General features: G+C 39.5%; 192 protein-coding genes, 4 tRNA genes, 3 rRNA genes and 1 pseudogene (1 of these 200 running past the window's edge). 90 read left to right on the top strand and 110 right to left on the bottom strand.

The genetic code is table 11. From position 1 onward, the window contains the following. On the top strand, positions 1-482 hold the 3' portion of the coding sequence (locus ACLCDV_RS22145; RefSeq protein ID WP_317669580.1) for a C40 family peptidase. It extends 100 nt beyond the left edge of the window; 482 of the gene's 582 nt are visible here — the last part of the coding sequence; its start codon lies beyond the left edge, outside the window; the stop codon is at positions 480-482. 106 nt (positions 483-588) lie between these two features. After that, positions 589-1,101 (top strand): phosphoribosyltransferase family protein, encoded by a 513-nt coding sequence (locus ACLCDV_RS22150; RefSeq protein ID WP_070563077.1) that lies wholly within the window; start codon positions 589-591, stop codon positions 1,099-1,101. A gap of 9 nt (positions 1,102-1,110) precedes the next feature. Here the strand turns inward: ACLCDV_RS22150 and ACLCDV_RS22155 are convergent, their stop codons facing one another. The 5 genes from ACLCDV_RS22155 to ACLCDV_RS22175 all read right to left on the bottom strand — a co-directional run bounded on the left by ACLCDV_RS22155 (position 1,111) and on the right by ACLCDV_RS22175 (position 6,990). Then, a complete protein-coding gene (locus tag ACLCDV_RS22155) occupies positions 1,111-2,577 on the bottom strand; it encodes a LysM peptidoglycan-binding domain-containing protein (protein ID WP_317669579.1) in 1,467 nt (488 codons plus the stop codon). 185 nt (positions 2,578-2,762) lie between these two features. Next, positions 2,763-2,960, bottom strand: a complete 198-nt coding sequence (gene tatA, locus ACLCDV_RS22160; protein ID WP_317669578.1) for a twin-arginine translocase TatA/TatE family subunit — start codon at positions 2,958-2,960, stop codon at positions 2,763-2,765. Positions 2,961-3,053: 93 nt separating this feature from the next. Further along, positions 3,054-4,367, bottom strand: a complete 1,314-nt coding sequence (locus ACLCDV_RS22165; RefSeq protein WP_317669577.1) for a murein hydrolase activator EnvC family protein — start codon at positions 4,365-4,367, stop codon at positions 3,054-3,056. A 108-nt stretch (positions 4,368-4,475) separates the two neighbouring features. Continuing rightward, positions 4,476-5,279, bottom strand: a complete 804-nt coding sequence (locus ACLCDV_RS22170; RefSeq protein WP_317669576.1) for a DUF4292 domain-containing protein — start codon at positions 5,277-5,279, stop codon at positions 4,476-4,478. Next, positions 5,269-6,990, bottom strand: coding sequence for a tetratricopeptide repeat protein (locus ACLCDV_RS22175; RefSeq protein WP_317669575.1), 1,722 nt, complete (start codon positions 6,988-6,990; stop codon positions 5,269-5,271). The genes ACLCDV_RS22170 and ACLCDV_RS22175 overlap by 11 nt, the downstream gene beginning before the upstream one ends. A gap of 234 nt (positions 6,991-7,224) precedes the next feature. On the opposite strand from ACLCDV_RS22175, the gene rplM reads away from it, so the two are divergent. The 6 genes from rplM (at position 7,225) to ACLCDV_RS22205 (ending at position 11,928) form a co-directional block, all read left to right on the top strand. Beyond that, a complete protein-coding gene (gene rplM, locus ACLCDV_RS22180) occupies positions 7,225-7,668 on the top strand; it encodes a 50S ribosomal protein L13 (protein ID WP_046671993.1) in 444 nt (147 codons plus the stop codon). 11 nt (positions 7,669-7,679) lie between these two features. Next, on the top strand, positions 7,680-8,066 hold the full coding sequence (gene rpsI / locus ACLCDV_RS22185; protein ID WP_070563091.1) for a 30S ribosomal protein S9: 387 nt from the start codon (positions 7,680-7,682) through the stop codon (positions 8,064-8,066). Positions 8,067-8,084: 18 nt separating this feature from the next. Further along, entirely contained in the window at positions 8,085-8,882 is a 798-nt protein-coding gene (gene rpsB / locus ACLCDV_RS22190) for a 30S ribosomal protein S2 (RefSeq protein ID WP_075994149.1), read from the top strand. 195 nt (positions 8,883-9,077) lie between these two features. Further along, positions 9,078-9,914, top strand: a complete 837-nt coding sequence (tsf, locus tag ACLCDV_RS22195; protein WP_075994150.1) for a translation elongation factor Ts — start codon at positions 9,078-9,080, stop codon at positions 9,912-9,914. A 185-nt stretch (positions 9,915-10,099) separates the two neighbouring features. Then, a complete protein-coding gene (locus ACLCDV_RS22200; RefSeq protein WP_411973955.1) occupies positions 10,100-10,963 on the top strand; it encodes an SDR family oxidoreductase in 864 nt (287 codons plus the stop codon). A 143-nt stretch (positions 10,964-11,106) separates the two neighbouring features. Then, positions 11,107-11,928 (top strand): AraC family transcriptional regulator, encoded by an 822-nt coding sequence (locus ACLCDV_RS22205; RefSeq protein WP_317669574.1) that lies wholly within the window; start codon positions 11,107-11,109, stop codon positions 11,926-11,928. Here the strand turns inward: ACLCDV_RS22205 and ACLCDV_RS22210 are convergent. Beyond that, complete coding sequence (locus ACLCDV_RS22210) at positions 11,925-12,185, bottom strand: hypothetical protein (protein ID WP_201667237.1); 261 nt, start codon at positions 12,183-12,185, stop codon at positions 11,925-11,927. The two genes, ACLCDV_RS22205 and ACLCDV_RS22210, sit on opposite strands and share 4 nt — an antisense overlap. Before the next feature lie 196 nt (positions 12,186-12,381). Here ACLCDV_RS22210 and ACLCDV_RS22215 point away from each other — a divergent pair, with 196 nt between their 5' ends. The 3 genes from ACLCDV_RS22215 (at position 12,382) to ACLCDV_RS22225 (ending at position 15,380) form a co-directional block, all read left to right on the top strand. Further along, on the top strand, positions 12,382-12,765 hold the full coding sequence (locus ACLCDV_RS22215; RefSeq protein ID WP_317669573.1) for a hypothetical protein: 384 nt from the start codon (positions 12,382-12,384) through the stop codon (positions 12,763-12,765). A 157-nt stretch (positions 12,766-12,922) separates the two neighbouring features. Next, the gene (locus tag ACLCDV_RS22220) at positions 12,923-13,699 is read left to right on the top strand and encodes an ABC transporter ATP-binding protein (RefSeq protein ID WP_317669572.1); all 777 of its coding nucleotides are present in this window, start codon (positions 12,923-12,925) and stop codon (positions 13,697-13,699) included. A gap of 1 nt (position 13,700) precedes the next feature. Then, positions 13,701-15,380 (top strand): hypothetical protein, encoded by a 1,680-nt coding sequence (locus ACLCDV_RS22225; protein ID WP_411972252.1) that lies wholly within the window; start codon positions 13,701-13,703, stop codon positions 15,378-15,380. 93 nt (positions 15,381-15,473) lie between these two features. Here the strand turns inward: ACLCDV_RS22225 and ACLCDV_RS22230 are convergent, their stop codons facing one another. The 3 genes from ACLCDV_RS22230 to ACLCDV_RS22240 form a co-directional block, all read right to left on the bottom strand. Further along, positions 15,474-17,390: a peptide-N-glycosidase F-related protein gene (locus ACLCDV_RS22230; RefSeq protein ID WP_411972253.1), complete on the bottom strand. Its 1,917-nt coding sequence runs from the start codon at positions 17,388-17,390 to the stop codon at positions 15,474-15,476. A 131-nt stretch (positions 17,391-17,521) separates the two neighbouring features. Then, a tRNA-Met gene (locus ACLCDV_RS22235) sits at positions 17,522-17,598 on the bottom strand. Between the two features lie 293 nt (positions 17,599-17,891). Continuing rightward, positions 17,892-17,965: transfer RNA gene (locus tag ACLCDV_RS22240), tRNA-Met, on the bottom strand. A gap of 65 nt (positions 17,966-18,030) precedes the next feature. Here ACLCDV_RS22240 and ACLCDV_RS22245 point away from each other — a divergent pair. The 5 genes from ACLCDV_RS22245 (at position 18,031) to ACLCDV_RS22265 (ending at position 23,336) form a co-directional block, all read left to right on the top strand. Continuing rightward, positions 18,031-18,408, top strand: a complete 378-nt coding sequence (locus ACLCDV_RS22245) for an START-like domain-containing protein (protein WP_046671984.1) — start codon at positions 18,031-18,033, stop codon at positions 18,406-18,408. A 101-nt stretch (positions 18,409-18,509) separates the two neighbouring features. Continuing rightward, a complete protein-coding gene (locus tag ACLCDV_RS22250) occupies positions 18,510-19,994 on the top strand; it encodes an LptF/LptG family permease (protein ID WP_317669569.1) in 1,485 nt (494 codons plus the stop codon). Between the two features lie 71 nt (positions 19,995-20,065). Then, on the top strand, positions 20,066-21,280 hold the full coding sequence (locus tag ACLCDV_RS22255) for a bifunctional 3,4-dihydroxy-2-butanone-4-phosphate synthase/GTP cyclohydrolase II (RefSeq protein ID WP_317669568.1): 1,215 nt from the start codon (positions 20,066-20,068) through the stop codon (positions 21,278-21,280). A 149-nt stretch (positions 21,281-21,429) separates the two neighbouring features. Then, the gene (locus ACLCDV_RS22260) at positions 21,430-21,825 is read left to right on the top strand and encodes a thiol-disulfide oxidoreductase DCC family protein (protein WP_411972254.1); all 396 of its coding nucleotides are present in this window, start codon (positions 21,430-21,432) and stop codon (positions 21,823-21,825) included. 77 nt (positions 21,826-21,902) lie between these two features. Further along, the gene (locus ACLCDV_RS22265; RefSeq protein ID WP_411972255.1) at positions 21,903-23,336 is read left to right on the top strand and encodes an NAD-dependent succinate-semialdehyde dehydrogenase; all 1,434 of its coding nucleotides are present in this window, start codon (positions 21,903-21,905) and stop codon (positions 23,334-23,336) included. Between the two features lie 22 nt (positions 23,337-23,358). Here ACLCDV_RS22265 and ACLCDV_RS22270 read toward each other — a convergent pair whose 3' ends face one another. The 6 genes from ACLCDV_RS22270 to ACLCDV_RS22295 all read right to left on the bottom strand — a co-directional run bounded on the left by ACLCDV_RS22270 (position 23,359) and on the right by ACLCDV_RS22295 (position 28,180). Then, a complete protein-coding gene (locus tag ACLCDV_RS22270) occupies positions 23,359-24,255 on the bottom strand; it encodes a DUF4476 domain-containing protein (RefSeq protein WP_411972256.1) in 897 nt (298 codons plus the stop codon). Between the two features lie 75 nt (positions 24,256-24,330). Next, positions 24,331-24,900: a CopD family protein gene (locus ACLCDV_RS22275; protein WP_312352403.1), complete on the bottom strand. Its 570-nt coding sequence runs from the start codon at positions 24,898-24,900 to the stop codon at positions 24,331-24,333. 141 nt (positions 24,901-25,041) lie between these two features. Beyond that, positions 25,042-26,079 (bottom strand): uroporphyrinogen decarboxylase, encoded by a 1,038-nt coding sequence (gene hemE / locus ACLCDV_RS22280; protein ID WP_333577660.1) that lies wholly within the window; start codon positions 26,077-26,079, stop codon positions 25,042-25,044. After that, a complete protein-coding gene (locus tag ACLCDV_RS22285) occupies positions 26,079-26,597 on the bottom strand; it encodes a hypothetical protein (RefSeq protein WP_317669564.1) in 519 nt (172 codons plus the stop codon). Before ACLCDV_RS22285 ends, hemE begins: the two co-directional genes overlap by 1 nt. Before the next feature lie 10 nt (positions 26,598-26,607). Beyond that, positions 26,608-27,315 carry a response regulator transcription factor gene (locus ACLCDV_RS22290; protein ID WP_070563139.1) on the bottom strand — a complete coding sequence of 236 codons (708 nt, stop codon included), beginning with the start codon at positions 27,313-27,315 and terminating at the stop codon, positions 26,608-26,610. Then, a complete protein-coding gene (locus ACLCDV_RS22295; RefSeq protein WP_075994163.1) occupies positions 27,305-28,180 on the bottom strand; it encodes a sensor histidine kinase in 876 nt (291 codons plus the stop codon). The genes ACLCDV_RS22290 and ACLCDV_RS22295 overlap by 11 nt, the downstream gene beginning before the upstream one ends. A 211-nt stretch (positions 28,181-28,391) precedes the next feature. Here ACLCDV_RS22295 and ACLCDV_RS22300 point away from each other — a divergent pair, with 211 nt between their 5' ends. Next, entirely contained in the window at positions 28,392-29,096 is a 705-nt protein-coding gene (locus tag ACLCDV_RS22300) for a YjjG family noncanonical pyrimidine nucleotidase (RefSeq protein ID WP_317669562.1), read from the top strand. A gap of 32 nt (positions 29,097-29,128) precedes the next feature. Here ACLCDV_RS22300 and ACLCDV_RS22305 read toward each other — a convergent pair whose 3' ends face one another. The 3 genes from ACLCDV_RS22305 to ACLCDV_RS22315 all read right to left on the bottom strand — a co-directional run bounded on the left by ACLCDV_RS22305 (position 29,129) and on the right by ACLCDV_RS22315 (position 32,828). Beyond that, positions 29,129-29,938 (bottom strand): DUF1080 domain-containing protein, encoded by an 810-nt coding sequence (locus tag ACLCDV_RS22305; RefSeq protein WP_083663849.1) that lies wholly within the window; start codon positions 29,936-29,938, stop codon positions 29,129-29,131. A gap of 67 nt (positions 29,939-30,005) precedes the next feature. Next, entirely contained in the window at positions 30,006-32,447 is a 2,442-nt protein-coding gene (locus tag ACLCDV_RS22310) for a TonB-dependent receptor domain-containing protein (protein ID WP_411972257.1), read from the bottom strand. A 99-nt stretch (positions 32,448-32,546) separates the two neighbouring features. Beyond that, a complete protein-coding gene (locus tag ACLCDV_RS22315) occupies positions 32,547-32,828 on the bottom strand; it encodes an ATP-dependent Clp protease adaptor ClpS (protein ID WP_046671971.1) in 282 nt (93 codons plus the stop codon). A gap of 78 nt (positions 32,829-32,906) precedes the next feature. On the opposite strand from ACLCDV_RS22315, the gene ACLCDV_RS22320 reads away from it, so the two are divergent. Continuing rightward, positions 32,907-33,953: a 3-oxoacyl-ACP synthase III family protein gene (locus ACLCDV_RS22320; RefSeq protein WP_411972258.1), complete on the top strand. Its 1,047-nt coding sequence runs from the start codon at positions 32,907-32,909 to the stop codon at positions 33,951-33,953. A 73-nt stretch (positions 33,954-34,026) separates the two neighbouring features. Here ACLCDV_RS22320 and atpG read toward each other — a convergent pair whose 3' ends face one another. The 9 genes from atpG to ACLCDV_RS22365 form a co-directional block, all read right to left on the bottom strand. Continuing rightward, positions 34,027-34,926, bottom strand: a complete 900-nt coding sequence (gene atpG, locus ACLCDV_RS22325) for an ATP synthase F1 subunit gamma (RefSeq protein ID WP_411972259.1) — start codon at positions 34,924-34,926, stop codon at positions 34,027-34,029. A gap of 77 nt (positions 34,927-35,003) precedes the next feature. Continuing rightward, positions 35,004-36,578: a F0F1 ATP synthase subunit alpha gene (gene atpA, locus ACLCDV_RS22330; RefSeq protein WP_075994168.1), complete on the bottom strand. Its 1,575-nt coding sequence runs from the start codon at positions 36,576-36,578 to the stop codon at positions 35,004-35,006. 54 nt (positions 36,579-36,632) lie between these two features. Beyond that, positions 36,633-37,175 carry an ATP synthase F1 subunit delta gene (atpH, locus tag ACLCDV_RS22335; protein WP_411972260.1) on the bottom strand — a complete coding sequence of 181 codons (543 nt, stop codon included), beginning with the start codon at positions 37,173-37,175 and terminating at the stop codon, positions 36,633-36,635. A gap of 29 nt (positions 37,176-37,204) precedes the next feature. Then, positions 37,205-37,705, bottom strand: coding sequence for a F0F1 ATP synthase subunit B (locus ACLCDV_RS22340; RefSeq protein WP_286884231.1), 501 nt, complete (start codon positions 37,703-37,705; stop codon positions 37,205-37,207). 111 nt (positions 37,706-37,816) lie between these two features. Next, positions 37,817-38,011, bottom strand: a complete 195-nt coding sequence (atpE, locus tag ACLCDV_RS22345; protein ID WP_121127264.1) for an ATP synthase F0 subunit C — start codon at positions 38,009-38,011, stop codon at positions 37,817-37,819. Positions 38,012-38,046: 35 nt separating this feature from the next. Further along, on the bottom strand, positions 38,047-39,135 hold the full coding sequence (atpB, locus tag ACLCDV_RS22350; protein ID WP_286842904.1) for a F0F1 ATP synthase subunit A: 1,089 nt from the start codon (positions 39,133-39,135) through the stop codon (positions 38,047-38,049). Positions 39,136-39,229: 94 nt separating this feature from the next. Further along, entirely contained in the window at positions 39,230-39,628 is a 399-nt protein-coding gene (locus tag ACLCDV_RS22355; RefSeq protein ID WP_411972261.1) for a hypothetical protein, read from the bottom strand. After that, entirely contained in the window at positions 39,621-39,848 is a 228-nt protein-coding gene (locus ACLCDV_RS22360; protein WP_286842900.1) for an AtpZ/AtpI family protein, read from the bottom strand. Before ACLCDV_RS22360 ends, ACLCDV_RS22355 begins: the two co-directional genes overlap by 8 nt. A 49-nt stretch (positions 39,849-39,897) precedes the next feature. Continuing rightward, on the bottom strand, positions 39,898-42,123 hold the full coding sequence (locus tag ACLCDV_RS22365; RefSeq protein ID WP_411972262.1) for a helix-turn-helix domain-containing protein: 2,226 nt from the start codon (positions 42,121-42,123) through the stop codon (positions 39,898-39,900). A 196-nt stretch (positions 42,124-42,319) separates the two neighbouring features. On the opposite strand from ACLCDV_RS22365, the gene ACLCDV_RS22370 reads away from it, so the two are divergent. From ACLCDV_RS22370 to ACLCDV_RS22385, 4 genes are all read left to right on the top strand, one after another. Then, positions 42,320-42,817, top strand: a complete 498-nt coding sequence (locus tag ACLCDV_RS22370; RefSeq protein ID WP_046671961.1) for a cupin domain-containing protein — start codon at positions 42,320-42,322, stop codon at positions 42,815-42,817. 234 nt (positions 42,818-43,051) lie between these two features. Then, positions 43,052-43,798: a hypothetical protein gene (locus ACLCDV_RS22375; RefSeq protein ID WP_286842891.1), complete on the top strand. Its 747-nt coding sequence runs from the start codon at positions 43,052-43,054 to the stop codon at positions 43,796-43,798. Between the two features lie 10 nt (positions 43,799-43,808). Beyond that, complete coding sequence (locus ACLCDV_RS22380; protein WP_088162938.1) at positions 43,809-44,918, top strand: hypothetical protein; 1,110 nt, start codon at positions 43,809-43,811, stop codon at positions 44,916-44,918. Between the two features lie 34 nt (positions 44,919-44,952). Next, complete coding sequence (locus ACLCDV_RS22385; protein WP_286842889.1) at positions 44,953-45,948, top strand: hypothetical protein; 996 nt, start codon at positions 44,953-44,955, stop codon at positions 45,946-45,948. A gap of 72 nt (positions 45,949-46,020) precedes the next feature. Here ACLCDV_RS22385 and ACLCDV_RS22390 read toward each other — a convergent pair whose 3' ends face one another. Both ACLCDV_RS22390 and ACLCDV_RS22395 read right to left on the bottom strand, forming a co-directional pair. Then, positions 46,021-47,130: a zinc finger domain-containing protein gene (locus tag ACLCDV_RS22390; RefSeq protein WP_075994177.1), complete on the bottom strand. Its 1,110-nt coding sequence runs from the start codon at positions 47,128-47,130 to the stop codon at positions 46,021-46,023. 23 nt (positions 47,131-47,153) lie between these two features. Continuing rightward, positions 47,154-48,308 carry an SPFH domain-containing protein gene (locus ACLCDV_RS22395; protein ID WP_317669556.1) on the bottom strand — a complete coding sequence of 385 codons (1,155 nt, stop codon included), beginning with the start codon at positions 48,306-48,308 and terminating at the stop codon, positions 47,154-47,156. 167 nt (positions 48,309-48,475) lie between these two features. On the opposite strand from ACLCDV_RS22395, the gene ACLCDV_RS22400 reads away from it, so the two are divergent. From ACLCDV_RS22400 to ACLCDV_RS22410, 3 genes are all read left to right on the top strand, one after another. Beyond that, positions 48,476-50,329, top strand: a complete 1,854-nt coding sequence (locus tag ACLCDV_RS22400) for a DNA topoisomerase IV subunit B (RefSeq protein ID WP_333577674.1) — start codon at positions 48,476-48,478, stop codon at positions 50,327-50,329. A gap of 37 nt (positions 50,330-50,366) precedes the next feature. Beyond that, positions 50,367-51,209, top strand: a complete 843-nt coding sequence (gene purU / locus ACLCDV_RS22405) for a formyltetrahydrofolate deformylase (protein WP_336838088.1) — start codon at positions 50,367-50,369, stop codon at positions 51,207-51,209. 83 nt (positions 51,210-51,292) lie between these two features. Next, complete coding sequence (locus ACLCDV_RS22410; protein WP_411972263.1) at positions 51,293-53,071, top strand: hypothetical protein; 1,779 nt, start codon at positions 51,293-51,295, stop codon at positions 53,069-53,071. Between the two features lie 80 nt (positions 53,072-53,151). Here ACLCDV_RS22410 and ACLCDV_RS22415 read toward each other — a convergent pair whose 3' ends face one another. The 3 genes from ACLCDV_RS22415 to ACLCDV_RS22425 form a co-directional block, all read right to left on the bottom strand. After that, positions 53,152-54,057 (bottom strand): class I SAM-dependent methyltransferase, encoded by a 906-nt coding sequence (locus tag ACLCDV_RS22415; protein WP_411972264.1) that lies wholly within the window; start codon positions 54,055-54,057, stop codon positions 53,152-53,154. Positions 54,058-54,164: 107 nt separating this feature from the next. Then, positions 54,165-54,923 carry an ABC transporter ATP-binding protein gene (locus ACLCDV_RS22420; protein ID WP_075994183.1) on the bottom strand — a complete coding sequence of 253 codons (759 nt, stop codon included), beginning with the start codon at positions 54,921-54,923 and terminating at the stop codon, positions 54,165-54,167. 9 nt (positions 54,924-54,932) lie between these two features. After that, positions 54,933-55,667, bottom strand: coding sequence for an MlaE family ABC transporter permease (locus ACLCDV_RS22425; RefSeq protein ID WP_046671950.1), 735 nt, complete (start codon positions 55,665-55,667; stop codon positions 54,933-54,935). Between the two features lie 246 nt (positions 55,668-55,913). Here ACLCDV_RS22425 and ACLCDV_RS22430 point away from each other — a divergent pair, with 246 nt between their 5' ends. Together ACLCDV_RS22430 and ispG are read left to right on the top strand one after the other, a co-directional pair. Beyond that, positions 55,914-56,861, top strand: a complete 948-nt coding sequence (locus ACLCDV_RS22430) for a LiaI-LiaF-like domain-containing protein (protein ID WP_411972265.1) — start codon at positions 55,914-55,916, stop codon at positions 56,859-56,861. A 45-nt stretch (positions 56,862-56,906) separates the two neighbouring features. After that, positions 56,907-58,916 carry a (E)-4-hydroxy-3-methylbut-2-enyl-diphosphate synthase gene (gene ispG / locus ACLCDV_RS22435; protein ID WP_411972266.1) on the top strand — a complete coding sequence of 670 codons (2,010 nt, stop codon included), beginning with the start codon at positions 56,907-56,909 and terminating at the stop codon, positions 58,914-58,916. Positions 58,917-59,015: 99 nt separating this feature from the next. Here the strand turns inward: ispG and ACLCDV_RS22440 are convergent, their stop codons facing one another. Then, entirely contained in the window at positions 59,016-59,450 is a 435-nt protein-coding gene (locus tag ACLCDV_RS22440; protein ID WP_317669549.1) for a T9SS type A sorting domain-containing protein, read from the bottom strand. Positions 59,451-59,709: 259 nt separating this feature from the next. On the opposite strand from ACLCDV_RS22440, the gene ACLCDV_RS22445 reads away from it, so the two are divergent. Continuing rightward, positions 59,710-61,656, top strand: a complete 1,947-nt coding sequence (locus ACLCDV_RS22445) for a KUP/HAK/KT family potassium transporter (RefSeq protein WP_317669548.1) — start codon at positions 59,710-59,712, stop codon at positions 61,654-61,656. A 77-nt stretch (positions 61,657-61,733) separates the two neighbouring features. Further along, complete coding sequence (rlmF, locus tag ACLCDV_RS22450; protein ID WP_201667220.1) at positions 61,734-62,645, top strand: 23S rRNA (adenine(1618)-N(6))-methyltransferase RlmF; 912 nt, start codon at positions 61,734-61,736, stop codon at positions 62,643-62,645. Positions 62,646-62,733: 88 nt separating this feature from the next. Here the strand turns inward: rlmF and ACLCDV_RS22455 are convergent, their stop codons facing one another. After that, positions 62,734-64,428, bottom strand: coding sequence for an amino acid permease (locus ACLCDV_RS22455; protein ID WP_317669546.1), 1,695 nt, complete (start codon positions 64,426-64,428; stop codon positions 62,734-62,736). Positions 64,429-64,509: 81 nt separating this feature from the next. Then, positions 64,510-65,193, bottom strand: coding sequence for a hypothetical protein (locus ACLCDV_RS22460; RefSeq protein ID WP_333627641.1), 684 nt, complete (start codon positions 65,191-65,193; stop codon positions 64,510-64,512). 103 nt (positions 65,194-65,296) lie between these two features. Here ACLCDV_RS22460 and tyrS point away from each other — a divergent pair, with 103 nt between their 5' ends. Further along, the gene (gene tyrS / locus ACLCDV_RS22465; RefSeq protein WP_411972267.1) at positions 65,297-66,580 is read left to right on the top strand and encodes a tyrosine--tRNA ligase; all 1,284 of its coding nucleotides are present in this window, start codon (positions 65,297-65,299) and stop codon (positions 66,578-66,580) included. A gap of 155 nt (positions 66,581-66,735) precedes the next feature. On the opposite strand, the gene ACLCDV_RS22470 is transcribed toward tyrS, so the two are convergent. Next, positions 66,736-67,245, bottom strand: coding sequence for an N-acetyltransferase family protein (locus tag ACLCDV_RS22470; RefSeq protein WP_411972268.1), 510 nt, complete (start codon positions 67,243-67,245; stop codon positions 66,736-66,738). A gap of 276 nt (positions 67,246-67,521) precedes the next feature. On the opposite strand from ACLCDV_RS22470, the gene ACLCDV_RS22475 reads away from it, so the two are divergent. After that, entirely contained in the window at positions 67,522-70,257 is a 2,736-nt protein-coding gene (locus tag ACLCDV_RS22475) for a DNA translocase FtsK 4TM domain-containing protein (RefSeq protein WP_411972269.1), read from the top strand. Position 70,258: 1 nt separating this feature from the next. Further along, on the top strand, positions 70,259-70,912 hold the full coding sequence (locus ACLCDV_RS22480; protein WP_411972270.1) for a LolA family protein: 654 nt from the start codon (positions 70,259-70,261) through the stop codon (positions 70,910-70,912). 110 nt (positions 70,913-71,022) lie between these two features. Here the strand turns inward: ACLCDV_RS22480 and ACLCDV_RS22485 are convergent, their stop codons facing one another. Beyond that, positions 71,023-71,835 (bottom strand): lytic transglycosylase domain-containing protein, encoded by an 813-nt coding sequence (locus tag ACLCDV_RS22485; RefSeq protein ID WP_411972271.1) that lies wholly within the window; start codon positions 71,833-71,835, stop codon positions 71,023-71,025. A 241-nt stretch (positions 71,836-72,076) separates the two neighbouring features. On the opposite strand from ACLCDV_RS22485, the gene ACLCDV_RS22490 reads away from it, so the two are divergent. Together ACLCDV_RS22490 and ACLCDV_RS22495 are read left to right on the top strand one after the other, a co-directional pair. After that, positions 72,077-73,693: a pseudouridine synthase gene (locus ACLCDV_RS22490; RefSeq protein ID WP_411972272.1), complete on the top strand. Its 1,617-nt coding sequence runs from the start codon at positions 72,077-72,079 to the stop codon at positions 73,691-73,693. A gap of 94 nt (positions 73,694-73,787) precedes the next feature. Next, entirely contained in the window at positions 73,788-74,255 is a 468-nt protein-coding gene (locus tag ACLCDV_RS22495) for a nucleoside triphosphate pyrophosphohydrolase family protein (protein ID WP_046671593.1), read from the top strand. A 151-nt stretch (positions 74,256-74,406) separates the two neighbouring features. Here ACLCDV_RS22495 and ACLCDV_RS22500 read toward each other — a convergent pair whose 3' ends face one another. The 13 genes from ACLCDV_RS22500 to spt form a co-directional block, all read right to left on the bottom strand. After that, positions 74,407-75,348 (bottom strand): TIGR01212 family radical SAM protein, encoded by a 942-nt coding sequence (locus ACLCDV_RS22500; RefSeq protein WP_411972273.1) that lies wholly within the window; start codon positions 75,346-75,348, stop codon positions 74,407-74,409. 135 nt (positions 75,349-75,483) lie between these two features. Beyond that, a complete protein-coding gene (locus ACLCDV_RS22505) occupies positions 75,484-75,768 on the bottom strand; it encodes a hypothetical protein (RefSeq protein WP_411972274.1) in 285 nt (94 codons plus the stop codon). Positions 75,769-75,905: 137 nt separating this feature from the next. Beyond that, positions 75,906-76,017 (bottom strand): 5S ribosomal RNA (gene rrf / locus ACLCDV_RS22510). A gap of 126 nt (positions 76,018-76,143) precedes the next feature. Then, positions 76,144-79,025, bottom strand: a 23S ribosomal RNA gene (locus ACLCDV_RS22515). A gap of 228 nt (positions 79,026-79,253) precedes the next feature. Beyond that, positions 79,254-79,327 (bottom strand) — tRNA-Ala (locus ACLCDV_RS22520). Between the two features lie 11 nt (positions 79,328-79,338). Then, a tRNA-Ile gene (locus ACLCDV_RS22525) sits at positions 79,339-79,412 on the bottom strand. Positions 79,413-79,534: 122 nt separating this feature from the next. Continuing rightward, a 16S ribosomal RNA gene (locus tag ACLCDV_RS22530) occupies positions 79,535-81,064 on the bottom strand. Together the 16S, 23S and 5S rRNA genes with 2 tRNA genes alongside form the textbook arrangement of a ribosomal RNA operon. A gap of 113 nt (positions 81,065-81,177) precedes the next feature. After that, positions 81,178-81,339, bottom strand: a complete 162-nt coding sequence (locus ACLCDV_RS22535) for a hypothetical protein (RefSeq protein ID WP_317667786.1) — start codon at positions 81,337-81,339, stop codon at positions 81,178-81,180. A gap of 921 nt (positions 81,340-82,260) precedes the next feature. Further along, positions 82,261-82,659, bottom strand: a complete 399-nt coding sequence (locus ACLCDV_RS22540) for a GtrA family protein (RefSeq protein WP_317669538.1) — start codon at positions 82,657-82,659, stop codon at positions 82,261-82,263. After that, the gene (locus ACLCDV_RS22545) at positions 82,659-83,351 is read right to left on the bottom strand and encodes a CDP-alcohol phosphatidyltransferase family protein (RefSeq protein WP_075994198.1); all 693 of its coding nucleotides are present in this window, start codon (positions 83,349-83,351) and stop codon (positions 82,659-82,661) included. The genes ACLCDV_RS22540 and ACLCDV_RS22545 overlap by 1 nt, the downstream gene beginning before the upstream one ends. 9 nt (positions 83,352-83,360) lie before the next feature. Beyond that, complete coding sequence (locus ACLCDV_RS22550; protein WP_411972275.1) at positions 83,361-84,353, bottom strand: NAD-dependent epimerase/dehydratase family protein; 993 nt, start codon at positions 84,351-84,353, stop codon at positions 83,361-83,363. Then, a complete protein-coding gene (locus ACLCDV_RS22555) occupies positions 84,350-85,471 on the bottom strand; it encodes a hypothetical protein (RefSeq protein WP_070561222.1) in 1,122 nt (373 codons plus the stop codon). Before ACLCDV_RS22555 ends, ACLCDV_RS22550 begins: the two co-directional genes overlap by 4 nt. Before the next feature lie 11 nt (positions 85,472-85,482). Further along, complete coding sequence (spt, locus tag ACLCDV_RS22560) at positions 85,483-86,682, bottom strand: serine palmitoyltransferase (protein WP_046672730.1); 1,200 nt, start codon at positions 86,680-86,682, stop codon at positions 85,483-85,485. Between the two features lie 410 nt (positions 86,683-87,092). Here spt and smpB point away from each other — a divergent pair, with 410 nt between their 5' ends. After that, positions 87,093-87,548, top strand: a complete 456-nt coding sequence (smpB, locus tag ACLCDV_RS22565; protein WP_075994200.1) for an SsrA-binding protein SmpB — start codon at positions 87,093-87,095, stop codon at positions 87,546-87,548. A 1-nt stretch (position 87,549) separates the two neighbouring features. Here the strand turns inward: smpB and ACLCDV_RS22570 are convergent, their stop codons facing one another. Continuing rightward, positions 87,550-88,452, bottom strand: coding sequence for an AraC family transcriptional regulator (locus ACLCDV_RS22570; protein ID WP_317669533.1), 903 nt, complete (start codon positions 88,450-88,452; stop codon positions 87,550-87,552). Between the two features lie 173 nt (positions 88,453-88,625). Here ACLCDV_RS22570 and ACLCDV_RS22575 point away from each other — a divergent pair, with 173 nt between their 5' ends. Both ACLCDV_RS22575 and ACLCDV_RS22580 read left to right on the top strand, forming a co-directional pair. Beyond that, the gene (locus ACLCDV_RS22575; RefSeq protein ID WP_411972276.1) at positions 88,626-90,128 is read left to right on the top strand and encodes an aldehyde dehydrogenase family protein; all 1,503 of its coding nucleotides are present in this window, start codon (positions 88,626-88,628) and stop codon (positions 90,126-90,128) included. A 119-nt stretch (positions 90,129-90,247) separates the two neighbouring features. After that, entirely contained in the window at positions 90,248-90,622 is a 375-nt protein-coding gene (locus tag ACLCDV_RS22580; protein ID WP_317669531.1) for a DUF779 domain-containing protein, read from the top strand. A gap of 161 nt (positions 90,623-90,783) precedes the next feature. Here ACLCDV_RS22580 and ACLCDV_RS22585 read toward each other — a convergent pair whose 3' ends face one another. The 5 genes from ACLCDV_RS22585 to ACLCDV_RS22605 all read right to left on the bottom strand — a co-directional run bounded on the left by ACLCDV_RS22585 (position 90,784) and on the right by ACLCDV_RS22605 (position 97,189). Further along, a complete protein-coding gene (locus ACLCDV_RS22585; RefSeq protein WP_104383990.1) occupies positions 90,784-91,185 on the bottom strand; it encodes an acyl-CoA thioesterase in 402 nt (133 codons plus the stop codon). 68 nt (positions 91,186-91,253) lie between these two features. Then, positions 91,254-93,077 (bottom strand): MutS-related protein, encoded by a 1,824-nt coding sequence (locus ACLCDV_RS22590; protein ID WP_411972277.1) that lies wholly within the window; start codon positions 93,075-93,077, stop codon positions 91,254-91,256. Between the two features lie 105 nt (positions 93,078-93,182). Next, positions 93,183-93,839: a protein-L-isoaspartate(D-aspartate) O-methyltransferase gene (locus ACLCDV_RS22595; protein ID WP_411972278.1), complete on the bottom strand. Its 657-nt coding sequence runs from the start codon at positions 93,837-93,839 to the stop codon at positions 93,183-93,185. A gap of 234 nt (positions 93,840-94,073) precedes the next feature. Continuing rightward, positions 94,074-96,557, bottom strand: coding sequence for a primosomal protein N' (priA, locus tag ACLCDV_RS22600; protein ID WP_411972279.1), 2,484 nt, complete (start codon positions 96,555-96,557; stop codon positions 94,074-94,076). Between the two features lie 242 nt (positions 96,558-96,799). Beyond that, positions 96,800-97,189, bottom strand: coding sequence for a DUF423 domain-containing protein (locus ACLCDV_RS22605; RefSeq protein ID WP_046672738.1), 390 nt, complete (start codon positions 97,187-97,189; stop codon positions 96,800-96,802). Positions 97,190-97,601: 412 nt separating this feature from the next. Between ACLCDV_RS22605 and ACLCDV_RS22610 the strand changes: the two genes are divergently transcribed. From ACLCDV_RS22610 to ACLCDV_RS22620, 3 genes are all read left to right on the top strand, one after another. After that, positions 97,602-100,241, top strand: coding sequence for a hypothetical protein (locus ACLCDV_RS22610; protein ID WP_317669525.1), 2,640 nt, complete (start codon positions 97,602-97,604; stop codon positions 100,239-100,241). A gap of 118 nt (positions 100,242-100,359) precedes the next feature. Then, entirely contained in the window at positions 100,360-101,370 is a 1,011-nt protein-coding gene (locus tag ACLCDV_RS22615) for a DHH family phosphoesterase (RefSeq protein WP_070561228.1), read from the top strand. Positions 101,371-101,393: 23 nt separating this feature from the next. Then, complete coding sequence (locus ACLCDV_RS22620) at positions 101,394-102,416, top strand: FKBP-type peptidyl-prolyl cis-trans isomerase (protein WP_333577594.1); 1,023 nt, start codon at positions 101,394-101,396, stop codon at positions 102,414-102,416. Between the two features lie 80 nt (positions 102,417-102,496). On the opposite strand, the gene ACLCDV_RS22625 is transcribed toward ACLCDV_RS22620, so the two are convergent. From ACLCDV_RS22625 to ACLCDV_RS22635, 3 genes are read right to left on the bottom strand one after another with little or no spacing between them, the layout of a single operon-like run. Then, positions 102,497-103,669 carry an ABC transporter permease gene (locus ACLCDV_RS22625; RefSeq protein WP_411972280.1) on the bottom strand — a complete coding sequence of 391 codons (1,173 nt, stop codon included), beginning with the start codon at positions 103,667-103,669 and terminating at the stop codon, positions 102,497-102,499. An 11-nt stretch (positions 103,670-103,680) separates the two neighbouring features. Next, on the bottom strand, positions 103,681-104,637 hold the full coding sequence (locus ACLCDV_RS22630; protein WP_411972281.1) for an HlyD family secretion protein: 957 nt from the start codon (positions 104,635-104,637) through the stop codon (positions 103,681-103,683). A gap of 1 nt (position 104,638) precedes the next feature. Continuing rightward, positions 104,639-106,033: a TolC family protein gene (locus ACLCDV_RS22635; RefSeq protein WP_411972282.1), complete on the bottom strand. Its 1,395-nt coding sequence runs from the start codon at positions 106,031-106,033 to the stop codon at positions 104,639-104,641. 362 nt (positions 106,034-106,395) lie between these two features. On the opposite strand from ACLCDV_RS22635, the gene ACLCDV_RS22640 reads away from it, so the two are divergent. After that, complete coding sequence (locus ACLCDV_RS22640; RefSeq protein ID WP_070561233.1) at positions 106,396-107,163, top strand: TatD family hydrolase; 768 nt, start codon at positions 106,396-106,398, stop codon at positions 107,161-107,163. A 12-nt stretch (positions 107,164-107,175) separates the two neighbouring features. Continuing rightward, positions 107,176-108,195, top strand: coding sequence for an asparaginase (locus tag ACLCDV_RS22645; RefSeq protein WP_070561234.1), 1,020 nt, complete (start codon positions 107,176-107,178; stop codon positions 108,193-108,195). 112 nt (positions 108,196-108,307) lie between these two features. On the opposite strand, the gene ACLCDV_RS22650 is transcribed toward ACLCDV_RS22645, so the two are convergent. The 11 genes from ACLCDV_RS22650 to ACLCDV_RS22700 all read right to left on the bottom strand — a co-directional run bounded on the left by ACLCDV_RS22650 (position 108,308) and on the right by ACLCDV_RS22700 (position 124,719). Next, positions 108,308-109,612 carry a bifunctional folylpolyglutamate synthase/dihydrofolate synthase gene (locus ACLCDV_RS22650; protein ID WP_411972283.1) on the bottom strand — a complete coding sequence of 435 codons (1,305 nt, stop codon included), beginning with the start codon at positions 109,610-109,612 and terminating at the stop codon, positions 108,308-108,310. Between the two features lie 11 nt (positions 109,613-109,623). Continuing rightward, positions 109,624-110,451: an energy transducer TonB gene (locus tag ACLCDV_RS22655; protein WP_411972284.1), complete on the bottom strand. Its 828-nt coding sequence runs from the start codon at positions 110,449-110,451 to the stop codon at positions 109,624-109,626. Positions 110,452-110,509: 58 nt separating this feature from the next. Continuing rightward, complete coding sequence (locus ACLCDV_RS22660) at positions 110,510-110,920, bottom strand: ExbD/TolR family protein (protein WP_046672748.1); 411 nt, start codon at positions 110,918-110,920, stop codon at positions 110,510-110,512. Next, positions 110,920-111,627, bottom strand: a complete 708-nt coding sequence (locus ACLCDV_RS22665; RefSeq protein WP_046672749.1) for a MotA/TolQ/ExbB proton channel family protein — start codon at positions 111,625-111,627, stop codon at positions 110,920-110,922. Before ACLCDV_RS22665 ends, ACLCDV_RS22660 begins: the two co-directional genes overlap by 1 nt. Positions 111,628-111,652: 25 nt before the next feature. Continuing rightward, the gene (locus ACLCDV_RS22670) at positions 111,653-113,101 is read right to left on the bottom strand and encodes a hypothetical protein (RefSeq protein ID WP_411972285.1); all 1,449 of its coding nucleotides are present in this window, start codon (positions 113,099-113,101) and stop codon (positions 111,653-111,655) included. Positions 113,102-113,141: 40 nt separating this feature from the next. Further along, on the bottom strand, positions 113,142-114,884 hold the full coding sequence (locus tag ACLCDV_RS22675; RefSeq protein WP_411972286.1) for a hypothetical protein: 1,743 nt from the start codon (positions 114,882-114,884) through the stop codon (positions 113,142-113,144). A gap of 6 nt (positions 114,885-114,890) precedes the next feature. After that, the gene (locus tag ACLCDV_RS22680; protein WP_317669517.1) at positions 114,891-117,929 is read right to left on the bottom strand and encodes a tetratricopeptide repeat protein; all 3,039 of its coding nucleotides are present in this window, start codon (positions 117,927-117,929) and stop codon (positions 114,891-114,893) included. Between the two features lie 381 nt (positions 117,930-118,310). Further along, complete coding sequence (locus ACLCDV_RS22685) at positions 118,311-119,249, bottom strand: aspartate carbamoyltransferase catalytic subunit (protein WP_075994218.1); 939 nt, start codon at positions 119,247-119,249, stop codon at positions 118,311-118,313. Between the two features lie 96 nt (positions 119,250-119,345). Continuing rightward, positions 119,346-119,909 carry a bifunctional pyr operon transcriptional regulator/uracil phosphoribosyltransferase PyrR gene (gene pyrR, locus ACLCDV_RS22690; RefSeq protein WP_317669515.1) on the bottom strand — a complete coding sequence of 188 codons (564 nt, stop codon included), beginning with the start codon at positions 119,907-119,909 and terminating at the stop codon, positions 119,346-119,348. Between the two features lie 246 nt (positions 119,910-120,155). After that, a complete protein-coding gene (locus ACLCDV_RS22695; RefSeq protein ID WP_286851282.1) occupies positions 120,156-121,556 on the bottom strand; it encodes an APC family permease in 1,401 nt (466 codons plus the stop codon). A 148-nt stretch (positions 121,557-121,704) separates the two neighbouring features. After that, entirely contained in the window at positions 121,705-124,719 is a 3,015-nt protein-coding gene (locus ACLCDV_RS22700; RefSeq protein WP_317669513.1) for a DUF2723 domain-containing protein, read from the bottom strand. A gap of 802 nt (positions 124,720-125,521) precedes the next feature. Between ACLCDV_RS22700 and ACLCDV_RS22705 the strand changes: the two genes are divergently transcribed. From ACLCDV_RS22705 to pth, 3 genes are all read left to right on the top strand, one after another. Further along, positions 125,522-126,478 carry a ribose-phosphate pyrophosphokinase gene (locus tag ACLCDV_RS22705; protein ID WP_046672755.1) on the top strand — a complete coding sequence of 319 codons (957 nt, stop codon included), beginning with the start codon at positions 125,522-125,524 and terminating at the stop codon, positions 126,476-126,478. A gap of 522 nt (positions 126,479-127,000) precedes the next feature. After that, positions 127,001-127,597, top strand: a complete 597-nt coding sequence (locus tag ACLCDV_RS22710; RefSeq protein ID WP_075994221.1) for a 50S ribosomal protein L25/general stress protein Ctc — start codon at positions 127,001-127,003, stop codon at positions 127,595-127,597. An 81-nt stretch (positions 127,598-127,678) separates the two neighbouring features. After that, positions 127,679-128,242: an aminoacyl-tRNA hydrolase gene (pth, locus tag ACLCDV_RS22715; RefSeq protein WP_075994222.1), complete on the top strand. Its 564-nt coding sequence runs from the start codon at positions 127,679-127,681 to the stop codon at positions 128,240-128,242. A 99-nt stretch (positions 128,243-128,341) separates the two neighbouring features. Here pth and ACLCDV_RS22720 read toward each other — a convergent pair whose 3' ends face one another. Together ACLCDV_RS22720 and ACLCDV_RS22725 are read right to left on the bottom strand one after the other, a co-directional pair. Beyond that, a complete protein-coding gene (locus ACLCDV_RS22720; protein ID WP_411972287.1) occupies positions 128,342-130,666 on the bottom strand; it encodes a TonB-dependent receptor plug domain-containing protein in 2,325 nt (774 codons plus the stop codon). A 4-nt stretch (positions 130,667-130,670) separates the two neighbouring features. After that, positions 130,671-131,033 (bottom strand): BlaI/MecI/CopY family transcriptional regulator, encoded by a 363-nt coding sequence (locus tag ACLCDV_RS22725; protein ID WP_209580554.1) that lies wholly within the window; start codon positions 131,031-131,033, stop codon positions 130,671-130,673. Between the two features lie 332 nt (positions 131,034-131,365). On the opposite strand from ACLCDV_RS22725, the gene ACLCDV_RS22730 reads away from it, so the two are divergent. The 12 genes and pseudogenes from ACLCDV_RS22730 to ACLCDV_RS22785 form a co-directional block, all read left to right on the top strand. Then, positions 131,366-132,736, top strand: a complete 1,371-nt coding sequence (locus ACLCDV_RS22730; protein ID WP_411972288.1) for a hypothetical protein — start codon at positions 131,366-131,368, stop codon at positions 132,734-132,736. 5 nt (positions 132,737-132,741) lie between these two features. Then, complete coding sequence (locus tag ACLCDV_RS22735; protein ID WP_333577581.1) at positions 132,742-133,749, top strand: SPFH domain-containing protein; 1,008 nt, start codon at positions 132,742-132,744, stop codon at positions 133,747-133,749. 81 nt (positions 133,750-133,830) lie between these two features. Beyond that, complete coding sequence (locus ACLCDV_RS22740; protein ID WP_317669509.1) at positions 133,831-134,076, top strand: hypothetical protein; 246 nt, start codon at positions 133,831-133,833, stop codon at positions 134,074-134,076. Positions 134,077-134,266: 190 nt separating this feature from the next. Then, positions 134,267-135,553: a citrate synthase gene (locus ACLCDV_RS22745; protein WP_075994228.1), complete on the top strand. Its 1,287-nt coding sequence runs from the start codon at positions 134,267-134,269 to the stop codon at positions 135,551-135,553. Positions 135,554-135,803: 250 nt separating this feature from the next. Then, positions 135,804-136,877 carry an NADH-quinone oxidoreductase subunit NuoH gene (nuoH, locus tag ACLCDV_RS22750; protein WP_317669507.1) on the top strand — a complete coding sequence of 358 codons (1,074 nt, stop codon included), beginning with the start codon at positions 135,804-135,806 and terminating at the stop codon, positions 136,875-136,877. A 4-nt stretch (positions 136,878-136,881) separates the two neighbouring features. Continuing rightward, a complete protein-coding gene (locus tag ACLCDV_RS22755) occupies positions 136,882-137,445 on the top strand; it encodes a NuoI/complex I 23 kDa subunit family protein (protein WP_288066690.1) in 564 nt (187 codons plus the stop codon). A 3-nt stretch (positions 137,446-137,448) separates the two neighbouring features. Then, positions 137,449-137,994: an NADH-quinone oxidoreductase subunit J gene (locus tag ACLCDV_RS22760; RefSeq protein ID WP_317669506.1), complete on the top strand. Its 546-nt coding sequence runs from the start codon at positions 137,449-137,451 to the stop codon at positions 137,992-137,994. Next, complete coding sequence (nuoK, locus tag ACLCDV_RS22765) at positions 137,991-138,299, top strand: NADH-quinone oxidoreductase subunit NuoK (protein ID WP_411972289.1); 309 nt, start codon at positions 137,991-137,993, stop codon at positions 138,297-138,299. Before ACLCDV_RS22760 ends, nuoK begins: the two co-directional genes overlap by 4 nt. Before the next feature lie 3 nt (positions 138,300-138,302). Beyond that, positions 138,303-140,357: an NADH-quinone oxidoreductase subunit L gene (locus ACLCDV_RS22770; RefSeq protein WP_411972290.1), complete on the top strand. Its 2,055-nt coding sequence runs from the start codon at positions 138,303-138,305 to the stop codon at positions 140,355-140,357. Between the two features lie 3 nt (positions 140,358-140,360). Beyond that, positions 140,361-141,962 (top strand): complex I subunit 4 family protein, encoded by a 1,602-nt coding sequence (locus ACLCDV_RS22775; protein WP_411972291.1) that lies wholly within the window; start codon positions 140,361-140,363, stop codon positions 141,960-141,962. A gap of 6 nt (positions 141,963-141,968) precedes the next feature. Next, positions 141,969-143,453 carry an NADH-quinone oxidoreductase subunit N gene (locus tag ACLCDV_RS22780; RefSeq protein WP_333577578.1) on the top strand — a complete coding sequence of 495 codons (1,485 nt, stop codon included), beginning with the start codon at positions 141,969-141,971 and terminating at the stop codon, positions 143,451-143,453. A gap of 284 nt (positions 143,454-143,737) precedes the next feature. Continuing rightward, positions 143,738-143,836 (top strand): annotated as a pseudogene (locus ACLCDV_RS22785) (transposase); the annotation flags it as partial. 277 nt (positions 143,837-144,113) lie between these two features. On the opposite strand, the gene ACLCDV_RS22790 reads toward ACLCDV_RS22785, so the two are convergent. Next, the gene (locus ACLCDV_RS22790) at positions 144,114-145,526 is read right to left on the bottom strand and encodes an MAC/perforin domain-containing protein (protein WP_411972292.1); all 1,413 of its coding nucleotides are present in this window, start codon (positions 145,524-145,526) and stop codon (positions 144,114-144,116) included. A 227-nt stretch (positions 145,527-145,753) separates the two neighbouring features. Between ACLCDV_RS22790 and ACLCDV_RS22795 the strand changes: the two genes are divergently transcribed. Genes ACLCDV_RS22795 through ACLCDV_RS22805 form a run of 3 tightly spaced genes read left to right on the top strand, consistent with a single transcriptional unit; the run spans position 145,754 to position 148,494 of the window. Beyond that, the gene (locus tag ACLCDV_RS22795) at positions 145,754-146,359 is read left to right on the top strand and encodes a DUF4254 domain-containing protein (protein WP_411972293.1); all 606 of its coding nucleotides are present in this window, start codon (positions 145,754-145,756) and stop codon (positions 146,357-146,359) included. A 3-nt stretch (positions 146,360-146,362) separates the two neighbouring features. Continuing rightward, positions 146,363-147,388 (top strand): glycosyltransferase family 9 protein, encoded by a 1,026-nt coding sequence (locus ACLCDV_RS22800; RefSeq protein ID WP_411972294.1) that lies wholly within the window; start codon positions 146,363-146,365, stop codon positions 147,386-147,388. Then, positions 147,385-148,494 carry a glycosyltransferase family 4 protein gene (locus ACLCDV_RS22805; protein ID WP_411972295.1) on the top strand — a complete coding sequence of 370 codons (1,110 nt, stop codon included), beginning with the start codon at positions 147,385-147,387 and terminating at the stop codon, positions 148,492-148,494. The genes ACLCDV_RS22800 and ACLCDV_RS22805 overlap by 4 nt, the downstream gene beginning before the upstream one ends. Here ACLCDV_RS22805 and ACLCDV_RS22810 read toward each other — a convergent pair. Both ACLCDV_RS22810 and ACLCDV_RS22815 read right to left on the bottom strand, forming a co-directional pair. Further along, entirely contained in the window at positions 148,489-149,448 is a 960-nt protein-coding gene (locus tag ACLCDV_RS22810) for a glycosyl transferase family 90 (RefSeq protein WP_411972296.1), read from the bottom strand. The two genes, ACLCDV_RS22805 and ACLCDV_RS22810, sit on opposite strands and share 6 nt — an antisense overlap. 30 nt (positions 149,449-149,478) lie before the next feature. Further along, positions 149,479-150,144 (bottom strand): glycosyltransferase family 32 protein, encoded by a 666-nt coding sequence (locus ACLCDV_RS22815; RefSeq protein WP_317669497.1) that lies wholly within the window; start codon positions 150,142-150,144, stop codon positions 149,479-149,481. Between the two features lie 356 nt (positions 150,145-150,500). Between ACLCDV_RS22815 and ACLCDV_RS22820 the strand changes: the two genes are divergently transcribed. The 5 genes from ACLCDV_RS22820 (at position 150,501) to ACLCDV_RS22840 (ending at position 155,157) form a co-directional block, all read left to right on the top strand. After that, positions 150,501-151,256 carry a glycosyltransferase family 2 protein gene (locus ACLCDV_RS22820; protein WP_411972297.1) on the top strand — a complete coding sequence of 252 codons (756 nt, stop codon included), beginning with the start codon at positions 150,501-150,503 and terminating at the stop codon, positions 151,254-151,256. After that, the gene (locus ACLCDV_RS22825; protein ID WP_411972298.1) at positions 151,253-152,269 is read left to right on the top strand and encodes a hypothetical protein; all 1,017 of its coding nucleotides are present in this window, start codon (positions 151,253-151,255) and stop codon (positions 152,267-152,269) included. Before ACLCDV_RS22820 ends, ACLCDV_RS22825 begins: the two co-directional genes overlap by 4 nt. Further along, entirely contained in the window at positions 152,238-153,194 is a 957-nt protein-coding gene (locus ACLCDV_RS22830) for a hypothetical protein (RefSeq protein ID WP_411972299.1), read from the top strand. Before ACLCDV_RS22825 ends, ACLCDV_RS22830 begins: the two co-directional genes overlap by 32 nt. Further along, entirely contained in the window at positions 153,194-154,252 is a 1,059-nt protein-coding gene (locus ACLCDV_RS22835) for a glycosyltransferase family 4 protein (protein ID WP_411972300.1), read from the top strand. The genes ACLCDV_RS22830 and ACLCDV_RS22835 overlap by 1 nt, the downstream gene beginning before the upstream one ends. A 101-nt stretch (positions 154,253-154,353) precedes the next feature. Next, positions 154,354-155,157 (top strand): hypothetical protein, encoded by an 804-nt coding sequence (locus ACLCDV_RS22840; RefSeq protein WP_411972301.1) that lies wholly within the window; start codon positions 154,354-154,356, stop codon positions 155,155-155,157. On the opposite strand, the gene ACLCDV_RS22845 is transcribed toward ACLCDV_RS22840, so the two are convergent. Beyond that, positions 155,154-156,161, bottom strand: a complete 1,008-nt coding sequence (locus ACLCDV_RS22845; RefSeq protein WP_411972302.1) for a hypothetical protein — start codon at positions 156,159-156,161, stop codon at positions 155,154-155,156. The two genes, ACLCDV_RS22840 and ACLCDV_RS22845, sit on opposite strands and share 4 nt — an antisense overlap. 306 nt (positions 156,162-156,467) lie before the next feature. Between ACLCDV_RS22845 and ACLCDV_RS22850 the strand changes: the two genes are divergently transcribed. Further along, a complete protein-coding gene (locus tag ACLCDV_RS22850) occupies positions 156,468-157,472 on the top strand; it encodes a glycosyltransferase family 2 protein (RefSeq protein WP_411972303.1) in 1,005 nt (334 codons plus the stop codon). Positions 157,473-157,477: 5 nt separating this feature from the next. Here the strand turns inward: ACLCDV_RS22850 and ACLCDV_RS22855 are convergent, their stop codons facing one another. From ACLCDV_RS22855 to ACLCDV_RS22870, 4 genes are all read right to left on the bottom strand, one after another. Further along, the gene (locus ACLCDV_RS22855; RefSeq protein ID WP_411972304.1) at positions 157,478-158,335 is read right to left on the bottom strand and encodes a glycosyltransferase family 2 protein; all 858 of its coding nucleotides are present in this window, start codon (positions 158,333-158,335) and stop codon (positions 157,478-157,480) included. A 132-nt stretch (positions 158,336-158,467) separates the two neighbouring features. Further along, complete coding sequence (locus tag ACLCDV_RS22860) at positions 158,468-159,556, bottom strand: DegT/DnrJ/EryC1/StrS family aminotransferase (RefSeq protein WP_411972305.1); 1,089 nt, start codon at positions 159,554-159,556, stop codon at positions 158,468-158,470. Continuing rightward, positions 159,522-159,923 carry a sugar 3,4-ketoisomerase gene (locus tag ACLCDV_RS22865; protein ID WP_411972306.1) on the bottom strand — a complete coding sequence of 134 codons (402 nt, stop codon included), beginning with the start codon at positions 159,921-159,923 and terminating at the stop codon, positions 159,522-159,524. The genes ACLCDV_RS22860 and ACLCDV_RS22865 overlap by 35 nt, the downstream gene beginning before the upstream one ends. Next, complete coding sequence (locus ACLCDV_RS22870; RefSeq protein ID WP_411972307.1) at positions 159,923-160,858, bottom strand: glycosyl transferase; 936 nt, start codon at positions 160,856-160,858, stop codon at positions 159,923-159,925. Before ACLCDV_RS22870 ends, ACLCDV_RS22865 begins: the two co-directional genes overlap by 1 nt. Before the next feature lie 186 nt (positions 160,859-161,044). On the opposite strand from ACLCDV_RS22870, the gene ACLCDV_RS22875 reads away from it, so the two are divergent. Then, positions 161,045-161,536, top strand: coding sequence for a SixA phosphatase family protein (locus ACLCDV_RS22875; RefSeq protein ID WP_411972308.1), 492 nt, complete (start codon positions 161,045-161,047; stop codon positions 161,534-161,536). Positions 161,537-161,580: 44 nt separating this feature from the next. On the opposite strand, the gene ACLCDV_RS22880 is transcribed toward ACLCDV_RS22875, so the two are convergent. From ACLCDV_RS22880 to ACLCDV_RS22910, 7 genes are all read right to left on the bottom strand, one after another. Beyond that, entirely contained in the window at positions 161,581-164,151 is a 2,571-nt protein-coding gene (locus ACLCDV_RS22880; RefSeq protein ID WP_411972309.1) for a flippase-like domain-containing protein, read from the bottom strand. A 115-nt stretch (positions 164,152-164,266) separates the two neighbouring features. Further along, entirely contained in the window at positions 164,267-166,771 is a 2,505-nt protein-coding gene (locus tag ACLCDV_RS22885) for a DUF5686 family protein (protein ID WP_411972310.1), read from the bottom strand. A 67-nt stretch (positions 166,772-166,838) separates the two neighbouring features. Beyond that, on the bottom strand, positions 166,839-167,396 hold the full coding sequence (locus ACLCDV_RS22890; protein ID WP_411972311.1) for an AcvB/VirJ family lysyl-phosphatidylglycerol hydrolase: 558 nt from the start codon (positions 167,394-167,396) through the stop codon (positions 166,839-166,841). A gap of 242 nt (positions 167,397-167,638) precedes the next feature. After that, a complete protein-coding gene (locus ACLCDV_RS22895) occupies positions 167,639-168,457 on the bottom strand; it encodes a DUF4249 family protein (RefSeq protein WP_411972312.1) in 819 nt (272 codons plus the stop codon). Between the two features lie 5 nt (positions 168,458-168,462). Then, a complete protein-coding gene (locus tag ACLCDV_RS22900; protein WP_411972313.1) occupies positions 168,463-171,033 on the bottom strand; it encodes a carboxypeptidase-like regulatory domain-containing protein in 2,571 nt (856 codons plus the stop codon). Between the two features lie 18 nt (positions 171,034-171,051). Further along, complete coding sequence (locus ACLCDV_RS22905; protein ID WP_411972314.1) at positions 171,052-172,062, bottom strand: FecR family protein; 1,011 nt, start codon at positions 172,060-172,062, stop codon at positions 171,052-171,054. A 2-nt stretch (positions 172,063-172,064) separates the two neighbouring features. Beyond that, on the bottom strand, positions 172,065-172,679 hold the full coding sequence (locus ACLCDV_RS22910) for an RNA polymerase sigma-70 factor (RefSeq protein WP_317669480.1): 615 nt from the start codon (positions 172,677-172,679) through the stop codon (positions 172,065-172,067). 192 nt (positions 172,680-172,871) lie between these two features. Between ACLCDV_RS22910 and ACLCDV_RS22915 the strand changes: the two genes are divergently transcribed. The 6 genes from ACLCDV_RS22915 to ACLCDV_RS22940 all read left to right on the top strand — a co-directional run bounded on the left by ACLCDV_RS22915 (position 172,872) and on the right by ACLCDV_RS22940 (position 180,430). Continuing rightward, the gene (locus ACLCDV_RS22915) at positions 172,872-173,714 is read left to right on the top strand and encodes a hypothetical protein (RefSeq protein WP_411972315.1); all 843 of its coding nucleotides are present in this window, start codon (positions 172,872-172,874) and stop codon (positions 173,712-173,714) included. A gap of 50 nt (positions 173,715-173,764) precedes the next feature. Beyond that, positions 173,765-175,765 carry a thioredoxin domain-containing protein gene (locus ACLCDV_RS22920; protein ID WP_411972316.1) on the top strand — a complete coding sequence of 667 codons (2,001 nt, stop codon included), beginning with the start codon at positions 173,765-173,767 and terminating at the stop codon, positions 175,763-175,765. 37 nt (positions 175,766-175,802) lie between these two features. Continuing rightward, a complete protein-coding gene (locus ACLCDV_RS22925; protein ID WP_046672788.1) occupies positions 175,803-176,300 on the top strand; it encodes an FKBP-type peptidyl-prolyl cis-trans isomerase in 498 nt (165 codons plus the stop codon). Positions 176,301-176,481: 181 nt separating this feature from the next. Continuing rightward, positions 176,482-177,777: a S41 family peptidase gene (locus ACLCDV_RS22930; RefSeq protein ID WP_411972317.1), complete on the top strand. Its 1,296-nt coding sequence runs from the start codon at positions 176,482-176,484 to the stop codon at positions 177,775-177,777. A gap of 133 nt (positions 177,778-177,910) precedes the next feature. Then, the gene (locus ACLCDV_RS22935; RefSeq protein ID WP_411972318.1) at positions 177,911-179,422 is read left to right on the top strand and encodes an MAC/perforin domain-containing protein; all 1,512 of its coding nucleotides are present in this window, start codon (positions 177,911-177,913) and stop codon (positions 179,420-179,422) included. A 318-nt stretch (positions 179,423-179,740) separates the two neighbouring features. After that, the gene (locus ACLCDV_RS22940; protein WP_411972319.1) at positions 179,741-180,430 is read left to right on the top strand and encodes an SMUG2 DNA glycosylase family protein; all 690 of its coding nucleotides are present in this window, start codon (positions 179,741-179,743) and stop codon (positions 180,428-180,430) included. On the opposite strand, the gene ACLCDV_RS22945 is transcribed toward ACLCDV_RS22940, so the two are convergent. The 6 genes from ACLCDV_RS22945 to mnmD form a co-directional block, all read right to left on the bottom strand. Beyond that, a complete protein-coding gene (locus ACLCDV_RS22945) occupies positions 180,425-181,570 on the bottom strand; it encodes a metallophosphoesterase (RefSeq protein ID WP_411972320.1) in 1,146 nt (381 codons plus the stop codon). The genes ACLCDV_RS22940 and ACLCDV_RS22945 overlap by 6 nt on opposite strands. Positions 181,571-181,576: 6 nt before the next feature. Next, complete coding sequence (locus tag ACLCDV_RS22950; RefSeq protein ID WP_411972321.1) at positions 181,577-183,028, bottom strand: RagB/SusD family nutrient uptake outer membrane protein; 1,452 nt, start codon at positions 183,026-183,028, stop codon at positions 181,577-181,579. A 9-nt stretch (positions 183,029-183,037) separates the two neighbouring features. Beyond that, entirely contained in the window at positions 183,038-186,382 is a 3,345-nt protein-coding gene (locus tag ACLCDV_RS22955; protein WP_411972322.1) for a SusC/RagA family TonB-linked outer membrane protein, read from the bottom strand. 128 nt (positions 186,383-186,510) lie between these two features. Continuing rightward, a complete protein-coding gene (locus ACLCDV_RS22960) occupies positions 186,511-187,707 on the bottom strand; it encodes a FecR family protein (protein WP_411972323.1) in 1,197 nt (398 codons plus the stop codon). Between the two features lie 171 nt (positions 187,708-187,878). Next, positions 187,879-188,460 (bottom strand): RNA polymerase sigma factor, encoded by a 582-nt coding sequence (locus ACLCDV_RS22965; RefSeq protein ID WP_115046583.1) that lies wholly within the window; start codon positions 188,458-188,460, stop codon positions 187,879-187,881. A 123-nt stretch (positions 188,461-188,583) separates the two neighbouring features. Continuing rightward, complete coding sequence (gene mnmD, locus ACLCDV_RS22970; RefSeq protein WP_411972324.1) at positions 188,584-189,249, bottom strand: tRNA (5-methylaminomethyl-2-thiouridine)(34)-methyltransferase MnmD; 666 nt, start codon at positions 189,247-189,249, stop codon at positions 188,584-188,586. 559 nt (positions 189,250-189,808) lie between these two features. Between mnmD and ACLCDV_RS22975 the strand changes: the two genes are divergently transcribed. Then, positions 189,809-191,059, top strand: coding sequence for a dicarboxylate/amino acid:cation symporter (locus tag ACLCDV_RS22975; protein ID WP_411972325.1), 1,251 nt, complete (start codon positions 189,809-189,811; stop codon positions 191,057-191,059). An 88-nt stretch (positions 191,060-191,147) separates the two neighbouring features. Here ACLCDV_RS22975 and ACLCDV_RS22980 read toward each other — a convergent pair whose 3' ends face one another. Beyond that, a complete protein-coding gene (locus tag ACLCDV_RS22980; RefSeq protein WP_411972326.1) occupies positions 191,148-192,107 on the bottom strand; it encodes a lipid A-modifier LpxR family protein in 960 nt (319 codons plus the stop codon). Positions 192,108-192,491: 384 nt separating this feature from the next. Here ACLCDV_RS22980 and ACLCDV_RS22985 point away from each other — a divergent pair, with 384 nt between their 5' ends. From ACLCDV_RS22985 to ACLCDV_RS23000, 4 genes are all read left to right on the top strand, one after another. Then, on the top strand, positions 192,492-192,899 hold the full coding sequence (locus ACLCDV_RS22985; RefSeq protein ID WP_046672794.1) for a cytochrome c maturation protein CcmE: 408 nt from the start codon (positions 192,492-192,494) through the stop codon (positions 192,897-192,899). 19 nt (positions 192,900-192,918) lie between these two features. Continuing rightward, positions 192,919-195,378: a heme lyase CcmF/NrfE family subunit gene (locus ACLCDV_RS22990; protein ID WP_317669472.1), complete on the top strand. Its 2,460-nt coding sequence runs from the start codon at positions 192,919-192,921 to the stop codon at positions 195,376-195,378. Then, positions 195,378-196,139: a Rossmann-like and DUF2520 domain-containing protein gene (locus ACLCDV_RS22995; protein ID WP_411972327.1), complete on the top strand. Its 762-nt coding sequence runs from the start codon at positions 195,378-195,380 to the stop codon at positions 196,137-196,139. The genes ACLCDV_RS22990 and ACLCDV_RS22995 overlap by 1 nt, the downstream gene beginning before the upstream one ends. 186 nt (positions 196,140-196,325) lie before the next feature. Further along, positions 196,326-197,882 carry an FMN-binding glutamate synthase family protein gene (locus tag ACLCDV_RS23000; protein WP_075994264.1) on the top strand — a complete coding sequence of 519 codons (1,557 nt, stop codon included), beginning with the start codon at positions 196,326-196,328 and terminating at the stop codon, positions 197,880-197,882. A 102-nt stretch (positions 197,883-197,984) separates the two neighbouring features. Here the strand turns inward: ACLCDV_RS23000 and ACLCDV_RS23005 are convergent, their stop codons facing one another. From ACLCDV_RS23005 to ACLCDV_RS23015, 3 genes are all read right to left on the bottom strand, one after another. Next, positions 197,985-198,356: a MarR family winged helix-turn-helix transcriptional regulator gene (locus ACLCDV_RS23005; RefSeq protein WP_411972328.1), complete on the bottom strand. Its 372-nt coding sequence runs from the start codon at positions 198,354-198,356 to the stop codon at positions 197,985-197,987. Positions 198,357-198,694: 338 nt separating this feature from the next. Then, positions 198,695-199,471 (bottom strand): amidohydrolase, encoded by a 777-nt coding sequence (locus tag ACLCDV_RS23010; RefSeq protein WP_046672799.1) that lies wholly within the window; start codon positions 199,469-199,471, stop codon positions 198,695-198,697. An 84-nt stretch (positions 199,472-199,555) separates the two neighbouring features. Then, on the bottom strand, positions 199,556-200,524 hold the full coding sequence (locus ACLCDV_RS23015) for a polyprenyl synthetase family protein (RefSeq protein ID WP_411972329.1): 969 nt from the start codon (positions 200,522-200,524) through the stop codon (positions 199,556-199,558). A 111-nt stretch (positions 200,525-200,635) separates the two neighbouring features. Here ACLCDV_RS23015 and ACLCDV_RS23020 point away from each other — a divergent pair, with 111 nt between their 5' ends. Both ACLCDV_RS23020 and ACLCDV_RS23025 read left to right on the top strand, forming a co-directional pair. Next, entirely contained in the window at positions 200,636-201,805 is a 1,170-nt protein-coding gene (locus ACLCDV_RS23020; protein WP_411972330.1) for a glycosyltransferase family 4 protein, read from the top strand. After that, positions 201,802-202,131, top strand: a complete 330-nt coding sequence (locus ACLCDV_RS23025) for a metal-sulfur cluster assembly factor (protein ID WP_317669467.1) — start codon at positions 201,802-201,804, stop codon at positions 202,129-202,131. Before ACLCDV_RS23020 ends, ACLCDV_RS23025 begins: the two co-directional genes overlap by 4 nt. A gap of 101 nt (positions 202,132-202,232) precedes the next feature. On the opposite strand, the gene ACLCDV_RS23030 is transcribed toward ACLCDV_RS23025, so the two are convergent. After that, positions 202,233-203,474: a cation:proton antiporter gene (locus tag ACLCDV_RS23030; RefSeq protein ID WP_317669466.1), complete on the bottom strand. Its 1,242-nt coding sequence runs from the start codon at positions 203,472-203,474 to the stop codon at positions 202,233-202,235. Between the two features lie 3 nt (positions 203,475-203,477). After that, the gene (locus tag ACLCDV_RS23035; protein WP_046672804.1) at positions 203,478-203,957 is read right to left on the bottom strand and encodes a cation:proton antiporter regulatory subunit; all 480 of its coding nucleotides are present in this window, start codon (positions 203,955-203,957) and stop codon (positions 203,478-203,480) included. A 524-nt stretch (positions 203,958-204,481) separates the two neighbouring features. Between ACLCDV_RS23035 and ACLCDV_RS23040 the strand changes: the two genes are divergently transcribed. Continuing rightward, on the top strand, positions 204,482-207,511 hold the full coding sequence (locus ACLCDV_RS23040) for a SusC/RagA family TonB-linked outer membrane protein (protein ID WP_411972331.1): 3,030 nt from the start codon (positions 204,482-204,484) through the stop codon (positions 207,509-207,511). 13 nt (positions 207,512-207,524) lie between these two features. Continuing rightward, complete coding sequence (locus ACLCDV_RS23045) at positions 207,525-209,147, top strand: RagB/SusD family nutrient uptake outer membrane protein (RefSeq protein ID WP_411972332.1); 1,623 nt, start codon at positions 207,525-207,527, stop codon at positions 209,145-209,147. 48 nt (positions 209,148-209,195) lie between these two features. Here ACLCDV_RS23045 and ACLCDV_RS23050 read toward each other — a convergent pair whose 3' ends face one another. Further along, entirely contained in the window at positions 209,196-209,978 is a 783-nt protein-coding gene (locus ACLCDV_RS23050) for an MBL fold metallo-hydrolase (protein ID WP_317669770.1), read from the bottom strand. 114 nt (positions 209,979-210,092) lie between these two features. On the opposite strand from ACLCDV_RS23050, the gene recJ reads away from it, so the two are divergent. The 3 genes from recJ to ACLCDV_RS23065 all read left to right on the top strand — a co-directional run bounded on the left by recJ (position 210,093) and on the right by ACLCDV_RS23065 (position 214,221). After that, positions 210,093-211,793 carry a single-stranded-DNA-specific exonuclease RecJ gene (recJ, locus tag ACLCDV_RS23055; protein ID WP_333577562.1) on the top strand — a complete coding sequence of 567 codons (1,701 nt, stop codon included), beginning with the start codon at positions 210,093-210,095 and terminating at the stop codon, positions 211,791-211,793. A gap of 156 nt (positions 211,794-211,949) precedes the next feature. After that, positions 211,950-212,684 (top strand): LPS export ABC transporter ATP-binding protein, encoded by a 735-nt coding sequence (lptB, locus tag ACLCDV_RS23060; RefSeq protein ID WP_028072074.1) that lies wholly within the window; start codon positions 211,950-211,952, stop codon positions 212,682-212,684. Between the two features lie 22 nt (positions 212,685-212,706). Further along, positions 212,707-214,221, top strand: coding sequence for a GH3 auxin-responsive promoter family protein (locus tag ACLCDV_RS23065; RefSeq protein ID WP_317669462.1), 1,515 nt, complete (start codon positions 212,707-212,709; stop codon positions 214,219-214,221). A 190-nt stretch (positions 214,222-214,411) separates the two neighbouring features. Here ACLCDV_RS23065 and ACLCDV_RS23070 read toward each other — a convergent pair whose 3' ends face one another. After that, positions 214,412-214,570: a hypothetical protein gene (locus ACLCDV_RS23070; protein ID WP_157698580.1), complete on the bottom strand. Its 159-nt coding sequence runs from the start codon at positions 214,568-214,570 to the stop codon at positions 214,412-214,414. Between the two features lie 325 nt (positions 214,571-214,895). Between ACLCDV_RS23070 and ACLCDV_RS23075 the strand changes: the two genes are divergently transcribed. Next, the gene (locus tag ACLCDV_RS23075; RefSeq protein ID WP_046672808.1) at positions 214,896-215,966 is read left to right on the top strand and encodes a branched-chain amino acid aminotransferase; all 1,071 of its coding nucleotides are present in this window, start codon (positions 214,896-214,898) and stop codon (positions 215,964-215,966) included. Positions 215,967-216,111: 145 nt separating this feature from the next. On the opposite strand, the gene miaA is transcribed toward ACLCDV_RS23075, so the two are convergent. Genes miaA through pdxA form a run of 4 tightly spaced genes read right to left on the bottom strand, consistent with a single transcriptional unit; the run spans position 216,112 to position 220,255 of the window. Then, the gene (miaA, locus tag ACLCDV_RS23080; RefSeq protein ID WP_411972333.1) at positions 216,112-217,032 is read right to left on the bottom strand and encodes a tRNA (adenosine(37)-N6)-dimethylallyltransferase MiaA; all 921 of its coding nucleotides are present in this window, start codon (positions 217,030-217,032) and stop codon (positions 216,112-216,114) included. Positions 217,033-217,078: 46 nt separating this feature from the next. Continuing rightward, positions 217,079-217,666, bottom strand: a complete 588-nt coding sequence (locus ACLCDV_RS23085; protein WP_317669460.1) for an IS1096 element passenger TnpR family protein — start codon at positions 217,664-217,666, stop codon at positions 217,079-217,081. Between the two features lie 45 nt (positions 217,667-217,711). Continuing rightward, on the bottom strand, positions 217,712-219,145 hold the full coding sequence (locus ACLCDV_RS23090) for a CCA tRNA nucleotidyltransferase (RefSeq protein WP_411972334.1): 1,434 nt from the start codon (positions 219,143-219,145) through the stop codon (positions 217,712-217,714). A gap of 54 nt (positions 219,146-219,199) precedes the next feature. Continuing rightward, complete coding sequence (pdxA, locus tag ACLCDV_RS23095; RefSeq protein ID WP_411972335.1) at positions 219,200-220,255, bottom strand: 4-hydroxythreonine-4-phosphate dehydrogenase PdxA; 1,056 nt, start codon at positions 220,253-220,255, stop codon at positions 219,200-219,202. Positions 220,256-220,416: 161 nt separating this feature from the next. On the opposite strand from pdxA, the gene rsmA reads away from it, so the two are divergent. The 3 genes from rsmA to ACLCDV_RS23110 are packed head-to-tail and all read left to right on the top strand — an operon-like array spanning position 220,417 to position 223,376. Then, complete coding sequence (rsmA, locus tag ACLCDV_RS23100; protein ID WP_070560762.1) at positions 220,417-221,196, top strand: 16S rRNA (adenine(1518)-N(6)/adenine(1519)-N(6))-dimethyltransferase RsmA; 780 nt, start codon at positions 220,417-220,419, stop codon at positions 221,194-221,196. A 2-nt stretch (positions 221,197-221,198) separates the two neighbouring features. Next, positions 221,199-222,383: an FAD-dependent monooxygenase gene (locus ACLCDV_RS23105; RefSeq protein WP_411972336.1), complete on the top strand. Its 1,185-nt coding sequence runs from the start codon at positions 221,199-221,201 to the stop codon at positions 222,381-222,383. Between the two features lie 60 nt (positions 222,384-222,443). Next, the gene (locus ACLCDV_RS23110) at positions 222,444-223,376 is read left to right on the top strand and encodes an NAD(P)-dependent oxidoreductase (RefSeq protein WP_411972337.1); all 933 of its coding nucleotides are present in this window, start codon (positions 222,444-222,446) and stop codon (positions 223,374-223,376) included. Between the two features lie 112 nt (positions 223,377-223,488). On the opposite strand, the gene ACLCDV_RS23115 is transcribed toward ACLCDV_RS23110, so the two are convergent. Next, a complete protein-coding gene (locus ACLCDV_RS23115) occupies positions 223,489-224,367 on the bottom strand; it encodes a hypothetical protein (RefSeq protein WP_411972338.1) in 879 nt (292 codons plus the stop codon). A gap of 185 nt (positions 224,368-224,552) precedes the next feature. On the opposite strand from ACLCDV_RS23115, the gene acs reads away from it, so the two are divergent. Next, positions 224,553-226,469, top strand: coding sequence for an acetate--CoA ligase (acs, locus tag ACLCDV_RS23120; protein WP_286752645.1), 1,917 nt, complete (start codon positions 224,553-224,555; stop codon positions 226,467-226,469). Positions 226,470-226,621: 152 nt separating this feature from the next. Here the strand turns inward: acs and ACLCDV_RS23125 are convergent, their stop codons facing one another. The 4 genes from ACLCDV_RS23125 to ACLCDV_RS23140 all read right to left on the bottom strand — a co-directional run bounded on the left by ACLCDV_RS23125 (position 226,622) and on the right by ACLCDV_RS23140 (position 230,569). Then, a complete protein-coding gene (locus ACLCDV_RS23125; RefSeq protein WP_411972339.1) occupies positions 226,622-227,614 on the bottom strand; it encodes an energy transducer TonB in 993 nt (330 codons plus the stop codon). Between the two features lie 258 nt (positions 227,615-227,872). Continuing rightward, complete coding sequence (locus tag ACLCDV_RS23130) at positions 227,873-228,856, bottom strand: energy transducer TonB (protein WP_411972340.1); 984 nt, start codon at positions 228,854-228,856, stop codon at positions 227,873-227,875. 267 nt (positions 228,857-229,123) lie between these two features. Further along, positions 229,124-229,555, bottom strand: coding sequence for a nuclear transport factor 2 family protein (locus tag ACLCDV_RS23135; RefSeq protein ID WP_309365857.1), 432 nt, complete (start codon positions 229,553-229,555; stop codon positions 229,124-229,126). 231 nt (positions 229,556-229,786) lie between these two features. Then, positions 229,787-230,569, bottom strand: coding sequence for a hypothetical protein (locus tag ACLCDV_RS23140; RefSeq protein WP_411972341.1), 783 nt, complete (start codon positions 230,567-230,569; stop codon positions 229,787-229,789). Positions 230,570-230,686 lie beyond the last annotated feature (117 nt).

Genomic DNA, 230,686 nt, shown 5'->3' on the forward strand with positions numbered 1-230,686 from the left:
ATAACCTAGCGAAAGAATACTTTTCACAAATAATGGGAGTTGCAGTCTCAGCAACAACAAATACCAAACTTTATCAATTTGTTTACGAGTGGTTGGGTACTCCATACCGTCTAGGAGGAGATTCAAAAAGAGGCATTGATTGTTCTAAATTTTCTTATGAATTATACGACAAAGTGTTTAACACATCGTTGGGGTATAATAGCAGAAACCAGTACTCTCAAGTCAAAACTGTCGAAAAAAATGAGCTAAAAGCAGGTGACCTGGTATTCTTCAAAATTAGAAGTAAAAGTATTACCCATGTCGGTGTTTATATTGGCGACAATAAATTTGCACATGCCTCATCAAGTAAAGGAGTTATGATCAGCAATTTAGATGAACCGTACTGGAGACGTTATTATTACAATGGCGGTCGTTTACCGGAAGATAATAGGTCGCTTACAGCAGAATTATTAAAAGCGGAAAAAGATAATAAATTGAATTAATTAAGATTGATTCGATCTAGAAAAGTCCAAAGCGTTTAACTCGTTTTGGACTTTTTTTATACAATATAATATCCTATTTTTACCCTATAATCATTGGAATACTATTATGTCTTCAAAGAAAACGCTCATCTTAAATAAAGAACAAATCAAACAAAAATCTATTCGGATTGCCTATCAAATTTTGGAAGACAATTTTGAAGATGAAACACTTGTATTAGTAGGAATTGCCGACCGGGGTTATGTATTTGCGCAACGCCTTCAAGCAATTTTACAGGAGATTTCAACGAAGGAAATCCTGCTAATTAAAGTTACTATGAAGAAAACGAGTCGATCGCTGAGTGCAAGCACAGACATACCTGTTGATATTGCGAAAGATAAGACCATCATCTTGGTAGATGATGTGTTGAATAGCGGCAGAGCCTTAGCTTATGGACTGGGTGTATTTTTGAACGTTCCACTGAAGAAAATGAGAACGGCTGTATTAATTGACAGGAGTCATCATAAGTTCCCCATATTTAGCGACTACTACGGCACGAAGCTCTCAACGATATTAAGAGAACATGTTACCGTTACTCTTGAAGAATTTGATAAAGAAGAAGATGCAGCATGGTTAATTTAAACCATGCTGTTATTTCTTTGAGACTTTCAATTTCATACCCGGTTTTATCCGGCTTCCGTTTAAATCATTTTCACTTTTAAGTCGACCGACTGATGTACCATTTTTATCTGCGATCTCAGATAAGGTATCGCCTTTCTTAACGACATAGTAAGCTGTACGTGTAGTACTAGCGGCACGCTGTTGACTCTTCTTTGAAGACCTTTCTGTGTTACGCGCTAATTTCGCGTTAACGAAATCATCCTCTTTTTTTATCAGTAAGTTTTGTCCAGGGACAATTTGATTTCCGCGCAGGTTATTCCACGATTTTATATCCTGTACTGTTACTTCAAACTTGTCAGCAATGGAAGCGAATGTCTCACCAACTTTCACTTTATATTTGCCATTTTGTAGAGGCTCACTCAAATTTTCCGTTTGACTAAGAGTTGCAGAAGATATTGGCGTGTTGAGAGCTGCATACAATTCTTCTGAGGCAATCTTTTTATCCAAGACAGGTAACACTAACCGCAATGGAGACTCTTCAGTACCATTTAATACATTTCTTTTAAAACTAGGATTCAATGCACGTAATGTCTCTTTTGAGACATGTAAAGCATCCGCTATTTGGTTCAGTGAAATCCGTTTATTGATATCTAATGCTTGAGTTCTTAGTGAAAGTTCAGTATCCGCAGCACTGATATCATTTTCATCCGCATATTTCATCGCATAGGTCATTGCGATGAACTTAGGGATATAGTTTTGGGTCTGCTGCGTTAGATATGGTGCGATATCCCAAAAAGTAGCATTCTCTTTTCCCGAACGTTGGATCGCACGGCTAACAGCCCCTTTACCGCCATTATAGGACGCTATCGCTAATAGCCAATCGCCATATTCATCGTAAGCTTCCTTTAAGATTTTGGCGATCGCATAACTTGAAGCAATCGGATCCATACGTTGGTCGGTATAACTATCTACGGTAAGATGATAAGTTTTGGCTTCATAATACATCAATTGCCATAAGCCTGTTGCACCCGCACTAGAGATATCGCGTGGGTTTAATGATGATTCGACTACACTTAGATATTTGAGTTCACGCGGCACTCCGACTTCATCCATGATTTTATCAAACAGTGGGAAATAGTATTGTCCCAGTCCCATCATCCTACACATATAGGGATTATAATTATCCGACGTGTATTTAGCAATCAGATCTTTCACTCGCGGCGAGTAGTCCAACGGAACCTCACGTTCTATTGCCTTCAGTTTCCGCACGAGCTGTATATCTTCATCTGTAATTTCAGCATCATGCTGCCCGTTATTTCCGGAAGATTTTATACTGTCTAGGTATTGGTAAATTTCTTGTTTTTCTTTTTCGATACTTTTTTGAAAGAAGGTATGGGCTGCTTCTTTCATGCCTTCTACAGCGCTTTCTTGGGCCATGAGTGGTAGTACATAGCATACCCCTCCTAGTATTGAAATTAACGTCTGTTTTCCGATCATAAATTTACTGTTAAATCCGAGTTTGATTCATCTGCTGAAAAATCAACAATAATCTAAACGCTTAGAAATGGATTTTAGTATAAAAATGGTTTTCGCCCTATTTTAGCTGTAGGTCGAGTATAAAACAAAATACGATTTTGTTCCTCACAAAATCGTATCTATGTTATATGGGATCAAAATCTCCCTTATTTGTTATCTTCTACTTCAGATTTTTTGTCAGATGAAGACTCGTCTTTTTGGCCTTCTTTAAATTCCTTTACTCCTTTACCCAATCCGCGCATCAATTCAGGAATCTTCTTGCCACCAAATAATAGTAACAATATTACTACAATGACAATTAACTCTTGCCCCCCGATTCCCATGATTAATAATGATGTTGACATAACTATAATTTCTTGTTTTTCAATTCTTTTAAACTAAAACTTTTCTCTTTCCTTACAAATGTAATGATAATTATTAAATATAGTAATTATTTCTTATCTAGCCAACCAGGACATTGGATTCAATGGTGTTGTTCCTTGTAATACAGAAAACTCTACCATCGGAACTCCCGTATCCGAATCTACATCTGCAGTTCCTATAGTTTGTCCAGTGCTGACTTTCTGTCCTTTTGAAACACTTACCCCAGCCAAATTCATATACACTGTAAAGTACTCACCATGTTTAATCATAACAATACGTTGCCCCATCATCGAAACTATACTCAACACTTCTCCATTAAATACCGCTTTTACTGCTGCACCGTTTGATGTTTGTATTTTGACCGTCTCGTGATCCCAATTGACATTTCTACCGACACTTTCCGAACCAAACTCTTGCATGATCTTCGCATTAGAAACAGGCCAAGGCAAACTACCGCGATTGGATCTAAAATCATTTGAAAGCTTAACTGCTTCCGGTGTGCTACGTAAGACTTCAGAATCTGATTTTCGAGCAGTATTACCGCCTTTCGAACTTGTATTGTTCTTACCTTTTGTGGTTGATGCAGACTCATTCGCTTTGCGGTTACGCTCAGCTGCCGCTTCAGCTGCACGACGCGCCGCCTCAGCCCGTCGGCGTTCGGCTTCGATTTCTCTTCTAATGATCTCCTTAATGGCCGCATTAATACGACGTTCCTCTTTTTGCTTTTGCGTAATATCTTTCTTCACACCACGCTCTGTAACAATCAAATCACTTAATTGTCCAGAATAAACGGATCGTTGTTGCGATATCGTTCTTTTCTCATTTTCTTGCTCTTTCATCAAAGCAACCTGTTTATTTCGATCGGCTTGCAATTGAGCGATTTTTTGTTCTATCTGTTTCTTTGTGTTTTCGATGTCAGCAGCTTTCAACTTTCTTGAATCATTGAACTGTTGTAAGTACTTTACTCTTCGAAATCCTTGATTGAAATCCTTAGATGCAAAAATAAACATCAATTTATTATAGGCATTTCGGTTTCTGAACGCAAACATCACCATCTTCTCATAATCACGCTTCATCTTCTCCAGTTCCGCTTTCAACTTATTTACAGCAGCTGTATTGGCATTGATATGTTGATTGATTACTGCTACCTCAGAAGTAATGGTATTTATCTTCTGTTCGCGCAAATTAATCTGCTTACTTAATGCAGTCACTTGTTGTTGTGTCAGTGACTTTTCCTTTGCGATCTCTTTGACCGTATTTTGTAATTCGGCAATTTCACGATTGAGCTTCTCACGTTGTTTTTCAAGTTCAGCGCGAGTCTGTGCCGATGAAATTCCAATCATGAATACGAAAGCAGCTATACCAAGTATCGTCTTTTTAAAGTTCATTTACAGTACTATTTTTTTGTGTTTGCCATCTTTCTACTCTAACAATTTACGTCTTACTTTAGCAAACTATTTGCGAAAGTAATAAATCTAAAGGAAATAGAAGGCTTCTCATCGGATTACTTTATAACGTGACGATACTGAAAACGGCATGTCGACCGGTTCATTAAAAGTCACTTTGTTAAAATTTATCTCTGTTTTTATCTCTTGACGACCATCCGAAATAATCATTTTTAAAAGCATCGGAAATTCCTGTCCGGAAGCCATGGCATATTCGCCGTAATTCGCCTCCAACAACTGTTTCTTTGCAAGTTGTGCTAATCTAAATTGATAAGGCCTATTGTTATTATTTAATTTATATAAAAAATCTAGTTCATTCAGTTTGCCATCTAACTGGACAGACATCGAATCCTGCTTAAAATTAACCTGATCAATATCGGACAATAGATTCACCGAAAGATTTGCAAGCAACAAATCTTGTAGGTTCCCAAAAGTTAAATCCGGGCTGGCAAAACGATATAGATAGTCAAATGGCTTAACCATATATTCGCTCTGAAATTTATTTAAGATTTGTACACTGTCTGGAGTTATCAATACCCGGGCAACCTCTATACCAAGTGTAGCAGAAATGGAAATCCAGATCCTCTTATCTTTCTCTATCCTAATAGTGGAAGTGACGTCATAATTGTCCTTCCCAAGATCGAGACGCATTTTCGCTTTTCCAGAAAAAGTAGAATAATTCAAATTAGTCAAAAAAAGATTACGTAAGCTGTTTTTCTTTGCTTCCCTTGAGTTATCACTTATGGTCAGTTCATTTTGAGCTTTGAGCTCCGCTTCTTTTAGCAGCCTCTTCTTCGAACTACAAGAAGAAAGCAGCAACAGCACAGCGCCAAGACAGACGATTTTATTCCACATAACTTTTAGTCTCAATCTTCTTTTTCAATTTCAGCTTATTTTCATCCGAGTCCACTCCCTTTTCTAAAGCCAGGTTCCACTGTTTAATAGCATCGTTAGTTTTCCCTAACTTAATCAGGATATCACCATAATGTTCCAACAGTACCGATGTTTGTGGATTTGTATTTTTCAATGCTTTTTGAATCCACACCAGCGCATCGTCATACTTTCCGTCAGCAAAAAGCACCCAAGCATAGGTATCTTCAAACGTTCCATTATTGGGCTGCAATTTCGTCGCCATTGCAGCATATTTTGTTGCATCTTCAAGTCGTTCTTTTCTTAACGACAAATAGTATGCTAAATTGTTCATGGCCGTCACATTTGTACTATCCAATCGAATAGCTTCGATGTAAGCCGCATCAGAGGCTTTATACATCTTAAGTGAATTATAAATATCTCCTAATCCGCCATAAATATTTGCTTGTAGAAAAGGCGATTCCTCCTGTGCATTATTAAGTGCGGCTTCCATAAATTTCCGACTATTTTCCATATCCTTTTTCATTAGATAGGCCATACTCGTAAAATAGAGTATTGTAGCATTATTGGATACATAATGTAAGGCTTCGCCGCCATGAGCGATCGCTTGATCAAACTCGCCTTTATCCATATCCAGGCTCATCAACATTCGCCAAGCATCGATTTGATAGGGATTCATACTTACGGCAACTGCTAGGGAACTTTGGGCCGCAGATTTATCATCCTTCAACCAGAGCACCTGCCCTTTCGCCATATGACTTTCTGCAATCCTTGGATGTACTTCAACTAGAATATTGGCCAGTTCCAAAAGTTGCTCTTGCGTATATGGTCCTTTCGGGCTCAATAAGGTCATTATAATTCGATTTTTGTCTGCAAAGTCAACCTTTTTAGACTGAAATCCTTGTTTGAGCGCATCAAAGGATAATTTAAGCTTTTTATCAAATCGATAGAGATCCGCTAAATCAAAATAAAGGAAATCTTCTTTTGTGATCTGAATTCCTTTATTAATATATTCCAGTGCAAGTTTCGAATTTTTGGAAAGATTATAAGCCTGCGCCAATTGGCCATATACCTGAGCCAAAGAGGTCCCCTTGTCTGCCCAGGGCTTCAATAGATCAATAACAGCTTTATAATTACCGGCATCATTTAATAATACACTACCAACCATGTCCAATGTATCGGAAGGCGCTGCAATTTCTTTGGTTTTATAGAAATACTCCAGAGCCACATCTTTATAGCCGCCGTTAAACAGGAGCATAATGCGTTCGCGTTTTAGTGAAGCCGTATTGTTATCATCCTGATCAATTAGCTTATCGAGGTAGATTAATGCACTGTCAGCATCATTTTTACTTTTAAATGCATCAACTGCAAAGCTCAAATATTCAGGCTTAGACTGAATCGCCAGCGCTTCTTTAATGGCTTGGATCGCTCCCTCCTGATTTCGCATCTGTGCAAGAAGTATTGCTTTTGTAAAATAGATATCGTCTGCTTGCGGAAAGTCTGCGATGATTGCGTCAAGAGAATCCATGCCCGGACCGATTTTACCTTGCTTCAATATTTCCTGCACATTTTTAAATCGGGCATCATACGGTTTTATCTTCTTATCTGGCGACTGTGCCTGCAATGAAGTCGCTGCCAAAAGGAATACACCAATAAAACTTAAAAAAAATTGTTTATTTAAAAAATTCAATCTCATCTACTTCCGCTAAATAATTAAAAAATTCTTCCTGCAATATACTAACTAATGTAACAATATTCATTCGAGGAAGTTGTAAAAATATTGAGATCGGTGGCGCTTATTTGAAATTCGGCTCGTTTTCAGTAAAATAAGCAAAATAGATTTTAAAATATAGAATAATAGATGTACCTTTGCAGACCCTTGTGATAAGGGGAAGAAAAATTTTTTAATAAATTATTTAAACAAAAGCAAGTGAATACGTTAAGTTACAAAACTGTCTCTGCCAACAAGAACACCGTTAACAAAGAGTGGATCGTTGTTGACGCTGAAGGAGAGATTTTGGGGCGTTTGGCGAGCAACATCGCGAAAGTAATTCGTGGTAAGCACAAGCCTACATTCACCCCACACGTAGACTGTGGAGATAACGTGATTGTTATCAATGCAGACAAAATCAAATTGACAGGAAACAAATTAGGCGACAAAGTTTACGTTCGCTACACTGGATATCCAGGTGGTCAACGTTTCGTTTCTCCTAAAGAGTTAATGGCTAAATTCCCTGAACGCATCATTGAAAAGGCTGTTCGCGGTATGCTTCCTAAAAACCGTTTAGGTCGTCAATTGTTTAAAAACCTTTACGTTTATGCTGGTACTGAGCACAAACATGAAGCACAAAATCCAAAACCAGTTAAATTTTAAGGAGAATCGACATGTCAACAACTAACACTTCAGGAAGAAGAAAAACTGCTGTTGCCCGCATTTACTTAACTGCTGGTAGCGGAAACATTATCATAAACGGTAAAGACTACAAAGAGTATTTCCCAACATTACCTTTGCAATACATCGCTACTCAATCATTGAACGTAGCTGGTGAATTAGCAAACTTTGATGTAAAAGTAAACGTTAACGGAGGTGGTGTTAAAGGTCAAGCAGAAGCTGTTCGCTTAGCGATCGCAAAAGCTTTGGTTGAACTTAACCCAGAAGTTAAACCTGCATTACGCGCTAAAGGTTTAGTAACACGTGATGACCGTATGGTTGAGCGTAAAAAACCAGGACGTCGTAAAGCTCGTAGAAGATTCCAATTCAGTAAACGTTAATCAAAGGAGGATCAAAAAATGGCAAGAACTACTTATCAAGATTTATTGGATGCAGGTGTGCACTTTGGTCACCTTACACGTAAATGGGATCCGAAAATGGCTAAGTACATTTTCATGGAACGTAACGGTATCCACATCATTGACTTGAACAAAACTCTTACGAAATTAGAAGAAGCTGCTTCAGCTATCAAACAAATCGTAAAATCAGGTCGCAAAGTTTTATTCGTTGCAACGAAAAAACAAGCAAAAGAGATCATCGCACAACAAGCAAAAGAGGTTAACATGCCTTTTGTAACTGAGCGTTGGTTAGGTGGTATGCTTACAAACTTCGCTACAGTTCGTAAGTCTATCAAAAAAATGTCTAACATTGACAAAATGCAAAAAGACGGTACATACGATGTATTGTCTAAAAAAGAGAAGTTGATGATTCAACGTGAGCGTATCAAATTAGAAAACCTTTTAGGAGGTATCGCTGATTTGAACCGTTTACCAGCTGCTTTATTCATCATCGATGTGAAAAAAGAACACATTGCTGTTTCTGAAGCAATGAAATTGAACATCCCTACTTTTGCAATGGTAGATACAAACTCTGATCCTTCAAATATTGATTTCCCAATCCCAGCAAATGATGACGCTAGCAAATCTATTAGCTTAATCGCAGGTATCATTGGTCAAGCAATCCAAGAAGGTTTGGACGAGCGCAAACGCGACAAAGAAGAAGAAGCTGAAAAAGATGCTGCTGCTGCTAAAGCAAAAGCTGATAATGGTGAAGCTTCAGAAGCTAAACGTCCTCGCAAAGCGAAAGACGGAGAATAATATTTTTATTCCAAACCGGATGGCGTAGCGTTAGTTTCTGGAAAAGTTTACTTTTCTTGAACTAGCCTCTCTGTCCGGTTTTTTGGTTTAACAACACTCGTTTATCAAGGAATGTTAAACTTCATATTAGCTTAACATGTTTTAAGTTAATATTGTACAAATTTCAGTCGTAAATAATAATAAAAAGAAATAAACATGTCAGTACAAATTTCTGCATCAGATGTAAACAAATTGCGTCAACAAACTGGCGCTGGTATGATGGATTGTAAAAAAGCTTTAGTTGAGTCTAATGGTGACTTTGAAGCTGCTGTAGATTACTTGCGTAAAAAAGGCGCTAAAGTAGCTGCTAGCCGTCAAGATCGCGACTCTAACGAAGGTGTTATCATCGCTAAAGCGACTGCTGATGGTAAATCAGGTATCGTAGTTGAAGTTAACTGTGAAACTGACTTCGTAGCTAAAAACGCAGACTTCGTAGCTTTCGCTGAAAAAATTGCAGATCTTGCATTAAACAATAAACCTGCTTCTTTGGAAGAATTAAAAGGTTTGGAACTTGATGGCAAAAACATCGCTGATTCTTTAATCGAGCAAACTGGTGTAATTGGTGAGAAAATTGACGTTTCTAAATACGAAACTATCACTGCTGAAAAAGTTATAGCTTATATCCACGGGAACTACCGTCTAGGTGTATTAGTAGGTCTTTCTGCTGATGCAGCTGGTGCTGAAGAAGCTGGTAAAGATGTAGCAATGCAAATTGCTGCAATGAACCCAATTGCAATTGACAAAGATGGTGTTGATCAAAACACAATCGAGCGTGAAATTGCCATTGCTAAAGAACAAATCATCGCTGAAGGAAAACCAGCTGAAATGGCTGAGAAAATTGCTCAAGGTAAATTGAACAAATTCTTCAAAGATACAACTTTGTTAAATCAAGAATTCGTAAAAGATTCTTCTAAAAACATCGCTCAATTCTTAGACTCAGTTTCTAAAGGATTGACTGTAACTGCTTTCAAACGCGTACAATTAGGCGCATAAGCATACCTCCATTCCATTCAGAATGGAAATTTTAAAGCAGGAGCTATTCGATGAATAGCTCCTGCTTTTGTTTATATCTCTACCTCCATTTATTACTGAACTATTTTTATCCGCTCCCCCCTGGCTTTTATTTTATCCCAAATTTGTGTAACTTAAGGATACATAAAACTGGACAGCATATGGGTATGTTAAAGGAAAACGCGTTAAAAGGAAAACGAATTTTGATTACGGGTGGTGGTACAGGTCTAGGGAAAGCCATGACAGATTACTTTCTCGAGCTTGGCGCCTCTTGCCTGATCACAAGCCGCAAAGATGATGTTATACAACATACAGCAAACGAATTATCGGAAAAACATCAGGCAAAATGTCTTGCAGTAGCTGGAGACGTGCGAAATTATGAAGATGTGGAACGTGTCGTTTCCTATGGATATGAACATTTTGGGGGGATAGATATCCTCATAAACAATGCTGCTGGAAATTTTATCTCGCCTACCGAACGTTTAAGCCACCGAGCCTTCGAATCTGTTATTGGTATCGTGCTCCAAGGGAGTATAAACTATACCCTAGTGCTGGGCAAACGATGGATTGAGGCAAATGAACAGAATAAAGCTATACTCAGTATCGTCACAACCTATGCTTGGACCGGATCGGGATATGTTGTTCCTTCTGCAACTGCTAAAGCCGGAGTTCTTGCGCTAACCAGATCTCTAGCTGTAGAATGGGGAAAAAAAGGAATAAGGCTCAACGCTATAGCTCCTGGTCCATTCCAAACTTCGGGCGCCATGGAACGGTTACTCCCAGGCGAATTAGGAGAACTCCTCTCACCTACCAAACGTATCCCCTTGGGCCGCTTGGGCAAACTGGAGGAATTAGCTAACCTCGCGGCCTATCTGGTATCCGATTATGCGAGTTATATCAACGGAGATGTTATCACAATAGATGGCGGAGAGTGGCTCAAGGGAGCAGGTGAGTTCAATGGTTTGGATATTATTCCCGAAGATCAATGGGATTCTATTGAAAAGATGACCAGAAACGCAAAAAGCACCTAATAATGTTTTAAGGACGACAAATGATTTATACTTTATCGTGAATATGCAACTATAATCCGTTCAGATAGAAATCGAAAAAACGAGAGTCTTTAATCCATTTTTCTTAGGTTTGTAGTGGTTATTTTTTAATAGGATCTGTACATATGATGAATTTATCTTTCGAATCTCAAAAAATCAAACACAAACAAAAATTAGAATTAAACAAAACGGCGTTTGATTTTGCTTTAGTTTATATCTCCGCAGGCACACTCGTTTCGAAAGGAAATAACTTAAAATTTTCAAAAGAGAATTTACTTTTTTTGAATAAAGATTTCGAAACACTTGAGACCAAAAAGGATACAATCGCATTTGTACTCTATTTCTCAAACTCCTATTTTAAAGACCTGCACCTTATACAACAAAATTTCAGACTTTCTCACAATCCGGTTGATATCTTCAACTCGAAGACTTTATTAAATAAGAGTCTATCGCTTAAAAAGGAAAATAAAAAACTAATCGAGCGGGTAATATCTCTGATTCAACAATATGAGAGTGAAGATACAGCAGAATCAATTTTTATATTCCACCAGACAATGTCTCTCTTTGCTTTAGTCGAAAATATATTGAAGGATCTGGAGCTAGCTATTAACGAGTCATATGAAATGCCCCAAGAGATCGAGCAATATATACAGCAAAATATTTATTTCCCGGATAAATTACAAATCAGGTCAATCGCAGATCAGTTCCAAATTTCAGCAAATTATTTTGGGGCATTTTTTAAAAAAACATATTCAAAAAGCTATAAAGTATATATAGATGATATTCGTATCAAACTAGTTGAAGATAGATTAGCATCCAACAGATACACAATGAAACAAATTGTAGAAGAATTAGGATTTAATGATGAAAGCCACCTGACCAATTTCTATAAGAAGAAAAGAAATATTACACCTAGCTCTTATAAAAAAGCTAAAAATAGTGCTTAATTGTCAAGCTGTATTATACCATTAAGATCATGATTTAAGGAGCGTTGAATGGCCTCATCCAAAATAAGAATCTTTTTTCCTTGAAAGGTAGCTGCATCATCACTTTCAAAATTTGAGGTACTGGAATTTAAAGAATCCAATTTCATCGGGAAATAAATTGGGTTCTCGTCTTCAGCCCGACCAATGGTCAATAAAATATTGTAGCCTTGTAGGCGTAAACTCTGTAAAGTCTGATAATTTAAACGCTTGAAGATCATAATTCCTGTTTTAAAATAGAACAAATATATAATTACATTGTTTTACCGTTTTAACCATTTTTTGTATTTTTTTATCCTTCCAGAGGATATTCGAGCCCTTGATTTCCTAATACTTTTACCATAATCGTTTTGCTGAATAAATCCAAAACTTTTCTTTTCGGAAACTGTTTTACCAATGAATAACAAATGCATGATTATGTCAAAAAAAGAACGTAAAAATGGAAAGGTCGAGGAAGACTATACGGATATGGATCAGGACCTTGCTTTTAATAAGGAGCTTGACAGTTATGAAATGGACGTCGATGACAACGACCCAGACTATGATCACCCAGCTGACTATGATACAATAGCTGAGGGGGCAATTGATGATGATTCAACATACGATGATTCTAATCCATTTGTCGGAGATGAATATGCAACACAAGGTGAGCTCGAAGAAGAAGATCTAGATGAAGCTAACATGCGAATTGAAACTTTTGATCATGAGCGCCTATCCCCTTTAGACAAGAAATTAGCCGAGAACGAAGAAGATCTGAGAGATGACCTCGATGAAGAGGGATATCCTAAAAACGACAGATAGTTATCCAAAAATAATATAATTTTTTTGAGGGACCCCGAAGGTCCCTTCTTTTTTGATTCGAAAGAAATGTTCTTCTCGAGAATACAGTCTATAGACTTTTCAATAGGAACTATAACTCCAAATTTTTACGTAAGTTTACGTTGAAGATTATAATTATATGGAAAGTATATTACCGCTCATCCGGATTGTTGACCTAAAAAAATCATACGGAACAAAGGAGATATTAAAAGGAATCAACCTTGATATATTCCCAGGTCAAGTTATCGGATATATTGGCCCAAATGGTGCCGGCAAATCCACTACTGTTAAAATATTAACAGGGCTAATCGAAGATTTCACAGGCACTGTAGAAATTAATGGTATCAATATTCAAGAAGATCCACTTGCTGTAAAAGCATTATTGGGATATGTTCCCGAGAACGCAGAATTATACGAGGTCCTCACTCCCATGGAATACTTAAATTTTATAGGTAAACTATATGGCATGGAAGATAACACCATTCAGGAACGTTCTTTAAAATTGTTAACAGCTTTTGGTCTTGAATCTAATGTAAATAATAGGATGGATACCTTCTCGAAAGGAATGCGTCAAAAAGTACTTTTAATTTCAGGAATTATTCATAATCCCCAGATTATTGTTTTGGATGAACCATTATCCGGACTCGATGCCAATGCTGTTATCTTTGTCAAAGAACTTATTTCATTACTTGCAAAAGAAGGGAAAACAATTTTCTATTGTTCACATATGATGGACGTTGTTGAAAAAGTATCTGATCGGATTTTACTGATAAATCAGGGCAGCATCATTGCGGATGGAACAATTGAGGAACTAAAAACAGATCCTAACGAATCGTTGGAGCATATATTTGCTAAATTAACCAATACTGGCAACAGTGCATTAGACGCTTCCAATATCATTACTGCCATTCAATAACATGGAAAAATTTATCTTAAAATTTATCCTTCTTTTTCGTGGGGTTTGGAAAGGCTTGGGCATCAATTATGAACAGTTTAAGATCATCTTAGAAACCAAAGTAGTCTTAGAGAACAGAAAGCCGATTAGCTTTAGGAAACGTAGCTCAGGGAAATCCTCTTCTTCGTCATCGATTTTACAATTCTTATTGTATCTCATCTTTGGCCTGATATTCATGGCCATTGTTATTTCAATTCCAGATAGGTACTTAGCCGTTTCGATTATGCTACTCAGTTTCATTAGCATGTTAAGCATTACGTTGGTATCCGATTTTTCACCCATATTATTAGATACCCGGGATCAGTATATCATTATGCCTAGACCAGTTAATGACAAGACTTTAGCTATTTCCCGAATAACTTTTATTGCAATCAAGCTTTTTAATCAAGTAATTGCATTGACCTTACCTGTGCTTATTTATGTATTATTCAATTGGGATATCGTCTCCGTCTTTCTTTTATGCCTGCAGCTTATACTAAGCACTTTAATCGCGCTGATATTTGTTAATGGATTTTATCTGATCAGCATCAAATATCTCCCCATCCAAAAGTTTAAAGATGTAATTACTTATATACAGATCGGTCTCTCACTGGTTCTTTTTCTATCCTATTATGTTGGCCCAAATTTGATCCAATCTATTGTGGAATCCCATTTAACGATGGAACAGCTCAGATTTCTTTGGATATTCCCAAGTACCTGGATTGCATCATTCCAACCATTACTCTTTGGTAACCACAATGTACATTTGGTCATCTTATCAACACTGGGAATACTAACTCCCTTTGCTGGTATCTACGCTTGTACTAAGCTGTTTTCACGTGGATTTAATGCAAAAATAGCTGCACTGGCAAGTGCCGATAACCTTCCTAGTGAAAGTTCACAATTACCCCGAGATAATCCCGCCAAATTACCGCTATATAAAAGGATCTCTTCGAGCGTTTGCTCATCCCCTGTTGAAGAGGCTGGATTTGGCATTGTATGGCTGATAAGTTCTAAAACGAGAGAATTTAAGCAACAGCTATACCCTTCGTTGGCTTATCTACCTATTTATTTTGTCTTTTTATTTCTACGTACAGGAGATGATCTCCCCATAGCTGGCAAAATAGCGAAACTTCGGGATTCAGGCTTGTATATCATTATGTTTTATCTTTCGTTATTGACCATATTAACCGTTTTCCAGCTTATTACCCAAAGTAATAAATATAAAGCGGCCTGGGTCTACCATGTGACTCCGATACAAAAACCAGGACAACTGATGACTGGAGTTCTTAAAGCATGTCTTATTAAATATGTTTTACCGTTCAACATACTGTTTCTTTCTATCTGCGTACCACTATTTGGTCTCAGTTCTATTAATGATCTGCTATTATCTTCCGCAGTCGGCGGTATCGAAAGTATTCTGATTATGCTTTTTATTGTCAAAAACTATCCGTTCTCTAAGGCTAGTCAATCCAATTCAAAAGCAATAACTAATCTACTGATATTAGGTCTATTAGGTATTTTGGGATACTTACATAAAACAATTTTCCACTATGAAACTCTAATTTGGATCTTAGCCGGACTTGCATGGGGCGTGTTCTTTTTTATGCTGAAGTACTTACAGAGAGAAGACTGGAAAGGCTTAGCTTACGACGACAATTGATTAAGCAGATAAAAAAGCTCCATTAATGGAGCTTTTTTATCTAATTCGTGAAAATCTAAGCACAAAATATCTTCGCGCTTTACTTTTATCCGCTTATCTTTTATTTATCCGTCCTTTAAATCGACTAATACCATCCATCAGAACTTCTACGATTATTCTTCCTGAAGGTAAATGGCTCAGATCATAGTTTAAGACAGCTTGTTGAATGGATTTGTATTCATGTTTTTGCCACAAAACGCCATCAACCATAAAAAGCACAGTCATCTCACTTTGTTTATTGGACACTACGCTCAGTTGCGTCTTATCCACAACCGATCTGGGATAAAGTGAGAAGGCATATTGCGTTGAAATCGTGTTCATCTCTAGGCCGCGTTTAGCATTGAAACTAAACATTTCGCCATTTCCACAATCACTTTCAAAAGCATGAATAAGATTTCCTTTCAGATCGAAGATCCGTAAATGACCATCACCATTTTCAGGTTGAGCCCAAAACTGCAGTCCGTTACCTGCGGTATCAACCAAAGCGAGTGAGTGATTTCCCTCAGCAAGATGTAAAGTATCTCTATACATCGTTGCTGCAGCCAGTTGAGAGCCATTTTTACGAAAGACCGTATCCTGCTTTGCATTAATTAAAAATATACGATTATCCGCTGGTTTATTATTGGTCATAAACTCCAAAACAAAATCAGTCGGAAATTTCTGTAGCGCTGTAAAAACGCTTTGCGCCTTATTGTCTGCGGGCCATGCATCCGGCTTTCCATTAGGCTGAAGAAGTGACACCGTAAATACATTCTCCCGATCTTTTTCCTGTATTTCTCCGGGTAGGATAACTTCTGCAACTTGATTAAAAGGAAGATTACCTTTCCAATGGAAAGTTTTGACAGGAAATCCTTTCGTGCCATAAACAATTTCTAGGGATCGAATCGGGTCGGCGCCTAAATTTCTGAAAGAGATCCTAGGACCAGCACTCGCCGGATTTAATCTAGAGAAACGCTGTTCATCACTTGGAACCATTATTGACTCGACTGCAACATCTACTTTTCGTGTGGGGGCTGAATATTGAAACAAGTAAGCGGATATATTTTCGACAGCCTGTACATTATCTGTCGCTGTATAGGGTTCCATCTGTAAGGCAACTTGATGAGTACCGACTTTAGTAAATACATCAATAAAATCAGGCTGCTGTAAATCTCCAGGGCACCAATATGCGCGGTCATGTACCCAGGTACCGCCTTGTGGATAAAGTGGATTACCACCACATTTCTTCCACATATCACGTCTGTCTACAGTCTTTCCATCGAAGGTGAGTTCGCGCCATCGGCTACAGAATTCACTACAGCCACGTGGTTTATCCATACCATGCCCTGTATGCTGAATACGTATTCGGCTCAATGCTGCTCCCGGACTCGAGGTAAATGATATTGGTAGTAAATTTTCTGCTATCTTTTCGTTGACATCCCCATATTTATATGCTTTATTCCATAGCGCTGTTATTCCCAATGGGGTGACGACTGGTGGACCTGATAAAATTTCAAAATCTACAGTAAGTGCCCATCCTACAGTCTTGTCCTCAAAACCAGAATGAGTATAAACAATTTCCACGCTATCCCTTAAGAAAGGAGCAAAATCAGTTACATCGACCTGCCATTTCCAACTCCATCCTTTATTATAGATACTACCATAGGGCGTAAGCATTCTTCCTAATTCATAATTTAGCACAGCTCCATTTTTGCCTCCTTTACGACGCAATACGATGTGATCCAAATAATCCCAATGTGCTGTGCGCAAACTATCTGGGCTCCCAAGGGTAACAAACATAGTAACCTTTCTTACAGGATCGTTTTCTTTCGGAAATACCCCCCAAGCTGGATAGGAATTTTCGCCTTTCTGTGCATCACATTGAATGGTTTTCCGTTGATGAGTAACGACATGGCTTATTGTGCCTTCTTGTGCAAAAACATGATAGCAGATAAAAAAGTAGAATAGGGTTAGTATAGGTCTTATATTCATTATTTAAATATTATCCATAAAACAATACAAAGATAGATGTACTCTTGTCGGCGGCGAAAAAAAGGTAATGCGATAAAAAGGAAATACATACAATCATAAAAAAAGCATCAATCTTAACAGACTGATGCTTTTGGTAGCGGGGAGCAGAATCGAACTGCCGACCTTTGGGTTATGAATCCAACGCTCTAACCATCTGAGCTACCCCGCCGTTTCGGTATGCAAATATACCACTTCGTATGTCAATTCAAAAGATTTTTTTATTTTTTTACCAATTCTGACCTAATTAAAACTCGCATTAAACGCAACAAACTCATTTTTAACTCAATAAATTTATCATTGAAAAATAGAAACAGTAGTTGAAAAAATTGATAGTCCTAAAAACAACATGTTTATCAAAAAACAGGGGCAACTTTTTACAAAAAAACTTGCAATAACAAAATAAATATGTATTATTACAAATAATAAGTTGATGCAGTAAAAAGCAATTTTGGAAGAGATTTGTAGCGGGGAGCAGAATCGAACTGCCGACCTTTGGGTTATGAATCCAACGCTCTAACCATCTGAGCTACCCCGCCATTTTGGGAATGCAAATATAGCTTATTTTTGATTTAAACAAACTAAAATTTAAAAAAACATTTTTATGGCAGATAAAATAAAATTCCAACTAGAATATATCATCAACTCTTCACCTAGAATTTTATTTCCGTATTTGCAAGAACCAAACGAATTGGCACAATGGTTTGCAGATGATGTAAACTATAAAGACACCGTTTATACTTTCATTTGGGATGATGAACCTCACCGAGCAAAAATTGTAGCATCGAGAGAAAATAAATCTGTACGCTTTAAATGGCTCGATGATGATCCCTATTATTTCGATCTGGAGATCGATCAAGACGAGCTAACAAATGATGTTGCTCTTAAAATAACAGATTACGCTAAAGAAGAAGACCTTGAAAATAGAAAGCTAATTTGGAAAAATTCAATAGTCTATCTTCAAAGTGTTATAGGTGCATAAAAAAGCCTATCTTTGCAATATATTTCCACTAAGAGCTCCAGCTGGAGCTCTTAGTTGGGAGATGCCTTAATGTAAAGGCATCAATTTGCTTTGCGTCACGGATGAAAAAGGTTCATTTACTTATTCTTCAAGCTTTCATAAAACCATTTATTGTCACATTCTTTATTGTGATGTTTGTCTTATTGATGCTTTTCCTATTCAAGTACATTGATGATTTGATTGGAAAAGGATTCGAATGGTATACGATCATGGAGCTAATTGGATATCAATGCGTTGTTCAAATCCAAATGGCAATGCCTTTATCCATGCTCCTTTCCTCCATTATGACTTTCGGAAATCTGGGTGAAAGCTATGAATTAGTTGCAATCAAAGCTGCAGGCGTATCTTTACGTAAAGCGATGACCCCACTATTTATACTCGTTGCAATTTTCGCAACAAGTTCTTTTCTGTTCTCCGACTATATACTCCCGGTAGTGAACCTAAAAATGGGTACGCTACTTACTGATGTGCGTAATAAAAAAGCAGATTTCCTCATCAAACCCGGAATCTTCAACAACACCATTCCAGGTTACTCAATCCGTGCTAGGGGGAAAAACAAAGCAGGAACAATTCTCTATGACTTGATGATCTATGATCATCGTGGCGGTAATACAGCCAATAATGTACTTATGGCGAAAGAAGGGTATATCTATAACTCTCCTGACAACAATTATATGATCCTAAAACTTAAGGATGGTATCCGCTATGAGGAAGCACGGACTAAAAATTCCAAAACCTACGATCCACGTCAGCAATTTACGCGATTTAAGTTCAAGGAAACAGAGCAAAAGTTTGATATGGGAAGTTTTCAACAAGGTAAAACGGATGAAAATCTCTTCAAGAGCCACCATGCCATGTTAAACCTGAAACAGTTAGACATGTACATTGATTCCAACCATATTAAGATAGACAGTATGGGAAAAGCCATCGTCCGTACATTAGACACCCGATATAATATCTATTCGAAATATTTTAGTGCGAATCAACCTGGACAGCCAAAGGTCAAAGAAGCTAAGATCAAACCTTTTAAAAATTTGCTTAGCGATCTGGTTCCCCAAGAACAACGGGCACAGATCACCATGAATGCGTTAAACCAGTTGAATTATTTAAAGGAAGATCTAAATGGACGTACACTAGAGTTTAAAGATTACAAGTCGAAAGATATACGCTATCGGATTGAATGGCATCGCAAGTTTACCCTAGCTGTCTCCTGTCTTTTATTATTTGCAATCGGAGCTCCACTAGGAGCCATTATCAGAAAGGGAGGACTCGGTCTTCCGGTCGTGATGGCCATCATTTTCTTTCTAATCTATCACATTATCTCTACAGTAGCAGAAAAAACAGCGAAAGATGGTGCGATCTCATCGGCTGTTGGTATGTGGATGGCCATTATTGTCTTAACACCATTAGCTGCTTTTCTAACATACAAGTCGACGACTGATTCTGCCTTATTTGATATTGATCAATATAAATTAAAAGTAGAAGCCGCTTGGAAATGGATTAAGGAAAAGCTTGCAAAAAAGAATAAATTAAAAGAATCACATTAGATTGTGACAACGCTATTATAAATAAATTTAGATTCTACACTAACTTTGTACCAATTACAATATATCAATAAATGGATTTCAAATTAAACACGATCGAAGAAGCGATCGCTGATATACAAGCAGGAAAAGTAGTAATCGTCGTGGATGACGAAGATCGCGAAAATGAAGGAGACTTTGTCACTGCGGCCCGCAATGCAACTCCCGAAATCATCAACTTTATGGCGACTCACGGTCGTGGACTAGTATGTGCCCCAATTACAAAAGAAAGAGCAGATGCATTACACCTCGACTTAATGGTGGGACAGAATACAGCTGTATATGAAACGAACTTTACAGTTTCCATTGACTTACAGGGATATGGTTGTACGACCGGTATTTCTGCGTCAGACCGTTCGAAAACAATTAAAGCAATGATCGATCCTAATATTCATTATGAAGAATTAGGTAGACCAGGACATATTTTCCCACTCATAGCGAAAGATGGTGGTGTATTACGTCGTACAGGACACACTGAAGCTACAGTTGACCTCGCTCGATTAGCAGGATTTGAGCCAGCGGGTGTATTGGTTGAGATTCTAAAAGAAGATGGTGAAATGGCCAGACTTCCGGAACTCATGGAAGTTGCTAAAAAATTTGACTTAAAGATCGTTAGTATTGAAGATCTAATTGAATACCGTCTTAAGCACGACTCTTTAATCAATGAAGAAGTCACGGTTAATATGCCAACGCAATATGGTGATTTTAAAATGAAAGCCTTTACACAAAAGGACACTGGCGAACAACATTTAGCGCTTTATAAAGGCGAGTGGAATGAAGATGAACCTATTTTAGTACGGGTGCACAGCTCTTGTGTTACGGGTGATATTTTTGGTTCTTGCCGTTGTGACTGTGGTCCTCAATTGCACAAAGCTATGGAAATGATCCAGCAAGAGGGTAAAGGTGTTATTGTCTATATGAATCAAGAAGGTCGCGGTATTGGACTGATCAATAAGCTACATGCTTACAAATTACAAGAAAATGGTTTGGATACGGTAGACGCCAATGTGCAGTTAGGGTTCAAGGCAGATTTAAGAGACTACGGTGTAGGAGCCCAGATTCTTAGAAATCTTGGTGTCACAAAAATGCGTCTTATGTCAAATAATCCGACAAAACGTGCTGGCCTAGTAGGTTATGGTCTCGAAATCGTAGAAAATGTACCTATTGAAATAACGGCAAATCCCTTTAATGAAGAGTACTTAAAAACTAAAAGGGATCGTATGGGACATACAATCATGAAAAATCTATAAAATACAAGATAAAAAAAGAAGCGGTGTTTTTGGATAAAAGACACCGCTTCTTTTTTATTATAACGGACTAATTTTTGGTCCTAAGGAAACATCCCTATTTATGATCTTGGAATGGCAGTACTTTCAATAAATAAAAGTAACTTTATTAAATGGATCAACAAGGGAAACATATCATCTTCTTCGATGGTGATTGCTTGATTTGTAATCGCTTTGTTCAGATACTATTAAGAATAGATCGCAAAAACAAATTCCTATTCAGCTCGCTACAGTCTGAATTCGCACAAAACGCACTAAAAAATATTCCGAAAAACATTGACTCCATAGTCTATCTATCTCAGACAGGAAGTTACATCAAAAGTGAGGCTATCCTAAGAATCTGTAAAAAGCTCGGATTTCCCTACATTACATGTTATTTACTGAAGATTTTGCCACTTTCGTGGAGAGATGCGCTTTATGATTATTTTGCTAAAAACCGCTATCGATGGTTTGGAAAAAATGAGTTTTGTACGATACCTTCAAAATCTGAGCGAGAAAGATTCATTTGAACAAACAGCAATCATATTGAAGTGAAGTTCAGCTCAGAAATCTTCTAATTATACTTGTGACAATTAAATTTACATCGATGAAAAATACACTTTTAATTGACAGTGCCTATATCAATGGGAAATTTATCAAGTCAAAACACACCTTTGATGTGGTAAACCCTGCAACAGGAAAAGTTATTGCTTCGTTGCCAGATCTAAAAGTAGTTGACTGTACCAAAGCCATAATTGATGCTGACAAGGCATGGAAAAGCTGGAAAAACACAACTGTACTGGAACGTTGCAACATCGTCCGCAAGTGGTACGATCTTATTCAATACTATAAAGACGATCTTGCGGAAATCATGACCCTGGAAAGCGGTAAACCGCTAAGCGAATCGAGGGTAGAGGTTGACTACGGTAGTTCTTTCGTAGAATGGTTTTCAGAAGAAGGAAAAAGGGCCTATGGTGAAACAATACCCGCCCATAAAAAAGGAAGTAGAATGATAACGATTAGGCAAGGTGTAGGTGTCGTAGCCGCAATTACGCCCTGGAATTTTCCTTTAGCGATGATCACCCGAAAAGTGGCTCCCGCTTTAGTCGCTGGCTGTACTGTGATACTTAAACCAGCCTCACAAACACCATTATCGGCTATTGCATTAGTTAAACTCGCTGAAGACGCAGGTGTCCCGAAGGGTGTTTTCAATGTCATCACAGGAAAAGATAGTGCCGGTATCGGCAAAGAACTAGCTACGAACAACCTTGTAAGAAAACTGTCCTTCACAGGCTCCACCGAAGTTGGAAAAACGCTTATTGAACAATCAGCCTCTAACATTAAAAAGGTATCTATGGAGCTTGGTGGTAACGCCCCCTTTCTGGTTTTTAACGATGCGGATATTGATGCTGCTGTCGAAGGAGCGCTTGCCGGAAAATTTAGAAACTCAGGGCAAACTTGCGTTTCCATCAATAGGTTTCTAATCCAAGAAGATGTCTATGATGAATTTTCGATGAAACTTAGCCATGCTGTCAGTAAATTGAAAGTTGGTAATGGCCTTGACAAAGGCATTCAGGTAGGCCCCTTAATCAATGCAAAAGGGCTAGAAAAAGTACAGCATCATGTACAAGACGCATTAAATCATGGTGCCGAATTGGCTACTGGAGGAAAGGTCATCAAAGATCTATTTTTCCAGCCAACTGTGCTGACCAACGTTCCGAAAGAAGCGCTTATATTCCGCGAGGAGACTTTTGGTCCGATTTGCGCCCTTTTCAGTTTCAAAACAGAAGAAGAGGGAATAGCAATGGCCAATACGACTGAATTTGGACTAGCATCCTATTTTTATAGTACAAATATAAATCGCTGTTTTCGTGTCGCTGAACAGCTAGAAGCTGGCATGGTAGGTGTCAATACAGGCCTTATTTCAAATGCAGCAGCTCCTTTTGGTGGAGTAAAACAATCTGGTGTAGGTCGTGAAGGATCTAAACACGGTTTGGATGAATATATGGAATTAAAATATATCTGCTTTGGCGGTGAATAAAAAAAGGAGCATTTTGCTCCTTTTATTTTTTTAAAAAATCCACCAGCTTTTCCCTTGTTGAACTGAACGATAAAGCGTCTCCTACTTTCTCATAATTCTGTTTATCCACACAGGTTGGATAAGCATATTTGGCAAAGGCCAGTTTATTATCATCTCGTATAAAAAGTTCCATTAAATCAACAATTTCACTAACACTTAGGCGTATACTTTTTAATTCCTGAGCAGCTACAGCAAGTCTATCCTGATCGTTTTCCTTCTGATTTAATAGATCATTCAATCGATTAGAATTCGTCTTATTCATTCCTCCGGCATCAGACTGATCATTATCTTCATTTCCAGCATATCCTCCTTGATTCGCTATACCATCACGATAAACCTTAGAGTCTCCTCCTGACTGCCTATATTGATCATTATTCCATCCATTATGATATCCCCCACGATTATTGTTTGGCAAATCGTCACGATCTTCTGATTGTCTATATCGATCATTACCTTGTTCATTACTATATTCATCCCGGTTATTATACGGTAAATCCTCACGATAATTACCATTGTTATACCGATCAACAGGATTCATGGATTCCAAGATAATCCCCCTATTTCCGCGTCTACTACTGACAGAAAAAACAACGTTCATATATTGTCCATTTCTATTGACAAGTTGCACACCGCTACCCTTCAATGTACGTTGTTGTCTATCAGCAAACACAATACGCAAATCATAACGACGACTCGTCAAATTAGATACCCTAATATCCGTGGAAGCCCTATTGTTATACAAAACGTTGTTGATATAAAGAAAAAATGGAACATCTGTAGAATAGATATTTAATGCCCCGCCAAAAGGTCTGTATCGCTGCGCAAACCCAGCCGTTGCGACAATAAGCAACAAGACCATAACCAAAATTTTCCTGTACATAATCCGATTAAATTTATTATCCTTCGACTACACAGAATAAAAAAGGATTAAGAAACCAAAGAATTTAACATTTTGTTATGCTTTCTTGTTCCGGTACTTCTTATAAAGTTTTACGGCCATCATTAAAGCAATGGATAAAATTAAGAGCCCCAAAACGCCAAATATCCAGTTCAGTGCCGATTTTAAGACAACAGTAAAAACAATCGCAAATAATAAAACTGTTGCGACTTCATTAAACAAACGGAGATTTGTTGAAGTTAATTTGGATTCTTGACGACTCAATTTAAACATAATTTTCTGGCAGGTAAAATGATAGATAATCATTCCCAGAACGAATGTCAGTTTTACATGCATCCACCCCATGGATAATAAACCAGGGGAATAGCATAACATAACTAGTGCAGAAAAGACAGTGATGTACATCGCAGGAGTAGTAATAACCCACCACAGTAATTTCTCCATCTTACTGAATTCTTTATGCAAAACATCAAACGCTTCTTGACTCTTGTCCTTAGCTTCTGTATGATATATAAAGAGTCGAGGCATATAAAACAGACCCGACATCCAACAAATCACAAAGATAATATGAACTGCTTTTGCATATAAATAGACCATGGTTACAAAAATAAGAAAAGTTAATAGCATTCAATACGTCCAAACATCAATTGCGCAAATCTTACATCCAATATACAATAGTGCTATATCAACAGAAATAGATTAAATATAAGTCAAACAAAAACGACCTGCCACAGGCAAGTCGTTTTTGTTTTTGAAGTGGGTAGCAAACTAATACCTAAATTCTTTTACAACCTCGATGGCATATTTTACATTATCAAAAGGAATATCTGGCATAATACCATGCCCCAAGTTAAAGATAAAACCATTTTCACCTCTCATACGCTCAAATAGTTCGATGATCTTCTTTTTGATAACAGGTTTATCTGCATACAAAACAAATGGATCCAAATTCCCCTGGACAGCAATACCCTGTGGCAGAGATTGTTTAATATTTTTCAAATCTGCATTCCAATCGATAGAAACAACATCAGGTTGCGCTTCAACCATCATTGGTGCAAAAACAGAAGATCCTTTACAAAAGGAAATGACAGGAATATCTTTACGATTTAACTTAGCGATAATCTGCTTATTATAATAATGGGAAAAATCCCGGTAATCATTCCATGATAAGGCCAAGGCCCAGCTATCAAATAATTGAATTGCATTTACTCCAGCTGCGATCTGCATGTTAAGATATTCAACCGTTACATCTGCGATCTTTTGAAGGATCAGATGTGCCAACTCAGGCTGATTATTCAACATCAACTTCGTTAACTTAAAATCTTTCGAAGATCCACCTTCAACCAAATAACTTAAAATTGTAAATGGTGCTCCCGCAAAACCAATCAAAGGGATACGGTTGTCAAGACGTTGTTGAATGACCTTGATTGCATCAGCAACATACTGTAATTTATCCAAACAGTTGGTAGACAAAGCTTCAGCATCCTTTACAGAACGAACAGGATTAGAAAAACGAGGACCTACACCTTGTTCAAAGGACAGATCCCCTCCCATAGCTTCAGCTGTAACTAAAATATCAGAAAATAAAATAGCTGCATCAATGCCTAGCAAATCTACCGGAAGCATAGTGACATCCGCAGCAATTTCTGGTGTTTTGCACATCTCCAGAAAGGAATATTTATTTTTGATATCCCAATATTCCTTCATAAAGCGTCCAGCTTGACGCATCATCCACACAGGAGGTCTTTCCGTTTGCTGCGAGAATGCAGCTTTAATCAATAAGTCGTTTTGTAAAGTAGTACTCACTATAAATGTTTTGAAATTTCGTTTTCTATTTTTGTAATAATGCTGTTCTGTCTAGCCGTCAGATGTAACTTATTGGCAACATCTGTATAAGCTTTCGCTCTTTCATAATCCAACTTTCGCAGCGCTATATTTGCCAGATTGATCATCACCATCCCCTTTTCGTTATCTTTCTTCCAAGGCAGACGTGAAGCTAACTGAAAATGATATTCGGCCTCATCGACACGTTCCTCTTTAAGCGCAATATTTCCCATCATAAATTCATAGAAATTGCGTCTGCCTTTACGAAGTGCATCCGGATTCTTGATCTCTGCTAACAAGTTTTTTGTCTTTTCATAATCTTGCCGATGAAAAGCCTGCGTTGCCAAAAAAACGGAGCCTTCTCTAAAATGACTCCAAATCAAGTAGCCTATTCCACCTGCAATCAGCACAGCAGTTTGATAATGCCCTTGGTATAAGCCATAGCCCAATAATAATGCAGCAATAAAAATAACGGCTATTCTAGCCCTGATTGTCATCATCTCTTTCTACCTATGCGTTATTGTCGGTAAACTTATAACCAACACCTCTGATAGAATGGAAATAAATCGGATGCTTTTGATCTGGTTCGAAATATTTTCGGAAGGTTAAGATAAAATTGTCGATGGTACGTGTAGATGGGTAAACATCGTAATTCCATACGGTCTCCAATATTTGTTCCCGGGATACAGCCTCATTACGTCGTTCAATCAACAGTTTCAACAGCATGGTTTCCTTCTTTGTCAACGAAGTGATCGTGCCATCCGCATGATGTAGCTCATACGAATTAAAATAGATCGTTTTATCACCGATTTGGTAAGAATTTAGTTCTTTCAAATCGTCCGGTTTCATGCCACGACGCACCAAATTTCCAACACGAAGGATCAATTCCTCTAAGTTGAAAGGTTTTACCAGATAATCATCCGCCCCTTTCTTAAGACCTGTAATTCTATCCTCACTGCTGTTTTTAGCAGTTAAAAACATGATAGGAACCTCAGTGTTTTGCAGTCGAATAGTTTCAGCCACCTGGAATCCATCAATTTCGGGAATCATCACATCCAAAACCACCAAGTTGAAACGTTCCTCCTTGAAGACTTTTAATGCTTTTTTTCCATCGGTAGCCGTAGTAACACGGTAACCTTCCATTTCGAGATTCAACTTGATAGCTTCTAACAAGTGTTCTTCATCTTCGACAAGTAATATTCTTTGTTTACTTTGCATTTCTTTCAAATGTTACTTCAAAAATACTCCCTTTAGGAGTGTTATCTTTAACTTTTATGATCGCGTCGTGCTTCTGCAATACGGTTTTCACGATATATAACCCCAAACCTGTACCTTTGGTTTTTCGTGTTGCCTCACTTCCCACGCGATAAAACTTATTAAAGATAAGTTTTTTCTCTTCATCACTGATACCGATACCATGGTCAGCAACAGAAAAAATTATTTTATTATTCTCCGTGTATAATTTCACATCCACCATAGCACATGCCGGCGAATACTTAATCGCATTTTCTATTAGATTAGTAACCACATTACTAATCGCAAACTTATCTGCATGAATAATGATATCCGCCTCCAAATAAGGTTTCAAGACTTGTGAACTACAGGAATTCTTTTGAAGCCTATCTACAACCTGTTCGACCAAAGCAGTAAAATTAAAATCCTCCTTCGGCATACTGTAATTTCGGCTGTCCAACTTGGTTGTCATCAATACATTTTCCACCAGATCATCCAAACGCTCGATATCCTTCAGCGAGTTTCTCAAGAACGTTTGTTGTTGCTCTTTGTCAAGATCACGCCTCAAAATAGTTTGAATATACAATTTGACGGAAGCCAATGGCGATTTAAGTTCATGCGTAATAGCCAAAAGAAAGTTCTGCTGTTGTTGAAGCAGTTTCTGCTCCCTTTCAACCAGCCGCTTCAACCGCCATGCACCCCACAAGAAAATAATCAAGAAGAATATTCCCTCTCCTATGATCATGTTCTTTTTACTCGGATCAAAACGGATAAACATCACGCCCCACCATATCAGTTGCATAACCGCATAGAACAATAGAAAATAAAAGAGTAACAGCGCTTTCTTCATGTGACAAAAATAGGTATTCACCCATGTATTCGGAAATATCCGAAGGATTATGACACAAAGAAGAAAATTAACCGATTCGCAATAAGACTAAAATCACCAAACAGTCATATAAACCATCGGCCCCCCTGTATCAGTAAAAGTAACCTTTAATTTCATCACTAGATAACCTAACTGACTTGGAATTTCAGGTTAATTTGTTTTAATTTTGCATATGTTTAATCACGAGAAAAAAGACATTTTCTTCGACCTAGATCATACAATATGGGATTTTGATAAAAATGCCGAAGAAAGTCTGCACGAGCTATATTTTAAATACAAGTTTGATCACTTGTTTAATCAAGAATCATCCACTCGTTTTATAGAAACTTATACAGTTAACAATCATCGACTTTGGGGACTCTATCATCACGGAAAGATTTCAAAACCAGAACTTAGGAAAGCTCGCTTTGCAGACACCTTTACCGAGCTCGGGGTGGATCCGGAGTTGTTTCCTGAAGAATTCGAACTGGAGTATCTCGCTATCTGTCCAAAAAAAACAAACCTGTTTCCCCATGCACATGAAACCTTGGCTTATCTGGGTGACAGATACAATCTTCACCTAATATCTAATGGTTTTAAAGAGGCCTGTGAGACCAAATTGGAAAAGAGCAACCTAAACAAATACTTCAAACATATTTTTATTTCCGAGGTCATCGGTGTGAATAAACCGGATCCCCGAATATTTGAGTTTGCTATGACGACTGCTCAAGCGCAGCCCCAACAATCATTGATGATCGGAGATAACCTTGACGCCGACATCCGTGGAGCCGTAAATGTAGGCATGGACGCCATTTTCTTTAACCCAAATGTTATTGAAAAACCAGACGATGTATCACATATGATTATCGACTTAAAAGAATTACAATCGATACTATAGAAAATAGAAAAAGCAGCTTTAAGCTGCTTTTTCTATTTTAGAACCTTAACGGTAATATTCTTAAACCATACATCATTTCCATGATCCTGAAGACCGATAAGTCCCGATTTGCTATCGCCACCCACATGGCTCAACAATTCAAAAGCCAAAGGCCATTTTTCCTCACTGAATTTACTTTTTTGCAATAAATCAATCCAGGACTTATCCCATAATGTATATTCAACAACCTTTACACCATTTTGAAAATGCTCTACCTTGCCATTGTTTACCCTGATCTTAACTTTATTCCACTCGCCATATGGCTTACCATTCTGAGGCTTAGCAGGTATCATATCGTACAATGATGTCGATTTACGGTTTCCATCTACCCCCATTTTAGCATCAGGATGGTTCTCATTGTCCAAAACCTGACATTCTGGAGACGAGATATAAATCGGTTGTCCTTCCACTTCCTTCGCTAAAAAGAAGATACCTGAATTTGCTCCTTTAGCAACTTTCCATTCCATCTCCAATTCGAAATTCTTGAAATCATGAGCAAAGACCAAGTCACCACCTTCTTCTTTACCAACATTGGCTTGACTATCAAATTTGATCGCTCCCTCATTAATCACCCATCTTTTTGGAACTACTGTCTTATCATATCCTCTCCAGCCTTCCATGGAAGTACCATCAAAAATAACATAGGCGCCAGCTTTATTCTTTTTAAATTTCTTGATATCTACGCGAGGTAAATCTAAGATTTTGTAAGCAGGAACCTCTTTTTTTGCTTGTGCTACGGCAGTATTAAGATGTGCTGAAAAAGCGATCACCGATACCGCAAGAACTGTTTTTAATAACTTCATTCTTTTTAGTTTTAGGTTTGTTTTAAAATTAAATTTAAGCATTTGAGTGTATAAAGAGGAATATTTTTTAATATTCCTCTCCGCCTCCCATTTCATTTGTATTCGACACTTTCTTCTTTGATTTGTTTAAATCCTGGCTACCAAACCGATAGGAAAGTGATAAAGTTACCATCCTCTTCATCCAACGGTGCTCAAAATTTGATATAAGTTGAGTGGTCTCTGTCACACCATTCATTTTTCGCGAATTAAATACATCTCTCGCATTCAACATAATCGAAGCTTTCTTCTTGAACACATCTTTTTTCAAGGCTAGATCCACACCTTTCATGGCATTCATCTGCCCCTGAGCCATTACACGCGAAGAATTATATTCGCCTCTTATTTGAGCAGAAAACGTTGGTGTAAAACGATAATTAGCGGTCAGATTAGCATTATAAGCGAAATCCTTTCGTTCTGTAATATCGTAGTCTGGGTTTGCATTATACTGAATGTGGATCAAATTGAGATTAAATGTAAAGTCAAAATCCTTCGTTGCGTTGACTTTTGAAATAAACTCAAAACCCGAAAGATTACGACTGGTCATATTCTCCCATCTACTGTATGTTCTCCCATCCTCTATCTTGTAAACAAATGGCTGAATAACCTCACTTGCGTGATTGAAATAGGCAGAAGATATGAGGTTTACTTTACCAAAGGTTTTGGCAAAGCTCATTTCCAAACTGTGTACATCTTCCGGTTTCAGATTCGGATTTCCCTGACGATAATTCAAATCATCGGATACGTTTAAAAAGGGGTTAACTTGCCAACCACGAGCCCGTTGAACACGACGCGAGTAGCTAAATTGAACTTTATCTCCGTTTTCACCGACATCGTAGGTTAAAAACAGTGTTGGATATAACCTGAAAAATTTCTGCTTAGCATTGGACTCCGTTTCCACTGCAGCTGGATCCTTGGAGAAATAGGTGGACTTGAGTTCAAATTGCTCTCCCCGGAGTCCGATTTGATAGCCAATTTTATCTGTTAATTTATTTTGATAATTCGCATAAATCGCATGGACAGTACTCGTGAAATCAAAATCGTTGCTGATTCTATAATCCGGCACATAATTACCTAAAGAATCGAGTGATCTGGAAAATTGGGTATCAAATGACTTTCTGATTTGAGACCTGTAGCCTGCCTCGAATTTGCTTACCTCGGAGAAAGGTAAAACATAATCCAATTGAAGATTGATATTCTTGCCATCCTCAGACGTAACATTCTTCCGTGAGGTGGCCTTCCGTCCATCGGTATAATTTTGAGAAAAATCATTTGTACCATCTTCCTTGTCTCGCCCATAACTGGCATTCCCCGTCAACTCCTCTCCTTCTCGCTTAAATTGATGTCTAAAGTCGGCGTTTAATTCATAACCCAGATCGTCTTCAAATTGTGTTGAATTTCGAACACTCGTTCCTGTCATCTGCGATTGCTTAAAGAACTCGTAATTCAAATCTTCTATTCGCTTGTTATCACGTATACTTAAATTACCCGAAAAACTCAATGAAGTACGGTCTGACATATTATAATCAAACCCAGCTTTTACCGTATGGCTATTGCCCTTTCTTGACGATTCGGATTCGCTATAATTACGCGTGCTATCACCAAAAAACGTGTTGTCCGTTTTCCCACTTCCCAACATGTTTCGTTTATTGAAGTTATAGGATCCGAAGTAATTGAATTTCCGATCACGATAATTCAATGTTATACCGGCCATATAATTATCATAAGAACCAGCGGATGTATTTATCGATCCGTTCAGCCCTGTTCGAATATTTTTCTTTAAAACGATATTGATAATCCCAGTTTGGCCCTCTGCATCATATTTAGAGGATGGATTTGTGATGACTTCAACTTTTTCAATTGAATTGGCTGGTAGACTCTGAAGCAAAGAAGTTACATCATTTCCTGCTAAAGCAGACTCCCGGCCGTCGATTAAAATCTTCACACTACTTGATCCACGCAAACTGACCGATCCATCCTGATCAACTTGCAAAGTGGGAACATTCGCAAGCACATCGGTCGCTGTTCCACCCGCGCTGACCAAACTCTCACCTACATTGAAGGTTTTACGGTCTATACCAATTTGCATGGCTGGAGCTCTTCCTTCAATAACGACTTCGTTCAACATATTACCTGTAGACTTCAAAGCAATTCGACCTAAGTCCTTGCTTTTATTCCCTAATATCTCTATACTATCAATAGTTTGTGTCTCGTAGCCAACATAAGTGATACGGACATTATATTTTCCAGGTTTAATATCAGACAACAAAAGGAATCCTTGGGATACAGACTGTCCGCCCTTAACAAAGACTTTACTATGGGCGTCAAAGAGCGCGACACTAGCCGATGAAATAGGTTTAGAGGTTTCGCTATCGACTAAAATAGCTTTGATTTGACCTGTTTGAGCAAAAAGGACAACAGGTAAAAAGAATACAAATAAGAAAGATTTAAACGATTTAGCGTAAAAAAACATGCTTCAGCTTAGTTTATAAGTTATAGTGCAAAGAAAACTAAAACTTACAGACAAAATTGAAGCGTAACCACATTATTACGGTAACAAAAGAATAGCAAATTACTCCACAGAAACAGTCAATCCCTCGGCTTTCAGAATTTTACGATAGATCTCCATCTCCGTATAAGTACCCTCCAGTACAGCACATTTCCCCTCAGTATGTACTTTCCAGGCAATCTTCTCAGCTTGCTTCTCGGTATATTGTAAATGATAGATGAGACAATGAATCACATGTTCAAACGTATTGGTTTCATCATTCCACAAAATGAGGCGATTAGACTCTTTCACAGAGGCTAATATCTCTTCTAACGTAAAGGTTTCTTCAGCAGTTTGGGTACCCATGCTGCAAAAATAGAATATTTTTTTCTAAATTAACGATAATATAAAAGGGAAGAATACAATCAATTAGAGGAATTTATTATGTTACAGTCAAAAATTGCAGGAATTGGCTATTACGTCCCAAAAAACGTATATACCAATAATGACCTAACACGCTTTATGGATACCAGTGACGAATGGATTCAAGAACGAACTGGCATTAAAGAACGTAGATATGCAGACCGAATAGGCGAAACCACCACCACTATGGGGGTCGAAGCAGCTAAAATTGCCATCGAACGAGCTCGTATTACACCTGAAGATGTCGACTTCATCATCTTTGCCACCTTATCGCCAGATTATTATTTTCCGGGCTGCGCCGTTCTACTGCAACGGGAAATGAAGATGAAGGAGGTCGGGGCACTGGATATTAGAAACCAATGTTCTGGCTTTATATATGCGCTTTCTATTGCCGATCAATTTGTCAAAACAGGGATGTACAAAAATGTGCTCGTGGTTGGTTCAGAGAAACACTCTTTTGCACTTGACTTTTCTACGAGAGGACGGGCCGTCTCCGTGATTTTCGGCGATGGTGCCGGAGCAGTGGTTGTGCAACCCACAACCGAAAATGGTAAAGGAATCCTCAGCACGCACTTACATTCAGACGGAGCGGATGCTGAAAAGCTAGCGATGTATTACCCCGGAGCTTCCAGTGGGATTTGGCTGGATAAAATGCCCGACTGGCCGGATCAGGAATTGGGCGGATTATTAATGACCAAAGAGATGCTCGAAGATGGAACTGCGTTTCCAAATATGGATGGTCAGGCCGTCTTCAAAAAAGCTGTTGTCAAATTTCCTGAGGTCATTCATGAAGCGCTAGCGAAAAATAATTTAAAAACCAGCGATATCGATTTATTGATTCCACATCAGGCCAATCTTCGCATTTCCCAATTTGTACAGAAAACTCTTGGGTTAAAGGAAGATCAGGTATTCAACAATATTCAGAAATATGGTAATACCACAGCAGCCTCTGTACCGATAGCACTATGCGAGGCTTGGGAAGAAGGAAAGATTAAAGACGGGGATCTCGTATGCTTGGCAGCTTTTGGAGCAGGGTTTACCTGGGGCTCGGCCTTAATTCGATGGTAGATAATAGCATATATAGAAAAAGGGCTAATCATGTGTGATTAGCCCTTTCTCTTTATATTTCCGAATAAAAAAATTATCCGTTTGATAATGCTGCTGCACCAGATACGATCTCCGTCAATTCTGTTGTAATTGCAGCTTGACGTGCTTGGTTGTAAGATAGCTTAAGTGATTTAATTAAGTCACCAGCATTCTCTGTAGCTTTATCCATTGCCGTCATACGTGCTCCATGTTCAGAGGCATTCGAATCTAAAACAGCTTTGTATAATTGAATCTTGATTGCTTTAGGAATCAACTCCTCGATAATCTTCTCTTTGGAAGGCTCGATGATATAATCCACCTCAGCTTCTATTTTTGCTTTATGCGTATGTTGTTTGTTTTCCTCCGCAGGTAATAATGGTAAAATCTGCTCTGCAGTCAACTCTTGAACTGCTGCATTTTTGAACTGATTATACACTACTTCAACACGATCAAAATTACCTTCTTTGAATTGTTCCATGATAAATTCAGTCACCACAGATACAGAACCAAAATTTAAATCAGAAAACAAATCAGAGTGATTAGCTACCATGTTGAAGTTACGTTTCGAGTAGAAGTCATAACCCTTTTTACCAATACCAATGATACTCAAATTACCCTTTGCATGTTGCTCGGCATATCTGTTAAAGATCAAGTTATTAGTCGCTTTGATAACATTTGCGTTGAATGCTCCAGCCAAACCTCTGTTCGAAGAAACAACAACGATCAACACCTTATTTGGCTCGCGGTCTACTGTAAAAGGAGAGTTACTTCCCTCAACACTCGCAGAAACATCCGCCAAAATATCTCTTAGTTTATTCGCATATGGGCGCAATTGTAAGATAGCGTTAGTAGCGCGCTTCAATTTAGCAGCCGAAACCATTTTCATAGCTTTCGTGATCTGCTGTGTTGATGATACCGAGGTAATCCGGTTTCTTACTTCTTTTAAATTTGCCATATTTGTTTTAAGTATTAAGTACCTAGTATTGAGTATCGAGCCTTGTCGATAGACTCAATACCAAATACTCATTACTATTAATATTTTGATGCTAAATCCTTAGCTACTGTTTCTAATACTGCAGTTAATTCATCGGAGAACTTATTCGCTTTAAAAGCTGACAATACTTCTGGATGACGTTGTTCCAATTGAGTCAAGAATTCTTCTTCAAATTCTCTCACTTTATTTACAGGAACATTACGCAATAAACCTTTAGTTCCGATATAAATGATTGCCACTTGCTTCTCAACAGAAACCGGAGAGTATTGACCTTGTTTCAAGATCTCAACGTTACGAACACCTTTATCCAATACAGATTTAGTAGCAGCATCTAGATCAGAACCGAATTTCGCAAAAGCTTCCAATTCACGGTACTGAGCTTGATCCAACTTTAATGTGCCGGATACCTTTTTCATCGGTTTGATCTGCGCATTACCACCTACACGAGATACAGAGATACCTACGTTGATCGCTGGACGGATACCTGCGTTAAACAAGTTAGACTCCAAGAAGATCTGACCATCTGTAATTGAAATTACGTTGGTTGGGATATACGCTGAAACGTCACCAGCCTGAGTTTCGATGATCGGAAGCGCAGTTAATGAACCACCGCCTTTTACCAAGTGTTTGATCGACTCAGGTAGATCATTCATGTTGCGTGCGATATCATCTGAAGAGTTGATTTTCGCGGCACGCTCCAACAAACGGCTGTGTAGATAAAATACGTCACCAGGGTATGCTTCGCGGCCCGGTGGACGACGTAACAATAATGAAACCTCACGGTAAGCTACCGCTTGTTTAGACAAATCATCATAAACGATCAATGCTGGACGGCCTGTATCACGGAAAAACTCTCCGATAGCAGCACCTGCCATTGGTGCATAGAACTGAAGTGGAGCAGGATCAGCAGCAGATGCAGCAACAACTACTGTATAAGCCATAGCACCTCTTTCCTCCAATGTACGCACGATATTCGCAACTGTAGAATTCTTTTGACCTACGGCAACGTAGATACAAAATACAGGTTCTCCTGCATCATAGAATTCTTTTTGGTTCAAGATTGTATCGATACAAACAGCTGTTTTACCTGTTTGACGGTCACCAATAACCAACTCACGTTGACCACGACCAACTGGGATCATCGCATCGATCGCTTTGATACCTGTTTGTAATGGCTCAGTTACCGGTTGACGGTAGATAACACCTGGAGCTTTACGCTCGATAGGCATTTCATACAAATCACCTTGAATAGGTCCTTTACCATCGATTGGTTGACCTAAAGTATTTACAACACGTCCCAACAAGCCTTCACCAACTTTGATGGATGCAATACGGTTGGTACGTTTAATAGTATCACCTTCTTTGATTTCATCAGAAGGACCTAAAAGTACAACACCAACGTTGTCTTCTTCTAAGTTTAATACAATACCTTGTAATCCGTTATCAAATTCAACCAACTCACCGGACTGAACTTTAGTTAAGCCGTAAATACGAGCAATACCGTCACCCACAGCAAGTACGGTACCCACTTCCTCTAGTTCGGCTTCTGATTTAAAGCCCGACAATTGCTCTCTTAGAATTGCCGAAACTTCATCTGGTCTTACCTCTATCATTTTAATTATTATAAGGGGTTTTTTGATTTATTTTACTTCAAGTATCAGAACAAATTAATTATTCTGATTCAAATATCTTTCCAATTTATTCAACTTACCAGCAATACTTGCATCAATTTGGCGATCGCCGATATTGACTACAAATCCACCGATCAAATTATGATCAACTTTATTGATCAATATCACTTGAGCGTTGGTTTCTTTCGCAAGTACATCTTTCATCGCTGCCAAATTAGCTTCAGAAAGCGGCGCTGCAGATGTAACTGTAGCTTTCACAATTCCTTTTACCTCGTTGTACTCACGAATAAATTCTTGAGCAGTGGCATAAACAATCTCGCCACGACCTTTATTGATCATGATCTTAAAGAATGCCAAGATATTTGGATTGATCTTATCTTTAAATAGCGCATCCAATATGTTTTTCTTCTTGTCCAAAGGAACAATAGGATTGGCAAAAACCGCTTGCAATTCTGTACTGGATTTTAAAACAGTAATGAATGAATCCATATCTGTCTTGATTGTTTCCAGTGCGCCTTGCTCGCTAGCCAAGTCGATTAATGACTTAGCATATCTCGATGCTACTTTAAATACTGACATAATTCTATTTCGTAATTTAAGTGACCGGATTAGTTCAATTTAACGTCATTAAGCAAATCTGCCACTAAAGCTTCTTGCTTTCCTTGGTCCTCAAATTCTTTGTTTAAAACTTTGCGAGCGATATCCAAGGACAAAGAAGAAACCTGAGATTTAACCTCAGCCAAAGCTTTATTCTTTTGTTCATTGATCTCCTCTTTTGCTTGAGCAATCATTCTAGAACCTTCATACTGTGCTTGTGTTCTCGCTTCAGCAACAATTTTCTCTTTTAGCTCCTTTGCTTCTTTAAGGATAACATCACGTTCCGCGCGAGCTTCTTTAAGCAATTGTTCGTTCTCATTTGTCAAACGAGCCATTTCCAATTTAGCTTTCTCAGCAGCCTCCAATGCATTCGCAATTCCTTGCTCACGTTCATCTAAAGCATTTACGATAGGTTTCCAAGCAAATTTGCCTAATAAAAATATCACAACCAATAAGATGATTAGTTGCCAAAAGAACAAACCGTACGAGAACTGATTAATTAATGCTTCCATTTATATACAATTGTAAATTATAATTTTCCTTTGTTTGTATTTTTTTGTTTAAACACAGTCTGCAACCAACCGTTGCAAACTGTGTTTAGTAATTTTTTTAATCAACTTGGATTATGCACCTAAGATTAAAGCACCGAATGCTAAACCTTCAACTAAGGCACCAATGATGATCATCGCAGTTTGAATTTTAGATGCTGCTTCTGGTTGACGAGCGATAGCTTCCATAGCTGAACCACCGATTTTACCTAAACCTAAACCTGCACCGATTACGATTAAACCTGCACCTACTAAATTTGGAATTACCATGTTTTTAATATATAAAATTTAACAAAAAAATTCAATTAATGATGAGCGTGTTCCTCTACTGCCATTCCGATAAATAAGGATGACAACATCGTAAAGATGAATGCTTGAAGAAAAGCTACTAAAAGTTCCAATAAGAATAGAACAAGTGTCAATACCATAGAGACACCAATACTACCTACTACTGTCAACTGTTGTTGGAATAAATAGACAATTGCGATCAAACCCATGACAACAGAGTGACCAGCCGTAATATTCGCAAACAAACGCAACATTAAGGAGAAGGGTTTTGTAAACATACCCAACACCTCAATTGGTGCCAAAACTATTTTAAAAGGAACTGGAACACCCGGCATCCAGAAAATATGCTTCCAATAATCTTTATTTCCTTTGAAATTGATAACAAAAAAGGTAAATAAAGCCAAACATAACGTGACTGTAATATTTCCCGTCACATTAAAACCAAGAGGTGTTAAACCTAATAAGTTTAGAATAAAAATCAGGAAAAATACCGATAACAGGTAAGGCATAAATTCCTTATAACGGTGACCGATATTAGGAATAGCCATTTCATCACGTACATATAAAACCAATGGCTCTAAAACACGACCGATGCCTTTTGGCAAATTATTCACACCTTTTTTATAGGTTTTAGCTAGGCAGATAAAGCCCCAAAACATTAAAAATGCAGCTAATATTAAACCGACAACGTTTTTTGTAATCGAAAAATCTAGGGGTTTTGCATTCGTAGGATGATGTTTTTCATCGTAACTCAATGTACCAGCAGCGTCTGTTTTATAGATCTTTCCGTGATAAAGTGTGTAGTATTGACCATTTTTCTCCACAACAGACTCACCATGATGAAACTCGCCAGAAGAAAAAACAATCAATCCATTATCAATAAGAATTACTGGCAATGGAAAACCATAATGTTTTCCTGCTTTTTTATCGGTAAACAAAGAGAAATAATGATCATCCTGTAAGTGATGTTGACTATACTCTTTAATTTCCTCAGCCTGGGTTTTAGGCGCATCCCCATGCGCTTCCTCAGCTGCTTTTAAGGTAAAAGGATTGACAGCAAGAAAAATTACTGCAAATAATAAAAGTGCTCTCTTAAGATTCACCATTTCAGATTACTATTGAATAATAAAAAATTTTGCGCAAAAATACAATTTTATTTGGCATAAATCACCATTTGTTTAAACTTTTTCCAAAAATAGTTTAAACCTTTTTATCTACTTGATTTAAAGCGCTAAAAGCGATGTATACATCCACAAACAAAGCGATGAAAAATACCACCAAAAAGTTATATTCGATAAAGTTGTTTTCAACGGTCTTTAGCCCGTCCTTTATATAAATATACCCCGCGACAGCTTTCAGTAGCACGAGCCCTAGAAATATTACACCTAATTTCTCCGGCATGGACCAGTTCGCAAAAAAGATCAAAACCGCAGCCAGCAAAGAAGAACAGACGCCAAAAGTATACATCCCCACAAGACTGTAGGACGTTTGAGCCCAGTATCCCTCTGTGTTCATTCCGGATATCACGAGATAATGCGCAGCAAAACTTGCCGCAAAAACGATCAGCAGTACAAATACGCTTTTCAGATAACTATTCATTTTTATTAATTTGATTTGCCTGCCTGATGAACTGATACAAAGATACAATCACCCCCAAAAGTGTTAATCCCTTCATCCCCCATTCACCAGCAATCGCATATTTATTGTCCAACCAAGTTCCCACCCAATAAAATAAATAGATTGTCACACCCATTTGAATAGGCATGGAAGTAAATACAATCCATTTGTTAATTTTCTTATTGGTTTTCTCCTCTTTCAATTAGCTTATAATAAAAGGTTGACAAATATACATCATAAATCCTTATCCACTACAATCCCAAAACTTTTTGTCCAATTTTAATATCCGGATAATCAATATCTGCCCCCAAAAGCATTTTAAGTTCTGAAGAGGATTTATCCGGGTTTGCACGTATCACACCAAGAATACGATCCAACTTCTCCTGCGCGATCAACTCTGTTGCTTCCACTTCGGCACCCACAAAGTTAATCAGGTGCCCATATATCGTACCGGCAACCATCCCGCGCTTAACCGCTATATCAGCAATGCTCATCCCATCCTTAAACATTTCTAAGGAAACCTCCTTTGTATCCAACTTTTTAGGCCCCTCTTCATCTGCATTTTGCGCAGCCAATTCATCTTTTTCTTTGGTCTTCACACTGGCAGCAACATCGAGCATCGCTGTTTGAAAATCTTCCCGTTTTGAAAGCGTATCGGCAATAAGCAGACAGTGTTGCAACTGCTCGCGTTTTCGCTTGTAATCAAGCAACAGTGCTTTTAACTCGTCAATATATTTCTTCGTACGTTTTCGTATCTGGTACTCTTCGATATGTTTAGTTAAGGCCTCAATCAGATCTACATCCATTTTCGGTAAAAACCAATTGACCGCAGCAGTAGAACGTTCACAAATTACATCATAGTCGATCGCGTTTTTATCCCGCAACAAATCATACAATACGACAATAAACTTATGTGCAACTTTCTCCTGGGTCTGAAGGTGCTTGACCAATTGTTGAAAAAATAGTACTGCTTGTTCCTTTCCATCAATATTACGCTCCTCAAGTGATTTCAGTAATTCAGAAGTTTCGGCCAATAGACCGTCCCAACGGAAACCGTGCATTAAAATCTGGCCAAGATAATTCCGCTGGCATTGCTCTAGAATCTCATTTACATCAGCCTGTCCCTGAGCACGCTGCGCAAATTCGACAACTTGGTAATCGGTACGGATGGCATAAGACGGGATGATCGATTTTAATACAAGCCCATCTAAACTCGTTAAACGGCTCAGTGCAACGTACACCTGTCCCGCAGCAAAAGAGGTACCTGCGTCAATAATCGCTTTTTGAAAAGTTAAACCCTGGCTTTTATGAATGGTGATAGCCCAGGCCAGTCGAAGTGGAAATTGCGAAAATGTACCCAATATCTCCTCCTTAATCTGATCTTGCCCCTTATCGTAATTATACCGAATATTCTCCCAGGTCTCCCTTTTTACCGTAACAGATTCCGACCCATCAGGAAATGTAACCGTTACTGTGCCCTGCATCGTATCGATGTCCTTTACCGTACCAATCTTTCCATTGTAATATTTACGCTCATCTCCCGAATCGTTTCGAATAAACATCACCTGTGCCCCTATCTTTAAGGATAACGTTTCTTCAGCAGGGTAGGAACCCTGCGCAAAATCATCTTTGACAACAGCCTTAAGATTTAACATTTTCCCCGATAATGATGCCAACTTGGCTCCGTTTATTTCATCAGCATTTCGATTATGGGAGGTCAATGTAATATACTGATCCTCTTCATTTGGAACAAAGTCCTGTTGATAATAACCATTTAAGGTCGTTAGCATATCACTTGTACACTGATTGTTTCGTATGGCATTCAAAATGGAAATAAAACCCTCATCTTGCTGACGATAGATTTTATTAAGCTCTAACATCACCAACGGATTATCCCTTAAAATTTTAGCGTTAAAGAAGAAAACAGAAGAATAATGATCCCGTAAAACATTCCATTCGGCATCTTTCACTACTGGTGGCAACTGATATAAATCTCCGATAAACAATACTTGTAACCCACCAAAAGGTCGCATATCGCGACGAACAGATTGCAGAATCACATTAATCGCATCCAATGTATCTGCACGGACCATTGAGACCTCATCAATCACCAAAAGCTCAAGTTCCTGCAAGATAGCCCTGCGCTGCTTGGTCAGTTTAATCGTACTGAATAAACGTGATTTATTGTAAATATGACTATCCTGCTCGTCCCAACGTAACTCATAATCTTCAATAAAGGTTCCAAATGGAAGCCAAAATAAAGAATGTAAAGTGGTTCCGCCCGCATTCATCGCAGCCACGCCCGTGGGTGCCGTAATAGCCATCTTCTTGTAGCTATGCTCACGGATATACTTCAAGAACGTCGTTTTTCCTGTACCAGCCTTTCCTGTTATAAATATGTTTTGGTTCGTTTGGTTAACAAAAGCAACAGCCTGCATAAATGCAGTATTTTCCCGATCGACTTGAAAGTTTGACATATCCTGAAATTAGATTGATCACAAAATTAGCAATTTCATTTTTAACTTCACGCGACATATTATAGCTAGAGATATCCAAAACAGCTCCATTATAACGGATTTAGATAAAGCTAAAACGGTTAACTTAAAATATTAATGGATTTTTTTTATATTTAGCAACTGAATTAACGAATAACAAATTTTTAGAATTTTTAATATGGCTATAGATAAAATCGCATTGTTTGAAAAAGTACAGGAAATGCTGACATCCAAAGGTTTTCGTATTGATAAATCAGATGCTGCACGCCCTTGGGGAGGATTTTTCGTTATCGACGAATCCCAAGCACAAGAATTTGCCGATGAGTACTTCGGCGGAATGGATGTACAAGAATTAAGAATTTCAGGAAAATTAAGCCCAAAAATTTTAATTGTCGCACCAGAGAAAAGACTTTCATGGCAATATCACCACCGTCGTGCCGAAATCTGGCGAGTTATCCAAGGTAACGTAGGCGTTATGGTTTCTGACACAGATGAAGAATCGGTTGTTTCAACATTGAAAGAGGGAGAAACAATCAGATTACGCCAAGGACAACGTCACCGTTTAATCGGATTGGACGGCTTCGGTATCTTGGCAGAGATCTGGCAGCACACAGATGCCAACAATCCTTCTGACGAAGACGATATTGTTCGCGTACAAGATGATTTTGGCAGATAATAGTCCCACAGGACCGTTACCGCCCAAACAAAGATTCCCAATCAACAATTGGGAATCTTTGTTTTTACCCCAACATAAAGTGCCATAGCAGCTGATTCACTCTCCCTACTTTGCATTTCATCGCTTTTATCCAAGCTCCTCCACCCCATGTCCATTTCAGATGTTCCATAACGCAATTCATTAGAAGAGAATATTAATTTTTATTATTTTAGTAGAGATATAATCAACTATGACATGATGAGCAACGACGATACTAAAAGAGGATCCAGTATATTAAACAGTCTGAAGAAATTAATTTTTGAGGACGATCAGCCAAAGCAAACGCCACCGGCACAAGCCCCTCCGGCGCCAGCTACTAGCGCTGCTCCAGAAAGCCCCGCTGTACCACCGGCATATTCATCGCCCACGGCCCAGGCTCCAACTGGAAAAACACCGCCCCCAATCCCAATAACAGCCAATGACGGAACAACCGACCTCAAAGAAATGAAATTAAAGGTCTATGCCATTCTTGAAAAACTCAACGAACAGGGTGTAGATTTTTTCGAAGTATGGAATGCTGCTGCCGCAATGGGAAAAGTAGAGGAAAACACATTAAAAGCAGCCTATACTTCACTGAAATTTGTAGACAGTTCGTTAACCAAGGATAAACTGGTAGCAACTGGCACAAATTATGCTAATAAATTGAAAGAAACCATTGCCAAAGAATCGGAACAAAAACAGGCTGAAAAGAAAAAGACTGAACAAGACCGAACCATGGAGATTGCAAATCTGAACACTGAAATCAAAACAATAACGGAGAATATCGCCAAATTGCAAGATGACCTACAGAAAAAACAACTCGCTTTGGGTCAAATTAATGAAAAGTACGAACCAAGAATTAAAGATATCGAACAAAAAATAAACATCGGCAACGCGGCCGTTGATGAAGTGGTCACCGAAATCAACACTGCCTTGCATATGATTAATCAATCAATAACATAAAAATAAATCAATGGAAAGAAAAGATCAGTATGTTAATATTCCCGCTGAGATAAAAACGCAACTTCCGATATTTCAAGTACTGGGCGATCATTTGCCTGCACAATTAAAATCACCAGAAGCGAAGAAGACAGCTTCATCGATCTTCTTTTGGGCGCTTTTACTTGGCGGAGCCTTTGCTTTTTTCAAGTACTTACCGATTATGCTGGAATATGCCGGAAAAAGTATACTTTTTGTGATATTCAGTATAATCCTGATTACCTTACTATTGCTAGCCCCAAAGATCATTGCGCTATTGCACCGACTGGGTACCGTCCTACTTTTTAAAGGTGAAAAATCCATCATTAGAAATAACCCTATCGAAACCTTACAACTGTTATCAAGAGATGCAAAAGACACCCTGAAACGTGTGAAGGAAAAAATCAGCAATGTAGACGGTGTCCGCATCGACATGATTCAAAGCGGTGAAACTGCTCAAAAAACAGCCGAAGAGAAGTACACCTATGCGAAACGTTTCACCGCTGAAGCGGCCAATCTCGACGAGAAATCAAAGGAGGAAACGAGCAAAAATAATGCAGAGAAGGCAAATGCTTATGCAAGAGATGCCAAAGAAACACGTACCAAAGCATTTCTATTGGGAAAAGAAGGTGAATCTGAAGAGCAAAATGCGCGCAGTTACGTACAATATGCCAATCAATTTGCAAAAGTATTGGAAGTTCTAAAAGATAATGAAAGCGCAGCGCGTATCTATGTCAGCACCTTGGATAGCAGCATTTCTATTATTTCCAAGAAGCTAGAAGCCACTCAAAAGATGAAAAATGCCACCGATGGCCTAGCCGATGTGTTCAATATTAAAGATGGCTGGGCATTTCAAGAGGCCATGAATGCAGCAACAGGTGCCATCAGTCAAAATATTGCCTCTATCCGATCGAATCTTGATTTCTTGGATCAAAACAACAACATCACCGTGGGTGGCACGCCTACTCAAGGTGAACTGGAAGAGTTTATCCGCAAAGTTGACGAACGTAATCTAAATGTATTAAACGTAACACAAATGGCCGATGCCAGCTATGAACTCAAACCCGAAGAAAAAGTAGATAAAGGATTTACATTACTCGATTAACATTAACTAAAATCAAACTTATTATACGAACATTATGGAAGAAAAATCAACATGGGCAAGATTAAGATGGCCAATCAAAGCAATTATCATCGCCTTACCTATTCTCGCAATCGGTTATTGGGCCATTCAATCGGGCAAATTTGATGCTAATTCGACAGTCCAAACAACAGATTCAACAAGCAATAATGGTCATGCGGCCGCACCTTCATCAGGCTCAGAAACGACTCGTTCATTCAACTATCAACCCGAAAAACCAATCGACGGCGAATACAAGGGTGTCGTTGAAGTGGGCGCTTCGGGTTTCAATTCCTTTGTCGTCAATATGGACAAAGAAAATCGCTGGGAGATCATTTCCAAAGACTTTGGAAAGTCATTTGCATACGAAGGATTGGCAAATACGGAAGACATCCGTAAAGGATTAAAAGATTATATAGGCATGATGCTCGACAAAGGCGTCAAATCCAAAAACATACATTTCGTCATTAGCTCCGGAGCCCAGAAAGAACCTAAAACTTCAGTTATCAGTGCTGAACTAAGAAAAATGGGCTTTGTGGTCAACCTGGTTACAGCAGAGCAAGAAGGAAAATTAGCATTAAAATCTGTCCTGCCGAAAGCTTACGAAGATAATTCATTTGTTGTTGACATAGGCTCCGGTAATACTAAAATTTCCTGGATTGACGGTGACACAAAATCGGTAGAAGCACCTGGTGCAAAATATTATGAAAAAGACCTTAAAGATGACGCGGTCTATACAGAAGTAAAAAAATTAGGCGAGAAAATTCCGTCAAATAAAAGAGAGGTTTGTTTTATTATAGGCGGGGTTCCTTTTGAATTAGCATCGCAGACACGCCAAGGTGAAGAGCGTTTTACGGTTTTGAACGATCCAGCATCTTACAAAACAGATAAAATAAAAACAAAAAGCGGTGTCAACATCTATAAAGCAATTAAAGATGCAACCAATTGCGACACTTTCGTATTTGATTGGGATGCCAATTTCACGATCGGATTCCTACTTTCACTAAACAAATAGTCAAGACGATTAGCATTAAAAAAAGCGCTGTTCTCTTTTATTGGGAACAGCGCTTTTTTTTAACCTTTTTTGTTATCCCATAAAACTCAAGAGATATAAAACAATAATGATCGCCAATACCAAAAAAGCAATTTTCCAAAAGCTATAAGGTCGTTGTCCATAAACTTTACCGTTAAATGCATTGACCATGATCTGATAACTCTTTCCTTTGTACTGATAAGCTGATAACCACACAGGTAAAAGAATATACTTCAATTTAATGGATTTAAAATCGCTATCAATAGAATCAATATCCTGTGTATCACCACCGATGTCATTCTCAACCTGGCGTTCGATTTCCCGATCCATTATTGTCCGGGCAGTCTCCGCCGCTTTTACATGATCCACACTAAAAGTTTCAGCGATAAAGCCACTTAAATATTGCTCATTGAAAGGTTTTAGATAGCCCAAATTCCAAGGTCCGATTTTATCAGAGAACTTTTCGGGAAGAGATGTTGATCCCGAAATGACAATATCCTTAAATTGACTATAGATACTACCTGAAGCTGGATACCAATTTGTTCGTCTTTCTTCGTATTCTTCCGTCTCACCATCCGAATTACGTCTTGTACGCGTCACATAATAATACTCGCCACGTGACCCCACATAATCAGAATGTACATCTGCATCATAGGACCAAAATGGTATATACACTCCTTTTAAACGATCATTTCTTGAATTAAAAATTCGCTTAAAGTCATTCGGAGCGAACCATATCTTACCGGCCCATTGTGTCAATAACCCAAAAGCATTTTTGTAATCAACGGAAAAGGGAACAAGACCATGTGGCTTCACAATACGCTTTTGCTGATGGTCAATTACCAAAGGTGAAGCACAAAAAGCACATAAATCTGCCGTAACATGAGGATTCAAACGCGAGTTTGCACCACAGTTACTGCAATGCACGACTTCAGCCAAATAGCTATAGCGCTCATCGGCGACTCCTTCCATTGCTTGTCCAAAAACTTTATAATCTGTAGATTCAATATGCCCATCTTCCGGTAGCTGATCCGCTATTTCATTCCTAGTTCCACAATAGGAACACTCTAAATAGGAAGTACCGGGCTGATAAGTCAAGATAGCACCACAGCCCTGGCATTTTAACCCCTGCTCTATTTCGGAGGTTTTTTCTTCAAAACTCATAAAACTCGGTCGTCCGTTTTATCCTAAACTCCTGGTATCGGTGGCGGGTTCTGCGAAAACAGATCCTTTAATTCGCCTACCTTTTCAGCCTCGATCCAGTTTTCAAGTCCCTCTTTCCAAACCAAGGTGGCAAGTGTCATCGTCCCCTCTTTTACAAGACCGCGCAGCTGTTCCGGATCAAATGGCCCTTCCTGCTTACCTTTAATGGCCAGGTAATAGGCTACCGTTTTGGGCAATGGAGGTGGTCCAACGGCTCCGGTAGACGAAGCTACAGCAGCTGAGCCCATACCAGTAGGATTATTCCCATCAAAACTGTTTTGCTGAAATACATTACCCATTTGACCAACCATTCCTGCTCCCAGCCCAGCACCAAATCCAGCACCTACGATCCCCCCACTATTGGGATTCTCAGCAGCTTTCTCCATGGAATTAGCCGCTTGAAATTGGGCATATGCCCCTAGATTACCAACGACCCCCATACTGCTTCGCTTATCAAGCGCCTTTTCCACCTCTTCTGGGAATGAAATATTTTCGATTAAGAATTTCGTTAAGCTCAAACCCAACTCATCAAAATCAACCCCAATTTTTTGTTGTATCAAAGCCGAAACTTCATCATAGTTGGATGCGAGGTCTAAGGCTGGTATCTTCGACTCAGCAATAGCATCCATCCCACGCGATACCGCAATATTTCGAAGTTGCTCTGTGATATCTTCAACAGTAAAAACAGGCGTCGTCGCAACCAGCTGTTTCATAAAAACAGTAACGTCCTTCACCTGAAAGGAGAAATTACCGAAAGCCCGAAGTCGAATTGGTCCAAATTCAGGATCCCGCAGCATAATCGGATTTTTGGTTCCCCATTTCTGATTGACAAATTGTCGAAGGTTGACAAAATAGACATCGGCTTTGAATGGGCTATTGAACCCGTATTTCCAACCTCTGATGGTTGTCATGATCGGCATATTCTGTGTTGTCAATTCATAGCGACCAGGCTGAAAAACATCCGCAACCACACCTTCATTCAAAAATACCGCAGCCTGCCCTTCCCGCACAGTCAACTGCGCACCCATTTTTATTTCATTCTGATACCGTGGAAACTTCCACACAATCGTATCTGTGCTATTATCGACCCATTCGATAATATCGACAAACTCATTCCTAATTTTATCAAATAATCCCATAAATTATTCTCGTTACAATTACTTACACTAAATGTAAACATTTCCCAGCAAACCGGCAATTTTCTCCAGCAGCACGCAAACGATCGATATCTAAAAAATTTAGCCTTTTAAACTACTTATCATAGTTTATTTTTTTTACTTTTGTTAGCTAAGTTCTACATTAATTTATGAGTACATATAACGAAGACAGCATTAGGTCCCTGGATTGGAAAGAGCATATTCGCCTTCGTCCGGGAATGTACATTGGAAAATTAGGGGACGGTTCGGCCTATGATGATGGTATCTATGTTTTATTGAAAGAGGTCGTTGACAACTCGATTGATGAGTTTGTTATGGGCGCTGGTAAAATTATTGATATCACGGTAAACGAAAATAAAGTTTCCGTACGCGATTATGGACGTGGTATTCCAATTGGTTCTGTGGTTGATGTTGTTTCTAAAATCAATACAGGTGGTAAATATGATAGTAAGGCTTTCCAAAAGTCCGTTGGTTTAAATGGTGTCGGTACAAAAGCCGTAAATGCTTTGTCCAGTCAGTTTACCGTACAGTCATATCGTCAAAACATAACGCGCATCGCCCAATTCTCCAAAGGAGAATTAGTCAACGATGAACAAAAGGATACAACACAACGAAATGGTACAGCCGTAACATTTTACCCCGACGATTCTATTTTCCGGAATTATAAATATAGGCCTGAATTTGTTGAAAACATGATCTGGAACTATGTTTTTCTAAACTCAGGACTTACGATCAACTTTAATGGTCAAAAGTTTATTTCTGAGCACGGACTAAAAGATCTATTGGAACGAAATATTGATGCTGAATCCATGCGCTATCCGATTATTCACTTACGGGGGGATGATATTGAAATCGCGATGACTCACGGCCAGCAGTACGGAGAAGAATATTATTCTTTTGTCAACGGTCAGCATACCACGCAAGGTGGAACACACCAGGCTGCCTTCCGTGAAGCAATTGTCAAAACAATCCGCGAGTTCTACAAAAAAGAATTTGACGCATCGGATATTCGTTCATCAATCATCGGTGCCATCGCGATCAAAGTGCAGGAACCTGTTTTTGAATCACAGACGAAAACAAAGCTAGGATCTCAAAGTGTAGGCCCGGAAGGTCCTACTGTAAGAGGATTTATCAATGACTTTGTCAAAAAAGCATTGGATGATTACCTACATAAAAATCCGACAACAGCTGATGCCCTTCAAAAACGTATTCTCCAATCAGAACGTGAACGTAAGGATATCGCCGGTATCAAAAAACTCGCCAACGAAAGAGCGAAGAAAGCTTCTTTGCACAATCGTAAACTACGTGACTGTAAAGTGCACTTCAGTGATAAAAATGAACGTAACCAAGAGACAACTTTGTTTATCACTGAGGGGGATTCTGCATCTGGTTCAATTACCAAATCGCGGGATGTGCAGACTCAAGCAGTTTTCAGCTTAAAAGGAAAACCGTTAAACTCCTACGGCATGTCCAAAAAGATCGTTTATGAAAACGAAGAATTTAACCTCTTACAACACGCGCTTAATATTGAAGACGGTCTCGATGGATTACGCTACAACAATATCGTTATCGCTACCGATGCCGACGTCGATGGAATGCACATCCGTCTGTTGTTATTGACATTTTTCTTGCAGTTTTTTCCAGACCTTGTCAAAGCCGGTCACGTTTCCATCTTACAGACACCGCTTTTCCGTGTCCGCAACAAGAAGGAAACGATCTATTGCTATTCCGATGAAGAACGACAAAAAGCAATCGCAAAATTAGGCGCTAAGCCTGAAATTACCCGATTCAAAGGTTTAGGTGAGATATCACCTTCCGAATTTGGATTATTTATCGGAAAAGATATCCGCCTTGATCCGGTTATCTTGTCCAAAGACAATAAAATTCAACAGTTATTAGAATATTACATGGGCAAAAACACACCAGACCGACAAAAACATATTGTCGAAAATCTACGTGTTGAAGTTGACCTTGAAGAAGAACTAACAAAAAAAGCGGGTTAAAATAACCCGCTTTTTTAGCAACCTACAACCACCTTTCATGCACAACCAAACCTTAATTCTGATCCAATGTCAAGATGCCGTTGGATTGGTCGCCAACATTTCAAATACGCTAGCAAAATATCAACTCAATATTGTCACCATGCGTGAATATGTGGATGAAGAAGCCAACAAATTTTTCGTGCGTGTCGTGTGTCACGGGCTCATGTCTGAGCAGAAACAGCTTTCCGATTCCCTTGCCGAAGTACTTCCTCCATCCGCTCAGATACAGATAAACCCCAATAACCGCAAAAAAATCGTCGTCCTCGTGACCAAAGAGCACCACTGCCTTGCCGATATCTTAGTAAGACAACACTTCGAAACATGGGGAGCGGAGGTGCAAGCAGTAATTGGTAATTATGAATCACTACGCTCCTTTACGGAAAAGTTCGATATCCCATTTCATTGTATCTCGCATGAAAACCTAACAAAGGAAACATTCGAAAAACAGCTGATTGCACAAATTCAAAACTATCATTTCGATTATATTATTTTAGCGAAGTTCATGCGGATCTTGTCCCCTAAGTTTGTCAGTACCTTTGAGAATAAACTGGTCAACATACACCATTCATTTCTCCCCGCTTTTATTGGCGCCAACCCGTACAAGCAGGCTCATGCAAGAGGCGTTAAGATCATCGGCGCCACAGCGCATTTCGTTACCGACCAACTCGATGAGGGCCCCATCATCGTACAGGATATACGACATGTCAACCACACCTATACTGTAAAAGATATGGTAACTGCCGGAAAAGAAATAGAAAAGGCTGTTTTGAGCAGAGCAATTCGTCTCCTTAGCGAAGATCGTGTGATGCGCAACGATTACAAGACAATTGTATTTGAATAGTGATTACAATCATTTCCACATAAAACAATCATTACTTTTTTTCAGCGTTATTCTCCATTATTTCGTAAAAGAAATATTTAAGAATGACGCATACTTTTCATATCCCCGTATTAGGCTTAGCTTTCTCCATCGACTCCGCACTTAAGGTCGCACAATACGGTATCTCATCCGTAATGTCTATTGTTGACGATGAACTAATCGAGCGCATGCGCCGCTATTACTGCGGACAATATCAAATCTCTTATCATCCGATCGCTAAAACAGAAGACGATTACCGAGCAAAAAGAATTACGGCCTATCTCAATCTTGTACAGTTTGTGGTCAATAGGCAAATCGAGGCCTTAAAGCGTCAACCCTTTACCGAAAATTCAGAACTTACCAAATATTTTCAGCTTTTACCCGATTCACATCCTTCAAAGCCAATTTATCATGCGATGGAGATTGAAAGCAATCGCGCGATTAAAACGGAGCTCCAAGATCTATTGATCAATTACCTCAAAGCGGGAGACATCGATGTTAATATTATGTCCAAAGTAGATAAAATGAATTACCAGGATGGTAACCTATTGGATCAACGTTATTCGGATGCTTCAGCAGCCTTACGAGGTTTTGCCAATTCCACCCTGCATTCCTCTCTTATCCTTTCCGCAGGGATGAATCCACACCTATACGCTTACCTCGCTGAGTTACCGGCTTTCTTCCCCAATAGTGAGGGTTTATTTGACAAAAAGATCGTTTTGAAAGTAAGTGACTTTCGATCAGCGCTCATCCAGGCAAAATATCTCGCTAAGCGCGGTGTATGGGTATCCGAATTCAGAATAGAATCCGGTTTGAACTGCGGTGGTCATGCTTTCGCAACCGATGGTTTTCTTCTGGGGCCAATCCTTCAGGAGTTTAAAGAGAAAAAAGAAAGTCTGAAAACCGAACTTTTCGAGATATACCACGAATATTGGACTTCCCAAGAGCGCTCATTAACAACTCCCCCCATCATCAAGTATACAGTTCAAGGAGGTGTGGGAACTGCTTCAGAACATCAATTCTTGTTAAATTATTATGGATTCGATGCCGTGGGATGGGGATCCCCATTTCTGATGGTTCCCGAAGCAACCACGGTAGATCAAGAAACCTTAAAAGCATTGGAAACTGCCAAGCAAGAAGACTTCTACTGTAGTGGGGCATCTCCCTTGGGAATTCCCTTTAACAATTTCAGAAAAAGTGGCGCGGAGTACCTACGCCTGGAACGTATAAAAAAAGGACGCCCCGGTAGCCCTTGTAAAAAAGAATACCTTATTTCGAACACAGAGTTTAGTGATAAACCGATCTGCACCGCATCACGCGCATATCAATACCAAAAGATCCAGGAACTACAAAAACAAAATCTGTCCACTGCGGAATACGATAAAGCCTTCGACGCCATTACAGCGAAAACCTGTCTTTGTGAAGGGCTCGCAGCACCCGCCTATCTCAAGTACAATATCCAGAAGAACAAAGAACAGACCGCTGTATCCATCTGCCCAGGCCCAAATCTTGTCTGGTTCAAAAAACAATATTCTTTGCGGGAAATGATCGACCATATCTATGGCCGTATTTCAGTTTTTGAAAATGATAACAGACCTTTTATTTTAATTAACGAACTCAACCTTTATATCGATCATATTCAAAAATATGTCACAGACAATAAAAATATCATGAACGATAAAAAGATAAAATATGTAGCCAAATTCAAAGCACAATTACAAGCTGGAATAACCTATTACAACGAGCTTACCCAACATTTATCGCTCATTCCACAAAACATCAGCACAGCGATACCCAAACAGCTTGAACTTGCATCACTACGTTTAAAAGACATACATATTTAACTCCCTGATATAGCTTAAAACAAACACGGGGCGCTTAAATAAGCACCCCGTGTTGTTACCAAAGAATCTTTTGACAAGTCTTACTTCGCTATTTTGCGAAATTTACCAAATACGCCAAGTGGAAGTTTTGGTCCCGCAGTTGCTTGTAAAAACAACTCCCCTATTTCTAAGTTTTCCACTTTTGGAAAAGCCGTCTTAATTAAATTTTCAACAATAACAGAAGAAAAGCCTAATGAATACGTATTTAAAATCAAGAAATGTTCTTTAGGATCCAATAATTGAACGACCTCAGTCATCATTTCCATAATGTGATCTTCCAATTTCCATTTCTCTCCCTTCGGCCCATGTCCGTATGCCGGTGGGTCCAAAATAATCCCATTATACGTATTACCTCTTTTCAGCTCACGTTTTACAAACTTCAAAGCATCTTCAACCACCCAACGAATGTTATCCAAATTGGAAATTTCCATATTTTCATTAGCCCAGGTAACTACCTGTTTAATCGAATCTACGTGCGTTGTATCCGCGCCGGCAGCCTTTGCTATTAAAGATGCTCCACCCGTGTATGCAAAAAGATTTAGAACCTTCGGTTTCTCTGTCTTAAATGAACGAACAGATTCCGAAATATAATCCCAATTTACAGCCTGCTCCGGAAATATCCCGACGTGTTTAAAAGATGTCAAGCCCAATCTAAATTTGATGGCCACGTCGTTATTTTTATATTCGATGTGCCAACGGTCCTGGACCTTCGGATTTTTCTTCAACCATTCTCCAGAAGTAGCCGAACGACCTTTGAATTTGATATGGTAACGCTTGTTCCAATCCGCATCACTCAATGCCTTAGGCCATACAGCCTGAGGTTCTGGTCTGATTAAGATCAATTCACCAAAACGTTCCAGTTTTTCAAAATCACCACAGTCAATGAGTTCATAGTCCTTCCAATGCTGTGGGGTCAATAGTTGTATATTTGTTGCTGCCAAAATCAAAATTTTCCGACAAAACTAAGCTAAATTTCAATAGAAAAGAAATCTGCATGGTGCTAACACAGATCAAATACATAAAACTAAGCGCATTAAAACCCTAGTTTCACCTCTTATTGTCCCATAGATGCCTTAGCACTTTTCATTAATGGACTTGCAAAAACAAAGTTGTTCAATTCTTCCACATCCGATCGCATCATATCCTTATTGGAACCTTCCCAGAATTTTTGTCCCTTATAGAGAAACAAAATATACTCACCGATTCCCATCACAGAATTCATATCATGTGTAACAACGACCGTCGTACATTTCAATTCTTGCGTAATTTTTAGCACCAATTCGTCAATAACAATCGAAGTCTCCGGGTCTAATCCCGAATTGGGTTCATCACAAAAAAGGTATTTGGGGTTCATACTGATTGCACGTGCAATTCCAACCCGCTTTTTCATCCCCCCCGAAAGTTCTGCGGGGAACAGTTTATTTCTTCCCTCCAGATTGACCTGTTCCAAGCAATGATTCGCACGGTCCAATTTTTCCGCTTTGGACATCTCCGTAAACATGTCCAACGAAAACATGATATTCTGTTCGACCGTCATCGAATCAAACAGCGCTGAATTTTGAAAAAGCATGCCTATTTCTTTTCGAATAGGAACACGCTCTTCAAAATTCATCCGAGTAAAATCTTTGCCATCAAAAATCACCTTTCCTTTTTCCGGTTGGTGCAGGCCCACAATACATTTCAATAAAGTACTCTTTCCCGAACCTGACCCTCCAATAATCAAACTCACTTTTCCAGGTTCGAAATTTGCACTGATACCCTTCAGAACATGATTGTCTCCAAATGACTTGTTAATATCTTCGATTTGAATCATAAAATCTTTTTAAAGCATTAATGCGGTTATTACATAATCCGCAGCAAGAATAGTTATACAACCAACGACAACTGCTTCTGTGCTAGCTTGCCCAACTTCCAAAGCTCCCCCCTTCACATTATACCCTTTATAAGCAGATATCGAGGTAATAATAAACCCAAATACAACAGCTTTAACAAGGGCAACTGTCACCGTGAAACCGTTGAAGCCATCCTGAATTCCTAAAATATAATCCGCCTGTGTCACAGCACCCGAAAGTGACCCGCCCAACAGACCGCCAACTAAGGCGCATACGATGGAAATAATAACCAACATCGGAATCATGGTAATACCTGCCAATATTTTGGGTAATATCAAATAACCAGGGGCATTGATCCCCATAATTTCCAAGGCATCAATTTGCTCTGTCACACGCATGGATCCGATCTGCGAAGATATAGACGACCCAATTTTTCCCATTAAAACTAACCCCGAAATCGTTGGTCCCAATTCCAAAATATTTGAATCCCGGTTGATCGAACCAATAATAGAATTTGGGATCAAGTCCGAAACCATCTGAAAGGCAATTTGCATGGTCATAACAGCTCCAATGAAGGTAGAAATAATGACAATAAGTCCCAAAGATCCTATACCAATATCGGTCATTGCCAATACGGTTTCCTTCCAATAAATTCGACCTTTCTCCGGTCTTTTAAAAACTGATTTCAGGAGGATGAGATATGCACCAATGTGATGAAAGATCATATTATCTATTTAATTTCAATGTATTACGCCAATTTTACGACTATACTAAACCAAGTAATCCATTAAAGGTAATTAATTCCAGCAAATATATAAACAAGCGAAAACCCAAAAAGTATACGAAAAACGAAATTACTTACCGATCAATTAGTCACATTTACCGATTTTTTATGTATAATAGCCTAAACATTCATACGGTATCTCTCAAAGCGACTTACTTTTGAGACATATTAACAAACGGAATTAGTTATGAATACACGAAGAATAACAACTGGTATCACCATTCTCTTTATAGGAGTTGTCTTATTATTATCACAGCTCAACACAATTTCATTCAATTGGGTAGGTATTTTTAGATACTGGCCGCTGTTTATCGTCCTTGCCGGAATTCGTATGCTGGTACCCAAAGACCAACAGATTGGACAGTTTGTCGCCATTGGTTCTACCGTAGTGATTTTAGGTTTTTTGACTTACATAGGGCTGTCGACACCAAAAGAGCCGATTTTAACACAATTACTGAAAAGCAAAGGTGTCAACATCAATATCGACGACCCTAACGACAAAACAAATTATACAACGGAAAAACTCAATGTACCGTTGGACGATAAAATCCATAGCGCTACCTTAAACCTCGATTTGGGGGCCACTTCATTAAGAAATGATAGTAGCACTACGACAGAAATCTTCTCGGCATTTAACACATCAAAAGAATATTTACTGGGCGTAACTGTACATGGAGAGTCCGCAGACAAATTAGACATCAACCTAAAGGGAAAATTCAAAAACAAGGATTTTAACAGCAAAAATAATAATACTTTCATCGCGTTAAACCCCAATATCCTGTGGAATCTGAACTTTGATGTAGGTGCCATCGATGCCAATTTGGATCTATCACCCTACAAAATAGAAGCATTGGATATCGATGCTGGAGCCACTAGCCTAAAGTTAAAATTAGGACAACCCCTAGCAACAACTAAAATTTCGATGGATGCTGGAGCCTCCTCTATTGAAATCGCCATCCCAAAAAATGCTGCCTGCCGCATTACAAGCGACAATGCATTATCCTCAACAGATTATGAAGGCGATTTCCTAAAAAGTGAAGGCGAGGTAAAATCGACAAATTACGATTCGGCCGCTCAAAAATTCGATTTCGACATCAACGGTGGCATCGCGTCAATAAAAATTAGAAGATATTAATTGACAGCCAATTTTTAGTCAAGAAAAGCTAACTTTGTGTTAGATATGGACACAAGTAATATGTTGACATTACCTGGAATCTATTGCAATTCCAAGGTAGATTATTCGAGATGGAAAACGAGGGAAATTCAGATCGGTGATATTCCCATGGGTGGCGATAATCCCATTCGTATTCAAAGTATGACTACAGTAGATACAATGGATACGATGGGCTCAGTTGAACAGACCATTCGAATGGTTGAGGCGGGCTGCGAATACGTTCGTATTACCGCTCCTAGTATTAAAGAAGCACAAAATTTAGCTAACATAAAAAATGAACTTCGCAAAAGAGGCTATAAGGTCCCTTTAGTTGCTGATATTCATTTTACACCAAATGCTGCCGAGGTTGCCGCTCGTATCGTCGAGAAAGTAAGAGTCAATCCTGGTAACTATGCAGACAAGAAAAAGTTTGATCAGCTATCTTATACCGATGCAGAATACAAGCGTGAGTTAGAGCGCATCTATCAAAAATTCACTCCGCTTGTAAATATCTGTAAGGAGAATGGTACCGCTATGCGTATTGGTACCAACCACGGCTCACTGTCGGACCGGATCATGAGTCATTACGGCGACACCCCCGAAGGGATGGTCGAATCTGCCATGGAATTTATCCGGATGTGTGAAGATCTGAGTTTCTACAATCTCTGTATCTCAATGAAATCATCCAACCCACAGGTCATGGTCAAAGCCTATCGGTTGCTGGTCGAAAAAATGGTTTCCGAAAACATGAACTACCCCCTACATCTCGGTGTAACCGAAGCTGGAGACGGTGAAGATGGTCGTGTAAAATCTGCCGTTGGTATCGGAACACTTTTGGAAGATGGGCTCGGTGATACTGTACGTGTATCGTTAACCGAAGAGCCTGAACGGGAAGCTCCAGTCGCCATAGCACTTGTCAATAGATACAGTAAAAGAAAGGCAAACATCGAGAGTCAACCCAAACAAGAGATTGTTGAGCTCTCTCCAGACGCACCAAATGTTCCTTATGCCAGCCAGGAAGTTAATACCTTTATCGGAGGCTCTTTGGTACCAAGGATTGTGGTCGACATTTCTAAAGAAAATCTGAAAGACGCTCAGATCCTTTCCAAAGCTGGCTATCGCTATGATATCCTATTAGATAAATACCACATGGGTGAGCAGTCTGTAGACTTTGTCTATCTCGCAGACAATTTGCCATCCTTTACCATGCCGGCAAATCTGAAGCAAGTATATAACTACAACACCTGGTCAAAACTTACCGATCAAACTAATATTCATCCCCTCTTTACCTTAGACGAATTTGTAAAGTCGGACAACAAGGATAAAGTCCTGAATATGGTCAAAATCTGTAATTCAGATTTGTTAACCCCGCTGTTTGAATCCTTGCAACTCGACAAAACTGTTGTGTTCATATTAGAGACAGGGTACCTGCATGGTATGGCAGATCAAAGACAGTTCTTCCGAAACCTGCAGGAAATCGGGATCGACAATCCAGTCATTATCAAACGTTCTTATCTGGAAGAAGACTTCTCAGGACCTATTGGTGATTTTATGAATCCCGAAGAACCTATTTCAAAAATACAGCTTTATGCCGCTACGGATTTAGGTGCATTATTGATCGATGGATTGGGGTCAGGAATATGGATAGACTCTCCGGCAACGGCATTAGAAAACATCGCCTCGCTTTCTTTCGGAATTTTACAGGCAACACGATCTAGAATATCCAAGACAGAATATATTTCCTGCCCAAGCTGTGGAAGAACTTTATTTGATCTCCAAGAAACTACACAGATGATCCGTAGCCGTACCAATCACCTAAAAGGCTTAAAAATTGGCATCATGGGCTGTATCGTTAATGGACCTGGAGAAATGGCAGATGCTGACTATGGTTATGTTGGAGCGGGACCTGATAAAGTGACGCTATATAGAGGTCAGCAGATCGTTAAGAAAAATGTAAGTTCCGCACATGCCTTAGACGAATTGATCAAGATCATTCAAGATGATGGACTGTGGATCGAAGAAATACAACAAGACTAGAATTAACAAATAAAGTTTTACATAAAACAGTAAAGGGAATCAAATGATTCCCTTTACTGTTTTATGTATACGAATGAACTTACATTATATGTTATCTTCTTATCGAACAGAAAATCTTTTCACCACAGTTTCTGAACCAGCGACTACTCGTACAAAGTAAAACCCTGTCGTTAATTTTCCGCCATGCTCAAAGGAAAGATTTTGAATTCCCGAATCTAGGTTGCCATTCATTAATTGGAGAATCTCATTGCCCAATGCATCCATTACTTTAATAGAGACACTTGACGATTTTGCCAATTTAAATGAAAGATTTATTTGTTCCGCAATCGGATTATAGAAAACCTTCACATTATTGATAAGTTTCTCTGTGTCCTTGATGTTGTTGTCTTCCCCGAATGCCTCACTGCCGTCCAAAATATGTTGCGCAATAGTATGGTCATAAGGAGACTTTGCATACACCCGAGACACCCCGCTGCACAATGTCAGTGCGGATAAAAGTGTTAAACAAGCTGCTTTAAGTAGATTTCTCCCCATAGTGTTAAATTAGACTTCAAATACTGGTTACGGTTTAATCAAATATAACGCTAACTATTTGAATTATCAACAACAAAGTTAGTATTTTGTTTAAAAGTTTTTCAGCAAATAGATTCATTCTAAGTTTCTTTTAACAAATTTTAACAGCTCTTGCGCATGTCAAAGTAAATGCTAAAATTTGGCGCAGGAAATGTACCTACATAAAGTACAGGCAAAAAGTATATTTTTGCAGTATATTTTGAAATAAAATAATTGATAAATGGCAGACAACAGTCATCACAACAGTATCAATAAGGTGAGCTTCGCCGGATTATTGATCAGTTTAGGAATCGTTTTTGGAGATATCGGAACTTCTCCATTGTATGTTTTCAAAGCAATCATGGGACAAGGAGCCATTCAAAAAGACTTAGTCTTGGGTGGGCTATCCTGTGTTTTTTGGACACTGACCCTCCAGACAACAGTAAAGTACGTTTGGATCACACTGCAGGCGGACAATAAAGGTGAAGGCGGTATTCTATCCCTTTATTCATTGGTGCGTAAACGTGCCCCTTGGTTAATTTTCCCGGCGATGATAGGTGCAGCAACCTTATTAGCGGACGGAATGATCACCCCTGCCATCACAATATCTTCGGCTATTGAGGGTTTAGATCTTAAATTCCCTGGATTACCTACAGTACCAATCGTTGTTACAATTATCTCCTTATTGTTTATTATTCAACGATTTGGAACATCTGTAGTAGGAAAAGTTTTTGGTCCGTTGATGACGATCTGGTTTACGATCATCGGTGTAATCGGTTTATCCCATCTGCACCTAGCTCCGGAAGTGATGAAAGCAATCAACCCCTACTATGCCTTCCATATTTTAATTACTTACCCCCATTCACTATTATTGATCGGAGCAGTATTTTTATGTACTACAGGCGCCGAAGCATTGTATTCGGATATGGGACACTGTGGCAAAAACAACATCCGTATTAGCTGGATCTACGTTAAAATCACCCTTGTATTGAATTACTTTGGTCAAGGGGCTTGGTTATTGACGCAAGAAGGGCGCGTTCTAGGTGGAGCAAATCCCTTCTATTCGATTATGCCCGATTGGTTTATAGGTTATGGTATTGCTATTGCAACGATTGCAGCGGTCATCGCCAGTCAAGCCATGATATCTGGCTCCTATACCTTAATTTCAGAAGCAGTACGTCTGAATATATGGCCTAAAGTCGCAATCCGATACCCGAGCGAGCATAAAGGACAGTTATATGTACCATCCATCAATTTAATTTTATGGGTCGGCTGTATGATTGTTATCTGGGTTTTTGAAGAATCTAGTCGAATGGATGCAGCTTATGGTCTTGCGATCAATTTAACCGTTTTGATGACCACGGTATTAATGGGTTATTTCCTCGCCATGAAAAAGGTAAATCGCGTGCTAATTGCTATATTTTTAGTTGCTTATTTTGTAATTGAATTAACTTTCTTAGTAGGAAATGGTGTCAAAATAGCCCACGGTGGTTGGTTAACCCTTATGCTCGCTACGGCATTATTCGTAACGATGTACTGCTGGTACACAGCGCGAAAAATTAAAAATCGTTTTGTCAACTTTATCAATATCAATAAATATTACCCAATTATCTCCGAATTAAGTGAGGACAAATCGGTTCCCCCATATGCATCACATTTGGTATATCTGACAAGTGCAAATTTCAAATCCGAGATAGAGGCTAAAATTATTTATTCAATCATTAATAAAAAACCGAAGCGTGCGGATGTGTATTGGCTGGTCCACGTTGATGTGATGGATCATCCACATACAAAAGAGTATTCGATCGATCAGCTTATCCCGGGTAAGTTAATACGCGTTGATTTTAAACTTGGCTTTAGAGAAGAACAGCGCATCAGCCTACTGTTCAGAAAAGTAGTGGAGGAAATGGTAAAAAAAGGTGAAATTGATATTACCAGTCAATATGACACCTTGCGTAAACACAATATTCCAGGAGACTTTAAGTTTGTTGTTTTAGAGAAAGTACTCTCCAAAACCAACCAAATGACATGGGTAGAAAAGGTAATTATGGACATTTATGGTTACCTCAAAAAAATGAGTTTGTCCGAAGAAAAAGGTTTCGGTTTAGATTCCAGCTTTGTTACAATTGAGCGGGTTCCACTCAATTTTCCACAGACTTCAGAGGTCCATCTCATACGGAAAGATTAATACTCCTCAAGGTGATGCTTGCGCATCACCTTTTTTATTCAATAGAATTGCATTACTTTTGTTGCAAATAATACATCATGGCAGACGCTAATCCAAAAAAGAAATTACACCCTAGAAATAGACATCTCGATAACTATAATTTTGAAGAATTGAGCAAAGTCGAACCTTCGCTCAAAGATTTTGTTATAGAAAATGCTTATAAAGTAAAATCCATTGACTTTAACAATCCCGATGCTGTAAAGACATTAAACAGAGCCCTTTTAAAAAAATATTACCACATTCAACATTGGGATATTCCCAAAGAGAATCTTTGCCCCCCTATTCCGGGCCGAGCAGATTATATTCATTATATCGCAGACGTGCTTGCAAGAGACAATAATGGTGAGATTCCAAAAGGTGGAAATGTTCATGTCCTTGATATCGGTGTTGGTGCAAATTGTATCTACCCCATCATCGGGCATCAGGAGTATGGATGGAGCTTTGTAGGATCTGAAATTATCAAGAGCGCATACAAAAATGCGATCGAGATAACGCGGACAAATATGAGCTTAAAAAAGAGCATACAAATCCGTCTACAAAATAACCCGAAAGCCATATTCAAAGATATTATCCTCCCAGGTGAGAAATATGATGTGGTGATCTGTAATCCCCCATTTTTCAGCTCTCAAACCGAGGCTTTACAGCAGTCCATCCGAAAGACTACAGGCATTAAAGAAGCTAAAATAGACGAAAAACCTGTCACACAAGCATTTTCTGGACAAGGAAGCGAGTTGTGGTGTGATGGTGGTGAAAAAGCTTTCTTGTCACGCATGATCTTTGAAAGTCAATTTCACAAAGATCAAGTAAAATGGTTCACAACATTAGTTGCTCACCGTGAAGACATTCGCTTTCTACAACACAAACTAAAGAAAATAAATGTAAAAGAGACCGAGGTGATCCGCATGGAACAAGGCAATAAGGTAAGCCGAATCCTTTTGTGGAGATTCTAATACGTCCATGATATTCAAAGAAAAGGAGCTATCTGATAAATGATAGCTCCTTTTCTTTAATCAATTATTGTACGACGCTTCTCATATACTATACTTGCGCCTGTTTATTTAACTTTGAATGTTTATAGCCATACATAAAATATACAGCCAATCCAATTACGAGCCAGATCACAAATATTATCCAGTTACTTGCCCCCAATTCCGTCATCAAATACAAATTGATCAGGATACCAACGACAGGCAATAGCGAAAAGTTCATTTTAAAGCTATAAATACTCAGGCCAAGCCAGGTTAACCAAAATATAATGACCAACATTTTATGTTCTATAATTTCAAGGAAGGAGAGCGATTTCCACTCCTGAATCGTCTCTTGCGCATAGCTAAAAATGAACCCAATAGCGATCAGTAGCCCTGCACCAACTAAATATTTACCATTGATGTAAGGAACTTTAAATTTGGATTTTGCAGATAAGCCCGAATAATCCATATACAATACACCTGCACAAACAAGGATAAAGGCAAAAAAGGTGCCCACGCTCGTTAGATCCACAAAGAAGTCCATTTTAAAAAATAACGAAGGGATAGCAACCACCAAACCCGTCACAATAGTCGCAAAAGAAGGTGTTTTATATTTTGGGTGGATCGTCGCGAATTTCTTCCACAACAAACCGTCCCGACTCATGGTCATCCAAATTCTTGGTTGAGCCAATTGATACACCAGCAAGGCACTGGTAATGGCAATCACAGAGGTCACCGATATAATTCCGGCCATATGGTCAAAGCCGACATATTTAAACACGAAAGCAAGTGGATCCTTCACATTTAATTCGGTATAGTTAACCATCCCCGTCAAGACCAGGGTAATGGCAACATATAATACAGTACAAATCAATAGACAATAGATCATTGCCTTAGGCAGATCGCGCTGTGGGTTTTTACACTCTTCAGCAGTTGTGGAGATCGAATCGAATCCGATAAAGGCAAAGAAAACCGCGGCCACACTTCCCAGTACACCTTTGAGGCCATTCGGTGCAAAAGGGGTCCAATTTTCAGGTTTAATGAAAAATATACCCCCAAAAATGACAGCCAAGATGATTGCTACCTTAATCATCACCATCACCATACTGGCTTTCTGCGATTCCTTAATTCCGATGTAAACCAACCAAGTGACCAAAAACGTGATAACACCTGCCGGTAAATCAAAAATAATAGGGACACCGCCAATCCGTGGCGCACTATTAAAAGCATCCAGACCATGCTGGTCGATTGCGGTCAGAGCAGCAGCGCCGTGTTGATTCATTTTGTCTACAGCGTCATAAGCATAGCCCGGTGCCATGGATAACCAAGCTGGTATATATAGACCAAAGCCTTCCAGCATGGAAACAAAATACTGCGACCAAGAAATGGCAATAACCGTATTGGAAACAGCATACTCTAAGACCAATGCCCAACCTATGATCCATGCAAACAATTCACCAAAGGCCACATAAGCATACGTGTATGCCGAGCCCGAAACAGGAACAGTACTGGCAAATTGCGCATAGGCCAATGCTGTAAAAACACAGGCAAAAGCCGTAAAAACGAAGAGAAGTGAGACTGCTGGTCCACCTTCATAACTCGCCAATCCAATTGTGCTAAAGATTCCGGCCCCTACAATAGCGGCGATACCCAACGAAACCAGATCTGTTACCCCCAATACCTTTGCAAGGCCTGTCCCCCCCTCTTTTTGGGTGTCATGCAGAATCTGATCAACACTTTTCTTCCGAAAAAGTCTATGTGACATGTAAATTTAGTTTTTGATACTTAAAATTATGCGAAAATAAATATTTTCAAGGTCTTATACTATTGGTATTTTTCTGATGGACTAATTAAAGTCTACCAGCGCATATTGAATATACTGGTAAATTTCCTGATAATCGGTCATCTGCGTATGTAAATAGGAAATCAGCTGTTCCGTCAGAAGCTGTCTTTGCTCCACTGAAACTTCAAATTGCCACAATCGTTTACAAATATTGAAAAGTGCACCTGCAATTTTTTCCACCTCTGCATAGTCATAAATATACTTCCACTCAATAAACTGATGATAGAATTTTTCAAACTTAGGAATATCATTCAGTTGATTAATTTTCAAAAATTTCCGAACAGCGTCTTCATTGACATGCATTAGTGCAGCGTAGAATTTATCGATGGAGACCGCTTTATTTTGTGTTAGGATATGATCCAGCAATAGCTCCAACGCGATATGAGCCATAAAGGACGGCCGGATAGGCAGCCCCGCTAAACTAGACTGGATTTTTAGTTTCAGTTGATGTGTATGATGAAAAAAATAAGGTGAATTGTGAAACAGGCGATCGACCTCGATATGACGGTTCCAACCGATATACATCTGCTCGAGTAGAGGATTGTCCAAAAGCTCATCTTCATATTGCCGCGGTTTTAGCATAAAAGATTTATCGGCATTTTTTAACAGATCTGGTAACAGTCCACCCACAATACGCTCGGGGTTGGTCGCAAACCGCTCAAAATAGAAATGTGATAAAAAATTCATACCAGCTTATTAGCGTGTGCTTTTATATGGAATTATTCGCTCAATATACGCTTAATCTCCTATCTTTGCATCTTGTAAATTAAAAAATTAAATCCATTTAACAATGAGCTTTGTAGAAGAATTACGTTGGAGAGGCATGTTGCAAGATATTATGCCCGGCACTGAAGACTTACTAAATAAAGAAAAAGTCGCTGGTTATATCGGCTTTGATCCCACAGGCGACTCTCTACACGTAGGACACTTGACGCAGATCATGACGTTGATCCACTTCCAAAATGCGGGCCACAAACCAGTTGCCCTAGTTGGAGGGGCAACAGGAATGATTGGAGACCCTTCTTTCAAATCTGCAGAGCGTAACTTGTTGGACGAAGCTACCCTACAGCATAATGTAGCTTGTCTAAAAAAACAGTTAGGCAAATTTCTTGAATTTGGAGAAGGTGAAAATGACGCCCAAATGGTTAATAATTACGACTGGTTCAAAGATTTTAAATTTTTGGATTTTATCCGTGATATCGGTAAAATGATTACCGTTAACTATATGATGGCAAAAGATTCTGTAAAAAAACGTTTGGAAGGTGACAATGGTCTTTCATTTACAGAGTTTACCTATCAATTGATTCAAGGATATGACTTCTACTACCTTTGGAAGCACCACAACTGTAAAGTTCAAATGGGAGGGTCCGACCAATGGGGCAACATTGTAACAGGAAGTGAAATGATTCGTCGCCAAGATCAGGGAACTGCCTATGCAATCACCACGCAATTAATCAAAAAAGCCGATGGTCAGAAATTTGGAAAAACCGAATCTGGTGCCGTATGGTTAGATCCAAAGAAAACCTCGCCGTATAAATATTACCAATTTTGGTTGAATACCTCGGATGATGATGCTAAAAACTGGATCAAAATTTTCACACTCAAACCCCAGAACGAAATAGCGTCTATTATTGCAGAACATGATGCAGCGCCACATTTACGTCTAGTTCAAAAAGCACTGGCAAAAGATATCACCATTCGTACCCACTCCGAAGAAGCATACGAAACTGCGATCAAAACTTCTGAATTTCTTTTTGGTAATGGTTCTTTAGAGTTTTTGAACAACTTAGATCACGAGGCTGTTTTAGAGGTATTTGAAGGCATTCCTCAGTTTCAGATCGCTAAAGCGGATCTCGCAGCGGGCATCAATATTCTTGATTTACTGGCTGTTCAAACACAAGTATTCCCTTCCAAAGGTGAGGCTCGCAAAATGCTTCAGGGCGGTGGAGTTTCTATCAATAGAGAAAAAGCAACTGATATAGAAGAATCTATTACTGAAAATCACCTTGTAAACAATAAGTATATTGTTGCCCAACGCGGTAAAAAGAATTACTACCTGATTATCGCAAATTAGTAATCAGCAGTATATTACTTTAATAATCCTTAAGTAATCAGCAGTATTCCATTTTAATAATCCATAAGTATAAAAAAGTCCCTTTTGAACAACTCAAAAGGGACTTTTTTATACAATCCAAAGCTCTTCCTCCTCCGCTGAAAAAATCGGTCCGGTTATTTTAATAGTTTTTCAAATGCCTTACGTGCAGCTCCTCTAAAATATACCTCCCCACAATATTGATATCCCAGCTTTTCGAATACATGCAACATTCCTCCATTGTCAAAATTAGTATCCACCTTAATACTATAAACCCCATGATCAACCGCGATCTTCTCCACCCCAGACATAATAGCCGTCCCCACACCTTTCATATGCGGATCCTGCGCCGAGGCCAATCGGTGTATACCAACATAAGGACCATCACTTAACCATTTTCCGTCAATATCATTATAAGCAGGTTCGACATCAAAAATAATAGCAACATAACCTACAATCCTATCCTCCACCTTAACGACATGCCCATAGCCCTTATCAATATCCGACTGCACCACATCTTCATTCGGATAACCATCCTGCCATTGTCGGCTACCTTGTTCTTTCCTGAGGGCAATTGCTTGTTGTATAATTTCCCAAATCCGTCCTTTATCAGCTAATGTCGCTTTTCGTATTTCAAACTTGTTCATCCTATCTGTTATTTTTATTCGTAAAACTACATATTTTACAGCAACTCCAAAGAATACACCAAAACAGTGGCAATCTGTATTGATATCGACATTCTTTGGTCAAACCCATTTGCAGGGCATAGTATTTGCTAGTCATTATAACTATCAAGCTTTTTAGCTACATCTAAATTTATTCATTCATAAAAAACGACAAACTTAAAATAATTAGGCTATCGGCATCTTTAAAATACTATCAAAATAACTAAGTTTGTAAGCAGTATAATTGTGAGCTTTTCAATGTCAAACAAAGGAAATACATTTAGGCAGACAGGGAATTCAGTTTCCGGCAAACGTGCCCCTCAAAAGGAATCAACAACATTTAAAAAGGAAAAAAGTCAAAAAAATAGTGTACCAAGAGATTATTCTGATGCACAGCAAAAGGCTGTCAAGATATTGGGGATTTTATTGATCTTGCTTTCATTGGCATTTGCTACCGCTTTCGTTTCCTACCTATTCACTTGGGAAGACGATCAAAGTTATATCGCAAAAACTAATGGCGGGTGGTCAACATTATTTAGATCTACGGAAGAAATTCATGATGAAGCAGTTGATTTACCCGTAGTTGACAATAAACTAGGGAAATTTGGTGCTTTGCTTGCCAACCAATTCATGTACGAATGGTTTGGCGTCGCATCTTTTCTCTTTATCCCGGTATTATTCATTTTAGGATATCGCCTGTTGTTCAAGAAATCATTGCTTCCATTGTACCGTACGGTGGTCTATTCTTTTGTCGCTATCGTTTTTATCTCGGTAACATTGGGCTTCCTACATGGATTTATGGCCGATACACCGCATATGCTCGAGGGGAAATTTGGTTTTTGGACCAATAAATTATTGGAAGCACAAGTTGGCATTGTCGGCGTTGGCTGTATATTGGCTTTTGCCTATCTGACGACATTAATCTTACTTTACAACCTCGATTTTAAATTTGTCCTATTCAGTAACAGGAAATCCAAGTCATTCTCCGAAGATATGGACGATGAGGATGAGGATGAATACGCCCCACAAAATCTAAGAAACAAAATTCATATTGAAGATGATTCCATCCAATCTGTACGGGAATCTTTTCAACGCCCAACATCAATCAATGAGCGATTTCAATCTGCTCGTGAAAAAGATGTGCAGGAAGAACTTCAGCGTCCTGCTTTTACCCATCACCCAATACCTGAAGTGCAGATTGATCCGAAAGACAAGGTGGTGCTTTCCTTCGACGACAGTCCTATGGAACGAACAGAGCACACACCTTCAATCAGTTTCACCATTGATCAGCCGAATGAAGAATTGGAAGCGGAAGAATTACCGCTAGTCCGGGAATATCAAGCACCGAAAATTGAAGCAGAACCTCAGCAAGTGCCAGAAGCTGCCATTGAAGCCGATGCAGTACCTGGTTTGGTGGTAGAGGATATCAAAGAGGAAAAAGAGATCACTGCCAGTGACCTTGTGGCCCAATTCGGACAGTATGACCCCAAATTGGATCTTTCCGGTTATCAACATCCAGCATTGGATTTATTGAAGGACTATGGGGGAGGTAAAATAACCATCAATCAACAGGAACTCGAAGCGAACAAAAACAGGATTGTTGATACACTGAGAAATTACAGCATCGAAATCGAAAGTATCAAAGCTACTATAGGTCCAACGGTAACTTTGTATGAAATTATACCAAAACCAGGTGTAAGGATTTCAAAAATCAAAAACCTGGAAGATGACATTGCTTTAAGTCTTGCCGCATTGGGTATACGGATTATTGCACCTATGCCCGGAAAGGGAACGATCGGTATTGAGGTACCAAACTCCAATCCGGAAATGGTTTCCATGCGATCGGTACTTGCTACGGAGAAATTTCAAAAAACAGACATGGACCTCCCGATTGCTTTAGGTAAAACGATTTCCAATGAAGTCTATATTGCCGATTTAGCTAAAATGCCTCACCTGCTAGTTGCGGGGGCTACCGGACAAGGTAAATCAGTAGGTATCAATGCCATTCTGACTTCTTTACTGTATAAAAAACATCCGGCCGAACTAAAATTTGTCCTTGTTGACCCGAAAAAAGTGGAACTTTCTCTATTTAAAAAAGTTGAGCGCCACTTCCTTGCAAAATTACCTGATGACGGAGATGCAATTATTACTGATACGAAGAAGGTAATCAACACCTTAAATTCTCTGTGTATAGAAATGGATCAACGTTATGATTTGTTAAAAAATGCGCAGGTACGGAATTTAAAGGAATATAATGCAAAATTTATCAATCGCAGATTAAACCCTGAAGAGGGTCATCGATTCTTACCATATATCGTTCTTATTGTTGATGAGTTTGCCGACTTGATGATGACAGCAGGAAAAGAGGTCGAAACACCGATTGCACGATTGGCACAATTGGCCCGTGCGGTAGGGATTCACTTGGTTATTGCAACCCAACGTCCTTCTGTCAATATCATTACCGGTACAATCAAGGCCAACTTCCCTGCACGTCTTGCATTCCGCGTATTATCGAAAGTCGATTCACGGACTATTCTGGATACAGGCGGTGCAGATCAGTTGATCGGTCGGGGTGACATGCTTCTGGCGACTGGAAGTGATTTGATACGTATTCAGTGTGCTTTTGTTGATACGCCAGAGGTTGAACAAATTTCCGACTACATCGGTGCACAACGAGGCTACCCTTCGGCATTTATGCTTCCGGAATACGTAGACGAAAACGGAGATGGTTCTGGTAGTGTGGATTTTGATCCCAAAGACCGCGATCAGTTGTTCGAAGAAGCTGCCCGATTGATTGTCATGCATCAGCAAGGCTCAACTTCATTAATCCAACGTAAATTAAAATTGGGTTATAATAGAGCAGGACGAATCATCGATCAACTGGAAGCTGCTGGAATTGTAGGTCCATTTGAAGGAAGTAAGGCCCGCGAGGTACTTTATCCAGATGAGTATTCATTAGAACAATTTTTGGAGACGTTAAGAAAGGACAACTAAGATGAAAAAACAATTGTGGTTTATGGTAGGTTTGCTAATTATTGCATACAGCCAAAACAGTTATGCACAAAATGATGCCGCTGCTAAAGCGTTACTGACGAAAGTAAGCCAAAAATACAATGCATACAAAACAATACAGGCCAACTTCTCATTAGCTATTAAACAAGCTAATGGTGGCTCACATACTGACGCTGGAACAATATACCTCGACAAGAGTAACAACAAGTACCAGGTCAGTACCAAAAATCAAGTATTGATATCGGATTCCAGGACACAGTGGAATATCATGAAAGCCGAAAAGGAAGTGGAAATCTCAGAAGCAAGCAATTCGACCAACGAGATCAATCCAACAAACATATTCAGCTTCTATACAAGCGGTTTTAAATATACCTTGACCAATACTGAAAAGGTAAAGGGACTTACGCTAAGTGTTGTTGAATTAAGTCCGCTCGACAGCAAAAAAAACTATTCAAAGATAAAGCTGCGTATCAATAAGGCAAGCAACCTGATCTATGATACGACCGTTTTTGATAAAAGTGGTAATCGCTATACCTATACATTAGCTTCGCAGGAAGGCAATAAAGCGCTTTCAGGTAGTCTATTTGTATTCAACAAAAATGATTACAAAGGTTTTGAAATCGTCGATTTAAGATAAAAATCTATCGACGCTATAACTCGGATTAAACACAGTACCATAAAAAAGGCTTTCCAGTATTGGAAAGCCTTTTTTATGGTACTTTAATCGTTATTGTACTTTACGCAATTTTATAGCATATTGGGTTCCTTATCCAAGGTCTCGCTTTCTTTGTTTGCATAACGCGAATAACCATGCTTTTGCGGATGTTCGATAATTTCCTTCATAGAAACAAGTTTATACACATATGACCCCGTTTCATTATTCAATTTCAATGCAAAATAGTCGTCCTTTTTTTGTCGTCTTATAGAACCTTTGAGACTACCATCACCGACATTATATGCTGCAGCTACCAAAGTCCAGTTACCAAATTGGGCATACAGGTATTTGAGGTATCTGGCAGCAGCATGCGTAGATTTGACAAGATCTTTCCGGTCATCGACCGTACCATTGACTTTCAATCCATACAATCGGGCTGTTGCCGGCATAAACTGCCAATAACCACCAGCGCCCTTAGATGAAACTACAGCTTTACTAAGGCCGCTTTCCACCAATGGAATGTACTTGAAATCTTCCGGAATACCATGTGATTTAAGGATCTTTGCGATCATAGGCAAATAGGTCTCTGCCTTTTTGTGCATATCGTATGATCCTGTTTTTTTAAACGAGAATCGATTGAAAAATTTACGCAATTTACTTTCCACGAGCGGACGATCCATCGGTAATGAATCTTCGGCAAATGTCAATGAATTCATATAAGATTCAAACGAATTGCTTTTTTCTTTTTTTTCTTCTTCATCCCCATGATGAGCGGGAACTACTACGAGCTTCGGTTCAACGATCTTATCGCCGTTTGAAGCGTTGTTGTGTGGGGTTGAGTATAATTTTGATAACAATAAAGCAAACAAAATCAAACTACTACATAAAACTTTTTTTCTTATCATTCACTCCCTTAATGCTATCCTATCCACGACTCCGATCGATCAAAAAATAGCTTGGTTCAAATTCAAGGGTACAAAGGTAAATACTATTTATTTAAAAAACAAATAGTTACATTCCAGACCACTTAAAGCGGCTTTTTGAGCGTAAAAACGCAGTAAATTCAAAAAAAAGAAAAAGATAAGGATTTTTTCGCAAAACCCAAAATTATACCTAACTTTGTAGTTCACATTTTAGCAAAACACAATGCCATTCAGCAATAAAAGGAACAGTCGTGATGACAACTCCAGAAAGTCACGAGGCAACTCAGATAGCTTCAAATCTAGAGGCGATAAGAACAATAGTTTCGGAAAAAAATCATATGGGTCAAATGACCAATCTGAAAGAGGTTCTTTCAGAAAAGATGATAATCGTGAGAACAGATCATTCGGATCTAAAAAATTCTCAGACAAACCTCCCTTCCGAGGAGAGAACAATTCCTTCCGTTCAAAAGATAATTCAGAAAAATCCTTTGGTAGAGGAGGCCGCTCATTTGATAAAAATGATTCTTCAAGATCTTTTGACAAAAAAGATTCCTTCAATAAATTTGATAGATCAGAACGTTCTTTTGACAAAAAAGATAACTTCAAACGTTCCGATAGAAATGACTCTTCAAGATCTTTTGGCCGTTCAGAACGTTCTTTTGATAAGAGAGATAGTTTCAAACGTACAGATAGAAATGATTCCTCAAGATCTTTTGACCGTTCAGAGCGTTCTTTTGATAAAAGAGATAGTTTCAAACGTACAGACAGAAATGATTCCTCAAGATCTTTTGACCGTTCAGAACGTTCTTTTGACAAAAGAGATAGTTTCAAACGTTCAGACAGAAATGACACTCCAAGATCTTTTGACCGTTCAGAGCGTTCTTTCGATAAAAAAGATAACTTCAAACGTTCAGACAGAAATGACAGCCCAAGATCATTCGATAGATCAGAGCGTTCTTTTGATAAAAGAGATAATTTCAAACGTTCAGACAGAAATGACTCTTCAAGACCTTCTAACAGAAAGTTTGATGGCGAAAGAAGTAGAAATTTTGATGACAACAAAAACTTTGGTGATAAACAATATATTAAACGTCCAAAGAAAAAAGCAGAGGATGCAGAGGATGATGGCTTAGTTCGTTTAAACCGTTACATCGCCAATGCAGGTATTTGTTCAAGACGTAAAGCTGATGAGCTTATCATTGCTGGTGTCATTTGGGTAAATGGAGAACCTGTTACAGAATTGGGAACCAAGGTAGACCCTGCAACAGATGAAATCCGTTACAACAACGAACGTTTAAAACGTGAAAAAAATGTTTATGTTCTGTTGAACAAACCAAAAGATTATATCACGACTACAGATGATCCTCAGGAGCGTCATACCGTAATGGAACTTGTTTCTAAAGCGACAAAAGAAAGAATCTATCCTGTTGGTCGTCTTGACAGAAACACAACGGGGCTACTTTTAATGACAAATGATGGTAGTCTTGCTGAAAAACTTTCACACCCACGCAACAGCATCAGCAAAATCTATAATGTCGAGTTAAACAAAAGCCTTACACAAGGTGATTTTAACAAAATCAGCTTTGGTATCGAATTAGAAGATGGTGTAATCAAACCCGATGACTTGAGCTATGTTCAAGGTGGATCAAAACGTGAAGTTGGCATCCAAATCCATTCAGGAAAAAATCGTATCGTACGTCGTATTTTTGAATCACTAGGATATGAAGTCGTTAAATTGGACCGTGTGGTTTATGCTAATCTAACGAAAAAAGATCTTCCACGTGGCCGTTGGAGATACTTAGAGGAGCGTGAAATCGTGCAATTAAAACACCTGATTTAATCGCTTAAGAAGATAAATAAAAATAAAGGACGGTCATTCAGTTAACCGTCCTTTATTTTTTATATTTGCTCTTTCAAATAAAAAAACAAAGAATATGACTGATCCGAAAACACTTTCATCCGTTGCGGAATTCCATAAAACATTCCAACATCCAATCCTAGACACCCCTACGATTCCATCTGAACAAAGATGTGCCTTACGAGTATCGTTGATCGCTGAGGAATTAAAAGAATTAGAAGAAGCCATCCAGGATAAAGATTTGGTGGAAATTGCAGACGCACTATGTGACATTCAATATGTACTTGCTGGAGCGGTATTAGAATTTGGCTTAAAAGATAAATTCTCAGCTCTTTTTGATGAAGTTCAACGCTCCAATATGAGCAAGGCATGTAAAGACGAAGCAGAAGCCATCGCTACACAGGAGCACTATAAATTAAAAGGTGTAGAATCCTATTATAAAGAAGTTGATGGCAAATTTCTGGTATTCAGAACAGCCGATAATAAAACCTTAAAATCTATCAATTACTCTCCAGCCGATCTAAAAACGATTGTTGAGGGCTAAATAAAAGATGGTGATCGTACCCAATTTTTTGTAGGTAAACAGGAAAGGCTTCTTTAGAGAAGCCTTTCCTGTTTTATAGCGCGGAATATATTCATTAAACGCGATAGCGTACAATAATCTATCAAAAGAGTAGGAGAAATATTAGGGACGACTAAAAAAGACTTCCCTGTACGACCTGACGTGCTTCCAATCCCTTATCGATATATGTTTGAATACCTGATTTCGGCAAGCCCCAATTCGGAGCAATTAACAATTCTTTATCTGCAATCCCGAAAATACGTTGAATGATCAGATCAGGACGCAATCGAGGAATAAACTTTGCTAAGAATTCGGTATAACCTTCCATCGAGAAAAGTTCAAAAGGCTCACGTTTGAACTTAACCCCCATAATAGATCCCTCTACAATATGTAGGTGATGCAACTTCACAAATTTAATCTGCGGAAAGCGGTTGATTTCATCTGCATATTTCAACATCATTTCTTCAGATTCCCATGGGAAGCCAAAGATTGTATGCACACAAAGCTCTAACGGAGTATCTCTCAGCATATTCATGGTCTGAACAAATTCGTCGTGAGAACAGCCTCTATTGATCTGCTCCAATGTATCGTTGTAAATAGATTCCATACCCATTTCCAAATCCACATTGTAACGATCTGTATAAGACTCCAACAATGCAATCTTTTCAAAATCCAAACAATCAGGACGTGTACCAACAGAAAGCCCTAAGGTATTTTCGGGGTCAATACTTAAAGCCTCATCATACATCATTTTCAGTAGATGAGTCGGCGCATACGTATTCGTATTTGGTTGGAAATAAATAATAAACTTCTCGGCGCCATAGCTATTACGTGCTCTTTCAATACCCGATTCCACCTGCTCCCGTATCGAAGGGATTTTACGGGCAGTATCCGGTGTAAAAGAATCCACATTACAGTAAGTACAACCGCCATAGCCCTTACTACCATCACGATTGGGACAAGTAAAATTACCATCCACAATCACTTTAAACACTTTCTGTCCGTTATACTTTTGCTTTAAATAAGCCCCGTAATGATTATACGGTTTAATTCCGTTGTCCAATAATGTACCCATTGCGCTGCAAAGTTACTCAATAAAAATCATATGTGACCATTACTTTCTCAGGATCAAATGTTAAACTGATACAGCCATTACGAAAATCTTCCCAAGATAATATCTACAGGATCAAATGTTAAACTGATACAGCCGTCACGAAAATCCTCCCAAGATAATATCTACATGATCAAAATTGTTAGAAACAACGCTGACAGTGCTATCCTTATTGACCTTGAATCCCACATGTGCTTCATCATTAAGCATATCCCTATCACGTTTCCATTTTTCATTTAACTGCCTATAAAAATCAACAATACCTATCTTGGGGGTTGGAAGATAGTTTTCATAAGAAACAAAAATGTAATCCTGTCTGTCTTGGCAAATACCTAATCTCAGATTAAACAAGAAAAGACAGACGATGATCAAACAATTTCTCATATGGCCAGTAAGTAATATGTACAGCAATATACAAAAAACCTAGATACGAGAGTTCTAGAACAGGCGAGATGCTTCATAAGGAAAGTATCTAAACGAAAGAAGCCCTTGACTGTTTCCAGCAAGGGCTTCCGTGTAAAAAAAGGCACCGACCTACTCTCCCACCTGTTACGGCAATACCATCGGCTCTGGCGGGCTTGACTGCTCTGTTCGGAATGGGAAGAGGTAGACACCGCCGATATAGGCACCTAAAAATCTTTATTGGATGATCTATGATATTCATATCATGTTATTCATGCCAACTGACATATATATTGAAAGAGGTTCGTTTCCTGTATGTTTCAAAAATTAAAGAGGAAGACAACAGTGTCTGTCTGCTTGAGAAAGCTTCGGGCTATTAGTACCACTTGGCTTTGGTCTCTCAACCTTTACACCTATGGCCTATCAACGTAGTCATCTTCTACGACCCTATAAGGAAGTCTCATCTCGTGGCTAGTTTCGCACTTAGATGCTTTCAGCGCTTATCTATTCCAGACGTAGCTACCCTGCCGTACACCTGGCGGCATAACAGGTTCACCAGAGGTCTGTCCAACCCGGTCCTCTCGTACTAAGGTCAGATCCACTCAAACTTCCAACGCCCACAACAGATAGGGACCGAACTGTCTCGCGACGTTCTGAACCCAGCTCGCGTGCCACTTTAATGGGCGAACAGCCCAACCCTTGGGACCTTCTCCAGCCCCAGGATGTGACGAGCCGACATCGAGGTGCCAAACCTCCCCGTCGATATGAGCTCTTGGGGGAGATCAGCCTGTTATCCCCAGCGTACCTTTTATCCTTTGAGCGATGGCCCTTCCATACAGAACCACCGGATCACTATGTCCGTCTTTCGACCCTGTTCGACTTGTCGGTCTCACAGTCAAGCAAGCTTATGCCATTGCACTCCACGTACGGTTACCAAGCGTACTGAGCTTACCTTTGAAAGCCTCCGTTACCTTTTTGGAGGCGACCACCCCAGTCAAACTACCCACCAAACAATGTCCTCCCCATAAGGGAGTTAGAAACCGAATACAGAAAGGGCGGTATTTCAAGGTTGATTCCATGACTCCTGGCGAAGCCACTTCAACATCTCCCGCCTATCCTACACATCCTGTACCCAATCTCAATGTTAAGCTATAGTGAAGGTGCATGGGGTCTTTCCGTCCCGTTGCGGGTAATCGGCGTCTTCACCGATACCACAATTTCACCGAGCTCATGGCTGAGACAGCGCCCAGATCGTTACACCATTCGTGCAGGTCGGAACTTACCCGACAAGGAATTTCGCTACCTTAGGACCGTTATAGTTACGGCCGCCGTTTACTGGGGCTTCGATTCAATGCTTCTCTTGCGATGACATCCCCTCTTAACCTTCCAGCACCGGGCAGGTGTCAGGCCTTATACTTCATCTTGCGATTTTGCAAAGCCATATGTTTTTGTTAAACAGTCGCCTGGGCCTTTTCACTGCGGCTGCTCTTACGAGACAGCGCCCCTTCTCCCGAAGTTACAGGGCCATTTTGCCGAGTTCCTTAGCCATGACTCACTCGAGCACCTTAGGATTCTCTCCTCGACCACCTGTGTCGGTTTGCGGTACGGGTCTTCATAACCTGAAGCTTAGCGGGTTTTCTTGGAAGTCTGTTTACCTGCTCTATCAGCGCCACCGGAGCTTTGCTGTACTATTGGGGTTCAGCAGGGTCGGCGGATTTGCCTACCGTCCCTATACCTACGCCTTTCAACGAACTATTCCGTCAGTTCGCGGCAGTGTCACTACTCCGTCACCACATCGCAGTTATGAAGAGTACTGGAATATTAACCAGTTGTCCATCGGCTTGCCCCCTTCGGGTGCGCCTTAGGTCCCGACTGACCCTGATCCGATTAACGTTGATCAGGAAACCTTGGTCTTTCGGTGGGCGGGTTTCTCACCCGCCTTATCGTTACTTATGCCTACATTTGCTTTTCCATAACCTCCACAGTTCATTGCCAAACTGCTTCTCCGGCGATGGAATGCTCCCCTACCAGATGCACATCTTTCAGTACAAATCCATAGCTTCGGTACCGTTCTTGATGCCCGTTTATTATCCACGCCCGGCCGCTCGACTAGTGAGCTGTTACGCACTCTTTAAATGAATGGCTGCTTCCAAGCCAACATCCTAGCTGTCTGGGCAACCGGACCTCGTTAGTTCAACTTAGAACGAATTTGGGGACCTTAGCTGATGGTCTGGGTTCTTTCCCTCTCGGCCTTGGACCTTAGCACCCAAAGCCTCACTGCCGGCTATATTTGATAGCATTCGGAGTTCGTCTGGATTTGGTAGGATTTGACTCCCCCGCACCCAATCGGTAGCTCTACCTCTATCAAACTCTACGCCGACGCTGTTCCTAAAAACATTTCGGGGAGTACGAGCTATTTCCCAGTTTGATTGGCCTTTCACCCCTACCCTCAGGTCATCCGGAAACTTTTCAACGTTTATCGGTTCGGTCCTCCATTACATGTTACTGCAACTTCAACCTGCCCAAGGGTAGATCACAAGGTTTCGCGTCTACCTCATCTGACTATGCGCCCTATTAAGACTCGCTTTCGCTTCGGCTGCGTCCCTGAAGGACTTAACCTTGCCAGACAAGAGTAACTCGTAGGCTCATTATGCAAAAGGCACGCTGTCACAGGACCTGCCTGCTCCAACCGCTTGTAAGCACACGGTTTCAGGTTCTTTTCACTCCCCTGTTCGGGGTTCTTTTCACCTTTCCCTCACGGTACTGGTTCACTATCGGTCTCTCAGGAGTATTTAGCCTTACCAGATGGTGCTGGTGGATTCCCACAGGATTTCTCCGGTCCCGCGGTACTCAGGATACCACTATGTCAACATTCTTTACCTGTACGGGGCTCTCACCCTTGTCGCGCAGTTTCCCACCTGCTTCCAGTTCATAGCGCTGTACAATGTCGTGGTCCTACAACCCCGGTCATGCCGTAACATGACCGGTTTGGGCTCTTTCCCGTTCGCTCGCCACTACTTGGGAAATCATTGTTATTTTCTTCTCCTACGCCTACTTAGATGTTTCAGTTCAGCGCGTTCGCGTTTTATACGACTATTCTTCAAATAGTCAGGTTGCCCCATTCGGAAATCTCTGGATCAAGTCGCATTTGCCAATCCCCAAAGCTTATCGCAGCTTATCACGTCCTTCTTCGCCTCTGAGAGCCTAGGCATCCCCCGTGTGCCCTTATTTACTTTCTTCACCGGCATAGCCTTTTGCTACTATGCGGCTGCTTTTGATATATATACACCTATGCTACGTAAAGATTCGTTCGGCATTCACCGAGGGTCTCCTCTTTACATCAGACACATAAACGTATTGTCTCTATACTGTTGTCTTCTCTTGTAATTTTTTTTCTCTTTCAATATGTCAAAGAACTCTTTTTCCGGTATAGATGAAGTATATCGCTATATACTTCCCCGGAGATGTGGAGAATAACGGATTCGAACCGTTGACCCCCTGCGTGCAAGGCAGGTGCTCTAGCCAGCTGAGCTAATTCCCCAAACGTTTTCGTAGTCCCGAGCAGATTTGAACTGCTGACCCCTACATTATCAGTGTAGTGCTCTAACCAACTGAGCTACGGGACTAGCTTATCTTGTTCATCTCTTTCTCTCGGTCCTGCTCCCTTAGGGGCGGGCACTTTCTTCTGATGTTTTTTTTCTTCTGCAATCATATGTAACGTGACGAGCACCGATCTTCGATACTCTAGAAAGGAGGTATTCCAGCCGCACCTTCCGGTACGGCTACCTTGTTACGACTTAGCCCCAATTATCGGTTTTACCCTAACACGCTCCTTGCGGTAACATGCTTTAGGTACCCCCAACTTTCATGGCTTGACGGGCGGTGTGTACAAGGCCCGGGAACGTATTCACCGCGTCATTGCTGATACGCGATTACTAGCGAATCCAACTTCATGGGGTCGAGTTGCAGACCCCAATCCGAACTGTGAATGGCTTTTAGAGATTAGCATCATATTGCTATGTAGCTGCCCGCTGTACCATCCATTGTAGCACGTGTGTAGCCCCGGACGTAAGGGCCATGATGACTTGACGTCGTCCCCACCTTCCTCTCTGTTTGCACAGGCAGTCTGTTTAGAGTCCCCACCACTACATGCTGGCAACTAAACATAGGGGTTGCGCTCGTTGCGGGACTTAACCCAACACCTCACGGCACGAGCTGACGACAGCCATGCAGCACCTAGTTTCGTGTCCCGAAGGACGAGTGCGTCTCTGCACTCTTCACTAACTTTCAAGCCCGGGTAAGGTTCCTCGCGTATCATCGAATTAAACCACATGCTCCTCCGCTTGTGCGGGCCCCCGTCAATTCCTTTGAGTTTCACCCTTGCGGGCGTACTCCCCAGGTGGATAACTTAACGCTTTCGCTTGGACGCTGGCTGTCTATCGCCAACATCGAGTTATCATCGTTTAGGGCGTGGACTACCAGGGTATCTAATCCTGTTCGATCCCCACGCTTTCGTGCATCAGCGTCAATACCAGCTTAGTGAGCTGCCTTCGCAATCGGAGTTCTAAGACATATCTATGCATTTCACCGCTACTTGTCTTATTCCGCCCACTTCAAATGGATTCAAGCCCATCAGTATCAAAGGCACTGCGATGGTTGAGCCACCGTATTTCACCCCTGACTTAATAGGCCGCCTACGCACCCTTTAAACCCAATAAATCCGGATAACGCTCGGATCCTCCGTATTACCGCGGCTGCTGGCACGGAGTTAGCCGATCCTTATTCTTCCAGTACATTCAGCTCTCTACTCGTAAAGAGGTTTATTCCTGGACAAAAGCAGTTTACAACCCATAGGGCAGTCATCCTGCACGCGGCATGGCTGGTTCAGGCTTCCGCCCATTGACCAATATTCCTTACTGCTGCCTCCCGTAGGAGTCTGGTCCGTGTCTCAGTACCAGTGTGGGGGATTCTCCTCTCAGAGCCCCTAGACATCGTCGCCTTGGTAAGCCGTTACCCTACCAACTAGCTAATGTCACGCGAGCCCATCTCTATCCTATAAATATTTAATCAACCGAACATGCGAACTGTTGATGTTATGCGGTGTTAATCTCTCTTTCGAGAGGCTATCCCCCTGATAGAGGTAGGTTGCTCACGCGTTACGCACCCGTGCGCCACTCTCACCATCTTCGAGCAAGCTCTCCGATGGATCCCGTCCGACTTGCATGTATTAGGCCTGCCGCTAGCGTTCATCCTGAGCCAGGATCAAACTCTCCATTGTAAAATGAAGTTTTTGATTCCAACTATTTATAATAATCAGAATTCTTTTTTTATATCTCTGATCTTGGATCGAATTGAACGAATTGCTTGAATTTGTTCATGACTTTCGTTTGTCTACTCGTCACGCTTACATGATTGTGTTTTCTTAAAGAACTCTGTCGCTTCAACTTCCGTATCCGCTTTATTCCGATGGGCATTGCGCCACTCTTTATCGTTTTGTTTTTCCCTTCGTTTCCGTTGGGACTGCAAAGGTAGAAATCTTTTCTGAACTTCCAAAAACTTTTTGAAGTTTTTTTTTCTTTTCTCTTTTTTCGATTTCCGCGTTTAAAATAAACTGAGCGGGATTTTTGATCCTGCCAGACTTCTCTTAAACCCTTCTTTTTTCAGGTTTCCCTCTTTCGTGGTAACCGTCCCTCCCTTGCGGAGTGGTGCAAAGATAGGGAGTTTAGGAACAAACTTCCAAGCCTTTTGTTCTTATTTATTTCATTTTCCCCTTAACTGCCTGTAACGGTGCGAGATTCTTTTTGTAAAACAGGTGATCGGAGGGCTGGAATGGCTGATCCGGCCGCCAGATTGGGCCAGATAGCGGGATCTGGTAACGAAAACATGCTGAATTGCACCTCCCGGATCTACGGCCCCACCGACATAGCAAAGGGAGATTGGAAAACGCAAACATAGCCGAACAGAGAACAACAGAGATCCGCCACGTTTAATACCATCGATATATATAATAGAGATAGGACGTGACCGGGAACCTTAACCGCAGCGAAACAGAGGATGGCATGACTACCTTAATACTTGCCCGGGATTCTTTTTAGAATTTATGCAGGGTTCCAGATCCCGACATTTTGGTCCAGGAATTACTTATTGTAAACTTTGATCAACTTTCGTTTTAGTATAGGGTTTACTTAGGGTTTAGTTAGGGTTAGTTTAGGTATAGCTTAGGTTATAGCTAAACTAACCCTAACTTAAAGCTAACTAAATACCAATTAAAATCTAGTTTAAAGAAGAACTAAATAAAAGCGAATAAATATAATCGACAAATAAGACAGTAGCACGCTTCACCTCGAATTTGCTCCAGAGAAACAGAAAACCACAGCGATTTGAAGGAATATAACAGAGATAAGACGCTAAGAACCCTTTTAGTGTAGAACAAGAGCCAAACTAACATCCTACAAAACCAAAACTAGGTAATTACTATTTCTCCTCCGCTTTAAAAACCCAAAAACGCTGAAGTGTATAGTTGAAGCCCAAAGAAACGAGCAGCTCAACGACTAGTTTCGAGAACAAAAAGTTTACATGATATACATCCACCAGAAAATGAATTCCCGTAGACTTCAATGTAATACTACCACAGACGACAATCACAAATTTCCATAGCTGACTCCCTACAGACTTTTGCGTACTACCAAAGGACCAGTATCGATTGATCAAAAAATTAACAACAGCACCAAGGCTACCACTAATCGCATTAGAAAAAGGAGCACTGATATGAAGTAGCTTATAACAAGCAGAGTATACTCCAAAATCAAACAATCCGCCTAAAAAGGCGGAAAGTTGAGCTTTTAAAAAAGTAATAACTTTTGAAGACATCATTAAATAGCCTCCTCCTGCTGTTTTTTCAATTTATCCTCTTTATCTTTTTCATCGCCTAATTTAAGAAGTAGGCGTGTATCATTTGTATTAATTATAAAAAGTGCAATACAGATTACCAGTACACACCAATTAATAGATCCTGGCATTAAAACTTCGAAGAGCATAACCAATGAAATAATCACCCGAATTTCAGTCGGTCCCAAAATTCCGGCGTCAATCGTATACTTATCTGTAATTCTATACCTGAGCTGAGAAATGATCATTGCCCAGCCATATAATGCGACCAATGTAAATCCCAGATACTTAAAGTCACCCACGGTATACAGCACATATCCCAATCCGATAAAAACCGTACTGATCCAATCCATTACAATATCCAGCGCGAAACCGTACCAGCGACGGGATTTATTGCGGTAGAATGCGATACGCCCATCTAATGAATCACCAAACCATTGTACAAAGAAACCAGGGATCCCTAAAAGTAAATAGCGAATATCAACATATTCAGCCAATATAAAACTCCCCAATATCATTAAGGAACCTAAAAATCCAATTGCCGTAAGTCCATCCGAAGTAATCCAATTGGGGATTCTAGGAACGAGGTACGAAATAAGTTTTTGTTCGGGTTCACTTAAGATATTTGTTCTCTTTCTATCCTGAAAAAGTTTTTTATTTATTTTTAACTCACTCATTATCTGCGATTATAGCCATTTATTTTCTTTATACCAAGCCAATGCCTCCATTAAGCCTTTCTTCAAATCATATTTAGGTTGGTATTGTAGCTGACGTTGAGCCGCCGAGATATCACAGCCCCAGTTTTCAGCTGTAAGTTCATTCAGCCGTTCAGGATATAGTACAGGTATTGCTTTAGAATTTTTATACAAACGTTCAAAAATAACCGCGATAGTCTTCACGACACCCAAAGGAATATGCATACGAATCATTTTCTTTTGGCTAAACTCTCTGAAAAACCTAGCCAACTCATAACGCCCATATACCTGCCCATCACTGAGGTTATACACCTGCTTTCCACCTTGGTCAAAACGACAGGCATGAAGAATCGCCTGTACCAAGTCGGCAACATAAATAAAGCTAAGCTTTTGAGGAGAGCGACCAACATAGGCATCCAGGCCTCCATTCATTGTTTTAAAAACAATAAAAATATCCTTTTCACGAGGGCCGTATACCGCAGTAGGGCGCAAAATCGTTAGTGGCTGATCTTTAAAATCATTCAACGCGAGCTCCGCTTGCCGCTTACTACGACCATATGCCGTAACAGGACGATAAGGGTTACTTTCATCGATAAGGTTAGCATCGTAGTTAACAGGACCGATCGCCGCAAGACTACTAACGAAAACAAATCTTTTGATGGGAGTTTTTAAAGAAAAACAAGCTGATGCCAAGCTTTTTGTATAACCAACATTGACCTTTTCGAGATCTTCTTCATGTTTGGCACGAGTCATTGCCGCAGCATGAACAACATAGGTATAGTTTTCCGCTTCCAGTAATTCTCTGATAGACTCTTCATCAGAGAAATCCGGATAAACAAATTTATCTACAACGGAGCGAATTTCTGAAACATCACTTGACTTCCTCACCGCGGCATGAACTTCCATCCCCGCCTCTTTCGCTGCTCTTGTCAAATGATAGCCTACAAAACCACTCGCTCCGGTGATTAATACTTTTTCTATCATAATGATTTTTGATACAAACGATAACGTTTGTACAATTCTCCATTCATCTGTTCAATAGCGTGGTTCATCATGTAATTATGCTCCAACATCCATGAACATTCGGCCCCCTTAATATTAGAATCTTTTGATTCTTTTATAATTCGGCCGTACAAACATGCTTCAATACCAAGCTTACGGTAGTCTTCCAATACCCCTAACATAAGTACACGAAGTAAGTTGATTTTTTTCTTTCCAAATAACAATTTAAAAATACCCGTAGGAAGTAGACGTCCGCGCTTCACTTTGATAAGGATCTGATTGATATCTGGTATCCCTAAACCAAAGCCAACAAGCTCACCGTCTTTCTCTGCAACGATAGCAAAACGTGGATCGAGAATCATTTTTAAATCTTTGGCCGTATAATTAAATTCGTCCTCTGTCATCGGAACAAAACCCGAATTTTTATCCCATGCCCTATTATAAATGTCACGAACTTTTGCTGCCTCGTTTTTAAAATCCTTCACATTGAATTGACGCAATGTAATGCCAGATCTTTTCAAACGTTCTTCCAGCCTATCCAAAAGCAAAACAGAACGCTTATCCGCAGACTTTTCCATAACCAAATAAGCTCTCAAATCCACTTTATGTCCGTAGCCTGAATTGGTAATCAAGTCGATGTAATAAGGCGAATTGTAGGGCATCATGGCCACTGGAGGCTTATCAAAACCGTCAACCAATAAACCAACGGTATCATTGGTCGATAAATTGATCGGCCCAACGATCGTATCCCCCCCTTTAGCTTTAACCCATTTCTCTGCGGTCTCAAACAACGCGTTTGCGACTTCTTGATCATCTATACAATCGAAAAAACCCCACTGTCCTTCATTCACATGATTAAAGGCATTATGGTTGTTGTTCCAGATGGCACATATACGACCAACAATCTTATCGTTACGATAAGCTAGAAAAGGTTGTGCTTGGGAATGTTTATAAAAGGGATGCTTGTCGGGGGAAAGCAAATCGTTTTGTTCAAGAAATAAGGCAGGTACATAATTAGGATTTCCCTCATAGAGACTATGAGGGAAATCTATAAACAGCCGTCTTTGTTTCTTTGTTTCAACGGGTATAATCTGAATCATACGATTAGATTTTATATTAATGTTTCAACTTCAGCTTGTTTGAATACTTTAACCATCTTCTCAATAGCCTCGTCGATTTGGTCATAAGTATGTGTCGCCATCAATGAAAAACGGATCAAAGACTCTTCCGCAGGAACTGCCGGAGAAACAACTGGATTAACGAACACACCATCATCTTGGAGCATTTTAGTTACCCAGAACGTTTTTTCATTGCTACGAATAAAGATTGGTAAAATAGGACTTTCCGTAGCACCTAAATCAAACCCATGATCCAGTAATTGTGCTTTGGCATAATCTGTATTTTTCCATAATTTTTCAATATGCTCTGGCTCATTTTGAATAATTTCCAAAGCTTTCAATGTTGAAGCCACCGAAGCTGGAGTCATTGAAGCACTGAACATCACAGAGCGCGCATTATGTTTTAAGAAATCAATCACATCTGCATCACCAGCCACAAATCCACCTAAAGAAGCTAACGATTTACTAAATGTACCCATAATCAAGTCTACATCATCATTAAGCCCAAAATGAGAAGCTGTACCAGCTCCTTTGTGCCCAATAACACCTAAACTGTGTGCGTCGTCGACCATTACGGCAGCATCAAACTCATTGGCAATCGATGTAAGCTCAGGCAAATTAACAATATCACCCTCCATACTAAAGATACCATCCGTACAAATTAACTTTGCACTATCCTCAGGTAGGCGTGACAACTTAGCACGTAAGTCCTCCATATTGTTATGACCGTATTTGATTACTTTGGAAAAAGACAAACGGCTACCATCAATAATTGACGCGTGGTCACGTTCATCTAACAAAATATAATCATTACGTCCCATTAGACATGACAAAGGGCCTAGATTTGATTGGAATCCTGTACTAAAAAGAATCGCGGCTTCTTTACCTACATAAGCAGATAATTTTTCTTCCAGTTCCACGTGAATATCCAACGTACCGTTTAAGAAACGAGATCCAGCACATCCAGTACCATACTTTTCCAAAGCATCTTGCGCTGCCTTTATAATACGTGTATCAGTCGTTAACCCTAAATAAGAGTTAGAACCAAACATCAATACACGTCTACCATCGATTTTTACTTCGGTATCTTGTTTTGATTGAATAGGTCTAAAATAGGCATATAAGCCCTTAGCTTTCAACTCCTCAACAATCTTAAATTGCGATATTTTTTCGCCTAACTTTCCTTTACTCATGCGATAAAAAGGTATTTCTAAAACTATTTCTAACTTTTAGATGTTATTGTAACAAACAAAATTATCGAATTGGACTTTTATATAAAAAACTCGGTCTCCGACTAAAAATCTGCTATATCCACAATGTAAGTTGAAATTCTACGTTGTATATATTCACAATAATTCCAAAAAACGTTGCAAACATACGAAAACATAATCTGACTTTCACTTAAATTTAGTCATATTTTTAACACATCGCCCAAAACCGTTAATTTTATTTTAATACTCCGCTAACATCTGCCCACACAATTCTACTTTAAAATAAGACAATTTTAATAATTATATTTGCGAACTTTAAATTATCCTATAATTAGTTACATTTAGGTTCATTGCAATAGCAATGGTATAGACTTACTAATATACAACAATATATGGCTTTATCTTCAGATATCAATATAAAAAATAAAAAAGCTTCTTTTGAATACCACTTACTGGACAAGTACATTGCAGGAATTCGATTATTGGGTACAGAAATAAAATCCATACGCGAAGGAAAGGCAAATATTAACGATAGTTTCTGTAGTTTTTTTGAGGACGGATTATACATCCGTAACATGCACATTGCCGAATACTCCATGGGATCTTTCTATAACCATGAGGCAAAACGCGACCGTCAACTGCTATTGACAAAAAGAGAGTTAAAAAAACTGAAAGAGAAAGGGGAAGAACGTGGTTTTACCATTGTACCCTTACGCATCTTTATCAGTTCCCGGGGTTTTGCCAAAGTTGAAATTGCCTTGGCACAGGGTAAAAAGGATTTTGACAAACGAGAAAACATCAAAGAAAGAGATGTTAAACGTGAGCTTGATCGCGTGATGAAATTCTAGCTTAACGCGCCAGGACAAATGCGCCTGGCGTCATTCCTACCCTGCTTTTAAATAGCCGGACAAAGTAGTTGACATCATTGAATCCAGCACCATAGCAAGACTCCTTTACATTACGGGTGAGTAAAAGCATTTTTTTGGCTTTCTCTATTCGCTGTTGGATCACATACTCCATCGGGCTAAGTCCAAGTTCACGGTTAAACATCCGCGTAAGGCTCGCTTTGCTCATGTGGGCAGTCCGCTCCAATAAACCAATTGAAATTTTCTCGGTAATATGTTTCTGAATAAATTCCTGCACATGTAACAGTACCTTGTTGGGCGACTTCCCAATTTTTAATGCAATCAACGACTGTGACTGAAGTAGCCGAATCGTAAGCTCTTTAAAAGTCAAATCTGCAAGTACATCTTTCAACGGATTTTCGCTAATAATAATTTGAAACAACTTATTTACCAGGTCGGCGAGCTCAGTCGAATTGTACAGATGAAAAAAATCCGGATCAAGCCGCCACTGATTAAATTGTTCTTTCGGATAAAACTCATTAAGATAGTCCAAGACTGCTGCTATCTTCTCTTTATGAATCGTTAAAGCAGTACATTGTGTGGGCTGGTCGAGCGTCGCTTCCGGAAAGTCAATATGCATAGCCACCGATGCAGGCAACACCATCATCTGACCGGGCAGATAGTCAAAAGCCTTTACATTCTCCAAATGCATGATCTTTTTACCTTGGATCATGTTAATCATAACCAAATCATCAAAACATAAAGGTACATGCTGCGACACCCGATAGGTTTCGTAGATATTAAGCTCCAAACTATCCAACGTAAATGCACGTCGGTTCTCTACCAATGTGCTAAGCTCCCGTGCCCGAGAAAATGGCAATGTATGAATCAGCGTTCTGTCTCCCATAGTGCAATAAATAAATACAATTGGCAGTCAATCAAATATAACAAAAAAATAAATTGTAGTCGAAATTCATCTGCCACAATTGTGCTATGTTTTGGATCAATTCTGCTACGCTATTGAATAATTGCTGGCTAACTTTGATAAGAAGGGAATAAAAATAATTAATAATAAACCATATGAGCGCAATTAAAAGACCATCGTTCAAAGAACGATATGACAACTACATTGGTGGTAAATTTGTTGCACCAATTCAAGGAAAATATTTCGATAATATCTCGCCGGTAGACGGAAAAGTGTTTACTCAAGTTGCCCATTCAACAAAAGAAGATCTGGATCTCGCTGTCAACACTGCAGCCAAAGCTTTTGAAACCTGGGGAAAAACATCCGCTACAGAACGAAGTATTATCCTCAATAAAATTGCTGACCGCATTGAAGCTAATTTAGAATATATCGCAGCCGTTGAAACGATAGACAACGGAAAAGCGGTACGTGAAACACTCAATGCGGATATCCCATTAGCCATCGACCATTTCCGGTATTTTGCTGGTGTAATCCGTGCTGAAGAGGGGGCCATAAGCGAACTGGACAGCAATACGGTGTCGCTGATTGTACACGAACCAATCGGGGTTGTTGCACAGATTATTCCATGGAATTTCCCGATTCTAATGGCTGTATGGAAACTAGCTCCGGCCCTTGCTGCAGGGAACACTGTCGTGTTAAAACCTGCTGAAAGTACACCAGCATCTATTCTTGTTCTTATGGAAATCATCGGTGATTTGATTCCTGCCGGAGTGGTCAATATCGTCAACGGTTTCGGCGCAGAGCTTGGTCGTTCCTTGGTCACCAATCCAAAGGTTTCCAAAGCAGCATTCACAGGTTCCACAGCAACAGGACGTTTGGTCATGCAATATGCGACTGAAAATATCATCCCGGTAACCCTGGAATTGGGGGGAAAATCGCCCAATATTTTCTTCAGTTCGGTAATGGATGCAGATGATGCATTTTTGGACAAAGCAATTGAAGGGGCGGTATTATTCGCGCTCAACCAGGGCGAAATTTGCACCTGCCCCTCTCGCCTACTGATCCAGGAGGATATTTATGAAAAATTCATTGCTAAAGTGATCGATCGGGTTAATCAGATCAAAGTTGGGGATCCATTAGACCCAACAACAATGATGGGTGCTCAGGCATCGAAGATTCAAAAAGATAAGATCATGTCCTATATCAAACTTGGCAAAGAAGAAGGAGCCGAAGTATTGACTGGCGGAGATGAAAACAAAGTTGGTGCTGGTTTTGAAGAAGGCTACTACATCAAACCCACCCTATTCAAAGGAGATAATAGCATGCGCATTTTCCAGGAAGAAATCTTCGGCCCCGTGCTTGCAGTGACCACGTTCAAAGACGAACAAGAAGCAATTGCCATCGCTAACGATACCATGTATGGCCTCGGAGCAGGTGTATGGACCCGAGATGCACATCAGCTTTATCAGGTTCCACGTGCTATACAAGCTGGACGCGTATGGGTAAATCATTACCACTCCTACCCAGCCGGTGCTCCATTTGGCGGATACAAACAATCAGGAATTGGACGGGAAAACCATAAAATGATGCTTGCCCATTACAGACAGGCCAAGAATATGTTGATCTCCTACAGTAAAGAAAAACTTGGTTTCTTTTAACTAAAAAAACTGGGTATACTTTTCGAACAGCTTAGTACCCGAGTTTAGGGGGAGCAAATGCTGCCCCTTCCGCTTAATTTCATATGAACCAACGCTAAAATATAGAAACGGATTTCACCATGATTAATAGATTAGACATCACTGAAAAAGCAAAGGAGCTCATTCATGAACTTGAAGCGAAGCATGGTAAATTAATGTTTTATCAGGCCGGAGGCTGCTGCGAGGGTACGCAACCACAGTGTTTTGAGGAAGGAGGGTATTTTCCAAGGACGAATGACGCCATGATCGGATTAGCTGAGGGATATGAATTCTGGGTGGATCGTGATCTCTTTGAATATTGGAAACATGCACATTTCACCCTCGATGTACTGGATGGGTTTGGTCCCGGAGGATTCTCATTGGAAACTCCACTGGGTAAAACTTTCAAAGTTCATTATCGCCTATTTACAGTCGAAGAGCTTAATGATCTCAGCCCAATCAAGCGAAACGAATGACTAAAAAGCATAAAACACCATAGAACACAACACTGTAGAGATGACCTATAGAATTTTTGGATCACTCTCTCAAAGAAAAAAGGGGCGCAGATGCGTCCCTTTTTCGATGTTATAATTTTAAAAAATTCTCCCTTGAGTTTCCACATTCGGAAGCTAAAATTTTATTCAATATCCAAGCCTTCAAGGACTGGAATTGGCTGTTTGTTTTCATCTAGGGCAACAAATGTAAAAACACCCTCAATGGCCAGTTCTCTTCCCTCCTTGTACATATGTTCCAAAAATATCTCGACCTTCACCTTCAAGCTGGTCCGGCCTACATTCTGAACCCTTGCGATAGCTTCAATAATACTTCCGGAAGGAATTGCCTTATTGAAGTCTATACGATCTGTCGACACAGTCACCAACGTTTTGCGGCAAAATCGTGTTGCAGCCATAAACGATACTTCGTCCATAATGGACATCGCCTTGCCGCCGAATAAAGTATCGTGATGATTCGTCAAAAACGGAAACACGGTCGTGCAGACGTGTGTTTCTGATAAATCAATACGTTCTTGTAAAGTCATTTATTTTTTTATTAAGTGGATTTAAGAGGAGACAAATGTAAACCAATCTAGCTCCAGTTCCGTCATTTTTATTCCATATTTTCGTCGATATCCACTCCTATACCTTTCAATAAAAGCGAAGCATTGAATATTTTACATTCTCCTATCTTCAGCTTATAATCAAACAGCATCTGACCCTCGTCAACACGAATGTCAAAATGGTAATTTTTGATATCTCCCGGAAATTCCTCTTGTAAACTGGACAGCTGTAAGTCATGTGTAGCCACCATGCCTTTACCATCCAATCGAACCAGTTTCTTTATGATTGCACGGGAGCCAAGATATTTGTCGACAGAATTTGTCCCACGAAGCATCTCATCGATTAGGAAAAAACTCTCGCTATGTGCTGAAACTGTATCCAATATAAATTTCATCCGATTCAATTCAGCTTTAAAGGTCGACGTACTTTCATTCAGATTATCCTTGATTCGCATATAGGATATCAGTTTATAAATCGGGAGCTGAAAAGAAGCTGCAGCAACCGCAGCTCCGGCATAAGCCAAAATTGCATTAATACCAACTGTCCGCAGAAACGTACTCTTTCCTGCCATATTTGAACCTGTCACCAAAGCAACTCGATGATCTATACTACTGTAATCATTGGCTACGACCTGATTGCTTGGAATCAATGGATGATATACCCCTTGCGCGTCAATCTTATTTTCCAGTGGGTTATCCAAAATTACTGGATAAATGTACGACGAATGGTTTCTCTTCCAAATGGCAAGACTAGTTACAGCCTCAACCTTAGCTAAGGTATCGAATGAATTTAGAATCTCGTGTTCGTACTTATTCTTCCAGTCAACAATAGCCAATACCTGTCTAAAATCCCAAAGCAGAAACAGGTTTAGAAATATCCCAACAAAGACGTTATTCCGGGCATCCAAATTGTTAATAAGACCAGCAAGTTTTTTAAAGGCTAGGGAAATAGATCCAGTACCCTGGTTTTGTTTAAGCTCTCCAGCAATTCCCTGCATTGCAATAGACTTCCATGCGTGGTCTTCAATAGATTGAATCGCGTCTGCGTAAGATCCCAGTACACCACCGATCTTGTCTATCCGCGAGGAAAACATACTCACACTCCCCGCTTTTGCCAATGCCCAGAGAACATGAAATAAGCCCAATAATGTTGCAATTCCAGCCAATTTCGGCAAGAAAAAGCTGCCCACTAAAGCAACTAAAAATAAAATGGGGCCTGCTTTGACATAGAATCTCATGGAAGCATTTCCGAACTGAAAATTCCGGTCTTGAAAGTAATTTATCAAAAATGCTTTGATATCCAATTTATGGTTCAGATTGGCCAAAAGCTTTGCCTGAAAATCCCATATCCATTCCGATTCACTTTCCAGTTCCTGGGAAGCCTCTTGATTGCGTTGAATTTGATGGCTTTGGAGAGGTGCATCAAGCCAAGAAGCCAAAAGATCAATCCCCTGTTTGGTCGTTGCCCGATTTATCTGTGCAAATAAGGAGTATGTTCCAAAGACATCCATATCAGAGCTATAAGGATGAGCTCCGTTTTCAAAATGCTGGCCATGATCATACATATTTAATTTTCCGTCTGCCAAGGCCTGTTCATTTGCCAAAACTTTCAGATAGGCTTCAAAATAGTTCTTCTGAAGCTCTAGCTGGCTCTGCTTCCGCACGAGATAGGCGAATAGGAACAATAATGCAAAAAAACAGCAAAACACCAGCGGAAGGCTTTCCAGTTGAAAGGTATAAAATAATAACGCTCCGCCACCGAGTATCACAAATAGCCGTGACAAGCTGAGCGTATTGACTTGTTTATTTAATTTGAGGACAGCTGAAGCGATTTCGCGATGCTTCTGGTCATATAATATTGCAGTTGGGGTCATAAGGTGAATATTTATTCTTTCACGTTCATTTCAATTTAATCATGGATGTTTTAGCGTCGCTTAAAGACCTTGGGGGAAGTCGTTTAAGCTGGTTGAATGGATATCCTACCAGGCCTGATCTCCCACCAAAGGAACAAAGCGAAAAGTATCCAATTCGATACGGTCAAAATCATTTTCACCTACCCGAATGATCGTCATCATCTTTTGTGATTTTTCGTCTCCTACAGGGATCACAAAAATTCCGCCCATCTTCAGCTGCTTTAACATAACCTCTGGTACGAATGGCGCACCTGCAGTTACAATGATCTTGTCATAAGGAGCGTGCTCTTCAATTCCCTTGGAGCCATCACCCAAAAAGAAATTCGGTTTATAGCCCATGTAAGGCAATACTTGAATTGTTCGATGATACAGGTTTTCCTGACGTTCGATGGTATACACCTCTGCCCCAAGTTCCAATAAGATACAGGTTTGGTATCCGGATCCGGTGCCAATTTCCAGTACTTTATCTCCTTTTTTGACGTGAAGCAGTTCAGATTGATAGGCGACGGTATACGGCTGTGAAATTGTTTGCCCGTCACCTATTGGAAAAGCAATATCCCGATAGGCCTGATTCCAGAATGTTTCATCAAAAAAATAGTGACGTGGTACCTTGCCAATGGCATCTAATACTTTCTGGTCCGCAATCCCCCGGCTTTTAAGATGTTCAACCAATTTCTTACGAGCACCTTTCTCTCGATAATTATCAATAAACTTGTACGCCATGATGTTTCAAATTTACCTTTTAAAAGGCATATTAAGCAGAATTAATCACAAATAATTCAATACCAATACAGTACACATTTTCAAGTCAATTTGCTTTATTTTCCAAATCATCTGCCCTTATACCCAATCTGAGCTAACTTCTTAAATTTGATCGCAAAAAAAGCTATAAACACATGTGATTTAACTTTACCAAGAACGCAAATCCTTAAAAGCTAATACCAGTAATAGCTGTCACTAATATGGATCTACATCGACCTGAACGCGTACACCAGCATTGGTTTTATCTATTTCAAAATCCAGGAGAACCGAACGGATCAATTCCTTGACCTTTGCAATACTAATATTTGTGCGTTCAATCTTCAAGGTAATCGTCTGGATAAAATTATTCCGCACGCGTGAAACTAAAGGCGGCTCCGGACCCAATACCCTTGCGCCCAATTGTTGACGCAGCGCCGAGGCAAAACGATTGGCCGAATCATAGCATTTCTGAAAATCCGTATGTTTAATATCAATCCGAATAAGACGGTAGAAAGGAGGATAAAGATAGTTTTTTCGTTCTGTAATTTCTGTCATAAACATCCCTTCATAATCGTTATTGACCACCTGTTCTAACACCCGATGATTCGTGGTGTAGCTTTGGATAATCACTTTTCCTCCGGCTTCACGCCGACCTGCGCGTCCTGCTACCTGGGAAAACAACGAAAAAGATCGTTCATACGAACGGAAATCCGGAAAGTTAATGATCGTATCTGCATTGACAACACCGATGAGGCTTACTCTTCCGAAATCGAGCCCCTTAGCGACCATTTGCGTTCCAATAAGAACATCAAATTCATGCTCATCAAAAGCCGTGATAATTTTGTCGAAACCGTATTTACCTTTTGTGGAATCTAGATCCAACCGACCGATGCGAATTTCGGGCATCAGGATTTCAAGCTCTTCCTCTACCCGTTCTGTACCGAACCCTTTACTTTCGATATGCGGCATTCCACAGGCCGGACAAACACGAAGTGGAGGCTCCACATGACCACAATAATGGCAATGCATCATATTCGAGCTCTTGTGATAGGTTAAGCTGACATCACAATTGACACATTTTGCAACGAATCCACAGGTATTACACTGGATCATTGTCGTGTGCCCACGTCTATTTTGAAATAATATAACCTGCTCTTTATTTTTTACGGCTTCTTCAATTGCCTTTAACAAGGTGCCAGAAAAATAGGAAAACATATTTTCTTTTCTTCCTTCTTCGGGAATATTCACCAACTCAATACTTGGCAATTGTGCGTTGCCATAACGCTCAAGCAGTTGCACAAAACCATACTTCTTAGCCTTGGCATTGTAATAACTTTCCAAAGAAGGCGTCGCTGATCCCAGTAGCACTTTGGTCTGATGTAGAAACCCGAGGTAAATAGCCGTATCGCGGGCATGATAACGTGGGGCTGGATCAAACTGCTTATAGGAGCTTTCGTGCTCTTCATCAACGATGATAATCCCTAAATCCTGAAATGGCAGAAAAACTGAAGAACGGGCCCCAATCACGACCTGAAATTCATTTTTCATTACTTTATGCCATACCTCGGCACGTTCATTATCATTAAACTTGGAGTGGTACACCCCCAATTTATCGCCAAAGTGCAGCTTTAAGCGCGCCGTAATCTGTGCTGTCAGCGCAATCTCAGGCAGTAGATATAGGGCTGATTTTCCCGCTGCGATTGCTTGTTCGATAAGCCGTATATAAAGCTGTGTTTTTCCTGAAGCTGTGACACCATGCAACAGGGTAACTTCCTTCTCTTCAAACGACTCTTGTATTTCATTATAGGCCCTTTGCTGGTTTTCATTAAATTGAAAATTGGCATCCAGTTCGATATCTTCCCCCTGGAACCGGGATACAACCTTTTCCTTTATTTCAAAAACACCTTTGTCAATCAAAGCCGTAATAGCACCGTTACCACAGCCCGAGGCCTCAGCCAACATGGGCCGCGTGATCTCCTCGGTTTTTTTGACCAGCTGCATAAATGCCAATACCGCATCTTGTTGTTTTGGCGCACGGTTTAAGCTATCCAACAATTCTCTTTTTGCATCTTCATTTCTAAAGTCGGGAGCAAAACGTAAAAATGCTTTGGTCTTGGGTTTATATCTTTCTGTAATCTCTTCAGAAATCAGAACAATTCCTTTGTCAAATAATTGCTTCATTATGGGGAAGACTGTTTTTTGTCCCAGCAATTTCACAATATCATTGACTTTAAGTTCTCCCGCCACCTCCAAAGCCTCGATGATAAGATACTCTTTATCTGAAAGTGTAGAACGGTCAAAATCTGCCGCAATCGATGAAACGACTTTGGTCTCACTGGCCAGCTTCAATGCCGAAGGTAGCGCAGCCTGCATGACCTCGCCTAAACTACACATGTAATAATCGGCTAGCCAATCCCAAAGTTTAAATTGAGCCAAATTGACAATGGGTTTGTCATCTATGATGTCCAAAATATACTTTGCTTCATAGTGCTTTGGTGCTTCCTGACTAATTGACTTCACAACCGCAGAATAGATCTTATTCTTTCCAAATTGCACAATGACACGTACACCGACCTGCACACGATCATTCCAGTCAAGCGGAATACGATAAGTATATGTTCTTGCCAATGCTAGTGGTAGGACCACATCAACAAACAGCGTATCTCTTTCACTAAAAATCGTAGATTGTGGATTGGACATAAATTCAAATTATGGTATAAAAGTACAAAAAAACCTTCAGGAAAAGAGGTCAAACGACCCCGGCGATACATAAAACCGACAACAACCATGCGGCCTCAAAGCGATATCGGAGTGGAATAAAACAAGAAAGCATAGGCCAGTCAATTGTAACCTAAAAAAGCCTTCCTGAAATCTATTCAAGAAGGCTCCGTTATAATGAGATACGAATATGATTTCGTATGAACATAGGCAATTAAATACGATTACGATTTATTTTTTAGTGCAGCAATAAATAATGCAACCCAGCCAACGATTAACGACAATCCTCCCAAAGGGGTGATAGGTCCTAAAATAGACGGATTTCCAAAGCCGGTTATTTCGCGCACGCTTAAGACATATAACGATCCCGAGAAAAAAAGTATACCAATGAGGAAAGCTATAAATGATACTTTAATGGAGTACGTCTTTGCTCGCGAAAAAGTGGATAAAAATAACAGGGCGAAGGTATGATAGAAATGATACTGATTTGCAGTTTTCCAAGTTTCAATATGATATGTACTTACCTTTCCTTCTAGACCATGAGCACCAAAGGCGCCTAATATTACAGCTAATGCTCCCAACAACGAAGCGGCTAAAATGATTTTCTTATTCATTATGTTAAAGTGAATGCTGAAAATGAGTTTCTAGCGATAAATGTATTAAAAACAGAGCAAAATAAGGAATTTTTTGTTAAAATTATATTACAAAGGCGCATTATTGGAACGATTTTCTATCTCTTCCCATATATTTTTATTAGGTTTGTTTTACGTATGGATCATCATGAGCATCGTGCTGCTCACAGAAATATTGGAACAGCTCAAAGGATTTGCATATCCTTGATAAACATCTGCCGCATGATGGCTTCATCACCATTAAAAAAACAAGTTTAGTGTACTTATCTGCTGACAAGAAAATAAGTACCTCATAAATAGTTGTTCTGCTAAAACTCGATTTTTAATCGTATCGACCAGCGTGGTAGTGGCGATTTATTCGAGTTCCTATCAGACATTGAAAAAAATAAAAAGGATGAAAAAAACAATCATCATCACTGTTATATTATTCATCGCGGTCATCGCGGCCACGATCTATCTTTTTGGAGACTTCAATAAAAACAATAAACAAGATTCTAAAGCTTTACAATATCTTCCTGAAAGTACATTAGCAATTGCCTCCTTTGCCAATGATCAGACTGTAGATACGATCTTCAATGACTATGAGCTCTTTAAAGCCATTATAGGTCAACGCAATTTTGGCAACCTGGAGCGTCTTAAAGACGAATTATTACGTAGTGAACAGTTAGCGCCTCTTGTAGCGGGGCAGCAAATATTACTCTCTTTTCACCAGGAAAAAGACCAAATTACTCCGTTATACAGCGTTCAGGTTGGTCAAAGCATTGATAATAACTCGCTGGCAACATTGCTTGAAAACGTCGGTAAAAACTATAAAATACAACCTTTTGACACCTTAGGGCAACGATTTTATGGGCTTAATCAAGGCAGCAAGGATAGTACACTTTATTGCGCTTATTCCCACGAAATCATTTTCGCCAGCTACTCCAAACAGGTACTTTCCCAGATCTTTGATAAACAGGTTAAGAAAATAAGTACCAAACAAATCGAGTTCTTCGTAAACCATAACAATAAAAACACGCCACTTAGTCTCTATTTTTTCAATGAACAATTGTCGCAAATTGCTCGAATATTGATGAAATCCAAATTTGGCACTTATCTCAACTTAATCGATTCGCTGAAGGGCCAAACGTCCTGGAATATGAATTTCAAAAAGGATGCTTTTATTTTTAAGGGTGAAACAGATCTCACGGCGAGCAAAAATAGCTACCTACAGTTATTTGCAACGCAGACGGCTCAAGTGCAAGCTCTGGGGAATTATCTGCCTAAAAATGCTGCATCTTATATAGACTTTAGTATTTCAGATCCCCATAGTTTTCGCAGTGGACTGAAAGCCTTGTTGGTACAGCAAAAAGAAGACGGCCGATTGGCTAAAAGTATAAAGAACTTTGAAGAAGACAGCAAAGTATCATTTGACAGTATCATCGCGCCAATTTTCAACGATGAATTTGCGCTCGCGGAATTGGATAATCAGGATGCAATAGGTTTGATCAGCATTTCGGATTCAACGCAGTTTGCTGATAATCTCAAGAAATTCAGCTCATCTGTAGGTGATTCAATCTATCAATTTAAATATTCGAATCTCTTACATGCGCTATTTGGTGAACCTTTCAAAAGCTTTACCCGACCCTATTTTACCATTGTAGATAACATTATGGTGGTAGCTACACGGACGGGCATCTTGAGAGATTATCGGGAATCTTTCCGGGAAAAGCAATTTCTTTCCGGAACGGCTATTTTCAAAAATCATGCAGCATTGCAGAATAGCCGCAGCAACGTGACTTTCTATTTAGAACCTAAAGCTGGTAAAAGCAATATTCTAGATAACTTAAAAGCTGACTTTGCAAAGAACTTTAAAGATGAGGATGCATATGGCTTTCAAAATTTCTACTCCTGGTCTTACCAGTTGAGTGGCAATCAGGGCACATTTTCGTCTAGTTTATATGCCCTCTTTAAGAGTGATACGAGATTAGGCGGCAAACCAGAATGGACAGTCCAGCTGGATAACCGAATTATCAATAAACCTTGGATTTTCGATCAAGATGGGAAGAACAAGTTTATCCTGATTCAAGAACAAGATCATACGGTACATGCATTTTCGCCAGATGGAAAAGAACTCTGGCAAAACCTCTTCCAAGGTGAAATTTTGGGCGAGCCAATTCAGTTACAGGATCTCAGTATTGTCGCCGTTACAAAAAACCGCTTATATCGCTTTATGCCCGATGGTAAAAACAGAACTGGCTTCTCCGTTGAACTTCCATACTCGGCAACTTACGGAGCTGCAATCGCCACCTTCAATAAAGAACAACGTATTTACATTCCGGCAACAGACCGCATTCTTGCGTATACCCTGGATGGCAAAAAAGTGGAGGGCTTTGAAAATAATAGCGTGGATGGCCGAATTTTATTCGATCTAAAAACAACCAGCCTGGGACAGACAAATTATATTATTGCCGGTACAAGCACTGCTTCCGTGTATTTCTTCGATCAAAATGGTAAGATCATCCGTAAAAAAACAATGGATACCGATGGGGAAAGTGTTAAAAATCCAATTGGTTTAGTTGCGGCGTCGGATGAAAAAAACTCCTTCATTTACTTGGCAAACAATAAAGGCAGCGTATTCAAAATTCCTTTCGAAGGCGAAACCAAAAAAATAAAACTAGGTGATTGGGGTAAAGATGCGTTCTTTAATTTTGAAGATATTAGCGGTGGTGCTGACAGAGATTTTGTTATTCTAGCCAACAACAAACTGAATGCCTACAGTTCAAGAGACTCGTCTTCCTACTTTGAATATAAATTCATCGAAGAGGCCAGTAACAGACCGCTGTTTTTTAAACGAATAGGTAAATCTGATATCATAGGTGTTGGAACTGACAACCGCATGATTTATGTTTTCGGATCCGATGGCTTGGTCCAGGAGGGATTCCCTGTAGAAGGTTTTTCAAAGTTCTATTATGGACCGATTAACTACGGCGACAATGCCAATTATTTGATCTGCATGAAGCGGGATTTCAAGATCTACGTATATAAGTTTTAAATACCTGAAATTCAATTTTTTAAAATCAACACCAAACGCTATAAGATGCTAAAAGATCTTTATAAAAAATTTGTCTAATCTAATTTTTTTATAGTAGGTTTGCAGACTTAATATGACTATGCTGAAATCGGAAGAATTAAAAGAATTATTAGCTGAACCAAAACGTATTGTAATTACAACGCACTACAAACCAGATGGGGACGCATTGGGTTCATCTTTAGGATTATATTTTTGGTTGACCGCGAAAGGACACCACGTAAATCTCATTGTACCGTCAGACTTTCCAGCCTTTTTGGATTGGTTACCTGGCTTAGAAAATGTACAAATTTATACGCAGGATATTGACCTGCACAATCAACAGATTGACGCAGCTGAATTCATTTTCTGCTTAGATTTTAATGGCCTTGCCCGGATTCACGAAATGGGTGAACCTATTCGTCAAGCGAAAGGAATCAAATGCATGATTGATCACCATTTAGATCCGGAAGGATTTGAAGACTACGCATTTTGGGATCCATCTGCTGCAGCGACTGCACAATTGATCTATCGCTTCTTAGTCCATGAGATGCAAGATCCAGACCATATCAGTGCTGACATGGCGACATGCCTATATACCGGTATTATGACCGATACGGGCTCTTTCCGCTTCCGTTCTACCACTGCTGAAATTCACCGCATCATTGCATCACTCATTGATTGCGGTGCACAAAACTGGGCTATTCACGAAGAGATTTATAATAGCTCGTCAGAAAGCCGCCTGAAATTCTTAGGGTTCTGTCTATTGAATCGTCTAGAGGTTATCCATGAATATAACACCGCCATTATCCATGTAACCAAAGCGGATCTCACTCAGTTTGAAGTGATCACCGGTGATACCGAAGGATTAGTCAATTATGCCCTTTCTATCAAAGGAATTCGATTGGCTGCTTTAATTATTGACAGAAATGAACAAATTAAACTATCTTTGCGTTCGATTGGAGAAGTTCCTTGCAATGAGATCTGTAAATTGTATTTCAATGGAGGTGGGCACCTTAACGCTTCGGGAGGTAATTCGAAAGAAAGCCTTGAAGCAGTAATTGCCAAATTCAAATCGGTTTTACCAAATTATAAAGAAATATTAACAAAATAAGATATCGTAACATACATTAGAAAATGAAGAAAGCAATTCTATTTTTCGCGGCTGCCGGTCTTTTGATGACGTCATGCCAAAAATTCAAAAAGGCTGAAGGTGGTCTTGAGTATAAAATCGTGGATGATAATGCAAAAGAAAAAGCAGTATCAGGCGATTTATTAGCACTTGACATGGTTGTGAAAACGGACAGAGATTCTACAATGCAAAGTACGTATGACATGGGAGTCCCTCAGATCGTTCAATTATATCCAGATAGTATCATTGCAAAAAATCCAGGTGACCCTACAGGCTTATTCAAATATGTGGGTGAAGGCGATAGCTTGGTATTCAAAATCAATTTGGATTCTATGGCTGCTAAAACACATCAACCAAAACCAGAGTTTGCAGATAAATTCATTGTTTATTCGATCAAAGTCAAAAAACACTTCAAAAAAGGAAAGTTAACAGACCAACAATTGGGTGAACAAGTTCAGAAATATTTTGAAGAAGAATTGAACAAACACAAGGCAGCTGAACCAGCTAAACTTGAAAAATACATCAAGGATAAAAGCTTGAAAACAACGAAAACAGCTTCAGGTCTTCAATATGTAATTACTAAACCCGGAACAGGTACAAATGCGAAAGTAGGTGACTCTATTCACGTGAACTATGTAGGATCATTAACTACAGGAAAAGTATTTGACACAAACCTTCCAGATGTAGCTAAAAAAGAGAAAATTTTCAACCCTCAACGTCCTTATGAAGCATTAAAATTCCAATTAGGTGTTGATGGTGTGATCCCTGGATGGACTGAAGCATTCCAATTGTTTAACAAAGGTACAAAAGCAACTTTAGTCATTCCTTCATCTTTGGCTTATGGCGATCGCCCTTCAGGTGTTATCCCTCCATATGCTCCTTTAGTATTTGAAGTAGAAGTATTGGATATCAAACCTGGAAAAGTTCCTGCTCCTACAGCAACAACTCCAGGCATGGTAGCGCCTACAGGAACTACTGCTCCAACGACAACAGCTCCGGCAACTAAAGCTCCTGCAGCAAAAAAATAATTCGACTGTAAATTTCAGTTAACAAAAAAGCGGTTTCATCGAGATGAAACCGCTTTTTTGTTGTTCGTATTTTTTATTCACTATGCGCTAACCTTCTTATCTTCTTTTTTTATCTTTCGTATTTTCAACCATAGTATTATTACCGCCAATATAAAACTGATGATCATGATGATGGTCAATGCGATCAGTGCCTTATCGGTATGATAATTTTCAGCATGCTGAATAAACAGTAACCTAAAAATCCGAAGGTAGTGCGTAGACGGAATAACATTGGCAATAGCCTGTACCCATCCTGGCATTAGACTCGACGGCCAGGTAAAGCCACTTAAGATAAATGCTGGCGTCGCGATAACCATGAGTACCTCGGTAGATTTCAATTGTGAGGGCAGTATAATACTCACCAAAACACCAATGAAACATACCGCAAGCAAAAAGACGAAAGTGCACAGTACAAAGCGACCAAATTCGGCCTGTAAAGGCATGCGGTAATATTGGCCAAAACCCCAATATAAAACCAGGATACCGACCGACATCAAAACATAAGGTAATATCTTAACAAGAATAAGTCCGATGGGATTACCGATTTTACGTACAAGATCCGGAAATGTATTGCCTTCAAATTCTGAGGAAAAAGATAAAGCCAAGCCTAAGAGCAATACCTGCTGCAGCACAGTAATTAGCACTCCCGGTAGCATAAAATACAGGTAATTTCCACTTCGAATATTCTGCTTAACAAAAGTTGTCTTAAAGGGTTCGTACTGCTGTGCAGCGATCTTTGCCGGAACACCACGTTTCATTTGCGCCTGAATCTGTATGCCCGCTTTCAACGTCGAGGCACACACATTGACAGCCATCATGGCGGTATTGGAGGTCAATGTATTGGCACCGTCTACAAAAACAGTCATTTCGGGCAAACGCCCCTGTTGTACTCCGGATGCAAAACCCTTGGGAATATGTACAATCGTAGTTGCCTCATAGTGCATAGCAATATCTTTTGAATCAAATAAGGACGGTAATACACGGGCAACTTCAATACTCTCATTATCTGAAAGCATATCAATAAATGAACTGCTTAAGGGGCTATTATCCTCATCAACCACAATGACCGGCATCTGAGTTACCTTACCTTGTTTATAAACATGCCCCACCAAGACACCATACAATACAGGTGCACCTAGAAAAAGCATCAATAGCACTTTATTATTGAAGAAGAGCTTAAACTCCCGTTGGATCAATTCTAAAAATTTTTTCACAGTCAAGCTCTTTAATTCGCATGGAGAACCACAAGCGTTTTTGTTAACAAATCTTTGCTACCGGCAGCATCTTCAGGAACAATTTTCAATTCAAACACAGCCTGTTGCGGATCGAAATCAGGATAAGCTGAGGCAATGCTTGCGTACGAATTTAAGGCTTTGATACTAATCACCTTTGCTTTAACCTTTTTGTGATTCAAATAGGGAATTTCTACTTCTACAGCAGCGCCTTTTTGGAGTTTTCCGATTTGATTTTCAGGCAGTGTGAATCTAAAATAAGTTGATCGATCAAGGAAGCCATTGATAATCGGATAGCCTGCCATCGCCAATTCACCGACTTTCAGATTAATCGTTTCCACACTCATGTCCTGTGGAGCAATGATATATTTCTCCTGGGCAGCGACATTAACTTCAGATACTGCTCCCAGCGCACGTTCTTTTTGCCCCAAGGCCATAATCTGCTGTTCTTGTCTAGCTCCACCTTTTGCTTCAGCTAATTCAGCTTGTGCTGCAAGATACTGATTTTTAGCCCCCTGAAATTTAGCGTAGGTCTCGTCGTACTTTTGTTGTGGAATCAGGCTGTCCTGCAAAAGGGCATTCAGCCTACCTATTGATTTTTTCGCAAATTCATATTGTTCCTTTAGTCCGTCTACCTTTGCCTGCAATTGTACCAATTGCCCTTTCGTAGCCCCTTTAACGGCCATATTATATTGAGCGTCAGCAGACTGCAGCGCTCCCTTTGCCTGCTCTTCTTTCGCATCTACCTCGGGAATACTCAAAATAGCCAAGGTATCACCCGCATGCACAAAGTCACCCTCTTCAACCAGAAGCTTCGCAATTTTCCCCGGAACCTTTGTCACAACCGTCACTTGCTCTCGCTCCACCTTGCCTTCAATAGGCTTCTCTTTCACTTGATTTGTACAAGAAACAAAAATAGACAGAGATAATATCCCATATAAATTCTTCATGTTACTCATGTATAGTTTGTAATAATTTTCCTGATGTATGTAGTAATTCAACTGCAGCTGTACGTTGCTGCAAAACATTGTTAAAATAACCCAAATTAACTTTGTACCAATCGTTTTCAGCAGCCAATAACTCTGTAACATCTATTAAGCCCGCTTGGTACTGTTTAACAGCCATGGAAAGGTTATTTTCCGCAACTTTCAGCTGCTGTTCCCCCACTTTCAACTTTTGGTTTCCAGTCGTATAAGTGACCGTATTCTTGCTCAGCAAAAGATTTAACTTTTCCGCTGTATCTTCCCGTTTGGTGACATTGATATTTTGATCAAGTTTAACTTGTTTAATCTTATTGTGATGCTCCCCACCCGTATAGAGATCCCATTTGACCCCTACTCCGACTAATAAATTAGGACTGCCCTTTATGGAATTAAGCGGTAAATTGACGGTACCAAATAGCGGCTGGTCTTTCACCGTGAGTTTGGAGTTGAATACATTCAGATAGTTCGCAGATCCAAAGGCAAAGACAGCAGGAAGAGCTCCCCCCTTTTCTTTTTTATACAGGTACTCATATGCTTTTGACGAAGCATCGAGCGCTTTAAGCTCAGACCTTTGTTCGACATCACGGGGTAGCTCCGACAAAAATATAGGTTTAAGTCCATAATGAATTCCGCCAACCTCCTGAAAAGACACCCCTGTTTCCTGTTCGATCTTTTGGCACAACAAATCTCGATTGCCAGAAACCTCTACCTTTTTCTCTTCCAGCTCCAGCAAGGCTAATTTCAACTTATCTCTATCATAAGGTATTGCAAGGCCATTTTGAATCGCTTTATTCACCTTTTCCTGTTCTTTCTTTAATCGCTTCTCAGAATCGACAATCAATTTATCCACCTCATCCAACAACATCAGCTGATCAAAAGAAGCAATAATATCCTTTGAAAGTGTTTCTCGACCGGCCGATTCTAAATATTGTTGAGCCACAGCTTTCTCCTGCAATGCTTTTATTCCATTCGGAATCTGTAATCCCGAAAAGATAATCTGCTTTACAGACACCCCCGCATAGGCCGCTTGCCCATGCATACTAAATCCTGTTGCGCCTTCAAACAAGCCGAGGTTCAATAAAGGGATATTAACCGTAGGAATATCAATACTCCCATTGCTATGTACATAACCGTATAATCCGAGTGCAGAGACATGTGGTAGCCGGTTTGCTTTTACCCCGTCGGCTTCCAGACGTGCTTTATCGACTTCGTAAGCCTTCAATTTCAATTCTTTATTTGTCTGAAAGGCTTTTTGAATAATATCTTTTACCGATGGGTCAATCAATGATTGCGCATGTAGTTTGTTCAAAAACATAACCGACGCCAAAGTCAATAAACCCAGGCATACTTTCTTATTAATCATATGATTCATTTATTCTTATAAAAATAGGACAACAACCGCCTCTTTTATCTGTTTAACAGTAAATCGGACGGTATGTTTGACTTCTGACTCTTTTTAATTAAACGTATCTTTTCAACGGCCAATAACAATCGTCACTTATGCATTCATGGCATGAAGAACTGACCTCCACCTGTTAGCTTTTCCAAGATACAAAAAAAGGAATTCGTTTCTGTAGAAGGAATCCTGTATTAATTTTCATTTTTGCTAATTAATAAGTTATCTTTGGAGAGCGAATTGAAATTTTGGTAATTAAGTCTACCACTTTATTCGATAATAATAAAAACAAGTTTTTACCCTAGCCCACTGCTTCCACGCAGAAAACTATGTTGCTTACAGATACACATACACACATTTATTACCATGCAGGAACCGAAAAACTGCAAGAACATCTACAACGTTGCTTTGATAATGGCATCCAACGTCTTTTTTTGCCGAATGTGAATAGCGCTTCCATAAAACCTGTATTTGATACCGTAGCAGCTTATCCAGAACATTGTTTTCCCATGCTTGGATTACATCCATGCGATGTAAAGGAAAACTATGTGGAAGAGTTAGAAACCATCCGAAAGAGCTTGGAAACACACAAAGTCCATGCCATAGGTGAAATCGGACTGGATCTTTATTGGGATAAAAGCACACTTGAAATTCAAAAAGACGCCTTTCGAACTCAGGTTCAATGGGCTAAGGAATTAAATTTACCGATCGATATCCACTGCCGGGAAGCCTTCACTGAACTGTTCGAATTATTGGAAGAACTTCACGACGACAAATTATTTGGCGTTCTGCACTGCTTTACCGGTTCCCTGGAGCAGGCCCAACAGGCTATCGATTTAGGTTTCGCGCTTGGTATTGGCGGAGTCGTTACCTTTAAAAAAGCGGGCTTAGATCAGGTGGTCAAAGAAATCGATTTAAAACATATTGTTCTGGAAACAGATGCACCTTATTTGGCTCCTGTCCCCTTTCGCGGTAAAGAAAATGAAAGTAGCTATTTGGTTTACGTCGCACAAAAAGTAGCTGACCTTCACCAGATCTCCGTCGAGAAGGTAGCCGAAATCACAACAGAAAATTCAAAACGTATATTTGGTATATAATTTCAAAACTCAATGCATAATATCTTTATTATCTACACAGGTGGGACCATTGGAATGGTTAAAGATGAAACAGGAACATTCGTTCCTTTCGACTTTGAATTGATCAAACGTAATCTCCCTGATTTAAGTCGCTTAGACTATAAGCTGACCGTGCACTCTTTCGAACCCATTATCGATTCATCCAACATGAAGCCCGAGATATGGATTGAAATGGCACAAATTATTAAGGATAACTATGCAGATTACGACGGTTTTGTTATTCTGCATGGTTCCGATACAATGGCTTTTACAGCATCAGTATTGAGCTTTATGTTGGAGGGACTCCAAAAACCGGTCATTTTATCTGGCTCTCAGCTGCCTATCGGAGAGATCCGAACGGATGCGCGGGAAAATATGATGACAGCCCTTGAAATTGCTTCAGCAAAACAAGATGGCGTATCTATCATACAAGAGGTATGCATTCTTTTCGACAATAAATTATTCCGTGGCAATCGCTCATTTAAATATAATTCGGCCAAATTTGAGGCCTTTAGATCGCCAAACTATCCCGTATTGGTTGAAGCAGGTATTCACCTCAAATATAATACAGATGCTTTATTAAATAATATTGATAAAGAATTTATCCTACATACCAAACTGGACAATCGCGTTGCGGTATTGAAATTATTCCCCGGAATTTCTGCACAAACGATCAAAGCCGTCTTAGACTCCGATGTCCGTTCCATTGTGATGGAAACATTTGGGTCAGGCAATACCACCACCGACACTTGGTTTCTGGATCTATTGAAAGAAGCAATTGAACAAGGTAAAAATATCCTCAACATTTCGCAATGTAAAGTAGGCTCTGTTGAATTAGGTCGCTATGAGACTTCACAAGGACTTAAATCCATCGGCGTGCTCAATGGCTACGACCTGACATTCGAAGCGGCAGTAACCAAATTAATGTATCTTCAAGGCGAGTTAGAAGATCAAAAAGAGGTCGCCTATTGGATTGAAAAGGATATCCGTGGTGAATTGACGATCAATGACTAATGACCAACGGCACAAAATCACAAAAAGGGAGCTGCACTTCACGCAGCTCCCTTTTTGTGATCGGTTTCTATGAATTCCTCCCGCAGATTTATTTGCGAGAAAGGTGATATTCTTATTCCTGTGTCAAACGAGCAAGCACTTCCGCAACAACAAAATTGCTTCCGCCAACAAAAATAAGGTTCCCTTGTTGATACGCTTCTTTTGCTGCATCAAATGCAGCTCCTACCGATGCATAATCAAGTCCCGTTAGACCAAATTCCATAGCTTCTTTCCGCAGCTCCTCGGATGGCATTGCACGCGGCATATCCGGAGCAGAGAAATAGTAGGTTGCATCCTTGGGTAGATAAGGCAACATATGTGATAAATCCTTATCGCGCATGGCACCTATCACAAAGTGCAATTTATCATACGTTGTTGTAGCCAGATTTTTGAGCACTTCATGAATTCCGTCCTCATTGTGCCCTGTATCGCAGATGATAAATGGATCCTTAGACAATTGTTGCCATCGGCCCTGAATTCCTGTAGTTGCCTGCACATTTTTTAGCGCTTGATGCACATGTTGATCACTGATCTCAAAGCCCTGTTGACGTAATTCATCAACAGCTAACAGGACGCCGGCGAGATTCTTGACCTGATAGGAGCCCTTTAAATCCAGTTGATAGTCTGCTGAATGACCTGCCGTATCCGTCGCTTGTACCGTCAAATAATCTTGGTCCACGCCCAGCATTTTCGTCTCATAGTTGTCGGAAGCGAATTGGATCGGTGCATGCTCGATCGCTGCTTTATCCAAAAACACGGCTGCTGTCTCTTCAGCATATTCCGAAATAACGACAGGTGTATTTCTTTTGATAATTCCCGCCTTCTCAGCAGCAATTTCCGCCAGTGTATTACCAAGAAGATTCATGTGATCAAAACCGATATTGGTAATTACCGACAGCAAAGGCTGAATAATATTGGTGCTGTCCAAACGCCCACCAAGGCCGACTTCAATGACAGCGATATCAACCTTATTCTTCTCGAAATAATCAAAAGCCATGGCTACAGTAATTTCGAAAAACGATGGACTGACTTCTTCTATAAGCTCGCGATGGGTATTGACAAAATCAACAACAAATTCTTTCTCACATAACTGACCATTGACACGAATACGTTCTCTGAAATCCAGTAAATGTGGCGAAGTATAGAGACCCGTCTTATATCCTGCTTCGGCCAAAATAGCGGCCAACATGTGGGAGGTGGATCCTTTACCGTTTGTACCGGCAATATGTAATGTTTTGAATTTTCGCTGTGGGTTATCCAAAGCAGCGCAAAGTTTGATGGTATTGTCAAGGTCTTTTTTGAAGGCAGAGGCGCCATCCCTTGTAAACATAGGCAATCGAGTATAGAGATACTCGATTGCCTCATTATAAGCATTCATGTGAATGATTTTTATCTTAATCTAAAATTGAATACAATCCGTCCTGTTTGGGAGTCGGGAGCATTTGGCAATTGGTTTAGCCTAGCGCCACGTACAGCACGCTCACATTTCTCCAACAAGGATGGATCGGTAATCGTCGTTCCTTTTACACCAGCACGTGCATAGGTGATAATGCCTTGCTTGTTCACTCTAAACTCCACAGCAACCTTTCCAGCTTGCTGTCCATTATCGTCAATACTTGGCCGTTGCGTAAAACTTCGGTTTTCAATAGACAACATCATGTTACCGTTGCCAGATCCCCCTTCGCCGTAGTTACTTGCTAAAGGATCACCCAGTTTGGACCCCTGATTTCCAGGAGTTGTCCCCGTACCATCACCAGCCCCAGTGCCGTTATTTTTATTGCCTTTAAAAAGTGCTTTGGCATTGGCCTGTGGTGCCACTTCTTTCACTTCTTTGGTGGTTTCCGGTGCTTTTGCAACGACTTTCTTTTCCGTTTTTGTTACCGCAGGGGCGTCTTCTAAATCCTGTGTGACAACCGCCTTCTCCGCAACTTGCTGCGTTGGAGTTGGGGTAGGTGTTTCAACAGGATCAATACGGTCAGGGCGCTCATTATTGGCGTTGGGATCCACCGATGGTTCCTCAACACTCATATAGTCATCTCCCATTCCCTCAGTTGAAGTACCGTAATTAACAATCAACCCACCCATACCAATGTTATCAGGTGCCTGCGCTTTAAAAACAACAAAAAATGCAATCAAGAGCAACGATGCCATGACCAAAGTCGATATCCCCAATGCTTTGGGGAAGTTATTTTCTTCATGTTGAAGGTGATATCTCATCGCATTAATCTCCTATATTAATAGCTGACCAATAAACTTAAAAAAAGTTTAATTTTTCCTATTTATCTTTTTTTGGTTCTGTTGCCAATACCACTTTAATCTTCAATCGATTAGCGACATCCATTACAGAAATAACATTTTGAATGGGAACCGTATTATCGACATAGAGCATAATTGTCACTTCCTCACCCGCAGCCATTTGCGATTGAATTGCTGCTTCCAATCCTTCAATGGGAACTGGAGTTTTGTCAATAAAATAGCCCAAATCTTTTGTAATCGATACCGTGACGGTCTTTTTAGCAACAGATTGTTCTCCCGCACTTGACTTTGGCAACAATAGCTTCACCACTTGCGGATTAGAAACTGCAGAAGCCAACAGGAAGAACAACATCAGGAAAAACATGATATCATTCAGCGCTGAAGTATGTACTTCCGCAGATGGTTTATTTTTTCTACTTCGTAAGTTCATTATCTTCCGGGTTCATCCAATAAATCAATAAATTCTACTGCATCCGTTTCCATACGTAAAATCAATCGCTCCACCATCATATTTAGGATATGGTAGCCCAAATAAGCTAAGATACCCACCGCAAGACCTGATGCAGAAGACACCATTTTTACATATAGACCACCAGATACAGAAGCGATATCAATACCACCAGCTAATTCGACGTCGTGGAAAATCTTAATTACTCCAAAGATCGTACCTACGAAACCAAGCATCGGGGCAATACCAGCAATAATACCCAAAATATTGATGTTCTTTTCTAACTTGGCAACTTCCAATTTACCCACGTTTTCGATCGCTCCTTCAATATCTTTGATCGGTCTGCCGACACGCAATAAGCCTTTTTGCAACATACGTCCCAAAGCGGAGTTACTTGAACGAACTACAGCTAATGCCGAATCCAAATTTCCGGACAAAACATTTGCCTTTACTTGCGACATTAAGCTGTTATCATATTTTGCGGCACGACGAATAGTCAAATAACGCTCAAAAAAGATAACCAATCCAATAAAGAACAACAATAGGATTGGAACCATGATCCATCCCCCTTTGATCATCATATCGATCAAACTCATGTTTTCTGTAGGCGCAGCAGCAGGTAATGGTTGTTGTGCAGCTTGATTAAACGAATCCACAGCAGCCCGTGCTGTATCTTGTACTAATGACATAATTATTAATAGTTTTATATAGTTTCTATAATGTTTCTACCCAAGCACCTTCAATCTTTTTCTCTACAGATTTCTTAGCGAGGTCTGCCTCCGATTTTGTCATGTAGGTGTTTAAGATGATTTTCTTTCTATTTCTTTTGAACTTTCCCTCTACAGCTCGTGCTGTTTTATAGCCCATTTCCCGAAGACGCTTGGCTTCCTGCTCTGCTTGTGCCATTGTCTTTGCAGAACCTATTACCAATTGATATCTGGGTTGTGCAACAGGAATAGACTCTTTGATCACAGGATTTGCTTCCAAAACCGGAGGTTTTGCTGCCGCATTGGTCGCAGGTACAGTTGTTGTCTTTTTAACAGAATCTTTCACACCAGTTTTAGCCAATGAATCGACTTGCTTTAAACTATCTGCTTGCATTGTATTGGACAAGGTATCAGCAGGCATGATCGGCTGTTTTTGAACAAGTGTATCTGCTGCTTTTACAACAGGTTTGGCCGACCCAAATAACGAATCCTTCAACGCAGGATTGGTGTAAACGACCGCAACAGCAACCATTGCCAGCACAATAATTCCAGTCATCCAATACCAAATCGCATTTGAATTACGCGGCTCTTCCTCATAGATATTTGGCGCGTATGTTGAATTAGCGTTAGCCGACGCAATAGCACCGATTTCTTTTTTTGCAGCGATTTCTTCCTCTGGAGTAACCGAATGATTGCTATCAGCTATCACAGTTGTATCCACAGGTTCAAACTCTTCAGTTTCCTTTTGCGCTAACGACGATTCTTCAGCTTCAAGATCAGTACGATCGTTTGTTGGTGCTGTCTCCTGCGAAAGCTCATCCGCTGCTGGATCCGTTACCACGACCGGTTCCTGTGCTGTTTCAGTTTCTTCTTTGACCTCTTCAACCTCGATCGTTTCATCTTGATCCACCGTATCCGGCATAGACTCTTCCACAAGCTCCACCTTATCATTAGCTTCCACTACAGGATCTTCTTCTACAACAGGGTCTTCTTCAACCGCTAAGGTCGTAAGTTCTTCTTCTTTGGTTTCTTCCAAAGAAGAAACGACTGTTTCAATCTCTGGTGCAACAAGATTTGTAACCGGCTGGAAGTCGAATCCCGATAGATCTAGGGGTTTGAATACTAAACTTGTACCATAACTAATTAATAAGCCAAGATCATCAAGTTTAGCCTGTCCAAACTGACCTAAATCAGCTCTTAGGTTATCAACAGCTTCCGATAAAATCTGCTGTGCCTGATTGAGGCCTAAATTTTCCTGTTGTTGGATATAATGAACAATATTAAATCCGTGTTGAGCAGAATAGTCCAGTTCGACGTAGGAAATCGGGGGCAAAAACACATTATTCTGTTTATCGAACTGAGCCGGAGAATGAATTCGTTTGAACACACCTATTCCGGGCACGTATACTTCCGCATAACGTTTTAATAAACTATTGATGTTTTTGCCTAGATTCATCGCGCACTATTTTAAGATGCAAATTTATAATCTTAATTCGTTAAAACGAATAATTAAGACCACCAATTACATTAAAGCCCAATCTTGGGTAATACATATAACGTTCGTATTCTTTTCCAAAAATGTTATTTGCTTTGACGAAAATACCAAATTGTTTTTTGATTCTGTATTCTGCGCCTGCATTAAGATCAGCAAACGACGCTATTGTTGCCTTATGTCCACTGTTGGCAATACGACTGCCATCTGCATTATAGTCATAAATATACGCATAGGTATTGCCTTGTGTGGAAAGTTCAGCATCTACGAAAAATTTATCGGAGATATTGAAGCGTGCATTAGCCTGCATACGGAATTTTGGCAATCCCCAAGCTTCTTCCTCATCACTCAATTTATAATCGTCTATATATACTTTTCCGCCCAGATTAACCAGTTGTGAAAGACGTACATTGATTTCTCCTTCCAATCCCATATGTTTAGCTTTATTGATCACGCCGTCATAAACGACATCAAAAGCCCAAGGAACATAGCCATTTTGACTATCGCCAAATGCACTGTTTTTAAATAAAGGCAATCCCTCAATCTGCTTGTAGAATACCTTTACTTTATAACCAAATGTTGCGCCAGCATTTCCTTTTAAACCCGCGTAAACATTCATTTTCTCAATCGAGTTTATCATTTTAGCATTAGGAGCCAAATACGGATTTTCTTTAGCGAAACTACGGAAAGAAGCTTGCTTCACTCCGCCATTGATTCCGGCAAACAAAGAGATATATTCAGGCGCCAAAGCAAAATCAGCTTCTACGGATGGGAAAATATTGAATCTTGAGCTATCGCCAAATTCAGAAGTTAAATTCGCACCCAAGGTTACGTTATAGTTGTCGCCCTTAAAACGAATATATGGATTGATGACCGCCAAATGATTTTTTACTTCAGCACTATCTTTCACATTATTCATTGTCACGCTCAAATTCGCACCAACATTGAATGCACTTAGGCGTTTATTCAAATAACCGGATAATGCGATGGAATTTTCTTTGGCTTTATAAGCGTCTTTAAACAAATAACCATCAACTTTTGCGGAATAGCTTAAGGCCTGCTCATTTTTTTGATCCACATTACTTGACAGCTCTCCATTCAAATAGATATCTGTAAAGGTCTGTTTATCCGGAGTCGTATTCAACAAGGTTGTTCCCGATTGATCAAAAGTCTGACCATAGAAGTTTGTGCCATAACGATTGTATCCGATGGTACCTTTAACGGTTACCGCATCCAATACACGACGACCAAAGATACCTATATCTTGTGTACTGAACTTCTGTCCGTCAATATTACCCTTTTGGCTCAAATGCTTTGCAAATAAACCAAATCGTGTATTTTCAAACTGTTCAGAAGCCAAATAAGCTTCGCCCAATATACTGTTATAGTTACCGATGCCAAATTTGACATAGTTGCTACTATGTTCAAAAGGTTGTGCAAAAGGAATCTCCTGAACATTCAATTGTTTCAAACCGGTATTGATATCCAATTTCTTGTCCAAAATATTGTTGTAGGACAATTTGGGCTGGTATTCCCTTTTATTGGTCATATCCGGACTGCGGCGGATTTTCACAGCATCCGCAAGAATTGGCTTATAATCACGAACAACATCAAAAGAATCGATAGTGACCGGTTTCTCAGGATCATTCTTCTTGCCTGTTTCCTGTGCAAAAGAATTCAATCCCACGCCCATCAAAAGCGCTGCTAAAGTATATTTCTTCACGTTTCTATTTTGCAACTTCTTCATTGTATCCTATTTCTTTTTGTTGTTCAATTTATTTAGACGTTCTTTCGCTGCTGGCAAAATATCGTCTTTCGCATCATAGTTATCCACAATCGATTCAAGTGTAGCTTTCGCCTGGAAAGAATCTCCCTTGCCTGCATAAGCATCAGCCATGGTAATAAAGCTTTTCGCCACCCAATATTCGTACGAAGAGAAATTATCGGATAGATCCATTGCTGTTTTGATACACGCATCGTATTGTTTATTTTCCAATTGTAATACCGCAACATTGTATTTTGCTTCGGCACCATATACCGTACGGCTCTTCAATGCAGCTAAACTGAATTCTTTCATTGCCTCAGCTTTCTTGTTCTGCTTCACATAGCATTTACCGGCATATAAGAAGGCATTTGCAATCTCTTCTTCAGAAGATTTTTCGTAGTTCTTAACAGCGTTAGTGTAATTTAATGCTTCTTTATAATCTCCAATTTGGAAGTAAGAAACCATTAGGTTATTTATTGCGAAACCATAGTTAGCCTTGTATTCAGAGGTAAGCTCCAATTTTTTCAACAACTGTGTCGCTTCGTTATATTTCTTTTGTTTCAAATATAAATTTGACACCGAAATCAACGTGCGTTCTGTATAAGGAGACGTCCAGTCATTCAAGATAATATTGTAATCATGTAGTGCATCTTCTGTATTGCCCAAAGCTGCGTTACTTTCAGCACGAACAAAACGCGCATATTTCTCTTGATTTGGTTTCGGGAATTTATCGAAATACGCATTTACAGCTTCCACCGCCCCTTGGTAATTACCTCTGGAGAATAAAGTCGTCGCAGTCGAGAATGAACGAGAATCTTGTTCAGATTTCGAAACGTCACCTAAATTTGTCCCTGTAGCATATTTAATATACCCCGTTGCATCGCCTTTATCCAAATAGATGTTCTCAATTGACCGCATGGCCTGTCTTGCTTCATCTGTTGATGCATACTGGTCAACTACACGTTGGAAGGTTGCCAATGCAGCATCATTGTTATCTTGATTATACTGAACCAGACCAATCGTTACCAACGCGCGTGGCACATAACTGCTGCGCGGGTATTTTTCAACCATTGTTTGAAGGCCAGCAATTGCCTGATCGCTTTCCCCCATCAAGAAACGTGTGTAAGGAATCTCAAACGCAATATCATCCGCATAATTAGAACTTGGGAATTGCGCAATAACAGCATTCAATGTTGAAATTTTACCGTTGTTATCCCCTTGTAATCCTTGAATAATACCGCGCTGGAATAACGCGTAATCCTGACTAGGCGCTTTAGAAGAGATCAACTTATTGTATTCTGTTAATGCTCTGCCGTAGTTTTTCGAAGAGAAATAAGAATCGCCTAAACGTGCAATTGCATCATTACGTGTATTCATTTCTATTCCTTTCGAACCACCAGACGCTAAGAAACGCTCGAAGTAATTGGCCGCCGTGCTGTAATTACCATTACGGAAAGCCGCATAGGCTAACGCGTAATTGGCATACCCATACACATCCGTTTTGCTAGCTCCCGGCAAGCGTAAGAATTTATTGAAATTTGTAACCGCTTCACCGTATTTACGCACTTCGTACATTGCTTCCGCTTTCCAATAGGTGGCTAAAGCGTAAATTTCCTCGTCATAACGAAACTCTTCAGAGCGCATGAATAGGGAAATTGCATTTTCAAAAGCACGCTCGTTATAATACTCCAAACCTCTGTAGTAGGTTACCTTTTGATAAGCAGCGTTTGCTTCTTTTCCACGTTTAGGAATAGATTCCAAAATATCAACTGCCTCACGGTAGTTTTTTGTACTCAACAATACTTCAGCAAGCAAAGTTTTTGCTTCCTCTAAGCGTTTCGATTTTGGGTACGTTTTTAGGTATTCTTGTGTCGAAGCCAAAGCCACTTGGTGGAATTCCAATTCATATGAAAGTTTAGCATAGTTGAATAAGCCTTCTTCTTGCATTGCTGGATCAAAATCCAATTTCGAAGCACGGAAAAATGCGTTACGCGCAGATTGCTTATTGCCTTTCTTCAAGAAAGCATCCCCTAGGGTAATCATCGCAGATTGATAATATGCGTCTGGATCGGTCATTTTTTCCAATTCAGTGATCGCTTTGTCGTAATCTTTCAACTTGTAAGCGATGTAACCGATTTGGTAGCTATCCTGATTATTCTGTGTTTTACCTTGGTCCTGTGCCTGGAATTTATCGTAATACTCTTTGGATGTTTTTAAATCACCTTTGATAAAGTATGTTGCCGCGATAATACGGAACATCTCTGTTTCATTTTCTTGTTTTGTTCGCGACAAAATTGGCAACGCATAATCCAATACATCGTCGTAGCGTTTATCCAGGAAATACAAAGCAGTAATATAATAAGGGTAACTATTTTCGAATTGTTTCGATCCATTTAGGCGCTCAAATTCATTCAACGCCGTTTTGTACTCGGCGTCTAAGTAAGAAAGATACGCGTAATAATAGATTGAAGCTTCCTGAAATTCAGTTTTCTGATCTTTCAATCCTTCAAATAATGGTTTCGCCGTTTTATAATCCTTTGTCATAAAGGAAGCATATCCATATTTAAAGCGATATTCTACATTTTCTTTACCTGCTAAATTTTTGCTATCGATCTTGTTAAACCACTCTAAGGCCTTAACATAATCTTTTTTAGCATAATAGGATTTACCGATTTGAAAATAAGCCGCTTTAGCATTTGCACTGACAGGGAAATCTTTAATGTATTTCAGAAAACGGTTTTCGGCATCGGATTCGCCCAATTCCAGTGCGCAAACCGCTTGATAATACCGTACGTTCTCTTTCAACAAAGACAGTTCCTCTGTTTCGTCCAATTGCAAGTTGGATTTTGTCCGCAAAGCTTCAACACGGTCAAATTGGGCTGAAGCAGAACTAAATTTTCCGCGTTCATACAATTCCATCCCTGTTTTGTACGCCTTGTTGATTTGTTGCCATTCTGTCTGTTGCGCTAATGCTGGCGTCGCCATAACGGTTAATGCAACTCCCACCTGGTAAATCTTCTTATACATAATATGTGAAACCTTAATATGTTATTTATCTGCAAATGTAAATGAATCTCCCTCCAAACCGTGATAAATTCGCATTTCAAAGCAAACTTATCGAAAGCCTCTCTGCCATTAAAGGCTTTAAGATAGCCCCAAATTTATTGAAAATCAATTCAAACCTCCACTTCTCAGGGAGATAGTTTTATTCATTTTACTAAATTATACTTTAATTGAGCTATTTTACACAAAAGTTATTAACATCTGTGAATAATCCTGTATTATAACGGAAATTTTGCACAAAAAATATGCCCGACAAAAAATAAAGTCAGGCATACTTTAGTTGCATTAGAAAACAGTGCTATTTAGTCTCACACGTACATTAACGCACGTTAAAACCAATTTAGACTATCCGCGTTGCCCTGCTAATAGATACAAGACAGCCATGCGCACAGCAACACCATTTTCAACCTGATCCAAAATAATTGAATGTTCGCTATCCGCGACATCCGATGTGATTTCGACCCCCCGATTGATTGGTCCGGGGTGCATAATTGTGATTGGCTTCTCTAAAGAATCCAAAATCTCTTTATTCAATCCATATAGCATGGAATATTCTCTTAAGGAAGGGAAATAGGCAATATCCTGACGCTCCAATTGAATCCGTAACATATTTGCAACATCACACCAGTTCAACGCTTTCCGCAAATCATGCTCCACTTTTACACCCAACGATGTAATATGTTTAGGAATTAATGTGGTTGGACCACAAACCATCACTTCTGCACCTTGCTTTTGAAGACATAAGATATTCGACAAGGCAACGCGTGAATGTGTAATATCCCCAACGATAGCTATTTTACGACCAGCTACATCACCATAGCGTTCACGGATCGAAAATGAATCAAGTAAAGCTTGTGTAGGGTGTTCATGTGCTCCGTCACCTGCATTGACAATTTGTGCATCAACATGTTTACTTAGAAATACCCCAGCTCCCGCGTATGGATGTCTCATCACAATCATATCAACCTTCATTGCAAGAATATTGTTCACCGTATCGATGAGTGTCTCCCCCTTACTTACCGAAGAGGAGGAAGCCGCAAAATTCACGATATCCGCAGAAAGTCTCTTTTCAGCAAGTTCAAAGGATAGACGTGTCCGTGTTGAATTTTCAAAAAACACGTTGGCAATCGTAATATCCCTTAACGACGGAACCTTTTTGATTGGCCTATTTAATACCTCTTTGAAATTACTTGCTGTATCCAGGATCAATTGGATATCGTTCTCATTTAGATCTTTGATCCCCAATAAATGGCGGGTACTTAATTGTTCTGCTACAGATGACATTTTATAGTATATTCAAATATTTACTAATCATTTTTTATTGAAAGTGCCTGTTTCCAAAGGTCAACAATAACCTTCAGTAACGTCATGACACCGCTATTAATCGCTAGCTGACGTCTTCTTTTCTGTAATCAAGATAATACTATCCTGATCCTCTGATTCTTTCCAGTTAACAATTACTTTTTGTGAATCAATAGAATCTACCTGTATTCCGATATAATCAGGCTGAATAGGGATCTGTCTAGAGAAGCGGCGATCGACCAAAACAAGCAACTCTATTCTTCTTGCACGGCCAAATGCCTGTACAGCATCCATTGCCGCACGAATAGTACGTCCTGTCCATAAGACATCATCTATAAAGATGACCTCTTTACCTTCTACAATAAAATTGATATTTGTGCTATTTGCTAAGAGTGGACCAGTATTCCCTTTCGTACGGAAGTCATCGCGATAAAAGGTAATATCCAAATCGCCAACTAAAATCTCCTTTCCGATCATTTGTTCAAGCTCTTTGACGATACGTCTCGCTAAAAAAGTTCCTCGGGGTTGAATACCTATGACGACAGCATTTGAAAAATCACCGTGATTCTCAATCAATTGACGACATAGTCTTTGAATTGTGATTTGAAATTTTGGTCCGTCTAATAAAATCGACTGTTTCATTATGGGAATGTTTGAGCAAAGCTACACTTTTTTTAACAAAAACGAAGCCATGAAGGGCAATTAATTTCAATATTTGCATCCAACTGGCACAATAACAAAAAGTGATTTAAACAAAGAATATCTTCCTTTCAGGGAAATTTACAAACCAATTATTCTAGTACATTAACAGATTTTGAAGTTATATACAATACGCATTGCTAACCATTTACAGCAAATTCCATAACATCGAAATGCTATAGGTAAAGACTATTCATCTAGCTCGGCACGTTTATTATTCCGTGCAAAAAAATACACCGGTACACCGATTAATACAAGTATAAAGCCTGGCCAGGTATATTGTGGCTTATAGATAATTAATAATACACAAAATACGGTACCTATCAACAGGTACAAGATCGGAGTGACAGGAAATAGAAATGTCTTATAGGAACGTTCCAAATCGGGTCTTCGTACACGCTGAATAATAACCCCTAGCACTGTAATCATATAAAATATAACAATAACAAAAGATATCATATCCAGTAAATTGCCATATTGCCCACTTAGACAAAGCAATGACGCCCAGATCCCCTGAAGCCATAACGATCGTGCCGGCACATCATATTTGTTATTGGGAATCGCTTGTTTCAGAAACAATCCATCTTTTGCCATAGTCTGAAAAACTCGCGCACCTGATAGTGCGAGCCCGTTAACGCAACCAAAGGTCGAGATCATGACCAAAATCGCCATCGCTATTGTACCACTATGGCCTAATATTTTTTCAGCCGCCGCTATGGCAACACGATCATTTGCCGCAAAAGCAATTTCCTCTCGATTTAATGCCGCCAGGTAAATGTAATTACAACTTATATAGAGCAACATCACCAAGCTTGTTCCGATAACCAATGCCCGAACAACATTACGCTGTGGATTGACAATCTCTCCGGAAACAAACGTTACATTCTCCCAGGCCACACTACTAAATACCGAACCCACCATCGCAGCAGCTAAAGCCCCCATCAGTACGCCCCCCGAGATCTGAGACCAGCCAGCACCTTTTAAATTTTGAAAAGAATCCCAGCCATAAGCCATATTTTCTGAAAAGTGATTTTCCTTAATCAAGAACAGACCACCCAAAATCAATAAAACCAGCGCAATGATTTTTGCTGAAGTAAAGAAAGATTGAACAGCTTTTCCACTCTTGATCCCTCTTGTATTAATAAAGGTGAGGAGGATAATAACACCCATAGCGACAATCTGTATCCAGGTAATCTTAAACTCTCCACGCTGAAATAGCGGTGCAGCATCATTTAACTGCGGAATAAGGTAGGCTGTAAACTTACCAAAGGCGACAGCTACAGCTGCTATCGTTCCCGTTTGAATGACTGTAAATAAACTCCAGCCGTATAAAAAGCCAATTGGCTTCCCAAATATTTCTGTCAGATAGGTATATTGTCCCCCAGCCTTCGGATACATAGACGACAATTCGCCATAGCAGATTGCCGCCGCAACAGTTGCTAATGCGGTCAATAACCAAACGATCGCCAACCAATATCCGGATCCAAGCTGCCGCATCATATCACTCGATACAATAAAAATACCGCTTCCGATCATCGACCCCATGACCAGCATCACTGCATCCCACAATTTTAATTGACGTTTCATCATAACTTAAGGTTGGTTTTATATGGCGTTAAGCTAAGAAAAAATAATCAAAAAAAAGCCGCCCTTTCCTACATCGCATCAAAAAGTGTTTTTCCTTTCGAATACCTGTAGTAAAGGGCAGCTCCTTCGGTTAAAATGATGTCTCTAATTGTTACTCAACACCATACTGTTGTTTATACGATTTTTCTAAATCGGTCACTTGCTGTAGCAATTGTTTTTCCGAGGTAGAGGCCAAGATACTCTTATAGGCACCCAAAGCACGTAATGCTGTACCTATATTTGAATATTCCAGCTCAGGTTTTGTTTGTGCAATATCCTGATACCAACGCATATTTTGGGTCATAAACTTCAGGTTACGGTTTACGATTTCATTTGCACGCTTCGTTTCACCAGTTTCATACAACACGTTGACAATTGGAATATAGCCTAAAATATCGCGCATCAAATAAACACGCTTCGGCATTTTTTCATAGGTTTCAACAGCGACTTTACGCGCCTCATCCTTATGACCTTCCATCATCAACTGTGTCGCTGTACCGCCCATTACTGTATTTGTAATCATGGTAATCATGCGGTAAGATTCAGGATCCAGGTAAGAAGCATGTGCCATATTACCCCATTGGTATTTCGTAGTAATGTCTTTATAAGCAGACTGTGTATCAACCAATGTACCTTCTGCCCCGGCAGGAGTTGCAATCGGCATCAAGCGCAGCGCGAAGCCCTCTTGTACTAAATATTTATCCAAACCAAGGTAGTTATCATTTGGAACTGTTGCCGCAAAATAAATTGGACGTTTCCAATCGTTATTCAATAATACGTTTAAGATAGATAATTCAGCTCTAGAGATATAATTTCTATTGTAGGTCCAGCTCATGGTATCAACAATAGATTCTTGCCAAGCTTTAGGGACGACATTATTTTTCAGAACAGATTCTTTATTCACCGGAAGGCTAAAGTTTTTGGTTGGTAGGAAGTTTTCAAACTTACCACCTCTCAACTCCAATTTGTTCTTCTGGTCATCGGACAATAAAATCTGCATAATCAAATCCAGATCCACATGTCCTGGAACCTTCATATCCTGATAATAAAGCACTTCGCGAACACCTTTCTTGAACTTTTCATCATCGATATTGATCGGTAAACCATCTGCCTGATTCACTTTTTGTTTCATCTGGCGCATATACCAGTCCGAACTCAACAAACTTAAGTTTACGACACGTACATCCGGACGATAATTTTCGACTTCCTGAACATACCATAAAGGATAGGTATCATTATCTCCATAAGTAAATAAAATCGCATTGGGTGCACATGACGCCAAATAGTTTTTAGCAAGATCACGGGCAGTTGTTTTCTCCGAACGATCGTGATCATCCCAGTTTTGGAAGCCCAACAATACTGGAGCGCCCAATAGGCAGGCTACTGTAGCAGCACCGGCGGCAATTTTACCATCCACTTTTTTACTCAGATAATCCGCAATGGCGAAAACACCGAGCCCGATCCAGATGGCGAAGGCATAAAAAGAACCTGCATACGCATAGTCGCGTTCACGTGGTTGAAGTGGGCTTTGATTTAGGTAGAGTACAATTGCTAATCCTGTAAAGAAAAACAACAGTCCCACGATTCCTGCGTCGCGTTGTCTCTTTCCAAAATGCCAGAATGCACCGATTAAACCAATGATCAAAGGCAAGAAATAATATTTATTGTTTGAAGGATCAGTTTTCAGTGAATCTGGAATGGCATTCTGTCCACCAACATGCAACTGATCAACAGGTTTAGCACCTGAAATCCAGTTACCTTCGGTAAATGAGCCCTGCCCTTGTTGGTCATTTTGACGACCGGCAAAATTCCATAAGAAATAACGGCCATACATATGTCCGATCTGATAACTGAAAAAGAACTTCAGGTTATCACCGAAAGTCGGCGATTGGCCTTCCGGAATTTTTAAGTAATCACGATAGTATTCGATATGTCCTTGATCCCTTGAACTGTAAACACGTGGAAAAAACATCGTTTTATCGTATTTGTAGTCCATACCGTTCTCCACTTTGGTATACTTGTCCTTATCTTTTCTGTACGTATATGTAGGCTCGGCATCAACCACTTGTGCATCAAATGTAGGTCCATTCAAAAGTGGCTCACTTGCATATTGCTCACGTCCAAGATAACTCACAAAAGAGAATGCATTATCTGGGTCACTGTTATTTAACGTCGGATTCGCTTTGGCGCGCACCATGATCATGGCAAAGGAACTATATCCAAAAATGATAAATGCTGCACTGATTAAGATCAGATTTAACATGGGTTTTACCTTTTTGATCGAATACCAGATCCCATATACGAAAAGAGCTACCGCTAAAATCATGAAAAGGTTAAATCCGGTACCGAAGCCCATGCCCAAACTATTCACAAAGAACAGATCAAAATATGCGGCGGCTTTAACAGTGTATTGAATAATACCCCATAAAATCAGCGCCAAAACAACGACACCAATTAAGAAAGCTTTGATCGCCCCCGAGGATGTTACAGTTTTTGAACGTTTAAAATAAATGACCAAAGCAATTGCCGGAATCACCAGAAGGTTCAGTAAGTGTACCCCGATAGAAAGCCCCATCACATAGGCGATAAAGATCAACCAGCGGTCCGAACCAGCTTCATCGGCATGATTTTCCCATTTTAGAATACCCCAAAATACGACGGCTGTACATAAAGAAGACATGGCATATACTTCGGACTCTACTGCTGAGAACCAAAAAGTATCCGTAAAAGCATAAGCCAGTGCACCAACAGCGCCCGAGCCGAATATTTTGATTAAATCGGTGGATGTATATGATCCATCAACACCTTTTACAACGATTTTCTTTGCTAAAGCGGTAATTGTCCAAAATAAAAACAAAATGGTCAGACCACTACATACCGCCGATCCTACGTTCATCCAGAAAGCAATTCGTGTAACATCTCCACCAGCAAGGTTTGAGAATATATTTTGAATCATTAAGAATAAAGGTGCTCCCGGCTGGTGCACAATTTGAAGTTTAAAGGCCGAAGCGATAAACTCGCCACAGTCCCACCAACTCGTCGATCGTTCGGCAGTCATGACATACGCTACAGTTGCTATTAGCGCACATATCCATCCTAAAAGATTGTTGATTTTAGTATAGTTCATAAAATGATAACTGTAAAAAGTATTATTAATACGGCTCGAAAATAAGGATAAGTTAATAAGAAATGAACTTTATTCTGATTTTTTAACACATATTAATTGAAAAAATTTCATTATGCGATCCAATATTGGCTGAAAGGAAAGCATTTCCAAAAGCACGCATGTACTTTTGTGGGCCAACATCTCGAAAAAAAGCTTAGCGCGCATATCTTTTTCAAATCAAAACAAAAATTATTTCTTTGAAAATCAGCCCCAATACACTTTACAACACATTTTTATTTGCAGAAATAAGAATAGTCCGTATATTTGCATCATCAAATGTGAACGACATCATCACGATAGCAATCACTTTTGAATTGTTTGTCCGATAGTATAAGGGTAGTACGACAGTTTTTGGTTCTGTTTGTCTTGGTTCGAATCCAGGTCGGACAACAAACAATAGAAAAGGCTTGCAGATGCAAGCCTTTTCTGCGTTATATGCAAGGCTTATTATTTATAAAAGGGTTAAGATTTTTTTAAATTTGCATTTTGATTTTTAAAACAAATCTCTATCTTTGCGTCGTCAAAAAGAAAAAGACGGTAACGTTGACTTTTTAGAGACATTGTCCGATAGTATAAGGGTAGTACGACAGTTTTTGGTTCTGTTTGTCTTGGTTCGAATCCAGGTCGGACAACTTTTAAAGTTAAGAGTATATGGATTGTGAAAACAATCCATTTTTTTTAATGTTTAACTTTAAAAAATAGTAAGGGAATAAAAATATTGAATAAACGACAATACAATAACCCAACATAAATATACAAAACCATGCCTTTGCAATTCAACACGGTTAAATTATTTGCAGGTTCTGGCACTACAGAACTGGCCGAAAAAATCGCACAATCTTACGGGAAACCACTAGGAGACAAAACATTGTCACGTTTTAGCGACGGTGAAATTCAACCTTTCTACAATGAGTCAGTTCGCGGAAGCGATGTATTCATTATCCAATCTACCAACCAACCTACCGACAATCTTTTTGAATTATTATTGATGACAGATGCAGCGAAGAGAGCTTCAGCGCATTATATCACAGCGGTAGTCCCTTATTTCGGTTTCGCAAGACAAGATCGAAAAGACAAACCAAGAGTTGCAATTGGCGCAAAAATGATCGCCAATCTGTTGACTGCAGCTGGTATCCACCGCATCATGACGATGGACCTGCACGCAGCACAAATCCAAGGTTTTTTCGATATCCCTGTTGACCATTTAGATGGCTCTATCATATTTGTTCCTTATATCAAATCGTTAAAACTTCCAAATCTAACGATTGCTTCACCAGATATGGGTGGTTCATATAGAGCACGTACATTTGCTAAATTTTTCAATGCAGAAGTTATTATCTGTGACAAACGTCGTAAACGTGCAAACGAAATCGAATCGATGTCTATCATCGGTGACGTAACAGGTCAGGACGTAGTTTTGATCGATGATATCTGCGATACTGCTGGTACACTTTCAAAAGCAGCAGCACTGATTATGGAAAATGGTGCAAAATCTGTAAGAGCTGTTTGTACACATGCTGTGTTGTCAGGCAAGGCATATGAAACAATTGAAAACTCGGTCTTGTCAGAAATGATCGTAACCGATACCATTCAATTAGATCCAGAAAAAGCAAAACAATCGACCAAAATCAAAGTATTATCAACAGCTGATTTATTTGCAAAAGCAATCACAAGTGTAAATCAACACTCTTCAATCTCTGATTTATTTGAAGTAGAATAATCTTTGAGTTTTACATCCTAGATATTGGACCCTGGTACAGAAAGCATTTAGCTCAACGGCCAGGGTCTTTTTTTTGTATTGCGCCACCACCCCACCTTCTCCCAAAAAACAACAAACATTTAAAAACACTCTTTCGCTTGGTTCTTATCTTTTAACCATAGACGGATGGGCATTTTTATTGAGTATATAGGTTAGCAATTGACTGCTGTCAAATTCGATAATAACAGGGGATTTACAGGGGGGTAACAGGGGGTTAACAGGGGTATAGCAGGGGTCTACCCCAGTTAACCCCTTGTTATACCCGAGTTAAAAGAGTTTTATTTCCCTTTTAAAGATGGAAGTGGCATCAATTAAGTCATGCTTTCGGGTAAACAAGTAGCCGTGTCTAGGCATAGTCACGAACATGGAAAAATCGAAAACATAGAATAAGTGCCTGTTTCCGAACTAATAGCGGCCGTATTTTTTTTGATAATATCAGAAATTAGATTATCTTTGCACCTCAAATTTATAAAAAATTAAAAGATGAAATCAATTGCTATTAGCGGTTCTGTAAGACAGAACGTAGGGAAAAGAGATGCAAAAGAATTGCGTTACCAAGGTTTAGTACCAGCAGTACTTTACGGTGGTACAGAGCAAACAGCTCTTTCTGTATCCGCAGCTGATTTGAAACCAGTTCTTTACACTGCAGACGTAATCATTGTTGAATTAAACATTGAAGGTCAAACTAAAAGAGCTATCGTTCAAGACGCACAATTCCACCCATTAACTGACTTAGTTACGCACGTTGACTTTTTAGAATTATTTGATGATAAAGAAGTATCATTGAATATTCCTATCAAATTAACAGGAACTTCTCCAGGTGTTAAAATGGGGGGTAAATTAGTTCAAAAATTACGTAATTTACGCGTAAAAGCATTACCTGCAAACCTACCACAAGAAATTGCTGTACCAATGGAATCTTTAGAAGTTGGTAAATCAGTTCGTGTAGGTCAAATTCAATTGGAAAACGCAAAAGTATTAAACAATGCTGATGATACAATCGTATCAGTAATCATGTCTCGTGCATTGCGTCAAGCTGAACAAGAAGCAGCGAAAGCATCTAAAGGTGGTAAAAAATAATCTGAACAAGATTCTTAAAATACTACAGAAAGCACCGAATTTCGGTGCTTTTTTGTTTATTAAAATTTTTATTTTTGCAGCATGAATTATCTTATCGTTGGATTGGGCAACATTGGCAGTGAATATGCCGATACACGACATAATATAGGGTTTATGGTTGCCGACGAGCTTGTTAAACAGGCTGGTGCCAGTTTCTCCTTGCTCAAGTTGGCCTATTATAGCGAATTTAAGCAAAGGGGGCACAATGTCACTGTGATTAAACCTACGACCTACATGAACTTAAGTGGCAAGGCTGTTAATTACTACATGCAACAATGTAAAGTTCCTATTCAGAATGTATTGGTGATTGTGGATGATCTGGCCATTCCGTTTGGTTCGCTACGGATGAAACCCAAAGGAAGCAGCGCCGGTCATAACGGACTTAAATCCATTGAGCAGCTTTGTGGCGGACAGGTTTATCCGCGCTTACGTTTCGGCATCGGAGACAATTACCCAAAAGGTAGACAAGTAGATTATGTACTGGGCCCTTTTGACAAAGAAGAACAAGCTGAACTACCGGCTTTAATTGACCATTCCGTTAAAATGATCCAAAGTTTTGTCAATATCGGCATCGAGCTGACGATGACTAATTTAAACACAAAATAGTAGAAGTCACTAAAGCAGACTGACGTACTGTGTATTGATACTGATTTATAAAAAAAGACCGATAATCGGTCTTTTTTTTATAAATCAGAGAATTTCACATTAATTACTGCTTTCTACCCTGATCTTTTCTTTTTCTATATCCATCTTAATCGCTCCGCTTATCTTCTCTTTTAATTTTCCATTCGCCTGCACATCGTTTTTCTGCTCGCTTGCTTTCATTCGGGTCGTAACGATAATGACACCGTCTTTGCCTGCACTCCCATACAATGCAGTCGCACTTGCATTTTTCAAAATCTCTATAGATTCAATATCTTTCGAATCAAGTCTTTGCAAACTGGCCTCCTTCTTAACAGCCCCATCAACCACAATTAATGGCTTGACTTTTCCATCGTAACCACGTATTCTGACCGATGGAAAATCTGTTCCGATCGACTGACTTGCCTGTTTGTTCGCTAAGAGACCAATTGTTTTTGCTTCAAGATTAGCCGTTTCTGATTTATCCATCAAAGTAATTTGTTTCGCGTCATCCAATGTCTCACTTTTCTTATAACCAACCACGGCAACAACTTTTTCACCCTGTCCTTCGTTTTTCTTAGAACCAATCGTCGAACTAATCTTATCATCCACACTGTTGTCTCTCTTATAGCCAACGACGGTAACGACATCATCCCCTTTTTTATTTTCCTGCCCTATGAAACGAAACTTATTATTCACCTTATCCGGATTCTCACGAGCCCATTTTTTTGTCGTAATAACTAAAACACCATTCTTAGCATCTTCACCATATTTCTTAATCGCTTCAGCATCCTTCCACACCGATAGTGTCGCGATTCCATCCGGCGTCAGGGCCAGCTCCTTCACCATTTTTTGATCTACCCTTTTGCCATCAATAACGTACACCACATCAGTTGACTTATCATTCGTTAGCAGATCATCACGATACGTCACCCCAATCGTAAGACCTTTGAGTTTGGTCATATCTTTACCAATATGAGCTCCTTCCTTCAAATTCACTTCAAGGATACCATCTTTCCCAACATCTTCACCATACTTATCAATAGCAGCCTTACCTTGTAATACCGAGACTGACGCTATAGCATTCGGATCGATATCATCCACAGTAAAAGTTTTTTCCTGCACAATACCATTCATAACACAGCGTAATTTTTTTTGTGCTATATCCGAATGTTGTTGCATTTCAACAGTATTGGCCAAAATTGCTCCGCCAGAAATATCAATTGAAGACTTCGTCCGATACTTGATCATATCACTGTCATTCGAAAACCAGTACTTCGCCAGTTTTCCTTCAGGAATAGCCAAAAATTCAGCCTTAGAGACCAATTTATTATCCACAAAATACTTTTGATTTTTAGAAAAATCAATAGCAGATCTCTTGATTTCCTTAAAATCTCTCGTCTCCACTTGATTTGCTTTAGCCAAAGTATCCGCCAATACAGTAGTTTTCATATTTGATTGATCTGTCTGAGATCGTAAATCAACTGTTGGTAACTGAATAGGTAATACTGTCTCATTTACTTTCTCAACTACCCCTTCTATGCTTCCCTCCGCTTTACTTACCGTAAATGCTGCTCCCGTCAATAAAAATACAGGTAAAAGAAAGGCGTATTTACCCAGTTCTATTTTCGATGATCGCTTCTTGTTCATCATCATAATTCGACGTTTTAAAAGTTTAAAATTAAATTGATTGCTCAATCCTACTGAAGTGCCCTTTTTGGACACATTCAATAGGCTGTATTGGTACGTCTGCTTGTCAATTCCTTTATCGAGAACCTGTTGATCAGTCAAGAACTCCAAATTTTGGCGAATGGCTCTGCGCATGAACCAGACGAAAGGATTGTACCAACAACACACCAATATCATTTCAAACAATAAAATATCCAGACTGTGAAGGCCTTTCACATGAATATCCTCATGCTTAAAAATATCTTTAAGTTCAGCATCAGCATGCTGTCCTTTATTGACATAGATTTTATTCAAAAACGAAAATGGAACAATAGGAATAAGCACATTCCGAAATAGATACGTCCGCCATTGATCGGACTTTGAATTCAGATGAATCCGTAATAAACTCAATAATTGAAATACAAACTTCAATAACAATACAATCGCACCAACCATAAACACAATTTCCACCAACCTTCCCAAGGTCAGTTGTTGCTGCACTTCCGGCTCAGTAATATAAAGCGAAATCTGCTCGCCTACCGCCCCCATATTCAGCCCGCGCTGCACGAACAAAGACTTTAAATCCAGAAATGGATATATAAAAGCAAATAGCCCTCCTGCCAAAAAGTAAACTCGATTTAGCATATAGAACGTCAGCCCTTTCAATAGTCCAATATATCCCAGATAGATAATCCCCAAGAGCAGGTTGACTTGAATAATATAGGTCAGTAAGCTTTCCATGTTATTAAGATTTATTATGCTTAATCATGTCCATAATTTCCTTTAATTCATCAGCCGTTAGTTTTTCTTCCTGCACAAAAAAAGATACCATCTCCTTATAGGAATTTTTAAAATAATCGCCCACAAAGGAATTCATAAATTTCGCTTTATAATCTTCCTCACTCACCATCGGTTCATAGCGCTTGGCATTGGCATAACGTACTGCTTTCACAAAATCTTTACGTTCCAGATTCTTTACTGTTGAAGCCAAGGTGGTATAAGGCATCTTTTCACCCTTGATATTATCCAAAATCTCTTTTATAAAACCTCCATTGAGACTCCAAATAGATTGCATTGCCTGCTCTTCCTGTGCTGTTAATTTTTCCATAGCTGTTTATTCCTTTTTCTAATCTTTCACTAATCTACGAATAATTCGTAAATACCAAAAATATTTTCTCTTTGTTTTACAAATTAATAGTGAACAGCGCCGTCTCCCTTGTTTAAAAAAAACAAACGGCTCATTTCCTGCGTATTTAAACTCAGATTCGACGAATATAAGTTAGCTGGCAGAAAATTTGTTATACGATTATTTTAATTCTAAATTCACACATAAATCGTTTCATCAATTGAAAAGGCAGAACTTTCAACTGGATAGAATCCCCTGGAATCAGTCCGGTTGTATGCGCCAAAAGATGGTTCAAAAAAATACAGGTAAGATAAATGGCTAAAAATATCAAAGCGATTAAATGTCCGCATTGCGGAAGTATAAAAATCACCACACTACGCCCCGATTATTATAAATGCGATAGCTGTGGAACAGAATTTTTTTTAGATAGCGACGACATCAATATCAATCACAACTACAACTATCCGCGCAACAATCCGGATCAATATAAAGCCGTACGGATTGTATTATTTGCTGTCGTGGGCTTTATTGCTCTTATGTTTGTCATTGGAGCCCTAAGCGCTATTTTTTCCAAAAAGCCAGCGCCCAATTATTCAACTTACAGCACCTCTAATACAGCAGAGAAAAAAGAAGAGGTAGAACCTCTTGAATGGAATTACGCAAGCAACACACTATTTTTGGACAAAGATAATACGCCCCACGTTGTTGTCGTCGGTAATGTCGGAACCTTCAGAAAACGAATGGACGAAAACAAGGATAATAAGGTTTATATTGGGTTTTTCGATCCAAAAACAGGTAAAAAAGAATGGGTAAAGGCATTGATGGAAACACCTGTCGAACTGTCGAGCAGCGACGTCAAACTTCAGGTATTTGAAGACCAGAATCTCTATATTATCGTCAAAGCCAAATACATTTATCAGCTGGACAGAAATACACTTACATATAAAAGTGTGCTTGAGAACTATGTGAAAGATGCGCCATCTTTAAGCACAGGCATCGCTAAGGTTGAATTTAAATACGAAGACTATGGATCAGCCTATCAAATTGTCAACAATGAGGGTCAAAATCTAGCTTATTACCCCTTAATTAATAAATCTATCCCCGATAAACAGCTTTACGATGAGAGAAGGAAAAAACTTCCCAATCCAACGACAAAAACGGAATTCGCTTTTTCAAGTAAATCCAGTTATTATCCGGAAGAAAAAATCCAGTTAATCCAGTACAGTTACCAATATCAATATGGATTTCCCAAAGATAGCCCGCGCTTTTCCTGGGATAAAGACTATGGCGGTTCGGGTATTTTTACCGACCGTGATCCTTATAAAAAGGTATTGATCAATCCATGGCAATTTAAAGGCGCCCGTCTGATTAGCTTCAAGGACTTCACACCAGGAAGGCTTTACTTTCAGCCTGTAATCATTGCGCAGAATGACAAAACGCTACTCATCGCGTATAAACCAACGCCTGCTGAAGACGACCCTTTCCAGATCCAACTATTGGATGTAACAACTGGCGCCATACAAAAAACAGTGACTACAGATCTTAAATCCATGTATGGAAATGGGAGCCTACTCAAAGATGGTTTTATTATAAAGGGCGCCAGCGACTATTATTATTTTGATAATAATGGAAAACAAATCAACAAGTTTGAAGGGTATAACCCCAAATTCGACACACTAAATTAATCACTATGGGACTATTTAATCTTTTTAACAACCAACTTTCTGAAGTCATCGAGTGGAAAAACCAAGACCCTCGATTATTATGGTATAAATTTCCATCCGAAAGGAATGAGATCAAAAATTCCAGCAAGCTGATCCTCGCTCCAGGGCAGGGCTGCATCCTTGTGTATGAGGGAAAAGGTGAAAACCTGCTGACCGAACCAGGAACGTACAACCTCAAAACGGACAACCATCCCTTCTTTACCACTTTAGCGCGTTTACGGCAGAATTTTGAATCCGAGCATAAGCTTTACATTTACTTTTTTCGCACAGCTGCTATCGTCAATCAATCCTGGGGAACGGGAACACCTATAAAATATATCGACCCCCATTACAATTTACCAATAGAAATCGGCTTGAATGGTACGTTCTCTTACCTCATCAAGGAACCGGTGCATTTCTATAAAAACATTGTCGCTAATCAAAATACGGTCAGCACAGCTGTCATTCAAGACATCATCAATAATCGGATCCCACAACAAATTATTGCGCAGATTGCACAAAAGAAACTGGGTTACAATGAAATTGACAGTCAACTGGGACTGTTATCCCACGACATCAAGACTGCGGTTGAACAAGATTTTAATGACCTTGGTCTCGACATTACGGATTTCAAAATCTTAGGAACTCAATTTGATGCCAATACACAACGAAGAATCGGAGAAATCGCCGATTTAAGCACACAAAATCAAGCGGCACAACAGGCAGGTCTGAGCTATGTTGAATTAGAAAAACTACGTGCGCTCCGTGATGCCGCTAAAAATGAAGGAGGAATCGCGGGTGTAGGTGCACAACTGGGCGTCGGTATGGAACTCGGAAAACAGTTTGACCTCCAAAAAGAGGAGATCAAAGATCATATTCAGCAAGAAGGCGACTTTGTCGAGAAACTTCAAAAGCTGCAGCTGCTGCTCCGTGAAAACATCATTAGTCAGGAAGAATTCGATACACTCAAAAAACAGATTCTCAACAAAATATAATGCATGCGGGGATATTCATATCACGATTCAGCTCAATTATACCGAGGTGAATCAATTCATAACACATAAATTAATTCAGCTATGAAATACATATTCGGTATATTATTCACCTTGGTGATCCTTTTCGTTGCCACCTATTTCCTTTTAGGGTTGTGGGGCATTCAGCTACTAGACGCTGAAAATTTCAGTAAAATCTTATGGACTACGGGAATATTGACAGCAACCGCTATTGTTCTGGTCTGTTTTGTTATACTTCCATTTTTCGGGTCAGGCAAACAGGGGAACTATGAAGACAAAGGCAAAGTCGCCCAACGAAAAATAGATTAATATTTTTGCAGAATAAGATAATGTTAAATTTGAATAAATTATTTGCTTATTTAAGTAAATAATTAGTGAATATTATCCAAAATGACGCAGTCATGTCATTTTAATTCCAAAAGAACTTTCAATTTTAAATATCAAATAGTTAAATTTGTGAGATTAGCATAACAAATCAGATATAAGATAATATATAAACATGTCAGATAAAGCATCTATAAATTTAGACGGCACTTCGTATGACCTTCCGGTCATTGTCGGTACTGAAAATGAAAAAGCAGTTGATATTTCCAAATTAAGAGATCTAAGCGGATTTATTACGTTAGACCCAGGATACAAAAATACAGGTGCAACGAAAAGTGCGATTACTTTCCTTGATGGTGAAAAAGGCATATTGAGATATAGAGGATATCCAATTGAACAATTGGCAGAGAAATCGACTTTCTTGGAAGTTGCTTATTTGTTGATTTATGGAGAGCTTCCAAAAAAAGAGGTATTGGAAAAATTCAGAGCTGACATCAAAAAGCAAATGATGATTCACGAAGATATGAAAAACTTCTTCGCTGGTTTTCCTTCCAAATCACATCCAATGGGTCAACTTTCCTGTTTAGTTGGTGCATTATCGGCGTTTTACCCAGAATCTTTAAATCCAAACTTAACAGACGAAGAAGAAGATCAAACGATCATCAATCTTTTGGCAAAAATGCCAACAATCGTTTCTTGGATCCAGAAGAAATCATTGGGCCACCCTGTTGTTTATCCTAAAAACAACCTTGGCTATATCGACAACTTCCTAAACATGTTATTCGGAGAAGTTAACGATGAAAAAACATTCGATCCAGTCGTCATTGATGCCATGCACAAATTGTTGATTTTACATGCTGATCATGAGCAAAACTGTTCAACATCTACTGTCCGTATTGTAGGTTCATCCAATGCAAACCTTTATGCTTCTGTTGCATCAGGTATCAACGCATTATGGGGACCATTACATGGTGGCGCAAACCAAGCCGTAATCGAGATGTTAGAGGCCATTAAAAATGATGGTGGTGATGCTGAAAAATATCTTGCTAAAGCAAAAGACAAAAACGATCCTTTCCGCTTAATGGGATTCGGTCACCGTGTTTACAAAAACTTCGACCCACGTGCTAAAATTATCAAAAAAGCCTGTGATGATATCTTAGAAAAATTAGGTGTTCAAGATCCTGTATTGGATATCGCGAAGAAACTGGAAGAAGCAGCATTGAATGACCAATATTTCATTGACAGAAAACTTTATCCAAATGTTGATTTCTATTCAGGTATCATCTACCGTGCGTTAGGTTTCAAAGCAGACATGTTTACCGTATTATTTGCTTTAGGCCGTCTACCAGGATGGATTGCACAGTGGAAAGAAATGCGCGAAAACAAAGAGCCTATCGGTCGTCCTAGACAAGTATACGTTGGCCACACAGAACGCGACTACGTTGAATTTTCAAATCGTTAATTCGATTTCGATTTATATCCATAAAAAGCATCCTTCGGGGTGCTTTTTTATTTTTATCTGAGCTAACAGGGATGGCTTTACAGCTGTCCGAAGCCACCCATTCGAACACGATATGATTACTCGTTGTTACGCTATTGTCACGATAATCTACTTGTTAAGTATATTTTAATTTTTCCTTATCTAAATTCCCTGTTTTTCGTTAAGTTTGCGTATTCATTGGTCTCTTATTAAAAATCATTATAAATAAGACTTGTTAGAAACAATACTACATATCTTGGTTCCCATTGCTATTTTCACCTTTATAGCAGCTTTCACCTTGTTTGCAGTATATGCTGAACGAAAGATTGCGGGATTTGTCCAGGATCGACTCGGTCCGATGGAAACAGGAAAGTATGGTAGTCTCCAAACAATCGCCGACATTCTCAAACTGCTCCAAAAAGAATTAATCACCCCTTCATCAGCCGATAAAATTCTCTTTAGGCTTGCACCTATCGTTATTTTCGTTGCTGTATTTACAGGTTTTGCTGTTATCCCATGGGCAAAGGACTTTATTCCCGCGGATACACATACAGGCTTGTTCTTCATTATGGCTATCATCTCCATTGATGCTTTGGGCATCTTAATGGCAGGTTGGGGATCCAACAATAAATATTCTCTATTAGGCTCCATGCGTGCGATTGCACAGATGGTATCCTATGAAATTCCGGTAGGCCTCTCACTGATTACGGTCGTTATGCTCACCCAAACCCTAAATTTGAATGAAATCGCTATTGGACAGGGCATCCTAACCAATGGAAGCATTAAATTCTTGGGTCTTTGGGAAGTCAATGAGATTGGGGGCCTCTTTGCCTGGAATATTTTTCAGGCTCCACATTTGATTATCACCTACATCATATTCTTTATCGCAACCCTTGCCGAGTGTAATCGTGCTCCCTTTGATATTCCGGAAGCCGAATCTGAATTGGTCGGTGGCTTCCATACGGAATATGGCGGGATACAATTTGCCTTTATCTTTTTGGCGGAGTATGCCATGATGTTTTTGGTATCCATGTTGGGCGTTGTTCTCTTCTTAGGAGCTTGGAATACACCGTTACCCAACATAGGTGCAATACGTTTGGCCGATTGGACCACAGGCTTAGTGTGGGGAATATTTTGGACCTTGGCCAAATCATTGTTTATTGTTGGTATACAAATGTGGATCCGATGGACATTACCACGGTTGCGTGCAGATCAACTGATGAGTTTATGTTGGAAAGTATTGACGCCGCTGGCTTTTCTTTGTATGGCCATTTCTGCAATTTGGCGAATTTTAGTTATAGCATAAGATTATGATATTTAAAACGGCTTCGCATGCATTTCGTACGGCAATCAAGGGTTTATCTTTGACTGTTAAACACTTGTTTGGTGCCCGACGTTCGCGAACGGAATTAAATATCAAAAAGGATAACTACTTTGATCAGCAGGAGGGAATTGTCACGGTGCAGTATCCACGTGAAAAAATGCCGATCCCCGAGGTTGCCCGCTATCAGCTGCAAGTCGATATCGAGGACTGTATTGTATGTGATCTATGCGCAAAGGCTTGTCCTGTAGACTGCATCGAAATCGAAGCAATCAAATCTCCGGAAGCAATTGGAAAAACTTCCGATGGTAGCGTTAAACGACTATACCCGGCCAAATTCAATATTGATATGGCTAAATGTATGTATTGTGGACTATGCACGGTAGTATGTCCCACAGAATGTATTACCATGACCAACGAATATGACCGCAGCTCACAAAAACTGACTGATCTTATCTATGGTTTCTCCGATATGACCGATAGCGAGGTCGCACAACGTAAAGCAGAATGGACCAAGTTTCAAGCTGACAAGGAGGCAGCAAAGCAAAAATAAAAGATGGAAAGTATTTTATTCTACGCCTTTGCTACCCTAGCAGTCGGTTCAGCACTCTTGCTCGTTAATCTTAAAAATATTGCACGCGCTCTATTCCTGTTTTTTATTGTTTTATTTGCAATGGCAGGACTTTACCTATTTGCTTTAGCCGATTTTGTAGCTATTACACAAATTATGGTGTATGTTGGCGGCGTGCTCATATTGATGTTATTTGCCTTTATGCTTTCCAATAAAGAGCTTTTAAAAGATCTTCAAAATAGTAGCGGTTCATTCTTAAGCCTACCCAAATGGCAGACTATTCCAATCGTGCTTGGTTTCCTGTTACTGATGCTTTATGGCATCGTCGAATGGCAACAAGCTTCTCCAGCATGGTGGATCTTAAATGCCAAGGAAAATAATACCGAGATCCTCGCAACAGACAATAATATACATCAGATCGGATTACGTTTTATGACTTTTTATGTATTGCCATTTGAAATCATATCCGTGTTTTTGATGATGGCCTTGATCGGAGCATCACATTTATCCAGAAAGGAGCGTGCGATATGATTACACTGACGCATTTTTTGGTTGTCAGTGCCTGCATCTTTTGCATTGGGCTCTATACCGTGCTTTCCAAAAAAAATGCGATCATGATTTTGGTCGGTATTGAGTTGATGGTCAATGCAGCTATCCTGAATTTTGTTGCCTTTGGTAAATATGATAAGGTCAGTTATGGCGGGCAAATTTTCGCACTGTTTGCCATTGTTCTCGCTGCGGCGGCAGTCGCTGTTGGATTGGCGATTGTATTAAATGTTTATAGACATTACAAAACCATTAATCTGGATGAGATAAACCAATTAAAAGACAAGTAAACATTGGATCAATTTGTTCACATATCGCCCCTTCTGACTGCGCTGCTTACCTTAGTGGCACCATTCGCGGCATTCCTATATCAAGCACTAGTAGGCAAACGCGACCAGTCCGGCCTTATTTCTCTCACGGCTATTATCCTCAGCTTTATCGCTGGTGGACTCACTTGGTTGTCCATATGGAATAATCCCGCGGTATCTATTCAAGTAAATTGGTTCACGATTGGTGAAACATCCTTTAAAGTTGGTATCCTGCTGAATAATTTGAGCACTTTAATGCTTTTTTTGGTACCCTCTGTTGCCTTACCCGTACATATATACTCCAGAGCCTACATGAAAGGCGATCCCGGTATTCACCGCTATTGGATGTATCTCAGCTTATTCTGTTTTGCGATGTTGGGATTGGTCATTATGGATAGTCTCCTGTTGATGTATGTTTTTTGGGAGTTGGTCGGTTTTGCATCCTATCTTCTCATCGGATTTTGGTTTACCCGCGAAACAGCTGCACAAGCCAATAAAAAAGCATTTTTGGTTAATCGTATCGGCGACCTCGGTTTCCTAATCGGTCTTGCGATCGTATTTACGCAGTTCAAAACACTCAATTTAGTCGATTTATTTGGCGATAATGGCTTAATCTATCAATCCACAATCGCCCAAGGATTATGGATATCTCCGGTCAATAGCTTACCTCAGATTTGGCTTACCATTGCAGGATTAGCCTTCTTCTTGGCAGCTATGGCTAAATCTGCACAATTTCCGTTACATGTATGGCTTCCAGATGCCATGGAAGGCCCCACATCCGTATCCTCGTTGATTCACGCCGCGACAATGGTAGCTGCTGGTGTATTCCTGCTGGCTACCGTATTTCCATTATTTAATGAATCTGCCTTATTATTCATTGCCATCATTGGTACAATAACCGCTGCTTCGGCCGCGTACTTCGCCCTTGGCCAATACGACATCAAACGTATTCTTGCCTTTTCGACCATCTCGCAGTTAGGTTTTATGATGGTTGGTATTGGCATTGGAACATGGGATGCTGCCTTATTTCATCTGACAACGCATGCCTTCTTTAAGTGTCTGTTGTTTCTTTCTGCCGGAGCTGTTATTCATGAAATGGCCCATTTTAAAGAACATAGCCACCTGGACTTTGATCCGCAGGATTTACGGAACATGGGCGGGCTACGTCGATATATGCCCAAGACCTTTGTGCTAATGGGCATCGCTTCGCTAGCACTCGCAGGGTTCCCGTTGACTTCAGGTTATCTATCCAAAGATAGTATCGTTATCTCCTCCTTTGAATGGGCTATTTCAAAAGGTAACTTATACCTTATCGTCCCCATAAGTTTGATTATTGTAAGTATTTTAACAGCTTTCTATATTGGGCGTTTGCTATTTAAAGCTTTTTTTGGAGAGTTTAGGCTTGCCGACCGGCTACAAGGCAAACTGCATGGTCATCCACTACATGAAGCGCCAAAGACCATGTTGTTCCCCATGTTTTTTTTGGGACTGTTCTGCTTATTTCCGCTCTTTTCTTTCAACCCTTTTTCTTATCACGATTCCTGGTTGATGGACGGCCTTCTATTGGATGAATATGCCTTTGCGCCAAGTCACAGTGCACACCTTATTATCCCTGCAATACTGCTTCTTGGTTCTGCTATTGGCTGGATCATCGGTTGGAAATGGTATGTACAGAATAAATATCCTTTAAACCCTGCTAACTGGGCATTAAAGATTTCTTTCAATCAAGGGTATATCAATCAGTTTTACGAAGCAGTATTTGTCAATGGCACCTTAAAATTGGCACAGTTCTGCTACTGGTTTGACCGTTATGTTGTTGACGCCTTTGTTTCTTTGATTCAGTTTCTCGTCTTATCCCTTTCTCAGCTAAGTGTATGGATAGACAAATATATTGTAGATGGTTTTGTTAATACGGTTGCTTCTGCGGCTTACTGGACCGGCAATCAAGTCCGCCTGGTCCAAAATGGAAAGCTACAGACAACATTGTATTCCGTCTTTTTATTAGTTTTACTTGGTTTAATTTATCTTATATTTTTTTAGGAAATGCCTATTTTATCCTTATTGATATTTTTACCGCTATTGGCTACGGCGCTCATTCTCGCCTTACCGACACGATATAAATCGAGTTACAAATATATTGCTTTAGCATTCACAGCAATCCAATTTGTACTGGCCGGAATATGTTATGCACAGTTTGATGCAAGCAAAACAGGAGTCCAAGATCTGGCGGGCTATCAATTTGTTGAACAGCTTTCTTGGATCCGATTAGATTTAGGATCAATAGGTAAATTAGAGATCGATTATCTTATTGGTATTGATGGGATCTCCATGCCCTTGTTATTGCTGAGTGCTTTCGTTATGCTGATGGCTATAAGCGCCTCTTGGAATATACAGAAAAGTCCGAAGGGATACTTTGCCTTGCTCATGGTACTCAATATGGCCGTTATGGGGATTTTCTGCGCATTGGATTTCTTCCTATTCTATTTGTTTTATGAAGTCATGTTACTGCCACTCTACTTCCTGATCGGTATCTGGGGTGGTGCAAGACGCGAATACGCGGCTATAAAATTCTTTCTATATACCCTATTCGGGTCTGTATTTATGTTGTTGATTATCGTAGGATTGTATTTTTCAGTAATCAACCCTTTGACTGGAGCACATACCTTCAACATGATCTATATGATGAATCCACAGAATTATCTTGAGGGTTCTATTTTCGGCTGGGAGGGTTACCAGGAAATTTTGGGCGTTTCGGCTCGACTGATCGGTTTCATTGTGCTCTTCTTTGCCTTTGCCATTAAAGTACCAATCGTGCCATTGCATACTTGGCTACCGGACGCGCACGTTGAAGCGCCGACACCAGTATCTATTATTCTTGCCGGTATCCTCCTGAAAATTGGTGGTTACGGTATTATCCGTATCTGTTATAGCATCTTTCCTGACATGGCAGCCTTATCCAATTGGTGGCTTGGCTTAATCGGCGTTGTCTCCATTATTTATGGTGCCTTGAATGCCTTATCACAGAAAGACCTGAAACGAATGATTGCTTATTCATCGGTCTCTCATATGGGTTTTGTGCTGCTTGGTATTGCATCGCTGACTGCAGAAGGTATTTCTGGCGCCATGTTTCAGATGATTTCCCATGGATTCTTATCAGCGGCACTCTTTTTCCTTGTTGGCGTGGTCTATGACCGAGTACATGACAGAAATATCTATAGTTTCCGTGGTTTAGCTCAAATTATGCCCAAATATACAGGCTATGTTGCTGTCGCATTTTTTGCTTCCTTGGGTTTACCAGGCTTTTCAGCTTTTATTGGAGAGGCCTTTGTCATTATCGGTTCGTTCAATGCCGAGAGTGTTGGCACAGGACTGCCCCGTTGGATGGCTATAGCAGGTTCTATAGGTATACTATTAAGTGCTGCCTACCTACTCTGGACCTTGCAACGCATGTTTTTTGGGCAAATACGTTTAAAAGGCGGCGAATCTTGGAGCAATACGCTAACAGATGTGAATTTACGTGAACAAGTGATCCTATTTCCAACTTTAGCCCTGGCCTTATTACTTGGTATTATGCCGGCATTAGTATTTAACAATTTAAACGCAAGTGTTCTGAATCTTGTGAGCTTTATCCAACAATTTATCTAATCTGGCATGCTCACATTCAGTCCATATATCAGTTCTTTCATCGATCAGATTATCGTCAGTATCCCATATTTTAAACCCGAACTGATACTGATCATTACTTTTATTAGTACTATCCTCGCTAGTCTTTTTGCTGACAAACACTGGAAGAATACATCTTTTGTCATTACTATCATCGGACTATTGTTCAGTGGCTGTTACCTTGTGGGCCAGGGACTCAGTAAGGTAGAGATGGCTGGCTTTTTTGATATGATCCGGGTTGACGCTTTCGCTACTTCGGCACGACTGATTATCCTGCTATCAACAATCCTCATTTGCATATTCATTCAACAACGCCATCAAGCGCATGGCCGCCCCTTAGGAGATCTTTACGCTGTTTTACTGACGGGGACATTGGGTCTGAATCTATTGACCATGTCGAGCAATTGGCTGATGATATTTATTGCTGTCGAAACGGTTTCGATTAGCTCCTATATCATGGTGGGTTATTTCTCCACCACTAAAATCCAATCGGAGGCTGCTTTAAAATATGTACTCTTTGGATCGATCTGTGCGGCAGTGATGCTTTACGGTTTGTCTTTACTATACGGTTTCACGGGAAACTTGAATTTTGATGCTCCAAGTCATATTGCTGGATTAATGGAAGCCCCTCATATCATGATCAGCATTGCTTTATTATTTTTGTTGACGGGTATTGGTTTTAAGCTGAGCTTTTTTCCCTTTCATGTCTGGAGCCCGGATGTTTATCAAGGTGCACCTACAGTGATTACAACCTATCTCGCTACAGTACCCAAAATTGCTGTTGTTGTGCTATTATCCAAGATACTTTCAGCCTGGCTTAACGTGTCCTTTTATTTTAGTGATTTCTTGACTTATGTGATTATTGCGATCGCCGTAGCAACGATGTTGATCGGTAACTTAGCCGCTTTACGTCAACAGGACGCCAAAAGGATGATGGCCTATTCTTCTATTGGACATACCGGCATACTCCTTATGGCTGTATTGGTTTATCAGAATAATGAATCCAACGTGCTATTATTTTATCTTTCCATATATGCTTTGATGAATATTGCGGTATTCATCTTTATTGATGCTCTGGAAGCTAGTTTAGGAAATACTTCAATTGAATCGTATCGCGGCTTAGGAAAGCAGTACCCACTGCTGTTCACCTCGTTTTCAATTGTTTTAATCGCTTTGGTGGGGCTACCCCCTACTGCAGGTTTTGTTGGAAAACTTTTGGTCTTTTCAAAAGTGTTCGAACAATACCAAAACTTCCAATCCTTCGGTTTATTGGTATTGCTTATTGTCGGTGCGTTGACATCAGTTATCTCCCTATTTTATTATTTTAAAATACCACTGAATGCGTTTTTAAGGGATAATACTGTTCAGTCTGTGCAAAAATTTAATCCTTTCCTTCTCAGCATTGCATTATTGTGTACGATTCTATTAGTCCTATTAGGGCTATTTCCAGACTTACTGCTAAAGATATTTTGAGCATTTTATAAATGCCAGGTTTTATCGATAGAAAAATGATTTTTGGATAAAAGACGAGGTTATCTCAATGAGGATATATTCGCTTTGGTTTGTGAGATTTTACGCATTTTCCAAGGCATCGGAAGTACGCCAGTATTTTAAGCCTTAGATTCTGGCGAACTATAGGGAATTCAATTGGGCCTGAAAGAACTGATATAAGAAAATCATTCCTTACGTATTGTTAAGAATATTATTGACGAGATTGACAATACTTCGGTCAATCGTATGTATAAATGAAGTGAAGCCCCAGGATGTTGCTGAACCTGCTGGTTTATGGCTACCTGACCAACGCCTATTCAAGTTGGAAGCTTAAAGAACAGATTCGGAAAAACATCTACTTCATATTGCAATGATCAACCGGTCTCTTTCAGATAAACAGGCACATAAAAAAGACGTTGCCTTGATCCATATGAAGAGGATCAGCATGCTGAACGGGTACTATCAATAGCTTGTAAGCTCAGAAAGCAGGTATAGAGCCTTGTTAAACTTTTCCTAACCCCAAAGGTTTAATACACAAGAAATGACGAAATCAAACGATTGATAAAACTATACCATAGCATTAACTGGACAAAAAAACCGCCTCAAAATTACTTATGAGACGGTCTCTTTTATATCAAAAGTTTATTTTTTTGGATATGCATAGAATGCAACGCCTCTGCGTCTCCAGTAAGGATCTCCTTCTATATTCGGAGAATAGTAATGGTCTTTTCCATCCTTATTGGTGTATTCATAAATAGGAACCGTACCTGGTTCTTGGTTTCTGTATGCATAAAAAACTACACCCTTAAAGTCATTCCAATAACCGTCACCAAAATTCAGCGTGTAAAGATTATCTCTCATTGTAGGAGAAGTCGTATACCAACGCACTGGAATACTATTATTAACTGGATTCGCATAAGCATAAAATCCAATTGTTTCATTCTTCCAATAACTGCCCTCATATGCAGATTGCGACAGAAGATGAATGCCTCCGCCATTTTTGACATAAGAGTAAATAGGGACACGCTCATGATAAAGTTTTGTCTTTCTATCTAAAAGATATTTAGAAATATAAGCCTTAACTTCACTTTTCTTTGTTGGATCTGCTATAAACTCATCTAAAGATATTAATCCATTGGGCGCAATGTCAACTAAAACAGAATTCGAAATTGTGGAGCTCGCTTGCCATGAAGCAAAACTTACTTGTGGTTTGGAAATATCTAGATTAATTGTGTTCACTAATGCCTTCGAGGGATCCCCACCTCTTGTTTTATATTTTAGTGTTCTATTATAGTTATCATTTGATGAGGAAGTTTCTGAACCATTCGCTATACTGATATTAAACACATCCTTCATTGCTGATGATGCGCCAGATTTGGCAGCATTAAACCTATTTTCATGTTTAGTTTCTGACTGAAATAAAACATCCATTGCTGCTCCAGCATAAATATCGACTAAAACATGTGTACCGTATGACTTTACAATAGATTCTGCAGACAATGTTTTAATATCTTGTAGAAAGTTAGCATCAAGACTGGTTAATAAGATATTAATAGGAGCATTAATTCTATGTCTCAATTGCTTGACCACAACATTGCAACTTCCATAAATATATTTTGAATTAAAAGCATGTTGACTTGAATCAGAAGAATTAAATGAGTTCGTCAGAGTTTTACCAAACAACGGTAAAGAAAATCCTGCATTTAATTTCGATGTCAATGATTGTGAATATGATTCGGCGTTTTCACCATAATTTTCTTCATATTCCTGAGAGTAAATAGAATCTGCTATTACTCGCCCAGCCTGGGATGCATTTAATGCATCAATATTGAGAACTCTATTTGCCACGGCTTCAGCATTTGCAAACTGTCCAGTCATATCATAGCCTCTTCCAAGATCATTAAATATACCATTACCAAACTTTCCAGCTTGTAAATTTGCTATAGCCTTTTTTTCAAGACTACCTGTAGATTGACTCTCAATTAATCTATCCTTACTACAACTAAAGAAAACGATAGCACTTCCCAATAATGACACTAAAAACTTACCTTTCATTACTTAAATTTAATTTATTGCACAAAATTAAAAATAATAACAACAAATACAATTAAAAAAGGAAAAAAATAAATCAAAAAAACAAAGCAGTAAAATAAATATTAAATTAAAAGCCATTTAATTCATCAAAACTTAACCAAACCTGATAGGACTAAAAGCTTTTGAAACTAAATCTTAAAAGATCACATCCCAATAATCTTCAACATTAAAATAACTATATTTGTACCATGATTAGTGCAATAGCAACTCCAATTTTTCAGCGTGCTATCCAGGATTACCACGTATACGACCAGATTGATCATCCAATCCAAAATCCGTATGACAAACAGTCCCTGGATCATCTCCTCTATTTAAAATGCTGGATTGACACCGTGCAATGGCATATGGAAGATGTGGTACGTAATCCCTCGATTGAACCCCAAGAAGGCTTATACTGGAAAAGACGTATTGATGAATCCAATCAGTACCGCACAGATACCGTAGAGTATATTGATAGTTATTTTTTACAAAAATTTCAAGATATACAGGTGAGTTCTACTGCAACAATCAATACTGAAAGTCCGGCATGGGCTATTGATAGGCTTTCCATTCTGGCTTTAAAAATCTACCACATGGAACAGGAAACATTGCGCACAGATGCTTCCGAAGCACATATCATTTCCTGCCAGGAAAAACTGAACGTTTTATTGGAACAAAGGAAAGATTTGTCCCAAAGTATTGACGAGTTGATGACCGCCATTGCATCTGGCGATAAATACATGAAAGTATACAAACAGATGAAAATGTATAACGATCCAGCATTGAACCCTGTCTTATATTCATCAGGAAAATAACACATGTCCTTACCGCAACGGATCATAGTAACGCGATTTTCAGCTATGGGTGATGTTGCCATGGTCGCCTCAGTATTGAAAGAATTTTACATTCAATATCCTGAGGTGGAAATCATTATGGTCAGCAGACAATTCTTTGCCCCATTTTTTGATGGAATAAAAAATATACGGTTTCACGCGATTGAACCCAAAACAATTCATAAGGGATTTTTTGGTTTGGTCAGGTTAAAGAAAGAGCTAGCACAATACGGTGCAGATGCTGTAGCCGACTTACATTTCAATTTGCGTTCGCGTGTAATTGATCTATTATTTTCCTTATTGGGCGTAAAAGTAAAACAACTTGACAAAGGCAGGGCGGAAAAAAAAGCCTTAACCCGCGAAAACAACAAGATTAAAGTTCCACTGAAACTGACCGTAGAACGCTATGCTGATGTATTTCGCGCTTTAGGGTTCAAATTTGAGCTCAGCAACAAATTGGCTTCTAATTTGCAAGATGTACCCAAAGCTGCATTTAGTATGTTTGCAAATTTCGACCGCAAGAAAATTGGCATTTCTCCATTTGCGCAACATCGTTATAAGATTTTTCCTCAAACCAAGATGGAAAATGTGATAGACGAACTCACGCATAATGGCTATGACGTTTTGTTATTTGGCGGTGGCGAACAAGAATTCCAAGTTGCCCAAAACTGGACAGAGCGATTTCCCAACACCTATAATACGGTAGGCAAGTTTTCGCTGCGGGAGGAGCTGGATTTGATCTCCAACCTGGATGTAATGATCAGCATGGACTCTTCGGGGCTTCATATGGCATCGTTAATGGGCGTAAGATGTCTTTCTTTGTGGGGAGCAACGCATCCCTATGCGGGATTCACGGGATATGGACAACAATTAACAGACTGCATTCAAGTTGAGCACCCCAATAGACCAAGTTCAGTCTATGGCAACAAGCCCTGTGATTGTGATGGGATAGAAGCAATTGATTTAATTACACCGGAAATGGTGATCGAAAAAATAAACGGAATAAGATGAGGATTGGGTTCGATGCAAAACGCTATTTTTTAAACAAGACCGGTCTTGGGAATTATAGCCGGGACTTAATTCGTATGCTCGAAAAGTATGCTCCCGAAAATGAGTATCTCAAATATACACCCAAGACTGGTGATCAATATATCAATCAACCAGCATCTCAAAAAAATATCCGGTTGCCACAAGGCTTTATCAATAGCACCTGGCCCAATCTCTGGCGCAACCAACGTATCGTTCATGATTTGAAAAAGGATAAAATTGATATTTTCCATGGACTATCGGGTGAAATTCCATTAGGTTTAGCAAAGGCACATATTAAATCTATCGTTACCATTCATGATTTAATTTTTCTGAGACACCCTGAACTTTATCATCCAATTGACCGTTGGATTTATAAAAAGAAATTCAAACATGCATGTGAGACTTCCGATCGTATCGTTGCCATCAGTCAATGTACTAAAAACGATATTGTCGACCTCTTTCATATACCCGAAGAAAAAATTGATGTCGTTTATCAGGGATGTCATGAATCATTCAAAACTATCAAGACAGAAGAACAAAAAGCAAATCTTCGAGAGAAATTAAAATTACCGCAGGATTTCTTATTAAATGTTGGAACCATTGAACAGCGTAAAAATATTTTACCAGTAGTGAAGGCCATAAAAGACCTTGATATCCCACTTGTTATCGTCGGTAAACCAACCCGTTACTCTCAAGAGATCATGGCCTATATGCAACAAAACAACATGGAAAACAGAATATTCTTTTTCCAAGGATTAGCAATGGAAGAATTGGCCGTTCTTTATGCATCGGCAACGATTTTCATTTATCCCTCAATTTATGAAGGCTTTGGCATTCCCATTATAGAGGCACTCTACTCTGGTACACCTGTGATCACCAGTAAAATGGGCGTCTTCCCAGAAGCGGGGGGACCGGCATCTTGCTATATTGACCCTACCGATATTTCGCAGATACGCCATGCCATAACATCATTACTTAGTAATCCCTCCAAGCGAGATGAAATGATCGAAAAAGGATTGGAATTTGTTCAGAAGTTTAATGATGACCGTGTTGCCAAACAGATGGCTTCTATTTATGCCAGCTTATAAATCGACCGACTGACCCGTTGAAATAAAATACTTCTTCAATACATGAAGAGAAACGAACTCTTCTTGTGCCCGATCCATAAATAATTTCACATAGGCATTGGCCTGTTTAGCAATTGTTTCAGCCTCGTCGGGATGATCTATATAGAACTGTAATTTTTCTTCCAGGTCCGAATAATCGTTTTTAATACAGATAAAATGATAGTCCGGAAGTAAGGTTCCTTCCATAAACCAGGTTTCATACGTTGGCATCGGCATGACAGCGATGGAATTTGACGACATGATCCATTTTAAGTTGGTAGCTACGTCATTTCCTTCTAGGGCAAGAATAAATTTATAAGCTAAATGTCCAGTGATAGAAAGGTAATCGGGGTCAGAAGATCTAAACGCTCTTTTTAAATCACATAAGGGATGACTATGGTATTGCTGAAAAAATAGTTCCCGATGTGCCTGAGCAAACTCACTTCTTCCGACAAGTCTATTTTTCTTCTTCCGAAAAGGAACATGGTCGGTAATAAAGTTAAAGTGTCGGCTCTTATCCAGGTTCAACAATACCGAGTTCGCATTGTCACCTGCGATTGGCCTACTTTTCACCAAAGCAGGTTTATCCGGAATAGCAGTAATATCACCTGGAAGGATCTGAAATTTCAGTTGATGATTGAAATAATCAAGAAATTGTTTACTATCAAAATAATAAACACGAATCTTCTCGGGCATCTTATAATCTTTGATCGGAATCGCATCGATTGACAAAGACTGCTGCGGAACTAGTTTATTATAATAGTTTATCCGAAACCGGACCCATTCAGACTGCTGGGCCAGATTTCTGTTCAGCAGCACCGAGGCCTTTTTCCGTAACAGAAACTTTGGTCTCAGCTGTCGTCCAAATACACTCAAATAATAAAAGAATTTAACATTCTTATTTTTTAAAAAGATCTTCTTGAAATTCAACTTCATAGCATATATAAGAAATAGAGCTGTCGTTATCTAATCATCCTTAGGTTTGACCACAGGTACACGAAGTTGCATTTTTTTCCAATGTAGTGAGCGATCGCCGTAAATCAGAATTTTACTTAGTTTATACTTGAATTTCAAAAGTCCCTGATAATCGTCGGTTATCCGCCGGTAGGCAACCTGAGGATCTTCTTCTAGAACTTGATTTATGGCTTCGGTATATACCGTTGGCCCTGTCATCTGATGGACATCATGTGGATATTTATTTTCCTCGATATTTCGTACGATCAATTCAATCGTCTTCTTCAGGAATGGGTGTCCTTTATCGTAGATCAATGCCCATTGTGCATAGAGGCTTCTATTTTTCTCATGCGTAATAACAGCAGTATCCTCGGGTTTAATCACCTCATCCAAAATGCCAATAATATCGCTATCTAAATCCAAATAGATACCGCCATGGATATATAAAACCGCATACCTAAAAAAATCCGCTTTAGCCGCACCGATTTGCAACCGGGCAAAGGCCTCGTAAGTACGTTGATCAAAATTTTCCCTGATAAGCGTATCGATTTGCCCATCATCAAAAAACCGTCTGCTATAGCCCTTATTTCGTTTTAGAAATCGCCAAATATAAAACTTCGTCAACAAGGGTATCTTATTGGTTTTAAAAGTCTGATAAATAACTTTTGGAATCGCCACTTGGATTAAAAATTAAATTACGGTAATAAATAGCTTATACAGTATTGTAAAAAAAGATTCAAAACTATAAAACATACAAAAATAACGATATATCCTTTACAAACACGTATTTTCTTCTATTTAGTGAATCAAATATCTGCTAATCGAGAATAAACTTGTACTTCACAAACATTTCATTTATTTTATATTTTATTACAAAAAATATGTAATATATTTGTCACAAAGCAATAACGTCCACCATGGTGATCTACATTGTGAAAACATTAAATGTCATTTTTTCAATTAAATTGTAACGAATAAGTGAGCTTTCACGTTACAATAGCGTATGGTCCAATTTTTCAATTATATCGTATACTTTGAGTCAAAAATTAAGCGCTTTAATCATCACATACAACGAAGAGGATAATATAACAGAGGTCCTAAAGAGTATGGAATTTGCAGATGAGATTATCCTTGTGGATTCATTCAGTACAGATCGAACCATTGAGTTGGCCGGTCTGCACCCCAAGGTAAAAATTTATCAGCATAAATTTGAGGATTTTACCAAGCAGCGCAATTTGGCCCTGACCTATGCGAATAACGATTGGGTGCTTTTTTTGGATGCCGACGAGCGTTTGACTTCAGCATGCCAGATGGAAATCGTATCGACAATAAACGATCCTCAAGCGAAAGACGCTTATTACATGTATCGCTTATTTTTCTTTTGCGGTGAACGGATTAATTTTTCGGGAACACAAAATGATAAGAATTTCCGATTGTTCAAAAAAAGTAAAGCAACATACGACACCAAAAAAAAGGTGCACGAGACATTACTGGTTAATGGCACGATTGGTAGCTTAAAAAACAAGATATGGCATTATTCCTTTGCAGACTACGCGAGTTACAAAGAGAAAATGGTCCATTATGGTCAGCTTAAAGGGAAAGAACTATACGCTAAAAATAAGCGGTATTCGCTCTTAAGTCACCTGGCGAAAGTGTCCTTTAAATTTTTTAAGGCATACTTTTTGAAACTAGGAATATTAGATGGGCGACGAGGATACCAACTTTGCTACTTACAGAGTCTCAGTGTACATGAAACTTTTAAGTCATTGAAAAGAGAAGAAAAAAAATGAAGATTTGCATTATAAGCTTTGATTACTGGAATTACGATCACCACATTGTAAAGAAATTGCAAGAGAAGGGTATTGATGCATCACATATCAATATGGGTGCCTATAAATACAAAAACTTCGGTGAGCGGGCTTCTAATGCAATCAGCAAAATTTTTCTGAATAAAAACATCAAACATGTAAAACGTCAGGAGTACGTAATAAACACACTGAAAAAACTAGGTCCCCAAGATCAGATACTGGTGCTTAATCCACATACCTTAGATTACAAGACTATCAAACAGATCAAATCTTATACACAATATTTAATTTCCTATCTGTATGATAACCTCGAGCGTTTTCCAGTGGAAGAAAAGTTGGAGTTGTTTGATAAGATCTATTCTTTTGAAGATAAGGATGTAAAAAAATATGGTTTTGAAAAGATAACAAACTACAATTATCTTTCAGAACAACCCATTCAGGCCGAAGAAATTGAAAACGACTTATTCTATATTACTTCCTATGATAAACGGCGTATTAAGCTCCTTCGCAAGCTCACGGTTCGTCTGTCGGCATTGAAAATACGGAGTAAGATTATTGTGGTTGGAAAACAAGTATGGAAAGAGAAACTAAAACAATTATCTTCCAGCAAGCTATTTAGCAAGTATATTCAACTAAGAAAAACCCCGATATATATAGATGAAGTATTAGACGAGTATAAGAAAAACAAAGTAATTTTGGATCTTATGCGAGATGGCCAAGAAGGGTTAAGTTTTCGTGTTTTTGAAGCGATGGCTTTTGAGAAAAAACTCATTACTGACAACCCAAGTATTCTGAGCTATGATTTTTACGATCCTCAAAATATACTATATATAGCTAACGATCTAGAGCACCTAAACGAATCTTTTTTTGATACACCTTATAAAAGAATTCCCACCGAATTATTTAGAAAATACACGCTAGATAATTGGCTCAACAAAGTATTTGGTCTTGAACAAACCTTAAATGAAAAAAAAATTACTCTTTATAGCTCCTAATTATTACGGGTTTAATGAAGTTGTCTATAATGGATTACGATCCTTTAGTGAGTACGAAGTAATTGAAATCGATTCAACGAAACCCTATAAATATAAAAACATTAGTGAAAGGGTATATAATTTTTTTCTCAAGAAATTTAGAGGACTTAATCTTAAAAAGGTGAAATCCGAATTCTATCTTCAAAAATCCATTGAAAAATACGAACAATATGATTTGCTCCTCATAAATAGGCCTGATCTGTTGACGAAACATGCTTTGGAGACTGCCGTAAGTAGATCAAAAAAAAGCAAGGCGATTCTTTGGGACAGCATCGAGAAAATTCCACAGTCAAATGAATTTCTTTCGAAATTTGATGCCGTTCTAAGCTTCGACCCTGCTGACTGTTATAAATATGGATTTACCCCTATCACTAATTTTTACTTTAAGGAAGCTCAAAATTGGGAGATAAAATTTGACGTAGCCCTATTGATAACATACGACAATAGAATTAATGATGCTATTAAATTATTTCGATATTTCAACAACAATGGGATAAAGGCAAAAGCACGAATTTTTGCCTATAAAAAAGATCAAATCAAAGAAAAACTTCCGGAAAATATGGAAATAATTGAGCAAATTATTCCTTTTAAAAACTCCTGCGAATATTATTTCGACAGCAAGATCATATTAGACCTTTCACATCCACATCAAAAGGGACTTTCTTTTCGCCCCTTTGAAGCTCTAGGACTAAAAAAGAAGCTAATTACAACAGCCGAGAATGTAAAATCCCTGGAATTTTACAATACGACAAATATCCTATATCTTCAAGATATTAATGACATTGAGATCCCTGAGGATTTTCTAAAAGATGAGTATCTTAATCCAGATTTACAAATAACAAAAAGATACTCTTTAGAAAATTGGGTGGAAAACGTTACATCATAATGGAAAAAGATTTTATCATTTATTTTATCTGTCCGACAAATAAATATGCTACTGGTGGGGTTAAACAGATGTATAGGCAAGTAGAAATATTAAATAGTGCTGGAATTAATGCTAGAATCCTACATAAATGGCATGGGAATAAAGAGAAATGGTTAGATAATGATCCTCCAATTTCCTATAATCCATATATCTTTAAGCAAATAAAATACATTGCCAAGTCAAAAACCATCAATATCCTCAGAAGAATAACGTTATTTCTTCTAAAGTTGGTAAGCAAAAAATTAGAAAGTAATTCCATATTGGTCTTTCCAGAATTTTATGGCCTAAACGCGCATAAAATAACACCGAATTTACCGCGGGTAATATTTAATCAAAACTGCTATTACACATTTGACAATTCAACTAGCTTTGAATTGCAGAAAAACACATATACTGACGATAACACTCTAGCAGTACTCACAGTCTCTGAAGACTCTCAAAGTTACCTGAAATATGTCTTTCCAGAAATTTCAATCCATAAGCTAAGATTGGGTATAAATGATAAGCTTTTTTTTTACTCCAAAGAGAAGAAAAAACAAATATGCTTCATGCCCAGAAAACTTTCTCACGACATAGCGCAAATTATCAATGTACTTCGACTCAAGGGACTAGACAACTCTTGGAATCTAGTCGCTATTGAAGATAAAACAGAAAAAGAAGTCGCGCAGATCATGCGTGAAAGTGCAATTTTTTTAAGTTTCAATCATCGGGAAGGATTTGGTTTACCACCAGCCGAAGCAATGGCCTGTGGCTGTATTGTTGTGGGATATAAAGGCAGAGGAGGCGCAGAATATTTTAAACCAGAGTTTTCATATGCTGTTGAAGAGGGAGACATAGTTGGATATGTAGACAAAATTATTTATATAATAAATCTATTCGCTAACAATGCTGATCTTATCATAGCCCAAGGACAGCTTGCTTCCGATTATATTTTAAAAAATTATAGCATAGCGCATGAAATCGACGATGTTGTCAATGCTTGGCAATGTACCTTAAAAAGATATAATTCTTCATTTTAATTTACATTAAAATTCTATAGAAAAGGAGAAAAGCATTCACTTTATAATATTTAAGAACACTATTTTTAATAAATTTGGCATTTACCAAAGGAAGTTGACTAATGAAAAAACAATTAAAACGTATATATCATTTTTTACAGTACATCTCTTTAATTTATTTCGATAAAAAAGTAAAAGCTCAAAGAAAGGATGCTAAAAGCATTCCAATAATAATTATCAATTATAACCAGCTGGAAAATTTAAAAAATTTAGTTTCTTTTCTTCTAGCAAAAAATATTAAAAATATAATAATCATTGATAATAAATCAACATACCAACCCCTTCTTGCCTATTATAACCAAATTAAAGATAAAGTTAAAATAGAAATGATGTCTGAAAATTTAGGGCACATGGTATTTTTTGAGAATGAAGAGCTTCAGAAAAAATATGGATATGGATACTATTGTATCACTGACGCGGATATTCTTCCAAACGAAGAATTGCCAGACAATTTTTTAGACATAATGGTAAAAACTATGGATAGATATCATGATAAAATACAAAAGGTTGGATTTGCTCTTGATCTAAAAACAATTCCTGATTTTTATCCATTTAAAGACAAAGTACTAAAATGGGAAAAACAATTTTGGATAGAGAAATTAGATTCAAACATTTATAAAGCAGGTATAGACACGACATTTGCACTGTATAAACCACAATATCCAAAAAAGTTTAAGGTTAAACCGCTAAAATTTTATGAGGGAATTCGAATTTCGGGAAATTTCACTTGCAAACACATGGGCTGGTATTTGGATCCTAAAAATCTTACAGACGAACAACGTGTATACATGAGAACATCTTCTAGTTCAAGCTCTTGGAAATTTGACGAAGATGGGAATTTAGTAGCATCGGAAGCCAATTATTAAACTAAATCATTATCTAATACTCGACTAATCCAAGAAGAGAAGCTATATTTCTTTTTAATATCTGGTTCAATAGAAACATATGGAGTTCCAAGAAATGTAATTATATCTTTCTCGCTCATTGACGAAGAGTCTAAAACATAGAAGTTATTGGGATGATAGAAATCATATTTAAGGATATTCACATTGGTCGTAATCACTTTTTTCTCATATTTCAATCCTTCAAATATTCGAAAGGATAATCCGTTATGATCACCAATTAAAAAATCCACTATTACTTTTGTCTGTTCTATATGCCTCAAATAATCCTCGAATGGAATAATTTCGTTTAAGCACTCTATCCCTCTCTCCCTGTAAAGATTTGCATGCTCTAACTGATTGGACGGAAAAACAATCTGAAATTTTACTGTTTGATATATTTTAGTTAAAATATCAAACAAGCTTAACAAAGAAAGTTCACGACTCTTATTATAAAAGCCTAAAAAATAGGCATCATAATGTATTGAATCTATTTCTTGAGCAAAGTCAAAGTAGAAATTATGAGAAAGATAAGTCTGCAGCCCGTTGTTTGAGATAATATCATGTTCATCGAATACGTAAAACTTATCAAATAGGGGAATCAGTTTAAAAATCGCTGGATTCCGTCTTAACCCATCATAATGGTAGGACACCATATGGTTCGATTTGCTTTTAGCCGCTAATAGTACCTTTTCATGAAAAAAATCAGCTCTTAGAACCAAACAGTAATCAAATAGATCAAAAGAGTCAATTTTCATTAAAAGCTGTTCGGCTGTATACTCGTCGGCCAGTTTTCGCTTATATTTATTATTCCCATCTATAAGTTTTTTTACCGTATTAAGGACTCTTTGAAATATATTTTTATAACGAAATTTTATAGAATCATGAAGGACAACAGTTACTTCAAAACCAATTTCTAATAAATTTCGTTCTATTAACAAATAGAGTTTATAATCATTTGGAACAAGCAGCAAAATTCTTTTCTTCATAAAATATACAAATAATAATTTCCAAATATAATACCCAATAATACTTCGTTCATGCCCCTTTGTGAATTTACAATCGACACCATAAAGATAAAAATAAGCATTCAAACTCCCCGATAATAGCGTTTTTTTTCAATATATATTGTTCCCGGTCTCAAGTTAAATTTCGCCGATTACTTGATAATAGAATCATTAAAATGATCTTCTCATATATATTTTGCATATTTTTACAAGACGAGAAAATATTAGATCATTTTGCCATAAGCTAAGGTTTGAATATGGCATTGATTAAATGTATCAAATACCATAATGAGTTCAAATCAGCCTTTAGTAACGGTCTTAATGGCCGCATATAATACCGAAAGATATATTGCACAGGCAATTCAAAGTATCCTGAATCAAACTTATAGCAATTTCGAACTTCTAATAGTAGATGATTGTTCTTCGGATAATACCGTTAATGAGATTATGAAATTTGATGATAGCAGGATCAAATTATTGCAGAATCAAATTAATCAGGGCGTCGTAATCACGAGGAACAGAGCTTTGCAGGAGGCAACAGGAGATTTTATCGCGATAATGGACAGTGACGATATTGCGATCCCAGACCGTTTGCAATTACTAATAGACGAATTTATTAAGAGACCCGAACTCGCATTAATTGGCGGGCATGCAGATGTAATAGATCCACAAGGGATACCTACAGGGCAAAAATTTAAGGTAGAGACAGACCCTGACTTACTTCGGCATCTATTGTTTTTTGGCAATAACTTCACACACTCATCCGTTATGATAAGGATGGATATATTTAGAGAATTCAATGGCTACCGAATCCCTCTTGCGGAAGACTACGATTTATTTTTGAGAATTTCAACAAAGTACCCCGTAGCAAATCTAGATAAGTGCCTACTTTTATATCGTGATCATACTTCAGGCATTTCAAAAAAATATGCAGTAGAACTTGAAAATCAAATTTTACCGATAAAAGAAAATATTCTTTCTAGCCTCAATTTGCCCTCAGATATAAAGCATCAAAAAATGATAACACCTCCATTTGACTGGTCCGGCATTAGCATTGATGAATATAAAAGATTTTATATACAATTATTAAATCGCATTAATCCAACTAATCAATCATTATCTTTTAAAACATATCAATTTATTTTCCAAAAATGGTATGAGGTAATCATGAATAATTGTGGAAAAAAAGCTTTATTCTATTTCTTCTCTAAGCCCTTTTTTGGATGGAAATATATTACAGCAAAACAATTTAGAAGGGCATTAAAAAAATCTGTCAAGAATCTACTGAGTTAAACGAGTCACTCTCTTACTTTTATTGGATTAAACAGCAATAGAAAATCCATAAAAGATTTTAATAGACGATAGGAAATTTTAGATTTTTGCAAGTGTTCAAAATGGATCAATCGTCGAGACTTATTTTCTAGACGTTTGAGATCTTTCAAAGCAATATATTCATACCAAAATTGAGGATAATTTTTTTTTATAAAAACTTCTCTTTCAATCATATGTGTCGCAGAGTGGTAACTATCGGAGGAGATCCCATGTAAATCGTATTTAGCTAACAAAGCATCAATATAGATAAATGAACGCCTATGCTGGAAAAATAAGTTCACAAAAAATTGCCAATCAGAAGTAATTTTAAAAGAACGGTCATAGAAACCATATTGAAAGAACAAGCTCCTCCTAATGGCCGTAGATTGATGATTTAAGGCACTAAATAACCAAAAGGACAACGTAAGTTCCGCCGGTTGAATCAAATCAACATACTCCCCCGAATCATATATCCCTAACGTATTGCCATAATACACGTCTCCAGTCCCATCCACCCGCTCATCATAAATACCTAGCGTACCCTCGTCATAAAAAGTATCTCCACTATTCATAAATATCAAATATTCTCCGCTCGCGAGCATAATACCTTTATTCATGGCATCATAAACTCCCTGATCTGCTTCGGAGACAATTTGATCAATTTGACCTTGATAGACAGCAAGCACCTCCTGGCTACCGTCGTTACTCCCCCCATCAATTACGATAAACTGAAAATTTTTGTACTTTTGAGTTACAACACTATTTATCGTCAATTCCAGCCCCTTACGGTTATTATAATTAATGGTAATTATTGAAAATTTAAAATTGTTACGCTTACTATCCAAAACCTTTATCCTTATTTTTTACTGTAAATTGCTATATTTGAAATAATAATTTACAACAAAAATAAAGAATATCAATTTATAAAAATAAATTTAGTATTAAGTCACACTACGTATAGCTTCTGCTTAAAAGGGCTAAGAGAACTTATTCATTACCTCAACCACTCTAAAAATATCATCCTCCGTATGTCCGTAAGAAATTGGAAGGCTCAATATAGTTTGATGAATTTTCTCAGAAATAGGATATCTATCACCTGATAAAATTCCCTTCATCGCTTTTTGTTGATGTGGAGCTATTGGATAGTGAATTTCCGTACCTATTTCATTATCCAATAAATACTGCTTCAACCGATCACGTTCAGGGTGACGAATTGCAAAAATATGATAAACATCTTCCTGTAAAGGTTGTATGACGGGAAGAATAAAATCAGACTTTAACTCACTTAGGTAGATTGCTGCCAAGCTCCTTTTGTGGGCTGTGATCTTGTCTAGAAATTTTAATTTCACAGACAAAAAGGCTGCTTGCAGCTCGTCGAGCCGTGAATTATAACCTACTTCATCAAAGACATATTTAACAGACGAACCATAGTTACGCAGTGTCCGAATCGAATTATTCAGTTTATCATCCTTACATGTTATGGCTCCAGCATCCCCTAATGCGCCTAAATTTTTAGTTGGATAGAAGCTGAACGCCCCAAAATCGCCAAATGAGCCTGCCTTTTGGCCATTGTAGCTAGCACCATGCGCTTGGGCACAATCTTCAATTACCCGCAGATCATATCTGCTCGCTAAAGAAATAATTGGGCTCATATCACAAATCTTGCCATAAAGATGAACGATTAAAATAGCTTTAGTCCTTTCTGTAATAGCTGATTCAATTTTTTTAGGATCAATATTGTAGGTTGTCACATCGGGTTCAACAAGTACAGGTTTTAGGCCAACCTGCATAATGGCCAGGATTGAAGCGATATAGGTATTAGCAGGAACTATCACTTCATCGCCGGAATTAAAGCCGAAATAGCGCAATGACAAAACTAACGCATCTAATCCGGAGGCTACTCCGATGCAATGTTGCACACCACAATAATCCGCAAATGTCTGCTCAAATTGTTTCACTTCTTTCCCCAAAATATACCAGCCTCCATGCAATACCTCATGAAAAGCCTGCGTATACTCTTCCATAAACTCCTTATTGACTTGCTGTAAGTTCTCGTAAACTATCATGTATAAAATAGGGTTCGTAAATATAATCTGTTGAATCAAAATATTCAGAAGCAAGTACCATAAGAATAGCATCTTCCGAAAAATCAAACATCTGATGCCAATCCTTTGGTTCTAAAACTAAGCATTGATCTGGTGAATCCAATTCAAAAACTTGTTCACTATCTCCATCCTGATTGTAAATCGCGCAACTTCCTTTCAGACAAATTGCTGCCTGTACAGTTTTATGATGCCGATGTCCGCCCCGTATGGATCCGTCCACCCCATAGATATAAAATAACCGTTTCATATCGAATGGAATTACCTTTTCAATCACCGTTAAATTTCCACGCTCATCGGTGAATGTTTTTAAGTCAATTTTATAAGCCATTATCTTAAGAAATAGGATTGATGATAATATTCTCTAAATTTGCCAAGTACGTATAAATTGAACATACGGCGTAGCGATTTTCTAATACGCGGAATTTCATTCATTTCATGAAATTTTTGTACGCGCGATATAGACTGTATTTCGCACCCTGAACTTTTTAATGCTTTTACATAGGGCTTATACAAAAAATGGATATCATTATTACTGATTAAATTACGCCCTGCGAGGGTAAAAGAATTTCCTTCTGCGTATTTCAAGGCATGAAAATGATAGAAGATTACAGGAAAATTCCTTTGGCTTGAAAGTTCCTTGCCCCAAATTTGCCCCATTTTATGTTCAAAATCATATTGTTGAACATTCCAAGGAGCCACCCCTCCACCCAAATGCGCTAGAACATGAACTCCAGAAAACTTAGATGGCCATATATCCAAGTATTTTTGGTCACCAAACCTGCCCGGTTCTCTACGATTATAACACCATTCTATACACGCTTCACGCCACCAATTCAAGACGGCCATACCTTCATCTGAATTCTTAAAATAAACAAACTGCACACAGTAGGTTCCTCCCGATTCACTGTCTTCATACATTGGGCTATAACGATGTGGAGTTATAATTACTGAAGCTCCTTCTGCCTCCTCAATAAGCACTCCAGGATCTGCATAGAAAAACAAATCTGCATCCAAGTACGTACAATTGGATAAATCAAATTTTTGAATGCTATATAGAATAATCGAGGGCGTACATGTCCAACAATATTCTCCCGTAGTGCGAGTGGATTTTATAGCCAGTAATTGCTCATCTTCAAAATCACATAATCGGATGATAGTAGCTTTATTCAGCTTTAATTCAGACAAAATGCGATAACAATCGTCATCAAATGCAAAAATATAAAGATGAAAGTTGCTCGAATATTTCTCCAATGAACGGTACATCGCTAAGCCCCTCGATAGATATAACGAATTAAATAGAGTACAAAAATTATTCATATAGTATATACTTTTCAAAACTTCCTGTATTATTATTTGTATTCATACGCAAGCCTGCTCATTGCCCAAACACAATGAACCGGAACAACAAGCGTTATTATTTATATTAGTATAGAATCAAAAATTTTAATCATGGACAACAGTAAAAAACTTTATATCATCCGACATGCCAAAGCCGAAACTATTCCGGGCATAAACGATTTTGATCGCGCACTTACATCCGACGGCATACAACACGCAAAACAAGTAGCGGCTAAGCTATCGGCAAAATTGACTCTCGATGATAACAGTATTGTGATCAGTTCACCAGCCAATCGTGCACTCCAAACAACACGTATTTTTCTGGATGTCATGGGCTCTTCTTCTTTTGATATCCAAATTGAAGAAACAATTTATGAATGTACATACAAGCATCTGCTATCCATCATAAATGCGATCCCCGATCATATCAATCATGTACTGCTCTTTGGACACAATCCCACGTTGACTGATCTAGTGGAATACCTGACCCGAAAAGCGGCCTATTTACGCACCTCATCCTGTGCAGAGATCAAGCTCGATGCAGGTTTTACCTTTCATATGCTCAGCGGCAATTGCGCCGATCTTGTGCAAATAATTGATTAAAATTCTATCAAAGAACAAACTTATCTTCAGATAAGATCAGCTTATCACTTACCCGCATTTGATTTCATTGCCTTATCAATCACCAAAGGCACTGAAATCAAATCCAGATCATGCGAATACACCACAAACTTCTCGACCCAACAAGGATCAAATTTTTCCTTAAATTCTTTTAGGCCCTTTGGTTGACGGAAGTAAGGATTATTTTCATATAGAAAACTGATCAAACGTTCAACAAGCCCTTTCTTCTTGTCAAATCCCGAAAAAGGAGCCAGTCCCATATTTAAAAAAGAATAACCTTCCTCTTTGCAATACGCTAAAAAACGGATAATCAATACATCCATATTTCCGCCTGGCGCATCTTGCAATTTCCGGATAAGATCATACGTCGCCTCGTCCGGAGCATAATTGGGAATGATATTCAAAAAGGCCAAAATGCGCCCTTCGTTATCCTCCAAAGTAATTACATGGCTATTTTTAATCTTACCAACATCGAACATGCCTTGCGAAAAAACACGTTCTGAACGCTTCATGTCTCTCAACCAATGATCCGACACAACCTGCAGTTTCTGAAGCAAACCATTGGATAACGGTGCGCGATATAAATTCGAAACAAAACCTTTTTTTTCAATGCTATTCACCGCATTTCGAAGTGATTTACGTTTCTTTCCTTCCAGCGAAAAATTATCGACATTGACAATGGCCTCTTCTCCGATCAGAAAAGATTTTTTACCCAACTGCTTAAAAATCCCTAGATGCCTACCGTCAACGCGGTAATAGGCTGTTTTTAAACTCGATTTGCGACAATAGCGTTCGAAGGAATTAATCAATTCTTTCATCGCATCTTCAGTATCCTCACAAACGGGTCCTTCAAGCACCATCGCAAAACCATAACATTTTTTATACGCAATAAAGCCCGTCCGCTCCGTGTTAAAGAAAAGATCTTTATCCCCATAGGTCTTAAAATAATCGACAGGTGATTTACCATAACGCTCCAAGAGGCGCTGTGCAATTTCAATCTGCCCATCTACTTCTTCTTCCGATAACTGACACGGATTGACCATCCAGTAGAACAATGCAGACAGACTGATCACACTAAAAAAATTAATGGAATACAAAAAATACTGTCCTATCGTTGTCTGAGGTTCCGCAACATCACCATTAAGTAGCATAAAACCGTGCAGTGTGCTGCTTACCGCATTTAAAATGGTAAAATCCATATTAAAATGCTTCGCATTCAGAAAATAAAACCCAGTAATTCCATACAACAGCACAACCCCAATAAGCCACAAAACCAAGCTAAGATTTAAGGAACTGAATCTCCTATTACTTTGTACAAAATAGTGTTTTGATGAATAAAGGAGCATCAACAGCACCAAAAAAGCGAACCAGGCTTCTTCAAAATCCAGCCCTTTGGAAAGATTAGCAACAATGGAAAGCGAACATAGCGCAACCGCAACATACCAAGCCATACGTAGCCCCTTCAACAGAAAGCCGGAGCACATCACCAATAATATACCGAAGAAAAGTACCGCTGCATTTGAAAAGTTTAAAGCATCATAGGATATGAATTGCTTTAATGCCGTGACACGGCTATGGATGGCTGGGGTCAAGACAGAGATGATATTAATAAGCCCCATCACAAAAATAAAAACTGATGGAAGTATCCGAACAAAGATGTTGTTTTTATTCACGAAGAAACTAATTCCCCCCAATGCTAATGGACCCCAAAACTCAAATAAACGATATAAAAGGGATATAGAAATAGCCTGTTCTTCGCTGTAGCCAAACTTACACAGCATGACAACCATAGATACTTCGATTAGTCCCACCCCCTTCATCAATGGTGAAAAACAATAGACCAACGTTCCGACAGCATACGTTACCGTACAGGCCAATAGCGATGTTTCAAAGCCTAAAGCAAGCATAGCAATATAGATATGTAAAATCCCTACTAGCTCAATGACTGTCGCCCAAATAAGACTTTGCAATACAGCCCAAAAATCTACACCCTTTTTATGGAGTTCATCCCAGGTACCTGCAACTGAGGAGAAATGACGTACTGTAAAATTGTATGCTACTCCCCCACGGTAAAATGATCTGCAGTACCAGCCAAACCCCAGCAATAGAACACTAAAAACAAGCATAATCCCGATGATCTGCACATCAAGACCTGCGATTCCTACAAACAGAAAAACAAAAAGGCAGAGTATAAATAAGGACACTAGGCTAATGACTGCGTAGATAACAGAAGAAAGATTGGCGTTTGCATCATCAATTCCCTCCTGATTAACTTCTTTCTTAAAGAAAGCCAGTGAGGTAAATCCGCCTACCGGAAGAAAGACACTGATAAAGTTTCTCTTCAGAAATAAACGGGTAGCTCCACCTAGTGATAGCTTCTGTTGCAAAGCCTTAAAACTATAGACATAGACCAAACCTTGCATTGCGATGTATGCCAAAGAAACCACGATCCCGATTGCGACCCAAAACAATGAACTTGACTGGATAAGCCCTACCGACGATGCCAACTCCTGTCTCTGATTTGCAAAAAAATATACGGCACCCAAAATGACCGATAGGCCCAATAAGGATTTCCAGATCAACATTTTGTTTTTCATCAGCATAATTACCTCTCAAATTGACAAACCCAATTATTTCGTTTTTCTAAATCACTTTTACTAATGACATCATTACCTTAAAATAGTCCCAAGATTATTTGTCTTTTTTAGCGTATTAAAAATCAATACCGATCTTTGCCCTTACGCCCCAAGGAGATACACCTGGATTATCCAAATAAGTAAATCGACGCACCAGATCGACACGTAGAATTTTAAAGATATTACTCAAGCCGACACTCCCTTCTATATAAGCCCCATTATTGAGGGAGAACAGCTGCGGTTCGCGAGGATCCTTGGGTAATTCATCAAAACTTTTCGTGTATCTATTGGAGGCGTCGACAGCTCCATACAACATCTTTACAGAGGCGATCTCCCGGAGATCCAGTTTTTTCAGAAGCGGAACTTTATTCAGAAAAAAACCATTAAATGAATGTTGAACCAATAATGAAGCATACTTATCGCTCATAAACTCCATTGAATTCATCAAATTGTATGAATTGAGCTGATACGAATAGGTCTGATTTGCACGGTGAATAATCATCAGGGGATAAGGAACTTTCCCAAATTGAATGCCCGACTCAAGCACAACATCCGCAAAACCAAATTGGGAGGCAAAAAATCGCTTATTGGCATTTAATATAAAACGTTGGTAGTTATAATCTCCACCCAATAAACCTTTCACGCCAACCTGTGCGGCTAAGGTAAAAACAGGCTGACCTGTATTGATAATACGCCGATAACGTTTCCCCTGGTATAGTTTCTCATGTGGAGCCCAGCGAATTTCTCCGGTGAAAGCAGAGGTCCACAGCTCATTGCCGTTACTTCTTCTAAAAGCTCGACGATCAAACTCCAATATGCCACCTGGGCTTAGGATTTGATTAAAGAACCCTACTTTAAAGGATAGATGGTTTTCAAATTCCTGCCAGTATTCGATCTGCCTCCGCTGTAGATAAAACATTTTGTCATTTTCCCCTCTTCTGAATGAAAGCAAAAAATTGTCATTATCAATAAAATTTAGATCCTGTCCCGGCACCTGCACCTCTTTACTAACCTTAGCAGAGACTAACTTTACAGGAAATTTGTAGACCGATTCTCCGTTAAAGGAGTAGGTGGCACCCATATTGTATTTCCATTTCCTGTCTTTCGTACCATAGGCACCATAACCATCCAGGACCAATGTCTTGCTAAAAAGATCCGTTGTGTTGCCGCCGAACTTAAATCGGCTTCCTTCTACCGGATTAAAACTATAAAATGATGGTACTGGCCCTATTTCGATAACACCACGTCCATAATACCCCGACATGATAAAGGAGCCCAATGCCATCAAGTTTTTAAAAGATTTTGACTGTTTTAAGCTATCAATATTCGTAAAGGCCTGCTCCTCCAGCCTACTCAGTTTCTCAGGTCTTGCAAGATTCCAGTCAATCCCATTCGGATTCTGTGGCCCTGTCCGTGTCAATGCTTTACCATTGACAGCGAGCTGTGTTTCATTGGAAGCTGATCTGCTAGTCACTTTCTCCCCAAACAAGCCCATACCATCCTTAAAAATCCCCATGTCAATGGTGAGGACTCCCCGACTTAGAAAAAAACGATGCGCTAGATTTTCCGAATATTTCAATACAATATTGAGCCCCTTTACCCAATTGATATTTGTTGCCTCGTTGATCGTTAATTCAGCCTGATCCAACGCATAACTGCCATCCAATCGGATGAAAATATAACCCGAGAAGAGAGCATCTTCTTTATTCCTTGGCTCTACGCGTATTTTGGCATGCCAAGGTTTGCTGTCCTTCAACGTATCAACCAAGTAATATTTATAAAATGTAGGGCCCAATGTTGCTATAGGGCTTAAAAAACGTCTATTCCCAATAGAGACATCTGTATCATAGATGTCTGTTTCTCCATAGATTTTATCCAAATACTCATCAATACCGTCTTCATCCAGGTACTGATCTACGCGTGACTGATTCTCACCCAGTAAAACAAAGCTGTTACCTTTAAGAGCATCCAATTTTCGCTGACCAATTTTCTCATCCATAAATATCGGGACCAGCGACCTACCTGGATATTTTAGCGTATCCATCCCCTGTTTTAAAAATCCGAAACGTTTGAGCAAGCGGGATTTATCCACCTTTTGATTTTGGATAGACAAGGACATCGATAGCTTCTCATATTCTTGATAGCTACCGGCTGTTCCATTTAACGCATTATTTTCATCTCTTTTTTCAATTACTTTACGGATTAAATCTACTGTTGGATTATGTTTATTCGTGTATTTTCTTTTTTTAGGCGCATTCACGACAACTTCATCGAGACTTTGTTGTTCATCTTCCAAACGGATAATAAGAACTTTCTTGCCCTGTGCGACACTCATCGGGAATACCTGTTTTTTATAGCCAACCGCACTAAATAGTAACTCCCAGTTATCAGGTACTGCCGGCAGCTGAAAGTGCCCCTCTTTATTTGTTGCTACAGATTTTGCCGTATTGGAAAGCTTTACAGTAACACCTTGTATAGGTTTTGCCGTTGAGGCATCGAGGACAATCCCTGTTAATGAAGCTCCTTGTCCAAATAGTCGAGAAGTAAAGAACAATAAAACCAATAAAAAACGATATTGCATAAAAAAAACCTTGCATCTAAATTCAGTAGGATGACAAGGTTTTTATAAAAAGGTCCTAATAGGAATGCTATCTTAATCGAATTGTATTATAAATAGTCTTAAAATCGCGATTATAATTATGCGGCCCCGCCAGTACATCAACCTTTAGTCCCGCATTGCGAAACATTTTCACGAGATCTTCCTCGCCCTCTTTACAAAAGACATAAGTAGAAGGAAATTGCTTTAGCCTCAAGACTTCAGCAAGCACTTCGTAACCATTAGGCTTCTGTTTCCAGTTGAGCATAGTCGATACGGTCACCTCGAAGCTCGCATATTGATCCGGTGACAAATAGGTAACATGACGGATTGACTTTTTCAATGGATCCGAGAAATTACTCAGGACAAAAGGCAGCACGCCTGCCGAAAATGAATGTCCAACCAAATAAATCTGATCACAATCCCACTCCTTTTTGAAATGGTCGATATACCGTTCAAATTCTCTTCCTGCTTCCTGTGGATTTTTCTTTTTCCAAAAATATTTTTTTGCATCGATGACCAAACGGGGATATCCTTCCTGGGAAAAATAGGAAAGAAGACTTTTGCTAAAATCATTATAGCCGCCGTCGCCCGTAATAAATACAAGCATTGTTTTTTGTTTGCTGTTTATATCCTTAAGTGGTATAACATAATTTGGAAAAACCTCAGCCTTTGCAGATGTTATGGCTAAGCATAGCCAGAAAAATAGAAATAGGATTACCCTTTCTGCTCTATATTGTGCAGTTTTCATATGTATAAGTATGTATAAATATTTGCTTTAAATGACTTGAATATCCTCGATCCACCGATCTTCCATTGTGCCTGTTTCCAGTTTTAGATCTTGAAAAAATCCTATTTGCTGGTTCTAATGTCCTTCATTGGAATTGATTTACGCACACCGTCCATCACATAAAAAAAGCCAAGGGCATTATTCGAAATATTACCTTCAACATTGGCAGGTACTGCAGACAATAATCCTTTCCATTCAGTCTCCTGAAATAGATTATAAATAAAACGGGAGTAACGTGGCGATTCAGAAAACTTAGAGACGATTAAACTGTCCTTCAACGAAACTTCATAGTTATAGGTCTTCCCAAGTAAGTTATTCAGTACATTGGGTGCCCCCAAACGATAACTGTAGCTAAAAGGAGAGCGAAAAGAGGAAATATCATCGTCTGAAAAATCCTTTTTTGGTAAAATAAGCCATTTGTTTGAGGTTCGCATTCCAAATAAATGTTTGCTGACCTTTACTTCCCAAGTATTATTCACTTTACTTTTTTCTACCGGTAGAAAGGCATTTTCAATTGGTACCACAGGTATCAATTGATCTTGTGCTTCATACAATTTTCCATTCAAAGTAATTGTAAGCTGAAATACATTCCCTACTGTATCTTTCAGATTGAAAAGCTCACCAAGATAAAGTCCTTCTCCCAAATCCTTGAATTCAATCATATTGGGGCCATTCGTGACACGCACGGAAGCACCACTAATTCCTATAGTACCTGTGTTAGATTTCATTCCATCCAATTTCTTCAATTGGATATACTGCTCTTTGTACATCGTATTAATCCCCCCCTCGACAATCATATCGTACGATTGTCCTTCGTCTACCGCTGATTTCTGACAAGAAACCACTAGAAAATAAGTAACAAAAATCAACAAGAGCCTCATATCAATCAAAATCTCATTGTATAACTAATTGAAGGTATTCTCCCAGAAAATGATGTTTTCTGAATAGCTAAGTTCCCATTGCTATCTTCGGAAAAACTATAATAGAGCGGATTACGCTGATCAAACACATTATATAATCCAAAATTCAAGGTATGTCTTCTACCACGTTCCCGCTGTTTGATCGTTTCCAGATCCACCGAACAATTCAGGTCAAAACGACTAAATGTAGGCATACGATGGGAATTACGACTTGAATACACTGGAACATATATGCCCTCATATTCCATAAATCCTACCGGATAGGTTAAGGGCCTTCCGGTATGAATTGTATAAAAAGCATTGAGATGCACCGACCTTCCCAAATCGTAGGACAAGTTGCTCTTAAGCACATGTGGAATATCGAAGTTAGCCGCATACTCTTTTCCTTTATTGATGCCATTGATCTTACGAAAAGATCTCGACCAACTATAGAAAATACTACCCATAAGGTCACCGATACGCTGATTAACAGATAATTCAAGTCCATAAGCATGCCCCTTGCCTTGGCGCAGCTGCGTTTCGATAAATGGGTTGAGTATCAGTTGCGCATGATCGATCAGTTCGACCTGATTGCCCATCTTCTTCCAATACCCTTCGAGTCCAATATTTCCATGATACAATAATCTGTTGATACGAAAAGAAATAGCATCAACATATTGTGGTTTAATATTTAATCCTGCCGGCACCCATGCTTCCAATGAGGAAAAAGCAAGTTCATCATTCTGTAATAACTGCAAATATTGATAACTCCGATTATAAGCCAATCTGAAAGCATAGTCATTGCCCATTTTATATTGCAAGGACAGACGTGGCTCTAAACCATAATACGACTTTTTCTTGTCGGCATCGTTCGACAATGGCTTATACGAGCTGCCTTCCAATAAATAATAGCGTCCAAAGGAGGCATTAAAAAAGGCATTCGCCCGCATTCCCGCAACGATCCGGAAAGCTGAATCGATCTTCCAATTAAAAGAAACATACCCCGTATAATCATAAGCTTGCGCCCTAAAAATATTATCTTCCGTGTTTGAATTTATCGGTGATATCTCTCCGGGATTGAAACGATGTAAGGTTCCCTGAAGACCAAAATCCAACGTGCGGTCCAATCCCATAAAATACGTAAAATCGGATTTCAAACTAAAGTCACGTATCCGTGTCAACCAGATTTGATTGTCACTCGATTCGGGTTTACTGACATCCAATCTATTATGATAATCACTGAATATGGCCGAAAGGTTCATAAACAACCGGTCACTATGCACATGGTTCCATCGCAAAGTAGACGTCCAGTTCCCCCAACGGTTGGTATTTCTATTCGGTGAAATAACTTTATCCTGCCCATAGTAACCAGAAAGGTAAATCCGATTTTTCTCGTCAAAAGAATAATTGAACTTCACGTTATAGTCACTGTACTTACCTTTGACATTAAACAACCGATAATCCGTATTAAAAGCATTTAATATACTTCCCCGCGCAGTGGCAATGAAGGCACCTTTTCCCTTTTTTATAAAGGGCCCCTCGGCACCAATGCGAGCAATCAATAGACTTGACCCACCAAAAACATGAAAAGCATTGGCATCGCCATCTCTGGTACTCATATCCATGATGGAAGATAGACGCCCCCCTAGATTGGCAGGGATAGCATCCTTGTAAAGTTGTGTATTCTTCAAGATGTCCGAATTAAATACGGAAGTCAGACCGAACAGATGGGATGGGTTATAAACAACAGCTTCATCCAATATAATAAGATTCTGATCTTTACCACTCCCTCTTACGAAAAGATTACTGCCGCCTTCTGTCAATCCGTTAATTCCATTTTGCATCTGTAACACTTTCATGATATCGGCCTCACCTTTATAAAAGGCATTTCGTCGTGCTCGCGACCAATTGATCTTATCTGTGAAACTTCCCATATGCTGAGCCGTTAACGAAGAGTCAACCTGAACGACTACCTCGCTCAAATTAAAATCCACAGGAGCAAGTTTAATGACAAGATAATCATTTTCCAAATTGGGATTTAATGTTACGATCCTTGTCTTATACCCCAGATAGCTCACATAACAGCTATATTCACCCTGTGGTAAAGTCAGTGAATAGAATCCATACTTATTACTTAAACTGCTCTTACCTTTCTCGGCAATCAACAAGGTCGCTCCAATCAAGTTTTCACCACTTAGACTATCTACAACTCGCCCCTTTATGGTAAAAGTTTTATCGTCTTCGTAGAAGATCAGCGCCCTATTGATAATCGTAAATCCAACATTTGAATCTTTCAGCAAATAATTAAGAACCTCTTCTAAACTCGATCTATTAAATGATCGACCATAAATGATGTCCTTGTTAAAAATCTGCTCATCATAGGACATGGATATATCGTATGTTTTATGAATTTCGGCTAATATCTGAATAATCTGTTTGTTATGTGTGTCAATTGAAATTCGCCAATCCGCAGGAGAATTCTGTCCCATGGATTTCGAACACATGACTATAACCAACCAGCATAAAAAGAGCAGACGATACAATATCCTATCTTTCATATCAGCAACGCGAAGAGTCTATTCGTAGATACTATATCCTTTTTTACCCGATTTCCATTTCACGTTTAGGGTCTTGGACAGAATCTGAACGATCTCATTGAGCGTTTGCCCATCAAAATACATGCTGAGTTTACGTGCTTTTAGACTATCTCCAACGACAGTAATATTTGCCCGAAAATGTTTTTCTAGATCCGCGCAGATGCTGTCCAACCGAACATTTGAGTAGCTCAACTTTTGTGCGACATCTGTCTCATTGTCCGCTTGCAGATCGATTTTGGATAAGGAAGCTGTTTGTCTTTCATACAGTCCCTTTTGATTTTTCTTTAAAACAAGTTCCTTTGCATGATCGCCCTTTCCACTGCTCAAGGCTACACTTCCCTCCTTAACAAGGACTTCGACATCATCTTCCAGTAAATTGACTTCAAAGGTAGTGCCGATATCACGCACATAATTATGTTCAAGATCAACCACAAAGGAGTTTCCTGTCTGATGTTTGACATCGAATAGTGCTTTTCCCTTTTTGAGCTCAACAGTTCTTTGCTGTGGAAATGTCCTTTTGTTGAACATCGCCTCGGCTCCGGCCTGTAGTGTCATGATCGAACCATCGGGAAGTACGATAGGCTGCTGTGTTTCCGATCCGTATAATCGGACTTCATACCCCATCCAACGGTCAAAGTTCAGGTAACCGGCAAAACCGACCACGAACAATACGGCGGCAGCCACAAATTTCATCCAGGGTTTCCAGATCGTTTTTACGGATATAGCAACATCTTGTCGCTGATCGTCACCAGCTTTATCCAGCTGCCGACTAAATTTGTCCCATTGGCTGTCGGTATCTACATTTTTATAATGTTCCAAAACCATAAGATCGTCCGCTATTGCTCTAATCTCATTATAAAACTCATGGTTCTCTGTATCCTCAGAAATCCAATGTTCAAGCAACACTCCTTCCCTCTCGGAAATAGTCCCATCCAGCTCTTTCTGAATCAAGTCATAAGGAATAAATCTTGAAGTATTGTTTTCTTCCATATTTATAAGATAATAAACTGGACAAAAAGTCCCAATGAAAAAAATAAAAAGCCGATCAGAAGTAGTAAAAATGTTTTTTGTTTTGCCAAGGCAACCCGGATTTTATCGTAAGCAATGGTCAGATGGTTTTTCACAGTTTTAATGGAAATTCCCAACTGGTCCGCAATTTCCTGCTGTTTCATCTTTTCATACTTACTCATGAGAACAATTTTTCGACACTGTGGCGGTAACCCTTCCAGTAAGCTTTCGATCATCAACAATTTGGATTCGTAAAGTGCGGCGCTATCAGTCTGATCCTCTTCATCTGTCAGATCTAATTCCTTGATATAATCGTTGCTTCGTTCCAACAAACGCTGATTCTTTTTGATATAGGTAAGTGAAAGGTTGATAACACTGCGTGATAGGTAAGCTCCAAGTGATTGACTAATGGCCAATTTGCCCGCATTTTCCCATAACATCATAAATACGTCGTTGGTGAGCTCTTCAGCGATTGCCTCCTCTCGCACATACCGAAAAGACAAAATATATAATTTACGGAAATGGCTCTTATAAATAGCTTCAAAAGCATTTCTATCTTTTTGGACTATTTTCTTAAGCAAATCAATGTCATTTGACATAGGACTTCGGTAAAGCTAATAATAAACGTATGTAAAAATAATCAAATTCATCGGACATTTAATAACATCTAATTAATTTTCAAGCTATAAACGCTTGCCGACAACCAATTAGTTAACGCAACTAAAAAGTGAAACGCCACACCACAAAAAAGTTTCTCGTATTTTTTCTATTTTTGCAAAAACATAAAAATAATGTTAAAAAAATATTTTTTTATAAGCTGCATTTCTTTTATTTTCTTTTCTTGTACAAAAGAAAATTACCCTGAAACACCAGAAGTAATAAAACCTGAAGAAAAAGAAGCGGAATCCCTTACAACAAGAATGACCAAAAACATGGATGTTTGGACTGACAATAGGGTTATCAATGTATTTGAACAAGGGGAGATCCGTTTATACGAAAAAGATAATCATAAGGATCATTTCACTTTTTTTCTTTGGGAAAAAGAGGTTGTCGATTCAATTGTTTGGCATATCGATGATATTATGCATTACAGTTCAAGCGTTAGTCCTTTTCGTTATATGACAGGTGTCACATTCAACAAACCGGGCGATTACAAATTTAACTTATTGGTTTACAAAGATAGTAAGGTGGTCAAACAAGCCAACCTAACGATCAGGGCTATTGCTGGAAAAGATTTTTTCAATGTCAATTGGGAAAACCCACCCACAAGAAGCATTGTAGGCCAATCCTTTTCTTACAAAAAGGGTTACCGCATCGATCAAACTTATATAAAAGGGCAATACCCCTATAGCTATGTCAATCTCTATTATGGCGATCAATTTCGAAAACAAACACCTGAAAAAGAGAAAGAATATTTGATGGAAGTGGCACGCGAATCTTTTGGTAGCCCCACACTTACCACGACAAACAATCAACAGGCTGAACTTAACGATAAGTACAATAAGCTCTTCAAAAATAAGCTTAATCACCTGCCGATAGCAATTTGGGAAAGAGGTAAATCGTCAATCGCTTTAATTGGGACTCCGAAAGATGCCATTAAGACCTATCAGATCGTTGCAGAACCCAAATATTAAAAAACACATTTAAGCCTCCATCATGGAGGCTTTTTTACTACCTTCGTCTTATGGCGAATCAATTGCAATTTGAAAATTCACCCTACCTTAAACAGCACGCACACAATCCAGTAGATTGGATGCCCTGGGGACCGGAAGCTTTAAAAAAGGCAAAAGACGAAAATAAACTGATCATCGTAAGCATTGGCTACTCGGCTTGCCATTGGTGCCATGTGATGGAGCGTGAAAGTTTTGAAAACTCAGCCATCGCCCAAACCATGAATAGGTTTTTCGTATCAGTCAAAATCGACCGTGAAGAACGCCCCGATATTGATCAAGTGTATATGCTTGCTGTGCAACTGATGACCAATGCAGGGGGCTGGCCATTGAATTGTATCTGCCTGCCCGATGGGAGACCCATTTACGGTGGTACTTATTTCAAACCGCACGACTGGCAGAATATCTTATTGCAAATTGCACAAATGTGGGCGGAGAAACCCGAAGTTGCATTTGACTATGCCGAAAAGCTAAACAATGGCATTCAAAGGGCAGAGAAACTTCCCATCCTCCCTATTCCAGAGCAATACACGATCGACGACTTAAATGAAATTATTACCCCTTGGACCGAAACCTTCGATAAAAAAGATGGCGGGTATAAAAGGGCGCCCAAATTTCCGCTTCCAAACAATTGGTTGTTCTTCCTAAAATATGGCGTACTTTCCGACGATCGGGAGATCATAGATCATGCCCATTTTACGTTAAAAAAAATCGGATCTGGTGGTATATACGACCAGATCGGCGGCGGCTTTGCACGCTATTCGGTCGATCACTATTGGCATATTCCTCATTTCGAAAAAATGCTCTATGACAACGGACAGCTACTGTCCCTTTATGCCGAAGCCTATCAACAAAGTCAAGATCCGTTCTATAAGCGGATTATCGAAGAAACGATAGACTGGGCCGAACGGGAGATGCTAGTACCAAACCATGGTTTCTATAGCGCATTAGATGCAGATAGTGAAGGTATTGAAGGGAAATACTATTCCTTCTCCAAAGCCGAATTTGACTGCGTACTGGGCGACGATGCCCCCCTACTCGAGCAATATTTTAACATAACCGAAGCGGGCAACTGGGAAGAGGAAAAAACCAACATTCCTATTTGCGCCATAAATGCAGACCAGTTAGCAACAAAGGTCAATATGTCAGCTGACGAATGGGCAGATTTTTTAAAAATTTCAAAGAAAAAATTATACGACTATCGTGAAAAACGAGAACGTCCAGGGCTCGACCACAAGCAATTGACAAGCTGGAATGCGCTATTTTTGAAAGGGCTCATCGATGCCTACCACAGTCTTGGAAACAACCATTTCCTTGAACTCGCTTTAAACAATGCCGAGTTTATATGCACCCATCTTATTCAAGACGATCTCCAGTTATTGCACCAACCAAAAGACAACAATAGGATAATTGAAGGCTTCCTAGATGACTATGCATTCACGATTGAAGCCTTTATTGCATTATATGAGGCTACATTTGAGCTCAATTGGTTAACCAAAGCACGACAGCTAGCCGATAAGGCCATTGCATTGTTTTACGATGGATCACAAAAAACATTCTATTACACCTCGTCGCAGGCAGAGGAACTCATCGCACGGAAAAGTGAAATTATGGATAATGTAATTCCCTCCTCTTCGTCGACGATGGCTCGTCAGCTGAAAAGATTAGGTTTGCTTTTTGATGATGAAAATTACATCGCCATTACAGACCAATTACTGGCAAACGTATTCCCTCAAATCAAGACTTATGGCTCTGCCTATTCAAATTGGGCAATATTATTGCTAGAAGAAATATATGGAATCAATGAAATTGCATTGACGGGGGATAAAGCGATGGCTTTCAAAAATGAACTCGGCAACTATTATATTCCAAATAAAATTGTTCTTGGCGGTACAGAAGAAAATCTTCCATTGCTAGAACATAGAGTCGGAAAGGAGACAAAAGCATATCTTTGTAAAAACAGGACCTGCAGTCTACCACAGGATTCAATACAAGCGTTAATAAATTATATTTAATAAACGGTAGCCTCGGGCTTCCAAAAATCAAAATCAGATGGCTATAAAAGCAAACGACGTCGTAGCATTGACGTACAGACTTCACACAGTAGAAAACGGTGAAAAAGTTTTCGTTGAAGAAACAACTGCAGAACAACCTTTGGATTTCTTATATGGTGTAGGTATGATGTTACCTAAATTTGAAGAAAACATCGCAGACTTAAACGTTGGTGATAAAATTTCATTTGAATTAGCACCGGATGATGCTTACGGTCAAAAAGACGACAGAGCATTCGCGCAATTGCCAGTAGATATGTTCAAAGAAACAGGTTTACCTCCAGTAGGAGAAGTATTGCCTTTACAAGACAACCAAGGAAACCAATTCCGCGCTGTAGTAGCTGAGGTTACTCCAGAAGTAGTTGTTGCTGACTTAAACCACCCAATGGCTGGCAAAACATTAAATTTCGATATCGAAATCTTAACTGTACGTCCTGCTACTGAAGAAGAGTTGTCTCACGGACATTCACATGGTGTAGACGGTACGCAAGGTCACTAATCTTGACTCAAGATAACTTCATGAAACAGGGCGCCAAATAGCGCCCTGTTTTGTATCATAAAAGCACAATCTCTACTTTTATTATTCCAGTCATGTTTCCAATTTAAACTCCAACAGCAATATTTTACAACTTTCAATAAAAAAATAAGAAAAGAACTTAGTAGCATATTATATTTGCTTAATGAAAGTAACAATTAACAACATTTTCCAAAAAGCTACACTCAATTATTTAACAATTGCTATACTTATTTTATTTTTTGGATGTAAAAAAGAGCCGAAAGAAGATGAAATTACTTCACCTATAACAGGATCTAGAACTGAATTCACTTTAGATTCTTTATACCTCTATGCAAAAGAAATATATCTATGGAATGATGCGCTTCCTAGTTATAGCGCTTTTTCACCTAGAGAAAAATATGCCCATATAACCTCTGAGATCAACGCAGTTAACACCGAGCTATTTGACCTCTCTCAATTTAAAATCAATGAGCAAACTAAACTACCCTATGAGTACCGAGGATTAATGAATCCAAAATATAGTTACGTAGAAACCAATTATAAGCAAAATGCGAAAGCAACGGTATCCGCATCCGCTGTCCAAAACAGTGGAATAATAGTCAATCATATTGACGATGTAACCTACCTTTATGTCCCATCATTCCCCCAATTAAATACGCTAAGAGCCGACTTGGACAATATATTTATAGATATAGCTAAGCAGAAACCCCGCACAATGGTGATTGATTTACGCTACAATAAAGGAGGATATATTGAAACGGCAGAGTATTTAGCTAACCTGATTGCCTCCAGTAAGCTGAATGGGAAATTAATGTATGTAGAGAGCTTTAACAATACGTTAAGTGCTGGAAAAGCAAAAATTTTAAAACATCAGCCCTATCTGGATATCAATGGGAATTATGTAAAAATCAATGGACGCCAGGCAACCATGGCCGATATAGACTTCAGTGAAAAAGGGAACACCTACTATTTTAATAAAAAAGGACAATTGGAGAGCGTTGAAAATATATACTTTATCACCTCGAGATCGACTGCTTCAGCAAGCGAATTATTAATTAGCTTATTTAAACCCTATTACAACGCGAAACTAGTCGGACAAAAAACGTTCGGCAAACCGGTAGGCTTTTTTCCCATTGAAATTGACAAATATTCCATCTATCTCAGTAGTTTCTTATTAAAAAATGCAACGGGCTGGTTTGACTATTTCGATGGAATGGAGCCAAATATTCCTGTTGATCTATCCATTAGCCCCAATCTTGGAGATCCCGAGGAAGTAGGTTTAAAAAGTATTCTTCGAGACCTTGGAGGAAATAAAACAAGTCTATTAGCAACAAACCACAAGAAATCTACAGGGGGCAGCCAGCACCACAGCAAAACACCAATTTCCAATCAAGAAATACCTCTTATTGAAAAAAGACTAAAATTAACTCTAGACACTAAGACCCTAAGAACACAATAAACTTAAAATCAAATATTTAAATATTACTAATATTAACAAAAAGTCACATAAATATTATTTAAATAAAAAAATCAATAAATATCATTGCAAAATAAAATTAGTTTCGTTAATTCGTACACAAAATTACAAAATAATGAAAAGAATTAATTTTATTTACACGTTGATAGTATCAACAATGCTTCTTACTAACTGTAAGAAAAATGAAATTTCACAAGACAAACTACTTAACAACAATTTAGAAAAACAAGCAAGTGGTGGTGATGGAAAATGGGACGTACTGGGCTACGGATATGATGCTACACAAGATATGCTTATAACCAATAGTATGAGCGATGTTTCCATTTTCAACATCAGTCAATTTGCTGTTGATTTTCAAGATAAAAATGATGCATCCAAAGTTGTTGGTATAGATGTAAATTCAGTAACAGGTGGGTCTTATGACGTTTTCACAGGTTATTCCGCATACGAATACATTAAAAACGTTAACAATAAGAAATCCTATGGTGGAGATGGCAATGTATCAATTCCTTTTGCAACAGACGCTGGAGGTAATAATAAACAATTATTGAACTTCAAAGGCAACTTTTCTAAAAATGACGAAGATTCCAATACCACAGCTATTTCATCAAGATTTTCCTATGCAACATTTGAAATGTGGCATAGAGTAAAAAGAATTCGATTTACACAAGATGTAACTACAGCAACACTTTTAACATATCTAACTCCAGAATTTAAAAATTATGTGGCTACTAAGACTGCAACTGAAATAGTAAACAGATATGGAACCCACGTTTTATTAGATATTAGCTTAGGTTCACGTGTGAGAATCAATTACAGTGGGGAAGCAAAAAAAGAAACTTCGGAAGTTAAGAAGGTATCAACAATAAAAGCCGGAATAGGTGCATCCGTGTTGAATATGTTTGGTATAAATATTAATGCTGATAAAACGAAAGAAGAGGTGACAAAACTTACTAACGAAACTAGCCAGAGACATTATAATGGAAAATACTACGGAGGAAACAACACAGGGACAAGTATCAGCTTTGACTCCGAGGGAAAACCTACTTCAAATTTCAATCTCGCATCATGGCAACAAGGAGTGACCGATAGAAATGCCGCTTTAATTAGTATAGATCGGTCCATGTTTATCTACGATTTTATTGCAGATCCGACAAAGAAAGCCCAAGTTAAAGCCGCGGTCGAGAAACACATTAAGGATAATCAAATTACTGAACTTGGAGAGGTTCCCATCTATGTGTATAATAATAAAAAAACAACAGACCACTATTTCTCAACAGAAAATGAACCTTCCATTAGTGGAGGTCAATATATTAACGAAGGCATAGTATTTTATGCATTTAAGGAACAAAAGCAAGGAACAGTCCCTGTATATACATACTTCAGTAAAGGCCAGTCTGCCCATTATTTATCAACAAGTAACCAACCATCAATAAAAGGTAGTTATTTAAATGAGGGCATTATATTTTACGCATATAATCAATTTGCTAATGGTAGAAGCCCAGTATATGCATATAGTGGAGTCTACGGAGGTGACTATTACTTCACAACTGAGAATCAACCAACTTTAGGAAATGGTGGATACAGAAATGAAGGAGTAGCTTTCTACGGAGTAAAAACAGACTAGAATAATGTTATAATGAAACGTTCATCTCGCAAAGATGGTGACCACAAAAAATCTTAACCTCTTTATGAAATATGAATTGATATCATATTTCATTATACATCAAAAGCCTTATTCCTCTAATGTAGGAATAGGGCTTTCATTTTGAAATTATAGACATACTATATTCATTTTGAACCTAAAATTATTCTGATAACTGAAATACTTAGATGCTCCAAACAATAGATGCACTTTATCAAAATTTAAGTCCTTCTTAAGACGTATAATTCCAAATGATATGTTTTCCTCTCAGAAATGACTACCTTACTCTAAAAATACACGATGCTAACATTTGCGGAAAAAGTAGTTTTATTCAATAAACATCTTCATTATCAAGGAAGTCTTCCCCCAGAGTTCAACGTAATTAACCCTTACCTTGATAACCCTGAGACATTGGTTGTGATGGAACAGTTCTACCACAAATATTACAATGATAATCTAACCAGAAAATTCATTATCGGCATTAATCCGAGCAGACACGGGGCGGGTGTAACGGGAGTTCCTTTTACGGATACCAAAAGACTAGCTAGTGTATGTGGCATACAAATGCATTCTGCGCATACCCATGAAATATCCTCGGTTTTTATGTACGATATGATCGAAGCTTATGGCGGCCCTGATATCTTTTACAAACAGTTTTACATCAATTCCCCATTTCCTCTCGCGATTGTCCGAGAAACAAAACCCAACAACTGGATCAATGCAAACTATTACGACGACAAGCAACTTTTTGACATGGTCCGCCACTTTATGTTGGAGTCTTTAAAACAGCACATTTCCATGGGCTTGGTGACAGAGGAGGTCTTTGTCCTCGGAAAAAAAAATGCAACCTTTCTCGCCAAGATCAACAAGGAAGAAAAGTTGTTTGGAAAAATGACCGTCCTCGACCATCCGCGCTATATTCAACAATATAAATCCAAAGACAAACTGCACTTTATCGATAATTATATCAACTTGCTAAGCGGCTTATAAATTAGAGGCGAAGTATTTATTTTTGCTGGCATCGTCATAAAGAATGATAACCTTAGACCCCTGGAGGAGCACTCCACGGCTGCGGCCCTTCAGGCGATTGGCTTCATTGGCTACGTTCACGGCGTAGACCTTCCCCGCATAAAATTTGCTTACCTCCGGAAAAATGGTATGCCCTACAAAGACTCTTTCAGCTCCATATACATGCATCAGCTTTTCTAACTCTGTTTGAGGCAATGGGAGATATTTTTCTTCTTTACGAACCATTCCGCGGTACCACAGTGGCCCCTCACTCCCAAATAAGAAAGTAGCAGCTTTCGATTTTTGCCGTTCTTCCTTCTGTTGAAACAGATGATGACGTACCGAGTCATTGACCGCCGAGATAGACCATTGAGGATCCAACATCGCTGCACTTAGTCCGGCATGAACAAACAAATTATCCCCGATCTTTTCCATGGTATTCTTTGTCTGTAACCATTTCCCCAGTTCGGTATTTACCGACCAAAACTCACGATAATCCCTACCTACCTTCTCTGCTAAAGCTTTGTATTTTTCTTGCGTATATTTACAATTTCCGCGTAAAACCATCTCTTCATGATTACCAAATAAAAAGTGGACCTGCCCCCCAACTTTTGCAGCCTCGTATTCAAGTTTATAGATCAACCAAAAGATAGGCAAAACATCTTTCCCACGGTCAAACACATCGCCTATGATGACAAGCTGATTGCTCCCAAACGTCCATTCGTAATTTAACCCAATGACCTTTTGCGCGTTGAGAATCGAATAAAAAGATTCAAAATCACCGTGCGGATCCGACAAGACCACAATCTTTTTGCTTGGACGATAGGACCAGGCAGGAGCCTCTATGGGATGACGCCAAACTTCAAAATGGTGCTTACCGTCTTCCGTTGAAACCTTAAAAGCTTTAATATGTTCCGATTTTTCGGACAACACCTGACCATGTTCCACACGGATACAACTACTGTCACCATTTTCATAAAAAAAATAAGGACCGTCAAACTTTCCCAATCCCAAAGTACTTTGAGCAACAACTCCCTGCACAGCGCCCAATAGAACAAACAAATACCAGATCACGGCGATTCCATAGGAACCACCGTGCTTTGCTTTTAAATGAATTTTCATAAGATATTAATATCCTTCATTCTGAACAATATTATTATTTGCATCAATTTCAACCCTTGGAATGGCCATTAAAGTTTTAAAAAATGTCCGATCAAAGGATTTTGTTTCCGGTCTCAATGAAGGTGAAACATGGGCAGCGCCCTTTCGTTCGATACGCATATTATTGCGCATGGCATCAAACAAACGATGCCCCTCCCCTACAAGTTCACGACGGCGTTCTTCCATAACGCGTTCTAAAGTAACTACACCACTAATAGATTTTGCCGGATTTGCACGTGTAACAATCGCATTCAAATACTTTAAAGCATTCGCATTGTCACCTAGCTTCACCGCCGATTCAGCAGCAATCAGGTAAGCTTCCGAAAGACGAAGCACCGGGATATCTGCAAACTCCGGGTTCTCCCCATCAGCTGTATTGCCCGGATACTTATTTAGATAATAATAATCAACTTGCTTGCTGGTATATTTGGTAATGATTTTATGACGTACATCGTTTGCATCATTCTTAATCAGATTCATATAATCATCCGACAGAATAATATCATTATACCCATTACGCCATAATAAATTGCCGATCCCCTCTTTTCCTGGCCCACTTTCTGTCTTTAGAACGGATAGTCCAAACAAAATTTCACTGGTAAAATCCTTTGACCAAACAGTGGCATACTCACTATTCGTCCACAGGATGTATTGCCCTTTTGTCGAACTCTGTGCCGCTTCCGCGTCTTTAATGAATTGATTTGTCAGCGCAAAAGCCTTTGCATGATCTCCCGTGTAGAGATAAGCTCTGGCGAGTAGTAGCTGAGCACCATATTTATTCAGCTTACCATTCTTTTTCGCTGCACTTAACAAGTTCACTGCGTTTTCCAGATCTTCTATCACCTGTTTGTAAACATCCCTAACCGAATTTCGCACCGGTTTATTGGTAGAAGCATGTTTCTCAGTTTCGATCGGTACGCCCAAAGAAGCGCCATTGTCTTTTGCATAGGGAGCTCCAAAAACTTTCACCAGATCAAAATGGGCCATTGCTCTAAGTGTGAGGGCCTGACCTTTGATATCTCTCAGCTCTTCCGTCATTTGGCCTTCTGGAACACCATTTACATAGGTCAAAATACCGTTGGCATTTCTTAATACACGATAGGGTTGATACCACAATGAACTAGGTGTATTATCTTTATTGAAGTCAAAAAGATAATACTTTGCAGCTCTTTTTGTATCACCATTAGCCAACATATCTTCTCCTGTCACATCCCCATAATAGGTCATTCTTGCGCCATAGTATTCATATCCGCGCATAATATCATAAATACCATTTAAGGCATATCCCGCATCACGAACAGATTTTATAGCCTGCGAACTTTCTGTTGATGTACTCGGTTGCGCTTTCTCCAACCATTGGTCACCGCATCCCACCAAAAGAGTGGAAGAGAGCAATACCATTGATAATATATTTTTCATAGTCTTTTTTTAGAATTTAACATCCAAACCAAAGGTTACTGTCTTCAATTTAGGGGACTCAAAATACACGATACCATTTACAGGTACTTCCGGATCATAGTTTTTGTAGGCTGCAAACGTCAATAGGTTTACGCCCGAACAATATGCCCTAATATTACTTACTTTGAGGCGACGCGAGATCTGCTGTGGCAAAGAAATACCAAAAGTCATATTCTTCAATCGAATATGATCCGTAGAATGGACACGACGTGTATTGGCCACACTACTCATATCGTAAGTATTCCCGACCATAAACATCTCGATATCGCTTACGTCACCAGGCTTCTGCCATCTCCGTTCATAATACTGTGGTATATTATCATAGCCAGTTTTTCCGCCTAGTTCAGTCTTGCTTGCACCACTGTCATAGGAGTTGCCGCCAAGTGAATAAGTCCAAGTGAAATTCAGATCAAACATCTTATACCGGAACGTATTGGCAAACCCACCGATCAGTTTTGGATCGACACTTTTGTAAAGAATACGATTGGCTTTAGTATAATCCTCTGTAATATCCCTTGATCCTAAATTTGAAGGGTCATTGACATAATATTGAGGTACCCCAGTCTCCCGGTTTATTCCAGCAAACTCAATAAGATAATAACTATACCAAGGCTGGCCTATACGATGTATTGACGTACCATCGCGTAATTCCTCACTACCATCGGCCAAAGCTATTGTCTTATTTTTGTTCATACCGAAATTCAAACTCGCATTCCATTTGAACGCTTTGTCACGTAGAATATCTGCATTCAGATCCACTTCGATACCCGAGTTTCGAATTGCTCCAATGTTTGTCAGGTAAGATCCGAAACCCGTTGTTAAGGAGGTCGGCATATCATTCAATAAATCTGATGACTGCCTTCTATACCATTCGAATGTAAGTCCCAATCGATCAAATAAACGAACATCCAAACCAATATTAAGGTTATTCTGTTTTTCCCATCTTAGGTTTGGATTTCCGATCTGTGTTTCCCTGATCCCCGGATTATTCCCATACGGATAGCCAAATCCTGTTAAATCCATGTAGGTGAAATAACTTGAAGGCAAAGTACCGTTTGTACCATAAGACACCCGAATCTTACCATCTGTCACCACATCATTCAAAGAGTCCATAAAATTCTCTTTCGTAAACTTCCATGCGCCTGACAGTGACCAAAATGTGCCCCAACGGCTGCTCCGATGAATCCTTGAACTACCATCCATGCGCACACTTCCTCCTAAGAAATACTTATCATCATAATTGTAGTTGGCGCGCGAAAGATACGACAGCAATCGCCATTCCGTATTCGACCCGGAAAGATCAGTGAGCACCGAACCATTGGAAAGTACAATCTTTTCTACCGAAGGGAAGTTATCTTTGGCCCCATCCATCCCATCTCTGCGGTAACGGTTGACTTCATAACCGCCCAAAACATCCAAATGGTGTTTCGCCGCAAATGTCTTGGTATAGGTCAAGCTATTACGCCACACCATTTGATTATAGTCGGTAAAACTTGTAGACAATGGACCATTTGTCTTCTCACCATCTGAAGTCCGCGGATCAGACCAGGAGTTGTATCGAGTCGTTGTATGATCTAAACTGAAGGTTGTATTGAAAACGAGACCATCCATAAACTTATAGTTTGCAAAGACGGTATTGAACGATCGATCTGCTTTTTCCCGACGGTAATTATACAATGATGATGCTTTCGGATTACGTGGACCATTGGAGAAAAAATCCAAAAAGAAGGTACCGTCTTCATTGTATACAGGTTCGGAAGCAGTCAGCTTATGACGTGATGAATAGATCGGTGATGTGTAAGTCCCGCCTTCCGAATTAACATCCTGGTTCACATTTGAATATAAAATATTAGCCCCAAGTTCTAGCTTGTCGCTCATTTTGTATTTCACATTCAAACGACCTGTTAACCTTTCAAAACCAGACTGATAAGACAAGCCTGTTTGGTTGGTATAACCCAATGATGTATAGTATGAGACTTTGGAATCCCCACCGGAAGCTGATAAGTCTGCGTTTCTAAACGGTGAATTGCGACGAAATAGTTCTTTTTTCCAATCTGTCCAGCCGCTCCAGGGTTGGGGTGCATATTTATCAATATTGTTTTGTGCAAAATTTTCAATCAGCGTTTCATCAGTCAACTTGTCGATATAACGCGCCTTGTTGCGAAGTCCTTCCAGCAGCATTTCGCGGCGTTGCGGACCATTCATTACCTCACGAAAATCTGTCGCTTGACTGGAAAGCCCATAGTCACCTTTGAACGAAAATACAGGTTTCCCGGCCTTGCCCGATTTTGTTGTGATCAAGATAACACCGCCTGCGGCCCGGGAGCCATAAAGCGAAGCTGCTGCCGCGTCTTTTATCACCGTAATCTGCTCAATATCTGCATTACTCAAGGTAGACATTACATCGAGGCCAGCATTGTTTGAACTGCTAGAAGAGATATCGCCCGACATCACTGGCACTCCATCGATAACAAAAAGTGGCCTATTGACTGCATTGATAGACCCCATACCCCGTATTCGAATATCCGTTGAACCTCCTGGCTGACCCGATAGGGAATTAACCTGGACTCCAGGTGCATTACCTTGGAGCATCGTCGAAAAATCTACTGCTGGTACATCTGACATACGCTCTGTACGTATTGTTGAAGCAGAGCCAGTATAGTCCGATTTCTTAAATGTACCATATCCAGTGACAACGACTTCTGCCAGATTCGATAGACTTGGATGCATGCTAACATTCAAGACATCTCCGTTCACTTCTACTTCTTTACGCTCATAGCCAACAAAACTAAATACCAGAATTGACCCTCTGCTTACAGCAATTGTATAATTTCCATTGGCGTCTGATGCAGTTGCTTTTTTTCCGCCCTTTACGGCTACACTTACCCCAGCAAGCACTTTGCCATCCTGATCGGTAATTTTGCCCTGAACAGGGCTTTGCTCTGCTAGCCAGCCTACATTTGTGAGCGGCGCATACTGCTCGAGACGACTGTTATCACTAATCTTCACAATAATAGAATTACCTTCTTTGATGTAGCTAAGTCCTCTAGAAGACAATAGTTCATTTAATGCTCGGTCTAAGGAGACATTATTAAAATCCACACTGACCTTAGGACTATTGCTGATAATTTCTGATTTACATAATACGGTATATCCAGTTTGTTTTTTGATTTCCCGAAATACATCAACAATAGGACTATTCTTCTTTTTTATACGCACCGTCTGAGCGAAACTTCCAGCTTGAAGCTGCACGATACTAAACAAAAGAAGCATAATAATCATTTTCATAATAATGAGGTATTTATACTTTTTCATTACATTTGGTTGGTTTTGTTAGTTTAATAAACAGTTGAGTAAGTTTTATTATATCTCGAACCAATTTGCTGGGGAAGTGCCACCTTCCTCAGCTCCTTAAAAGGACGAAATAATGATTTAATGTATTCTTATTTCATCAATTTCACCCTCCTTCCTTCAATCTGAACTTTTATTTTATCGTCTGTCATTTTGATAATCTTAAGTACCTTATCAAAATTGTCCAAACGCGATACTGATCCCCATAACCTAATTTTCGACACACTTGGAGCTATTTCGATATCAATATCATACCATCTCGCAATTTGTGTCAATGCGGTTCCCAAAGGTTCATCGTTAAATGTAAACTCATTATTTTTCCAGGCAATACTTTCCTCTACAGCGGCCTGCTGAACAGAGAGTTCCTCGCCATTCACCAAAGCCTGTTCTCCGGGGACAAGCAGTCTTTCCTTTCCTATAGGCACAGATACCTTTACTTTACCTTCCAACAAAGACACTTTTGATTCCTGCTCCCCCGGGAAAGAATAGACATTGAAATGAGTCCCCAATACTTCGACCTTCTCTTTATTGGTCACGACCACAAAAGGTTTATCCCCCATTTTTTCGACCTCAAAGTAGGCTTCTCCATCTAATTCTACGACACGTGTTTGGCCTATAAACTTGTTGGGATAACGCAAGCGCGTATCGGCGTTCAACCACACCTTAGTACCGTCGGACAGAGCAATCTGATATTGCCCCCCTCTAGGTGTTGATAAGACCATCATCTGCCCTTTATCTTCTTGCGTATTCACTGCGACCGAACCATCGTTATACCGTATCTCACTTCCCATTAAGATCCCGCTATAACGACCATCCAGGTCTACATGTGTTCCGTCGGCAAGCTGAAGCCTTGCCTTATTGGCTCCGGGTACAAGATCTTTAGCCAGGAGTATCGGATCAACAACAGTTTGAGCTTGCTCATCTTGTTTCATTTTCCAAGTCCCCAGCCCAATTAAACCGATGATACATGCCGCAGCAGCAGCATACAACCGATATTTTTTGAACCAACTCACCTGCTGCTCAGTCGACTTTACGTCAATTCGATCTAAAATGGTCGACAACACCCTTTCTTCTGCCTTTATTGCATCAGCCTCAAAAAGACTTTCATAAATTTTAAGCTCTTGCTGAAGGTTTTCTGGATTTTCTAACTCCATTAACATGCTCTGCAATTCTGGGTATTGTTCAAATAACAACCGGAGTTCCACATGTGTATCAGGATGAATTTCACCCTTTAAATAGGAGTTCAGAAGTGTTATAATGTGGTCTGTACCATGCATACTTTTCGTCATCGTTTCTTTCGTCAATAAAAACACGGCGACTCACAGAATCTTACATAAAAAAGTAAAAAAATATTAAACAGGTAAAAAAACAGCGCAGAAGCTTAGAAAACCAATCAGAAAATAAAAAGATAAGGGTCAAAAAAGAATAAATAGCGGGGTATAAAATCGGATACGCCCCGGCTAATTCTCGCCGACTAAAGATAAAAACGCGAGGAGCGTTAATGCATTTTTAGTCCCCAACAAGGTTCGTATGGTATGTATCGCACGGGAACGGTTTGTGTATACAGCAGTTGGGCTCATTTGAAGCTCTTCTGCAATCTCTTCGACAGTCTTGTCTTCAAGATAGGTCATATTAAAAACTTCCCGTTGTTTTTCTGGAAGCTTTCCGACCTCAATAAATATAGAGTGGATTAACTCCGCATGAATCATTTTTGAGAAAACGTCGCGATCATCTACCAACAGATCTTCATAATTTGTCAAGGATTCATGGATGCCTTTAGAACGCTCCGACCGAATAACATTCAGACTCGCATTCTTTGCCGAAATATAGATAAAGGCCTTTAGATTTTCCATTGTATGAAAATCAGACCTACGCTCCCATACCTTAACGAAAACATCAGCCACGATTTCCTCTGCCACACGGTTTTCCTTCAGATAACCAAGTATAAAGAATAACAGTTGTTTATAGAATTTACGATAAATCGCAACAAATCCTTCCTGGCCATCTGTCTTCAAACTGTCTATCAACTGCGAATCTGTCATTAGGTAGTAAAATATAAACCACAAGTGGTGAATAGGTTAGCGTCTCTATTTTGGGCTAAATTAGAAAACACTTTTTAGAATACCAAGCAGTTAACAATAATTTAAAGTCGGCAATCGTCCTTCCTATAACTTCGTTGCGCGCAGCATTTCACGCTTGCCTGGCGCACCAGGCGTCTTCTCTATTGAAAAGCCCAATGCTTTCATACTGCGTTTGAGGTTTCCGGTAATAGCATAAGTCACAAAAACACCGCCAGGTTTAACAAACTGCGCGATATGTCCTAAGGCAGCATCATTCCACATCTCAGGCTGATGCACTGCCGCAAAAGCATCAAAATAAACAACGTCAAATAAGCGATCCGATTGGAAATTCATCAATAAGGTATGATCAATATGAAGCTTTAAGTACGCGTTAATCTGTACGTTTCCCGTCAAAGCCTGCTCGTATGCATTCAAATAGCTTGCCCATACGGCCGGATGTACCGTCGCCTCATAGCCCGTTGCGGCAATAGTGGACAAAGGCAAGGGAAATCCTTCTATTCCGACATATTCCACCTGAACGGATTTATCGCTTAGAAAGTCAGCTGTTTGCAAAAAATTCAAACCTGTCCCGAACCCAACCTCCAGGATCCCGACGTCGGTCGCCCCTGTTGTTTGTACATAGTGGTCAAGCCCTGTTTTTATAAAAACATGCCTGCTTTCCTGTACTGCACCGTGTTTAGAATGATAACATTCTCCTATTTCAGCATTAAACAACGTTTTCGAACCATCTCCTGTCGTTACAAATTCCATTTTTATACAAATACTTTAAGTTCCAATTTTCACACATTAAGTCTAAACAACTAAACAGTAATCCAAACAAATGGCGCATTCCTTACCCATGACACTTATTACTGCTACTGTCCAAAGATAAAAAAGCCAATTCGAGTATCAAAACCTTACTGATTTCAACGGCATCAACAGCTGTGAAAGCGGACTGAAAATGCTTCTTTTTTAATAACCCAAACCGAGCGATCTTCCTAAGAATTTAATGAAAATTCGGACCAATAAATACATAAGAGTTCAGAAAAAAAATCTGATTCATTCAACAAAAGAACACAAAAACGAACAAACACGCATAAATTCACTTCCTTTTAATCGAGCTATTCGAGAAAAACACTATTTTAGCATTCTAAATAGTAAATAGTTATAAAACCTAATGAAATATCCAGACCTATCAAGTAGATTCAATACGATGAATAGATATAATAGGATGGAATTGGATATCACTAATGCACCGAGATTCAGAAAGCAAATTACCGCAATTCGTTTATGCAAATGAGCTTCTTAAGCAATAATTAAGCACATACCTATGAAACACACTACAAAAACTTTTGTACAGAACTACGGTAGTATCTTACTTCTACTCCTTGGGATCAGTATCGGAAGTTTGATCGGTATCTTTCTTCCGAATAGTGTCAACAACCTGAAACCGATTGGCGACATCTTTCTAAACCTGCTTTTTGTCAGCGTTATACCACTTGTATTTTTTGCCATATCCTCATCTGTTGCCAATATCGATGGGGACAGCGTATTAGGTAGAATCATCGGCATGATGTCGTTTGTATTTGTGGTGGGTATCGTCGTTGCAGGGGTATCAAGTATACTCTTTCTTTACCTTTTCCCCGTAGACGCTCCGCTCGCCGTTGAACAGGCAAACAAGATTATTGACACAGCCGTTCATGATTCTTGGGGTGAAAAAATGGTCCGATTTCTAACAGTCAGCGAATTCTCAAGTTTATTATCGCGTCAAAATATGCTAGCCTTTGTTATCTTCTCATTTCTCGTTGGTATTGCGACACGTAAATCGGCGGCATCCGCAGAAGTTTTTCGTAAATTCATCAATTCAGGCAATGTTGTGATGGGCAATTTACTCGTGATGGTCATGAACCTGGCTCCCATTGGTTTGGGTGCATATTTCGCGTACCAAGTCGGAACCTTAGGTCCGCAGCTCTTTGGTTTCTATGCCAAACCTATCGGTCTATATTACTTTTTTGGAATCTTCTATTTTTTCACGGTATTCAGTTTATTCGCTTTTTTTGCATTCGGGCTAAAGGGTGTCAAACGTTATTGGCAAAATAACATATTGCCTTCATTGACCGCATTGAGCAGCTGCAGTAGCCTCGCCACCATGCCGGCCAACTTACTTGCAGCCAAGCAAATTGGAATTCCCGACAGTGTAGCTAGTGTCGTCATTCCTTTAGGCACAACATTGCACAAGCATGGATCGGCGATCGCCTGTATTTTTAAAATCTATATTGCACTTTTATTAAGTGGCAAGGATTTTTTTGACCCGGCCAATCTGATTATGGCGGTTGGCATTACTTTACTGGTGAGCATCGTAGCCGGAGGTATTCCTAATGGTGGCTACATCGGAGAAATGCTGATCATATCGGTTTATCAGATGCCAACGGAAGTGATCCCTTCCATTATGATCATAGCGACCCTGGTCGATCCGCTCGCAACAATGCTCAATGCCACTGGAGACACCGTAGCCGCTATGCTCACCACCAGATTGATCGGGCAAAAACTGGCCGACCCTATTCCCGAAAACCCAGGTTAAACAAGCTACAAACGACAAACATTTGAACGCTGGACCAACGAAAATCCTATCAAGCGGATCCATGTAGGTCCTACGTATGGCCGGCTGATCAAAAACGGTAGGCAAAAAACAGCTCGCCATATTGATGCCGGTGAAACACCGATTTGAGCTCTTTCGAATTGAAGATGTAATTGATACCGTAATTGATCTTGTGGTTAGACCAATTGAAACCAATGCGGTGACTAAGCATCCAAGGCTGAATAGTGTATAACTTACCTATAGGATCATCTTTACCTCTTCCTCCTTCTACTGTTGCGCTGTAAAAAATACGAGACACGCTTGGTTGATAGACAAAATACCATTCTTTATCATTGTCTGCTCTTCCCTGTGTCAAATGCCCATGTGTAAAGGTGGATGCCTGATAGGACTTCAGCTTCCCCAACCGAAGCGGTGCTGCAATCCCCATATTGGTATTATTTAGCCCAATGGTTCCCTCACCTATAATTCCCACATCGAATTGCTGGTTTTGACTGCGGTATAGTCCTTTTTTATAGGTTGCACTTAAATCAATACCGAAGGAATTTCCAAGCTGCGTATCCCAACCTGTCGCCTCATACATCCCAAAGAGATGATGGATAAACTTCTGTGCTTCTTCACCGTAGGATTTAGGACCGATCTGCGCCAATTCAGTCTTAAACTCAACAACCTGATCGTGCGGTAAAAACCGCGCTACCCCAGCATTAAAATAGAGGTAACCTGCAAATGGTCTATCGTATTTCTTTTCCTGCCGTCTATAGTCAATGATACTGATACCATTGTAAATCCGTTGGCCTATTTCAAAATCCAATACCGTATTTGAAGTCTCTCTATCCGGTTTACCTGGCAACGCAATCCTATAGTTGATATTGATACCATTGGTATAATAGCGGTCCTGACCGGTCAGTAGATAAACGTCATTGTCATTTTGGATAGCAATTTCCTGATTACGGAATTTTACCTGTCCAAAAACAAAAAAGCAGGGAAATATAACAGCCCAAAAGAGGCCTAAAAATCGCAAAGCAACACTCATATTAACAGGCAATTGTAAAATTCATGCGATATCATTAGAACCAAAATAGCAAATTTCACCTCAAATTATTCAAAAGCATTCGAATCTAGCTTATTTTTCCAATTAATTCAAACTATTTAGAATAGATATAAATAATATGGAAAAGTTGCATTATTCCTTTCTTAGCGAATCTATTTGTAATTTTGCATTCGATTAGGTCTCAAATGTAATCAATTTGGGATTTTAGCGAGCACAACGTTGTCAGATTTGGGTAATAATCTTTCTGAAAAAAAGGAGAATATCTGGCAGATCGGAACAGCTATTCAACGTTAAGAAAAAACAACCCAGGTGAAACGAGCTCATTTATACGATGAGATCAAACACTTATAAAATAAGTAAATACAAATGAAAAAAAGTTCAATTATTCTAATCGCTATCATTGCTGTCGCAATCGCTATGATACTTGTTATCTATACCGATTCAAGTACCTATTCGACATTTACCGAAGCTAAAGAAAAGAAAACCGAACTATATGTGGTAGGTCAATTGAATAAAGACAAAGCGCTTCATTATGATCCCAAAACTGACGCCAACAAATTTTCGTTTTTCATGCGTGACAACGATGGTACAGAATGTGAAGTGATTTTTAGAGGCGCCAAACCTCAAGATATTGAACGTTCAGAGCAAATTGTATTGACAGGAAAAATGGACGGAAATGTGTTTAGGGCAAGTAAGATATTGATGAAATGTCCGTCAAAATATAACGATAAATCGGTCGTCACCGAGATCAATGCTACTGCTTTCAATAATTAATTCGTAAAATCAATTTTCAATGGACGTTAATTACGTTGGTGAGCACCTGCTGCCAGGGCAGATCGGACAATTTTTTATTGTACTTTCTTTTGGTGCTGCACTTCTATCCTTTATCAGTTACTTTTTTGCAACAAAATACCCTGAAGAGAATTCATGGAAAAAAATTGCACGTATTGCCTTTTGGACTAATGCGGTCTCCGTAGTGGCGATTGGTGCAACTTTATTTTATATTATATACAATCATCTTTTTGAATATAATTATGCTTGGGCACACTCGTCCAAGACACTCCCTACGTACTATATCATTTCCAGTTTTTGGGAAGGTCAGGAGGGTAGTTTTTGGCTCTGGATGTTCTGGCAAACAGTATTAGGTTCTGTTTTGCTGTTTAAAGCAAAAAGCTGGGAATCGTCTGTCATGACTTTCGTCATGTTATGCCAAGCATTTTTAGCTTCCATGATTATTGGTGTGGAAATATTCGGTCTGCGTATCGGTAGCTCCCCGTTTATTCTATTGCGTGAAGCAATGGATATTCCGATCTTTAGAGAAGCTAATTATCTTTCACTTATCACCGACGGTAATGGTTTGAACCCTTTGCTTCAAAATTACTGGATGGTGATTCACCCACCAACCCTGTTCCTTGGCTTTGCGTCGATGATTGTTCCTTTTGCTTATGCAACAGGTGCTCTTTGGACCAAACGTTACAAAGAATGGATCAATGCAGCACTTCCTTGGGCTTTATTTGCCGTGATGATTTTAGGTGCAGGTATTATCATGGGTTCATTCTGGGCTTACGAAGCACTTAACTTCGGTGGCTTCTGGGCATGGGATCCGGTAGAAAATGCATCAATTATTCCTTGGTTTACCCTGATTGCTGCTGTCCACGTCATGATTGCTTACAAGAATTCAGGTCACTCTTATTTCACCGCTACATTTTTGGCGATGATCAGCTTTGTACTTGTTATCTATGCATCTTACCTGACACGTAGTGGTGTCCTTGGAGAGACTTCTGTACACTCCTTCACCGATCTGGGAATGAGCGGACAGTTGATCTTATTCAATGTTGTCTTTTTGGTTATCATGGTGGTATTTCTTACGGTCAAAAAGAAAGAGATGCCCATCACAGAAAAGGATGAGGATATCTATTCAAGAGAATTCTGGATGTTTATTGGCGCCTTGGTATTGACTGTCGCATGTGCACAGATCATTGCCTCGACATCAATTCCAGTGTTCAACAAGATCTTTGGCACCAAGGTAGCTCCACCTTTGGATCCGATCCAACATTATAACAAGTGGCAATCGGGTTTTGCAGTGATCGTTATGATCTTAACCGGATTTACACAATTCTTAAAATACAAACGTACCGATAGCCGCAAGTTTTTGGCTTCTACCGTAGCATCGTTAGTTGTGTCTCTCATTCTAACGGCTGCTGTCGTCTATTTTACAAAGACTTATACCAACCTGATCTATATTTTGATCACCTTCGCAAGTATTTTCTGTATTTTGGCGAATATCCGCGTATTGGGTGATGCTGTCAAAGGTAAATGGAAGCTGGCCGGCTCTTCGGTAGCCCATATCGGCTTTGGATTACTACTTATCGGTGCCATGGTGGCTGCAGCAACCAACGAGGTCATCTCGGTCAACAACACAGGTTACATTGCTGTATCGGGATTTGACAAAGTAGAGAAACCTGGCGACAACTTATTCTTGACCGAAGGTGAACCTGTACAAATGGGGGAATACAAAATAACCTATATCGGTGATAGCATTGTGGCTCCAAATACGTTTTATAAAATAAAATACGAGCGGATCGACGAAGAAACAGGTAAAGTGAAGGAGCATTTTGTGCTACAACCTTTTGCACAAAACAACGCGAAAATGGGCGGTTTGATTGGTACTCCTGCGACCAAACATTATGTTACGCACGATGTTTATACGCTGATTACCGCCGCTGCAGCTGAAAGCCAAGCAACGCATGCGAAAGTTCCGGCAGAAGACAAAACTGGTTTCGAAGACTATGAGGAGCCGGCAACGTATCAGGTAAATATCGGTGATACCCTACGCTACCGCAATGGATATTATGTCATTGAAGGCTTAAACAAAGAGGCTCACCTCGAGAAAATTCCAAAAGGTCCTAGTGATGTCATGGTTGGATTGAAAATAAAAGTATTTTCGGCCGACAACAAACAGTATGAGGTACAACCAATCTACTTAATTAAAGACGGTGGTGTTTATGACTTCAATAAAGATGTCAACGAGCAAGGACTTAAATTCAGATTTACGGGAATTAAACCTGACAAGGATAAACTGGAAATCATGGTTTATCAAAAGCCGCTTCCAGAAAAGAAATGGGTGGTATTTAAAGCCATTAAATTCCCATACATCAACTTTTTCTGGTGTGGAACGATTGTCATGACCATCGGCTTTATCATGTCCATTGTGAGAAGAAATAAAGAGGAGAAACGAAAAGCACTTAAATAATGAACATTGTGATCTTAGGAAGCGGTAATGCCGCTACGCATTTTGGACAACAGTTTCAAAAAACAGGACAGCATATCGTTCAGATCTACAGTAAAACAAAGGCCAATGCAGATGCATTGGCCTTTGTTTTTCATTGCCCAGCAATTGACCAACTATCTGAACTAGACCTACATGCCGATCTTTATCTCATTGCCGTTACCGATCAGGCCATTGTATCGCTGGTAGAAGCGCTACCAAAAGATTTAAAAGGAATTGTTATCCATTGTTCGGGCGCAACGGATATATCTGTACTGACTAGATTTAAAAATACAGGAGTCCTCTATCCGCCACAGTCGCTGTCCAAAAATAAAGCAGTCGATTTCTCGACCGTCCCACTTTGTGTTGAAGGTAACACCGATGAAAATAGTGCCGCGCTACTTCAGCTTGCACAGACATTTGCACCGAAGAGTATCTATTGTAACTCAACGCAACGCTTAGCCATTCACTTGGCCTCGGTCATGGTCAACAATTTCACTAACATCCTTTATCAGATGGCCTATGAGCTCTTAGCAGAAAACGACTTGTCCTTTGATCTAATCAAACCAATCATCCTGGAAACGGCAGAAAAAGTGCAAAATCATATTCCAATAACAGTTCAGACAGGTCCGGCGATCCGACAGGACAGCACAACAATGCAAAAACATTTGCAATTTATTAGCAATAAACCAGATTTACAGCAAATCTATCAACTTTTGTCGCAGGAGATTACTAAAAGAAAATAGTTTGTTAGAAACGGTTATAAACTTATCAAAACTTACCTCCAAGGGCTAAATATATCCATTTACTTCAGGAACTTTAGTACATTTGCTTCGTCCAAAAGCGCATTTTGGAATGCTAATTGAGTAATAAAATAATCAGTTGGGCTAAACATTAAAATAGCGAATTAAAACTAAACAATCGTATTTTCTATGGAAGTTAGAAAACTCATTCTTTCAATAATGATTGTGATTAATTTAATCATTGTATCATTTGGATTTATATTTACATCAAGCTGGTTTTGGCTGCTTATCATCCCATTTCCATTGCTATTGATCGCGTTATACCATAGTTTCCAGACCAAACATGCCATCCTACGCAATTATCCCTTAGTTGGATATTTCCGTTATATCTTCGAATCTATCCGTCCTGAGTTGAGACAATATTTTTGGGAATCGGATATGGATGGACGTCCTTTCAACAGAAGACAGCGTTCGATCGTATACCAACGTGCAAAAAATCAACGTGAAACTGTAGCATTTGGTATGCAGACCGATCCACAGGCAGTCGGGAACGAATGGGCTGCACACTCTGTTTTCCCTTGCCATATCGAAAACCACGACCTGCGCACCACTGTTGGAAATGCAGCCTGTAAAAAACCTTATAGCTTAAGTGTGTTCAACATCTCGGCAATGAGTTACGGTGCGTTGAGTAAAACAGCGATAACGGCATTAAATAAGGGTGCTGCACTTCAAAACTTTGCACACAATACCGGCGAAGGGGGAATCAGCGATTACCACAACAATGGGGGTGATTTAATCTGGCAGGTGGGTACAGGTTATTTTGGGTGCCGTAATAAGGAGGGAAAATTTGATCCGGAACTTTTCCGAGAAAAATCCAATCGTGAAAACGTGAAGATGGTCGAATTGAAACTTTCGCAAGGTGCTAAACCCGGTCATGGGGGTATCCTTCCAGCGGCAAAAAACACCCCAGAGGTCGCGGCTATTCGTCACGTCATTCCAGGAACAGATGTGATGTCGCCTCCAGCACATAGCGCTTTCTCCTCACCGACTGAAATGATGCACTTCATACAACAGCTGCGCGAGCTATCGGGTGGAAAGCCTATCGGTTTCAAAATTTGTATCGGCGATAAACATGAGTTTATCGACATCTGTCACGCCATGCAAAACACGCAGATCTTCCCTGATTTTATCTCCGTAGATGGATCAGAAGGTGGTACAGGAGCTGCGCCACTAGAGTTTACAGATAACCTAGGGATGCCATTATACGATGCATTGGCATTTGTAACGAAAACCTTGATTGCTTTTGGTTTGAAAAAACATGTTAAAGTTATCGTATCCAGCCGTATTGTAACGGGTTTCGATATCTTAAAAGTTATTGCCTTAGGCGCAGATGCATGTTATAGTGCTCGCGGTATGATGTTCGCTTTAGGTTGTATTCAAGCACTTAAGTGTAATGAAGACGTTTGTCCGGTTGGAGTTGCCACGCAACAGCCGCATTTATACAAAGGACTCGACGTAAATGATAAATATGTACGCGTAGCTCAGTTCCACCGCAACACATTACGTGCTACAGTCGAAATTATGGAAGCTTGTGGTTTCAAAACACTTTCGGATGTATCGGCTGATAAATTCTATCGTAAGGTAGATGCTATCCGGACACTAAGTTTTCAGGAAATCTATTTCGGAACTGAAGGTAAATTGGTCAATAGCCACACAGATTTCGAAAGCAAACTTTTCGAAGATTAACTGCTAGAAATTCATATAAAAAAGGTCCCCTATGTTGAATACATAGGGGACCTTTTTTATACCCTGATAGTTCCCTTATAAAATAACCCCCACTAAGTATCTTTATTTCAAATTAAATAATACGCGATGCAGAATGGTATTTGACAAGGCAATTTGATCGTCGGCTAATCCCCCTAAAGCCTGTTCAATGGTATTTTTTGCCTGCTTCATTCCTTCATCCTTCATCTTTCGTCCGGTTTTTGTTAAGTAGATCAGATTGGACCTTCTGTCGTTTTTATCATTGACGCGGATCACTAGATTTACCCGTTCAAGGTTATTAATTAATCGCGTGACACTCGGCTTATCTCGAAATGTACGAATAGCGAGTTCCTGCTGGGTTAGCCCCTCCTCTACCCACAGGTTATACATGATACTCCATTGTTCAGAAGTAATGCTTAACCCGGCCTCCTTGAGATTACGTTGTAATCTCCGCATAACTGCAATTGAGTATTTTCCCGTTAGGAAATTATAAAAATACTCTTGTGATACTAAATCTTGGTCTAACATATGAATAATGGTTATGGTTGTTTACGCAACTTATTGCAATAATAAAACGTCGTCTTTCATATAATTTGAGAAAAAGCTAAACGTATTTTGGCTAATAGTTAGCCTAAATTACGCTTTAATCTAACTGTCTCAAACAAAATTTTATCAACATGTCACCAGTAGATGTTGATAAATCATAACAATTTGATTTATACTAGACTGAATTTAACAAATAAAAAGGAGACAAACAAAATAAATGCTTGCAATTATACCTAATTTAGAGCGTGTTACCCGATTGTAAAAGAATCGGAGTCTTTTAAGAAAGGAAATTTCTCCCGTGCTTCCAACAGATCATTCGGATTTAAGGTAAATGTATACAAGTCCTCGTCTTCTGGCTTATAATACACCACATCACCAAGTGGAGAGATACACATAGAACCACCTGAATAGTAAATATCATTACCATCATGCCCAACCCGGTTTACTCCAACAACGTAAGCTTGATTTTCTATCGCACGTGCTGGTATGAGGGCTCTCCAATGTGCAGAACGCTTATCCGGCCAGCTGGCCGTATACACTAAAATATCATAGGCGCCATTTTGATTTTTAGACCAGACGGGGAATCTAAGGTCATAACAGATCATTGGGCAAATTTTCCATCCTTTGATATCCACCAGGATACGTTCATTTCCTGGTTCGAAGTACTCACTTTCTTTAGATAGTCCAAACAGGTGGCGTTTATCATATTTTACATATTTACCATCTGGAAACATCCACACAAAGCGATTATAGTATTTGCCACCTTCTTCGATAATCAAGGAACCGGCAACAACACAGTTAAGCGAACTCGCCATCTCAAATAGCCATCTTGTTGTAGGGCCATTTGCCGGCTCTGCACATTTTTCGACATTATTCGTGAAGCCTGTATTAAACATCTCGGGGAGAATAATAACATCCGTTTTCTCGCGCAATGAGGAAAGTCTCAACGCGAGATTATTTAGATTCTTCTCTATATTTTCCCAGAATAGATATGCTTGAAATACGGTGATTTTTAAAGGCTCCATGAACGTAATCTAAAAATTTATTTAATTATTTTATTACAAAACAACCATTTAATGGCAAGATACGAATTTTAATAGAATTTATACTTATTGCTGTCTCACCAAAAGGTTATTTGCTAAGACTAATAACGCTTCTTTACGATCATTTGGTACATTCAACGCCGCCATTTTTTCAAATGCCCGTTGTGTATAAATATCTTTCAATTCGTCGGCAGCGGTTTTAATCGCATACTTCTCGTATAATGCAAGCATATCACCAACTTTTGAAGGGGCAGTCTCCATAGAAGCGTCCAATAAGTGCTGAAGGACAATCTTATCTTCGTCCGAAATTACGGCCATCAACTTCACCAATAAAAAGGTCTTTTTATTGATCATAATATCACCGCCAACGATCTTTCCAAAAGTGTCTGGATCTCCGTAAGCATCCAGGATATCGTCCTGTAATTGAAACGCCAAGCCTACATTCTCGCCAAAATCGTAAATCAGCTGCTGTTGTTGTTCATCTGCTCCAGATAAAATAGCCCCCAACTGTAATGCTCCGCCCAGTAATACTGAAGTCTTCAAACGGATCATCTCGAGATATTCAGGCATAGTCAGCGAATCCCGACTTTCATAATCCATATCCAATTGTTGGCCTTCACACACTTCCATGGCTACTTTACTCAAAATTTTCAATGTCGCAGGCAGGTAAATCGGATTACACTTTGAGATTTCCTCATAAGCTTTGACCAACAATCCGTCTCCAGACAGTATGGCAATATTAGCATCCCACTTTTCGTGAACTGTCGTTTTACCTCTTCTTAAAGGAGCCTTATCCATCAGATCATCGTGGATCAGTGAAAAGTTGTGAAAAAACTCCACTGCCTTGGCAGCAGGGATAATTTCATCCATCTCTTGCATACCGAATAATTCGGCAGCCATTAATGTCAGCACCGGTCGAACCCTCTTTCCGCCCAAAGTCAATATATACCGTATCGGATCATATAAATTTGATGGTGTTTCAGGAAATTGACTTGTCTCTATCGCCGCTATCACGAGTTGTTGTAAATGTTGCATATATCTTTACGATCGAATCTTGCGAATATAGCAATAATCATATAGAAATGGCAATTTTGTCCCCTTAAAGGAAGTCCTCCCAAAATTGTACATTTGTATAAGTCTTTTATTATGCGCATACTGATTATCCATACATTTTATCAAGATCCTGGTGGTGAAGACACTGTATTCCAGCAGGAATCATCCCTCCTAGCACAAGAACATGAAGTTCAAACGCTAACCTTTCAAAACAAAAAGGGCTGGCAAGGTGCATTACAGACAATAGGATCTTTTTGGAATATTTGCGCTGCTCAACGTGTCAAAAAAATAATTCAGACGTTTAAACCGGACATTGTTCACGTTCACAACACCCATTATGCAGCAGGACCGATTATCGTGCGTACGATTGCAAAACTCGGCATCCCCCAGGTCATGACCTTGCATAACTTCCGTTTGCTATGCCCTTCAGCTACGCTTTACCACCACAACCATCTCTTTCTGGACTCCCTTCAAGAGGAGTTTCCTTGGACGGCCATTCGGCAAAAGGCATTCAATAATTCCACAGTCAAAACATTTCTTCTGGCTTTGAATTATTGGTTTCACCGTAAAATTGGGACTTGGGAAAAGGTTAATCGTTACATTAATTTAAGTTCCTTTGCGAAAAAAATATTTGTAGAATCGACTTTGCGTCTTTCACCCAGTAAATTTGCGGTTAAACCAAACTTTGTCTTCCCTGCCACAATAGGCCCGCAAGTTACACAGCCCTACTTCATTTACGTTGGTCGTCTTTCGGAAGAAAAAGGGATATTGAATCTGATCGATGCTTTAATCGGAACAGATTTTCAACTACAGCTAATTGGTGGCGGTCCGCTCGAAGAGGAGGTCCTGAGAAGAATTAAAGATCAGCCGAACATTTCCTACCTAGGCTTTAAAAAGAGGTCCGAAATACTTCCCCTGATAGCCAAAGCGCAGGCACTACTCGTACCATCGATTTGTTTTGAAGGTATGCCGATCACGATTCTCGAGGCTTATTCAGTCGGAACAGCTGTGCTCTGCTCGAATCTAGGGCCACTACCCGAACTGATCATTCCGGGCAAAACAGGACAGCTATTCGATCCCCACGACAAAAACGATATCATCCGCTGTTTGACAACGTGGAGTGCCAAAACACCAGATGAAAAAGATGAGATAAGAAAGACCTGCAATGCATACTATTTTCGTAATTTTACTCCTGAAATAAATAAAGAAGAATTACTAGCGATCTATCAGGGCGCTATTCACGATAAAAAACTGAATAAATGAGTATCATCGTATTAGATAAACTGGGTTTAGCACCACAAATCCAGGCGGTACTGGAAACGATTTATGATCCTGAACTGAAACCCGCAAATATTGTGGATTTGGGACTTGTCTACGAAATCATTACAAAGGAAGAGGGCATTGCAAAGATCGTGATGACACTGACTGCTCCGGGCTGTCCGGTGGCTGGTGAGATCATGAATGAAGTTCAGGAAAAAGTTGCGGCCGTAGAAGGTATAAAAGAGGCATTGGTCGAATTGACATTTGATCCACCTTGGACCAAAGACATGATGTCTGAAGAAGCAAAGCTAGAATTAGGATTTTTGTAAAATTCAATAGCTCATACAAGCAAAGGAGGATCCTACAGTACTGTAGGATCCTCCTTTGCTTGTGACCACTCATTTAAGAGCGACTCTATCATCCAGAAGCGCTAAGTGGTCTGATTATTTTCTAAATCGCTCAACTTTTTCAAAGGCTTTGCACTATTGGCATCTGCACCGAAAAGTAATTTCCACAGATTACGTGACTCTTTGGTCAATAGTGGAGATACAATGGAAAGAATAAGTACATACACAACCACAAAGGATTGAATAACGGGTAATAAAGCCCCTGCTTTACCAATATTCGCCATGATAATGGAAAATTCTCCCCGCGCAGACAGGGTAAAGCCGATATCAAAAGAAGTTTTGGGTTTCATACCCGAAAATTTAGCTGCAAAATATCCCGATGCAAGATTCCCCATTACCGTTACCACTGCTGCAATCGAAGCCCAAAATACGGCACCTCCAAGGGACATAATATCAATAGATAATCCGAAACTAAAGAAAAACATCGCTCCAAAAAAGTCCTTATAAGGCAGTACCATCGATTCAATCTTTTTAATGTATTGCGAATCTGCCAACACCAAGCCAGCCATCAATGCCCCAATAGCCTCCGCAACATGGATGGTTTCAGAAAAACCTGCCACAATAAAAAGTAAGGCAAAGATGATCAATATAAATAATTCGGAGGTTTTCTCCTTCAATAAGCGATCAATCGCAGGCACCAGTTTTCTACCCAAAATCAAAAAGGCCAATATAAATCCCAAGGCCAGTAAGGACGTTCCAGCTACCGTCCAAAACGAACTGCTTCCGGTCAGTATCAAGCCTGAAAGGAAAGAGATGTGCATCGCGATAAACAGATCATCGAACATAATCATGCCCATGATGACCTCCGTCTCGGGGTTGGCCGTGCGTTTAAGATCTGTAAGAACCTTTGCAACAATAGCCGTGGAAGAACTTGTCATGATACCGCATAAGACCATCATCTCCTTAAATGGCATATCCATTAGCCATCCGATCAACAAGCCAGAGGTAAAGTTCAATAAAACATAAATTGTCCCGCCTGTGACAATTGCTTTACCGGATTTAATAAGGCGATTGACCGAAAACTCAAGGCCCAAGTAGAACAGCAGGAATAATACGCCCAACCGTCCCATGAAATCTATAAAGGGTTTACTCTCTGTAAATGTTAAATCCACCAGACCAACCTGCGGAGCGTGCTGTCCCAAAACCATTCCTATAATAATGAAAAATGGAATAACAGAAAACTTAAGCTTATTGGCGATTAGGCCAACAATGGCAACAAGTCCTACAGCGATTCCAATTTCCAGAATTAAGGTATGTGATAGCATAAATTACAGTAAAATTTCCTTTAAAAGTTTAATATTATTCTTCTTCCCCGCGATGACAAGGGTTGTACCCGGGCTAATCAAATAAGACGGTCCCGGATTGATAACCGTATCATCATCCCGTATTCCAGCAATAATCGATGCACCTGTACGTTGGCGAACTTCCAGCTCTCCAATTGTCTTTCCGGCCCCTTCATTTTTACCTTCCACTTTGTACCATTCAATACGCAAATCGTCCAAAGCAACTTCAATTGTCTCCAACGCTTTAGGTTTGTAGGACAAGCCACCGATAATACCCGCGATCTGACGGGATTCATCGTCATTAAGTGTCATAACGCAACGTGACTCGTGCTCCTCGTCATCATAGCGATAAAGTTCCCGTCTGCCATCGTCATGGATAACAACAACCATATTGTCTCCCGCATCGGTTTCAATTTGAAATTTTTTTCCAATTCCAATCAGATCGGACTCTCTTACAATAGACATAATCTTCTATTTAAATAAATACTAATAATATAAGCTTCATAACGTTGTTTACAACAATTACGAAAACAAGCTAAAGGTTCTTTCTATCAAAAAACAAAGACGTTTAGAAAAAACAGCATCAGCCCTTAGCTACTAAAACACAAATTTACCCAAAAAATCAATCTTAAACGAATCCGCTGGTATCTGACGGGATGGGCTACAAAGACCAAATTACCCCAAAATACTAAAAAAAGAGCAGAAAAACGACCCTTTTGATCGATATCTTCCTTTTTTTCGACGTATGGCATCTTGATGACACAACTGCACAACAATAAATGCGTTCGACGTATACATGTTATTAACGATCGGAATTTCTCGCCGAAAAAATCAGCTTTAATTCGCTCCAATTTTCATTACAAAGCCCCATTTCTATAACGTTTTCGTAGTTCGTGCAATCGTTTGTTCCAAGAAGCAATAGAATTGTCAACGCTTTATTTCTTTATAATTGCCGCATTAAACACTTACTGAATCTAAATTACACACCTATGGTCAAAAAGAGTCATCTCATCCTGCTGACACCCTTATCAATCTTGTCATTAGCGGCACCTATTTACGGGGTAGCAAATCCACGTAATTTGGTTGCAATATCCAGTCGTTCACCCTTCCAGCAAGTCGTCTCCGGAAAAGTTGTTGATGAAACGGGGAAACCAATAAGCGGTGTTACCGTTTCTGAAAAAGGCAAAGCAGCAGCGACGACAACCAATCAAGACGGTATCTTCTCACTGAACGTCAGTTCAAAAAGTGCCATCCTAACATTTAACTCGATCGGATTTACGGCGAAAGAAGTCTCCGCAGCACAAGCAGCACAAATAACCTTGACCAAATCCGAGGATGTTTTGGATGAAGTTGTGGTCGTAGGTTATGGTAAACAGAAAAAGAGCGATTTGACAGGAAGTATCGCTACAGTGGAAGCAAAATCCCTGGAACGAATAAATTCACCGAATGTCGTCGATAAACTTCAAGGTAAGATTTCCGGTCTGGCGATCAATTCCGGTTCAGCAAAACCTGGCGAAACAGCTTCTATCAATATCCGCGGTGAGAACTCGATCTCGGCGTCCAATGCACCCCTAATTATCCTGGATGGAATCCCTTTTAGTGGTTCCCTAGGCGACATCTCCTCCAATACAATCGCCAGTATTTCGGTATTAAAAGATGCTTCGTCTACTGCAATCTATGGTTCAAGAGCGGCAAATGGTGTCATCCTCATCACCTCAAAAAAGGGTGCCGCAGGGAAAGCACGCATCAATTATAACGGCTATTTTGGGGTTCAAAGTGTAGAACGCCGCCTTAAATTGATGAACGGTCCACAGTACATCCAATTTATGCGTGATTACCAGGCTTCGAAAGGAAAAACCGGCGATCAGCTCAACCCAGAAAATTATCTTTTTGCCAACGTATTGGAACAATACAAAAAAGGGGAAGAAGTCAATTGGCAGGACGAAGTATTCAATAGTGGCGCTCCCATTCAGGAACATCAACTCAGTTTTTCGGGTGGAACAGATAAATCCGATTATTATGCATCTGTAAGCTACCTAAATCAAGATGGTGTGGTAAAAAACACGCCCTACGAAAGATATAATGTCAATCTAAACCTCAACCAAAGTTTAAGCTCCTGGTTAAAGTTAGGAATGACCATGCAGGCTTCCCAAGGGAACCGTGACGGCGTACAACCCAACCTCGAAAGTGTTGTAAAGCTTTCCCCTTACAGTAAAAACCGTGATGCCGATGGCACTGCTGTAACGTACCCGATGTACGCACAAACCTTGTGGGCACACCCTTTCGCAGACGAAAAAGGTCAATGGGATCAGACCAGAAGAACGGTCTATGCAAATACTTGGCTTGATGTAAAACTCCCTATTGAAGGATTAAGTTTCAAAACCACATTCGGAACCAACTACCGAAATATAAATGAAAACTTCTACTATGGTTCAAATACGGTTACAGGACGTGGCGTGAATGGTACCGGATCAATTTACAATGAGCATTTTTGGGACTGGACCTGGGAAAATCTCTTGACCTATGACCGCACCTTTGGTGACCATAAGATCAATGTCGTGGGCCTCTATTCTTCCCAGAAAACAAATCTAAAAACTTCTAAAATGAATGGAGACGATTTTGTATCAGATGCCGGATATAACAACATGGCTTCTGCGTCTAAAAATCTCAAGATCGAATCCAACCTTCAAAACACAGCAATGATTTCCTACATGGGAAGGATCAACTATGCTTTTAAAGACCGTTACCTATTAACGCTGACTGGCCGTTCGGATGGTTATAGTGCATTTTCTATTAACAACCGGTATGCTTTTTTCCCATCCGTTGCAGGTGCCTGGGTGGTTTCTAAAGAAGGAAATGTGCAGGACTATTTCGACTTGTTAAAACTTCGTGTTTCTTATGGTAAAAATGGAAATCAGGCCGTATCACCTTATCAAACTTACGACCGTCTGACCAACGTCGATTATATCTATGGTCTTGACCCAGTCAAAGGACTTGTGATGAATTTCAATGGACGCGGAAGCAATCTAACTTGGGAAACGACAGCTTCATTAAACCTTGGTTTAGATTTTGGTATTCTCAAAAATAGACTTTCAGGAACGATCGACTACTACTCCTCAAAAACATCGGATCTTTTATTAAGTGAACAGGTTCCTGTCATGAATGGCTATAACACCATTTTGACCAATATCGGTGAAACTTCCAACAAAGGGATAGAAGTTACCTTGAATGCCATACCTGTCAAAAATGACAATTTCCAATGGAATGTAAATACGACCTTTGCCTATAACAACAATAAAATCACCAAACTGCGCGCTGACGGAAAAGATGATTTGACCAATGCCTGGTTAATCGGAAAGCCTATCCGTATTTTCTACGATTATAAAGTCATTGGTGTATGGCAAGAGGGCGACGACATCGCAAACTCCTATCAACCTAAAGCGAAACCTGGCGATGCCAAGTTAGCCGACCTTAACAACGACGGTAAAATCGATGCCAATGACCGTACCGTGATGGGGAACAAAATATCGCCTTATACACTCGGTATTGGCAATGATTTCACCTATAAAAATTTCTCCCTGTCGTTCTTTATGAATGGGGCATTTGGTGGAACGAAAGTCGATGATTTCAAAAACATTGAACGTTTCTTACCTAACAACGGCGCCAATTATCTCGCTGACATGCCTTACTGGACACCGGAGCGTACAAACACAGATATCCCATCTCCTGGATACACGCCTGTAAACAACCATACGTATTACATCAATTCGGCCTACTGGCGGATTAGAGACTTTAGCTTGGGCTATACCTTTGATGGCGATTTTCTAAAAAGATTGAATCTCTCTTCCATTAAAGCATTTATTAACGCCCGTAACCTCTATACATTCTCCAAAATCAAAGGTTACAACGTAGAGGCATTGAGCGTAAGTTCGACCACAGGTAATCCAACAACGACAAATATTGCTAGTCCTTATCCTGTTGCGAGAACATTCTCATTGGGAGTAAATGTCCAATTCTAAACACATCAAGATCATGAAGAAAAGAAATACAACTTTATATACAATTCTAGCTGGCCTAGGCTTACTTTTTACAAGCTGCAGCAAGAACTTCTTAAATGAAGACACCAGCAGCTTTCAGTCACCTGATAATACCTATATCAATACGAAAGGCTTCGAAACTGGACTAAACGGTCTATACTCTTATGCCCGCATGGAATTCCTGACCTGGAACGGTAGTATCTTTTCCCAAGGAGCAACTCCGCAAGAAGCACTACAGGTCGGAACTGATATTGTTGCTATCAAAACCACAGGTACAGACGCTACATTGGCTCCATTCAGCAATTATACGCTAAATCCTGCTTCGTCTTATGTCCGCAATTATTGGAAATATGCCTACGGATTTATTGGTAATACCAATACCATCCTCGAGGCTTTAAAAAAGGATGGCATTAGCTGGACTGACAAGGACAACGATCCAAAACGTGTGGAAGCAACGGCTCGTTTCTTTCGTGCCTATAGTTATCGCTACTTAGTCAACCTGTACGGCGATGTGCCTTGGGTAGACAAGGTATCCGAAACACCGCGTCGTGATTTCACGCGTACACCGAAAGCTGAGATCTTGACACATATGATTGAAGACCTTAAGTACGCGAGCGAAAACCTGCCCGACAATCCAGGAACAATTCAGGAAGGTAAATTGACGAAATGGGCTGCTTTCCACTACCTGGCAGAAGCATATATCGAAGCTGGACAGCCTGATTTAGCTGCAGAAGCTGCCAACAAAGTGATTCAAAGTGGCTACTTTAAATTGAACGATCAACGTTTTGGCGCCGAAAAAGATAAACCTGGGGATTATTTCCACGATATGTTTATCGAAAACAATCAAAATCGCGGTTCCGGCAATCAAGAAACGATCTGGGCTATCCAATTGGAATACAATACACAAGGGGGCGGCGACCGCTACACCGATTGGAGTAAACGTGCCTGGGTACCTTTCTATTCACAACAAAAAGGATTTGCTTTGGCCGACTCACTTGGTGGAAGAGGGCTTGGGCACGTGCGCCCTTATCAATGGTGGCTAGATAGCTATGAAAAACAAGATGTCAGAAATTCATCTTTCAATATCAAACGCGATTGGTATTATAACGATCCCTCCGTCCCTGAACTTTATGGCAAGAAGATCGTACTTACCGACGCGATCAAAGAATCAGGTAATGTATTCCCGACAACAACCAAATTTTTCTACGGAAAGACCGCTGTTGACCCTGCATTTGAAGGAAATATGAAGGACCGTGTGAAAGTACGTTTGGCAGAGACTTACCTGCTATTGGCTGAAGCATACTGGCGCGCCAATAAACCGGCACAAGCTAAAGACGCCATTAATGCTGTCCGTGCCCGTGCAAAGGCATCATTAATCGATGCAGCAGCAATCAATGCTGATTTGATTCTCGACGAACGCGCCCGGGAGCTTATTGGTGAGGAAATGCGCCGTATGACCCTTGCCCGCTTTGGTGAGGATATCTTTTTACGCCGCGTGCAAACATTAAACACACAATCAAAAAATGTGGTGAAAAAAGAATTTATTCTTTGGCCTATTCCACAAGAAGTTATAGACAGTAACACTGGTGCAGCCTTCCCACAAAATCCGGGATACTAAACCTTCCAAAAACCTCCATGTTCCTAAAAGGTCATGGAGGTTTTTCCTTTATAACTTTGCGTCAACCAGCTTATAGGTCCCATCTTCCCGGATCTGACTACGGCCAATGGTTATATTCTTAGAATGATAAAACAAAAAAATCCAGCCTGCTGGCGCGCCTTCTGCCCAATACTCCTGACGCAAGGCTTTGGAGCGCCGACCATCGAAATCATATTTGGCGACATAATTATGGAAAATTTCTTCAGGCTCAGGTAATACATCTCCGCCAAAGAAATAGTGCTGATCATCCGTTTGAATATGAAATGCCTGATGATGTGCGGTATGTCCACCATTGAGCGCATAGCTGATTTCATCATTTATTTTTCCTTCACCTTCCACCAGTACCAAATTTCCACTGCGTTGAATCACATCAAAAATCTCGGTCCTGTATGAACTGGAGATGCCTGAATAGGCGTCTTCCCATTCGCCACGTTGAACAATATATTCGGCTTCAGGAAATGCGATACGTCCAGTTCCGTTTTCAAATGTGACCATCCCACCGGCATGATCCTTATGAAGGTGGGACATCAGTACATATTTTACATCTTCGGGTCTAAAGCCAGCCTTACGGATATTATGATGCAGCTGTAGCACAGCACTGTCATCGGTATAGCCAAGACCGGTATCACAGAGAACAAGTCCGGCATTCGTTTGGATCAAGAAGGGATGGACATGGATAAACATCGCCCCCGGTCGGTCCTTAGGGTCGTCTAGAAGTGGGTCAAAGGGAATAAATTTTCTACTCTTGTCTACGGAAAAAGAACCTTCATATAAAGAATAAGCCTGCACCATATTTAAAACATTGGGAATATGCACGTTAAGCAACAGCGGATCAATACCGGGTTTAGGAATTAGGTAAGTCCAGCCTTAAAACGTATATTTACACTTAAAATATTGTGCAAAGATATGCAAAAAAGGTGGGTACTAAAATCTAAAACTGATGTCAAAATAACCAACAAACTGCGCGAGGAATTAAACATCAACACTGTATTGGCAGAGTTGCTCGTGAGCAGGGGAATTGAGACTTTTGACGAATCAAAGCAGTTTTTTAGACCTCAATTATCGGATTTGCACGATCCATTTTTGATGCGGGACATGGAGAAAGCCATCACCCGTATTATCCAAGCCATCGGCAACAAAGAAAAAATTCTGATCTATGGAGACTATGATGTGGACGGTACCACAGCGGTAGCCGTTGTTTATAGTTTTTTCAGGGAATTTCATAGCCAGCTGGAGTTTTATATACCAGACCGCTATGCCGAAGGTTATGGCATCTCTACACAAGGCATCGACTATGCCGCAGCAAATGGTTTCAGCTTAATTATTGCATTGGACTGCGGTATCAAGGCAGTCGATAAAATAGACTACGCAAATAGCAAAGGAATTGATTTTATCATTGGCGATCACCACCTTCCCGGTGAAGAACTTCCCAAAGCCTATGCCGTATTAGATCCCAAGCGTGCAGACTGTGAATATCCCTATAAAGAACTTTCAGGTTGTGGAATTGGCTTTAAGATCATTCAGGCTTTTATATTGACCAATGGCATGGATATCAATACCTGCTATCAGTTTTTGGATCTTGTGGCCGTGAGTATCGCTTCCGACATTGTTCCGATTACCGGTGAAAATAGAATACTCAGCCACTTTGGCCTTATTAAACTTAATACGAATCCCTGCGTCGGATTAAAGGCACTGATTGACTTATCAAATAATCGAACGAAGATCTTTACAGTTAACGACATCGTGTTCCAGATCGGCCCACGCATTAATGCCGCCGGCAGAATAGACCATGCCAAAGACGCCGTCAAGCTTTTGATTTCCAAATCGCTACAGGAAGCCAAAGACTTCAGTTCGAGCATAGACGATCAAAATAATGTCCGTAAAGACTTTGATCTCAAAATAACAGAAGAAGCGCTGGCACTCATTGAGGACAATGCCCTACTTAAAAGCCGCAAATCCACGGTATTGTATAAAGCCGACTGGCACAAAGGTGTCATTGGTATTGTAGCTTCCCGCCTGACCGAAAAATATTACCGTCCGACGATTATATTGACCGAAACAAATGGTCATATTGCAGGTTCCTGCCGTTCGGTACTGGGTTTTGACTTGTACGAAGCCTTAAGCGAATGCGCCGATCTATTGGAGCAATTTGGCGGTCATAAATATGCTGCCGGACTAACGATGTCCTTAGATAATGTCACCCTATTCCAAGATCGTTTTGAGGAAGTGGTATCGCGACGTATCAGCCCTGAAATGCTGACCCAAGAAATTTTGATCGATGCTAAACTAGCCTTGAAAGATATCGACGCTAAGTTCTTTCGTATTCTCCAGCAGTTTGAACCTTTCGGGCCCCAAAATGAATCTCCTATTTTCCTCAGTAAAAAGGTAAATGCAGTAGGACAAGCTTTTATTGTGGGCACCAATCACCTCAAGATGACCGTTGTTCAAGAAGACTCTCCTTCATTCGACTGTATCGGTTTTGGACTGGCAGAACATATCACACATATCAATTCTGGGCAAAGTTTCGACATCTGTTACAGCATTGAAGAGAATGTGTGGCGCAACAAAAGAAACTTACAACTAAACATCAAAGGGATTAAGTATTAGTATTGCAATAGTAAGAAGATATTAAATATATTTACACAAGATTTGATCAAGGCGTAAAACCCTCATACAGGATTAGATACCAGGCATGAAAGAACGATGAGGGTTCTTAAGTAGTCCTATTGAACAGATACATATAACACAAGACACTCCACGAAGATGATTTTAAAGGCAGAACATCTCATAAAAAAATATAAGCAGCGCACCGTTGTCAACAATGTTTCCTTCCATGTGGAACAAGGAGAGATTGTCGGGTTATTGGGTCCTAATGGGGCGGGAAAAACGACCTCTTTCTACATGATCGTTGGTCTAATCAAACCCAATGAAGGCAAGGTATTCCTCGACGATCAGGAGATTACACAGGATGCGATGTACCAACGTGCCCAACGTGGTATCGGTTACCTCGCTCAGGAAGCATCGGTCTTTCGGAAGCTCTCCGTAGAAAACAACATCTTGGCTGTATTAGAAATCCACTATCCGAATAAAGAAGAACGTTTGGCAAAACTGGAAGAACTACTCACAGAATTCAGCCTGCACCGTGTCCGCAAAAACAGGGGTGATTTGTTATCCGGCGGGGAGCGTCGACGTACCGAAATTGCGCGAGCATTAGCTGCAAATCCATCTTTTATACTTTTGGATGAACCTTTTGCAGGGGTTGACCCAATCGCCGTAGAAGAAATTCAGACGATCGTAGCCAAGCTCAAAACCCGTAATATCGGCATCTTAATTACCGACCACAACGTACAGGAAACCCTATCTATTACGGACAGGGCCTACCTCCTGACCGAAGGAAAGATTATGCTGACGGGTACACCTGAGGAAATTGCAGATAATGAGCTTGCCCGTAAATTTTATCTCGGTCGACATTTTGAATTAAGAAGGAAAAAATTTTAAAGATTAAAGAATCTCTCCCCCTATGGCCTTATTAAACTCCATTTTTACTTGGTTCATGAAAAAAAGAATTCACCAGATTGAACTTTTCATGAAATACCCACACGATGTACAAGAAGAATGGTTTCAGAGTTTAATTGCCACTGCTGAAGCTACGGAGTGGGGAAAAAAATACGATTATACAAGTATATTAACGCCCGAAATCTTCAAAGAACGCGTCCCTATACAGGACTATGATGATATCAAGGGCTACGTCGATCGCATGATAAAAGGCGAACAGAATATCCTGTGGCCTTCTGATATCAAATGGTTTGCGAAATCCTCAGGTACCACATCTGACCGTAGCAAATTTATTCCCGTTAGTGAGGAAGCCCTCGAAGAATGTCACTTTCAGGGTGGTAAAGATATGCTTACAATCTATTGCCATAATAGACCCGAAAATCGCGTATTTACGGGAAAATCTGTTGTTATTGGCGGTTCTTCCCAAATCAACAATTTCAGTCCGGATTCCTACTATGGTGATCTTTCATCAATCCTCATCCGTAACCTTCCTTTCTGGGCCGAATTTAAGCGAACGCCCAATATGGAGGTTACTTTAAATCCAAACTTTGAAGAGAAAATTGAGCAGATTGCGCAAATTACACTCAAAGAAAACGTAACGAGCCTAGCTGGCGTACCGACCTGGAATATTGTTATGGCCAAACGTATTCTTGAGATTACAGGCAAAGATAACCTCTTGGAGGTCTGGCCAAATCTAGAGTTTTATGGGCATGGCGGAGTGAGCTTCAAACCTTATCGCGAGCAATTCCAACAATTGATCCCTTCGGACAACATGTATTATCTAGAGAATTACAATGCCTCAGAAGGATATTTTGGTTTACAAGATCAATCTGACTCGGAAGATCTTCTCCTTATGCTAGATTATGGTATTTATTACGAATTCTTACCTACTGAGCGAATGCACGAAGAAAATCCGTCAACATTACGTTTGGATCAGGTGGAGCTTGGCAAAAACTATGCATTGATCATTTCAACGAATGCTGGTTTGTGGCGTTATAAAATCGGAGATACCATCAAGTTTACGTCATTATCTCCTTATCGTTTTCAGATCTCCGGACGAACCAAACAATACATTAACACCTTTGGTGAAGAGGTTATTGTTGACAACGCCGAACAGGCGCTGGCCGAAGCGAGCAAGTTGACACAGGCACGCATAAAAGATTATACGGCAGGGCCGGTATATTTTAAAGATGCTGAAGCCGGGGCACATGAATGGGTAATAGAATTTGAACAACAACCCAACGATTTTAAACGCTTCTGTGAAATATTGGATGCAAAACTCCGTGAAATCAATTCGGATTATGACGCTAAACGTTTTAAGAATATGGCGCTCCGACCACCTATTGTACACAATGCGCCCGAAGATACGTTTTATAAATGGATGAAATCAAGGGGTAAACTTGGGGGACAAAATAAGGTTCCAAGATTGAGCAATAGCCGCGAATATCTCGACCCGCTGTTGAAAATACTCGCCGAATAATACGGCGTACAAACTGAAATATTCCGCACATTGACCGTAATAGGGCGGTCTCCGGCTGGAGATTAGCCAAAATTTTTGGATTCCCTTATTTTGGCTAATCTCGTATTGCTGAATTTTGTTGTTTTAAAGAACCGCTGTGAGTTCGTCTAATTGGTAAGCTCAAGAAAGCTTAGACTATAATGGAGGTTTGTTAAGGTTTAATTGCCGTTTTATATAAAAAAACAAAAAAACCAAGGATAAAATTCATAGAAATACCTTTCTTCTGAACTTCAACTTCACCCTGTAACACTGAGCGATTATCGCCTGATGTTACTTCACTACTTTTGTTAAGACTGTGAGTCAATTCCATATTAAGTTTATTTTTATGATAAGTGATTTTATAGCGTTACTGCGGACCAAAAAGCCCATCTATAGGACCGCATTCTTTATAGCCAAACTTTATGCCATAATATCAAAACTCCACGTTAATTAATAAATAATTAACACATTTAATTAGTAATACAGACGAGCGTAAAGAAATGACGCCAAATTCTTCCATTTCAAAAAAAAGTGTAGCAAAACAGGGAACAACTGTCCGAAATAAAAGGCATATCAAAGCGGGTAAATTATCCGCGTACAGGTGCAACTTATATTTCATTTTTTTCCTAACTTAGCCTAAGTAATTAAAAAATAAGATGAACGCGACAGAAAACTATTCAATTCGCGTAGAGCCAACTCAAAATTCAAGACTCTCGCAAGTAGATTTCGACAATCTAAAATTCGGAAAGATTTTATCCGACCACATGCTGGTCGCAAACTATGATGACGGTGAATGGAAAGATGTCAGCATCGTCCCTTACGGAGATATCAGTATTAGTCCTTCAATGTCTGCTTTACATTATGGCCAAGCGATCTTTGAAGGAATCAAAGCGTATAAATTTGCAGATGGAACAGTAAGTATCTTCCGTCCGGACAGAAACTGGGAAAGATTCAACAAATCTGCCGCACGTCTTCAAATGCCGGAGGTACCGGAGGAGATTTTCATGGATGGCCTAAGCAAACTATTGGACATCGACCGTAACTGGATCCCGGCAAAAGAAGGTTCATCATTGTACATCCGTCCTTTTATGTTCGCAACAGAAGCAGCATTAGGTGTACACCCTTCAAAGTCATACAAATTTATCATTATCACTGGCCCTGTAGGCGCATATTACAGCAAAGCAATCAGCTTAAAAGTTGAGACCTACTATACGCGTGCAGCAGAAGGTGGTGTTGGTTTTTCTAAAAATGCAGGTAACTATGCATTATCGCTTTACCCTACACAATTGGCCAATGACGAAGGTTATGACCAAATTATGTGGACAGATGCTTCCGAGCATAAATATATTGAAGAAGCAGGTACGGCAAACCTTATTTTCCGCATTGGAGATACGATTATTACACCACATGGTGATACAATCTTACACGGTGTAACACGCCGTACAATTATGGAATTGGCGGAGAAATGGGGTTATAAAGCCGAGCAGAGAAAGGTATCTATTCAAGAACTAATTGACGGTATTAAAGCCGGTACAGTAACTGAAGCTTTCGCAGCTGGTACTGCAGCCACAATTACGGATATCAGCCGTATCGGTTTTGAAGGACAAGATTACCACTTGCCACCAGTAGAGGGCCGCGAGTTTTCAAATCGTGTTTTGAATTACCTCAACGACTTGCGCTATGGCAAAGTAGAAGATCCATTCGGATGGAACTATTTAGTAAAGTAATTTCCAGAATGAAATAGAAAAGCCTTTGTTATCAATAACAAAGGCTTTTTTTATGGCCTATATACGTTATGCACACCTTGAAACGCGGTCTATAAACCTCGTTTGAACCTTCGCGGATAATGTCTAGTTCACTGCTGCTAGATCCTTAGGAATGCTCTCCTGTCAACTCCTTTTGGATAAAATCAATTATTGCGGCTGTCTCCTGGGATTGAAACCAGTGCGTATCACCATATTTTTTAAACCATGTAATCTGACGCTTGGCATAACGCCTTGAATTTTGCTTGATTTTCGCTATAGCGTCCTCCAAAGACTGCTTGCCATCGAGATAATCAAACAACTCGGCGTAACCAACAGTAAGCAATGCGGGCTTCGTTCTGAAAGGAAGTAAAGCTTTCACTTCGTCCAGTAGGCCATTTGTCATCATCAAATCTACACGTAAATTGATCCTTTCATACAAGTTCGCCCGATCCATATTCAAGCCAATGGTAAGGACATCAAAAGGCCTTTTCTCGACATCTTTCTTATGGTAAAATGACATGGGTTTACCTGTCGCCTCAAAAACTTCAAGCGCCCGGACGACACGTTGCGGATTATCGATGTCTGCAGTTTCAAAATATGTAGGGTCAATGCTTTTCAATCGATCTTTTAAGGCCTCCAATCCCAATACTGCAAGTTCATGATTAAGTCGCTCACGCACTTCATCACCAGCCTTGGGCAGATCATCCAATCCTTCGCAGAGGGCCCGTACAAACAAGCCCGATCCACCTACCATGATTACCACGTCATGCAATTGAAATAGTTCTTCCAGTTTCAGTAAGGCCTCACGTTCAAAATCTCCTGCAGAATAATCCTGCGTGATGGAGTGTGAATTAATGAAATAATGGGGAGCAGCAGCAAGTTCCGCTGGATCTGGTTTAGCCGTACCAATAGACATTTCCTGATAGAACTGACGAGAATCAGCAGAAATTATTGCTGTTTTAAAATATTGTGCCAATGAAATAGCCATTGTGGTCTTACCAACAGCTGTTGGCCCCACAATGGCTATCAATGTTTTTTTATTTGCCATAATTTAGCACTTCACAGGTTGAAAAGAACCTATAAAGTCTTCTTAATTAATATTCGTCCTCGTAACCGTTCGATTCTTCACGCTCTTCACCTTCTTCGCCCTCTTCTTCATCGTCACTGTCGAAGCCGTCTAATTCGTCATCATCATCTACGCCATATTGCGTATCGTCTTCCTCTACATAGTCATCCTCTTCAACTGCATCTGATACGGGAAAATTAGCAGCTGTCATGGTCTTAGGAACCTGGCCGATAGACTTAAATAATGCAGGATAATCCTTTCCATCCTCTTCTTTCAAGATCTTGATCAGTTCAACCTGAAAATCATAAGGACGATCAAAATTATAGACGTAGTAAAATTTCTGATGTGGATCATCGATAAACTTGCTCAATCGGATATTCTCCATCAACAATACCTCTGCGTCCTTTTTACGTTGCGTAGGCTTAAATGCAATCTCTGTTCCCTTTTTCCATTGATCATTACTCACATAGAAAGAGGAAGATGCATCTGCAGCATATCCTGTTGATTTATGGATTTCTTCATGTAGGTCTATAAATGTACTTTTTGAAGGCATGTCGATTTCACGATATACATCTTCATAATCTTCAAAAGTAACTCTAAATCTATAAATTGCCATGTCTACTATTTTCTTCTGTTAACCCTCTAAAATTAATACTATATTTTAAGAATTGGAAATTTCCAATGGGATTTCTTGTTTGATCGTCAGGTTCATTTCGCCTGCTTTTTTCACCAAGAATTGATATGCTTCTATTCGGGAGTTTGGAATCTCGCCTTCCAGAATAGCCTCGCGAATCAAATTTTTCAACTGCCCAACGGTACGTCCCGGCGCTAAGCCAAATAGGATCATAATATCTTCTCCACTGATCGGTGGTTGCCAGTTGCGCACCTTATCCCGTTCTTCAACATCTTTCAATTTTTGTTTGACAAGTTCAAAATTCTGACGATATTTCTTCTTTTTAAACTCATTCTTTGTTGTCACATCCGCATGACACAGCATCATAAGGGCTTCAATATCATCACCGGCCTCAAATAATAGACGGCGTACAGCAGAATCCGTTACGATATCCTGCGCCAAGACGATAGGCCGAAGATGCAATTGCACCAGCTTCTGAACAAATTTCATTTTCTCATGGAGCGGTAGCTTCAATTCGGCAAAAAGCTTTGGTACCATACGGGCACCACGGTCTTCGTGGCCATGAAAAGTCCAACCGAGTTTTTTGTCGAAACGCTTGGTTGCCGGTTTAGCAATATCATGCATAATCGCAGCCCAACGCAACCAGAGGTCATCAGATAATTCACAGACATTGTCCAACACTTCCAGCGTATGATAGAAATTATCCTTATGGCCTTTGCCGTCAATAATATCAACACCATGTAAATTATACATCGCCGGAAATATCAATTCCAATAGCCCCGTATCAAACAGGTATTTAAAACCTACAGAAGGCTTTGGAGAAAGAATGATCTTATTGATTTCATCGATAATACGTTCTTTCGAGATAATCTTTATTCGCTCTTTGGTATCGCTAATCGCTTTGATCGCATCAATCGTGATTTTAAAATTTAGCTGTGTCGCAAAACGGATAGCCCGCATCATACGCAGTGGATCATCAGAAAACGTTTCTATCGGATCCAAAGGTGTCCGAATAATGCGTTGCTCAAGGTCCTTTACGCCTTCAAATGGATCGACTAAAGTACCATAATCCGCTTTATTCAATGAAAACGCCATCGCGTTGATCGTAAAATCACGTCGATTTTGATCATCGGACAAGGTACCGTCTTCCACAATAGGCTTACGTGAATTGGCACGATAAGATTCCTTCCGGGCACCGACAAACTCCACATTGAGTCCTTCATAAACCAGCATTGCGGTGCCAAAATTCTTATATACGGCAACTTTGGTATGCAGCCTATCACCCAATAAAGTCGCAAATTCAATACCACTACCAACGACAACAATATCCACATCGTTCTTAAAAGGGCGCTTCATGATATAGTCGCGAACATACCCCCCGATGACATAACATTCTGTATTTGTTGTCTCGGCGAGTTCCTTAATAATTGAAAAGATTGGATGTTGTAAATTATCGTACATAGTCAAAACAGCAGGTAAAAACCAAACAGTTTGCAAAAGTAACAATTTTTTTCCCTAATCCCTATCTTTGGATAACTTACGGAAAGCAAGTGGATTTTTAAGTAATTCCGCTTGTTCACGGCGGTGTTTCACAATATGCAAAGCTGAGAAAATCGCCTCGACAAAAGAACTTTCAGAAGCTAGATTTTTTCCCGAAATATCATAACCTGTACCATGATCTGGCGAAGTTCGTACGATAGGAAGACCAGCGGTAAAGTTGACACCGGCACCTTTGGCAATATGCTTAAAAGGAATTAATCCTTGGTCGTGGTACATTGCCAGTACCGCATCAAATTTCTCGTATGCGCCTTTAGCAAAGAATCCATCGGCCGGATAAGGGCCAAAACAGAAGATTCCCTGTTCGTTTGCTTTTTCTACTGTAGGTCTAATGATCTGGTCATCTTCCGTACCAATAATACCATGATCACCAGCATGTGGATTTAGTCCTAAGACAGCAATTTTAGGTTTTTCAACCCAAAAATCTTTCTTCAGGGATTCATTCATCAGCGCTAGCTTTTTAAGGATAGCCTCTTCCGTAATATTAGCCGCAACCTCATGCAGTGGAATATGACCTGTTACCACACCAATACGCAATTCATCACATACCATAAACATCAATACATCATCGGCCCCCACTTTGGACTGCAGGTATTCCGTATGGCCCGGAAATTGAAATCCCTCCTGTTGAATATTATGCTTATTAATTGGGGCAGTCACTAAAGCATCAATCTTGCCGGCTTTCAGGTCTTCAACAGCTTTCTCCAACGAAAGGAAAGCATATTTACCGCCAATTTCGTTTTCTTCACCCAACGAAATCTTGACGTCTTCCTGCCAGCAATTGATCATATTTGCTCTTTTGGAATGCGCCTGCTCAGCATCATTGATCACGTTAAAACTAAAATCATTTACACCGATCGCTTTACGGTGAAAAGAAGCAACCTTTGTATTTCCGTAAACCACCGGCGTAAAGAAATCGCACATCCGCTGATCTACCAAAGATTTAATGATGACTTCAAGTCCAATGCCGTTAATATCGCCTACGGTAATTCCGATTTTTAATTTATCGCTCATTCTGTTTAAATGCTTTGATTCAAAAATAGGGATTTTTTTTTAGTATTGGGTATTGTCCTTTATCCTTGTTCTTTGCTCCTTGCTCTTTTTTAACTTTAAGCTTTTTACTTCGGACTTCTAATTTCTGACTTTTAGTTTTTAATTTTCATTACTTTTGCAACATGAGCACAGTAAGAGCAAAAAAACATTTAGGACAGCATTTCTTGAACGATAAAAATGCTGCACAAAAGATTGTGGAAGCACTGGATCCTAAATTGGGTTTTAGCCAAGTGCTTGAAGTAGGACCGGGAATGGGTGTACTTTCAGATTTTCTCCTGCAAAAAGAAGAATATGAAACCTATTTGATCGATGTGGATGACGAATCCATTGCTTATTTGGACGATAAATATCCCCAATTGGGTAAGCGATTGATCCACGGTGATTTCCTGAACCTTGACTTTTCACAGTATTTTGGTGAGAAAATGGCTGTTATTGGCAATTTCCCTTACAACATCTCCTCCCAGATTCTCTTTAAAATTTTGGATGAACGCCAACGTGTGGTTCAAATGACGGGGATGTTCCAGAAAGAAGTGGCCGAACGTTGTACAGCTAAGGCGGGCAGCAAGGAATACGGTATCTTGAGTGTCTTTTTACAGGCCTATTATAAAGTAGAATACCTTTTTACTGTAAAAGCAGGAGCTTTTAATCCACCGCCAAAAGTATTGTCGGGCGTTATCCGCATGACGCGCAATGACCGTGAACAATTGAATTGTGATGAGAAACTATTTTGGCGTGTTGTCAAAGCGGGCTTCAATCAACGCCGTAAAACCCTCCGTAACTCACTTTCTGGCGTTGTTCCCAAAGATAAAATGTCCGACAATCCATTGTACGAGCTACGCGCGGAGCGACTGACCGTGGATGATTTTGTTGGTTTAACAAACGAAATAGCAAATAGTCTTTAATTATGCATTCGACGGACAGCACATTTATTATCGTCGGCGGAGGTATCGCGGGATTATGTGCTGCAATTGGGCTTGCAAAAGTAGGTATTGAAGCACATGTCTATGAAAGCGCCATTGAACTCAAGGGCATAGGTGCTGGATTCGGGCTCGCGGCCAACGCCATGCAAGCTTTGGAACATCTCGGATTGAAAGATGAAATCGTTCCGATAGGGCATTACCTTGCATCGTATAATGTCTTGGATCAAAAGGGAAATATTCTTGTTGAACCTGACACCAGGTCAATCAGTCAAAAATATCAACAGGACAATTTCGCTATCCATCGGGCAGATCTGCATCAGTTTCTTTTATCCAAAATCCCAAATGGACAAGTTCACCTCGGCAAACGTGCCGTTTCCTTTGAACGGGAGGGAGAAGATATTCAAGTTTATTTCGCAGACGGGAGCCATGTACACGGCCAAGCCCTTTTGATTGCCGATGGCGTACACTCAGCATTACGACAACAACTTATACCGGCCTCGGCACCCCGGTATTCAGGCTATACCTGCTGGCGGGCCACCATAGACAACAGCAGCATAAAACTTGAAAAAGGCACAGAAACCTGGGGCAGCAAAGGACGCTTTGGGATGACCCCACTTGTCAATAACCGCATCTACTGGTACGCATGCATCAATACTGAGGCACAAAATCCGGTCTTAAAAAATTGGAAAACAAAAGAGCTCTTCGAAAATTTTAAAGATTATCATGCCCCTATTCCAACGATTCTTTCGGAAACAAAGGATAGCGAGCTAATTGCAAATGACATCATTGACATCGAACCACTTCAACAACTTGCTTTTGACAATATTCTATTATTGGGTGACGCCGGGCATGCGACGACTCCCAACCTGGGTCAGGGAGCCTGTCAGGCTATTGAAGATGTTGCTGTTCTCGTGGATGAACTCCAGACCGCAGGTTCCGTTAATTTGGCTTTCCAACGATTCGAAAAAAGAAGATTGGATCGGGTAAATTATATCTGTAATACTTCCTGGAGGATAGGAAAAATCGCACAATGGGAAAATTCATTCCTGATAAAAATGAGAAATTTTGGCATGAAAATAATGCCTAATCGCATGAAACAACAACAGTTGAACAAATTATTATCTGTAGATTTTATGCAGATCAACCATAATCATGACGCTGGGATCTAAATCATCGTACTACACCACAACAGTATTCACTGATCAGTCCCACATAAAAAAAATAATTGAATGAAAACTACCATTTTGATCGTCGACGACATTCATGAAATCATGCTTGAGAAATTTGAACAGGCAGGAATCGCGTTCCATTATCAACCGGATATCAGTCGGGAAGCGGCTGAAAAAATTATCAGCAATTACTCCGGTATGGTTATCCGTTCCAAATTTCAGGTAGATAAAGCTTTTTTTGACCTGGCGCCAAACCTCCGCTTTATCGCTCGTGCCGGTGCAGGTATGGACAATATCGACGATACAGTTGCTGCGCAAAGAGACGTGCTGTTAATTCCGGCCAATGAAGGCAATCGGGATGCTGTAGGTGAGCATATGATCGGTATGTTGCTCAGTCTAATGAACAATCTGAATCGGGGTGACCAACAAATACGATCTGGCCAATGGTTGCGTGAAGCCAATCGTGGCTACGAACTTAAGGGACGTACTGTAGGCTTGATCGGCTATGGCCACAATGGTATGGCCATGGCAAAAAAACTATCCGGTTTTGATGTACAGGTGCTTGCCTATGATAAATACCGAATCGACTACGCGGATCAATATGCCGCCGCAGCCGACATGGAAAAAATCTGCAAAGAAGCCGATGTGATCAGTTTCCATATTCCCTTAACGGATGAAACAAAGGGGATGATCGATGTGGATTATCTGGCTAAATTTGAAAAACCTATTTTCTTTTTACTAGGGGCACGAGGTGGTATTGTACAAGTACCCGCAGTATTAAATGGTCTTGATTCAGGCTCCATTCTGGGAGCAGCATTTGATGTATTGCCTGTAGAAAAGTTTCCAAAACTGGCTGAACAGAACTGGTATGCAGATCTTATCCGCAGAGACAATGTGATCTTATCTCCACATGTTGCCGGATGGACATTCGAAAGTTATTATAAATTATCGGAAGTGGCTGCCGATAAGATCATCGCCTTTCTGGCATCTTAATTTTACAACGAGCTATTTGTTAAATCTCCAATCAATCTAGCAAGTAAGCACCTTCTATTCATACCCGCTTAGGAGGTTAAAGTCACCTATTGCTCTTGAAGTGTATAAAAAATCAGGTTCCGGCGCTAAACATACCGATAACAAGAACAATCAGAAACTGAAGCACCAAGCTACCGTCAAGTAGATAAGCATAGTGATAATGATCTTTTGTTTTGAAAACAGCCAATTTTAGCAATGCAAATATGAGCACGTTGGTCAGAATCAATCCAATTTTAATAGGCACCGTATAAGGTACCGTCAAGATCAAAACACAATGAAGACCCAACAGTCCATAAGTTAGATTTTTAGCTTTTTGTTCGCCCAGCATATTGGGCAAAGTCCGCAGGTGATAATAGGAATCCTGTTGGATATCCCGAATATCAAAAGGCAGTGTACAGATAACCAAAAATACGAACTTCAATCCGCAGAGCGCAATAAAAACCCACTGATCTATTTTGACACCGACGTTGGCCAGTTCCACATAGGGAAGCACCACACTGCTGCAGACCCAGACCAGGGCAATATGAAAAATCTTGGCCCCGGGTATCTGTCGAAGGCCCACTTTGCGGTCACGGAAGGTAAACAGGGGCATTCCGTACAACAGACTCAGGATTCCAATAAATCCCAAAAACAAAAAGGAGTACACATGAATATACCATAAGCAATAACCGAGCACAAGCAAAGCGATACCATTGTTTAACCACATGACCCATTCATGATTAAAGATCCAGCGCGTCCGGGGGAATTTTGATTCTTTTGGGTTCTTCGGTTTGGACCACCACAGGCTAAAATTATAAAGCAACAAAGTCGCTGTCCCTTCCACTAAAACGATATACCAATTGATCGACCGTTCAAATATGATATAAGTCAACGCACATTGTGCCATGGCCGCCATGGCGATCAGAAGATTTGTATAGATTGTAATATAGAACAGCTTTCTTAGAAAAGACATCTCGGTAAATCTTGATGCAAGATAACAATCTTGATAGATAAAAGTAGTTTAACATTATATTAAACATCAATTTTTTGATAAAATGGGCAAAAACCGCTAAATTGTACACCGAAATCGAAATATCAAAAACAATTTCGCAACGATAACAATATAAATTAAAATAATTCATAATAATCCTAATAACGATGAGCCTACAAATAAAATCATTTGAAGAATATCAAAGTGAATATAAGCGAAGTGTAGAACAACCTGAGGAGTTTTGGGCGAGCATTGCAGATCATTTTTTCTGGAAGAGAAAATGGAATAAAGTGCTAAACTGGAACTTTGAGGAACCCAATGTCAAATGGTTTGAGGGTGCAAAATTAAATATTACTGAAAACTGTCTTGATCGCCATATTTATGCAAATGGTGATAAACCAGCCATCATTTGGGAACCTAACGATCCCAATGAAGCGCACCGCATTCTTTCCTATAAACAATTACTACAAAAGGTAGAGCAATTTGCCAACGTACTTAAAAATAATAACATCAAAAAAGGAGACCGGGTATGTATTTACTTACCAATGGTTCCTGAATTGGTTATTGCAGTATTGGCCTGTGCACGTATCGGTGCCATCCACTCGGTGGTATTTGGAGGTTTTTCAGCACGTTCTATCGCGGATCGTATCGTAGATGCCGAATGCAAACTGATCGTTACTTCTGATGGCAGTTACCGTGGCAATAAAACCATCGGTCTAAAAAATATCGTAGATGATGCTTTGATGCAATGTGACACCGTTGAAAAGGTAATTGTCTTAACACGTACGCGTACACCGGTATCAATGATCAAAGGACGCGATGTATGGTGGGAAGATGAGATCAAAAAAGTAGAGACACAAGGAAATCCAGCATGTCCAGCCGAGGAGATGGATGCTGAGGACAATTTATTCATCCTTTATACATCAGGATCCACAGGTAAGCCTAAAGGTGTAGTACATACCTGTGGCGGTTATATGGTGTATACAGGTTATACCTTTATGAATACGTTCCAATATAAGCCAAACGACGTATTTTTCTGTACAGCAGATATCGGCTGGATTACAGGACACAGTTATATCGTCTACGGGCCATTATCACAAGGAGCTACTTCTTTAATGTTTGAGGGTATTCCAACCTTCCCGGATGCCAGCCGTTATTGGGACATTGTTGATAAGTTCAAGGTCAATATTATCTATACATCCCCTACTGCCTTACGTTCATTGATGGCCTTTGGTGACGAATTTGTCGATAAAAATGATCTGTCTTCTTTACGTGTTTTGGGGTCAGTAGGCGAGCCAATCAACGAAGAAGCCTGGAACTGGTTTAACGAAAAAGTTGGTAAAAAGAATTGCCCTATTGTTGATACCTATTGGCAGACAGAGAATGGAGGCCACTTGATCACTTCATTGGCGGGAGTAACACCAGAAAAAGCAAGTTATGCGATGTTCCCGATGCCGGGCATTCAACCCGCTTTGATGGATGAGAATGGAAAAGAAATTGAAGGCAATGACGTCACAGGAAACCTATGTATCAAGTTCCCTTGGCCAGGCATGCTTCGTACGACATGGGGAGATCATGACCGTTGCCGTCAAACCTATTTCTCGACATATAAGGATATGTATTTTACAGGCGACGGATGTTTCCGTAGTCCGGAGGGTTATTATAAAATCACAGGCCGTGTAGATGATGTACTGAATGTTTCGGGCCACCGTATTGGTACAGCAGAGGTAGAAAATGCCATCAATATGCACGCTGATGTTGTGGAGTCTGCCATTGTCGGATACCCGCACCCAGTAAAAGGCCAGGGTATTTATGCTTATGTCATTGCGAATCACCACACCGATGCAGAAGCTACCAAAAAGGATATCATGGAAACCGTTTCACGTATTATCGGTCCAATTGCTAAACCAGACATTATCCAGTTTGTCGATGACCTACCAAAAACACGTTCTGGAAAGATCATGCGTCGTATCTTACGCAAGATTGCCGAAGACGATATCGCCAATGTAGGAGATACTTCGACACTTCAGGATCCTGCTGTTGTAGAGGGTATCATCAAAGGAGCAGCGGCTTTGAGAAAATAGTCTATCTTAAATATTTTATATCTAAAAAGGGCTTTCCATTTTTTTTTGGAAAGCCCTTTTTAGGTATTTTACCACTATCCCGCTAGAATTTCATTTCAAATATGCGAGAGATTATATTTAATATATCTTTATTTAATGCTATCCAAACAGTTCTATCGCGATGTGTTCAAGCGGATTGGGAGCGAATACTTCACATTTAGTTTCTCTCCACGTTGTATTCCGGGCTTCCATTTGCCTGCTTTTTTTATAACACGGATTCCTTCCTCCCCTGTTCCAAAACCTAAATCTTTCCTTACTACCGGATCTTTTATGTTACCATCTTTGTCTATCACAAACGCTATCATGACCACACCAGACACCTGATTGCTAATCGCCTCCTTTGGGTAGACATAATTGCTCGCTATAAAGCCCATCAGTCTAGAAATTCCACCGGGGTAATCAGGCGGACTCATAAAGTTAGACGAATCATATTTAAAAACCTTTCCGTCAACCTTTGTTTTAGTCCCTGACACCAATTGATTATTCGAGTACGTTTCAACAAAGCTGTCCTTTCCCATCTTTCCTTTCCATTCACCTTCGCGCAAATTGTTTTTCATTTGTCCCTCTTCATAACTCCACCCATAATTTAGCCGAATAAATCCGTTCCCATTTTCCAAGGTTTTGTTGTTAAGAGAATCATAGTATACAACATAGATGGGATCTTCTATTTTCAGTTTTCCTTTTTTATCGGGACTACTGGGATAAAAAACAATCTTCTCCAATTTATTCCCTGGATACAGATAAAAAGCAGAATCTATAAGAGCACTTTCGTCGCTGTAGTTTTCTAAGCTTTTTAACGTTCCCTGTTCATAAAATTCGTACTTTCGCCCGCGAAATTTAAACGGATAAAGCGCATTTGTACTGATGCCACTGAGTTTGATCGAATCATTGCGCGTGTAAAACTCCTCTACACGATAAACTTTATCCTTTCCCGATGCATCAACATGAATTGTCCGCATATAATAGGCCGAATCCGCTTGTTTTGTTTCATCGCCATCTTTCTTATGATAACTTGTAAAAGAAACCTGAGCATAAAGGTTTGATAAGAAAAAATTGAATAACAAAAAACAGACGGTTGAGACCCAAAAATGTAAATAATACTTCATAATAATTGATAATAATAACAAATATCCTGGTTAAATAAAAAATTAATCGATTAAATAATACTTATTTCTATTGATGGCCAACATCATGCTGCAAAACCAAGTTTTCCACATGATGTTAATAAGATTGTTAATAACCCAACTTGTCACCAAAATTGAGGGCTTCATTTATTCACAGAACTTCATTTTAGCCTTCACCATAGGAACAGAAGAACAACTACACGCCAAAAACACAATCAGTCTTTTTGAACAGACCACCAATCAAGGATTGGCATCTAACCGAATTGGTATCGTAAACATTACACCGATAGGCTCTCCACGCAGTATTCCCGGTTTCCATCTTTCGGCCATTTTTAACACACGAATACCCTCCTCGCCCGTACCAAAGCCCAAGTCTTTTTTCACAACAATATCTTCTAAATATCCTTCCTTATTCACAACAAAACTAATTTCCAATACCCCCTTAACATTATTTCGCTTAGCTTCTTTAGGCCATTTATAATGTCTAGAAACAAAGTTCATCAATTTTGGCATTCCTCTTGGGTAAACGGGATCAACCCAATAGGTCGTTGAATCATAGCTAATGGTCGTTCCATTTTCTTTGGTTTTGACACCAAAGAGCAGCTTGCCTCGCGCAAAGACCTCGGTAATTGGCAGCTTAGACAGTATACCCTCCCATTTACCTTCACGACGGTAATTTTCCATTTCTCCCTGTAGGTAATCGTCATGATCATACTCAATACGAATAAAACCGTTTCCATTTTCAAGAGTCTTATTGCCTAACGAATCGTAATGTGCGATATAATATGCGACACCACCCTTTATTTTATCGTTAAATGGGTAATGTGAAATTGTTTTTAACTTCCCATTCGGATACCAGTAAAATGCTGAATCAACACGTACATTTTCTGAATTAAAATTTTCTAGACTTCGCTTTTCACCATTAAAATAAAACTCCTCCAGCTTCCCAAAGAATTTTAAAATAATACCTGTATCCTGCACTGTTCCATTTAGCTTAATGGTATTATTCGGTAAATAATGCTCTACGATCTTAAAGTATGACATAGGCTGATCTGTCATATGAACTATGGTTCTGGAAAAATAGGCTGAATCCTTTAGTTTGGTTTCTCGCCCTGCCTTTGTATAGTATGCTGTTCGCTCAATCTGAGCACTCGCATTAAATATAAATAGATTGAATAGCAAATAACAAATCAGCTTTGCCGCTAAATACAAGTTGGATTTCATAAAATTTGTTAATAGTATTGCAATAATAACAAATGGAGCAGGCAAACAAGAAATAAACAGGTTAATTAATTATTACTTATTACAACTATCGCTGCAATTGAGGAAACCAGGTTATCAACACAATGTTAATAACTCTGTTGATAACTTAAAAACGTTACTCATTGAAGTAGTAAAGCCATTTCAGATTCGCTAAGAGATGGTGAAACAAAAAAAGCCACATCATCCCGACGTGGCTAAAATAAACATATGAATTTAATTAAACAGTTTCTATTTATAGGAGTTTACAGAGCTTGCAACCTTCCAGCTTCCTGACTCATTAACCAACGTCACTAAATCTGTTTTGGTGAAATCATCAAACTTCATGGTGATACGTGCGACCATATAGTTTTCAGATTCCTCAAGAACTTCTGTATTTGTGCTGCAGTTTAACTTTTCGCCTTTTTGCTTTTTCAGGAAAGAGATAACTTCCGAACGGCTATTGGTACGCGCAACTTTGCCTTGAATTTTTTGGTTGAATTCGGATGCGAATAATTTTTCTACGCCCTGAGATGCACCTTCTGTCATAACCGACACGTAGCTATCGATCGCCAAATCAGCTGTGGAGAGGTTTAATGCTTTACCCGGGTCAGCTGCTGCCATTGCGAAAGTTGATACCGTAATCAATGCTGCTGCTGCGAATGTCTTTACTAAAGTTTTCATAATACTTTATTTATAGTGTTAGTTTTTTTGTCTCTTTTCTTATTGTCGCAAGGATATTGATTTTGTTGCATCATTTCCTTTAAGATTCTGATTCAAAAGTAAGACAACCCAGCATTCCATTTTATTACATTTAGATCAACGGAATAAAAAAGTCGGTAAATGGAGGTAAAGGAGCGGTAAATGGATATCCGCTCCGATAGGAAAAAATATAGGAAAAGATTAAGATCACTTTTATAACTGGAAAGCAGCTAGAATGGTTGCAGGCGTACAATCAACTTCATTGAGCACATTGCAGCGTCGGCCATTTTTATGAAGATATATGATCGTAAATCCAACCAGGATGGGTGTACCAACAAATTCGTTGCATGGGATGCTGATCGTCTTGGCCGGAGTTGAATCCTGTCCATAGACGATATCGATCTCCCATTCTTCATCCTTTACTTCTATAAATTCCCTTTCTTTGAAATTGAAAGAAAAAGTATGGAATTTAAAGGCGATAGCATTACAATCTTTGGGTAGCATTAATGCTCGGTTAATGTCAAATATCGGAAATGAGATTTCGATCTGATTCTCCTCGGTTAGGCTAACCGTTGGATCGATATTCAGCGCATCCTGCATATGGAAATTTTCGTTGAATTGAAAATTCACCAATCTATCGAGCCTACAGTTGTTTAGGCACAGTGTTCCCCTATCGTCATCGATATTTGTCTTCATTGCCCTATAAATCTGTCTATTCAAGCGATTGCCCATTTGTCCATCATGCAGTTCCTGATGCACTAATCTAAAAGCCTGCCTAATTGCAGCGCCCGCGCGACTTGCCTGTCCAAAATCTTTACCAGCTTTCTTCGTGTCGACGTTTTGTTTTACACGATGTGGTTTACCTTGAATGTAGTTCTTTGTTCCTACCTTTCTGCTTACCAGTGGGCCAACCAGTCCACGGATATAGCCATTATCATTTATTCCCATACAATAAATATACCACCAAAACGACCCTATGTCAAGTATCTTGTTCATTTTTAAGGATTTCGAAAACTGCAGCAAATAGCAATTATAAATTTGAAAATTTAGTGATACCTTTTTTGGGATTAGATATAACCAACTTCTAACCACCTTCTAATTGCAAGCAAGATG

This window comes from Sphingobacterium sp. Lzh-3, from assembly GCF_046764375.1.
Classification (GTDB): domain Bacteria; phylum Bacteroidota; class Bacteroidia; order Sphingobacteriales; family Sphingobacteriaceae; genus Sphingobacterium.

Bases quoted from the DNA above. Each gene is read 5' to 3' on its own strand.
- ACLCDV_RS22150 (WP_070563077.1), top strand. From the start codon at position 589: ATGTCTTCAAAGAAAACGCTCATCTTAAATAAAGAACAAATCAAACAA.
- ACLCDV_RS22155 (WP_317669579.1), bottom strand. From the start codon at position 2,577: ATGATCGGAAAACAGACGTTAATTTCAATACTAGGAGGGGTATGCTAT.
- tatA (WP_317669578.1), bottom strand. From the start codon at position 2,960: ATGTCAACATCATTATTAATCATGGGAATCGGGGGGCAAGAGTTAATT.
- ACLCDV_RS22165 (WP_317669577.1), bottom strand. From the start codon at position 4,367: ATGAACTTTAAAAAGACGATACTTGGTATAGCTGCTTTCGTATTCATG.
- ACLCDV_RS22170 (WP_317669576.1), bottom strand. From the start codon at position 5,279: ATGTGGAATAAAATCGTCTGTCTTGGCGCTGTGCTGTTGCTGCTTTCT.
- ACLCDV_RS22175 (WP_317669575.1), bottom strand. From the start codon at position 6,990: ATGAGATTGAATTTTTTAAATAAACAATTTTTTTTAAGTTTTATTGGT.
- rpsI (WP_070563091.1), top strand. From the start codon at position 7,680: ATGTCAACAACTAACACTTCAGGAAGAAGAAAAACTGCTGTTGCCCGC.
- rpsB (WP_075994149.1), top strand. From the start codon at position 8,085: ATGGCAAGAACTACTTATCAAGATTTATTGGATGCAGGTGTGCACTTT.
- tsf (WP_075994150.1), top strand. From the start codon at position 9,078: ATGTCAGTACAAATTTCTGCATCAGATGTAAACAAATTGCGTCAACAA.
- ACLCDV_RS22200 (WP_411973955.1), top strand. From the start codon at position 10,100: ATGTTAAAGGAAAACGCGTTAAAAGGAAAACGAATTTTGATTACGGGT.
- ACLCDV_RS22205 (WP_317669574.1), top strand. From the start codon at position 11,107: ATGATGAATTTATCTTTCGAATCTCAAAAAATCAAACACAAACAAAAA.
- ACLCDV_RS22210 (WP_201667237.1), bottom strand. From the start codon at position 12,185: ATGATCTTCAAGCGTTTAAATTATCAGACTTTACAGAGTTTACGCCTA.
- ACLCDV_RS22215 (WP_317669573.1), top strand. From the start codon at position 12,382: ATGTCAAAAAAAGAACGTAAAAATGGAAAGGTCGAGGAAGACTATACG.
- ACLCDV_RS22220 (WP_317669572.1), top strand. From the start codon at position 12,923: ATGGAAAGTATATTACCGCTCATCCGGATTGTTGACCTAAAAAAATCA.
- ACLCDV_RS22225 (WP_411972252.1), top strand. From the start codon at position 13,701: ATGGAAAAATTTATCTTAAAATTTATCCTTCTTTTTCGTGGGGTTTGG.
- ACLCDV_RS22230 (WP_411972253.1), bottom strand. From the start codon at position 17,390: ATGAATATAAGACCTATACTAACCCTATTCTACTTTTTTATCTGCTAT.
- ACLCDV_RS22245 (WP_046671984.1), top strand. From the start codon at position 18,031: ATGGCAGATAAAATAAAATTCCAACTAGAATATATCATCAACTCTTCA.
- ACLCDV_RS22250 (WP_317669569.1), top strand. From the start codon at position 18,510: ATGAAAAAGGTTCATTTACTTATTCTTCAAGCTTTCATAAAACCATTT.
- ACLCDV_RS22255 (WP_317669568.1), top strand. From the start codon at position 20,066: ATGGATTTCAAATTAAACACGATCGAAGAAGCGATCGCTGATATACAA.
- ACLCDV_RS22260 (WP_411972254.1), top strand. From the start codon at position 21,430: ATGGATCAACAAGGGAAACATATCATCTTCTTCGATGGTGATTGCTTG.
- ACLCDV_RS22265 (WP_411972255.1), top strand. From the start codon at position 21,903: ATGAAAAATACACTTTTAATTGACAGTGCCTATATCAATGGGAAATTT.
- ACLCDV_RS22270 (WP_411972256.1), bottom strand. From the start codon at position 24,255: ATGTACAGGAAAATTTTGGTTATGGTCTTGTTGCTTATTGTCGCAACG.
- ACLCDV_RS22275 (WP_312352403.1), bottom strand. From the start codon at position 24,900: ATGCTATTAACTTTTCTTATTTTTGTAACCATGGTCTATTTATATGCA.
- ACLCDV_RS22285 (WP_317669564.1), bottom strand. From the start codon at position 26,597: ATGATGACAATCAGGGCTAGAATAGCCGTTATTTTTATTGCTGCATTA.
- ACLCDV_RS22290 (WP_070563139.1), bottom strand. From the start codon at position 27,315: ATGCAAAGTAAACAAAGAATATTACTTGTCGAAGATGAAGAACACTTG.
- ACLCDV_RS22295 (WP_075994163.1), bottom strand. From the start codon at position 28,180: ATGAAGAAAGCGCTGTTACTCTTTTATTTTCTATTGTTCTATGCGGTT.
- ACLCDV_RS22300 (WP_317669562.1), top strand. From the start codon at position 28,392: ATGTTTAATCACGAGAAAAAAGACATTTTCTTCGACCTAGATCATACA.
- ACLCDV_RS22305 (WP_083663849.1), bottom strand. From the start codon at position 29,938: ATGAAGTTATTAAAAACAGTTCTTGCGGTATCGGTGATCGCTTTTTCA.
- ACLCDV_RS22310 (WP_411972257.1), bottom strand. From the start codon at position 32,447: ATGTTTTTTTACGCTAAATCGTTTAAATCTTTCTTATTTGTATTCTTT.
- ACLCDV_RS22315 (WP_046671971.1), bottom strand. From the start codon at position 32,828: ATGGGTACCCAAACTGCTGAAGAAACCTTTACGTTAGAAGAGATATTA.
- ACLCDV_RS22320 (WP_411972258.1), top strand. From the start codon at position 32,907: ATGTTACAGTCAAAAATTGCAGGAATTGGCTATTACGTCCCAAAAAAC.
- atpG (WP_411972259.1), bottom strand. From the start codon at position 34,926: ATGGCAAATTTAAAAGAAGTAAGAAACCGGATTACCTCGGTATCATCA.
- atpA (WP_075994168.1), bottom strand. From the start codon at position 36,578: ATGATAGAGGTAAGACCAGATGAAGTTTCGGCAATTCTAAGAGAGCAA.
- atpH (WP_411972260.1), bottom strand. From the start codon at position 37,175: ATGTCAGTATTTAAAGTAGCATCGAGATATGCTAAGTCATTAATCGAC.
- ACLCDV_RS22340 (WP_286884231.1), bottom strand. From the start codon at position 37,705: ATGGAAGCATTAATTAATCAGTTCTCGTACGGTTTGTTCTTTTGGCAA.
- atpE (WP_121127264.1), bottom strand. From the start codon at position 38,011: ATGGTAATTCCAAATTTAGTAGGTGCAGGTTTAATCGTAATCGGTGCA.
- atpB (WP_286842904.1), bottom strand. From the start codon at position 39,135: ATGGTGAATCTTAAGAGAGCACTTTTATTATTTGCAGTAATTTTTCTT.
- ACLCDV_RS22355 (WP_411972261.1), bottom strand. From the start codon at position 39,628: ATGAATAGTTATCTGAAAAGCGTATTTGTACTGCTGATCGTTTTTGCG.
- ACLCDV_RS22365 (WP_411972262.1), bottom strand. From the start codon at position 42,123: ATGTCAAACTTTCAAGTCGATCGGGAAAATACTGCATTTATGCAGGCT.
- ACLCDV_RS22370 (WP_046671961.1), top strand. From the start codon at position 42,320: ATGGCTATAGATAAAATCGCATTGTTTGAAAAAGTACAGGAAATGCTG.
- ACLCDV_RS22375 (WP_286842891.1), top strand. From the start codon at position 43,052: ATGATGAGCAACGACGATACTAAAAGAGGATCCAGTATATTAAACAGT.
- ACLCDV_RS22380 (WP_088162938.1), top strand. From the start codon at position 43,809: ATGGAAAGAAAAGATCAGTATGTTAATATTCCCGCTGAGATAAAAACG.
- ACLCDV_RS22385 (WP_286842889.1), top strand. From the start codon at position 44,953: ATGGAAGAAAAATCAACATGGGCAAGATTAAGATGGCCAATCAAAGCA.
- ACLCDV_RS22390 (WP_075994177.1), bottom strand. From the start codon at position 47,130: ATGAGTTTTGAAGAAAAAACCTCCGAAATAGAGCAGGGGTTAAAATGC.
- ACLCDV_RS22395 (WP_317669556.1), bottom strand. From the start codon at position 48,308: ATGGGATTATTTGATAAAATTAGGAATGAGTTTGTCGATATTATCGAA.
- ACLCDV_RS22400 (WP_333577674.1), top strand. From the start codon at position 48,476: ATGAGTACATATAACGAAGACAGCATTAGGTCCCTGGATTGGAAAGAG.
- purU (WP_336838088.1), top strand. From the start codon at position 50,367: ATGCACAACCAAACCTTAATTCTGATCCAATGTCAAGATGCCGTTGGA.
- ACLCDV_RS22410 (WP_411972263.1), top strand. From the start codon at position 51,293: ATGACGCATACTTTTCATATCCCCGTATTAGGCTTAGCTTTCTCCATC.
- ACLCDV_RS22420 (WP_075994183.1), bottom strand. From the start codon at position 54,923: ATGATTCAAATCGAAGATATTAACAAGTCATTTGGAGACAATCATGTT.
- ACLCDV_RS22425 (WP_046671950.1), bottom strand. From the start codon at position 55,667: ATGATCTTTCATCACATTGGTGCATATCTCATCCTCCTGAAATCAGTT.
- ACLCDV_RS22430 (WP_411972265.1), top strand. From the start codon at position 55,914: ATGAATACACGAAGAATAACAACTGGTATCACCATTCTCTTTATAGGA.
- ispG (WP_411972266.1), top strand. From the start codon at position 56,907: ATGGACACAAGTAATATGTTGACATTACCTGGAATCTATTGCAATTCC.
- ACLCDV_RS22440 (WP_317669549.1), bottom strand. From the start codon at position 59,450: ATGGGGAGAAATCTACTTAAAGCAGCTTGTTTAACACTTTTATCCGCA.
- ACLCDV_RS22445 (WP_317669548.1), top strand. From the start codon at position 59,710: ATGGCAGACAACAGTCATCACAACAGTATCAATAAGGTGAGCTTCGCC.
- rlmF (WP_201667220.1), top strand. From the start codon at position 61,734: ATGGCAGACGCTAATCCAAAAAAGAAATTACACCCTAGAAATAGACAT.
- ACLCDV_RS22455 (WP_317669546.1), bottom strand. From the start codon at position 64,428: ATGTCACATAGACTTTTTCGGAAGAAAAGTGTTGATCAGATTCTGCAT.
- ACLCDV_RS22460 (WP_333627641.1), bottom strand. From the start codon at position 65,193: ATGAATTTTTTATCACATTTCTATTTTGAGCGGTTTGCGACCAACCCC.
- tyrS (WP_411972267.1), top strand. From the start codon at position 65,297: ATGAGCTTTGTAGAAGAATTACGTTGGAGAGGCATGTTGCAAGATATT.
- ACLCDV_RS22470 (WP_411972268.1), bottom strand. From the start codon at position 67,245: ATGAACAAGTTTGAAATACGAAAAGCGACATTAGCTGATAAAGGACGG.
- ACLCDV_RS22475 (WP_411972269.1), top strand. From the start codon at position 67,522: ATGTCAAACAAAGGAAATACATTTAGGCAGACAGGGAATTCAGTTTCC.
- ACLCDV_RS22480 (WP_411972270.1), top strand. From the start codon at position 70,259: ATGAAAAAACAATTGTGGTTTATGGTAGGTTTGCTAATTATTGCATAC.
- ACLCDV_RS22485 (WP_411972271.1), bottom strand. From the start codon at position 71,835: ATGATAAGAAAAAAAGTTTTATGTAGTAGTTTGATTTTGTTTGCTTTA.
- ACLCDV_RS22490 (WP_411972272.1), top strand. From the start codon at position 72,077: ATGCCATTCAGCAATAAAAGGAACAGTCGTGATGACAACTCCAGAAAG.
- ACLCDV_RS22495 (WP_046671593.1), top strand. From the start codon at position 73,788: ATGACTGATCCGAAAACACTTTCATCCGTTGCGGAATTCCATAAAACA.
- ACLCDV_RS22500 (WP_411972273.1), bottom strand. From the start codon at position 75,348: ATGGGTACATTATTGGACAACGGAATTAAACCGTATAATCATTACGGG.
- ACLCDV_RS22505 (WP_411972274.1), bottom strand. From the start codon at position 75,768: ATGAGAAATTGTTTGATCATCGTCTGTCTTTTCTTGTTTAATCTGAGA.
- ACLCDV_RS22540 (WP_317669538.1), bottom strand. From the start codon at position 82,659: ATGATGTCTTCAAAAGTTATTACTTTTTTAAAAGCTCAACTTTCCGCC.
- ACLCDV_RS22545 (WP_075994198.1), bottom strand. From the start codon at position 83,351: ATGAGTGAGTTAAAAATAAATAAAAAACTTTTTCAGGATAGAAAGAGA.
- ACLCDV_RS22550 (WP_411972275.1), bottom strand. From the start codon at position 84,353: ATGATAGAAAAAGTATTAATCACCGGAGCGAGTGGTTTTGTAGGCTAT.
- ACLCDV_RS22555 (WP_070561222.1), bottom strand. From the start codon at position 85,471: ATGATTCAGATTATACCCGTTGAAACAAAGAAACAAAGACGGCTGTTT.
- spt (WP_046672730.1), bottom strand. From the start codon at position 86,682: ATGAGTAAAGGAAAGTTAGGCGAAAAAATATCGCAATTTAAGATTGTT.
- smpB (WP_075994200.1), top strand. From the start codon at position 87,093: ATGGCTTTATCTTCAGATATCAATATAAAAAATAAAAAAGCTTCTTTT.
- ACLCDV_RS22570 (WP_317669533.1), bottom strand. From the start codon at position 88,452: ATGGGAGACAGAACGCTGATTCATACATTGCCATTTTCTCGGGCACGG.
- ACLCDV_RS22575 (WP_411972276.1), top strand. From the start codon at position 88,626: ATGAGCGCAATTAAAAGACCATCGTTCAAAGAACGATATGACAACTAC.
- ACLCDV_RS22580 (WP_317669531.1), top strand. From the start codon at position 90,248: ATGATTAATAGATTAGACATCACTGAAAAAGCAAAGGAGCTCATTCAT.
- ACLCDV_RS22585 (WP_104383990.1), bottom strand. From the start codon at position 91,185: ATGACTTTACAAGAACGTATTGATTTATCAGAAACACACGTCTGCACG.
- ACLCDV_RS22590 (WP_411972277.1), bottom strand. From the start codon at position 93,077: ATGACCCCAACTGCAATATTATATGACCAGAAGCATCGCGAAATCGCT.
- ACLCDV_RS22595 (WP_411972278.1), bottom strand. From the start codon at position 93,839: ATGGCGTACAAGTTTATTGATAATTATCGAGAGAAAGGTGCTCGTAAG.
- priA (WP_411972279.1), bottom strand. From the start codon at position 96,557: ATGTCCAATCCACAATCTACGATTTTTAGTGAAAGAGATACGCTGTTT.
- ACLCDV_RS22605 (WP_046672738.1), bottom strand. From the start codon at position 97,189: ATGAATAAGAAAATCATTTTAGCCGCTTCGTTGTTGGGAGCATTAGCT.
- ACLCDV_RS22610 (WP_317669525.1), top strand. From the start codon at position 97,602: ATGAAAAAAACAATCATCATCACTGTTATATTATTCATCGCGGTCATC.
- ACLCDV_RS22615 (WP_070561228.1), top strand. From the start codon at position 100,360: ATGCTGAAATCGGAAGAATTAAAAGAATTATTAGCTGAACCAAAACGT.
- ACLCDV_RS22620 (WP_333577594.1), top strand. From the start codon at position 101,394: ATGAAGAAAGCAATTCTATTTTTCGCGGCTGCCGGTCTTTTGATGACG.
- ACLCDV_RS22630 (WP_411972281.1), bottom strand. From the start codon at position 104,637: ATGAAGAATTTATATGGGATATTATCTCTGTCTATTTTTGTTTCTTGT.
- ACLCDV_RS22635 (WP_411972282.1), bottom strand. From the start codon at position 106,033: ATGATTAATAAGAAAGTATGCCTGGGTTTATTGACTTTGGCGTCGGTT.
- ACLCDV_RS22640 (WP_070561233.1), top strand. From the start codon at position 106,396: ATGTTGCTTACAGATACACATACACACATTTATTACCATGCAGGAACC.
- ACLCDV_RS22645 (WP_070561234.1), top strand. From the start codon at position 107,176: ATGCATAATATCTTTATTATCTACACAGGTGGGACCATTGGAATGGTT.
- ACLCDV_RS22650 (WP_411972283.1), bottom strand. From the start codon at position 109,612: ATGAATGCTTATAATGAGGCAATCGAGTATCTCTATACTCGATTGCCT.
- ACLCDV_RS22655 (WP_411972284.1), bottom strand. From the start codon at position 110,451: ATGAGATATCACCTTCAACATGAAGAAAATAACTTCCCCAAAGCATTG.
- ACLCDV_RS22660 (WP_046672748.1), bottom strand. From the start codon at position 110,920: ATGAACTTACGAAGTAGAAAAAATAAACCATCTGCGGAAGTACATACT.
- ACLCDV_RS22665 (WP_046672749.1), bottom strand. From the start codon at position 111,627: ATGTCATTAGTACAAGATACAGCACGGGCTGCTGTGGATTCGTTTAAT.
- ACLCDV_RS22670 (WP_411972285.1), bottom strand. From the start codon at position 113,101: ATGAATCTAGGCAAAAACATCAATAGTTTATTAAAACGTTATGCGGAA.
- ACLCDV_RS22675 (WP_411972286.1), bottom strand. From the start codon at position 114,884: ATGAAGAAGTTGCAAAATAGAAACGTGAAGAAATATACTTTAGCAGCG.
- ACLCDV_RS22680 (WP_317669517.1), bottom strand. From the start codon at position 117,929: ATGTATAAGAAGATTTACCAGGTGGGAGTTGCATTAACCGTTATGGCG.
- ACLCDV_RS22685 (WP_075994218.1), bottom strand. From the start codon at position 119,249: ATGTCATCTGTAGCAGAACAATTAAGTACCCGCCATTTATTGGGGATC.
- pyrR (WP_317669515.1), bottom strand. From the start codon at position 119,909: ATGAAACAGTCGATTTTATTAGACGGACCAAAATTTCAAATCACAATT.
- ACLCDV_RS22695 (WP_286851282.1), bottom strand. From the start codon at position 121,556: ATGATGAAACGTCAATTAAAATTGTGGGATGCAGTGATGCTGGTCATG.
- ACLCDV_RS22700 (WP_317669513.1), bottom strand. From the start codon at position 124,719: ATGAACTATACTAAAATCAACAATCTTTTAGGATGGATATGTGCGCTA.
- ACLCDV_RS22705 (WP_046672755.1), top strand. From the start codon at position 125,522: ATGCCTTTGCAATTCAACACGGTTAAATTATTTGCAGGTTCTGGCACT.
- ACLCDV_RS22710 (WP_075994221.1), top strand. From the start codon at position 127,001: ATGAAATCAATTGCTATTAGCGGTTCTGTAAGACAGAACGTAGGGAAA.
- pth (WP_075994222.1), top strand. From the start codon at position 127,679: ATGAATTATCTTATCGTTGGATTGGGCAACATTGGCAGTGAATATGCC.
- ACLCDV_RS22720 (WP_411972287.1), bottom strand. From the start codon at position 130,666: ATGGAAAGCTTACTGACCTATATTATTCAAGTCAACCTGCTCTTGGGG.
- ACLCDV_RS22725 (WP_209580554.1), bottom strand. From the start codon at position 131,033: ATGGAAAAATTAACAGCACAGGAAGAGCAGGCAATGCAATCTATTTGG.
- ACLCDV_RS22730 (WP_411972288.1), top strand. From the start codon at position 131,366: ATGGCTAAAAATATCAAAGCGATTAAATGTCCGCATTGCGGAAGTATA.
- ACLCDV_RS22735 (WP_333577581.1), top strand. From the start codon at position 132,742: ATGGGACTATTTAATCTTTTTAACAACCAACTTTCTGAAGTCATCGAG.
- ACLCDV_RS22740 (WP_317669509.1), top strand. From the start codon at position 133,831: ATGAAATACATATTCGGTATATTATTCACCTTGGTGATCCTTTTCGTT.
- ACLCDV_RS22745 (WP_075994228.1), top strand. From the start codon at position 134,267: ATGTCAGATAAAGCATCTATAAATTTAGACGGCACTTCGTATGACCTT.
- ACLCDV_RS22755 (WP_288066690.1), top strand. From the start codon at position 136,882: ATGATATTTAAAACGGCTTCGCATGCATTTCGTACGGCAATCAAGGGT.
- ACLCDV_RS22760 (WP_317669506.1), top strand. From the start codon at position 137,449: ATGGAAAGTATTTTATTCTACGCCTTTGCTACCCTAGCAGTCGGTTCA.
- nuoK (WP_411972289.1), top strand. From the start codon at position 137,991: ATGATTACACTGACGCATTTTTTGGTTGTCAGTGCCTGCATCTTTTGC.
- ACLCDV_RS22775 (WP_411972291.1), top strand. From the start codon at position 140,361: ATGCCTATTTTATCCTTATTGATATTTTTACCGCTATTGGCTACGGCG.
- ACLCDV_RS22780 (WP_333577578.1), top strand. From the start codon at position 141,969: ATGCTCACATTCAGTCCATATATCAGTTCTTTCATCGATCAGATTATC.
- ACLCDV_RS22790 (WP_411972292.1), bottom strand. From the start codon at position 145,526: ATGAAAGGTAAGTTTTTAGTGTCATTATTGGGAAGTGCTATCGTTTTC.
- ACLCDV_RS22795 (WP_411972293.1), top strand. From the start codon at position 145,754: ATGATTAGTGCAATAGCAACTCCAATTTTTCAGCGTGCTATCCAGGAT.
- ACLCDV_RS22800 (WP_411972294.1), top strand. From the start codon at position 146,363: ATGTCCTTACCGCAACGGATCATAGTAACGCGATTTTCAGCTATGGGT.
- ACLCDV_RS22805 (WP_411972295.1), top strand. From the start codon at position 147,385: ATGAGGATTGGGTTCGATGCAAAACGCTATTTTTTAAACAAGACCGGT.
- ACLCDV_RS22810 (WP_411972296.1), bottom strand. From the start codon at position 149,448: ATGAAGTTGAATTTCAAGAAGATCTTTTTAAAAAATAAGAATGTTAAA.
- ACLCDV_RS22825 (WP_411972298.1), top strand. From the start codon at position 151,253: ATGAAGATTTGCATTATAAGCTTTGATTACTGGAATTACGATCACCAC.
- ACLCDV_RS22830 (WP_411972299.1), top strand. From the start codon at position 152,238: ATGAAAAAAAAATTACTCTTTATAGCTCCTAATTATTACGGGTTTAAT.
- ACLCDV_RS22835 (WP_411972300.1), top strand. From the start codon at position 153,194: ATGGAAAAAGATTTTATCATTTATTTTATCTGTCCGACAAATAAATAT.
- ACLCDV_RS22840 (WP_411972301.1), top strand. From the start codon at position 154,354: ATGAAAAAACAATTAAAACGTATATATCATTTTTTACAGTACATCTCT.
- ACLCDV_RS22845 (WP_411972302.1), bottom strand. From the start codon at position 156,161: ATGAAGAAAAGAATTTTGCTGCTTGTTCCAAATGATTATAAACTCTAT.
- ACLCDV_RS22850 (WP_411972303.1), top strand. From the start codon at position 156,468: ATGAGTTCAAATCAGCCTTTAGTAACGGTCTTAATGGCCGCATATAAT.
- ACLCDV_RS22860 (WP_411972305.1), bottom strand. From the start codon at position 159,556: ATGATAGTTTACGAGAACTTACAGCAAGTCAATAAGGAGTTTATGGAA.
- ACLCDV_RS22865 (WP_411972306.1), bottom strand. From the start codon at position 159,923: ATGGCTTATAAAATTGACTTAAAAACATTCACCGATGAGCGTGGAAAT.
- ACLCDV_RS22870 (WP_411972307.1), bottom strand. From the start codon at position 160,858: ATGTACCGTTCATTGGAGAAATATTCGAGCAACTTTCATCTTTATATT.
- ACLCDV_RS22875 (WP_411972308.1), top strand. From the start codon at position 161,045: ATGGACAACAGTAAAAAACTTTATATCATCCGACATGCCAAAGCCGAA.
- ACLCDV_RS22880 (WP_411972309.1), bottom strand. From the start codon at position 164,151: ATGAAAAACAAAATGTTGATCTGGAAATCCTTATTGGGCCTATCGGTC.
- ACLCDV_RS22885 (WP_411972310.1), bottom strand. From the start codon at position 166,771: ATGCAATATCGTTTTTTATTGGTTTTATTGTTCTTTACTTCTCGACTA.
- ACLCDV_RS22890 (WP_411972311.1), bottom strand. From the start codon at position 167,396: ATGCTTGTATTTATTACGGGCGACGGCGGCTATAATGATTTTAGCAAA.
- ACLCDV_RS22895 (WP_411972312.1), bottom strand. From the start codon at position 168,457: ATGAGGCTCTTGTTGATTTTTGTTACTTATTTTCTAGTGGTTTCTTGT.
- ACLCDV_RS22900 (WP_411972313.1), bottom strand. From the start codon at position 171,033: ATGAAAGATAGGATATTGTATCGTCTGCTCTTTTTATGCTGGTTGGTT.
- ACLCDV_RS22905 (WP_411972314.1), bottom strand. From the start codon at position 172,062: ATGGAAGAAAACAATACTTCAAGATTTATTCCTTATGACTTGATTCAG.
- ACLCDV_RS22910 (WP_317669480.1), bottom strand. From the start codon at position 172,679: ATGTCAAATGACATTGATTTGCTTAAGAAAATAGTCCAAAAAGATAGA.
- ACLCDV_RS22915 (WP_411972315.1), top strand. From the start codon at position 172,872: ATGTTAAAAAAATATTTTTTTATAAGCTGCATTTCTTTTATTTTCTTT.
- ACLCDV_RS22920 (WP_411972316.1), top strand. From the start codon at position 173,765: ATGGCGAATCAATTGCAATTTGAAAATTCACCCTACCTTAAACAGCAC.
- ACLCDV_RS22925 (WP_046672788.1), top strand. From the start codon at position 175,803: ATGGCTATAAAAGCAAACGACGTCGTAGCATTGACGTACAGACTTCAC.
- ACLCDV_RS22930 (WP_411972317.1), top strand. From the start codon at position 176,482: ATGAAAGTAACAATTAACAACATTTTCCAAAAAGCTACACTCAATTAT.
- ACLCDV_RS22935 (WP_411972318.1), top strand. From the start codon at position 177,911: ATGAAAAGAATTAATTTTATTTACACGTTGATAGTATCAACAATGCTT.
- ACLCDV_RS22940 (WP_411972319.1), top strand. From the start codon at position 179,741: ATGCTAACATTTGCGGAAAAAGTAGTTTTATTCAATAAACATCTTCAT.
- ACLCDV_RS22945 (WP_411972320.1), bottom strand. From the start codon at position 181,570: ATGAAAATTCATTTAAAAGCAAAGCACGGTGGTTCCTATGGAATCGCC.
- ACLCDV_RS22950 (WP_411972321.1), bottom strand. From the start codon at position 183,028: ATGAAAAATATATTATCAATGGTATTGCTCTCTTCCACTCTTTTGGTG.
- ACLCDV_RS22955 (WP_411972322.1), bottom strand. From the start codon at position 186,382: ATGAAAAAGTATAAATACCTCATTATTATGAAAATGATTATTATGCTT.
- ACLCDV_RS22960 (WP_411972323.1), bottom strand. From the start codon at position 187,707: ATGACGAAAAGTATGCATGGTACAGACCACATTATAACACTTCTGAAC.
- ACLCDV_RS22965 (WP_115046583.1), bottom strand. From the start codon at position 188,460: ATGACAGATTCGCAGTTGATAGACAGTTTGAAGACAGATGGCCAGGAA.
- mnmD (WP_411972324.1), bottom strand. From the start codon at position 189,249: ATGGAATTTGTAACGACAGGAGATGGTTCGAAAACGTTGTTTAATGCT.
- ACLCDV_RS22975 (WP_411972325.1), top strand. From the start codon at position 189,809: ATGAAACACACTACAAAAACTTTTGTACAGAACTACGGTAGTATCTTA.
- ACLCDV_RS22980 (WP_411972326.1), bottom strand. From the start codon at position 192,107: ATGAGTGTTGCTTTGCGATTTTTAGGCCTCTTTTGGGCTGTTATATTT.
- ACLCDV_RS22985 (WP_046672794.1), top strand. From the start codon at position 192,492: ATGAAAAAAAGTTCAATTATTCTAATCGCTATCATTGCTGTCGCAATC.
- ACLCDV_RS22990 (WP_317669472.1), top strand. From the start codon at position 192,919: ATGGACGTTAATTACGTTGGTGAGCACCTGCTGCCAGGGCAGATCGGA.
- ACLCDV_RS22995 (WP_411972327.1), top strand. From the start codon at position 195,378: ATGAACATTGTGATCTTAGGAAGCGGTAATGCCGCTACGCATTTTGGA.
- ACLCDV_RS23000 (WP_075994264.1), top strand. From the start codon at position 196,326: ATGGAAGTTAGAAAACTCATTCTTTCAATAATGATTGTGATTAATTTA.
- ACLCDV_RS23005 (WP_411972328.1), bottom strand. From the start codon at position 198,356: ATGCGGAGATTACAACGTAATCTCAAGGAGGCCGGGTTAAGCATTACT.
- ACLCDV_RS23010 (WP_046672799.1), bottom strand. From the start codon at position 199,471: ATGGAGCCTTTAAAAATCACCGTATTTCAAGCATATCTATTCTGGGAA.
- ACLCDV_RS23015 (WP_411972329.1), bottom strand. From the start codon at position 200,524: ATGCAACATTTACAACAACTCGTGATAGCGGCGATAGAGACAAGTCAA.
- ACLCDV_RS23020 (WP_411972330.1), top strand. From the start codon at position 200,636: ATGCGCATACTGATTATCCATACATTTTATCAAGATCCTGGTGGTGAA.
- ACLCDV_RS23025 (WP_317669467.1), top strand. From the start codon at position 201,802: ATGAGTATCATCGTATTAGATAAACTGGGTTTAGCACCACAAATCCAG.
- ACLCDV_RS23030 (WP_317669466.1), bottom strand. From the start codon at position 203,474: ATGCTATCACATACCTTAATTCTGGAAATTGGAATCGCTGTAGGACTT.
- ACLCDV_RS23035 (WP_046672804.1), bottom strand. From the start codon at position 203,957: ATGTCTATTGTAAGAGAGTCCGATCTGATTGGAATTGGAAAAAAATTT.
- ACLCDV_RS23040 (WP_411972331.1), top strand. From the start codon at position 204,482: ATGGTCAAAAAGAGTCATCTCATCCTGCTGACACCCTTATCAATCTTG.
- ACLCDV_RS23045 (WP_411972332.1), top strand. From the start codon at position 207,525: ATGAAGAAAAGAAATACAACTTTATATACAATTCTAGCTGGCCTAGGC.
- ACLCDV_RS23050 (WP_317669770.1), bottom strand. From the start codon at position 209,978: ATGGTGCAGGCTTATTCTTTATATGAAGGTTCTTTTTCCGTAGACAAG.
- recJ (WP_333577562.1), top strand. From the start codon at position 210,093: ATGCAAAAAAGGTGGGTACTAAAATCTAAAACTGATGTCAAAATAACC.
- lptB (WP_028072074.1), top strand. From the start codon at position 211,950: ATGATTTTAAAGGCAGAACATCTCATAAAAAAATATAAGCAGCGCACC.
- ACLCDV_RS23065 (WP_317669462.1), top strand. From the start codon at position 212,707: ATGGCCTTATTAAACTCCATTTTTACTTGGTTCATGAAAAAAAGAATT.
- ACLCDV_RS23070 (WP_157698580.1), bottom strand. From the start codon at position 214,570: ATGGAATTGACTCACAGTCTTAACAAAAGTAGTGAAGTAACATCAGGC.
- ACLCDV_RS23075 (WP_046672808.1), top strand. From the start codon at position 214,896: ATGAACGCGACAGAAAACTATTCAATTCGCGTAGAGCCAACTCAAAAT.
- miaA (WP_411972333.1), bottom strand. From the start codon at position 217,032: ATGGCAAATAAAAAAACATTGATAGCCATTGTGGGGCCAACAGCTGTT.
- ACLCDV_RS23085 (WP_317669460.1), bottom strand. From the start codon at position 217,666: ATGGCAATTTATAGATTTAGAGTTACTTTTGAAGATTATGAAGATGTA.
- ACLCDV_RS23090 (WP_411972334.1), bottom strand. From the start codon at position 219,145: ATGTACGATAATTTACAACATCCAATCTTTTCAATTATTAAGGAACTC.
- pdxA (WP_411972335.1), bottom strand. From the start codon at position 220,255: ATGAGCGATAAATTAAAAATCGGAATTACCGTAGGCGATATTAACGGC.
- rsmA (WP_070560762.1), top strand. From the start codon at position 220,417: ATGAGCACAGTAAGAGCAAAAAAACATTTAGGACAGCATTTCTTGAAC.
- ACLCDV_RS23105 (WP_411972336.1), top strand. From the start codon at position 221,199: ATGCATTCGACGGACAGCACATTTATTATCGTCGGCGGAGGTATCGCG.
- ACLCDV_RS23110 (WP_411972337.1), top strand. From the start codon at position 222,444: ATGAAAACTACCATTTTGATCGTCGACGACATTCATGAAATCATGCTT.
- ACLCDV_RS23115 (WP_411972338.1), bottom strand. From the start codon at position 224,367: ATGTCTTTTCTAAGAAAGCTGTTCTATATTACAATCTATACAAATCTT.
- acs (WP_286752645.1), top strand. From the start codon at position 224,553: ATGAGCCTACAAATAAAATCATTTGAAGAATATCAAAGTGAATATAAG.
- ACLCDV_RS23125 (WP_411972339.1), bottom strand. From the start codon at position 227,614: ATGAAGTATTATTTACATTTTTGGGTCTCAACCGTCTGTTTTTTGTTA.
- ACLCDV_RS23130 (WP_411972340.1), bottom strand. From the start codon at position 228,856: ATGAAATCCAACTTGTATTTAGCGGCAAAGCTGATTTGTTATTTGCTA.
- ACLCDV_RS23135 (WP_309365857.1), bottom strand. From the start codon at position 229,555: ATGAAAACTTTAGTAAAGACATTCGCAGCAGCAGCATTGATTACGGTA.
- ACLCDV_RS23140 (WP_411972341.1), bottom strand. From the start codon at position 230,569: ATGAACAAGATACTTGACATAGGGTCGTTTTGGTGGTATATTTATTGT.